Origin of the sequence: Shewanella sediminis HAW-EB3 (genome assembly GCF_000018025.1) — a bacterium.
Lineage (GTDB): Bacteria > Pseudomonadota > Gammaproteobacteria > Enterobacterales > Shewanellaceae > Shewanella > Shewanella sediminis.
Genome location: NC_009831.1, coordinates 4,325,358 through 4,556,043, shown reverse-complemented (window position 1 = coordinate 4,556,043; position 230,686 = coordinate 4,325,358). Strand labels below are relative to the sequence as shown.

Annotated in this window: 191 protein-coding genes, 1 tRNA gene, 1 other RNA gene, 1 pseudogene and 2 riboswitches (2 of these 196 only partly in view); of the genes and pseudogenes, 109 read left to right on the top strand and 85 right to left on the bottom strand. The window is 47.6% G+C overall.

What is annotated here, in order from left to right; all coding sequences use genetic code 11:
- Positions 1-739, top strand: partial view of a flavin-containing monooxygenase gene (locus tag SSED_RS19555; RefSeq protein WP_041421815.1) — the 3' portion only. 305 nt of this gene lie to the left of the window's left edge; only the last 739 of its 1,044 coding nucleotides appear in the window; the start codon falls outside the window, past its left edge; it ends in the stop codon at positions 737-739.
- A gap of 187 nt (positions 740-926) precedes the next feature.
- Here SSED_RS19555 and SSED_RS19550 read toward each other — a convergent pair whose 3' ends face one another.
- Complete coding sequence (locus tag SSED_RS19550) at positions 927-1,262, bottom strand: hypothetical protein (protein WP_041421814.1); 336 nt, start codon at positions 1,260-1,262, stop codon at positions 927-929.
- A gap of 952 nt (positions 1,263-2,214) precedes the next feature.
- Positions 2,215-5,973, bottom strand: coding sequence for a methionine synthase (gene metH, locus SSED_RS19545; RefSeq protein ID WP_012144073.1), 3,759 nt, complete (start codon positions 5,971-5,973; stop codon positions 2,215-2,217).
- 486 nt (positions 5,974-6,459) lie between these two features.
- Here metH and SSED_RS19540 point away from each other — a divergent pair, with 486 nt between their 5' ends.
- The 9 genes from SSED_RS19540 (at position 6,460) to cobO (ending at position 18,573) form a co-directional block, all read left to right on the top strand.
- On the top strand, positions 6,460-9,312 hold the full coding sequence (locus tag SSED_RS19540; RefSeq protein ID WP_012144072.1) for an ATP-binding protein: 2,853 nt from the start codon (positions 6,460-6,462) through the stop codon (positions 9,310-9,312).
- A 144-nt stretch (positions 9,313-9,456) separates the two neighbouring features.
- A complete protein-coding gene (locus tag SSED_RS19535; protein WP_012144071.1) occupies positions 9,457-10,143 on the top strand; it encodes a histidine phosphatase family protein in 687 nt (228 codons plus the stop codon).
- A 625-nt stretch (positions 10,144-10,768) separates the two neighbouring features.
- Positions 10,769-10,991, top strand: a riboswitch (cobalamin riboswitch).
- Positions 10,992-11,345: 354 nt separating this feature from the next.
- Positions 11,346-12,236, top strand: a complete 891-nt coding sequence (locus SSED_RS19530; protein WP_150104459.1) for an ABC transporter ATP-binding protein — start codon at positions 11,346-11,348, stop codon at positions 12,234-12,236.
- Positions 12,226-13,356 carry a FecCD family ABC transporter permease gene (locus SSED_RS19525; protein WP_012144069.1) on the top strand — a complete coding sequence of 377 codons (1,131 nt, stop codon included), beginning with the start codon at positions 12,226-12,228 and terminating at the stop codon, positions 13,354-13,356. Before SSED_RS19530 ends, SSED_RS19525 begins: the two co-directional genes overlap by 11 nt.
- Positions 13,357-13,586: 230 nt before the next feature.
- The gene (gene cobT / locus SSED_RS19520) at positions 13,587-14,615 is read left to right on the top strand and encodes a nicotinate-nucleotide--dimethylbenzimidazole phosphoribosyltransferase (RefSeq protein ID WP_012144068.1); all 1,029 of its coding nucleotides are present in this window, start codon (positions 13,587-13,589) and stop codon (positions 14,613-14,615) included.
- 107 nt (positions 14,616-14,722) lie between these two features.
- Positions 14,723-15,496, top strand: coding sequence for an adenosylcobinamide-GDP ribazoletransferase (locus tag SSED_RS19515; RefSeq protein WP_012144067.1), 774 nt, complete (start codon positions 14,723-14,725; stop codon positions 15,494-15,496).
- Entirely contained in the window at positions 15,493-16,092 is a 600-nt protein-coding gene (gene cobU / locus SSED_RS19510; RefSeq protein ID WP_012144066.1) for a bifunctional adenosylcobinamide kinase/adenosylcobinamide-phosphate guanylyltransferase, read from the top strand. The genes SSED_RS19515 and cobU overlap by 4 nt, the downstream gene beginning before the upstream one ends.
- Before the next feature lie 156 nt (positions 16,093-16,248).
- Positions 16,249-17,898, top strand: coding sequence for a cobyric acid synthase (locus SSED_RS19505; protein WP_049772179.1), 1,650 nt, complete (start codon positions 16,249-16,251; stop codon positions 17,896-17,898).
- A 60-nt stretch (positions 17,899-17,958) separates the two neighbouring features.
- Positions 17,959-18,573, top strand: a complete 615-nt coding sequence (gene cobO / locus SSED_RS19500) for a cob(I)yrinic acid a,c-diamide adenosyltransferase (RefSeq protein WP_012144064.1) — start codon at positions 17,959-17,961, stop codon at positions 18,571-18,573.
- A gap of 459 nt (positions 18,574-19,032) precedes the next feature.
- Here cobO and SSED_RS19495 read toward each other — a convergent pair.
- Positions 19,033-19,119: transfer RNA gene (locus tag SSED_RS19495), tRNA-Leu, on the bottom strand.
- A gap of 297 nt (positions 19,120-19,416) precedes the next feature.
- On the opposite strand from SSED_RS19495, the gene SSED_RS19490 reads away from it, so the two are divergent.
- The 12 genes from SSED_RS19490 (at position 19,417) to SSED_RS19435 (ending at position 32,283) form a co-directional block, all read left to right on the top strand.
- Positions 19,417-20,199 (top strand): cobalamin-binding protein, encoded by a 783-nt coding sequence (locus tag SSED_RS19490; protein WP_223296008.1) that lies wholly within the window; start codon positions 19,417-19,419, stop codon positions 20,197-20,199.
- A gap of 153 nt (positions 20,200-20,352) precedes the next feature.
- Positions 20,353-20,736, top strand: coding sequence for an MAPEG family protein (locus tag SSED_RS19485; protein WP_012144062.1), 384 nt, complete (start codon positions 20,353-20,355; stop codon positions 20,734-20,736).
- A gap of 310 nt (positions 20,737-21,046) precedes the next feature.
- Positions 21,047-22,699, top strand: coding sequence for an FAD-dependent oxidoreductase (locus SSED_RS19480; protein WP_012144061.1), 1,653 nt, complete (start codon positions 21,047-21,049; stop codon positions 22,697-22,699).
- 133 nt (positions 22,700-22,832) lie between these two features.
- Complete coding sequence (locus SSED_RS19475) at positions 22,833-23,294, top strand: YeeE/YedE family protein (protein WP_012144060.1); 462 nt, start codon at positions 22,833-22,835, stop codon at positions 23,292-23,294.
- 45 nt (positions 23,295-23,339) lie between these two features.
- Positions 23,340-23,819, top strand: a complete 480-nt coding sequence (locus SSED_RS19470) for a YeeE/YedE family protein (RefSeq protein WP_012144059.1) — start codon at positions 23,340-23,342, stop codon at positions 23,817-23,819.
- 354 nt (positions 23,820-24,173) lie between these two features.
- Positions 24,174-25,436, top strand: coding sequence for an efflux RND transporter periplasmic adaptor subunit (locus SSED_RS19465; protein ID WP_012144058.1), 1,263 nt, complete (start codon positions 24,174-24,176; stop codon positions 25,434-25,436).
- Positions 25,437-25,446: 10 nt separating this feature from the next.
- Entirely contained in the window at positions 25,447-25,740 is a 294-nt protein-coding gene (locus tag SSED_RS23760; protein ID WP_012144057.1) for a hypothetical protein, read from the top strand.
- 108 nt (positions 25,741-25,848) lie between these two features.
- Positions 25,849-26,640 (top strand): ABC transporter ATP-binding protein, encoded by a 792-nt coding sequence (locus tag SSED_RS19455; protein ID WP_012144056.1) that lies wholly within the window; start codon positions 25,849-25,851, stop codon positions 26,638-26,640.
- Between the two features lie 11 nt (positions 26,641-26,651).
- The gene (locus SSED_RS19450; protein WP_012144055.1) at positions 26,652-27,953 is read left to right on the top strand and encodes an ABC transporter permease; all 1,302 of its coding nucleotides are present in this window, start codon (positions 26,652-26,654) and stop codon (positions 27,951-27,953) included.
- An 18-nt stretch (positions 27,954-27,971) separates the two neighbouring features.
- Entirely contained in the window at positions 27,972-29,183 is a 1,212-nt protein-coding gene (locus SSED_RS19445; protein ID WP_012144054.1) for an FtsX-like permease family protein, read from the top strand.
- Positions 29,184-29,394: 211 nt separating this feature from the next.
- The gene (locus SSED_RS19440) at positions 29,395-30,894 is read left to right on the top strand and encodes a sigma-54-dependent transcriptional regulator (RefSeq protein ID WP_012144053.1); all 1,500 of its coding nucleotides are present in this window, start codon (positions 29,395-29,397) and stop codon (positions 30,892-30,894) included.
- A gap of 18 nt (positions 30,895-30,912) precedes the next feature.
- The gene (locus SSED_RS19435) at positions 30,913-32,283 is read left to right on the top strand and encodes a sensor histidine kinase (protein ID WP_012144052.1); all 1,371 of its coding nucleotides are present in this window, start codon (positions 30,913-30,915) and stop codon (positions 32,281-32,283) included.
- A gap of 512 nt (positions 32,284-32,795) precedes the next feature.
- Here SSED_RS19435 and SSED_RS19425 read toward each other — a convergent pair.
- Both SSED_RS19425 and SSED_RS19420 read right to left on the bottom strand, forming a co-directional pair.
- Positions 32,796-33,371, bottom strand: coding sequence for a TetR/AcrR family transcriptional regulator (locus SSED_RS19425; RefSeq protein ID WP_012144051.1), 576 nt, complete (start codon positions 33,369-33,371; stop codon positions 32,796-32,798).
- Between the two features lie 108 nt (positions 33,372-33,479).
- Positions 33,480-34,910: a coniferyl aldehyde dehydrogenase gene (locus tag SSED_RS19420; protein ID WP_012144050.1), complete on the bottom strand. Its 1,431-nt coding sequence runs from the start codon at positions 34,908-34,910 to the stop codon at positions 33,480-33,482.
- A gap of 384 nt (positions 34,911-35,294) precedes the next feature.
- On the opposite strand from SSED_RS19420, the gene SSED_RS19415 reads away from it, so the two are divergent.
- The 3 genes from SSED_RS19415 (at position 35,295) to SSED_RS19405 (ending at position 36,750) form a co-directional block, all read left to right on the top strand.
- Positions 35,295-35,672: a SpoIIAA family protein gene (locus tag SSED_RS19415; protein WP_012144049.1), complete on the top strand. Its 378-nt coding sequence runs from the start codon at positions 35,295-35,297 to the stop codon at positions 35,670-35,672.
- A 111-nt stretch (positions 35,673-35,783) separates the two neighbouring features.
- A complete protein-coding gene (locus tag SSED_RS19410; RefSeq protein WP_012144048.1) occupies positions 35,784-36,215 on the top strand; it encodes a universal stress protein in 432 nt (143 codons plus the stop codon).
- 91 nt (positions 36,216-36,306) lie between these two features.
- Positions 36,307-36,750 (top strand): universal stress protein, encoded by a 444-nt coding sequence (locus SSED_RS19405; RefSeq protein ID WP_012144047.1) that lies wholly within the window; start codon positions 36,307-36,309, stop codon positions 36,748-36,750.
- A gap of 267 nt (positions 36,751-37,017) precedes the next feature.
- On the opposite strand, the gene SSED_RS19400 is transcribed toward SSED_RS19405, so the two are convergent.
- Positions 37,018-37,863, bottom strand: a complete 846-nt coding sequence (locus SSED_RS19400; protein WP_012144046.1) for a LysR family transcriptional regulator — start codon at positions 37,861-37,863, stop codon at positions 37,018-37,020.
- Positions 37,864-38,389: 526 nt separating this feature from the next.
- On the opposite strand from SSED_RS19400, the gene SSED_RS19395 reads away from it, so the two are divergent.
- The 7 genes from SSED_RS19395 to SSED_RS19360 all read left to right on the top strand — a co-directional run bounded on the left by SSED_RS19395 (position 38,390) and on the right by SSED_RS19360 (position 46,904).
- Positions 38,390-39,991: a hypothetical protein gene (locus SSED_RS19395; protein WP_041421811.1), complete on the top strand. Its 1,602-nt coding sequence runs from the start codon at positions 38,390-38,392 to the stop codon at positions 39,989-39,991.
- 19 nt (positions 39,992-40,010) lie between these two features.
- Entirely contained in the window at positions 40,011-40,721 is a 711-nt protein-coding gene (locus SSED_RS19390) for a 3-oxoacid CoA-transferase subunit A (protein ID WP_012144044.1), read from the top strand.
- Between the two features lie 26 nt (positions 40,722-40,747).
- A complete protein-coding gene (locus tag SSED_RS19385) occupies positions 40,748-41,428 on the top strand; it encodes a 3-oxoacid CoA-transferase subunit B (protein ID WP_041422325.1) in 681 nt (226 codons plus the stop codon).
- 106 nt (positions 41,429-41,534) lie between these two features.
- Positions 41,535-42,926 (top strand): aspartate aminotransferase family protein, encoded by a 1,392-nt coding sequence (locus tag SSED_RS19380; protein WP_012144042.1) that lies wholly within the window; start codon positions 41,535-41,537, stop codon positions 42,924-42,926.
- 1 nt (position 42,927) lies between these two features.
- The gene (gene pcaF, locus SSED_RS19375) at positions 42,928-44,145 is read left to right on the top strand and encodes a 3-oxoadipyl-CoA thiolase (protein WP_012144041.1); all 1,218 of its coding nucleotides are present in this window, start codon (positions 42,928-42,930) and stop codon (positions 44,143-44,145) included.
- Positions 44,146-44,438: 293 nt separating this feature from the next.
- A complete protein-coding gene (locus tag SSED_RS19365; RefSeq protein ID WP_012144040.1) occupies positions 44,439-44,870 on the top strand; it encodes a universal stress protein in 432 nt (143 codons plus the stop codon).
- A 408-nt stretch (positions 44,871-45,278) separates the two neighbouring features.
- On the top strand, positions 45,279-46,904 hold the full coding sequence (locus SSED_RS19360; RefSeq protein WP_012144039.1) for a methyl-accepting chemotaxis protein: 1,626 nt from the start codon (positions 45,279-45,281) through the stop codon (positions 46,902-46,904).
- A gap of 106 nt (positions 46,905-47,010) precedes the next feature.
- Here SSED_RS19360 and SSED_RS19355 read toward each other — a convergent pair whose 3' ends face one another.
- The 3 genes from SSED_RS19355 to SSED_RS19345 all read right to left on the bottom strand — a co-directional run bounded on the left by SSED_RS19355 (position 47,011) and on the right by SSED_RS19345 (position 50,016).
- Positions 47,011-47,550 (bottom strand): DUF924 family protein, encoded by a 540-nt coding sequence (locus tag SSED_RS19355; RefSeq protein ID WP_041422321.1) that lies wholly within the window; start codon positions 47,548-47,550, stop codon positions 47,011-47,013.
- A 236-nt stretch (positions 47,551-47,786) separates the two neighbouring features.
- Positions 47,787-49,328: a PH domain-containing protein gene (locus SSED_RS19350; RefSeq protein WP_012144037.1), complete on the bottom strand. Its 1,542-nt coding sequence runs from the start codon at positions 49,326-49,328 to the stop codon at positions 47,787-47,789.
- Between the two features lies 1 nt (position 49,329).
- Complete coding sequence (locus SSED_RS19345; RefSeq protein WP_012144036.1) at positions 49,330-50,016, bottom strand: PH domain-containing protein; 687 nt, start codon at positions 50,014-50,016, stop codon at positions 49,330-49,332.
- A gap of 180 nt (positions 50,017-50,196) precedes the next feature.
- Between SSED_RS19345 and SSED_RS19340 the strand changes: the two genes are divergently transcribed.
- Both SSED_RS19340 and SSED_RS19335 read left to right on the top strand, forming a co-directional pair.
- A complete protein-coding gene (locus SSED_RS19340) occupies positions 50,197-50,487 on the top strand; it encodes a winged helix-turn-helix domain-containing protein (RefSeq protein WP_012144035.1) in 291 nt (96 codons plus the stop codon).
- Positions 50,488-51,116: 629 nt separating this feature from the next.
- Positions 51,117-51,992 (top strand): ion transporter, encoded by an 876-nt coding sequence (locus tag SSED_RS19335; protein WP_012144034.1) that lies wholly within the window; start codon positions 51,117-51,119, stop codon positions 51,990-51,992.
- A 103-nt stretch (positions 51,993-52,095) separates the two neighbouring features.
- Here SSED_RS19335 and SSED_RS19330 read toward each other — a convergent pair whose 3' ends face one another.
- The gene (locus SSED_RS19330) at positions 52,096-52,422 is read right to left on the bottom strand and encodes a DUF2956 domain-containing protein (protein ID WP_012144033.1); all 327 of its coding nucleotides are present in this window, start codon (positions 52,420-52,422) and stop codon (positions 52,096-52,098) included.
- Between the two features lie 274 nt (positions 52,423-52,696).
- On the opposite strand from SSED_RS19330, the gene SSED_RS19325 reads away from it, so the two are divergent.
- The 3 genes from SSED_RS19325 (at position 52,697) to SSED_RS19315 (ending at position 56,131) form a co-directional block, all read left to right on the top strand.
- Complete coding sequence (locus SSED_RS19325; RefSeq protein WP_150104456.1) at positions 52,697-54,517, top strand: ABC transporter transmembrane domain-containing protein; 1,821 nt, start codon at positions 52,697-52,699, stop codon at positions 54,515-54,517.
- Positions 54,518-54,624: 107 nt separating this feature from the next.
- The gene (locus tag SSED_RS19320; protein ID WP_012144031.1) at positions 54,625-55,074 is read left to right on the top strand and encodes a hypothetical protein; all 450 of its coding nucleotides are present in this window, start codon (positions 54,625-54,627) and stop codon (positions 55,072-55,074) included.
- Positions 55,075-55,099: 25 nt separating this feature from the next.
- The gene (locus tag SSED_RS19315; protein WP_012144030.1) at positions 55,100-56,131 is read left to right on the top strand and encodes an alpha/beta hydrolase; all 1,032 of its coding nucleotides are present in this window, start codon (positions 55,100-55,102) and stop codon (positions 56,129-56,131) included.
- 174 nt (positions 56,132-56,305) lie between these two features.
- Here the strand turns inward: SSED_RS19315 and SSED_RS19310 are convergent, their stop codons facing one another.
- From SSED_RS19310 to SSED_RS19300, 3 genes are all read right to left on the bottom strand, one after another.
- Positions 56,306-57,910, bottom strand: a complete 1,605-nt coding sequence (locus tag SSED_RS19310; RefSeq protein ID WP_012144029.1) for an AMP-binding protein — start codon at positions 57,908-57,910, stop codon at positions 56,306-56,308.
- Positions 57,911-58,444: 534 nt separating this feature from the next.
- Positions 58,445-59,890, bottom strand: coding sequence for a cytochrome c oxidase accessory protein CcoG (gene ccoG, locus SSED_RS19305; protein WP_012144028.1), 1,446 nt, complete (start codon positions 59,888-59,890; stop codon positions 58,445-58,447).
- A 211-nt stretch (positions 59,891-60,101) separates the two neighbouring features.
- Positions 60,102-61,562, bottom strand: coding sequence for a sigma-54 interaction domain-containing protein (locus tag SSED_RS19300; protein ID WP_012144027.1), 1,461 nt, complete (start codon positions 61,560-61,562; stop codon positions 60,102-60,104).
- Positions 61,563-61,734: 172 nt separating this feature from the next.
- On the opposite strand from SSED_RS19300, the gene SSED_RS19295 reads away from it, so the two are divergent.
- Positions 61,735-62,391, top strand: coding sequence for a LysE family translocator (locus SSED_RS19295; RefSeq protein WP_012144026.1), 657 nt, complete (start codon positions 61,735-61,737; stop codon positions 62,389-62,391).
- A gap of 335 nt (positions 62,392-62,726) precedes the next feature.
- Here SSED_RS19295 and SSED_RS19290 read toward each other — a convergent pair whose 3' ends face one another.
- The 3 genes from SSED_RS19290 to SSED_RS19280 form a co-directional block, all read right to left on the bottom strand.
- Positions 62,727-63,026 carry a DUF3144 domain-containing protein gene (locus SSED_RS19290; RefSeq protein WP_012144025.1) on the bottom strand — a complete coding sequence of 100 codons (300 nt, stop codon included), beginning with the start codon at positions 63,024-63,026 and terminating at the stop codon, positions 62,727-62,729.
- 452 nt (positions 63,027-63,478) lie between these two features.
- Positions 63,479-64,036: a type II secretion system protein gene (locus tag SSED_RS19285; RefSeq protein ID WP_012144024.1), complete on the bottom strand. Its 558-nt coding sequence runs from the start codon at positions 64,034-64,036 to the stop codon at positions 63,479-63,481.
- Between the two features lie 78 nt (positions 64,037-64,114).
- Positions 64,115-64,675 carry a type II secretion system protein gene (locus SSED_RS19280; RefSeq protein ID WP_012144023.1) on the bottom strand — a complete coding sequence of 187 codons (561 nt, stop codon included), beginning with the start codon at positions 64,673-64,675 and terminating at the stop codon, positions 64,115-64,117.
- Positions 64,676-64,909: 234 nt separating this feature from the next.
- Between SSED_RS19280 and ung the strand changes: the two genes are divergently transcribed.
- On the top strand, positions 64,910-65,578 hold the full coding sequence (gene ung, locus SSED_RS19275; RefSeq protein WP_012144022.1) for a uracil-DNA glycosylase: 669 nt from the start codon (positions 64,910-64,912) through the stop codon (positions 65,576-65,578).
- Here ung and SSED_RS19270 read toward each other — a convergent pair.
- The 3 genes from SSED_RS19270 to SSED_RS19260 all read right to left on the bottom strand — a co-directional run bounded on the left by SSED_RS19270 (position 65,562) and on the right by SSED_RS19260 (position 67,600).
- Complete coding sequence (locus SSED_RS19270) at positions 65,562-66,083, bottom strand: copper resistance protein NlpE (RefSeq protein WP_041421809.1); 522 nt, start codon at positions 66,081-66,083, stop codon at positions 65,562-65,564. The genes ung and SSED_RS19270 overlap by 17 nt on opposite strands.
- Positions 66,084-66,128: 45 nt before the next feature.
- On the bottom strand, positions 66,129-66,740 hold the full coding sequence (locus SSED_RS19265; RefSeq protein WP_049772178.1) for a 5-formyltetrahydrofolate cyclo-ligase: 612 nt from the start codon (positions 66,738-66,740) through the stop codon (positions 66,129-66,131).
- A gap of 143 nt (positions 66,741-66,883) precedes the next feature.
- On the bottom strand, positions 66,884-67,600 hold the full coding sequence (locus SSED_RS19260) for a Crp/Fnr family transcriptional regulator (protein WP_041421807.1): 717 nt from the start codon (positions 67,598-67,600) through the stop codon (positions 66,884-66,886).
- A gap of 264 nt (positions 67,601-67,864) precedes the next feature.
- Between SSED_RS19260 and SSED_RS19255 the strand changes: the two genes are divergently transcribed.
- Positions 67,865-68,257, top strand: coding sequence for a hypothetical protein (locus SSED_RS19255; protein ID WP_012144018.1), 393 nt, complete (start codon positions 67,865-67,867; stop codon positions 68,255-68,257).
- Positions 68,258-68,364: 107 nt separating this feature from the next.
- Here SSED_RS19255 and SSED_RS19250 read toward each other — a convergent pair whose 3' ends face one another.
- Positions 68,365-69,027 carry a Crp/Fnr family transcriptional regulator gene (locus SSED_RS19250; protein WP_012144017.1) on the bottom strand — a complete coding sequence of 221 codons (663 nt, stop codon included), beginning with the start codon at positions 69,025-69,027 and terminating at the stop codon, positions 68,365-68,367.
- 104 nt (positions 69,028-69,131) lie between these two features.
- Here SSED_RS19250 and deoD (SSED_RS19245) point away from each other — a divergent pair.
- Positions 69,132-69,845 (top strand): annotated as a pseudogene (gene deoD / locus SSED_RS19245) (purine-nucleoside phosphorylase).
- A complete protein-coding gene (locus SSED_RS19240) occupies positions 69,845-70,093 on the top strand; it encodes a YgjV family protein (protein ID WP_012144014.1) in 249 nt (82 codons plus the stop codon). Before deoD (SSED_RS19245) ends, SSED_RS19240 begins: the two are co-directional and overlap by 1 nt.
- Before the next feature lie 77 nt (positions 70,094-70,170).
- Here SSED_RS19240 and ssrS read toward each other — a convergent pair.
- Both ssrS and SSED_RS19235 read right to left on the bottom strand, forming a co-directional pair.
- A non-coding RNA gene (gene ssrS / locus SSED_RS24185) (6S RNA) lies at positions 70,171-70,352 on the bottom strand.
- 217 nt (positions 70,353-70,569) lie between these two features.
- Positions 70,570-70,878 (bottom strand): cell division protein ZapA, encoded by a 309-nt coding sequence (locus tag SSED_RS19235; RefSeq protein WP_012144013.1) that lies wholly within the window; start codon positions 70,876-70,878, stop codon positions 70,570-70,572.
- A gap of 581 nt (positions 70,879-71,459) precedes the next feature.
- Here SSED_RS19235 and SSED_RS19230 point away from each other — a divergent pair.
- The 7 genes from SSED_RS19230 (at position 71,460) to SSED_RS19200 (ending at position 81,290) form a co-directional block, all read left to right on the top strand.
- Positions 71,460-72,026, top strand: a complete 567-nt coding sequence (locus SSED_RS19230; RefSeq protein ID WP_012144012.1) for a UPF0149 family protein — start codon at positions 71,460-71,462, stop codon at positions 72,024-72,026.
- Positions 72,027-72,161: 135 nt separating this feature from the next.
- Entirely contained in the window at positions 72,162-73,409 is a 1,248-nt protein-coding gene (gene ubiH / locus SSED_RS19225) for a 2-octaprenyl-6-methoxyphenyl hydroxylase (protein ID WP_012144011.1), read from the top strand.
- A 56-nt stretch (positions 73,410-73,465) separates the two neighbouring features.
- Positions 73,466-74,680 (top strand): FAD-dependent monooxygenase, encoded by a 1,215-nt coding sequence (locus SSED_RS19220; RefSeq protein WP_012144010.1) that lies wholly within the window; start codon positions 73,466-73,468, stop codon positions 74,678-74,680.
- A gap of 313 nt (positions 74,681-74,993) precedes the next feature.
- Positions 74,994-76,088: a glycine cleavage system aminomethyltransferase GcvT gene (gene gcvT, locus SSED_RS19215; protein WP_012144009.1), complete on the top strand. Its 1,095-nt coding sequence runs from the start codon at positions 74,994-74,996 to the stop codon at positions 76,086-76,088.
- 408 nt (positions 76,089-76,496) lie between these two features.
- Positions 76,497-76,886, top strand: a complete 390-nt coding sequence (gene gcvH / locus SSED_RS19210) for a glycine cleavage system protein GcvH (protein ID WP_012144008.1) — start codon at positions 76,497-76,499, stop codon at positions 76,884-76,886.
- Positions 76,887-77,039: 153 nt separating this feature from the next.
- Complete coding sequence (gcvP, locus tag SSED_RS19205) at positions 77,040-79,928, top strand: aminomethyl-transferring glycine dehydrogenase (RefSeq protein ID WP_012144007.1); 2,889 nt, start codon at positions 77,040-77,042, stop codon at positions 79,926-79,928.
- A 927-nt stretch (positions 79,929-80,855) separates the two neighbouring features.
- Positions 80,856-81,290: a hypothetical protein gene (locus SSED_RS19200; protein ID WP_012144006.1), complete on the top strand. Its 435-nt coding sequence runs from the start codon at positions 80,856-80,858 to the stop codon at positions 81,288-81,290.
- Between the two features lie 197 nt (positions 81,291-81,487).
- Here the strand turns inward: SSED_RS19200 and SSED_RS23755 are convergent, their stop codons facing one another.
- The 15 genes from SSED_RS23755 to SSED_RS19125 form a co-directional block, all read right to left on the bottom strand.
- A complete protein-coding gene (locus tag SSED_RS23755) occupies positions 81,488-83,137 on the bottom strand; it encodes a sensor domain-containing diguanylate cyclase (RefSeq protein WP_049772135.1) in 1,650 nt (549 codons plus the stop codon).
- A 184-nt stretch (positions 83,138-83,321) separates the two neighbouring features.
- Entirely contained in the window at positions 83,322-84,008 is a 687-nt protein-coding gene (locus SSED_RS19190) for a transposase (protein WP_012144004.1), read from the bottom strand.
- A gap of 126 nt (positions 84,009-84,134) precedes the next feature.
- Complete coding sequence (locus SSED_RS19185; protein ID WP_012144003.1) at positions 84,135-85,835, bottom strand: Na(+)/H(+) antiporter subunit D; 1,701 nt, start codon at positions 85,833-85,835, stop codon at positions 84,135-84,137.
- Positions 85,822-86,208, bottom strand: coding sequence for a hypothetical protein (locus tag SSED_RS19180; RefSeq protein ID WP_012144002.1), 387 nt, complete (start codon positions 86,206-86,208; stop codon positions 85,822-85,824). The genes SSED_RS19185 and SSED_RS19180 overlap by 14 nt, the downstream gene beginning before the upstream one ends.
- A complete protein-coding gene (locus SSED_RS19175; RefSeq protein WP_012144001.1) occupies positions 86,198-87,688 on the bottom strand; it encodes a monovalent cation/H+ antiporter subunit D family protein in 1,491 nt (496 codons plus the stop codon). The genes SSED_RS19180 and SSED_RS19175 overlap by 11 nt, the downstream gene beginning before the upstream one ends.
- Positions 87,685-89,163 carry a monovalent cation/H+ antiporter subunit D family protein gene (locus SSED_RS19170; protein WP_012144000.1) on the bottom strand — a complete coding sequence of 493 codons (1,479 nt, stop codon included), beginning with the start codon at positions 89,161-89,163 and terminating at the stop codon, positions 87,685-87,687. The genes SSED_RS19175 and SSED_RS19170 overlap by 4 nt, the downstream gene beginning before the upstream one ends.
- Entirely contained in the window at positions 89,157-89,525 is a 369-nt protein-coding gene (locus SSED_RS19165; RefSeq protein ID WP_012143999.1) for a cation:proton antiporter subunit C, read from the bottom strand. The genes SSED_RS19170 and SSED_RS19165 overlap by 7 nt, the downstream gene beginning before the upstream one ends.
- Positions 89,525-90,544 (bottom strand): Na(+)/H(+) antiporter subunit B, encoded by a 1,020-nt coding sequence (locus SSED_RS19160; RefSeq protein ID WP_263053392.1) that lies wholly within the window; start codon positions 90,542-90,544, stop codon positions 89,525-89,527. The genes SSED_RS19165 and SSED_RS19160 overlap by 1 nt, the downstream gene beginning before the upstream one ends.
- A gap of 32 nt (positions 90,545-90,576) precedes the next feature.
- Entirely contained in the window at positions 90,577-90,918 is a 342-nt protein-coding gene (mnhG, locus tag SSED_RS19155) for a monovalent cation/H(+) antiporter subunit G (RefSeq protein ID WP_012143997.1), read from the bottom strand.
- Positions 90,915-91,211 carry an MrpF/PhaF family protein gene (locus tag SSED_RS19150; protein WP_041421805.1) on the bottom strand — a complete coding sequence of 99 codons (297 nt, stop codon included), beginning with the start codon at positions 91,209-91,211 and terminating at the stop codon, positions 90,915-90,917. Before SSED_RS19150 ends, mnhG begins: the two co-directional genes overlap by 4 nt.
- Complete coding sequence (locus SSED_RS19145) at positions 91,205-91,741, bottom strand: Na+/H+ antiporter subunit E (RefSeq protein ID WP_223295927.1); 537 nt, start codon at positions 91,739-91,741, stop codon at positions 91,205-91,207. Before SSED_RS19145 ends, SSED_RS19150 begins: the two co-directional genes overlap by 7 nt.
- 82 nt (positions 91,742-91,823) lie before the next feature.
- Positions 91,824-92,255: a hypothetical protein gene (locus SSED_RS19140; RefSeq protein WP_041421803.1), complete on the bottom strand. Its 432-nt coding sequence runs from the start codon at positions 92,253-92,255 to the stop codon at positions 91,824-91,826.
- A 1,232-nt stretch (positions 92,256-93,487) separates the two neighbouring features.
- The gene (locus tag SSED_RS19135) at positions 93,488-94,531 is read right to left on the bottom strand and encodes a hypothetical protein (RefSeq protein WP_012143993.1); all 1,044 of its coding nucleotides are present in this window, start codon (positions 94,529-94,531) and stop codon (positions 93,488-93,490) included.
- Between the two features lie 109 nt (positions 94,532-94,640).
- Positions 94,641-97,793 (bottom strand): phosphorylase family protein, encoded by a 3,153-nt coding sequence (locus SSED_RS19130; RefSeq protein WP_012143992.1) that lies wholly within the window; start codon positions 97,791-97,793, stop codon positions 94,641-94,643.
- Positions 97,794-98,452: 659 nt separating this feature from the next.
- A complete protein-coding gene (locus SSED_RS19125) occupies positions 98,453-98,890 on the bottom strand; it encodes a dCMP deaminase family protein (RefSeq protein ID WP_012143991.1) in 438 nt (145 codons plus the stop codon).
- A gap of 279 nt (positions 98,891-99,169) precedes the next feature.
- On the opposite strand from SSED_RS19125, the gene SSED_RS19120 reads away from it, so the two are divergent.
- Both SSED_RS19120 and SSED_RS19115 read left to right on the top strand, forming a co-directional pair.
- Entirely contained in the window at positions 99,170-100,276 is a 1,107-nt protein-coding gene (locus SSED_RS19120; RefSeq protein ID WP_012143990.1) for a M20/M25/M40 family metallo-hydrolase, read from the top strand.
- Positions 100,277-100,556: 280 nt separating this feature from the next.
- Entirely contained in the window at positions 100,557-100,805 is a 249-nt protein-coding gene (locus SSED_RS19115; protein WP_012143989.1) for a DUF3297 family protein, read from the top strand.
- Between the two features lie 197 nt (positions 100,806-101,002).
- On the opposite strand, the gene SSED_RS19110 is transcribed toward SSED_RS19115, so the two are convergent.
- Positions 101,003-101,734 (bottom strand): nucleoside phosphorylase, encoded by a 732-nt coding sequence (locus SSED_RS19110; RefSeq protein WP_012143988.1) that lies wholly within the window; start codon positions 101,732-101,734, stop codon positions 101,003-101,005.
- 1,088 nt (positions 101,735-102,822) lie between these two features.
- Here SSED_RS19110 and SSED_RS19105 point away from each other — a divergent pair.
- From SSED_RS19105 to SSED_RS19095, 3 genes are all read left to right on the top strand, one after another.
- The gene (locus SSED_RS19105; RefSeq protein WP_012143987.1) at positions 102,823-104,376 is read left to right on the top strand and encodes an ammonia-forming cytochrome c nitrite reductase subunit c552; all 1,554 of its coding nucleotides are present in this window, start codon (positions 102,823-102,825) and stop codon (positions 104,374-104,376) included.
- A 670-nt stretch (positions 104,377-105,046) separates the two neighbouring features.
- Positions 105,047-106,120 (top strand): DUF3083 family protein, encoded by a 1,074-nt coding sequence (locus SSED_RS19100; protein ID WP_012143986.1) that lies wholly within the window; start codon positions 105,047-105,049, stop codon positions 106,118-106,120.
- A gap of 245 nt (positions 106,121-106,365) precedes the next feature.
- Complete coding sequence (locus SSED_RS19095) at positions 106,366-106,602, top strand: hypothetical protein (RefSeq protein ID WP_041422315.1); 237 nt, start codon at positions 106,366-106,368, stop codon at positions 106,600-106,602.
- A 71-nt stretch (positions 106,603-106,673) separates the two neighbouring features.
- Here the strand turns inward: SSED_RS19095 and SSED_RS19090 are convergent, their stop codons facing one another.
- Positions 106,674-108,125, bottom strand: a complete 1,452-nt coding sequence (locus tag SSED_RS19090; protein WP_012143984.1) for a DUF3360 family protein — start codon at positions 108,123-108,125, stop codon at positions 106,674-106,676.
- 812 nt (positions 108,126-108,937) lie between these two features.
- Between SSED_RS19090 and SSED_RS19085 the strand changes: the two genes are divergently transcribed.
- A complete protein-coding gene (locus tag SSED_RS19085; protein ID WP_012143983.1) occupies positions 108,938-109,789 on the top strand; it encodes an HDOD domain-containing protein in 852 nt (283 codons plus the stop codon).
- Positions 109,790-109,920: 131 nt separating this feature from the next.
- Complete coding sequence (locus SSED_RS19080; protein WP_012143982.1) at positions 109,921-110,352, top strand: ribosome recycling factor family protein; 432 nt, start codon at positions 109,921-109,923, stop codon at positions 110,350-110,352.
- A 128-nt stretch (positions 110,353-110,480) separates the two neighbouring features.
- Here the strand turns inward: SSED_RS19080 and SSED_RS19075 are convergent, their stop codons facing one another.
- Entirely contained in the window at positions 110,481-112,523 is a 2,043-nt protein-coding gene (locus SSED_RS19075; protein ID WP_012143981.1) for an alpha/beta fold hydrolase, read from the bottom strand.
- Between the two features lie 440 nt (positions 112,524-112,963).
- Between SSED_RS19075 and SSED_RS19070 the strand changes: the two genes are divergently transcribed.
- Together SSED_RS19070 and SSED_RS19065 are read left to right on the top strand one after the other, a co-directional pair.
- Positions 112,964-114,208 (top strand): DUF2325 domain-containing protein, encoded by a 1,245-nt coding sequence (locus tag SSED_RS19070; protein ID WP_012143980.1) that lies wholly within the window; start codon positions 112,964-112,966, stop codon positions 114,206-114,208.
- A gap of 454 nt (positions 114,209-114,662) precedes the next feature.
- On the top strand, positions 114,663-116,009 hold the full coding sequence (locus SSED_RS19065; protein ID WP_012143979.1) for an aspartate aminotransferase family protein: 1,347 nt from the start codon (positions 114,663-114,665) through the stop codon (positions 116,007-116,009).
- Between the two features lie 160 nt (positions 116,010-116,169).
- Here the strand turns inward: SSED_RS19065 and SSED_RS19060 are convergent, their stop codons facing one another.
- Positions 116,170-117,222: an alkene reductase gene (locus tag SSED_RS19060; protein ID WP_012143978.1), complete on the bottom strand. Its 1,053-nt coding sequence runs from the start codon at positions 117,220-117,222 to the stop codon at positions 116,170-116,172.
- Between the two features lie 141 nt (positions 117,223-117,363).
- On the opposite strand from SSED_RS19060, the gene SSED_RS19055 reads away from it, so the two are divergent.
- Complete coding sequence (locus SSED_RS19055) at positions 117,364-117,945, top strand: TetR/AcrR family transcriptional regulator (protein WP_012143977.1); 582 nt, start codon at positions 117,364-117,366, stop codon at positions 117,943-117,945.
- Positions 117,946-118,025: 80 nt separating this feature from the next.
- Here the strand turns inward: SSED_RS19055 and SSED_RS19050 are convergent, their stop codons facing one another.
- Entirely contained in the window at positions 118,026-118,652 is a 627-nt protein-coding gene (locus SSED_RS19050; protein ID WP_012143976.1) for an AAA family ATPase, read from the bottom strand.
- A gap of 376 nt (positions 118,653-119,028) precedes the next feature.
- Here SSED_RS19050 and SSED_RS19045 point away from each other — a divergent pair, with 376 nt between their 5' ends.
- Genes SSED_RS19045 through SSED_RS19035 form a run of 3 tightly spaced genes read left to right on the top strand, consistent with a single transcriptional unit; the run spans position 119,029 to position 121,882 of the window.
- Positions 119,029-119,682, top strand: a complete 654-nt coding sequence (locus SSED_RS19045; RefSeq protein WP_012143975.1) for a metallophosphoesterase family protein — start codon at positions 119,029-119,031, stop codon at positions 119,680-119,682.
- A gap of 2 nt (positions 119,683-119,684) precedes the next feature.
- On the top strand, positions 119,685-120,596 hold the full coding sequence (locus SSED_RS19040) for a hypothetical protein (RefSeq protein WP_012143974.1): 912 nt from the start codon (positions 119,685-119,687) through the stop codon (positions 120,594-120,596).
- The gene (locus SSED_RS19035) at positions 120,596-121,882 is read left to right on the top strand and encodes an MBL fold metallo-hydrolase (protein ID WP_012143973.1); all 1,287 of its coding nucleotides are present in this window, start codon (positions 120,596-120,598) and stop codon (positions 121,880-121,882) included. The genes SSED_RS19040 and SSED_RS19035 overlap by 1 nt, the downstream gene beginning before the upstream one ends.
- Before the next feature lie 327 nt (positions 121,883-122,209).
- Here the strand turns inward: SSED_RS19035 and SSED_RS19030 are convergent, their stop codons facing one another.
- Both SSED_RS19030 and SSED_RS19025 read right to left on the bottom strand, forming a co-directional pair.
- A complete protein-coding gene (locus SSED_RS19030) occupies positions 122,210-124,429 on the bottom strand; it encodes a TonB-dependent hemoglobin/transferrin/lactoferrin family receptor (RefSeq protein WP_012143972.1) in 2,220 nt (739 codons plus the stop codon).
- Positions 124,430-124,780: 351 nt separating this feature from the next.
- A complete protein-coding gene (locus SSED_RS19025; RefSeq protein ID WP_012143971.1) occupies positions 124,781-126,199 on the bottom strand; it encodes a trypsin-like peptidase domain-containing protein in 1,419 nt (472 codons plus the stop codon).
- Between the two features lie 367 nt (positions 126,200-126,566).
- Here SSED_RS19025 and SSED_RS19020 point away from each other — a divergent pair, with 367 nt between their 5' ends.
- The 3 genes from SSED_RS19020 to SSED_RS19010 all read left to right on the top strand — a co-directional run bounded on the left by SSED_RS19020 (position 126,567) and on the right by SSED_RS19010 (position 130,942).
- Positions 126,567-128,864 (top strand): molybdopterin-dependent oxidoreductase, encoded by a 2,298-nt coding sequence (locus SSED_RS19020; RefSeq protein WP_012143970.1) that lies wholly within the window; start codon positions 126,567-126,569, stop codon positions 128,862-128,864.
- A gap of 147 nt (positions 128,865-129,011) precedes the next feature.
- Positions 129,012-129,260: a hypothetical protein gene (locus SSED_RS19015; protein ID WP_012143969.1), complete on the top strand. Its 249-nt coding sequence runs from the start codon at positions 129,012-129,014 to the stop codon at positions 129,258-129,260.
- A gap of 404 nt (positions 129,261-129,664) precedes the next feature.
- The gene (locus SSED_RS19010; RefSeq protein ID WP_223295926.1) at positions 129,665-130,942 is read left to right on the top strand and encodes an outer membrane protein transport protein; all 1,278 of its coding nucleotides are present in this window, start codon (positions 129,665-129,667) and stop codon (positions 130,940-130,942) included.
- Positions 130,943-131,096: 154 nt separating this feature from the next.
- On the opposite strand, the gene SSED_RS19005 is transcribed toward SSED_RS19010, so the two are convergent.
- The 3 genes from SSED_RS19005 to SSED_RS18995 form a co-directional block, all read right to left on the bottom strand.
- Positions 131,097-133,166 (bottom strand): M13 family metallopeptidase, encoded by a 2,070-nt coding sequence (locus SSED_RS19005; RefSeq protein ID WP_012143967.1) that lies wholly within the window; start codon positions 133,164-133,166, stop codon positions 131,097-131,099.
- A 102-nt stretch (positions 133,167-133,268) separates the two neighbouring features.
- The gene (locus SSED_RS19000; protein ID WP_012143966.1) at positions 133,269-133,586 is read right to left on the bottom strand and encodes a DUF1840 domain-containing protein; all 318 of its coding nucleotides are present in this window, start codon (positions 133,584-133,586) and stop codon (positions 133,269-133,271) included.
- A gap of 179 nt (positions 133,587-133,765) precedes the next feature.
- Positions 133,766-135,526: a leucine-rich repeat domain-containing protein gene (locus SSED_RS18995; protein ID WP_012143965.1), complete on the bottom strand. Its 1,761-nt coding sequence runs from the start codon at positions 135,524-135,526 to the stop codon at positions 133,766-133,768.
- A 383-nt stretch (positions 135,527-135,909) separates the two neighbouring features.
- Between SSED_RS18995 and SSED_RS18990 the strand changes: the two genes are divergently transcribed.
- Positions 135,910-136,464 carry a porin family protein gene (locus SSED_RS18990; RefSeq protein ID WP_012143964.1) on the top strand — a complete coding sequence of 185 codons (555 nt, stop codon included), beginning with the start codon at positions 135,910-135,912 and terminating at the stop codon, positions 136,462-136,464.
- A gap of 127 nt (positions 136,465-136,591) precedes the next feature.
- Here SSED_RS18990 and SSED_RS18985 read toward each other — a convergent pair whose 3' ends face one another.
- The 3 genes from SSED_RS18985 to SSED_RS18975 form a co-directional block, all read right to left on the bottom strand.
- Entirely contained in the window at positions 136,592-137,488 is an 897-nt protein-coding gene (locus SSED_RS18985) for a prohibitin family protein (protein ID WP_012143963.1), read from the bottom strand.
- A 205-nt stretch (positions 137,489-137,693) separates the two neighbouring features.
- Positions 137,694-137,939, bottom strand: coding sequence for an HP1242/YdcH family protein (locus SSED_RS18980; RefSeq protein WP_012143962.1), 246 nt, complete (start codon positions 137,937-137,939; stop codon positions 137,694-137,696).
- Positions 137,940-138,360: 421 nt separating this feature from the next.
- On the bottom strand, positions 138,361-139,263 hold the full coding sequence (locus tag SSED_RS18975) for an AraC family transcriptional regulator (RefSeq protein ID WP_012143961.1): 903 nt from the start codon (positions 139,261-139,263) through the stop codon (positions 138,361-138,363).
- 108 nt (positions 139,264-139,371) lie between these two features.
- On the opposite strand from SSED_RS18975, the gene SSED_RS24875 reads away from it, so the two are divergent.
- The 4 genes from SSED_RS24875 to SSED_RS18960 all read left to right on the top strand — a co-directional run bounded on the left by SSED_RS24875 (position 139,372) and on the right by SSED_RS18960 (position 143,751).
- The gene (locus SSED_RS24875) at positions 139,372-139,509 is read left to right on the top strand and encodes a hypothetical protein (protein WP_190273172.1); all 138 of its coding nucleotides are present in this window, start codon (positions 139,372-139,374) and stop codon (positions 139,507-139,509) included.
- 309 nt (positions 139,510-139,818) lie between these two features.
- Complete coding sequence (locus SSED_RS18970) at positions 139,819-141,549, top strand: thrombospondin type 3 repeat-containing protein (protein WP_012143960.1); 1,731 nt, start codon at positions 139,819-139,821, stop codon at positions 141,547-141,549.
- Between the two features lie 328 nt (positions 141,550-141,877).
- A complete protein-coding gene (locus SSED_RS18965) occupies positions 141,878-142,453 on the top strand; it encodes a coiled-coil domain-containing protein (protein ID WP_012143959.1) in 576 nt (191 codons plus the stop codon).
- A 185-nt stretch (positions 142,454-142,638) separates the two neighbouring features.
- The gene (locus SSED_RS18960; protein ID WP_041421802.1) at positions 142,639-143,751 is read left to right on the top strand and encodes a GGDEF domain-containing protein; all 1,113 of its coding nucleotides are present in this window, start codon (positions 142,639-142,641) and stop codon (positions 143,749-143,751) included.
- 42 nt (positions 143,752-143,793) lie between these two features.
- On the opposite strand, the gene SSED_RS18955 is transcribed toward SSED_RS18960, so the two are convergent.
- From SSED_RS18955 to SSED_RS18935, 5 genes are all read right to left on the bottom strand, one after another.
- Positions 143,794-144,678, bottom strand: coding sequence for a M48 family metallopeptidase (locus SSED_RS18955; protein WP_012143957.1), 885 nt, complete (start codon positions 144,676-144,678; stop codon positions 143,794-143,796).
- A complete protein-coding gene (locus SSED_RS18950) occupies positions 144,675-145,238 on the bottom strand; it encodes a hypothetical protein (RefSeq protein WP_012143956.1) in 564 nt (187 codons plus the stop codon). The genes SSED_RS18955 and SSED_RS18950 overlap by 4 nt, the downstream gene beginning before the upstream one ends.
- Positions 145,235-147,058 carry an adenylate/guanylate cyclase domain-containing protein gene (locus tag SSED_RS18945; protein WP_012143955.1) on the bottom strand — a complete coding sequence of 608 codons (1,824 nt, stop codon included), beginning with the start codon at positions 147,056-147,058 and terminating at the stop codon, positions 145,235-145,237. Before SSED_RS18945 ends, SSED_RS18950 begins: the two co-directional genes overlap by 4 nt.
- Before the next feature lie 9 nt (positions 147,059-147,067).
- The gene (locus tag SSED_RS18940; RefSeq protein WP_012143954.1) at positions 147,068-148,690 is read right to left on the bottom strand and encodes an HD family phosphohydrolase; all 1,623 of its coding nucleotides are present in this window, start codon (positions 148,688-148,690) and stop codon (positions 147,068-147,070) included.
- A 215-nt stretch (positions 148,691-148,905) separates the two neighbouring features.
- Positions 148,906-149,439 carry an NADPH-dependent FMN reductase gene (locus tag SSED_RS18935; RefSeq protein ID WP_012143953.1) on the bottom strand — a complete coding sequence of 178 codons (534 nt, stop codon included), beginning with the start codon at positions 149,437-149,439 and terminating at the stop codon, positions 148,906-148,908.
- A 425-nt stretch (positions 149,440-149,864) separates the two neighbouring features.
- On the opposite strand from SSED_RS18935, the gene SSED_RS18930 reads away from it, so the two are divergent.
- Complete coding sequence (locus SSED_RS18930) at positions 149,865-150,953, top strand: NHL domain-containing protein (RefSeq protein ID WP_012143952.1); 1,089 nt, start codon at positions 149,865-149,867, stop codon at positions 150,951-150,953.
- A gap of 155 nt (positions 150,954-151,108) precedes the next feature.
- Here the strand turns inward: SSED_RS18930 and SSED_RS18925 are convergent, their stop codons facing one another.
- Entirely contained in the window at positions 151,109-151,990 is an 882-nt protein-coding gene (locus SSED_RS18925; protein WP_012143951.1) for a radical SAM protein, read from the bottom strand.
- A gap of 45 nt (positions 151,991-152,035) precedes the next feature.
- Positions 152,036-152,848 carry an enoyl-CoA hydratase/isomerase family protein gene (locus tag SSED_RS18920; RefSeq protein ID WP_012143950.1) on the bottom strand — a complete coding sequence of 271 codons (813 nt, stop codon included), beginning with the start codon at positions 152,846-152,848 and terminating at the stop codon, positions 152,036-152,038.
- 157 nt (positions 152,849-153,005) lie between these two features.
- Here SSED_RS18920 and SSED_RS18915 point away from each other — a divergent pair, with 157 nt between their 5' ends.
- Positions 153,006-153,956: a LysR family transcriptional regulator gene (locus SSED_RS18915; RefSeq protein WP_012143949.1), complete on the top strand. Its 951-nt coding sequence runs from the start codon at positions 153,006-153,008 to the stop codon at positions 153,954-153,956.
- 64 nt (positions 153,957-154,020) lie between these two features.
- Here the strand turns inward: SSED_RS18915 and SSED_RS18910 are convergent, their stop codons facing one another.
- Positions 154,021-154,902, bottom strand: a complete 882-nt coding sequence (locus tag SSED_RS18910; protein WP_012143948.1) for a LysR family transcriptional regulator — start codon at positions 154,900-154,902, stop codon at positions 154,021-154,023.
- A 123-nt stretch (positions 154,903-155,025) separates the two neighbouring features.
- Here SSED_RS18910 and SSED_RS18905 point away from each other — a divergent pair, with 123 nt between their 5' ends.
- From SSED_RS18905 to miaA, 3 genes are all read left to right on the top strand, one after another.
- The gene (locus SSED_RS18905) at positions 155,026-155,625 is read left to right on the top strand and encodes a short chain dehydrogenase (protein WP_012143947.1); all 600 of its coding nucleotides are present in this window, start codon (positions 155,026-155,028) and stop codon (positions 155,623-155,625) included.
- A 417-nt stretch (positions 155,626-156,042) separates the two neighbouring features.
- Entirely contained in the window at positions 156,043-156,753 is a 711-nt protein-coding gene (gene deoD / locus SSED_RS18900; RefSeq protein WP_012143946.1) for a purine-nucleoside phosphorylase, read from the top strand.
- Positions 156,754-156,960: 207 nt separating this feature from the next.
- Entirely contained in the window at positions 156,961-157,866 is a 906-nt protein-coding gene (gene miaA, locus SSED_RS18895) for a tRNA (adenosine(37)-N6)-dimethylallyltransferase MiaA (protein ID WP_012143945.1), read from the top strand.
- A gap of 28 nt (positions 157,867-157,894) precedes the next feature.
- Here miaA and SSED_RS18890 read toward each other — a convergent pair whose 3' ends face one another.
- Positions 157,895-158,794 carry a LysR substrate-binding domain-containing protein gene (locus SSED_RS18890; RefSeq protein ID WP_012143944.1) on the bottom strand — a complete coding sequence of 300 codons (900 nt, stop codon included), beginning with the start codon at positions 158,792-158,794 and terminating at the stop codon, positions 157,895-157,897.
- Between the two features lie 101 nt (positions 158,795-158,895).
- Here SSED_RS18890 and SSED_RS18885 point away from each other — a divergent pair, with 101 nt between their 5' ends.
- The 3 genes from SSED_RS18885 to SSED_RS18875 all read left to right on the top strand — a co-directional run bounded on the left by SSED_RS18885 (position 158,896) and on the right by SSED_RS18875 (position 160,859).
- The gene (locus SSED_RS18885) at positions 158,896-159,198 is read left to right on the top strand and encodes a putative quinol monooxygenase (protein WP_012143943.1); all 303 of its coding nucleotides are present in this window, start codon (positions 158,896-158,898) and stop codon (positions 159,196-159,198) included.
- A gap of 3 nt (positions 159,199-159,201) precedes the next feature.
- Positions 159,202-160,224, top strand: coding sequence for a Gfo/Idh/MocA family protein (locus SSED_RS18880; RefSeq protein WP_012143942.1), 1,023 nt, complete (start codon positions 159,202-159,204; stop codon positions 160,222-160,224).
- 170 nt (positions 160,225-160,394) lie between these two features.
- Positions 160,395-160,859 carry a hypothetical protein gene (locus tag SSED_RS18875; protein ID WP_012143941.1) on the top strand — a complete coding sequence of 155 codons (465 nt, stop codon included), beginning with the start codon at positions 160,395-160,397 and terminating at the stop codon, positions 160,857-160,859.
- A 93-nt stretch (positions 160,860-160,952) separates the two neighbouring features.
- Here SSED_RS18875 and SSED_RS18870 read toward each other — a convergent pair whose 3' ends face one another.
- From SSED_RS18870 to SSED_RS18850, 5 genes are all read right to left on the bottom strand, one after another.
- Positions 160,953-161,816 (bottom strand): nuclear transport factor 2 family protein, encoded by an 864-nt coding sequence (locus tag SSED_RS18870; protein WP_041422308.1) that lies wholly within the window; start codon positions 161,814-161,816, stop codon positions 160,953-160,955.
- Positions 161,817-161,900: 84 nt separating this feature from the next.
- Positions 161,901-162,776 (bottom strand): helix-turn-helix transcriptional regulator, encoded by an 876-nt coding sequence (locus tag SSED_RS18865; protein WP_012143939.1) that lies wholly within the window; start codon positions 162,774-162,776, stop codon positions 161,901-161,903.
- A 109-nt stretch (positions 162,777-162,885) separates the two neighbouring features.
- Entirely contained in the window at positions 162,886-164,286 is a 1,401-nt protein-coding gene (locus tag SSED_RS18860) for a Na+/H+ antiporter NhaC family protein (protein ID WP_012143938.1), read from the bottom strand.
- Positions 164,287-164,429: 143 nt separating this feature from the next.
- Positions 164,430-165,356 (bottom strand): NmrA family NAD(P)-binding protein, encoded by a 927-nt coding sequence (locus tag SSED_RS18855; protein WP_012143937.1) that lies wholly within the window; start codon positions 165,354-165,356, stop codon positions 164,430-164,432.
- A gap of 364 nt (positions 165,357-165,720) precedes the next feature.
- Positions 165,721-166,110 (bottom strand): VOC family protein, encoded by a 390-nt coding sequence (locus SSED_RS18850; protein WP_012143936.1) that lies wholly within the window; start codon positions 166,108-166,110, stop codon positions 165,721-165,723.
- Between the two features lie 491 nt (positions 166,111-166,601).
- On the opposite strand from SSED_RS18850, the gene SSED_RS18845 reads away from it, so the two are divergent.
- Positions 166,602-166,838: a hypothetical protein gene (locus tag SSED_RS18845; RefSeq protein ID WP_150104449.1), complete on the top strand. Its 237-nt coding sequence runs from the start codon at positions 166,602-166,604 to the stop codon at positions 166,836-166,838.
- Positions 166,839-167,043: 205 nt separating this feature from the next.
- Here SSED_RS18845 and ppiC read toward each other — a convergent pair whose 3' ends face one another.
- Together ppiC and SSED_RS18835 are read right to left on the bottom strand one after the other, a co-directional pair.
- Entirely contained in the window at positions 167,044-167,322 is a 279-nt protein-coding gene (ppiC, locus tag SSED_RS18840) for a peptidylprolyl isomerase PpiC (RefSeq protein WP_012143934.1), read from the bottom strand.
- A 100-nt stretch (positions 167,323-167,422) separates the two neighbouring features.
- Positions 167,423-168,805, bottom strand: coding sequence for a DUF3943 domain-containing protein (locus tag SSED_RS18835; protein ID WP_012143933.1), 1,383 nt, complete (start codon positions 168,803-168,805; stop codon positions 167,423-167,425).
- 178 nt (positions 168,806-168,983) lie between these two features.
- On the opposite strand from SSED_RS18835, the gene SSED_RS18830 reads away from it, so the two are divergent.
- Positions 168,984-169,292, top strand: coding sequence for an ArsR/SmtB family transcription factor (locus SSED_RS18830; protein ID WP_012143932.1), 309 nt, complete (start codon positions 168,984-168,986; stop codon positions 169,290-169,292).
- A gap of 93 nt (positions 169,293-169,385) precedes the next feature.
- On the opposite strand, the gene SSED_RS18825 is transcribed toward SSED_RS18830, so the two are convergent.
- Positions 169,386-170,816 carry a glutathione synthase gene (locus tag SSED_RS18825; RefSeq protein ID WP_012143931.1) on the bottom strand — a complete coding sequence of 477 codons (1,431 nt, stop codon included), beginning with the start codon at positions 170,814-170,816 and terminating at the stop codon, positions 169,386-169,388.
- A 224-nt stretch (positions 170,817-171,040) separates the two neighbouring features.
- Here SSED_RS18825 and SSED_RS18820 point away from each other — a divergent pair, with 224 nt between their 5' ends.
- Positions 171,041-172,162, top strand: coding sequence for a permease (locus tag SSED_RS18820; protein ID WP_012143930.1), 1,122 nt, complete (start codon positions 171,041-171,043; stop codon positions 172,160-172,162).
- Positions 172,163-172,264: 102 nt separating this feature from the next.
- Here SSED_RS18820 and pyrC read toward each other — a convergent pair whose 3' ends face one another.
- Complete coding sequence (gene pyrC / locus SSED_RS18815) at positions 172,265-173,299, bottom strand: dihydroorotase (protein WP_012143929.1); 1,035 nt, start codon at positions 173,297-173,299, stop codon at positions 172,265-172,267.
- 469 nt (positions 173,300-173,768) lie between these two features.
- On the opposite strand from pyrC, the gene SSED_RS18810 reads away from it, so the two are divergent.
- Together SSED_RS18810 and SSED_RS18805 are read left to right on the top strand one after the other, a co-directional pair.
- Positions 173,769-174,593, top strand: coding sequence for a substrate-binding periplasmic protein (locus tag SSED_RS18810; RefSeq protein WP_012143928.1), 825 nt, complete (start codon positions 173,769-173,771; stop codon positions 174,591-174,593).
- 183 nt (positions 174,594-174,776) lie between these two features.
- Positions 174,777-175,577 carry a CLCA_X family protein gene (locus tag SSED_RS18805; protein WP_012143927.1) on the top strand — a complete coding sequence of 267 codons (801 nt, stop codon included), beginning with the start codon at positions 174,777-174,779 and terminating at the stop codon, positions 175,575-175,577.
- A 65-nt stretch (positions 175,578-175,642) separates the two neighbouring features.
- On the opposite strand, the gene SSED_RS18800 is transcribed toward SSED_RS18805, so the two are convergent.
- Entirely contained in the window at positions 175,643-176,182 is a 540-nt protein-coding gene (locus SSED_RS18800) for a redoxin domain-containing protein (protein WP_012143926.1), read from the bottom strand.
- A 277-nt stretch (positions 176,183-176,459) separates the two neighbouring features.
- Here SSED_RS18800 and SSED_RS18795 point away from each other — a divergent pair, with 277 nt between their 5' ends.
- A complete protein-coding gene (locus SSED_RS18795; protein WP_012143925.1) occupies positions 176,460-176,687 on the top strand; it encodes a hypothetical protein in 228 nt (75 codons plus the stop codon).
- A 115-nt stretch (positions 176,688-176,802) separates the two neighbouring features.
- Here the strand turns inward: SSED_RS18795 and SSED_RS18790 are convergent, their stop codons facing one another.
- A complete protein-coding gene (locus tag SSED_RS18790; protein ID WP_012143924.1) occupies positions 176,803-177,753 on the bottom strand; it encodes a LysR family transcriptional regulator in 951 nt (316 codons plus the stop codon).
- Positions 177,754-177,769: 16 nt separating this feature from the next.
- Positions 177,770-178,726: a LysR family transcriptional regulator gene (locus SSED_RS18785; protein ID WP_012143923.1), complete on the bottom strand. Its 957-nt coding sequence runs from the start codon at positions 178,724-178,726 to the stop codon at positions 177,770-177,772.
- A 410-nt stretch (positions 178,727-179,136) separates the two neighbouring features.
- Between SSED_RS18785 and SSED_RS18780 the strand changes: the two genes are divergently transcribed.
- The 5 genes from SSED_RS18780 to SSED_RS18760 all read left to right on the top strand — a co-directional run bounded on the left by SSED_RS18780 (position 179,137) and on the right by SSED_RS18760 (position 187,128).
- Positions 179,137-181,374, top strand: a complete 2,238-nt coding sequence (locus SSED_RS18780) for an OmcA/MtrC family decaheme c-type cytochrome (RefSeq protein ID WP_012143922.1) — start codon at positions 179,137-179,139, stop codon at positions 181,372-181,374.
- 936 nt (positions 181,375-182,310) lie between these two features.
- Positions 182,311-183,315: a BMP family lipoprotein gene (locus SSED_RS18775; protein ID WP_012143921.1), complete on the top strand. Its 1,005-nt coding sequence runs from the start codon at positions 182,311-182,313 to the stop codon at positions 183,313-183,315.
- A gap of 127 nt (positions 183,316-183,442) precedes the next feature.
- Positions 183,443-185,032 (top strand): ABC transporter ATP-binding protein, encoded by a 1,590-nt coding sequence (locus SSED_RS18770; protein ID WP_012143920.1) that lies wholly within the window; start codon positions 183,443-183,445, stop codon positions 185,030-185,032.
- Entirely contained in the window at positions 185,029-186,159 is a 1,131-nt protein-coding gene (locus SSED_RS18765; RefSeq protein WP_012143919.1) for an ABC transporter permease, read from the top strand. Before SSED_RS18770 ends, SSED_RS18765 begins: the two co-directional genes overlap by 4 nt.
- Positions 186,160-186,162: 3 nt before the next feature.
- Complete coding sequence (locus SSED_RS18760) at positions 186,163-187,128, top strand: ABC transporter permease (RefSeq protein WP_012143918.1); 966 nt, start codon at positions 186,163-186,165, stop codon at positions 187,126-187,128.
- A gap of 371 nt (positions 187,129-187,499) precedes the next feature.
- Here SSED_RS18760 and SSED_RS18755 read toward each other — a convergent pair whose 3' ends face one another.
- The gene (locus SSED_RS18755; protein WP_083758960.1) at positions 187,500-189,677 is read right to left on the bottom strand and encodes a cation:dicarboxylate symporter family transporter; all 2,178 of its coding nucleotides are present in this window, start codon (positions 189,675-189,677) and stop codon (positions 187,500-187,502) included.
- A gap of 599 nt (positions 189,678-190,276) precedes the next feature.
- Here SSED_RS18755 and SSED_RS18750 point away from each other — a divergent pair.
- From SSED_RS18750 to nqrF, 6 genes are all read left to right on the top strand, one after another.
- Complete coding sequence (locus SSED_RS18750; RefSeq protein WP_012143916.1) at positions 190,277-191,638, top strand: Na(+)-translocating NADH-quinone reductase subunit A; 1,362 nt, start codon at positions 190,277-190,279, stop codon at positions 191,636-191,638.
- 88 nt (positions 191,639-191,726) lie between these two features.
- Positions 191,727-192,941: an NADH:ubiquinone reductase (Na(+)-transporting) subunit B gene (locus SSED_RS18745; protein ID WP_012143915.1), complete on the top strand. Its 1,215-nt coding sequence runs from the start codon at positions 191,727-191,729 to the stop codon at positions 192,939-192,941.
- A complete protein-coding gene (locus SSED_RS18740) occupies positions 192,931-193,701 on the top strand; it encodes a Na(+)-translocating NADH-quinone reductase subunit C (protein ID WP_012143914.1) in 771 nt (256 codons plus the stop codon). The genes SSED_RS18745 and SSED_RS18740 overlap by 11 nt, the downstream gene beginning before the upstream one ends.
- A gap of 1 nt (position 193,702) precedes the next feature.
- Positions 193,703-194,326 carry an NADH:ubiquinone reductase (Na(+)-transporting) subunit D gene (locus tag SSED_RS18735; RefSeq protein ID WP_012143913.1) on the top strand — a complete coding sequence of 208 codons (624 nt, stop codon included), beginning with the start codon at positions 193,703-193,705 and terminating at the stop codon, positions 194,324-194,326.
- A 9-nt stretch (positions 194,327-194,335) separates the two neighbouring features.
- On the top strand, positions 194,336-194,944 hold the full coding sequence (gene nqrE / locus SSED_RS18730; RefSeq protein WP_012143912.1) for an NADH:ubiquinone reductase (Na(+)-transporting) subunit E: 609 nt from the start codon (positions 194,336-194,338) through the stop codon (positions 194,942-194,944).
- Positions 194,945-195,002: 58 nt separating this feature from the next.
- On the top strand, positions 195,003-196,220 hold the full coding sequence (gene nqrF / locus SSED_RS18725) for an NADH:ubiquinone reductase (Na(+)-transporting) subunit F (RefSeq protein WP_012143911.1): 1,218 nt from the start codon (positions 195,003-195,005) through the stop codon (positions 196,218-196,220).
- Between the two features lie 499 nt (positions 196,221-196,719).
- On the opposite strand, the gene SSED_RS18720 is transcribed toward nqrF, so the two are convergent.
- The gene (locus tag SSED_RS18720) at positions 196,720-197,649 is read right to left on the bottom strand and encodes a LysR family transcriptional regulator (protein WP_012143910.1); all 930 of its coding nucleotides are present in this window, start codon (positions 197,647-197,649) and stop codon (positions 196,720-196,722) included.
- A gap of 101 nt (positions 197,650-197,750) precedes the next feature.
- Here SSED_RS18720 and SSED_RS18715 point away from each other — a divergent pair, with 101 nt between their 5' ends.
- Both SSED_RS18715 and SSED_RS18710 read left to right on the top strand, forming a co-directional pair.
- The gene (locus SSED_RS18715; RefSeq protein WP_012143909.1) at positions 197,751-198,992 is read left to right on the top strand and encodes a multidrug effflux MFS transporter; all 1,242 of its coding nucleotides are present in this window, start codon (positions 197,751-197,753) and stop codon (positions 198,990-198,992) included.
- 143 nt (positions 198,993-199,135) lie between these two features.
- Positions 199,136-199,669: an NADPH-dependent FMN reductase gene (locus tag SSED_RS18710; RefSeq protein WP_012143908.1), complete on the top strand. Its 534-nt coding sequence runs from the start codon at positions 199,136-199,138 to the stop codon at positions 199,667-199,669.
- A 102-nt stretch (positions 199,670-199,771) separates the two neighbouring features.
- Here SSED_RS18710 and SSED_RS18705 read toward each other — a convergent pair whose 3' ends face one another.
- The 7 genes from SSED_RS18705 to SSED_RS23750 form a co-directional block, all read right to left on the bottom strand.
- Positions 199,772-202,234: an ATP-dependent Clp protease ATP-binding subunit gene (locus SSED_RS18705; RefSeq protein ID WP_012143907.1), complete on the bottom strand. Its 2,463-nt coding sequence runs from the start codon at positions 202,232-202,234 to the stop codon at positions 199,772-199,774.
- Positions 202,235-202,578: 344 nt separating this feature from the next.
- Positions 202,579-203,097 carry a hypothetical protein gene (locus tag SSED_RS18700; protein WP_012143906.1) on the bottom strand — a complete coding sequence of 173 codons (519 nt, stop codon included), beginning with the start codon at positions 203,095-203,097 and terminating at the stop codon, positions 202,579-202,581.
- A gap of 102 nt (positions 203,098-203,199) precedes the next feature.
- Positions 203,200-204,528 (bottom strand): tetratricopeptide repeat-containing diguanylate cyclase, encoded by a 1,329-nt coding sequence (locus SSED_RS18695; protein ID WP_190273171.1) that lies wholly within the window; start codon positions 204,526-204,528, stop codon positions 203,200-203,202.
- A gap of 496 nt (positions 204,529-205,024) precedes the next feature.
- Positions 205,025-205,333: a hypothetical protein gene (locus SSED_RS18690; protein ID WP_012143904.1), complete on the bottom strand. Its 309-nt coding sequence runs from the start codon at positions 205,331-205,333 to the stop codon at positions 205,025-205,027.
- Positions 205,334-205,544: 211 nt separating this feature from the next.
- Positions 205,545-206,366: an SAM-dependent methyltransferase gene (locus SSED_RS18685; protein WP_012143903.1), complete on the bottom strand. Its 822-nt coding sequence runs from the start codon at positions 206,364-206,366 to the stop codon at positions 205,545-205,547.
- A gap of 108 nt (positions 206,367-206,474) precedes the next feature.
- Positions 206,475-207,062 (bottom strand): GNAT family N-acetyltransferase, encoded by a 588-nt coding sequence (locus SSED_RS18680; RefSeq protein ID WP_012143902.1) that lies wholly within the window; start codon positions 207,060-207,062, stop codon positions 206,475-206,477.
- Between the two features lie 18 nt (positions 207,063-207,080).
- Positions 207,081-208,625 carry a pepsin-like aspartic protease gene (locus SSED_RS23750; RefSeq protein ID WP_012143901.1) on the bottom strand — a complete coding sequence of 515 codons (1,545 nt, stop codon included), beginning with the start codon at positions 208,623-208,625 and terminating at the stop codon, positions 207,081-207,083.
- A 459-nt stretch (positions 208,626-209,084) separates the two neighbouring features.
- On the opposite strand from SSED_RS23750, the gene SSED_RS18670 reads away from it, so the two are divergent.
- Positions 209,085-210,083 (top strand): LysR family transcriptional regulator, encoded by a 999-nt coding sequence (locus SSED_RS18670; protein ID WP_012143900.1) that lies wholly within the window; start codon positions 209,085-209,087, stop codon positions 210,081-210,083.
- A gap of 42 nt (positions 210,084-210,125) precedes the next feature.
- Here the strand turns inward: SSED_RS18670 and SSED_RS18665 are convergent, their stop codons facing one another.
- A complete protein-coding gene (locus SSED_RS18665) occupies positions 210,126-211,106 on the bottom strand; it encodes a LysR substrate-binding domain-containing protein (RefSeq protein ID WP_012143899.1) in 981 nt (326 codons plus the stop codon).
- Positions 211,107-211,483: 377 nt separating this feature from the next.
- On the opposite strand from SSED_RS18665, the gene SSED_RS18660 reads away from it, so the two are divergent.
- The 8 genes from SSED_RS18660 (at position 211,484) to SSED_RS18620 (ending at position 219,678) form a co-directional block, all read left to right on the top strand.
- Positions 211,484-211,987, top strand: a complete 504-nt coding sequence (locus SSED_RS18660; RefSeq protein WP_012143898.1) for a DUF2726 domain-containing protein — start codon at positions 211,484-211,486, stop codon at positions 211,985-211,987.
- Positions 211,988-212,070: 83 nt separating this feature from the next.
- A complete protein-coding gene (locus SSED_RS24180; RefSeq protein WP_012143897.1) occupies positions 212,071-212,571 on the top strand; it encodes a hypothetical protein in 501 nt (166 codons plus the stop codon).
- 14 nt (positions 212,572-212,585) lie between these two features.
- Positions 212,586-213,281 carry a 4Fe-4S dicluster domain-containing protein gene (locus SSED_RS18650; protein ID WP_012143896.1) on the top strand — a complete coding sequence of 232 codons (696 nt, stop codon included), beginning with the start codon at positions 212,586-212,588 and terminating at the stop codon, positions 213,279-213,281.
- Positions 213,278-214,228 (top strand): cytochrome c nitrite reductase subunit NrfD, encoded by a 951-nt coding sequence (gene nrfD, locus SSED_RS18645; RefSeq protein ID WP_012143895.1) that lies wholly within the window; start codon positions 213,278-213,280, stop codon positions 214,226-214,228. The genes SSED_RS18650 and nrfD overlap by 4 nt, the downstream gene beginning before the upstream one ends.
- A gap of 233 nt (positions 214,229-214,461) precedes the next feature.
- Positions 214,462-215,241: a hypothetical protein gene (locus SSED_RS18640; RefSeq protein WP_049772134.1), complete on the top strand. Its 780-nt coding sequence runs from the start codon at positions 214,462-214,464 to the stop codon at positions 215,239-215,241.
- A 132-nt stretch (positions 215,242-215,373) separates the two neighbouring features.
- Positions 215,374-215,625, top strand: a riboswitch (cobalamin riboswitch).
- 108 nt (positions 215,626-215,733) lie between these two features.
- A complete protein-coding gene (locus SSED_RS18630) occupies positions 215,734-217,731 on the top strand; it encodes a TonB-dependent receptor (RefSeq protein ID WP_012143893.1) in 1,998 nt (665 codons plus the stop codon).
- 225 nt (positions 217,732-217,956) lie between these two features.
- The gene (locus SSED_RS18625; RefSeq protein WP_012143892.1) at positions 217,957-218,562 is read left to right on the top strand and encodes an arylesterase; all 606 of its coding nucleotides are present in this window, start codon (positions 217,957-217,959) and stop codon (positions 218,560-218,562) included.
- Positions 218,563-218,949: 387 nt separating this feature from the next.
- Positions 218,950-219,678 carry an HDOD domain-containing protein gene (locus tag SSED_RS18620; RefSeq protein ID WP_012143891.1) on the top strand — a complete coding sequence of 243 codons (729 nt, stop codon included), beginning with the start codon at positions 218,950-218,952 and terminating at the stop codon, positions 219,676-219,678.
- 131 nt (positions 219,679-219,809) lie between these two features.
- Here the strand turns inward: SSED_RS18620 and SSED_RS18615 are convergent, their stop codons facing one another.
- The gene (locus tag SSED_RS18615; protein WP_012143890.1) at positions 219,810-220,715 is read right to left on the bottom strand and encodes a LysR family transcriptional regulator; all 906 of its coding nucleotides are present in this window, start codon (positions 220,713-220,715) and stop codon (positions 219,810-219,812) included.
- A 213-nt stretch (positions 220,716-220,928) separates the two neighbouring features.
- Between SSED_RS18615 and metE the strand changes: the two genes are divergently transcribed.
- On the top strand, positions 220,929-223,238 hold the full coding sequence (gene metE, locus SSED_RS18610; RefSeq protein ID WP_012143889.1) for a 5-methyltetrahydropteroyltriglutamate--homocysteine S-methyltransferase: 2,310 nt from the start codon (positions 220,929-220,931) through the stop codon (positions 223,236-223,238).
- A 206-nt stretch (positions 223,239-223,444) separates the two neighbouring features.
- Here the strand turns inward: metE and SSED_RS18605 are convergent, their stop codons facing one another.
- From SSED_RS18605 to SSED_RS18595, 3 genes are all read right to left on the bottom strand, one after another.
- The gene (locus tag SSED_RS18605; protein ID WP_012143888.1) at positions 223,445-224,599 is read right to left on the bottom strand and encodes a hypothetical protein; all 1,155 of its coding nucleotides are present in this window, start codon (positions 224,597-224,599) and stop codon (positions 223,445-223,447) included.
- Positions 224,600-224,601: 2 nt separating this feature from the next.
- A complete protein-coding gene (locus tag SSED_RS18600; protein WP_012143887.1) occupies positions 224,602-226,620 on the bottom strand; it encodes a DUF3857 domain-containing transglutaminase family protein in 2,019 nt (672 codons plus the stop codon).
- A gap of 503 nt (positions 226,621-227,123) precedes the next feature.
- Positions 227,124-228,674 (bottom strand): glutamate synthase-related protein, encoded by a 1,551-nt coding sequence (locus SSED_RS18595; RefSeq protein ID WP_012143886.1) that lies wholly within the window; start codon positions 228,672-228,674, stop codon positions 227,124-227,126.
- A gap of 393 nt (positions 228,675-229,067) precedes the next feature.
- Here SSED_RS18595 and SSED_RS18590 point away from each other — a divergent pair, with 393 nt between their 5' ends.
- Entirely contained in the window at positions 229,068-229,544 is a 477-nt protein-coding gene (locus SSED_RS18590; protein WP_012143885.1) for a hypothetical protein, read from the top strand.
- Positions 229,545-229,715: 171 nt separating this feature from the next.
- Positions 229,716-230,686 carry the beginning of a protein-disulfide reductase DsbD family protein gene (locus SSED_RS18585; protein ID WP_012143884.1) on the top strand. The gene runs 1,162 nt beyond the window's last position, so 971 of the gene's 2,133 nt are visible here — the first part of the coding sequence; its start codon is at positions 229,716-229,718; its stop codon lies beyond the right edge, outside the window.

Genomic DNA, 230,686 nt, shown 5'->3' with positions numbered 1-230,686 from the left:
AGTTGATGGTATTTTTGAAATAACCAGTGGTACGGCAAGCTATCAAGCCAAACAGCTCATTATCGCCACGGGCCCCTTCCACACGCCCTATACTCCCGCTTGCCATGTTGATATCGCGGAGAATATTACTCAGTTACATAGTGAAAACTATAAAAGTCCTGAACAGCTGCAAGATGGTGACTGTTTAGTGGTAGGTGCCGGAGATTCTGGGGTGCAAATTTTATCAGAGATTGCCGATACAGGACGTAAAGTGCACTTCTCCGGTACTGATAAAATTACCGCTATCCCACAGTCATTTTTAGGTAAAACCTTGTGGTGGTGGTTCACTAAAATCGGCTTTTTATCCGTTACCCGTTTTAGCAAAATGGGCAAATGGTTGAGCAAGGGTGTGCAGCCCGTTATTGGTACTGACGTGAAGTCACTTCTAGCCAAAACGAATGTGATTCATATGGGAAGAACATTGTCAGCCGATGAAACGAGTATCAAGTTTCAAAAAGGCAGCATCAGCAGTATCAAAAATATTATTTGGGCTACAGGCTTCAAGCCTAACTTCTTTTGGATTGAAGATATCTCTTTTGATGAAATGAACTACCCGAGCAATTATCGTGGGGTCAGTAAAGACGTTGATGGATTATATTTTATTGGCTTACCTTGGCTATACACCCGAGGCTCAGCAACACTCGGCGGCGTATGGAAAGATGCCAAATATTTAATGACCCATATTCAGGAAAATAAATAACTAGGGTCAGAGATAAACTTTCCTCAAAGACAAGGCTCCGGTGTTCAAACTGTAAATCATAATAAGGACGATACAGCTTGTTTTTTGAAAGAACTTTGCTCTTAGTTGGAGTAGGTTCAACGAATAATTGGACTAAATTTGATTGGCAAAGCCGAGGTTTTGCTCGGCTTAGTTTACTTATTTACATCTATTTTTTGACAGGGCTTAGTCCTTTTTCTCTCGACTTCACAGCCGTTTCTAGATCAAAACCACCTAATTGCCAGTTACTGGCTTCTTCGGTATTAAATGACTGGTTTTTCCATTCCATGGCGCTATTTAGCTTGAAGCCTGCTTTTGACCATTCGCTAGATTGTTCTGGAGTAAAGCCTGCACCATGCCAGGCTTGAGCTAGCTCAGCATTAAATCCGATATTTTTCCATGCACTGATGTCTCGTTCTGACATTCCCTTCCATGTAGCTGGTGCAGGTGCTGATGCGCAAGCTGATAACATAAGAATTATCATTGCTGTACTGAGCTTTTTCATATTTTTATCCTTACATTTAAATACTAACTAAAATTGTTATCTGTGATCTAGCAAAACTCAATTTTTAGTCAAGATGTTCGGGAGCCTATCAAGGTGGTTAAACTTCACCACTTTAGTATTGTAGATAGTCGTTAGAATTCAAGATGGAACGGTAATTATCTTTGGCAGTGGAATATTTTGCAGTGGAAATAAGTGGGATCAGAGTAAATAAGTGAGGGGCAGAGTAAACTTTTTCTAGTTAAATAGAGCGAGGCCAAAGCTACAACTGTACCCGTTGGAAATCCTTTGTTTCTCCGAATAATTTCGCCGGGTGTCATGGGACTTTCCTTCGCGGCTAAAGCCGCTCCTACATTAAGCTTGAGCAACTATGTTCGACGAATATGCGGGAGCAGAGTAAACTTTAGCAACTACAAACACCGCTGCAGGTTACAAGACACCCCGTTGGAACCCTTTGCTTCTCAGAAGGATTTCGCCGGGCGTCATGGTACTTTCCTTCGCGGCTAAAGCCGCTCCTACATCAAGCTTGAGCAACTATGTTCGACGAATATGCGGGAGCAGAGTAAACTTTAGCAACTACAAACACCGCTGCAGGTTACAAGACTCCCCGTTGGAACCCTTTGCTTCTCAGAAGGATTTCGCCGGGCGTCATGGTACTTTCCTTCGCGGCTAAAGCCGCTCCTACATCAAGCTTGAGCAACTATGTTCGACGAATATGTAGGGTTAAATAAGTGGGGGCAGAGTAAACTTTCTTAATGCAATCTAAGAGTACAAATGCGGCCGCAGGATACATGAATTTCCCGTTGGAAATTCTTCGCTTCTCAGAAGAATTTCGCCGGGCGTCATGGTGGATGCAAGGAGGATAGGACGAGCAGTCCTCCTTGCCCTGTGCAGGATGGAATCCTGCGATCTTAGTTCCAAACGAAGTTTGGACATCTATAAAGAGTAAATATGATCACTCAGGATCATAATCCAACACTGGTGCCAACCACCGCTCTGTTTCTGCCACACTCATCCCCTTACGCGCCGCATAATCCTCTACCTGATCCCGGCCAATATTGGTCACGCCAAAGTAACGCGACTTAGGATGGGCGAAGTACCAGCCTGATACTGCCGCCGTCGGGAACATGGCGTAGCTTTCGGTGATGTTAAGATCGATCGTCTCATCGGGCTTAAGCAGGTCCCAAAGCAGACCCTTCTCGGTGTGATCGGGGCAGGCCGGATACCCCGGTGCAGGACGAATGCCCTTGTACTTCTCGCGGATCAGCGCTTCATTATCGAGCGCCTCATCACTGGCGTAGCCCCAGAACTCCTTACGTACCCGTTCGTGCATACGCTCGGCGAAGGCTTCGGCCAGACGGTCGGCGAGACTCTTGAGCATGATGGCATTGTAGTCATCGTGATCGGCTTCGAAGCGCTCGATATGCTCGTCGATGCCATGACCTGCGGTGACTGCAAAGCCGCCCATGTAATCGGCAACGCCAGAGTCTTTCGGCGCGACAAAGTCGGCGAGACAGAAGTTGTCGTTACCCACACGCTCTATCTGCATACGCAGGTGATGGGTGGTCATTATTGGTTTCTCGCGGGTTTCGTCCGTCCCATCACAAGAGTAGAGTTCGATATCGTCATGGTTCACCGTGTTGGCCGGGAACAGGCCGATGACGGCCTTGGCGGTGAGCCACTTCTCATCGATGATCTTCTCAAGCATGGCCTTGCCATCATGGAACAGCTTACGTGCCTCTGCGCCGACCACTTCGTCATCTAAAATACGTGGAAAATGTCCATGAAGCTCCCAGCTGCGGAAAAACGGCGTCCAGTCGATGCGATCGACTAAGTCTTCGAGCGGGTAGTCATCGAACACCTGACGACCAAGCTGGTTAGGGACAAATGGAGTGTAGTTTTCCCAGTCGTGTTGGCAGCGGTTATCACGGGCCGCCGCAATGGTGGTGATCTCTTTGCGTTTCGCCTGTGACAGACGCTTTTCGCGCATGATGTCATATTCTTGATAGGCCTCATCTATGGTCGCCTGGCGAGTCTCGTTATTGATGAGTTTAGATACCATAGGTACGGCGCGGGAGGCGTCGGCGATATAGATGGCGCCCTCGGGGGAGTGGGGGGCAATCTTGACCGCGGTATGAATTTTCGAGCAGGTAGCACCGCCGATAATCGAGGGTATGGTGAGCCCTGCCTTATGGAACGATTTTACGTTATGCACCATCTCATCGAGGCTCGGAGTGATAAGGCCGGACATACCTATGATGTCGACATTCTCCGCCTTGGCCACTTCGATGATCTTCTCCACCGGCACCATCACGCCAAGGTCTATCACCTCATAGCCGTTACAGGCCAGCACCACGCCGACGATGTTCTTACCGATATCGTGTACGTCGCCCTTTACCGTCACCATCAAGATCTTGCCGTTTGACTGACCCGGTACCTTCTCTTTTTCGATATAGGGGTTAAGGTAGGCCACGGCCTTCTTCATCACCCGAGCCGATTTCACCACCTGAGGCAAGAACATCTTACCCGAGCCGAACAGGTCGCCGACGATATTCATACCGTCCATCAGAGGCCCTTCGATGACATCCAGCGGACGGGAGGCATTGGCTCGCGCCTCTTCGGTGTCTTCATCGATAAAGTCGGTGATCCCTTTAACCAGTGCATGGGCAAGACGTTTATTGACATCCCAGCTGCGCCACTCCAGATCTTCCTTCTTGGCGGTTTGACTGCCATCCCCGCGGAACCTCTCTGCGACCTCTAATAAAAGCTCGGTGTTGTTGGTTTCGCTGCCATCTGAACCAAGAGCGGTGCAGGGCAAGTTTTGGACAATCGCCTCTACTCTCTCTTTTAACTCTGCATCGATATCGTCATAGATGGCCAGCTGACCCGCGTTGACGATACCCATGTCCATGCCCGCCTGAATGGCGTGATAGAGGAAGACGGCGTGAATCGCCTCTCGTACGGGGTTGTTACCGCGGAACGAGAAGGAGACGTTTGATACTCCGCCGGAGATCATGGCGTGGGGCAGGGTGCGTTTAATTTCACGGGTGGCCTCGATAAAGTCGACCGCATAGTTGTCGTGCTCGTCGATACCCGTGGCGATGGCGAAGATGTTGGGATCGAAGATGATGTCTTCCGGCGGGAAGCCCACTTTATCTACCAGCACACGATAGGCACGGGTACAGATCTCAATTTTACGTGCCTTGGTGTCGGCCTGTCCCTCTTCATCGAACGCCATGATAATCGCCGCGGCGCCGTAGCGTTTAACCAGCTTGGCCTGCTGAATAAACTTCTCCTCACCCTCTTTAAGGGAGATGGAGTTGACGATGCCTTTACCCTGAATACACTTGAGGCCCGCTTCGATCACCTCCCACTTCGAGGAGTCGATCATGATAGGCACACGTGAGATGTCGGGCTCGGAGGCGATAAGGTTGAGAAATTTGTGCATCATCTCGACGCCGTCGAGCATGCCTTCATCCATGTTGATATCGATGATCTGTGCGCCGTTCTCCACCTGATCACGGGCGACAGAGAGCGCCTCCTCATATTCGCCGGTCTTGATCAGCCGCAGAAACTTGGCCGAGCCGGTGACGTTGGTGCGTTCACCCACGTTCAGAAACAGCGAGTTGGCATCTATGGTGAGCGGCTCGAGGCCTGACAGACGGCAGGCCACCGGGATGTCGGGCAGGGCGCGCGCCGGGTGTTTGATGACGGCTTCGCGGATCGCGCGGATATGGTCGGGCGTGGTGCCGCAGCAGCCGCCGACGATATTTAAAAATCCCTCTTCGGCCCACTGGCCTATGACTTCGGCCATCTCGGCGGGCGTCTCGTCGTAGCCACCAAACTCGTTCGGCAGGCCCGCATTGGGGTGCGCCGAGACATAACACTCGGATATTTTCGATAGCTCTTCGACGTAGGCACGCAGCTCTTTCGGGCCCAGTGCACAGTTAAGGCCGATAGACAGCGGCTTTACATGGCGCAGCGAGTTGTAGAAGGCCTCGGTTGTCTGGCCTGTCAGGGTGCGACCCGACGCATCTGTGATGGTGCCTGAGATCATGATAGGCAGGCGCGTACCTAAGTTCTCGAACACGGTTTCGATGGCAAACAGTGCGGCCTTGGCGTTCAGGGTATCGAAGATGGTTTCCACCATGATGATATCCGAGCCACCTTCGATAAGCGCATCGATAGACTCGATATAGGCCTCGACCAGCTCGTCGAAGCTGACATTACGAAAGCCGGGGTCATTTACATCGGGGCTGATGGAGCAGGTGCGGTTGGTCGGGCCTAATACGCCGGCCACATAGCAGGCACGGCCTGTCTCGGCTTCAACCTCATCGGCCGCTTCGCGGGCAAGGCGGGCGCCATTCAGATTGATCTCTGCCGAGAGCTCCTGCATGTCGTAATCGGCCATAGCGATGCGGGTCGCGTTGAAGGTGTTGGTTTCGATAATGTCGGCACCGGCGAGCAGGTAATCTTTGTGGATCTGCTTGATGGCGGCGCTCTGAGTGAGCACTAACAGGTCGTTGTTGCCTTTGACGTCGCAGGGCCACTCGTTGAAGCGCTCGCCACGAAAGTCGGCCTCTTCAAACTTGCGGTCCTGGATCATGGTGCCCATGGCGCCGTCGAGGATCAGGATACTGTCTTTTAGCTGTTGGCTGATCTGTGGGCCAATATCTCTTATTTTTTTTGAGTTACTTAGGGTGCCAGTGGCCATAAATTCTACCTGCCTTCGAATACGAGTTTTAGATGTTTATACGTATAGACGTCTATAATAGAACAGACTCACACGATAGTCGAGTCGACTTTTTAAGCCCGTAACCGGCTCGGAACTCCCCTATAGATTAGCCCTTTCAGTACGGATTTTTCCACTCTTTGTGGCTCTGAACTATGCTTTAGAAAGACCCTTTGCTGGAGATACCATGGTGTGGAGGAAAATCAATAATCAGCCTGCTTTCAGAATATTAACTTTGGTGTTGGCCTTTTTTATAACGTCCTGGCCTGTCTCAACTTATTTCACTCTGAGCCTGTCGACCATGTTGCTTAGTATTACACTGATCTGGTTGTGTTTAATTCTGTTCTTGTTTGCTTTGGTTAAGTAGGTTTAGTCAGTGAACAACGTTGACAGTCAGCCCCTCGTCCCGTTTATTGTAAGTTGCAGACCTGCATCTTCTGCATATAACGCTATAGGCGGGAGTAGCTTATGATGAGCGCCTCCAGCCTTCTGCTGGTGATATTTTCCTATGTGGCCCTGCTGTATATGCTGGCGTCATGGGCCGAGTCCGGCAGTGAACGGGCCAGGAAGCTGACAACCAGTGCCGCAGTTTATGCGCTGTCACTCGCCATCTTTTGTACCAGTTGGACCTTCTTTGGTAGTGTCGGTTTCGCTACCCGTTCCAGCATATTGATGCTCTCTATCTATCTTGGGCCGACACTCTTGATGATCGTTATCTGGCCCTTGATGCAGCGAGTGTTGCTGATAAAACAGATCTACAGGGTTACCAGCATCGCCGACTTCCTTTCGGCCCGATTCAACCGCAGTATCTTCCTTGCCGGCCTCGCCGCGACCGTCGCCATGGTGGGGATCGTTCCCTATCTGGCGCTGCAACTCAAAGCGATAAACACCGCCATCGATCTCGTCCTGGAGACCGAAGACGGTGTTGCGGCCAATGAGATTGCCTGGCTGGTCTGGTTGGGCGTCGCCCTGTTTACCATTATCTTCGGTATTCGACATCTGGATCCCACCGAGAGGCACCCGGGCATGATGCTGGCGCTCGCTGTCGAGGGAATGGTTAAATTGCTGGCCATGCTGTCTGTGGGGGTGTTTGTCGGTTTTGTGATGTTTGATTCTCCACTGGTCATCCTCGAGCTGCTTGAACAGAAGATGCCCGAGGCGGCTCAGGGGATGTCATCCAAGCCCGAGTTTGTCACCTGGGTCAGTTATCTGCTGCTCGCAGGTTCCGCCTTTATGTTACTGCCACGCCAGTTTCATGTCATGGTGGTTGAAAATCCCGATGTGAAACATATTAAGAAGGTGCAGTGGTGGCTGCCCATCTATCTGATATTAATGACTATTTTTATCACGCCTATAGCCGCTGCGGGTATGTTACTGCTTGGTCCGGAAACGGCGGATAGTTATATGCTATCCCTGCCTATGCTTGCCGGGCAGGATCTGCTCACCCTATTCGTATTTATCGGCGGTTTCTCTGCCTCTATGGCCATGTTGATGGTGTCCGGCATGACGCTCTCCACCATGTTCAGTAACCATTTAGTCCTGCCTCTGCTGCAGTGGAGTAATCCGGGTAGCGGCTTGAAAAGGTACCTGCTTCAGTCCAGGTGGCTGGCGGTGTTTATTGTGCTGGGGGCGGGACAGATGTTCTACCTCTATCTGGGTGAGTCATACATGTTAGTGAACATGGGCATGATCTCCTTCGCCGCCGTATTGCAATTTCTCCCCTTAGTGATTGCCGGACTCTATTGGCCTAAGGTCACCGCAAAGGGGGCCTCTGCGGGCTTGATGGTGGGCTTTATTGTGTGGGCATACTGCCTGCTACTGCCCGCGATAATGAAGAGTGGCTGGATAGATGCGGATATTCTTGAGTTAGGGCCATGGGGACTCTATTGGTTGCACCCCGAACACCTGATGGGCACCGAGATGGATAAGATAAGCCACGGGGCATTGTGGTCTCTGGCGGGAAACGTCACAGCCTTGGTCTTTGGCAGCCTGTTCTCGAAGGTGACGGGAGAGGAGCAGAGATATAACGCCGAGTTTATGGATGTTATGGCTGAGCGCGTCGCCGAAGACGAGGCGATTATGGATACCTTGCCCCGTAATATTGAGCTCAAACCTAAGTTGAAGTTACTGAAGGGAATATTTGGGCAGTACCTACCTGCCGAACAGGCTGAAGTTAAAGTGAAAGCCTGTTTAGTCGAGGCTGAGCTCAATGATGATGAGCTGATTAATGTGCAGGAGCTGGCCTATCTGGAGAGGGCGACAGAGAGATTGCTCAGCGGTATCACCGGAGCCGCGGTGGCTCATATGGTGGTCACTCAATCAAACATCTATTCAGAGAAAGAGAGTATGACTCTGGAGCGCTATTATGCCCAGTTGCTGGCTCAGTTGAAGATCAGTCCCGCTCAACTGCGGCAGCAACTGAACTACTCGAAAGAGAAGGAGCAGTTTGCTCAGCGATACTCAGAGCAGATGGAAAAACTGGTGGAGGAGAGAACCCGTGAGCTTCGCTCGACGCTGGATCAACTTAAGAGTGCTCAGCATAAACTGGTTGAGACGGAGAAACAGGCGTCGTTAGGTAAGATGGTGGCGGGCATTGCCCATGAGATCAATACCCCAATCGGTGTCTGTGTCACCGCGGCGTCCCACCTTCATGATGAGGTGATCGAGGTCAAGAAGATGTTCTCAGATGGTGAGCTCAGTGAAGATGAATTTGCAGGTTTTATGCAAACCTGCATCGAAGCCATGGATATTATTCTTAAGAATAATGCCCGAGCCTCTAAGTTAATTCAGAGCTTCAAGCGGGTTGCGGTCGATCAATCCAGTGAGGAGTTGCGGGAGTTCGAGCTCAATGAGTATCTCGAAGAGATATTGATGTCGCTCAGGCCGACACTCAAGAAGGTGCCCCATGAGATAAAGATCGACTGTGACTTCAGCTTAAGCTGTAACACCTATCCCGGTGTCCTGTCTCAGGTTATAACTAATCTGATCATGAATAGCCTGCTGCATGCATTTCTCCCGGAGCAGGTGGGAGAGATCATCATAACCGTAAAAATCAGAGATGATTGGGTATTACTGGATTATCGCGATGATGGTATCGGACTCGATGAAGAGGGAGTGAAGAGTCTGTTCGACCCTTTCTATACGACAAAGCGTAATCAGGGGGGCAGCGGTTTGGGGACCCATCTTGTGTACAATTTGGTCACGCAAAAACTCAGGGGCGAAGTTGAGATTGAGACCTCACCCAATCAGGGACTCTGTTATCACATACGTTTCCCAAGGAACCTACAGAAGCTTGAGCGGGATCTGGGTGAGCATATTTAGCCGTGAGTGGTTTGTGGCTTTCAATGGAGGCCTGGGGAGAGGTTGGGGGTGGTGATAGGTAAAGCTATTCTCTCCGCCTCGAAAAGACGGTATAAATAGGTGAGCCTGACCTATTGCCGATAACAGCCTGGATAGAAAAATATTATGAGTAGCAGTGAAGCCCATCACGAGCACGAAGCAACTCTCGAAGCAGAACGTGAGGAGCTGGAGCAAACAACGCCTAATCCGGGGATCACCACGACCTTCTACCTTATGCGTCATGGTGAGTGTGAGGGAGGACAGATCCTGAGGGGACATACGGATGTCTCCTTGAGTGAGAATGGCCGTAAGCAGATGTTTGATGCCGTCGAAGCCGCGGATATTAGTTTCGATCACATTATCAGCTCCCCCCTGCGTCGCTGTTGTGAATTTGCCCTCAGGCTCTACCTGAAAAGAGAGGTGCCGCTTAAACTCGAAGACGGTTTCAAGGAGATGAACTTTGGTGATTGGGACGGAGAAACATTAGAGAGCCTGTATCAGAACTGCGCGGGGCCTATCGAAGCCTATTGGAAGAACCCGTGGGCGAGCACGCCGCCTGATGGAGAGACGATGCTGGATTTCGAGGCCAGAATCGATCGCGCCTGGGAGTCGATACTCAATCAACACCGGGGTCAATCTCTGCTGCTGGTGACCCATGCGGGGGTCATACGCCACCTGATGGCCAGTGCATTGGGGGTTAGCGGGGTCGCGGGGTTTTATACTCAACTGAGCCTGGCCTACGCGGCGATAGTGAAAATCACTGTCTATACCACGGCCCAAGGGACACACTTTCCTCAGCTTCACTGGGGGTAAACTGTTCTAGGTTCTAGGTTCTAGGTTCTAGGTTCTAGGTTCTAGGTTCTAGGTTCTAGGTTCTAGGTTCTAGGTTCTGGCGTGATATGACCGCGGGTTAGGAGACTGGGGACGCACTCGTATCTGCCTCAACTGCACCGGAATTCATCTTAATCAGAGTGGCGAGCCTTTCCTGTGCCCCTTTCTTGTGCAAGAGTAATACCAATCAGTATAAGAAAGTGATCTACTCAGAGCTATTTTGGGCAAACTAATTCGAGGCGGATAACTGATGTAATGGTGCTCCCTTTCGAAGTTATTCAACGAAGAAGTAGGCAGCCCAAAAAGCTCCTAAAAGGCGAGTTTTAGCGCATCTGATGCTGTGTTAACGAGCTTAAACGTAGAATAACTATGCTCTTCACTCGTTGCCTTGCCTCAGAAACGCTAAACTCTCGCTGAGCGATCACATCTTTATACTGATTGGTATAAAATTGAGAACCATGATTTTTCACCTCTGTCAGGCGTCGGGCTTTGCCTTAATTCATAAAAGCGGCATAATAACCGCTCTCAGACACTCTTCACTCTTAAGCCTGCTCTTGAAACATGAGCTTGGAACATAAGCTTTAAACATTGGCTGTTAAGTGGGTGGAGAGGATCGCAAAATCAGGTGTTGAGAGCCACTGTCGAAAGATGGGGGTAACTCAAACTTAAAAGGGAACCGGGAGCTTTAGTGAATCGAAAGCATAAGCCCGGACTGTGCCCGCAACTGTGAGTGTTTTGAAGAAGCCGAGAGGTTCTAGGTTCTAGGTTCTAAGTCCTAGAAACTTCTTCAAACCATGAGTCAGGATACCTGCCTAATTTTGTCGCTAAAGAACTTGAGCGGGTAACTCGAGGGGAAGTGTCATGCTATCTTTTTTTAGCTTTTTTGCTGGTTTATTCACCGCTTTGTCCTGCTCTATTAATTCACGAAAGCCAGCTCGTGCAATACCGTCATGCCTTGAGTTTATGCGGTATGCTTCGCGTCGTGTATTCCACTCCTCTCCTGTTTTTTCATATAAACCGGCAAAACCGGCTAATTCATTTGAGTTAGCTAAATCATATAAGACATTTCAGTCAATGTTGTTGGCGGTGAGGTTATCGGCTTGAAATCATGGCGTAAAAAAACCTCTACTCTTGATAACATGAGTGGGGATAAAAACAGTGGTGATAAAGAGCATCGCGATGAAATGCATAGCGTTAACAAGGCGTGTGCGTTAGCGGTCAGCGACCTTAGGTGGCATGCCGATGACCGGGCGATTCTATCCGATATAAGCTTTTCATTAGCCAAGGGTGAGATGTTAGGCATCATAGGGCCAAACGGTGCGGGGAAATCCAGCCTGCTGCGGTGTCTATATCGTTATATTAAGCCGGATAACGGAACGATTAGCCTATTTGGGCAAAATACTTCTCACTTCTCTGCAAAAGAGTTTGCCAGACAAGTTGCGGTGGTACTGCAAGACACTCCCCATCACTTTGAGTTAACCACTGAACAACTGGTTGCTATCGGATTAACTCCTCACAAGGGGCCGTTCGATCTCACGACCTCTGCGGATAGAAGACTCGTTGCGGATGCGTTAGAAAAAGTGGGGCTAACCCATAAGGCCGGCCAAGTCTATGAGCACCTCTCCGGCGGCGAAAAGCAGCGGGCGCTGATCGCCAGAGCGATAGTACAACAGCCTAAGCTGCTTATCTTGGATGAACCCACTAACCATTTAGATATTCGTTATCAGATCCAGGTCATGGAGTTGCTTCGTGAGATTGGGATCTCGGTGATCACCTCTATTCATGATCTGAATTTAGCCAGTGCCATGTGCGATCAGCTGTTACTCCTCGATGATGGCCGCTCTGTCGCTCATGGGACGCCTAAGTCTGTGCTCACCGAGGCGCGTATCAGCGAGGTATTCGGTGTGTGTTGCAGTACGCAGCCTCACCCTCAGCATGGTAACCCTCAGATCAGCTATTTCTATGGCTACTCTCATGGCGACAACGCTAATGATAAGAACGCGCATGATGAGAACATGAGTGCAGGTATGAGTCACTGGAACAGCACGGAAAGGCATAAACAAGATGAAGACTAGCCCGATTAATTCAGCCTCGACTTCTACCAAAGGACGAGTCGATATCGGCCATAAATGGGTGGTGCCGGGATTGTCGCTATTGAGTCTGATAACCCTGCTGGCCGCAGCCAGCTTTGGCGCCGCCAATATCTCATTCAGTGATGTGATTAATGTTGTATTACATAACACCTTTGGTACGGCCATTTTTGGTATGACAGAGGTGTCAGGCATCGCCGAGCGTATCGTTATGGAGTTGAGATTCCCCCGCATTTTGTTGGCCTTTATTGCCGGAGCCGGGCTCTCTGTTGCGGGTAGTGTGTTGCAAACGGTGACGCGTAATCCGCTGGCCGATCCATATCTGTTCGGCATCTCATCGGGCGCCTCATTTGGTGCCGTGATGGTCATTACGTTTTTCACAGGCTCAAGCGTGGGGGCAGCCTCAGGGCTATCTGCTGGTTCAGGGCTTTTTACCGGCTCAGGGCTGTTCGAGCTGCTTAGTTGGATAAGTCTGCCACTGGGTGCGTTCCTCGGGGCCGGGGTGTCGGTGCTCATGGTGTTGAGCTTATGCGGACGCAATATGAGTAGTCAGATTGAACGCATGTTGCTTTCCGGTGTGGCGATCTCATTCATGTTCGGCGCGTTAACCAGTTTGCTGCTCTATTTTTCCAGTCCTCAGGCGGCCGCGTCTGTGCTGTTTTGGAGTCTTGGAAGCTTCGCAAAAGCGAGTTGGGAGGGTTTGTTATTTCCGGCCGTCGTTGTCTGTGCTGCTACCGGGATCATCTTGTTGTTTAAGCGTCAGATAATGGCGATGCGGGCCGGTGATGAAACAGCCCATACCTTAGGCATCAATGTCAGTCGGTTGCGACTGCAGATGTTACTGCTCTGCTCCCTCATTACGGCCATCTTAGTCGCTAACTGTGGTGGTATCGGCTTTGTGGGCTTAATGATCCCCCATACGGTACGCATGCTCTTTCCGGGACGATTCCCGCTAATTACGACCGCCTTAGTCGGTGGCCTGTTTATGGTATGGATTGATGTCTTGGCGAGAACTCTGCTGAGCAGTCAGGAGTTACCCGTAGGCATCATCACCGCCGTCATAGGCAGTATCTTCTTCCTGTTTATCCTGGGCAGCAGAAGGTAGGAGCGGCTCGTAGAGGCAGCTACGAGTCTCGGGCTGCGAGCTACGAGGTTTGACATTCTCCATGTAGGAGCGGCTTTAGCCGCGAAGCTTTTGGGCTCCGAGGTTCGAGTTACGAGGTTCTAGCTACAGGCGTTATTGCTGGAGTGCGACATTCTCCATGTAGGAGCGGCTTTAGCCGCGAATGTTTAAATAAAAAATAACGCAAAACAAAAAATATTTAGGGTATATAGATGTTTAATATCAGTCCGGCAAATCATGAGTTTGATGATGAGATTCAAAGTAAAATCGACAATAAAACCAAACCCTTGGGAGCGCTCGGAGAATTAGAAAATTTAGCTAAACAGTTGGCTCTGGTATTAGGAAAAGATAAGCCTGAGATCATTAACCCTAAGCTATTGGTTTTTGCGGCGGATCATGGAATCGCCTCATCCGGTGTTTCAATTGCTCCAAGTGAAGTGACTACACAGATGGTGATGAACTTTGTCGCCGGTGGCGCAGCCATCAATGTCTTCTGTCGCCAGGTCGGCTTGGATATGGAGGTGATCGATTGTGGCATTCTTCAGCCATTAGAGGGCGTCGAAGGGGTTATCGACCAGAGACTGGGTGCAGGAACGGGAGCGATCCACAAGCAAGCGGCAATGACATTGGGAGCCGTCAAGCAAGGGCTGGAGATGGCGCGAACACGCATAGAACTTCACCATCAGCAAGGCTGTAACCTTATCGCATTAGGGGAGATGGGCATAGGAAACACCTCTTCTGCTGCGGCCATCATGGCCACTGTCATGGGGATGAAGGGTGTCGATTGTGTCGGACGAGGCACCGGAATCGATGCCGCTACCCTTAAGCGTAAGCAGATGCTGGTGGAGCAGGCGCTGCATATTCATGAGGCCGAATTAACCGACCCCTATAATATTTTAGCCTGCCTTGGTGGCTTTGAAATAGTACAGATGACGGGGGCTATGCTTGCCGCGGCGGAGAGAAATATGCTTGTCATCGTAGATGGCTTTATCGCAACGGCGGCGGCCATGGTCGCGGTGCAGATAAATGCGAACGTCCGCGATTATATGATATTTGGTCATCAATCAGATGAACGGGGTCACTGCCTGATGATGGAACACTTGCAAGCCCGACCCTTGCTCAGATTAGGGATGAGGTTAGGCGAGGGCAGTGGCGCCGTATTGGCGTTACCACTTATTCGAGCCGCCGCCGGTTTCTATAATGAGATGGCCAGCTTCAGCGATGCCGGAATTGAGATCTAACTCTATGTCGGATGGACTACGAGGTTCTAGGTTCTAGGTTCTAGATTCTAGATTCTCCATGTAGGAGCGGCTTTAGCCGCGAATGTTTCTAAAGGAATTTCATAAATATGTTTCGTCGAGAACTGACACTGTTTTTTATTGCGATGGGCTTCTTTACCCGTATCCCAATGCCTGCCTGGGTGACGGTGGACAGCGACAACCTGAACAGAGCCAATCGCTATTTCGGACTGGTCGGCATCTTGGTGGGGGGGCTCAGTGCCGCGGTCTATGCTCTGGCCGTTAACTGGTTGCCGGCGTCGGTAGCCATTATATTTGCGATGATCACCAGTGCCATCGTGACCGGTGGTTTTCATGAAGATGGCTTGGCCGATACCGCCGATGGTTTCGGCGGTGGCTGGACCGTAGCCGATAAACTATTAATCATGAAAGACTCCCGTCTCGGTAGCTATGGCGCGTTGGCCCTGGTATTTATTCTGCTGCTGAAGTGGCAAATATTAACTGAAGTGGCTGTTATCGATACCAATATGGTGAGCGTCATCTTGATAGTGGGTCACTGTTTGAGTCGTGTTTTTGCTGCCAGCTTTATCTTCACCGAACAATATGTCAGTGACTCTGATACCAGTAAGAGTAAGCCTTTAGCCCAGAACCAGAGTGTCAATGAGCTGGTTATCTCGCTTGGGACAGCGTTGATTATTTTACTATTGCTAAGCCTGAGTCAGGCTCTGATCCTTATTGGATCACTCCTGTTGCTGAGGTGGGGATTGGTGGTGGCCTTTCGCCGTCAAATAGGTGGCTATACCGGCGATACGCTGGGGGCCGGGCAGCAGATATCTGAAATGCTCTGCTACCTTATTATTCTTATCTTGGTGAGCTCCCTATGATCCATCTGGTACTGGGCGGTGCACGCAGCGGCAAGACCCGATATGCAACCGATGCGGCAACAGCCCTGAGCGCGCAAGGGTATGAATGTATCTATATCGCCACCGCTCAGGCACTCGATGAGGAGATGATTTCGAGAATAGCACGGCACCGACAAGACAGAACCGAAGATGAGCTTGAGTGGATAACGGTCGAAACACCACTATTATTAGCTGAGTCTCTAGCGCAATATGCCCGAAAAAACCGTGTCATTATTGTCGACTGTATGACGCTCTGGCTGACCAATCGGCTATTCGCAAATGAGCCACCGACTGACTCAGATTATGAGCAGGATAGGGCGGAGGAGAGCCAAGTCTGTGTGGGCGGTGACGGGAAAAGCTGGCCAGAGGCCAAGGCGGCGTTACTCGAATTACTGCCGACGCTTGCGGGCGAGATCTACCTGGTGAGTAACGAAGTGGGCTGCGGCATCGTTCCTCTGGGAGAGTTGAACCGCCGCTTTGTCGATGAAGCGGGCTGGCTACACCAGGAGATAGCCAAGCTTGCAGATTCGGTGGTCCTGGTCACCGCCGGCTTGCCCATGCGATTAAAAGGCGCTTAATACATAGGGTTACGAGGTTCTAGATTTGAGGTTAGAGTCACAGGCTACGGGTTACGAAATTCTCCATGTAGGAGCGGCTTTAGCCGCGAAGCTTTCTTCAGGTAGGAGTGGCTTTAGCCGCGAAGCTTTTTCTTATGAGAAATGCAAAAGAACGATATGAATACCGATAACAGAGATAATCCAGAGGCTCACAAAGCCAAAGTACTGATGATACAGGGCACCACGTCAGATGCGGGCAAGAGCACCTTGGCCGCGGGGCTATGTCGTCTGTTTGCCAGACGAGGGGAGCGGGTGGCGCCTTTCAAACCGCAAAACATGGCGCTCAACAGTGCGGTAACTATCGATGGCGGTGAGATTGGTCGCGCCCAAGCCCTGCAGGCCATTGCCTGTGGATTGCCCGCACATACCGATTTTAACCCTATTTTGTTGAAACCCAGCTCAGATACCGGCGCTCAGGTCATAGTTCAAGGCAAGGCGCTCGATCAGATGGAGGCACAAACTTTCTTCGGCCTTCAAGGGGGGCGGGAAGAGGGGCTGCCGGGCTATCGGGTCATGGCGATGTCTGCAGTTTTGGACTCTTTCTCCCGTTTAACCGATAACTATGAAATGGTGATTGTCGAAGGGGCGGGAAGTCCGGCCGAGATCAACCTCAGAGAGGGAGATATCGCTAACATGGGCTTTGCCGAAGCCGTCGACTGTCCGGTGATTATCATTGCCGATATAGACAAAGGCGGTGTATTTGCTCATCTGGTTGGCACGCTGGCGTTACTGAGTGAGTCGGAGCAAGCCAGAGTAAAAGGGTTTGTAATCAATCGATTTCGCGGTGACATCGCCTTGCTGCAATCGGGGCTGGATTGGTTAGAGCGCTACACCAATAAACCGGTTTTGGGTGTGCTTCCCTATCTGCACGATCTGCACCTGGACGCCGAAGATGCTCTGGCTCCACCGCTGACAGTTTCATCTTCCGAGCAATTATTACAGCCGAAGCAGAGCAAGCTCAAAGTGTTAGTTCTGGTGTTCCCCCGGATCAGCAACCACACCGACTTCGATCCCTTAAGGCTTAACCCCTTAATCGAATTTAGTTACGCCTCTTTGCAGAACGCAGAACCCGGGAGTGTTCAGGGGTTACCCGATGCCGATTTGATTATTCTGCCCGGCAGTAAAAATGTACGCGCAGACTTAGACTTTATCCGAGAACAGGCCTGGGATACCGCCATCAAGAAGCACTTACGCTATGGCGGTAAAGTGCTTGGGCTCTGTGGCGGTTATCAGATGCTGGGTCTGCTTATCGATGACCCAGGTGGCGTCGAAGGCAAGGTTGGCGAGAGTGAGGGCTTAGGTTTGCTGCCTCTGGTGACTGAGCTTAAAGCCAACAAAATATTACGTCAGGTCACGGGTCATTTGTCCCTGCAGAGGGAACAGGCACCCGTCGAAGGCTATGAGATCCACTGCGGCCAGTCGCAGGTGTTGAATACTCCCTCTGGTGGCCAACCTATCACCCTGTCGGTGAAAGAGGCATTCGGTAAGTCGACAAGCGACGACCCCGTTTCTGATGGCTCCTTTTGTGATAAAGGGTTTTCAGACGGAATGGTCTCAGATGACAGCCTGATATTCGGAACCTATCTACATGGCCTTTTCGACTCACCCCAAGCTTGTGCACTGATACTGAAGTGGGCGGGAATGGAGCATGTAGAAGCCGTAGATATCGATGCAATTCGTGAACAGCAGCTCGACAGGTTTGCCGACCAGTTAGAGAAAGATTTAGATATAGATAAGTTGGATAGGATCCTAGAAACTAGAAACTAGAAACTAGAAACTAGAACCTAGAACCTAGAACCTTCTTAGCTATAAACATACGGAAATATCATGACCGAAAAAAATGCAGAAGAGATAAAAGCGCAGCGTCATAAAGCACGTCAACAGAAGCTCAAAGATGGAGTCGATGCGAAAATAGCCAAGGCTCAGGAGGAGAAGGGCATTCTGTTGGTGCTGACAGGTAATGGTAAAGGTAAATCGACCTCTGGCTTCGGCACTATTGCCCGCTCAGTAGGCCATGGTAAGAAAGCGGCTGTGGTGCAGTTCATTAAGGGAAACTGGGATTGCGGTGAACGCACTCTGCTCGAAGGGGCCGGAGTCGAGTTTCATGTGATGGGCACCGGGTTTACCTGGGAGACTCAAGACAGGGAGAAGGACACGGCAGCGGCACTAGAGGCATGGGAAGCTGCAGAGAAACTACTCAAAGACGAGTCTATAGATTGCATCATGCTGGATGAACTCACTTACATGGTGAGTTATCACTACCTGGAGGTCGATAGAGTGATCGAAGCACTACAGAATCGTCCACCGATGCAGCATGTTATCGTCACGGGAAGGGCGTGTCACAGAGGTATTATTGAGATAGCGGATACAGTGAGTGAGGTAAAGCCCATAAAACACGCCTTCGATGCAGGCGTCAAAGCCCAGCCCGGTTTCGACTACTAAATTTCTTCCTGCTAGCTTTTGTGGCGTTATTGTCTGTGCTGGCTCACCCCATCACATGGAGCCTTCAGCGATTTTTTGGTAAAGAGCGCATATGCTCAGGGGCAGGCTCTTGTGAAAAGCGGGGGCTGACGGCTTAACCACTGATTATTAATGAGATAGGCGAACGCTGTGAAATTACATTTCTTCGTGCTCTCCACTGTGACTTTATTGTCTGCCCGGCTTGCTGTTATAAAGAGTCACCCAATCATATAGAGCCTTCAGCGGTTTTAGGTAAGGAGCTTCAGCGACACTTAGTGAAGAGTCTTCAACGGCTTTAAACAAAGAGCCCTCAGCGTCTCTGAGAAAAAGTCGTATGTTCAGGGGCTGACTTGTGAGAATAAGGGCTAGGTAAAGGCAATAGCTGCACAAAGAGATAAATAGGGAGAGAAGCTTGAAAGAGTTTGAAAATATTTGAATTTTTGGTACAGATGGAGAGACTTGAACTCTCACGCCCTTACGGGCACTAGCACCTGAAGCTAGCGTGTCTACCAATTCCACCACATCTGCAACGACCAAACTGTTGAAAGAGTTACTAGTTAAAATATCTAGTTTTCAACTGCTTGCACGGCAGATAGTACTGCTCTATCCTACAGCTGTCAACCCGTTTTAGATGATTCCTTGATGAGAGTGTAAAGTGTGACCAGCTTGAGATAAGCAGATAGGCTCTTATCGAGAGTATGGACGACTCTGTGTTGAGACATTATGCGATGCAATAAATATAACTTGTTATTTTTAAACGAGAACCAGATGAAAACAATAAGAAACAGCTTGTCGATATTCGCCATCTTCCTTCCGGCTTTATCTATGGTGGCAATACCGGTAAGCGCGGCACCCGCAAAGCGCATTGTCGCTCTGTCACCTCATTCGGTGGAGATGCTCTATGCGATCGGTGCCGGTGAGTCCATCGTAGCTACTACAGAGCATGCGGATTATCCACAAGAGGCGGTGCAAATTCCCCGTATCGGTGGCTATCACGGTATACAGATCGAGAGAGTGATTGAACTGGATCCCGATCTGGTCGTGGTGTGGGGCAGCGGCAATAAGGCCGAAGATGTCGAAAAGCTTAATAAATTGGGGTTCAAGGTGTATAACAGCGACCCTAAGACACTGGAGGCCGTAGCCGGTGAACTCGAAGAGCTGGGTGAGTTAACGGGCCATCAAGAGCAGGCATCTATGGTTATTGCCGATTATCAATTGCAACTTAAAGAGTTACGTGCGAGCAATGCAGTTAAACCTAAGGTAAAGGTGTTCTATCAGCTTTGGTCTACCCCCTTGATGTCCGTCGCAAAGAATAGCTGGATTCAGCAGATCATCGATGTCTGTCATGGAGAGAATGTATTCTTTGATGCCGACAGCGATTATCCGCAGCTTAGTTTGGAGAACGTGCTGATGAAGATGCCGGAGGTGATCTTACAAAGTCAGGATAAGGGCAATATTCTCGGCGTAGACTGGAGCCAGTGGCAGGAGATCCCTGCCGTTAAGAATGAGCATATCTATCCGCTGAATGCCGATCTTTTACATCGCGCCGCTCCCCGCGCCATCTTAGGAGTCAGATCTCTGTGTGATGCCTTGGATAAGGCGCGCTAATAGCTGTTTGCTATCGACTATGGTTTTCTTTGCCTTACCTTGAACTCGTGACTCGTGACTCGTGACTCGTGACTCGTGACTCGTGACTCGTGACTCGTGACTTAAAACTTAAAACTTAAAACTTAAAACTTAATTTTTAAAAAGGATTTTCCCATGACGACCTTACTAATCTGCCTGTTTATTGCCATGCTGCTTCCCTATCTTGCGAAGGGGCCGGTTGCGGTGGCCATGGCAAAATTGGGTGGCTACGATAACTCTCACCCCAGAGAGCAGCAGTCCAGGTTAACCGGTTTCGGGGCTCGCGCCGTTGCGGCGCATCAGAATGCCTTCGAGTCACTGCTGATATTTGGACTCTCGGTATTGGCCGTCATCGCGACACAAAATGTGACCGACACCGCTGCGTTACTGGCGGTAATCCACGTTATCGCCCGTACGGCATATCAGGTTCTGTATCTTATCGATAAGGGAACGCTGCGCTCTTTGTCATGGTTTGTGGCCATCTTCTGCTCGTTCGGGATCTTGTTTCAGGCGTTTTGACAGCGTTATGTAGGAGCGGCTTTAGCCGCGAAGCTTTTGGGTCCGCCATCCTGAACTCACTCTTTATAAAGAGCAGGCTACAGATTTGAAGCTTATAGTTTTCTTTGCTTATCTTGAACTCGTGACTCGTGACATAAGTAAGAGCCAGATCACTGGGTCAGATCTTCCATCTGGAAGCGGATTTATTTGCCCTGGATCACCTTTTTACACATCTGTTAGCTTTTTCTAATGAAATGAATTCTCATGTACTTAGCGATGTAATAAACTAAGCGACACAAAAATTTGGCTTGTTGTGGTATTAGGGTTAAGTATGAATAAGTTATTGATTATTGGTGGTGTTGCCGGAGGTGCCTCAGCAGCTGCGCGTGCCAGACGATTAAATGAAGAAGCTGAAATTATCATGTTTGAACGTGGTGAGTTTGTCTCCTTCGCCAATTGTGGACTGCCCTACCATATCAGCGGTGAAATAGCCGATAGAAAGTCCCTTATTCTTCAGACGCCGCAAAGTTTCAAGTCTCGCTTTAATGTCGATGTGCGTGTGCGCCAAGAGGTGACTGCCATCGACAGGGCGGCTAAAACCGTTACCGTAAAGAACCATGTGACCGGTGAGCAGTATCTGGAAAGCTATGATGCCTTAGTGCTCTCTCCGGGCGCAGCGCCTGTGGTCCCGCCAATTCCCGGCCTGGATACCCCGTTGACATTTTCACTGCGAAATATTCCCGATATGGACAGGATCTTAACCTTGCTCAAGGAGAGAAAGCCGGTTCATGCCACCGTTGTCGGTGGTGGTTTTATCGGTTTGGAGATGATGGAGGCGCTCAATGAACTGAATATCGATGTCACTTTGCTTGAGATGTCGCCACAGGTGATGGCACCCGTCGATATCGAGATGGCGAATATGTTGCACAAGGAGATTGTAGACAAGGGCATTGACCTGCGTCTCAACTGCGGCCTGAGTAGCGTCGAACAGGTGGGCTCCGGCTTGGAGCTCTTCTTGAGTAACGGTGAGTCATTAAACACAGGTATCTTGATCTCTGCGGTGGGCGTGAAGCCGGAAACCACTTTGGCGGTCAATGCCGGTCTGGCTATCGGTGAGCTCGGCGGTATTGTGGTCGATGAGCAGATGAGAACCAGCGATGCCTCTATCTATGCCGTGGGCGACGCCGTTGAGGAGTTTGATTTTCTTACCGGTGAGAAGGCGCTGATCCCATTAGCCGGCCCGGCTAACCGTCAGGGGCGGATCGTTGCGAACAATATCTTTGGTGCAAATGATAGCTATAACCGAACCCAAGGTACCGCAATTTGCCGGGTGTTCGATCTGGCGGTAGCAAGCACCGGGCTCAACGAGAAACGTCTGGAGCGCAGCGGTATTCCTTATGAGAAAATCTATGTACATGGTGCGAGCCATGCCAGCTACTTTCCTGGCGCACACCCGGTGTCACTAAAACTGCTGTTCAGTACCGATGACGGCACAATCTTGGGCGCTCAAGCCATTGGCCGTGATGGTATCGATAAGCGTATCGATGTAATGGCCGTGGCTATCAGGGCCGAACTTACCGTGTACGATATGCAGGATATGGAGCTGACCTATGCTCCACCTTTTGGCTCGGCAAAAGATGTGCTGAATCAGGCGGGTTTTGTCGCATCCAATAGCTTGAAAGGTGAGACTCGGTTGTGCCACACGGCCGATATCGATGCATTGAGCGACCAGCAAATTCTACTCGATGTCAGAAATCCCGGTGAGCTGATGAAATCCGGAGCGGTTGAGGGGGCTGTTAATATTCCCGTGGATCAGCTCAGGCAGCGACTCGAAGAACTGCCGAGAGACAAGGAGATATTGATTATCTGTCAGGTCGGTTTGCGCGGCCATGTAGCCTATCGCATGTTGGCAAATCATGGGTTTATGGCGAAAAACCTCACCGGTGGCTATAAGACCTATCAGGCGGTTCACGCTAAATTTTAGCAGGTCGAATGTCGAGTCTAAGTCGTTTAGCCTGAGTTATTTAGCCTGAGTTATTTAGCCAGAGTTGTTGAATTGAGCAGTAGCATTGACTCCTCATTGAGGAGTCAATGCTTCAATTTAAAAGGGGAATTTTTTGGAATTATCATCGTTTGCTGCCGCATTGGGTGGCGGTGCTCTTATCGGCCTTTCAGCCATCTTACTCATGATATTCAATGGACGTATTGCAGGTATCAGCGGCATTGTATCGTCGGCCTTCTTTAGCGATAGAAAGTTTAGCGATAAACAGTTGTCAGAAAACACAGATGATAAATCGGGTCCTGCCTGGCAGTGGTTTTTCATCGCTGGTTTAGTGCTGACGGGCGTTATATATGCGCTTGTATATGAGCAGTTAGGCTTACCGACTTTCGAGTTCGATACAGTATCTCAGCCTATGTTGTTAATTGGTGGACTCCTCGTCGGGCTTGGGTGCAGCTTGGGGCGCGGGTGTACCAGCGGGCATGGGATCTGTGGCATAGGACGGTTATCTCTTCGCTCAATCGTAGCGACTTGCCTGTTCATTGCTGTGGCAGCCTGTACAGCAGTCTTCATTCACTGATGGCATTGAGCCGAATAAAATTGAAATGATAGTGGGTCGTTCCTGATGAAAACCAGTTCCATGAAAAGAAAGATCACAGCTTTACTCTCCGGTATCCTGTTTGGAGCCGGCCTCTTGCTATCGGGTCTGGCCGACCCGGCTAAGGTGATAGGGTTTCTCGATGTCAGTCGTGTCTCAAACGGCACCTGGGATCCGTCACTTATGGTAGTGATGACAGGTGCTTTGGCCGTTTATATGTCACTGTATTATCTCGTGGTTAAGCCTAGGGTTAGGGCAAACCTTGCTCCAGTATGTGATACAAAGTATCACTTGCCTGAAAAGAAAACCTTAGATAGTCATCTGATTTTAGGAGCGAGTCTGTTCGGATTAGGTTGGGGTATGGTGGGGATCTGTCCGGGCCCGGCTATCGTCAACATTGCCACTCTCGATATGAGCCTTGGCCTGTTTGTCGTGGCCATGCTGTTCGGTCTCTATATCGGCAAACTCATCAAATCAGCTGAAGTCGATATGGTAAAGGCGGATTAATTAACCGCTCCTACATGGGTCATATCAAGCTCTGTACTCGAACCTAGAACCCTAAAAGCTTCGCGGCTAAAGCCGCTCCTACATGGGTAATATCAGACCTCGACCTCGAAACTCGAGACTCGTAACTATTGGTTTAAAAAAACCGGACACTTTCCCTATATCGGACACCTTATCCTGATAAGCGGACACTTTTCCTCTGTGTCCGCGGACACTTTCTACTGTTCAAAACTCATCCTCTGTTGCTAACTTGTTGGTATTTCTCCGTTAATTGTTTTTGGCACGCTACTTGTAACGTAAGTGTTAATTCAGCGCTATTTAAACAATAGTGACCAAACGGACAGTTAGGGATAGATGATGATTCAGGATACGAGCGGACAGGACACGGTAATAGAGGCGAGTCTGACAAAAAAGTTGAAATGGCCTCTGTTGACAGGCGTTGTCGTGTTGCTGGTATCTGGCCTAGTTTGGTCAAGTGTCGGTGGCAGTCAGGTGAGCGAGTCTATTAGCCGAAGTGAGCTTAGATTTGCGACACTGGAGCAGGGCACACTCACACGAGATATCGCCACAACGGGTAAAATCGTCGCCGCGAATGCCCCCATCCTCTATAGCAGCGATCAAGGTACGGTCACACTACTGGCGAAGCCCGGCGACAGAGTCGAAAAGGGCGATGTGGTCGCGACTATCGAGAGTCACAAGCTCACCAATAGTCTGAAACAGCAGGAAGCTCTGTTAGAAGGGATGAAAAGCGCATTAGAGCGTGCCCGTCTCGATGCCCGCCGTCAACAGCTAAAGGCACAGCAGACTATCGATATGGCTAAGGTCGACCTTGCCGCCGCCGATCGTGAGAGTCGTCGTGGTGATGAGCTTATCCATAACAAGCTCATCTCTAAGATAGATTTTGAGAAAGGCAAAGACGACCTCCATAAGGCCAAGCTGCTTTCGGCTCATGCGAAGCAGGAAGCCGAGCTGATGAAAGATACACTCACCTTCGAGATTAAGAATAAAGCCGCTGAGGTTAATCGTCAGGCATTGGTCGTGACAGAGCTTGAGCGTCAGGTTGGAGCCTTGAGTATTGAGGCGCCGGTGGGCGGCATTATCGGTAACTGGCTAACGGATCAGAAAGCCCGCGTCGCTCAGAGCCAACCCATTCTGACCGTAGTCGATTTGAGCGCCTTCGAGGCAGAGCTGGCCGTCCCAGAGTCTTACGCCGATGAGCTGGGCTTAGGTATGGATGTCGAACTGAGTTTCGGCTCTGTGACATTGATGGGCCAACTCTCCTCAATTTCTCCGGAAGTAAGAAATCGTGAAGTGACCGCCCGAGTGCGATTCGAGCAAGATGAGCGCCTTCATTTGCGTCAAAACCAAAGACTATCGGCGCGGGTATTACTGGAAAACAGACCTAATGTATTGATGGTAAAGCGTGGTGCCTTTGTTTCAACCGGTGGTGGTAGAGAGGTGTATGTCATGAGCGGTGATATCGCTGAGCAGACTTCAATTCAACTCGGCGCCCGCAGTATGAGCCATATCGAGGTGCTACAAGGCGGTAAGGCTGGTGATGTGTGGGTTATCTCGAGCATTCAACCATTTAAGAAAGCAGAACAAGTGCTGGTTCGCTAAGGAGAGCAAGATGAACAGATTAAATCAAAGTATGAATGAGCAAGGAGCCTTCAGCGGACTAAGTGCCCTTAGCGTACAGAAAGTCATAACTGTTACAGCACTTTTGCTGCTGCTCGTTGCGGTTCAGGTTTCGACTCAAAATGTCGGTGACTGGTTCGTTTTCGGTCTGAATATTTTAGAGGTGACCGAGCCGTTATCTGAGGTCTCGAATGTAGGTGCAAATGTAGGAACTAGTGTGGGTGATAGTGCCCCGGATTTTTTACAGAAAATAGTGATGGCGTTAGTCGAGTGCGTACTGGATTAATGCCTGGAGTGCGGGACCGGCTTTAGCCGGGAAGGACGTATAGCCGTTTCTACAATCACAAACAACGAATATCAAAGAATCAAACGATAAAAATAGGGAATATTGACCATGTTATCGATGAAGAATATCAGCAAAGTATTTAAAACAGATCTGGTGGAAACTCATGCGCTGCGTGAATTTAATCTGGAGGTTAACGAAGGCGAATTTGTGGCGGTTACCGGCCCATCTGGCTCGGGTAAAACTACCTTCCTCAATATTGCAGGTTTGCTCGAAGGCTTTACCCTGGGTGATTACTTTCTCGATGGCGTGAATATCTCAAACCTGAGCGATAACAAGAGCGCGGCTATTCGTAATGAGAAAATAGGCTTTATCTTCCAGGGTTTCAACCTGATACCGGATCTGAATCTGGCCGAAAATGTGGAAGTGCCGCTGCGATATCGTGGCTTCAGCGCCAAAGAGCGTAAGCGCCGTGTACAGCAGGCGCTGGAGCAGGTTGGCCTTGCCGCCCGTATGAAGCACCTTCCCTCTCAGCTTTCCGGTGGTCAGCAGCAGCGCGTCGCGATTGCCCGTGCCTTAGCCGGAGAGCCAAGATTCCTCCTTGCCGATGAGCCAACGGGTAACCTCGACAGCATGATGGCGCGTCAGGTGATGGAGCTGTTAGAGAAGATTAACAAGGCGGGGACCACGATTATCATGGTGACTCACGACCCGGAACTTGCCCGCCGTGCTCAACGAAATATTCAGATTGTCGATGGCCAGGTATGTGATTTTACTATGTATCAGGGAGGTGAGGGGTACCAAAGTGGAGAAGGGCACCAAGGTGGCGAGCGCACCAGCGAAAAGCCGCACCTGGTGACAGAGTCTAGAGCGTCTGTGAATCAAGATAAAGTAGCGAGCTAAGGAGAGTACCTATGTTTTTCTATTACCTGGATCTCGCCTGGCGCAGTATTAAGAAGACGCCATTTTTGTCACTACTTATGGTGTTAGCCATCTCTATTGGTATCGGTATTACGATTACGACCTTGAACATCTATCAGATGGCCTCGATTAACCCGGCGGGTGAGCGTTCTTCTAAGTTATTTGAGGTGCGGTTATGGAGTCAGGGGATTGATACCTGGTCACGGCTTAATCAGCAGATCACCTATCAAGATAGTTTTAACTTGCGTAAAAGTCCGGTGCCTGTTCGCCAGACTCCTATGTTCATGACGGGTTTTGCGGTGCAAACAGATGATCCGGAATTTACACCGGTTTTAGAAAATGCTCGCGTCACTGACAGAGACTTTTTTGAGCTATTCTCTGTGCCATTCCTTTATGGCGGAGCATGGGATAAACAAGTGGACAGTGAGCCGGCCTATCAGGTTGTGATCAGTGAAGAGCTCAATAAACAAGTGTTTGCAGGCGAAAACAGTGTTGGTAACACCCTGTATTTGAATCGTAAACCGTATCAAATTGTGGGGGTAACTAAGACCTGGAATCCAAGCCCTAAATATTACGATGTGAACAATGGCGCCTTTAACGATGCTGAGAAAATCTTTGTGCCTTATTCATTGGCACCAAGCGAGGAGTATGATAGTTGGGGAAACAACAATAGCTGGCGCAATGAACCTATGGACACCTATGCCCAACGTTTAGCGTCCGAAGCACATTGGAATCAATATTGGGTAGAGCTGGATAATCCTGAGCAGGTACGCGCTTATAAAGAGTGGATCGCCAACTATATCGAGCAGCAAAAGCTGATCGGTCGCTTCGAGATGCCGGATGCCAAAGCAGAGATAGCCGATGTCGCAGAATGGTTGAAAGTGAACAAGGTGGTTCCGGAAGACAACAAGATCCTCGTTGGTTTGAGTGCACTATTTCTTATCGTATGCCTGGTTAATATGTTGGGGCTGCTGCTGGCTAAGTTTCTCAAACGTGCACCTGAGATTGGCGTTCGCCGCGCTATCGGTGCAAGCCAAAGTCAGATTTTCTCTCAGCACATGGTGGAGGTCGGGCTAATTGGCTTCTGTGGTGGTTTGTTAGGGCTATTATGGGCCTGGGGTTCGTTATCTATGCTATCGGCTCACTTTGAGCTGGAAGATGCATTGACTCAACTGGATTACAGCATGTGGATTATTGCACCGAGTATCGCCATTTTTGCGACCTTGCTTGCCGGTATATATCCCGCCTGGCGTATCTGCTCAACAAACCCCAGCGTTCATCTGAAAAGCCAATAAAGAAAGGGAGAGCTTAGCATGTTACAGATTAAACCTATTTTAAGTACTTTAATGCGCAATAAGAGTGGCCCGATACTACTGCTTATTCAGATTATTTTATCGGTGTCCATAGTTGCGAATGCCAGCTTCATCATCAGTGAGCGAATTGATTTAATGAGCCGAGATTCAGGCTTAGCCGAATCGGAAGTGTTCGATTTTAGAGTCTATAACTTCAACCCTGAGACAGATTACGGCGCGCAAAATGGCCGTGATATGACAACTCTGCGCAGCTTACCTGGCGTCATTGGTGCAACGAGTACCAGTATGACGCCACTCAGTGGTGGTGGGTGGATGTCAATGTTCACTTTCGGAGAGAGTGAGGAGACGGTCAAGGAGACCGAAGGCGCAGCCATCTATTATGGTGATGAGCAGATGCTGAAAACCTTAGGTGTGAAGCTTATTGCCGGGCGTAACTTCTATGAAGAGGAGATTCTTCATGGCAGCCCCAATCAGGCAAATTTAGCCATTATCAGTCAGGCGTTTGCTACAGCGACTTGGGGAGATGAGCCAGCCGTTGGTCAAGTTTTCTATGCGGGTGACTTTGGTCAACAACCGGTTGAGGTCATAGGCGTCGTGGAGACATTGCAGGGTGCTTGGGTAGACAACTCCAGCCTGAATAACAGTGTCATAATGAATGTTGAGTTAGCTTTCCCATTCACTAAGTTCTTAGTGAGAGCGGAAGAGGGCACGCTGGCACAGCTTAAAGAAGCGATTCCGGAAGCTCTGCATAAAGACAGTCGAGAGCGTGTTGTCAGTGGTTTTAAATTGATCAGTGAACATAGAAAAAGCTCTTATCGTAACCATGAGTTGATGGCAACGGTGTTGTCTATGATGGTGATACTGCTTCTACTTATCACCTCGCTCGGTCTGGCTGGCATGGTGATGTTTAACATCGAACGCCGCACTAAGCAGATAGGTACCCGCCGTGCATTAGGCGCGAAGAAGCGTGACATTATCAGCTTCTTCCTGGTAGAAAACTATATTATCTGTCTTGTAGGAGGTGTAATTGGCGCTCTGGTTGCGGTTCAACTAGGCCAACAGCTGATGAGCTTATACAGCTTACCTCAATTAGATCTTATCTATCCGCTAGTGACGGTTGCCGGGCTTATTGTACTAACGACCATTGCGGTTATTTTGCCGGCTCGAAAAGCGGCGAGAATATCGCCTGCAATCGCGACGAGAAGCGTATAAGTTTATAAATATATATATTAAGCGAATGAGAAATGATCTTTAATTCTCATTCGCTTTCAGTTAGTTTTAGTCTCAGTTTTAAACGTTATTTTAAAAACAAGTTTCAGACAACTCTCGACTATTGACGACTATTGACGACTAACTTTCGACGATTAATAACTAACTTGCGACTACTAACTATAAAACGGGTATACAGATTATAAAAGAAGATATGGATACGATTCTTATTGTCGATGATAATCAGGCCGTGTGTAATGCGCTGGCCTTGATGCTGGAGCTTCACGGTTATCAGCCGCTCACCTGTTTATCTCCCGATACCGCCCTGGAGTTGATACATCTGCACGATATATCTCTGGTGATCCAAGATATGAACTTCACTCAAGACACCACATCCGGTGAAGAGGGCAAAGCGCTGTTTTATGCCATCAGAGGCCTTCAACCTGAGTTGCCCATTATATTATTGACCGCCTGGACTCAGCTAGAGATAGCGGTAGAGCTGGTTAAAGAGGGCGCGGCAGATTACATGGGGAAGCCTTGGGAGGATGCCAAGTTGCTGACCAGTATCAATAATCTTATCTCGCTACATACACTTTCAAAAGCCAATACTCAGCTTAAGCGGGTCGAAAATGAGCGCATGTCTGCCATCAAGGGCGCGGATCTATGTGGCATCGTTTTCGGCAGTGGTGCCATGCAGCGTTGTGTCGATTTAGCCCTGCAGATAGCACGCTCCGATGTGTCTGTATTGATCACCGGTCCTAACGGCGCCGGCAAAGATAAGCTCGCCGATATCATTCATGCTAACTCGCCCCTTAAGAGTAAACCCTTTATTAAGGTGAACATTGGCGCACTGCCTATGGAGCTATTAGAGGCGGAGCTGTTTGGTGCAGAGGCCGGGGCCTTTACTGGGGCGAACAAGACTCGTATCGGTCGCTTCGAAGCGGCGGATGGCGGCACCCTGTTTTTAGATGAGATAGGTAACTTACCGCTATCTGGTCAGGTGAAGTTACTGCGGGTACTTCAAACCGGTGAGTTTGAACGCTTAGGCAGTCATCAGACCCGTAAAGTTAATGTGCGGGTGCTCAGTGCTACAAATGCCGATCTGGACGAAGAGATCAGGACTGGGCGTTTTCGTGAGGATCTCTTCTATCGACTCAACGTGATTGAGTTGGCGTTACCGCCACTCAATGCCCGCTGCGACGATATTCTGCCTCTGATCGGTCATTTTGTCGGCCCGGATTTCTCGCTGAACAAACAGGCTCAGCAGGTGCTTGTTGAGCATCAATGGCCGGGTAATGTCAGAGAGCTCGAAAATGTCTGCAAGCGTGCGGTGATACTGGCGCAGGATAGCGTGTTAACGGTGGAAGACTTTGGATTGATAACGAGCTCGGGAGCCAACCTTACGCATAGACAGACTGAGCTTAGCCGAGTTGAGCATAAGCAAACAGCGGATGTCGATAAACCCACTGCGGATGAGGCCCGTAACGCCACTTCAACTCAGGCGTTGGCCGAAACGAACACAGGAGAAGCCCTCGATTCGACAAGTTCCCAGCCTCTGAGCAAGGAGTCTCTGAGCAAGGAACCTTTGGACAAGGCGAGCATTGAAGAGGCTTTACTCGAGCACAGTGGCATTATAGCCAGAGTCGCCAAGTCACTGGGCCTCAGCCGACAAGCCCTGTATAGACGTATGGAAAAGTTTGGTATCGATAAATAACGGAGTGGTTAGTCGCTTATGGCTATAGAATTGCCAATTAAATTACCTTTTAACTTGAGGTTGGCATTACGCACTAAACTGATATTAGGTACTGTGATTGCCAGTGTATCAGGAGTGTTACTCTCTTTGCTGTTCTTGTCTGAGCCGGTTCAAGAGCAAGGTACGCAGTGGGGGGCGCTGGCACTGGTTTTACTGGCCACTATCTCACTGTCCTGGGCGATGAGTTATTTTGTTACCCGTAAATTAGCCACGAGTCTGATGGCGCTGGAAGTCGGCTTACTCAACTTTAAAGATAATGACTTCAGTGTCAGCATTCCCGTTAGTGGCGATGAGCAACTCAGCGCGCTGGCGACCCTCTTCAATGAGTCTGCTGCCAGCCTGCGTCAGGAACGTCAATATATCTACCAACGTGAACTCCTGCTCGATAAAGTTATCCAGAGTTCACCCAATGTGATGCTACTGCTCGATGATGATCAGAGAGTCATTTACGCTAACGATGCAGCCCGTCACCTGTTTAATCAGGGAGTGCGCATCGAAGGTTTAAACCTGACAACTCTGCTTGAATCGGTGAGCGATGAGCTTGCCCGGGCATTACAAAATCCTAAAGGTGGCCTGTTTAGCCTGGCAGGCTGTGATGAGGGAGAAGATGAAACCTGGCATCTCTCACGGGGGCAGTTTCTGCTTAACGGACAATACCACCACCTGTTGCTGCTGAAGCAGATGACTCATGAGCTCAACAGGCAGGAGGTGGCGGTGTGGAAGAAGGTGATACGCATCATCAGCCATGAGCTGAACAATTCTGTGGCGCCAATCGCCTCTATGGTGAACTCGGGGCGTATGATCACCCGGGAGTTAAACGATCCTAAACTTAAGATGATCTTCGATACCATTGAGGATCGCACTAACCATCTGAGCCAGTTTATCTTCAACTACGCGCGTTTCGCCAAGTTGCCTATGCCCAAAAAGTCTGTCGTAGATTGGCATAAACTCACAGAGCAGCTGGGTCAACATTATGCGTTTAAGTTGGTGGGTAAACTTCCCGAATCTCAGGGGAGTTTAGATCTTATTCAGATGGAGCAGGTACTGCTTAACCTGCTTAAGAATGCCCACGAATCGGGGTCCGCTTCAGAAGGTATAACTTTGAGTGTTGAAGCGTCGACATTGGTCGATGGCACATCAGGGATCAGTATCGAAATTAATGATGAGGGGGCGGGGATGTCTCCGGACGTTCTCAAGCAGGCCCTGTTACCTTTCTACTCGACCAAACAGTCCGGTACAGGCTTAGGCCTGCCCTTGTGCCGTGAAATTATCGAGGCCCACGATGGTCGCATCAGCCTGCATAATCGCGACGATGTGGGGCTTTGTGTGCGGGTGTGGTTACCCCAATAGTTGGTACCTTCGAATGAAGGTTGGTTACATTTTGTTTGGTTTATTGGTGTTGGGTAGGGTTGTTGAAAGTCGGACTTTCATGGTTATCTATCGCCTCCGGCGAGGGGATGTGCAGATACCTCTGTGACACGCTGTGAATACGTCCGTGTAAGCTCGACGGCGGCATCCTTGCCGCCAACGGTCACAGCCGCATCTGCACTAGCTGGTTTACAAGACGGTTGTCTCTTCGATTTGGCTTTTGCTCGAAACCCGCCCCCTAAAAGCTTCGCGGCTAAAGCCACTCCTACATGGGAAATGTCGTAGCCCGTATCTCGAAACTATCTCTGCTCTGTCTTTAGCTCGAAACTCGAACCCTAAAAGCTTCGCGGCTGAAGCCGCTCCTACATGGGTCGTATTTAGCTCGCTGCTCGCCCCCAAAAGCTTCGCGGCTGAAGCCGCTCCTACATGGGTCATATCAAGCTCGTTGCTCGTTGCTCGTAACTCGCGACTCGAACCTCGAGCCTAAAACCTTCTCAGCTCTTAGCCATCGCATTCCAAAATAGGGCGAAGCTGGCTTGTCGGTGGGACTTGTCTTGCCAGGTTTGTGGGTTATCGAGGAAGAAGCGGGTGGCGGCGAGGTATTGGCCGTGACAGTTATCTTGCATCAGGGCCAGTGGATAAGCTGCGAGTAGCCCCTGTGCTTGCCCCTGTTGTAACAGCGCGCCCATGAAACCTAAGATGCCATTCATGGCCTGTTCTCGGATCTCTATGGCGATAGACGGTGACATAGAGTACTGCTGGAAAAACTCCTGCTTAAGTGGGTTATCCATGGCCCATTGTATGGCACTACACCAGAGGTGCTCGGCGTCCTGCTTGAGATCGCCACTGTCTTTTATCTGAGCCTGGATCTCGTTGGCGAACTCTTGCTTTATCGTTAAAAACAGATGATTCATCAGTTCATCCTTCGAGGGGAAGTGATGAAACAGGGTGCCGGTCGCCACACCAGCTTGCTTGGCTATCGAGGCGGTCGAAGTCGCATAGAAGCCTTGGCTGACAAATAGTGTCAAGGCTGTGTCTAAGATGGTCTGTTTTTTATCTGGTTTGCTCATCAATTGCCTATTAGCTATCTATTAATTTGCTGTGTTTTATCGCTTACGAGTTCGAGCATCTTGCTCGAACCTAGAACCTAGAACCTAGAACCTAGAACCTAGAACCTCTTAACGAATAAACATCTTATAAAGTAGTTTCTGAATCGGGTTTCCGTAGGGAGGATGAATAAACTTTCCGGTGTTCAACTTGCCTCGGCTTAATACGGTTTTAGCATGGCTGAGTGTCAGGAATCCCTCTTTACCATGATAGTGTCCCATGCCCGATGGCCCTATACCACCAAATGGCGCATCGTCGGCCGCGACGTGGAAAACGGTCTCGTTAATACATACACCACCGGAGTGAGTCCGGTTAAGGAGCCTATCTTGAACCTGTTCATCGAAGCTCATGATATACAAGGCTAAGGGTCTCGGACGCTCGTTGATGTAAGTGACGGCCTCATCGAGTGTGTCATAGCCGATGATCGGCAGCAGTGGGCCGAATATTTCATCTTGCATCAACTGCATATCATCACTGACTTGGGTAATAAGCTGAGTCGGAATTTTACGCTTAAGGGTATTGATGGCTTCATCATTGGCCGAAACAATCTTGGCCCCCTTAGATTTTGCATCTTCGAGTACCGAGAGCAGGCGGTCGAACTGACGCTGATTGATGATGGCGCCGTAGTCGTTATTGTCGCTAATCTTGCCATACATGGCGTTGAACTTAGCCTGATAAGCCTTGATAAATTCGGCCTGCTTCTCTTTAGGTACCAATACATAATCCGGGGCGACACAGATCTGGCCCGAATTTAAACATTTGCCGTAGATCATGCGCTCGACAGCTGTCGCTATAGGCATATCCGGCGCGATAACGACCGGTGACTTGCCACCTAATTCAAGCGTTACCGGTGTTAGGTTCGCAGAAGCCGCTCGCATCACGTGACGTCCCACGGTTGTGGAGCCGGTGAAAAGCAAGTGATCGAAGGGTAAGGATGAGAACTGGGCTGCGATATCGGCTTCACCCTCTACCACGGCAACCTGGCTGGTATCGAAGATACTTGCCAGCATCTCCCCTATGACCTTATTGGTTTCGGGAGTAAATTCTGATAGTTTCAACATGGCACGGTTTCCCGCGCTCAGTGCGGTGATAAGTGGTCCGACGGAGAGCATTACCGGGAAGTTCCAGGGGACTATGATGCCGACAACACCTACAGGTTGATAATGTACCTTCACCTTTGCGGGAGCGAGCAGTAATCCGGCATGACGGCGACTCGGCTTCATCCACCTCTTAAGATTTTTCAGGCTGTAGTTAATGTTATTGATACAGGGCATGATGTCTGAGATCAGTGTGTCATCGGTCGAACGGGTGCCGTAATCGCGATTGAGTGCATCTGCCAGAGGTTCTCGATATTTGAGCAACGCCAGCTTTAGTGATTTAAGCACTTCGACTCTTTGCTGGTAAGTCGGGGCGGCCTGAGAGTTAAAGGCATCTTTCTGTAGCGCTAATAGCTCTGTTAATCCGCTTTCTGAAATGATTTCAGACTTGATGGGCATATTCATTGGTTCACTTCTCCGGCTTGAGTGTTGGCAGAGTTGCATGTTCGCTGCTACAGCGGACCCTAAGTGACTCTTAGGCCCTATCTCATCTTCATGCTGCTCAGTAAATTTACATGTAAGGTATCGTTTGTTAAAACCATTCTGTACAAGTTCACTTCTTACAAGTCATTTCTCATAAGTTATCAAAACCGACTGATTAGTCGGTCGCGGTTTTTATATTAGTGTAGTTTAATCATAAGATCTACCCCTGTTCGATATTTGTTCAAATTAGGCTCGCAGTGTGATCTCGATCAACTTCCAATCTCAGACAAAAAACTAGACTTGAGTTGCCAGTGATACTTTTAAGTGGGAGGGGTATCACTACTTTACGGAATTAAGGAGTGGTATATGGGTAATGAGCGACATGGAATTTCAATCGGTATAGAACGCAATGGTGATGATTTTTATCTATCATTTGTTGCGACTGGCAGTCTGACCCACGAAGATTATGAGCAGATGGTTCCCTTGTTAGAGTCCGCGCTCATTGGAATTAGAGAGCCCGATATTCACGCCCTTGCAGATCTTAGGGGCTTGAAAGGGATGTCGCTTCATGCTGTATGGGACGATCTTAAGCTAGGATTTTCTCATGGTAAAGAATTCAAGAAGATGGCGATATTGGGTAAAGGTGGTCTGCAGGAGTGGATGTCTAAAATGGCGGATTGGTTTACGCCTGGGGAGATTAGGTTCTTTGAGGGCAAAGAAGAGGCCTTAAATTGGCTTAAGTAAATAGTTTATTAGGCTGTTATTAAATAGAAATTTGGTAAAAATCACCAATATATTGGTGTGCATGGGTGTAAATTTCAATATGAAAGCTATGCTTTAATTAATGGAGGTATTATGAGAACTCGTCAAATTTTGTGTCCTACAGACTTTTCCGATACGGCATCTCACGCACTTCGTTATGCGATTGAGATGGCAAATTTTTATCATGTCGGTTTTCGCCTGCTGCATGTGATAGATCAGCCTTATGGTGATGCGAACTTCCAAATTTTAGCCATTACTCCGGAAGAGTTGGCTCAGAATATGGAAGAGGACGCAGCCGAGAAGATGAAACAGCTACTTTCGGGCCTTAAGAGTGAACTCTCTATCGAAACCGTGATTAGGCGCGGTTTGCCCGTGGAGCAGATCCTCGAAGAGGCAGAAGAAAACGATGTTGGAATGATAGTGATGGCCTGCCATGGCCGCACCGGTATATCTCACTTTCTGCATACTAATGTTGCCGAAGGCGTGGCCAATGGTGCTAAGTGTCCTGTGTTGGTGGTGAAATAAACCCAACTAATTCGCCTAAACTATCTGGTCGTAAAGTGCTGTCGACTAAATATGATTAATACATGAGTTAAAAAAGAAGGAGTAAATAATTATGCGTACTCGTCAAATTTTATGCCCTACTGATTTTTCTGAGACAGCTTCGCATGCCTTAAGCTATGCCATCGAGATGGCAAATCTATATCAGGTAAATATCAGACTTGTACATGTTATGAGTAAGCCTTATGGCGAACACAATTACGGGATCATTGTTGAGAGCCCCGAAGAGCTTGAGACGCAGCTGGAAGCCTATTCAGAGGAAAAACTCACTGAGTTGGTTGCTCAAATTGAACCTGCTTTAGATGACGTATTGAGTGTGACACCTGTGATCAGAAGTGGTGATATTTTCGCTAACATATTAGAAGACAGCGTGGAAAATGAGGTCGGAATGATTGTTATCGCCAGCCATGGTCATACAGGCTTGTCTCATATGCTGAATCCTAATGTGGCTGAGGCTCTGGCGAATAAGGCTAAGTGCCCGGTATTGGTTGTTAAATAACTCTAGCTTGAGCAACCCGATACCCACTCAAAGCTCAGTAACCTGAACTCGGGCGTTTCTGAAGTAAGAGTGTGTCTTAAATACTAGCATGTCTGAGGGTCATGCCCTCAGGCATCAGGCTGCCCAGAATAGCCCGGAGAGGAAGAGCCGAAGAAATGGTTTAACTCTTTTTAAAGCCCGCTTCGTTCATTCCCAAATCCTTTCACTATCAAATAACGTCCTTCAATATCAAATCCTTTCAATACCTAATAAATAGCTAATCAATCGCTATGTCTGCCTTGCCGTAGATCTACATACCGATATCACCGAGGCTATCAAAGGCTCGTCTATCCTGCTGGCATTATAGGCCAGCCCTATCCGCTTCATGAGTTTCTCGTTTGCAATGGGACGTAACACGAAGCCATCGTTATGCTTTATCTCCTGCCAGTCCGGTAGTAGGGCGGCGCCGACACCGGCACTGACCATAGGCCAGGTATATTCTATGGTACGGATATTGGCTCTGGGCTGAAACTGAACCCCCTCAACTGCCATGGCTTGTTTTAATCTATCCAGCGCATCGCATGGAGTGCGGTTAATAAAGGGGATACCGTCGAGATCTTCGATAGAGACCAGTGGTTTACCGGCGAGTGGCCAGCCATTAGGGATGGCAAGTTGATAACTGTCCTCCCAGATAGGAATAAAATCCTCACAACTCGATGCAGACTGAGATAAGACCACTCGCGCATCGCAGGGCTCATCGGGTTCTACCAGGGTGAGTTCCAGGTTATCTATGCGCTTAGTCAGCTCGGTAAGCAGTTCGCTCATGCGCTGGGCCCCCAAGGAACGCATAAGCCCCAGACGCAGGGGAATAGGTGTGGGCCCATCGCTGAATAGATGCAGAATTGACTGTTCGTTATCACTCATCTCTCTGGCTAGAGGGTAGAGTTTATCCGCCGCAGATGTGGGCCTGACACCTCCCGCATGACGGACAAACAGCTCGATGTTGAGCTCTTGTTCCAGCTGTGAAATCGCTGCTGTGATCGAAGGCTGAGAAACGAAGCACTGTCGCGCTGCGCCTGTGATGCTGCCCTGCTCATACACTGATTGAAAGTATTTAATCGATCTGAGCTTCATTTTAAAATCCTATTAAGCTACGAGCTACGAGCTACGAGCTACGAGCTACGAGCTACGAGCTACGAGCTACGAGCTACGAGCTACGAGCTACGAGCTACGAGCTACGAGCTACGAGCTACGAGCTACGAGCTACGAGCTACGACATTCTTCATGTAGGAGTGGCTTTAGCCGCGAATGTTTCAGAGCCACGAGCTAGAATGATCGCCGCTTATCCTCGTCTTTTTCTCGCGACTTTCTCTGCTTCTTCTCAGTCTACTCAGGCTTTTCTATGCAAACAAGCTTAAGTCATAGGTTTTAACTATAGGCGGCATAAAAAGATTGTATTTCATCAATATCCATAAAAAATGTATGGTTAATAATTAACCGTCTAGAGCTGTGGTTTTACTATTGTTTTACTCTTTTTGTTTAAAAGCTCTTGTTTAAACATCTGTTAAAAACTCTTATTAAAACGCACATTAAAAATGTGTTTAAGAAGAGCATCGTGCCCCTTTCTATAGGGGAGATAAGTCACTGATAGGACATAATAATGAGCAATCAGAACTCTGCCGAACGCATAATTACAACCTCTGCCCCCCAAAAGCATTTAGTCGTCAACACGGCCGCCGTCGAACAGACTATGACCCGATACGGTTACGGTGATGAGACGATGAATATCATCAACCGGGAGAGGTTGTTGCCGGCGGGGTTGCTTAGTCGGTTGCATGCTTCCTATCCGCAGCACTCAGGTTTTCTCGAAAGCCGTGAGTTTCTCTTTAATGAGAAAGATCACTACACGGGCTTGTCCGGGTTTCGTGAAGTCTGCGCGATACTGAATAAGAATGGCATAGATATCGGTGCCATCGATGAGCGGGAACTATTTGTCGAGGTGTATCGTTTCCTGGCGACGCGCCACACACTGAATAGCATTAACTGGGATGATTATCCAACCGATTCTGTGTTCCAACTGGTGTTTCCACAACCCGGGATGATCGATGAACAGACGACGCAGCAATATGTCGGAAGCCCGGATGCTAAGGCCCGCACTCAGGTCGCTATCGATTACATGGAGAAGACGAATCCACACGATGGCAATCAGCAGTTAAATAAGCCCTGGTTTGTGAACGATGAAGGCGTGCTGGAGTTTCTCGATGGTAGCCAGCACAAGTATCCTCAATGCCAGTTGGTGTTTGATAAGACCACCCAAAACTGTTTCTCCTTCTGCACTTACTGTTTCCGTCATGCACAGGTCCGTGGTGATGAAGATATGTTTATCCAGAAAGATATTGCCCAACTGCATGAATACCTGAGACGACATCCTGAAGTGACCGATATTCTGATCACCGGCGGTGATGGCGGTTATATGCCTGTGAGCCGTTTACGCCAGTATGTGATGCCCCTTATCGAAGATCCCTCTCTGCTGCATGTTAAAAATGTCCGCCTGGCAACCCGCGCGCTGACCTTCCAACCCGAGATGGTGCTAACTGAAAAGTATGAACCTATGTTGGAGCTGTTCGACACTATGCGTGATAACGGCGTGCAACTGGCGTGGATGGCTCACTTCTCTACGCCTCGCGAACTGCTTAATCCAAGCACCATAGCGGCTATTCGTCGTCTGCAAAACCACGGAGTGAATATTCGTAGTCAGAGTCCGATGATGAACCATATCAGCCTGTTCAAAGATGAAGCCGGTAATGTCGATGTCGAGCGCTCCTCTCAAAACTGGATCGATCTGGCGACCATACTGGGCATGATGTGTGTGGGCTTCCACTCCATGTATTGCGCCCGCCCAACCGGCGAGCATCATTATTACACCGCGCCGTTGGCCGATATGGGCAAAATTTTCAATCGCATCTACCGCTCACTCGCCTCTATCAATCGTCCTTCACGCCATATCTCTATGACTATATCGGCAGGTAAATTGGCCATCCTGGGTACCTCGGTGGTTAATGGCGAGAAGTGTTTCGCCTTGCAGTTTACCGAGGCCAGAAACATGGAGTGGATGGATAGAGTGATCTTGGCGAAATATGATGAGAAGGAGAATAAGATCGACTGCCTTACGCCACTGGATACCGATAAGTTCTTCTTCGAAGATGAACTCAAACAGATTGAGGCAGATCTGGCAGATGCGCTGCAGCAGCGTTTAGGTTAACTCATAAGGTGTTGTAAATATGATAGATAAACGTATAGCTTCATGTCGCGATGCGGTGGCCGATATTTTCGATGGCGCGACTGTGATGATAGGTGGCTTCGGCGAAGCCGGTAGTCCGATAGAACTCATTCATGCCTTGATCGATCATGGTGCCCGCAACCTTACCGTGATTAATAACAATACCGGTAGCGGCCATGTGGGTCTGGCGGCCCTGATTGAGAATGGTCAGGTGGGTAAGATGATCTGCTCATTCCCGCGAACCGCGAATTCGACGGTCTTTCCCGATCTTTATCGGGCCGGCAAGATTGAGCTCGAGTTAGTGCCTCAGGGCACGCTTGCCGAGCGGATCCGCGCCGGAGGCGCCGGGATCCCGGCCTTCTATACGGCGACGTCTGTGGGGACGCCGTTGGCCGATGGCAAGAAGCATGAGATGTTCGATGGACAGGAGTTTGTACAGGAGCGCGGTCTGACTGCCGATTTTGCCCTGATAAAAAGCCTCAATGCCGACCGTTATGGCAACCTGATATACAACAAGACGGCGCGAAATTTTGCCCCCATCATGGCGATGGCAGCCAAGTGCACCGTAGTGCAGACACAGGTATTTGTCGAAGCGGGCGATATCGATCCCGAGGTAGTCGTCACCCCCGGCATCTTTGTTAATCGTATCGTGACCGTCGAAAATCCGGCTCAAGAATCGAAGCTAGTCAGCGCCGGAGTCACCTATCCATGAGTAACTTAACCATGAGCAGTCTATTTATGAGCAAGATAAGTCAGCACAATCATGAAGATGCATCAGATAAGATCGGTTGGGATCGTGAGCAGATGGCTCAGAAGGCCGCTCAGGATATTCCCGACGGCGCTTATGTAAACTTAGGCATAGGGATCCCGGAAAAGGTCGCCCGTTATGTTCCCGAGGGGCGTGAGGTGATCTACCACACCGAGAATGGCTTGCTTGGCATGGGGCCAACGCCAGAAGATGATGAGATAGATTTTGAGCTTATCAATGCGGGTAAGAAGCCTGTCAGCGCAATAGCGGGTGCGGCCTATTTTCATCATGCTGACAGTTTTGCCATGATCCGTGGCAAGCATATCGATGTTTGTGTGTTGGGTGCGATGCAGGTCTCGGCTAAGGGGGATCTGGCGAATTGGTCGACCGGTGCCGTCGATGCCATTCCTGCCGTGGGTGGCGCCATGGATCTGGTCGCCGGGGTTAAGACAATTTTTGTTATCACTCAACATACGACCAAGCAGGGGGAGCCTAAGTTGATCGAGCATTGCAGCTACCCGCTGACCGGACAGGGGGTGGTGAGTCGCATCTATACCGATCTGGCCGTTATCAAGGTCACGGAGCGAGGTTTAGAGGTGGTCGAGTTGGCACCGGGTGTCGATTTTGACTATGTGCAGCAGCGCACCGGTTGCGAACTGCTTCGGTCATAATTGGCGGCCATAGTTTAAGGCCTACATGGTTTAGAGCTAAAGCCTAACGCAATAGTGCGAACAAATAGCAAGAACCCTACAAAGTTTGTAACTTGGAATATGAAAGATGGAAGATAACCAGAACATTATCCATAACACTAATAGCAAGAATAATAACGACAATAAAAAAGTATCTCCCGACCGCAGCGCCGAACTCTACAGTAAGGCGCTAACCTTGATGCCGGGTGGCTGCAGCCGTAATACTGTACTCAGAAGCCCGAACCCGCTCTATGCAGAGTCGGCAAAGGGCTGTTATGTCACCGATATCGAAGGTGTGACGCGCGTCGATTTTGCCAATAACATGGCGGCTCTTATCCATGGGCATGCTCACCCTAAGATTGTCGCCAATGTGACCGAACAACTCAATAAAGGCAGTGCGTTTACCTTAGCGACCGAAGTTGAGATCGATTATGCCGAGCACTTGTGTAGTCGCAATGCAGGCTTTGAGAAGATCCGTTTTGTCAACTCAGGCACCGAAGCGGTGATGAGCTGCCTGAAGGCCGCAAGGGCCTATACCGGAAGGCCTAAAATAGCCAAGGTTGAGGGCGCTTATCATGGCCTCTATGATCATGCAGAGGTGAGTCAAACAGCCAGCCCTGCTAATTGGGGAGATGAGTCAAATCCCAATAGTGTGCCCGTCGCCTTCGGTACACCCGAAGCCACGCTTAACGATGTGGTGGTGATCCCGTTTAACGATGTTGAGCGGGCCATCACCATCTTAGATAAGCACAAGGGTGAGTTAGCCTGTGTGCTGGTGGATCTTCTGCCTCACCGTGTCGGGCTTATTCCTGCCTCGCAGGAGTTTGTGGTTGCGCTTAGGGAGTGGACGACGAAACACAATGCCCTGTTAGTGTTCGATGAGGTGATCACCTTCCGCAATGGTTATGGCGGGGCACAGGATAAGTATCCCATTAACCCGGATCTGACCGCCATGGGCAAGATGATTGGGGGAGGTTTCCCGGTCGGTGCACTGGCTGGTCGCGCTAAGGTGATGGATGTGATGAATCCTCTCAATGATAAGGTGTTGTTCCCTCACTCCGGCACATTCTCGGCGAATCCCGTGACTATGGTGGCGGGCTTAACCGCCATGACACTGTTCGATCGAGAAGCGGTGACTAAACTGAATGAGTTAGGCGAGCAGCTGCGCTCTCAAATCACCGAGGTTATTGCGATTGCGGACGTCCCCGCTTGTGTCACCGGTGACGGTTCCATGTTCCGAATTCATATGAAGGCTAACCCCCCGAAGAACTATCGTGCCTCTTTTGCCGATGCTAAGGAGAGCCGTATCAGAACTGCGCTGGTGGACCACCTGTTTGATAACGGATTTATGATGATCAACACCTGCTCGGGCACGCTTTCGACCGAGATGACAGGTAAAGAGATAAACCAATTTACTCAGGTCTTACTGGATGGGCTTCGTAAGATTAAACCACTGTTTTCATCTGTAGAAGGTCATTAACATGAGTTCAAATAAGCTGAAAGATGTCTATATCTGCGATGCGGTCAGGACACCGATAGGTCGCTATGGTGGGGCATTATCTTCCGTTCGGGCCGATGATTTAGCAGCCTTACCACTTAAGGCCTTGATGGAGCGAAATCCGGGAGTCGATTGGCAGGCTGTCGATGATGTGCTGCTGGGATGCGCTAACCAGTCTGGCGAAGATAATCGCAACGTTGCCAGAATGGCGGCTCTGTTGGCCGGCCTGCCTCAAGAAGTCCCCGGCTGTACGGTGAACCGCTTGTGTGGTTCGGGTCTTAATGCCATTGGCGATGCGACCCGCGCGATCAGCTGTGGTGAAGCCGAGCTGATGATCGCAGGCGGCGTCGAGAGTATGTCACGCGCTCCTTTCGTCATGCCCAAGGCCACGACACCCTTTTCACGCTCAACCGAGTTCTATGACACCACCATGGGATGGCGTTTTATCAATCCTAAACTCGATGCCGATTATGGCACCGAGGCGATGCCTCAGACGGCGGAGAACCTGGCCAACGACTTTGGCATAAGCCGGGAAGATCAGGATAAGTTTGCTCTCTGGAGTCAGCAAAAAGCGGCGGCGGCACAGGAGGATGGGCGATTTGCAGAGGAGATTATCGAGGTGAGCATTCCTATGCGCCGCGCCGATCCTGTGCTCTTCAGTCAAGATGAGCATCTGCGCGGGACGAGTCTGGATAAACTTGCCAAGTTAAGGCCCCTGTTCGATGGCGGTTCAATCACGGCGGGTAATGCCTCGGGAGTTAATGATGGGGCTGCGGCCTTGCTGCTTGCTTCGGCTGATGCAGTTAAGAAACATGGTCTCAAGCCCAAGGCGAGAATATTGGGCATGGCGGTTGCGGGCGTACCACCAAGAATTATGGGAATAGGCCCTGTTCCTGCTACCCGTAAGTTGCTCAAGAGGCTTTCACTCACTCTGGATGATATGGATATCCTCGAGTTTAATGAAGCCTTTGCCGCTCAGGCTTTAACCTGTACCAGAGAGCTTGGGCTGAAGGATGATGACCTCAGGATAAATCCACAGGGCGGCGCTATCGCGCTCGGCCACCCTTTAGGCATGAGCGGTGCACGTCTGGCCACCAGTGTGACCTATCAGCTAGAGCGAACTCAGGGAAAGCTGGCGTTATGCACCATGTGCGTAGGTGTGGGGCAAGGGATCGCTATGGTAATAGAGAGAGTGGAGTAATAAAAGCTGTCAGGCGCGAGGTCCTAGTTTCTAGGACCTAGTTCCTGCTCCCTCGGCTCTAGGTTCTGACGCTTAGCTATCAGGTCAAATTTTTCTACGCCAATCATCAGTAAGAGAATTAGTTTCAGATTAATTAGGTATTTATGATCTTTTACCTGAGATGATGAAAGCGAACAATTGGTAATTAAAATCCATGAATTCTTAACTTTAAAACTGGTTGCATCGGTGAAAGTCATCTAGATTTAAACTAACTAGTACTAAGTCGTTAATAACAGGGTTAAAGGAGAAAAATAATGCGTACTCGTCAAATACTCTGTCCCACAGATTTTTCCGAGACAGCATCTCATGCTTTGGGTTATGCCATGGAGATGGCCCGACACTATGAGGTCGGTATTCGTTTATTGCACGTCATCGATAAGCCTTTTGGTGATAAACACACGCGGGTCTTGTCTGTTACATCCGAGGAGCTTGCGACTCGGTTGGGGGGAGAGGCTGCTGAAAAGATGCAAAAGCTGATAGATGACCTGGATACTGAGGTAAAAATTGAGGTCTTGATCCGCCACGGACATGCCACTAAACAAATTTTGGATGCGGCCAAAGAGATTAATGCCGGGATGATCGTCATGGCCAGTCATGGTTACACAGGTCTGAGCCACTTTCTGCACCCGAATGTAGCTGAAGCCATTGCCGGTGGAGCAGAGTGTCCGGTTTTAGTTGTGAAGTGATATTCATTTTTGCGCTAGAGACTGGAGCTACAGCTCTTTAGCGCAGATATCTCCGGTAGAGCAAATGGTCGGTGACAAACGTCTGCCTGTGGAACCGCGCGGGTGAAGGTTGTCGAAGATAACTCACTCTTAAAAACAAAACCCTTCATTATTGTTCTACTAATTGTTCTACTATCTGTACTCAATATTTTTTACTTCTGCTGTTTTAATCTCAATATTCAGAGCAATTCTTTGTCCCGCATTCATTTTTACTCTTCAATTAGATTTATCTGTTGTTAAGTGTCTGTTGGCTAGTGCAAAATACCTCCAAGATTCATTATTGTTTGTTATGCTTAATACTAGGCTCGAAAAACGGAATGGCTGAGCCGGAACAAAGGAGGCGATAAACCTGACTCGGTAGGCAGTGTGATGGTCAACTTACAGATTAAACAAAAAATGACACTGGGATTGTTAGTCCCGTTAATTCTATTAATCAGCATCTGTTTTTTAGCTGTTAACATGATGGGGAAGATCGAAGCCGGTGTCAGCAGCATATATAACGACAGGGTCGTGCCTCTGGAAGACCTGAAAATTATCGGCGATGACTATGCGGTCTCGGTTATCGATGCCGTCAATAAGGCCAATGCCGGTATGTTTAGTGCTGGTGAAGCAAGCCGTGCTATGACTGAATCCAGCCGAAATATTAGTGAAAAATGGGATGGCTACATGGCGACAACCTTGACCGATGAGGAGTCCAGGTTAGCTAAGGAAGCCAATCGATTATTCACGCCAGCCAATCAAGCAATCTCTCAACTTGTTAGTAAGCTCAATAGCATGCAAGGGGCGGCTACTGGTCAGTTGAATGATGATATTGCCCCACTCTACGATGTGATAGACCCTATCAGCGGAAAAATTGCTGAGCTGGTCAGCCTTCAGTTAAGGGTCGCTGGCGAGGAGAAAGACAAGGTAGATGAGATTTACTCATCTTCGATGAAGATTTTTATCGTCTTGACCCTGATTGCCATAGTAGCGAGTGTCTTGATTGGCCTCTGGGTGACAAAGGCCGTGATGCGTCCCATAGATAATATTGTTACCACGTTGAACACCGTCCGGGTCGATTCTGATCTGACTGTGAAATTTAAGACCTTTAATGACGATGAGCTGGGGCAGATCTCGACCAACCTGACCCTGGTGATTGAGCATCTTCGTGGCATTCTTAACTCTATTGCACTCGCTGCCAATACTGTCGGAGATTCGACTGTAAAGTTGAGTGAGTTTACTCAGCAAACCAATGACAGAATGCATCAGCAGCAATCGGAAACTGAGCAGACTGCAGCGGCGATGAATGAGATGACGGCAACTGTTGCCGAGGTGGCGCAAAGCGCGACTAACGCCGCCGATTCCGCCAAAGATGCTGAAGGCAATGCGACTAAAGGTAATGGCATCGTTCAGCAATCGGTTTCCAGCATGTCTCAGCTCTCTAAGCAGATAGAGCAAACCTCTGAGGTGATCACCCATCTGGCCAGTGAGAGTCAAAATATCGGTAGTGTTCTGGATGTGATCAAGGGCATCGCCGAGCAGACAAACCTGTTGGCGTTAAATGCTGCCATTGAGGCGGCCCGTGCCGGTGAACAGGGACGAGGCTTCGCGGTGGTGGCCGATGAGGTGAGAACCTTGGCACAGAGAACCCAGGAATCGACCCAAGAGATTGAATCTATGATCGATGGTTTACAAAAAGGGGTTCAGGAAGCCGTAGGCGCCATGAAGGTGGGTACAGAGCAGGTTTATGATGCCAATGAAAAAGCCAACATGGCCGGTGAAGCGCTAAATGAGATTGTACTCTCCGTCGATAATATCAGTAACATGAATACTCAGATCGCCACGGCAGCCGAAGAGCAAAGCAGTGTCGCCGAAGACATAAACCGAAGTATCATTGCCATCAGTGATATCGCGCAAACCTCTACCACGGCGGCTCAAGAGCTGACGAGTTCGGTGGAAGAGCTAACCAGCCTGTCTGAAAGTATGCGTGAACAGGTGAGCCAATTTAAGCTCTAGATTTCTGACCGCTATCGAGTCGAGAGAGAACCTCTACCTAAGGTAAGGGTTCTCTCTTTTTGCTTAAATTGTCATTCGTTGCTTGAAGCCGATACTCGCGCTACAGCTAAAAACTCGAGCCCGGTTGTGACAAAAACTCCAGCTCGACCGCCGTCGATTCTCGTCCGAGGATCTCGTTCCTGTGAGGGTACCTTCCGAAGCGATCTATGATGATTTTATGGCGACGTTCGAACTCCAGATTCCCCTTGGCCGACTCCCGACTAAACAAGATCATCGCAACCTCGTGGATGCGAGGGGATTCACTGTGCATATAGGGCATAAACAGAAAAGGGATCTGTTTGCCTTTAAGCTCAGTATCGATATTTAGTGCAACAGCCTCTTGGGCTAAGGTCAGTGCCATGGGATCGGCGGCGAATGACTCTGGCGTATCACGATAGATGTTGCGGCTGAACTGATCTAGCACGATGATCTCGGCAAGCCGCCCCTCAGGTGTCGTGCGCCAATGGTATAGCTCTCCACGTTTGGCCTGCTGGACTAACTCACCAAACCTGTCTTCGAGCAGGCTATCGAACTGGGTGTCTTTAACCCACCAGAGTTTAGGATCTATCTCTTCAAACCAGAAGTGGATGATGGTATCCGGGGTCATATTAATAATGCTTTGATTATTAACTTGATTGCTGCTGTTCAATGTCTGACTCTCCTTGGCTGGCCTAACCGTAACCGACATAAGAAACTTTCCCCTTCCTGTCGATTGCGATAAGGCGACTTAAAAAGTGCTGGTGTCCAATTTTTACCTGATACTGACAATAATTTAGCAATTTAAGTTTAGGCTATTCAAGTGCTTGTTTGTATTTTTATATCGAGCGTTTCCTTATACAGATTTTAGATCCAGTTCGTATGGTCTTTGGCGGTTATCGCTAATGCACGTTCGGCGATAGCTCTGGCATCACCCAAGGGCATATAGGGGATGGTCAGGGGACCGCTGGCAAGTCCCAGTTCCAGGCTGGCCAACTGTTTTCGTTTCTGGCTCGGGGTTTGAGTAATGGCCACATGTTGAACTTTTTTCAGTGCGATAAGGTGCCAGGTTTGTCCGAGCATACCCGTATGGACCCAGCAATCATCTCCCCGATGCAGGTAACCCCATTGGCGATACCTCAAATAGAGGCCAACCACAAAGCAGATGGCCGCAAACCATAATAGCTCAGTGAAGGGGTTCAGACCCAGAAATAAGGTATTTACCATGGGGATGAGCAGTGGCAAAAAGCCTCGACGCCAAAACCAACCAAGATGGATCCGAGAGTAGGAGTGAGGCAGACTCGAACTCACAGAGACTAACCCCGGCAGTTTAGGCATTAACGCTTCGATGGCCTCTCTTGTCATACTGGGGACCAGCATATGCTTCTTCGCGACCTGTTCAACCTCGGTCCCTTTGACCTGTTTGAAGTTAATTGTCCATAGCTTGAGAAAGCGACCGATAATGGGCTGAGTAAAGCGAATGACCTGTATGCGATGTTGCGTCAGGGCGTCATTTTGCTTAGCTATTATCCCGCCGGTTCTATGCAGTGTATCTCCACTTAAACTCAGCCGATAGGGATAATACTTGAGTACGGATGCTGTCATAGATATCAGTGAAAGTAACAGATAAAAGCCGATAATTAGTGAGCTGGCGAAGATAAACTGGAGCAGCATATTGACGGCGATGGCTTGCTCATACCAATGCATCACACCCAGGGCTTGGTCGGTATTTGCCAGGGCTTCCCAATCAAACTGACCGATAATAGGGCCTGCGATGATGGCAAACCAAAATAGATTATTTTGATAGAAACCGAACAGTAACAGTGATTTCATCTTTTTCAACACCAAGGGGGCTTGGTTATTCGCCGGACTCACCTCTGTCCCGGTTTGATTTGACGTTGAGTGCTGGTGTGTTTCGGCCTTGCTGTCTGACCCTGAATCGAAAGAGTGCTGTGGATTAACCAGCCGCTGTTTGAGTTCAATGGCTTGTTGATAACTGACGGCGGCTAATACGGCTTCATCTTTCTTCGATCCCGCAGTTTCAACCACTAAACTATAGAGGCCCATCGGCCTAAAATAGAGGGGCTGTTCCAGACGGATGTTTTGAATCTTGCTTAGGGGGATTTCATGAGCCTTCTTAAAAATTAGCCCCTGGCGAATACCCAACTTGTCATCGAACAGGCGATAGCGAAACATGGCCCAGTCTATAATCGCGCTGATGAGGATCAGTAAACATACCCCGACAAGGGCTATAATCATCCAGGGAGAATCAAATCCCTGCTTCCAACCCGTATAGATGAAAGGCACCATGGCATAGCCGTTCGTTACCAGGATACGAATGGTGTTAAAGGTAAAACTTACTATTGACCACGGAGACAGGCCCTTCCACTGAGGGAGTAACGGACTCATATTATTGCTCTGCCCCGTCGGCTGCGGGCTCCTCTTGTTTCACCTCTTCTTCATTCACCTCCTTCTCATTCACGATAGCTGTGTTTTTGATGGCGACTGCCGCCATGCTGAGCAGGTGTTGTCTGAGCTTTTCTGCGGTTTTACTCTCTAACCCGGGCAGTTCGATCTCTGCACTGCCACTTCCGGCGCTAAAACATTTAAGGGTCCGCAGATAAAACTTTCGCTCTAACGGGCCTTGAGACAGGCTGATATGTTGCAGTCGGGTATAGGGGAGTGAGATCCGCTTCACCCAAATGATTCCGGTCTGCATCACGAGTTCATGGGGACAGACCGCGTAACCTATTGCCTTGGCATTGAGGTACCTCAGCCAAGTGATCCCAGAACCAATCATCAACAGAGCCGGAATGACGATTGCCGCGATGGGCAGGGGAATGGTCGCGACAAAAATGAGAAATACCGACAAGGTCGAGATAAAGGTTATTGCAATGGCCGCCGTTTCAATGAGTACTTGTGTGTAATGGCGCGGCTCAACCGGTGACAATGGGATCTGGTCGAAGCTTTGCCACTGTTCCAGAGGCTGTGGATTGTGATCTAAGGGAGAGCGGTCTAATAGATCGTGCTCTAATGAACAGGGATCTAATGGCTCACTCTTTAAATTATCTTTTATTTCAGGCGTTTCATGGGGCATGTGCCAGTATCCGTTTCTGGTTTTTTATTCATTTTCGAATATCACTATATCAAGAAGAGGTTATCTTTCTCTATAGGCTGACATATTTCACAACAATTTCACTCTGTGGTATTTTTATAGGGGCTATACCTACTAGTATTCGTTATTGATAATTGATTTATTTAAATAAAAGGTGCCGATTTGGACATTGAAGTTTCAAAACAGAAAAAAGCATTTCTACGAAAGCTATACCTTGCGCATCATATCGATAGTGAGCAATATAACCTATTGTCTTTAAATAAGTTAACTGGCATGCCGAGACGAACGCTTCAAGATGCTATTGCAGCGCTTTCAGACATAGGTATTGAGTGTCAGTTTATTCAGGACGGCGAGCGCAATAATGCCGGGCATTATCGTATCAATACCTGGGGACCCATCAGCAGCGCCTGGGTAGACACTCATCTGGATAAAATCACCGAAATCTTGGCTTGATATATAGCTAATATTAGCCTCGAACTACGAGGTTTGAGGTTTGAGGTTTGAGGTTCGAGATACGGGCTTCAAGGTACGAGCCACTAGCGTTTTGGTTGTAATGGGAAATTCTCAATGTAGGAGCGGCTTTAGCCGCGAATGTTTCAGAAGAGAGAGTTATAAGCTGTAAGTGGTAAGTAAGAGCTCGCTGGCTCTAAGCGCTTAGCCGTCATCCTGAATTCATTCTTTGTAAAGAGCAGGATCCAGCGTTTTCTTTTAGTGCTTGAATGCTCTTATCGTCATCCTGAACTAGTTTCAGGATCCAGCCATTTATTATTGTGATAGAGGGCTTTACTTTTTATAGCCCAATAGCCCAATAGCCCTTTTGCTCCATCTTGAGCTCATCTTTTAAGCTAGCGACTGTGGCACTCTCTGCCCCATCATCTTAGCCTTTTCATTTTTAATAAAATCTTAAGCTACTCCTGCTAGAGTCCGCCGGCTGCGGAAGAGGCCGGACTTTTACTCTTATTTTTAGTTTATTAGTGTACCGAACCATCCTTATACCTCTGCAGATCCCTTTAATCAGACTGACTCAGTTATTTTTTCTGATCTTTTTCATATAACCCAATATCAATATAGAGGAGAGTGCCGTGCTGGCAAACGTTTCTGGCATACAGGACAAACTTAAGCTGATTGACAACAGCAAGGCCTTTCAGGGCTTCGTGATTTTCGTGATCATAGTGTCAGCCTTGTCGATCGGTGCACACACCTATCACCTGCCATCTTGGATGGAGAAGAGTCTGGTGGTGCTGGATGTGGGCATTACTGTGTTTTTTGCCATCGAAATTGTGATTCGATTCTTAGCGAGCGATGGCCCAAAGAAGTTTTTCACTAATGGCTGGAATATTTTCGATACTCTGATTGTGATTGGCAGTTTAATCCCCGCTGGTGGAGCTGGAATTCTCATCGCCCGTTTGTTGCGGATCTTCAGGGTGCTACGACTCGTCTCTATGATCCCAGAGCTGAGAATGTTGGTGAATGCGCTTCTGAAGGCCATTCCCCGCATGGGTTATATCGCCTTACTGATGTTTGTGATCTTCTATATCTATGGCGCCATCGGCAGCATGTTATTTGCCCATATCAATGACTTTCTTTGGGGCGACGTCTCGGTCGCTATGCTAACCCTGTTTAGGGTGTCGACGTTCGAATCATGGACCTCTGTAATGTATGAAACCATGGCGGTCTATCCGCTGAGTTGGATCTATTATCTTAGTTTTATCTTCCTGACAGCCTTTGTATTTCTGAACATGATGGTGGGGGCGGTACTCGATGTGATGACTCAGGAAACACAAGCGATGCGCTTGGAGGAAGAGGCCGAAGAGGAAGCCACCAACCTTAATAGCCAGAAGCTAGATATTAAAGCTAAAACTGAACAGCCTGCCAGCGCCGCCGACGTGGCGGAACTTAAACAGCAGATAGCCGAACTCAAAGGCATGCTGGTTCAAAGTGTGCAGAGGGCGGGATAAGCTTAGTAACAAAGTTCCTAGGTTCTAGATTCTAGGAACTCGCTTCCTGTGTTTTAGCCTTATCTTTGACTCGTGACTCGATGCTATCCCTCACTTCAAACTCTTACTTTATAAAGTAGAACCCGATAAATCCAATCCAGCTGAGCACCAGCAATCCCCAGGGCAGCAGCTGGACGTTTGGCTTGGTCTTAATCTCTGCCGTATCGCTGTCTAGCGCTTCTGCTGCGCGTGCCTTGGCTTTAATCTCCTGCTTGCGGGACTTGTCTCTGTCTCGGGCCTTACTCTTTTGCTGTTTCTTGTATTCCGCTATCCCTTTCTCAATACCTAAGGCGATAAGTTTAGTCTGTTCCTTAGTTTGACTAGGTTTTTGGGTGGACTTGGCCACTTTCATCGCTTCGTTTTGGGTTTCGCTCGAGATGTTCTTTGCCATAAGGTTTTGCTGCTACTCTGAATTAGTATCGACTTTGAATTAGTATCGATTCTGAATGAGAGATGACTATATACTTTAATTAGAATAAGTTCAGTCAAACAAGACGCATTTTTTGATACAAACAAAACCGACTTTCGTAATCGGGTTTTGATATTCTCTCTTTATTCGAAGAGCTGGTTCAATGAACGGGTTCGGTAAACTCACTCTATCTCTTTTAGTTGTTGCCCCAGGTAAGGAACACCCATTGAGTCAAGATACAACCTCGGCCTCACCCATGACCGCTAGCTCAAAACAGAGTAAGCCGCTTTCTTCAGGCTCCGATGTAGCTAAGAGGCCGGTTTTACCTTGGATTGGCACCTTTCTTCGCCCCTATAAGTCCAGAGTCATCGCGGCCATTATCTTTTTGTTTATCGGATCGCTGGCTTGGCTGTCGCTAGGCCAGGGGGTTCGTCTTATGGTCGATGAAGGCTTCTTGCAGGATAACGGTGACAGGCTCAATGAGATAATCATGCTGGTGATAGGTATTACCGCAATAAGCAGCTCCGCCATATTCTGTCGCTTCTATCTGATGACCTGGCTCGGTGAAAGGGTGAGCGCCGATATACGTTTGAAGGTCTACGACCACCTATTGAAATTATCGCCGGGCTTCTATGCAAGGTTGCGAACCGGAGAGGTGATCTCTCGCTTCACCGCCGATTCGACTCTGTTGCAGTCGGTCGTGGGTTCGAGTCTCTCCATGGCCCTGCGCGCGAGCGTTACCGTTGTGGGGGGCATAGTGATGATGGCCATCACCAGCCTTAAGTTGACTGGCCTGGTATTGCTGGCTGTCCCTATGGTGTTAGGCCCCATCTTCTTCTTTGGCCGCAAGGTGAGGGATCTCTCCCGTCAGAGTCAGGACCGAGTCGGTGATTTAGGGGCCTATGTCGATGAGACCCTGCACGAGATCCATACGGTGCAAGCTTATACCCATGAAGATCGTGACAGAGCCCTGTTTACCGACCGCGTCGAAGCCGTAATGGACGCGGCAAAGGGGCGAATTCGATATCGCTCTATTTTAATCGCATTAGTGATGTTTCTCAGCATACTCGCAATAGCGCTGGTGACTTGGGTCGGGGCTCAGGATGTCATTACCGGGAGTATATCCGGTGGTGAACTGTCGGCCTTTATGTTCTATGCGGTGATGGTGGCGGGGTCGGTTGCGACCATCAGCGAGGTTATCGGAGAGATCCAACGAGCCGCCGGAGCCTCCGAGCGCTTGATAGAGTTAGTGGAAACGCCAATCGATATTCCAACCGTTGCCGAACCTAAGGCTTTACCTGAACTCGTGACGGGTGAGCTCACCCTTAAACAGGTGCGTTTCTCCTATCAGAACATTCAAGAAAATGGTGATGCTAAGGCTAATGAACCTCAGGTCATAGGTGGGCTGGATATCGAGGTTAAGCCCGGTGAACGCGTCGCGCTGGTGGGCGCGAGTGGTGCCGGAAAGAGCACTTTATTTGAGCTGTTACAGCGCTTTTATCAGCTCGATAGTGGCACTATCGAGCTCGATGGCATCGATATCGCGATGCTGGCCCCCCAGACGCTGCGCCAACAGTATGCATTGGTCCCGCAAGAGTCGGTCATCTTTGCCACCAGTGTGCTGGAAAACGTGCGCTATGGCAGGCTGGACGCGAGTGAAGAGGAGGTCATCGAGGCCTGTATCGCCGCGCGCGCTGATGAGTTTATTCAGGATTTCAGCGACGGTTATCAAACCTACCTGGGAGAGCGGGGTGTCAGGTTATCGGGTGGACAGAAACAACGGATCGCCATCGCCAGAGCCATTTTAGCCGACAGGCCTATCCTGCTGCTGGATGAGGCCACCAGCGCCCTCGATGCGATTAGCGAGCAGAAGGTTAAGCAGGCGTTGGATAGCTTGATGGCAGGCAAGACGACCTTGATTATTGCTCATCGACTGGCAACCGTGCTCAATGCGGATCGTATTTTAGTGTTAGATAAGGGGCTGTTAATCGCCAGTGGCACTCATCAGGAGTTGATGGCGTCGAGCGAGCTGTATCGCGAGTTTGCCAGCCTGCAGCTGATCACAGAGACTGTATAGCTACGAGCCGTAACTGTAGGAGCGGCTTTAGCCGCGAAGGCCCAGAAGATAGAACTAGGGGTTATGAGCGAATATGATGGACTGATATGAGTTGAGAGGATTTACTGATGATTTTCGATACTTGGGACACCCCTTTCAATGAGGGAGAGTTATTTCTCGTTAATGCAACATGGGGAGGAGACGAGTGGAGTGTCAGCTACCCAGACGGTAAAACCTATCGCCTGCCTATGCCGACAGGCTCAAAAGAGATATTAACGCTCACCCTGTTTCATCTTGAAACGGAAGCCATATACGAATTGAGGTTTCAATCGGCATCGGCATTTCGGGTGTTGGATGAGGGAGGCCTGCTTGATATCTGGAGCGAGAAACAGACGAACCATAACTGTTTTAAAGTTAAAGGCCATGGTTGGAGCGAAGGGAGTCCGGTGAGTTTTGCTATGGGTAGCGATGATGGCTTCTCATACTGCATAAGTACTGATGATGATTGTGTCGAAGTGGTGTGTGATCAGCCTCCTGAGATTTTCTTCAAACAAAAGCTGTTGCCAGTTATTCGCTGATACGTTCTATCGTAGAGGGATCTATATGAACAAAATAATCAAAAAAGTGCTGTTTTCTGCGCTGCTCTCTGTGGGTATTTACCTTCTCATTGCGATGAGTCTTACCCTGTTTGGTGCACCGTCGTCAGAATCGAGCGAACAGGACCCGCCTGGCAAGCAAGGGGAGAAGCGTGCAGGTTCTGCCGGTATCAATTTCAGTGAGATGTTACTCGACTACAGTCAGATGCCGCCACTGCAGAGCTATGGCACAAGAGGGGAAGGACAACTTCGATATCGGTATTACTCTTCAGACTCGGATAAGGTGATAATTTTAATTCATGGCTCCGGCTGGCACAGTCAGCAGTTTTATCCGCTGGCCAAATTTATCAGTGAGCAGGGCTTGGCGCAGGTCTATACGCCGGACCTGCGCGGCCATGGCGTCAATCCGCAGATACGTGGAGATATCGATTATATCGGCCAATTCGAAGATGACCTTGCCGATCTGATTTTCGGAATAAAACAGGACTCACCCGAGTCCAGCATCATCATGGGTGGGCACTCATCGGGAGGAGGCTTAGCAATACGCTTCGCCGGTGGGCAGTACGGAGAGCAAGCCGATGCTTACCTGCTGCTAGCGCCATTTATTTTTTATAATGCACCGACGACAAGGCCGAATGCGGGTGGCTGGGCAACCCCATATACGGCCAGGATTATTGGTTTGAGCATGCTCAATAACATCGGCATCCATCATTTCGATAATTTAATCAGTATCGAGTTTAATATGCCGGCAGCCTTTCGAAACGGCACCGAAACCTTGGCCTACTCGTTCCGTCTCAATACCTCGTTCGCCCCACGGGATTACGAAGCCGATCTTAGTGCGATATCTCAGCCACTGCTGGTGTTGGCAGGCACCGCCGATGAAACTATGTTTGCGGAGAAATATCAGGAACTCATTACCGAACATGTGATAAATAATCAGCAGGTTGAGGTGAGGGTATTAGCCGATTTAAGTCATATGGGGATCGTGGTGAGCCCGGATGTCAGGCCTGTTATAGGAAGCTGGCTGGAAGGATTGTAGAGGTTAGGACAGATTTGAGTTCCTAGATTCTAGGGCCTAGGAACTCGAAGACTCAACTTCGTTGATTGTTATAGAAGGTAAAGGGGAGCCAACTGGCTCCCTATGTATCAACTTACAGCTTATAACTTTCTTTGCCTTATCTTTAGCTCGCTTCATTCCCGGCTAAAGCCGGTCCTACACGCCTTTCCTCAACTCTCTTCGCAGGATCTTACCTACGGTAGATTTTGGCAGCATAGGTACAAACTCGACTATCTTAGGGATCTTATAAGCGGTTAACTGTTCACGGCAGTAGGCCAAGATGGTTGACTCCACCTCGATGGTGTCCGCCTCATTATTGGCGAGTACGATGACGGCCTTCACCGCTTCACCACTGCGTTCGTTGTCTATGCCAACAACGGCACATTCGAGTACGGCGTCGTGGCTGGCCAGAACCTCCTCCACCTCGTTAGGGTAGACGTTAAAACCGGAAACAATGATCATGTCTTTCTTACGGTCGACGATCTTATGAAAACCGTCTGCCGTCTCTATGGCGATATCGCCGGTTTTAAAGAAGCCATCTTTGGTCATCACATTTGCGGTGTCGCCCGTATTGTTCCAATAGCCGCCCATCACCTGAGGGCCTCTCACTGCCAGCTCACCACGTTCACCCAATGGCACTTCGTTGGCATCGTTATCGAGGATCTTTACCTCAGTTTCCAGCACCGGCTTACCGATGGTGCCCAGCTGTTCATGTCCGGGAGCATTGAGTGAGACGACGGGTGATGTTTCAGATAAGCCGTAGCCTTCGGAGATGGTGCATCCCGTGGTTTGTTGCCAGACATTGGCTGCGGCCTGTGTCAGGGCGGTCCCGCCGGAGATGGTAATTTTCAGATGACTGAAGTCTAACGCCTTAAATTCAGGTTGATGGCAGAGACCGACGAAGAGGGTGTTGAGACCTGCAAAGCCGGTAAATGGATATTTAGAGAGGGTAGCGATTAGTGATGAGATATCTCTCGGGTTGGGGATCAATACCGAGCAGCAGCCACGCTCGAAATAGAGCACCAGATTCACCATGAAGGCGTAGATATGGTAGACGGGAAGCGGCGCGACAAATATCTCTTCGCCCTCTACAAGCTTCTCCCCTAAACGAGATTTAATCTGCATCGCGTTAGCGATTAAGTTGCTGTGGCTCAGCATGGCTCCCTTAGATAACCCGGTCGTGCCTCCTGTGTACTGCAGCGCTGCCAGTTTATCTATTTGGCTTGTGATCCGGTTAAATGGTGATTGCTCTCCCTTTGCCAATACGTCATTAAACAAGGTGGTATCAAAGGGGACCTCGGGTTGCGCCTGCGGGGATATCAGGTCTAAGGCATGGGTGGATATGACGGTTTCGATGCCGGTATTGGCGACAACATTGGTGAGAGTCGGTAGCAGGTCGGATAGGATAACCACAACCTTAGCCCCGGAATCATTAAACTGATGGGTCAGCTCACGTTCGGTGTACAAGGGGTTGGTGTTAACCAGCACCATGCCGGCCCTGATGGCACCATAGGCGGCGATAACGAACTGAGTAATATTTGGCAGTTGTATTGCGACGCGATCGCCCACTTCCAAAGCGGTATGATTTTGCAGATAAGCGGCAAAATAGCGTGAGTCGCGCTCAATTTCAGAAAAAGAGGTGTGATGCCCAAGGCAGGCATAGGCAGTCTTGTCACCGTAACGGGTGGCGGCCTGCTCAATCAGGTCGATAAGAGAGGTGTATTTTGTGAGGTCAAGTTTCACATCTGAATCATATGCCATAGGTACTGCCCTTGTTCAATAAATTGAATACTCGTTAATCTGAATGTTTTGTTGTTTTCATAGAATCAAACAGGCGTTTAGATTAGTGCTAAAAATAGTCGCAGGTCAATCAAATATGAGAAATAGATCACATTAAATATAAAGGCTAATATCTTGTTAAAATTAGAATTTATACTCTATTTACTATTTTGGGTAACGATTTTTCCCATCTGCTGCCTCGTTATTAACAGATGATTTTCATCACTCTTTTTAGCCTGTTTTTGATGGTAAGGTTATGAAAAAGCCCCGTTTAGTTTGTGGTTTTTTTATCGAGTTTATTTGTGATTCTTCAGATTAGATTCGGAGCTTTGAGGGCCAAATTAGAGTGAGACGTTCGTTAGTCATTTGATTATCTGGATGGAGATGGAGCCCAACAGACTCGCTCAGGGGAGAAGATCCCGAGAGCGAGAGTTGTGTTTGCCAAGGTTTTATTCGTTTTAGGTCGGTTAGCTAAGCTCAGATAGTTAAACTTAAGCCAGAATAAAGCATGTCAGTTTACCCACAACTGGCTATAAAAATTGGACCGAAGAAGTTAGTTTCCTGAAAAACCGCAGTCTCATCGTGACCAACTTCAGAGACCGAAAATGTGATTGTAGTCGGCGTGCCGGGTAACATGAGTGGATCGGCACGTACCGTAACCGGGTAATCGAGCAGTTCACCTGGTTTTATCACTAACTCCTGCTGCGCGGAGAGTTGAAATAGATCCTGGTTATTGACAGATAGGCGATAATACCGTGTCTCTTGGGTCTTGTTTCGAATCTTGAGCGTATAGCTATTTTCAACCATATCATCGACGGTTTCACGATATAGCTCCTGCCTGTCACGTATGACACTGAGCTGAATATCGCTGCGGCCACTCATATCTATGCCAATCACGATAAACATGATGACGGCAGCCATGCCATAGCCGATAAACTTAGTCGATCTGTATACGGGTTTTGCTTTGTCCTTTAGAGCATTTTCACTGAAGTAACCGATAAGGTTTGGCTGGTATCCGAATTTCCCCATGGTTTCATTGCAGGCATCGACACAGGCACCGCAGTTGATGCACTCGTACTGTAAGCCATTGCGGATATCTATGCCGGTAGGGCAAACATCCACGCACAGGTTACAATCGATACAGTCTCCAAGCTCAGTTTCCTGTTTACGTTTGCGGGGGCCACGGCTCTCACCCCGCGTCGCATCATAGGTCACGGTTTTAGTGTTGCCGTCGAACATGGCCGACTGGAATCGGGCGTAGGGGCAGCAGTGCAGGCACATCTGCTCTCGCATCCAACCGGCGTTGAGATAGGTACACAGGGCGAAGAACCAGACCCAGGCAGAAACCCAGAAGCTGGCCTTCAGGGTAAAGATATCCGGGTAGAGTTCTCTAGCCGGAACGAAGTAGGCGATAAAGGCGCAACCTGTGAGCAGTGCGGCTAGCCCCCAAGCCAGATGTTTAGCGAGCCTCTTTAAGAACTTATTCGCGCTCCAGGGGGCCTTATCTAAGGCTAAGCGTTTAGTGCGGTTGCCCTCGATGCGGGTTTCAATCCAGACATACATAAAGGTCCAGGCCGTTTGCGGACACAGATAGCCACACCAGACACGCCCCCAGAAGACGGTCACGAAGAAGAGCAGGAAGGCGGCGGCGATAAAGACCCAGGCCAGCACGGTGAAATCCTGTGGCCAGAGACTGGTTCCGAAGAAAAAGAACTGCTGCGCTTCGAGATCAAAAAGAATGGCTTGTCGACCGCCATAAGAGATAAAGGGAAGCAACACAAACAACATCACCAGCCCCGTGTTCATCCCGGTGCGGATCTTCTGAAACACTCCCTTCTGCTCCTTTATCTGGATCTTCGTTGAGCTCTGGTTGGCTGAAGGAGCCCTATCTACAGGGATCTGTTTCACAGGAATGCGGTTACGCGTCGTTTGATATTTTGGGTCACTATTATTGTTTGGCATCTTACTTCTCTAAATGGCACTAGCCAGACTCTACACATGCGCAGATATAGCAAGGCTTAGGCCAACAAGGCGAGCTTGATAACTAACTGAAAGTAACTGGTTTTATTTCTTACTGGAATGTTTTGGGTCACGACATGTCGCTTTGTGGCGATATGTCGTGACTTGTGGGGCTGAAACCCTTAGAAAAAGCCGGAAGCGGATTGTCCCGGGATTACACGGGGCGGGTGATATTAAGTTTCTTCATGCGGGATCTAAGCGTACTCGAGGGCAAGCCCAGCTTAGCTGCGCTGCCTGTGGGACCTGAGATGCGCCAATGGCTCTCCTGCAATACCTTGGTGATATGTTGTTTCTCTATCGCGGCAAGGCTCTGATCGCTTGAGCTTTTTACTGTCTCATTTGGTGACGATTCTGGAGCGAGTTGCTGGGACAGCTGCAATACCTGACTCTGAGAAAGTATGGACTCTCTTTCGATAACATTTTGCAGCTCGCGCACATTGCCCGGCCAAGTGTGTTGCATCAGCCTCCGCAGCCCCTTGTGACTGACACGGGTGATCTTCTTGCCCAGCTTGCGATTAAGCTCTTGAATGATATGGCTGACTAGCTCGGGGATATCGCTGAGTCTGTCTCTCAATGGAGGGACGAAAATAGGGAAAACATTGAGACGGTAGTAGAGATCCATGCGAAATAGCCCCTGTTCAACCCGCTTGAGCAGATTATGGTGGGTGGCGGTGATGAGTCTGATATCGACCTTAATGGTGTCGCTGCTGCCGACTCTTTCAAACTCCTGCTCCTGGATCACTCGCAGGAGTTTAGACTGAGCTTCCAGAGTCAGCTCGGCCACCTCATCGAGGAATAGGGTTCCGTTATTCGCCAGTTCGAACCGTCCCTTACGGCGACTCGTCGCGCCTGTGTAGGCGCCTTTTTCGTGGCCAAAGAGTTCACTCTCGAGCAGGTTCGAGGAGAACGCGGCGCAGTTAACACAGACTAAGGGCTTGTCTGCACGATTGCTGAGTTTATGCAGGTTTCGAGCGACTAACTCTTTGCCGGTTCCATTTTCGCCGCTGATTAACACCGTACTCTCGGTATTGGCAACCAACTTAATCTGCCCGATGAGCTGCTTGATTTGCACACTGGTACCGGAGATCCCCACATCACCGGTTTTATCTGCCAGCTCCAGCTGAAGATACTGATTCTCCGAGGAGAGCTTCTCTGATAGCGCCTGAACCTGCTGCAGAGCCTGCCTGAGAGACTGTTCGGTCTGTTTCTGTATGCTGATATCACGAAATATCGCGACTACACCAACGAGGCTGTCATCTTTATATACCGGCGTCGAAGAATAATGCACGGGAAAGCTGCTGCCGTCCTTGCGCCAGAATACTTCATGGCTTATCTCGCGGGCGATACCATCTTTTAAGGTGTTATATATCGGGCACTCTTCCTTGGGGTAATGACTACCATCTAAGTGGCTATGATGATGACAATCATGGATATTCTTTCCGAGCAGTTCGGCACTTTTCCACCCTGTCATGCGCTCGGCTGCGGGATTAACAAATACCGCATTACCTTCTAAGTTAAATCCATAAATCCCCTCGCTGACCGCATTGAGAATAAGCTGGTTTTCCGGCAGAAAGCCGTCATGATCTGAGCTTGCATTTAAATTAATACCGGTCATAGGACACCGAAAGAGTATGTGGTTAAGGTCAGTATAGCGCTAAATGCCAGAGTCGCGAAATATCGTGGATTCCATTGTACCGCTTGCAAAAGCCTGACGCAGCTCTTACCATCCAGAAAAGTGCATTAGATGAAGCTCTGAATGGCAGAGTCTTTCGATTATTAGGGGTTTTATGAGTTTTACTGCCTGGCTGAGTTTACTGGCCATCTGCTGTTTGGGCGCTATGTCGCCGGGTCCGAGTCTGGCTATGGTTGTGCGTCACACACTGACGGGGGGCCGTGGTAAAGGCATACTCTGTGCCTGGGCGCATTCCATCGGTATTGGCTTGTATGCGTTAGTGACATTACTGGGACTGGCCGTCGTGCTCAAACAGGCGCCTATGGTATTTAATGGTATTGCGATTATCGGTGCACTTTATCTGGCCTGGATGGGGGTTAAAGCATTAGGTTCTAAGGGAGGCATATCGGATAAGTTAGATGCCGGAAATGGCTCAGATAGTGCCTCATCAACAGAACCAGCGGGTCATTCGAGGGCTGCGACATTCGCGGCGGCACGAGATGGCTTAGCGATTTCGTTATTCAACCCTAAAATAATGCTGTTCTTCCTGGCCCTGTTCAGCCAGTTTGTTATGGCCGCCGAGAGTCTGTTTGGTCAGTCATTAATTGTATTCACGCCACTGATTATCGATGGCCTCTGGTACACCTTTATTGCGCTTATTCTGTCACACCCTTCGGTGTTGCCTAAGCTCAGAGCAAAGGCTGCCATCATAGATAAACTCTCGGGTGTAGTACTCATCCTGTTGGCCATTCGGGTGATAGTGACAATTTAGCCGTTGCTTCGATACTAAACCAACATCAGGCCGATACGCCGGATACAAAAATGCCATCGCAGTTATCTACTGACGATGGCACTATTTTGAGCTACGAGCTACGAGCTACGAGCTACGAGCTACGAGCTACGAGCTACGAGCTACGAGCTACGAGCTACGAGCTACGAGCTACGAGCTACGAGCTACGAGCTAAGATATTCAAGCTGGATACTGCTCTTTACAAAGAATGAGTTCAGTATGATGCGAATAGAGGCATTAAACACCGAGTCTATTTTATCGGCGTCCCATCACGCATCACACTTAGCGCTTAAAACTTATAGCTTTGAACTAAGAAATTAAGCAGGCTCTTCAGTCTTTTCTTCTTGAGATACCGGTGGATTCTTAATGTGATCTTCCAGATTATCGTTAAGCATATCTTTGTATTCTTTTGAGAACCACTCGAGTGCCGCGTCTTTTTCTGCCGCAAGATCTGCAGATTTTAGCGCCGCTTCGAAAGCGTTGAAACGTGAAGCTGCAAAGCGTAATGCCGTGCCTACCTTACTAACATCTTGCTCTTTACCGCTTAACTCGTTTGCAAGGGCAATAAACTGATCGGCTAACTGAAAAATGGTGGTTTCTTTTTCCGCTTCTGACATGGTGCACTCACTCTGTAATAAATTTTTTAGTAGCCGGATTCTAACTTAAATTAGCCATTAATAAATCATTGTTATGAACTATATGCGATCTTAATCGCTATCGGTTACCAAGAATAAGGTTTCAGCTCTCACATTCTTGGAGCTGGAAACGAGGAGACTATGATGACGGCAGTGATGGCAAAATAACGACGGCCATAGGCCTGTTGCTTTGTAGACGGCTTCGCCTAGCCGACATCAACTTCGTTGATTGTTTGAAGAGCTACGGCTTGGGGTTCTACTATATGTAGGAGCGGCTTTAGCCGCGAATGTTTAAGAGCCGCGAGGTTCGAGGCTCGAGCTACGAGTTAAAAGCGTATAAGCCGTCATCCTGCTTCTAACCGGCTTTGCCTTGTCTCGAGACTTACAGCTTACAACTTTCTTTGCCTTCTTTCGGGACCTACAACTTGCTTAGGTTAACTTTCCGGATCTGAATCTGTGGTAACCGTGCCGTCGCGGGAATCATAATAGATGGAAAGGGCGGGTAGTTCATTAAAGAAAAATTTGCATTGATCCGGGCTGATATAGGTCGCTCTATAGACCGAATCTGCCACATCGGCAGAGGTGGAGACCTTAGGCGCATCGAGCAGTATGGTGCGCCATACTGACATGCAGTCGTTGGTATTGTTAAGGCGTGGGCTTGCTTCGAAAGGCGGGTAATTTTGAGCCGGCCACCCCCACTGGTTTATATCCAGTTGACCGCTATTGCCACCGTCATAGACTTGAAGATTATCGACCGGGCCCGAATGACCCTTAGATGCCCATTTCACATTGGCCAGTTTTATTCCCGCAGCGAAGGCACCACCGGTTCCCTCTACCGTCGAGATTTGAGCGTCTTGCTTGATATTAATAAACTGTGGCAGAGCGATAACCGCCAGTATTCCCAGCACGATAATTACCACGACGAGTTCAATTAAGGTAAAGCCTGAGGCTCGTTGTGTTGGGGAATATCTGTTGTTCATTCTGTCATCCATGCAAGTGATTATCGGGTGAGCGATATACGCTAACCCTCTTTTAGCTGTTTGAGTTATTTGTGTTATTTCAAAATGTTATTAGCTATCTGGGTCTGAGTCGATAGTCACACTGCCGTCGAGGGAGTTATAGGTGATGCTCAGGTTGCTGTTGGCCGAGTAATCATAACGGCATCGCTCTGGTGACAGGTAGTTAGCCTTGTAGTCGGTGTCATCGCTATCGAGCACATCAGAGATACTGGGCTCATCGCCTTCGAAAATGGTTTCCCAGACAGAGATGCAATCATCGGTGTTGTCGAGTTTAGGTGAGTCGCCATCTGAATCTGCGGTTCCCCAGTGCTGCGCCGGCCAGCCATTATCGTTAAAGTCTAACTCGCCCTCAGTAGCGGTGCCGAAGACCGGTAGATCATCGGCGGGGCCGGAACCAACTCGTGTGGCCCATACGGCTCTGGCCAGATTGATCCCCGACTTGAACGCACCACCCGTACCCTTAACCGTGGATAAATGGGCATCTTGAGAGACGTTGATAAATTTGGGTAGCGCGACGACAGCGAGTATTCCAAGTATAATGATCACCACTACAAGCTCTATCAGAGTAAAGCCTTCTGTTTTTGCGATGGAAGTGAGTGAGCCAGAATACATATGTGTGTGAAACCTTAGGTTATTTGATCCGAATATAATAACACTTTATAACGACTTATAATCTGAGTCCGGTCCGTTATTTGTAATAATTTCTGTACCAGTTCTTGTAATAGCTTTTGTTACACCTCTTGTAATAATTGTGGTAGTCACAGCCGTATCTGTCGAATATACACGCCTGTTTTCGAGTGTGTTATTTGACCGCTATGCTAATTTTAAAATCGTTAATGAGGGTATATGGTAGAACATTCGAACTGGGATTCATTTATTGAGGCTGAAAAGCTGCAGGATTATTTCACTCAACTTCAGGCATTTGTATCTGCCGAGCGAGCCCAGGGTAAAGCTATCTTCCCCCCCCAAGATGAGGTGTTTAGCGCCTTCGAACTGACGCCATTAGACAGGGTCAGAGTCGTTATTATCGGTCAGGATCCCTACCATGGTCCGGAGCAGGCCCATGGTCTGTGTTTCTCGGTCAAGCATGGCATTAAGACTCCCCCCTCATTGGTAAATATGTATAAAGAGCTCGTCGATGATATAGACGGGTTTGTGACGCCAAATCACGGGCATCTGTCCAGCTGGGCTGAGCAAGGTGTGTTGATGTTAAATACGGTGTTGACCGTAGAGCAGGGCAAGGCCCACTCACATGCCAAATCAGGTTGGGAAACATTTACGACTCATGCACTGGAGTTATTGAATCGACAGACGACACCGATCGTCTTTATTCTGTGGGGGGCTCATGCCATTAAAAAGGGTAAGGTGATCACCGCGCCTCAGCACCATATCTTATCCGGACCACACCCCTCACCACTCTCGGCTTATCGGGGATTCTTCGGCTGTAAACATTTCTCCAAAACCAATGATTTGTTGGAGCTCGATGGGAGTGACCCCATTACCTGGCAGGTGTGATTTTAATCAAGCGGTAGCTGTCGGCCAATGCGCCGGTAACCCGATTTTCCGCCTTGTCTAATAAAAATAATTGGTTCTCGCCGACCTGAAACTGCTTTTCTGTTTTCTGGTCGGTGGGCTCCTGTTTCAAGGTGATTTTACTACCTGTAGAGTTCCACTCAAACATCCCTTGCTCGATAAAAGTCTTATCACTTCTGCCCAAGTATTCAGATTCCAGAATATAATGGTTATCGCGCTTAAGGGTCAGTAGAGTCTTGATCCCTTCGCAGCTTGCACATGGGATGATCCCCGAATAGATGCCATTCCAATCGAGGGCGTTTTGGCTATTGTCGCCAAGGGGAAGTTGAGCAACCGATGCTGAGCTATCAACGCCAGACCGGGCTGTTTCTATATCTACTTTCAGTTCCGGTGGCTGAGTCGAACAGGCGGTAGTCGCCGTCGCTATTAACGCCAGCAGTGCCAAAACTGGCAGGTTAGTGCGTGCATTGAATTGAAGTTTCATCATATTCCTTATCTTTTACGGTTCCAGGTCTTTACTCGCACCTCGTCCCTAAAACCTCAGCACCCGTGTCGGTGTGACTATCATTGGCAATGGGACATCCCAGTGTTCGCTGGGGAGCGATTCGACCTGCTGGCAATCATGAGCAAAACCTATGGGATAGGGCTTGCCTATTTTTTGCCAGTTAGCCAGAGTTCTGTCATAGAAGCCGCCTCCCATCCCCATTCTTCCCCCCGTGCTGTCGAATGCCACTAAGGGGGTGACGACGGCATCGAGTTGATGAGGTAATATCATCTTGCCGATATCTAATACCGGCTCCGGGATCTTTAACTTATTCTCTACCAATGCCGTCTCGGGTGTGTAAGCGAAGAAGAGCAGGTTGCCTCTGCTGAAGGGGTGAAGGCGGGGAAGATATAGATTAACTCCCTGTTCCCAAAGGGCACGGATCAGAGGCTGAGTATCCAGCTCACCATCATTGGTCAGGTAGAGGGCGATATGTTTCGCCTTGAGCTTAGTCAGTTCAGCAAGTATCTGTTTCGTCGCAGTGGTGGCAAAGCTGTGTTGTTCATTATCACTTATGCATCTGCGGGCATCGCGAACTTGCGCTCTAAGCGCCGTGCGCGTCGCTTTAGCCGATGGGCTAGATGAGAATTGTGGTTTCAATATGGAGCCCTCGATGTTCTTTTTATGGTATTGGCCAGCCGCTCGCCTGAAACAACTTACCATATAAACCAGTGTATCCTCTGAAATTGTCGACGACAAATGAAGCTCTCTCATCAGTTTTTTAATTCACTGTAAAGGCTGACTTATCTTTGCTGGGACCTTCTTGGATCGCGAATACTCAGGTCGACATCTTCGAGCTTATTTCCGAGACCCGTCAGGTCCGTTAAATAGATGCAGCCTCGCTCCAGATGAACCAGCTTCTCCTTCTCTAACAGCTTGATTGTCTCGTTGACTCTTTGACGAGCAATGCCTGTGATCTGGCTGATCTGTTGTTGCGACACTGAGAGTTTAGGTATTTGGCCGGTAATAAATGGGATATGAGCGGCAAGCTCGATAAGCAGGTAGACAATGCGTGAAGGTAAATTCTCACTCATCATGAGTTGAGATTGCAGCCACTTGGCTTTGGCTTCAAAAGAGAGCGAATGAAACCACTTATAGATCTCAATATTCTCACCGGCTAACCGCTGCAGATCTGAATTTTCAAAGTGTATAAGACGCACAGGTTCTATTTCGGTAAGAAAAAATGGAGTGTAGCCCGCGTTCTTAATGTCATAACTGCCGAACCAATCACCCTGACCCATCACAATATTATTCACGGTTTTCAAGTTGGGTGTCTGCATGCATATGGTAACTGTGCCCTCCAGGATAAAACTGATCCCTTGATGGGCAATGCTTGAATCATCTAACTCACTGGCAGTTAACTTGCTTCTGAGCTGAGCAATAGAGAGGAGCTTATTAATTAGTTCCGGGGACAGCTCTGTTCTCCATTGGAGTTTATTTGATAATGCAGAATCAATCACAGGTTTTACCTTAGGCCAGCGCACCAGGTGGCGAAGCCCTATGCATTTTGAATAATTTATTACCGTAAATATACATCAAGTGTCCGGTGGCGGACAGTTGTCGGTCCGGCAAGTCTCTATATTAGCGCCCTTCAAATAATGAATCTTGATTACTGACAAGGCAACGATGAAGAACTCCTGTTTTTAAGAGCAAGGAGAGTGCTTTGGCTTTGGTCACAATCGTAAGACGTACAAATTTAGCTAAAAGTGGAGTGGAAAGGGTCGATGAAAAACCTTAATAGGCGAGTAAAAAAGAGTGAAGGCCGTAAGCCTGGCTTCATTGGAAGCCTGAAAATCTCTCTCGCATACCTTATCGTACCCGCTGGCGCCGGGGCGCTGCTTGGGTTAGCCGCTGGACTGGCTTTTGCTGGTACGGCAGTAGCGGGTTTCGATGAGAAGGTTGCCGCCTCGTTTGCGGCTAAGTATCAGGTATGTGCACTGAAACTGAAAGATACACCCGGATACCGACTCAAGGCGCTGGGGCTTAAGGCTAAGTCAGATGAGATTGGTCGCGACAAACTAGGTGGCGGCGGATATATCGAGGCCTTTCAGAAAGAGAAAAAGAAGGCATGGCTGCTCACAAAGAAAGAGTGCAAGAGGTTCGCCGATAGGCTGTGACAGTTCACGTCATTCTGAACTCATTCTTTGAAAAGAGCTGAATCCAGCTTTCGCTATTTGAATAATTGAATAATGCGGCCATATTAAGATAACCGACTCTAATAGTACTATTTTTCCATACTCTCGATAAAAGCCTCGAGCTTTTCCATATCCAGAATTTTTAATTGATGTTCTACTTTTTCTACTAAGCCTAAAGTTTGCAACTGAGCGACGACTTTGCGAAATACTCTTTCGGAACATCCAAAGCGCTCAGCTTCTCGATAGAGTTGACGAAAACTGATCTCCGGACGGCTTCCTTGCTGTCTGTGCTTTAGGTCAAGCGCAATGTTATAACTAAGAGGGTACAGGATCTGAGCTAAGGTAAACTCAATGCCGTCATGGTACTTGGTGGACAAGCAATGACTCAACCAGAGGCCGATACTCGCGTGCGACTCTATCAACTCGGTGACAAAATTAAGTGGTAAAACGATAAGCTCTATAGGCTCATCGGCACAAACCTCAAACTGACAGGGACTATTGTTTAGCCATTCAATCTCACCAAATAATCGAGATCTTGCTCTTAATCTCCCCAGATTAAATCGACGTCCATTTTCTGCGTTATAGGCTATGGTGCAGGCGCCCGATTTTAGCCAGTAGAGTTCAGAAATTTCTTGCCCTTGTCTCAGAATAAAATCTTGAGGCTTCATCTGTTTTACTTTCAATTCTGGTCGTTCAACATTCTGACTAAATATTTCGAAACCTTGCTGAATCATTCTGTCTAAATATCTCATTTTTGTTTGTCCATGAAAGTTTTGGCTGACACCCGGGCAATTGTCCTCATGCTATTAATGGGGACTCATTAGTATCGTGAGTAAGACAACTAATGGAGATTAATATAATGACACCACATATCAATGCCAAGCAAGGTGACTTTGCTGAAACCGTACTGATGCCAGGGGATCCTTTACGAGCCAAGTTTATTGCTGAAACTTATCTCACAGAGGTAAAAGAGGTTTGTAATGTACGTAATATGCTTGGCTTTACCGGTCTGTATAAAGGTAAACCAATTTCGGTTATGGCTCATGGAATGGGAGTGCCATCTGTTTCAATATATGTGCATGAACTGATTGAGCACTATGGTGTGAAGAATCTTATTCGGGTAGGTAGTGCCGGGGGAGTATCGGAAGATATCAAGGTAAGAGATATCATCGTTGCAACTGGTGCAGGTACAGCCTCGCTGACCAACCGAACTCGATTTGCGGGTTATGACTATGCGGCTACCCCCGATTTTTCACTATTGAGGGCTTGTTGGTAGACCGATAATAAACTAGCAACTAACGCTAAGTTTGGTAACATTTTCACCAATGATCTCTTTTATGACAGCGACAAAAACAAAACTCCAGCCCTTTTAAAAATGAACATATTGGCTGTAGAGATGGAATCTTCCGAGCTATATGCCATCGCCGCCGAGAAAAGAGTTAAAGCGCTGGCTATCTTAACTGTGTCGGATCATATCATCACAGGGGAAGAAACGACTTCAGAAGAGAGACAGAGCAGTTTTAATGAGATGATAGAACTGGCTCTGGAAACTGTATATCAAGGTTGCTAATGATGTCTGCTGAAATACTTGGCTATATCGCTTCAGGTTTTGTGGGTTTATCTCTGTTAATGGGTGATATAAAAAAACTTAGGTATATAAACCTGTTCGGTTGTCTGCTTTTTGTCATTTATGGCTTGAATATCTCTGCATACCCTGTTGCTGTGATGAATCTTTTTTGCGCAGGGATCAACCTTTATCACATCGGCGTAATAATTAAGCTGGACAGAGCGAACAAGCACTTGGGAGCCAGTTCTTAGAAGCTGTTATCCAGACACAAAAAAGCCACCACTTTTCAGTGATGGCTTGTCTGTTTCAACCTAAGGTCGAATTTGAATTGCTCCCCAAAATACCGTTGCCGGCGTAAGCCCTTGAACCGTAGGTTCAAGGCGGGTAAATGATTATATCCTAAGGCTTCTCGATACGAGCCGAGCTTGCACAATGTCAATAAAGCATTCACCCTGGGTTTGTAAATATCGGCACAGGGACATTGCCGACTGACGCGTATACCAGGGAGCAAAACTGGTTATCAGGTCCATCTTCTTAACTCATGCTTTCTTAACTAATTCTTTCTTAGCTAAGCGTCACGCCCATTAAGGGGGACACAAGAATTGGACACTGATTAAAATCTTTTCTTTAACTCATTCCGGAAAATTTCTTCCAGAATACTGTCTCAAAATTCTGTCTCTAACTTGTACTCTAACTATAGTCGCTAACTTCTATCTCTAACTACAGTTTAATCGTCTTTTGTCGAACGCTCAACGAGTGCGTTCTCTAAAGTCGACTGAAGCAAACCGATCTTATCATCCATCTGCTTAATATAATCTTGATTCTTTTGCTGTTCTTCCAACAACTCATAACCGATATTCAAGGCTGCCATAATGGCAATTTCTTCGCGACTCAAATTGTTGGTTCGGGTTTTCAATGAACTCAACTGTTGTTCGAGGTTTTGTGCCACGTGCTGCAATGCACCCTCTTGTCCTGGTGGGCAAGCGATGGAGTATGTACGGCCTAATAAGCTAATTTCAATAGCGTGGCTACTCATGACGCAAAGGGTCCTTTCTTCTGGCTCTTGAGCGGACTATATCGGTCTGCATGGCAAAGTGCAACATGAGTAAGCGCTAAGATGCCCAAGAATAGATTAAATGTTGTTTAGATAACCAAAGCCGCATGAATAACGGGCAAATAGCAGGTGGCAAGAGCTATATATGTAGGAGTGGCTTTAGCCGCGAATGTTCTCTCGTTGCTTTTTTTGGATTCTGAAACAAGTTCAGAATGACGGGAAGGGGTCTCAATGTAGGAGTGGCTTTAGCCGCGAATGTTTTGGGATCTGGAGGTCCGGGCTTCGAGTTTCGATCCACGAGGTAAAAGCTTTGGCTCGCGACTTTCTCAGCGTTGTCCTTAGCCCGAGGCTCGCTGCCTTGATAGCTTTATCTTGTACTTACAGCTTATAACTTACGACTTAAAACTATCTCCGCTCTGTCTTGAACTTCCAACTTAATAACTTCCTTTAACTTCTTTAGATACATAAAGGCTTAGATGTCGGTGTTGTGCATCGCTTTTCTTGGTTGAACGGGTCACTTCTGCTAGCATGTATATCAGTATATTTTGCTTTCGGACACAGTTATGGCTACCCCTCCCTCTTTACGTATAGACAACTTAATGGCAGCACTCGACGCGGCAGAAATTGGTCAGCAGCCGGGTGAAGTACATGGCGCGCTTGTGGGCTTGATTTGCGGCGGTGTCGAGCAATCAAAAAAGGCATGGAATAGTACATTTCTGGAGCTGATGAATGATGGTCAGCCTCTGCCCGATGCATTGCAGCAACTCATCGATGAGCTCTATCAGGATACCCTGGCAAGATTATCGGATGCCGATTTTGGCTTTACCCCTATGCTGCCTGAAGAGGAGGAGCCCTTAGCCAAACGTGTCGAGGCACTTTCTCTATGGGTACAAAGCTTCCTGACCGGTATCGCCATGGTTCAGCCCAAGCTGAACAGGGCGTCGAGTGATGTTCAGGAGGTCATTAAAGATCTTGCCGAAATCGCCTTGGTAGAATTTGATGTCGCCGATGATGACGAGTCTGAGTCTGCATACATGGAACTGATGGAGTTCTCTAAGATGGCAGCCTTGCTCTGCTACTCAGAGTTTGGCCCTGAGCCCACAGAGCAAGAAGCGGGTGTTATTCACTAATCTCGGTCGGCAGTGGAAAGACTATAAGCAAATAGTCGCAAGACACAAAAAACTATCTCTAATCGAGTTTCGGCAAAGGGTTTGTGACTCAGATGCTTTGCCGGATAAGAAGCTTTGGTGTAGTAGAGAACCTTAATGAAAGCTCAAACTGAACAAGATACCAGCCAAACGATTAATGTTGTCGATGTCGCCATCGTTGGCGGCGCGATGGCCGGGGCCACCTTGGCCTTAGGGTTAAAGGCGTTGGCTAAAGACCTTCAAAGACCACTCAAGATTGCCCTTATCGAGGCTCACCGCCCCGATGACAATCACCCTGGTTTCGATGCGCGTTCAATTGCCGTTGCCCACGGCTCTATCTTCGAGCTGAATCGACTCGGTATCTGGCCAAAGATTGCCCATCTTGGCACCCCTATAGAGAACATTCATATTTCAGATCGTGGGCATTTCGGCATGACAGAGCTCAATGCCGATGACTTCTATCTTAAGTATCTGGGTCAGGTGATCGAACTCGAGCCGGTGGGGCAGGTGCTGTTTAAGCAGATAGCCGATACCGACATCGAGCTCTATTGCCCGGCCAAACTAGCCTCGGTTGAGGCACAAACCGATGCTCAGCTGCTGACACTCGATGATGGCACACAATTGAGTACATCACTGCTGGTTGCTGCCGATGGGGTTAACTCTAAAGTCAGGCAGGCATTTAAACAGCCTCTCGAACAGGTCGACTTCGATCAGGTTGCACTCATCGCGAATGTTGAAACGGATACCCCCCATGAACAGAGGGCGTTCGAGCGTTTCACAGATTCCGGCCCTCTGGCTATTCTGCCCATGTCTAAGTCTAAAGGGGTCAACAGGGTCTCCTTGGTGTGGGCATTGAGGCCCGATGATGCCGAGCGTTTAATGTCTGTGTCTAAAGATGAGTTCCTTGCCGAGTTGCAGCAGGCATTTGGCTATCGCGCCGGTCAGTTTACCGGTGTCGGCGAACGCCACTCCTATCCTTTGTTGCTCTCGCACATGCCAAGGCCTATCTACCATCGCACCGTCTTTATTGGTAATGCGGCGCAGACGCTGCATCCCATCGCGGGTCAGGGATTTAACTTAGGTCTGAGAGATCTGGTGAGCCTACTCGAAGTGCTAAAGCAGACTATAGAAAGTGAAGCCAGTGATGAGTTGGATTTTGGCAGTGCTCAAGTCACTCATAAATATCTGCAAAGCCGGGAAGCGGATCGAAGCGCAACCATGACAAATATTGAGTTTCTGGTGCGGGGCTTCTCTAATGACTATTGGCCGCTCGTCGCCGGGCGAAGTCTGGCATTGAGGTTACTCTCTTGGCTGCCGCCACTGAAGACGCCTATAGCGCGTAGTGCGATGGGGTGGAGATCATAATCGCTAAATCTTTAAACATAAGTTTTGCAGGATCATAAGTATTTAAGGAAGGTTAAATGTTGAGTACACAAACCTATGATGTCGCCATTATCGGCGGAGGAATGGTCGGGCTGGCTACCGCTATCGGGCTGGCAATGGAAGAGTTACGGGTCGTGGTTATCGATGCCGGTGAAACTCATGCCGTCTCGGGGGAAGCCAGACTCAGGGTGAGTGCAATCAACAAGGCCAGCCAGCGATTACTGCAGAATCTGGGCGCCTGGAGTTATCTGGACAGCGAACGTCTCAGTCCCTATCAAAAGATGGAGGTGTGGGATAAGGATAGCTTGGGGAAAATCGGTTTCGATGCCCACTCGCTCAGCGAGCAGCACCTTGGCAGTATCATAGAAAATGACAACATCAGTTTCGCCCTGGCAAAGAGAGCGGCCGAACTTGACCAAATTACTCACCTCGAGAATCACCGTCTGGAGAAAATCGCCTTCGGTGAACGCGAAGCCTGGTTAACGCTGGACAACGGCGACAACCTCAGCGCCGCATTGGTGATAGGTGCAGACGGCGCTAACTCCTGGGTACGTGAGCAGTGCAAAATTCCGATGACATTCTGGGATTATGGCCATCACGCCATCGTTGCCAGCATACGCACCGAGATCCCTCACTTAGACACCGCAAGGCAGGTCTTTCTGGATGAAGGGCCATTAGCCTTCCTGCCTCTGTATGAATCCAACCTCTGCTCTATCGTCTGGTCGGTGCCGCCTGCAAAGGCTAAAAAGCTGCTCGAGGCCGACAAGTTGGAGTTTGAACATACATTAACGGCCGAGTTCGATGGTCGCATGGGGATGTGCCATCTGGAGGGGGAGCCACAGGCCTTCCCGCTCAGAATGCGTTATGCCCGTCACTTTGCCCGTCACCGCCTGCTACTGGCCGGCGATGCGGCGCACACCATACACCCGTTAGCGGGGCAGGGGGTCAACTTAGGCTTCCTGGATGCGGCAGCCATTATTCAGACTATCGGCGAGCTGAAACTCGATGGTAAAGATATCGGCGACTATGGCAATCTGCGCGCATTAGAGCGTTGGAGAAAGGCCGACGCACTGGAGATGATCGCGGCGATGGAGGGCTTTAAACGCCTCTTCGAGGGGAGCAATCCGGTGAAGAAAGCCCTGCGGGATTTCGGTCTGAATTTGGTCGATAATATTTCTCCTGTGAAAACACTGTTTATGCAACAGGCGATGGGTAATAAAAGCAGCCTGCCCAAACTCTGCAAAGCAGAATAGTAATTTTGTAGGACAGGAATATTAATCCAATTTTTTCAGTAAGTTGTTATGGCTTTATTTTAAAGCTTCTCTGGGTATGTAAAAAAACTACATGTTTAACATGAGAAAAAGTAATGACTGAATCGTTCGGATTAGAAAATTCTCTTGTATACAAAACTGTGACGCAAGGTATAATTTCGCCGCATTTTGATACGTTACATATGCATCTCTATTTAACGCAATGGATGTAAGTTTTATCTTTGCAATCACATCCTGGCAGTGAGTTCCCTACGCCAGGCAAAGACCCGAAAAGGGCCACAAAGAAGAGATAATAATGGCTAATAAAACTGTACTCTTTAATAAGCACTTGGAATCTGACGCCAAGATGGTCGACTTTCATGGTTGGGATATGCCTCTTAACTATGGTTCACAGATCGAAGAACACAACGCCGTTCGTCAAGATGCGGGTATGTTTGATGTGTCACACATGACCGTTGTCGATGTGACCGGCACTGACGCCTGTGCTTTCCTACGTAAATTATTAGCGAACGATGTCGCTAAGCTTAAGGTTCCCGGTAAGGCGCTATACGGCGGCATGCTGGACCATAACGCTGGTGTGATTGACGACCTGATCACCTATTATCTTACCGATACCCATTACCGCGTGGTGGTTAACTCTGCCACCCGTGAAAAAGATTTAGCTTGGATCGCCGAGCAGGTAAAAGGCTTCGATGTTGAAATAGTCGAGCGTCCTGAACTTGCCATGATCGCCGTTCAAGGCCCCAATGCCAAGGCGAAAGCCGCTACGGTATTTAACGATGCGCAAAATGCTGCCGTCGAAGGGATGAAGCCATTCTTCGGTGTACAAGCCGACTCACTGTTTATTGCGACTACCGGTTACACCGGCGAAACGGGTTACGAAATCATCGTGCCTGAAGATGAAGCGCAAGCGCTATGGCAAGGTCTTTTAGAAGCCGGTGTTAAGCCATGTGGACTAGGTGCCCGTGATACCCTGCGTCTCGAAGCTGGTATGAACCTATACGGCCTGGATATGGACGAAACGGTTAACCCGTTAGCGGCCAACATGGGCTGGACTATTGCATGGGAGCCACAGGACCGTGACTTTAACGGCCGTGAAGCACTGGCCGCAATTAAAGCTGCCGGTACCGAGAAGCTGGTCGGTCTAATCATGGAAGCCAAAGGCGTTATCCGTCCGGGCATGTCGGTATTTTTCACCGACGGCGAAGGCGTAGAGCAGCAGGGCACGATCACCAGTGGCACATTCTCGCCGACTTTGGGCTATTCTATTGCGATGGCCCGCGTGCCGAGAAGCATAGGTGATACTGCCGAAGTCGAAATGCGTAAGAAGCGTGTCTCTGTTAAAGTAGTTGCCCCATCGTTTGTACGCAACGGTAAACAAGCCTTTTAACTATTTAACGAGGTTATAGCTATTTAATCCGATTTTGTTGTCGAGAGTGCTCATTGATGCTTATCAGTTTTGATACTTATAAGCAGGGCGCGCTCTCCTAAAACTCGAATCAAATTTCGGCTAATCTCGTCAAATTGCAGGTGTATGTATAAGTGGTTGTTAGAGTCTGACGTTTCAACTCAGTGTAGGCTCCTAAAACCAGAACGAAATTCCTGCGTATTAACCGCAGAAACAGAACAGATAATAGAGTTAGTGGTGGTTGGATTTTTGTTGCCTGTGGTCTTCGATGCACATCAAGTGTGCGCAAGCTCTTGAAACGTGAACGAAACACCTGCTAATTCGAACGAAAAATCAGTATATTGTCTTATTAATAAAAAAATTTAGATAACGGAATAAGGATTAAGAATAATGAGCAACATTCCAGCTGAATTGAAATACGCTTCTTCTCACGAGTGGATCCGTAAAGAGGAAGACGGCAGCTATACCGTGGGTATCAGTGAGCACGCACAAGAGCTTTTGGGCGACATGGTATTCATAGAGCTTCCAGACGTTGGTGATACCTTGAGTGCCGGTGAAGATTGTGCCGTTGCGGAATCAGTAAAAGCCGCATCAGACATCTATGCGCCACTGTCGGGTGAAGTACTTGCCATTAACGAAGCGCTTGAAGATTCTCCTGAGCTGGTCAACAGCGATGCATTCGGTGACGGTTGGTTCTTCCGCGTTATGCCTAGCGATGTTGCTGAAATCGACAGTTTGCTCGATGCCGAAGGCTATCAAGCCGTCATCGACGAAGAATAATCGCCGATTGAAAACAAAGCCTCATATCCTGAATATGGGGCTTTGTTCGTTATACCGCTCCACATTGCTTAGCCATACATCCTAAATCAAAAATGAGACCGGTAACTCCGCCCCCTACAGGTTGGATATCGGCAAAAATGGAACCAGGTTATCATGACCACAGAAACCCTCACTCAGTTAGAGCAGCACGAACTATTTATCCGCCGTCACATTGGCCCGGACAGTGCGCAACAGCAAGAGATGCTGAATTTTGTTGGTGCAGAGTCTTTAGAAGACCTGACACAGCAGATCGTACCTGAGTCAATTCGCCTTAACCGTGACTTAGCCGTTGGCAGCGCGTGTGGTGAAGCCGAAGGTATGGCCTATATCCGTGAAATAGCGGATAAGAACAAGGTCTTCAAGAGCTATATCGGTATGGGTTACTACGGTACTGAAGTACCGAGTGTTATTCAGCGTAATGTGCTTGAAAATCCGGGCTGGTACACGGCTTACACCCCTTATCAGCCAGAGATCGCTCAGGGCCGTTTAGAAGCGATTCTTAACTTCCAACAGGTCTCTATGGATCTGACCGGTCTGGATTTGGCCTCTGCCTCTTTGCTCGATGAAGCAACGGCAGCGGCTGAAGCCATGGCACTGGCCAAGCGTGTCTCTAAGGCGAAAAAAGCTAACATCTTCTTCGTCGCCGATGACGTATTTCCTCAAACATTGGATGTCGTGAAAACCCGCGCCGAATGTTTTGGTTTCGAGATTGTCGTCGGCCCTGCAAGTGAAGCGGTTAACTACGAACTGTTTGGTGCCCTGTTCCAGTACACCAACCGTTTCGGCGAAATCACCGACTTTACCGAGCTGTTCACCGAGCTTAAAGCCAAGAAGGCGGTCGTATCGGTTGCCGCCGACATCATGTCACTGGTTATGCTTAAGTCGCCTGGCTCTATGGGCGCAGATGTGGTCTTCGGTAGTGCCCAACGTTTCGGCGTTCCTATGGGACTGGGTGGTCCACACGCGGCATTTTTCGTTACCCGTGACGCACACAAGCGTTCACTGCCGGGTCGTATTATCGGTGTATCACAAGATACCCGAGGTAACCGCGCGCTACGTATGGCGATGCAGACCCGTGAGCAGCATATCCGCCGCGAGAAAGCGAACTCCAACATCTGTACCGCACAGGTGCTTTTGGCCAACATGGCCTCTTTCTATGCCGTATACCATGGCCCACAAGGCCTTAAGATTATCGCCGAGCGTATTCATCGCCTGACCGATATTCTGGCATCTGGCCTGACGGCGAAAGGCGTTGAGCTGGTTAACGGCACCTGGTTCGATACACTCTCTTTGAAAGCTACCGACAGCGAGGCTATCACTGCCCGCGCCGTGGCTGCGGGTATTAACCTGCGCATCGACTCTGACGGCGTACTAGGTGTCAGCCTGGCAGAAACCACGCTCCGTGAAGATATCGCCGAACTATTCGATGTCATCTTAGGTGAAGGCCATGGGTTAGATGTCGCCGCACTCGATGCCGAAATCATCAAGGCTGGCAGCAGCTCAATTCCGGCTCAGCTTGTCCGTACCGATGCCATCCTGACCCACCCGACCTTTAACAGCTACCACAGCGAAACCGAGATGATGCGTTACATCAAGCGTCTCGAAAACAAAGATCTGGCGCTGAACCACTCGATGATCTCACTCGGTTCATGCACCATGAAGCTGAATGCGGCGACTGAGATGATGCCGATCAGCTGGCCTGAGTTCGGTAACATGCACCCGTTCTGCCCGCTGGATCAGAGCGAAGGTTATACCGACCTTATCGAAGAGCTTTCAACCTGGCTTGTCGACATCACAGGTTATGATGCCATGTGTATGCAGGCCAACTCCGGTGCGTCTGGCGAATATGCCGGTCTGCTGGCTATCAGGAATTACCACATCTCACGTGGCGACGCTCACAGAAATGTCTGCCTGATCCCTCAGTCTGCTCACGGTACTAACCCGGCTTCGGCTCAGATGGCTGGCATGAAGATCGTGGTTACCGCCTGTGATAAGGCCGGTAACGTAGACATGGAAGACCTCAAAGCGAAAGCGGCAGAGGTGGCTGAGAACCTTTCATGCATCATGATCACCTACCCATCGACGCACGGTGTGTACGAAGAGACGGTAAGTGAGATCTGTGAAGTCATTCATCAGCATGGCGGTCAGGTATATCTTGACGGTGCAAACATGAATGCTCAGGTTGGTCTGACAACTCCGGGCTCTATCGGTGCCGACGTATCTCACCTTAACCTGCACAAGACCTTCGCTATACCACATGGCGGCGGTGGACCCGGTATGGGCCCAATCGGTGTTAAGGCTCACCTGGCGCCATTTGTCGCCGGTCACGTGGTGGTTAAGCATGGCCGTGAATCTGACAACAATGGTGCGGTTTCTGCGGCGCCATATGGCAGCGCAAGCATCTTGCCGATCACCTGGATGTACATCAAGCTGCTGGGTCATCAGGGCCTTCGTCAGTCAACACAGGTTGCACTGCTGAATGCTAACTACGTGATGAAGAAGCTGTCTGAGCACTACCCAGTGCTTTATACCGGCCGAAATGAGCGTGTTGCACATGAGTGCATCATCGACCTGCGCCCGCTTAAAGAGTCATCGGGTGTGACCGAGATGGATATCGCTAAGCGTCTGAACGATTATGGTTTCCACGCACCAACCATGAGCTTCCCGGTTGCGGGAACCTTGATGATTGAGCCGACGGAATCTGAGTCTAAGGTTGAGCTGGACAGATTCATCGAAGCGATGATCTCTATCCGTGGTGAAGCGTCGCGCGTCGAGTCTGGCGAGTGGCCAGCCGACAATAACCCGCTACACAATGCACCGCATACGCTGGCCGATATCATGGACCCAGAGTTTGACTCACGTCCTTACAGCCGTGAAGTGGCCGTGTTCCCGACGGCAGCGGTTAAGCTTAATAAGTTCTGGCCAACGGTTAATCGTATCGATGACGTGTTTGGTGATCGCAATTTATTCTGTGCGTGTGTGCCAATGAGTGAGTATGAGTAATTGCTGCTTAGACTCGCTACTGCGGCGTTGAACCTTGGCTCCAGTGCTCATTGACAACAGTCAACTCCGCGTTAGAGCCTTCGCTCCGCCTTGCATTAGCTTCGTCAGCAACGCAATTATGGAGTAGTTGGCTTCATTTGATGTAGGAGCGGCTTTAGCCGCGAAGTGATTAAAGCGAACCAGAGATGGTTCGCTTTTTTGTTACCTTTTAAACCGTCATTCCGGCGTGCTTGTTGGCCTGAATCTACTCTTGGATTATTACTAATCAAGCTGCGCTTGATGAACATCGCAGGGTTCCACCCTGCACGGGGCAAGGAGGACTGCTCGTCCTCCTTGCATCCACCTATGACGCCCCGGCGAAGTTGTGCTCCTCTGGCTTATGGATAAATCACTAACGCTTCCGATGGGGCGAATTATATCCCTATAATTCCATCCAGCTTGGCTATCCCTGCCGCGCGCTCATTAACCGGAAACTCCGTTTCCATTCGGCCATGCCCCGAAAGCTAGCCCCACATCTGATAGGCAGGATACCTGAATGCCGAGTAATACATGGATGTATGAGAACGTCCGTGTGTGGCTCACGTAACTTTGGTTTATAAAGAGTCTGCGAAGTCCTTCGACTCGGGCATCCTGCTTCGTTCTACCTCCTACATCCATGCAGTCGTCGGCATGTAAATCCATTTACAAAGCCAGTTCGCCATCCATGGCTCTCGCTCATAAGCACAATCACGCAAGGTGATAATTCGCCTTCCAACGGGGAATGTTGTAGTCTGCGGCGGTGTTTGAAGTCGTTGGACTCTAATGGGCTGCGACCCCTTAATCTGTTGTAGTTGCATCTGGGGTTGTTAGGTAGCAAACTCTAGAGCTATCACGCTCCATTACCTACGGCCAACTATCTATGACAGCAATACAAGCGAAGGCAAAGCAATGACAAAAGCAGAAGCACAAACAATTGCTGAGTTGCAGCAGGGACTTCCAATTACCATAGCGGCCGATGGCCGGTTTTCGAATTCGCTTAAGCCCTTGTTGACCCAGCTGGAGATGTGGCTCAACTTTCAGGCGCTGAAAGCGGATTGGTATGGTAATGAAGATTTTGTCCTCTCCTTTGATTTTACCCTTGTCAGGTCACTGGATGAGAAGATGCAACAGTTGAAGACTGCCAGAGCGGCCAGTGCTGAAAGTTGGATCGTAGAATCGGGTTATGCTTATCATTATGAAAGCAGCCGCCTGACGACGATTGCTTTTATTGCGGTTGATGATTTGATCCAGGGAGGCGTTGGTATTGAACAGGCGATAAAAGCCAGGTTGATCGCTGTGGCCAACTCTGTGGGAAGTAAGCATGGTTTTTTAGCTTTGTCGTAGAAAAGGTTATTCAGAGCCCAATTATCTAGTAGCCCCATTACGGAGTAGTTAGCTTCATTTGATGTAGGAGCGACTTTAGCCGCGAATGGATTAAAGCGAACCATAGATGGTTCGCTTTTTTATGGGAAATGGGAAAGTTTACTCTGACCCCACTTATTCTTATGGGAAATGGGAAAGTTTACTCTGACCCCACTTATTCAAAGTTGAACCACTCGATTTCGGCCCTGCTCTTTGGCAAGATATAGCGCCTCGTCCGCAATCTTAATAAGGCATATCGATTCCTCGCCCTTGGTAGGAGTCCTAACCGCAATTCCAATACTGGCGGTGACAAAGCCAAACTCTGATTCCACATGAGGTAAGGTCAGTGAATGGAGAGCCTCTTGAAATTTTTCGGCTATATCTCGTGCGCCCTCTTCATCTGTAGCGGGGGCTATAAAAGCAAACTCTTCACCACCATAGCGCGCTGAAAGATCACCCGCTCGGCTGATGATAGAAGCCAACAATTTGGAGATCTCTTGAAGGCATTCATCCCCTAAGACATGTCCGTATTTGTCGTTATACTTTTTGAAAAAATCAATGTCTATCATCCCCAATGCCAGTGGTTGCTTGGTACGTGATGCCCGAATCCACTCTTGTTCCAATTTTTCATTAAAATGTCGCCGATTGCCCAAACCTGTCAGCTCGTCTGTAAGACTTAGGGCCGCTAGTTTTTGATTTGCAGTTTCTAATGCATCAGTCCGCCCATCAATGGCATCCACCAAACTGTTAAAGCCGTCAATCAAGTCACCAACTTCATCTTTATGCACAATAGTGAGTTTTTTTAGCGGAGTATTTCCCTGTGCCATATCTTTAACTGAAAGCGCTGCTTTTTTTAAAGGGGAAAGCATAGTGATAAAAACGAAAGTAATGATCAACACTCCGAGAATTGCTGACAATACTAAATACATCAGCATTGATTCTGTCAGCTGTCTCACTGGCAGATAAGCTTCTGTTGTTTTTTGGCGAGTGGCTACGAACCATCCTGTACTTTCAATACTGGTTATGGCGGCGAGTTCCTCAACACCGTATGCGTTAACCGTCACTCCAACTCCCCGGTATCCTCTCATAGCCATGTCATGCAATCGGTTTCTACCCGGTTCCGGTGTTGGCTTAAGTACCATCTCCGGGATGCTCGAAGCAACAAACAGGTTATCTTTAGGAGAAATAACAAGAATATCACTGCCGCCTTCTAGTACTGAGGAGTATAAATATTTGAATAGATCCGTTTGATTCAATTCCAATATCCCAGCAACAACGGCAACCACTTTATTTTCTTCATTTTTTATGGGAGCGGCAATCACAATGCTGGGTTCATGGGTAACTCTGTTTTTAAAGGGGCGACTAAAAACTGCCTGATCCGCCAACTTAGCTCTTTGAAACCATTCGCTTTGACCAAAAATAAACTCTGTTCCTCCAGGAAGTGCCGGGGACTCAGCTACTAGCTCTTCTCCATCAGGTGATATTAATAATATACCGTATTTAAAAATAGGAGGGACATGCCTTTCTTCTAACAACTTTGTGGCTGAGCCAACATCAGTTTTAAAATTTAACTCAGATAAATCCTTCGCTAAAAAGGTAAAGAAATTAAGGCTTTTCCGCATTTCAACTTCAATATCATTTGACACATATTTAGAAAAAGTAAGCTGCTGTTTCTGGATCTGTTTGGTTAATAGGTTCTTTGCTTTGGTCGTCGCAACTATTGTGTTTACTCCCCCAAAGAATAAGCTAACCAATGAAAAAATGATTATTAACCTAAAAGTTATGCTTCTAGAAAATGAGTCATTATCTGAGCTAATTTCTTTTTTCAAGTTAGTTCCCTATAAAGCAAGCGTATTCAGGTAATGAAGAACTGCATATTATACATACTAGGCACTAACTTACCCTGATGCAAAAACCATCCCCTGAAGTTCGGCATGACCCTCGATAAATGGGGTTAAATAAATGAAATAAATGGGAAATAAATGGGGTCAGAGTAAGATTAAGTTGAGATCACTATTTCTGGCTTGGTCTTCCTCGTTTCTTCGGTCGAATTGACTCCCCTGTTAGTGCTTCAATCTCATTTTTAAACTTATCATTTCCGATAGCCATGCCTTTGTTGGTGGCGTTGCGTATTTGGGTTATGAGTTGAGTATCTATATGGTGTTTGAATAGTGCCCTGTAGTTTATCTGCCTTTGAGTGGGGTTACTCGCGAGTGACAGATAGGTTTGATGGGGCGTGCATAGGGTTGAGGTTTTTCCGAGTGCATTAATTTGATAACTTGACCACTTATAGGCAGAAGGTTCTGCGACCATCTCAGCTCTTACTGGGTTGAGCTCAATATAGCGATAGACTTGAAGTAAGTACTGTTCAGTTTGTACAAGGCAAGACTTGAATCTTCCCTCCCATAATGTGCCTGTTCGCTTGTAAGTAAAGTTGAAGTAGCGAACGTACTGCCTACCTAATGATTGCATCATCTGGCTAATCGCATTTGGTTGTAATGGGGTACACAGAATATGGACATGATTAGTCATAAATACCCAAGCATGAATATGAACTTGATACTCAGATGCATATTGCTTTAGCCATTTGGCATAAAGCATAAAATCCTCTTCTGAGGCAAAGCAGGCTTGACGGTTATTCCCTCGTTGAATGATATGTTGAGGAATATTTACTGGGCTGTTCCTATGTGCTCTTGGCATCTGCAAGCTCCTTTTGCAGCACGAGTATAGATTTTTAGTTTAGCTCAAAATTTAATTTACTCTGACCCCATTTAAAACAAAGCGGCTTGCATAGTGATATGCAGCCGCTTAAGTAGATGAGCTCGCTTAGCCAACAAACCCGATAAACAGGTAGGAGGCCAGCAGCACGCCTACCCACAACACCATATTGCCAGAAGGGTATGAGCCTGAGAGCAGGCCTCCTAAGCCTTTATGTTTGCTGGCAATAAAGGACTGGCATTGGTTTAATCTGCCACTAACAGCTTGGCGCAGCGCCCCGTCTGCCTGCCAAATAACTGCAAACACTTTTTGCAGCACATTGGGAATGGCGCGCCTGTAGATCCAATCCACATCTAAGTTGGTCGAGCGCAGCTCTGGCGGATACATGTTTCTCAAGTTTAACCAGACGAACGCCAAGGCTGAGAACAGCAGCAACTGAGTTTGCGCCAATACGTGGGTCGCATCATAAGGGTTATAACCCGTATCATATGGCAGCAGGGAGTACAGCGCCGCAGGATAGATACCGATGGCAACACAGAGGCTGGCGGCGATAAACATGGCGAACAACATATTGCCAGGTGGATCGTTGGCGCGCAGCCCCGAGTCGTGGGCGAAGAAGGCAAAGTAGGGGATCTTGATCCCTGCATGATGGAACACACCAGCGGAGGCGAACAGCAACATCAACCAGATCCAGTCATAACCGTTTTCAAGCGCCGCAGACATCACCATCGACTTGCTGACAAAGCCACTGAACAGCGGGAAGGCTGAGATAGAAGCCGCACCTACGATACAGAGTATCGTGGTCTTGGGCATGGTCTTATACAGGCCGCCCAGATCTGAGCCGTTTATTCTGCCCGTCATATGCAGCACTGCGCCCATGCTCATAAACAGCAGGCCTTTGAAGATCACGTCGTTAAAAGCATGTGCAATGGCGCCGTTGATTGCCAGTGCGGTACCGATCCCGATACCCACCACCATAAAGCCAACTTGGTTTATCAAGCTATAGGCCAACACGCGGCGAAGATCATTTTCAATCACAGCAAAGAAGATTGGGAAGCAGGTCATGGCTGCGCCAATGTATACCAGCAGCTCGGTGCCAGGGTAGGCCCGGGCTAGGGCATAAACGGCCACCTTAGTGGTAAATGCACTGAGGAGCACAGTACCCGTAGGCGTCGCCTCTGGGTAGGCATCTGTGAGCCAGTTATGGGCAAAGGGAAAGGCACATTTAATGCCAAAGGCGATTAATATCAGCCAGCCAGCGATACTCTCCAGGCCGATGTAGCCAAAGGCTAGTGAGCCCATTTCGGCGGCATAAAATAGTGCGCCTACCAGCAATATGACGCCTGATAGCACTTGAATGATCAGGTATCGCATCCCGGCATGATAAGCGCGGGACGTTCTGCGCGCCCAGATCAGAAATACCGAGGTAAATGCCAGTAGCTCCCAGAATACAAATAGGGTCAGTAGATCGCCGGCAAATACCGCGCCCAGCGCACTACCTGCATAGAGCATGGCTGCTACCTGTTGTACGGTATCTTTGACATGAAGCGAGTAGATAATGGAGATGAATGCGGCGATATGAAATACGTAGCCAAACATCAGGCTCAGTTTGTCAGCGCGATATGGCACCAGCTCATAATCTAAAAATGTCAGCTGCAGATGAATGCCTTCAGGCACAGTCCACAGGTGCATTGCGCTAATGACAGGAATGGCCACCATTATCGCACCGCGTAATTTGCCCCGGGTCATTGCAGCAATAAGCCCGCCTATAAAGAACAGGGTAAAGGGCGGTAGCTCAAGCATCCACATCGTGATCACCTATTTTTTTGTTTTCAGTCTGATTGTTTGCACCCTTGTGGGTGTTTTCATCAGTCGCTTTTTCTAAACCGTTGTCATCACTGATTTTTTCTAAACTGTCGTCATCATAATAATCTTCTGAGCGCATCAGAAAGGTGCGCATCCAGCGAGCGATGACCACTAAGACCACACAGCCGACAAAGCCATAGATGGGGTAGAAGGCTGGCAGGTTTTCCCAGCTATGATAGACATGGCGATTGATGACAAAATCAAGCACGACGACGAGCACACAGCAGGCATAGAAAATATTCATAACCCATTTGGTATTTTTGGGGTTATCAAAGAAGTACTGCTTGTTATCTTTCTCGTTCTTATTAATGTCCATGGCTAACTCCAGGTACAGTTAAGATGGTTTTTGCCAACTCATAGAGAGGTTGCGGATAGATAAACAAGATAAGGCAACCTAAGGTGGTGATGGATAGTGCGATTAATGACACCAGCGGTGCCTCCTTGATGCCAGTCTTTGCCGCTGGGTGCCCTTTGCCAGGGAAGAAGGCGTGGTATGGGATAGGCAGCAGGTAGGCGATATTGAGCAGTGAGCTCACCATCAGCACCATCATAATGGCCCAATAACCTGTCTCCATGGTGCCCATCAACAGGAACCACTTACTCCAAGTACCGCCTGCTGGTGGCACGCCAATGATACTCAGGCTAGCGATAAAAAATGCGAACATGGTGACTGGCATAGTAAAGCCAAGGCCGCGCATTTCGCTGACTTTCGATTTATGGGTCGCCACCAGAATGGCGCCTGCACAGAAGAACAGGGTGATCTTGCCAAAAGCATGAGTCGCAATGTGCATCGAGCTGCCGATAACCCCAGATGAGGTGGCTAGCAGTGCACCTATGGTGATATAGCCCAGCTGGCTCACTGTAGAGTATGCAAGGCGCGCTTTTAAGTTATCCTGACGCATGGCTACTATCGAGGCGAGCAGCACAGATGCGCCCGCTAGATAGAGCAGGAACTCGGTCGTCGGCAGGGTTGGCAACAGCTCGATACCAAAGATAAACACGCAGACCTTTAATATGGTGAATACCCCAGCCTTAACAACGGCAACGGCATGCAGCAGGGCGCTCACCGGTGTTGGCGCGACCATAGCGGCGGGTAGCCAGCGATGGAACGGCATGATGGCCGCTTTACCAATACCAAATACAAACAGCACCAGTATTGCGCCGACCAAGTTGGTATCGACATTATCGCCAAATACACCGCCTACGGTGAAGTCCAGGGTGCCGGCCACAAACCAGGTCAAGATAATCGCCAGTAGGAAGAAGGCGATAGAGGTGCCGAGTAAGATACCTAAATATACGCGTCCTCCCTGTTTGGCCTTTTCAGTGCCAGCGTGGGTCACTAAAGGATAGGTGGAGAGGGTCAACACTTCGTAGAAGATAAATAGCGTGAACAGGTTGGCCGAAAATGCCAGCCCCATCACTGCGCTTATGGCTAATGCGAAGCAGAGATAGAAGCGAGTTTGATTGTCCTCCCCGTGGCCACGCATATAGCCGATGGCATAGAGGGTGGTGATGAGCCAGAGAAAGCTGGCAATGAGGGCGAACAGCATCCCTAGTGGCTCAACAACAAAGCTGACTTCCAGGCCTGGCAGCAGCTGCCACCAAAACACCTCGATAGATGCGCCGGCACTGAGCCCTTGATATAGGTTTATCACACAAAAGAGCACCGCAAGACTGAAGCTTATGGTTACAGCCTCACGAAGGTTGGGATGTTTTCCCGTTGCCAAGATCGCCAAGGTGGCGAGCAGTGGCAAGATGATGGTTAGCTGTAGCAACAGCTCCAAAGATAGATTCATGGGTTAATTCCAAACAAGCTTTGAGAAGCCGCCTGTGCCACCTGCACACTAAGGCGGGTATCGATGCCAAAATAGATATTGGCCAGTACCAGTGCCCAAATTGGGGCGAGGAAGGTCCAAGGGGCTTCCTGCACCGCTTCACGACCCGGTAGAGGGGGCTTGAAATAGGCGATCTCAACGATTCGCCAGATATAAAGGACGGCCAATAGTGATCCCAGTAGCACCAGTACTGCTACCGGCCACATTCCCACCTCAACGGCGGCTACAAGCAGGTACCACTTGCTGACAAACCCGACTGTCAGAGGCACGCCAATCAAACTCAGGCCACCGACAACGATGGCTGCCATGGTGAGGGGCATCTGTCGTCCTAACCCTTGGAACTGGCTAAGCTGTACACTGCCGATGCGGTACATCACCGCGCCTAACGCCAAAAACAGGGCGCTCTTCATTAAGGCGTGGTTAAACAGGTGCAGCAGTGTGGCCATAAGCCCTGTGCTGGTGTGGATGGCATAGCCAATAATCATGTAGCCAACCTGAGCGATGCTCGAATAGGCGAAGATATGTTTGACATTGGTTTTATATATCGCCGCCGTAGAGGCCGCGAATATGCCGACCAGCCCAAGCACCATAAATATGCTCTGCAGCGGCAGGGTGGAGAAGGAGAACTCGATACCAAATACCGTAAAGCTAAAGCGGATCAATAGGTAAACCGCAACTTTAGTCGCCGTAGCAGCGAGGAATGCGGTCACTATTGAGGGAGCGTAGGCGTAGGCATTAGGTAACCACAGGTGAAGTGGGAATAGTGCTAGCTTCAGACAGACGCCGACGATTAAGAAGGCAAATGCGGCAAATACGGTGCGCGTTTGGTTTACCTCTGCAAGCCGGTTGGCGAGATCTGCCATATTCAGCGTCCCCGTCATCTGGTACAGCAAGCCGATGCCGATCAAAATAAAGGTCGCACCGATAGTGCCCATGATCAGGTATTGATAGGCGGCCCAAAGGGCGCGTCTATCTTTGCCGAGCGCAATCAGCGCGTAGGCTGATAGCGACGATATCTCCAGAAATACGAATACATTAAACACATCGCCGGTGGAGACGATGCCAAACATACCCGTTATTGATAGTAGGTACAGACTATAAAAGAGCGTGTGGCGATCTTCTGCTAGCTCTTTTTGAATGCTGGTATGCGCTGCAAACAGCACTACCGTACCGACGGCTGAGATGATCAGCAGCAGAAGCGCGTTGAGCTCATCGATACGATATTCGATCCCCCAAGGGGCATCCCACCCGCCGAGCTGATAGATAATGGTGCCGGAGCTCATTACCTGTTGCAGTAGAAATATGCTATTGAGGCAGGTAAAGGCGCTCACGAGTAGGGCAAATAGCCATACTAGTTTGGAGCGGTTTAGGAACCAGCATAGAGGCGCTGCCATCAGCGGCACAATAACTTGTAAAATAGGCAGATGGGCTAGCACGATGTTTTATCCTCAGTGAGCTGATCTTGAATTTGAATCTCATCCTCCTCGATAGAGCCGTATGACTCTTTGATTCTTACGACCAGTGCGAGGCCGAGCGCCGTTGTTGCAATACCGACCACAATCGCGGTAAGAATAAGCACATGGGGGAGGGGGTTAGAGTAGCGAGCCACACCTTCAGCCAAGATTGGTGCGCTACCGCTATCGACATTGCCCATACTGATGTAAAAGATAAAAACCGAGGTTTGGAAAATCGTTAAGCCAACCAATTTTTTGATCAGGTTGCCATGGGCGATAACAATATAGAAACCGATCATCATCAGCAGTACCACGATCCAGTAGTTATAGAGTCCTAGTACCATTATTCCCCCTCGCCTTTGTTCTGTTTAGTAAAGCTCAGTTCAATGCTGTTTATCTCAGTAGCCTGCTGTTGCGCTTCTCTGCGACCTGCAAAGTTGAAATAGATAATGATCATCACCGCAGCAACTGTGCAGCCAACGCCCAGCTCGATAAGCAAAATACCTAAGTGCTGACCAGCAATGGGGTCATCAGCGAGTACGTTGTAATCTAAGAAGTTACCGCCGTTAAATAGCGAGACCACACCGACACTGGCATAGAGCAGCAAGCCGATAGCAGCGATCAGTTGGATAAGCGATTGATTAAAGACACGCCTTGCGGTGTCTAGCCCAAATAACATGGCATAGAGGATGATTGCAGCGGCAAAAATCACACCTGCCTGGAACCCGCCACCAGGGCCAAAGTCACCGTGGAACTGAACATAGAGTGCAAACAGCAAGATAAAGGGGATCAATATTTTGCTGATGATCCGTAGCACCATATGCTGCTCATGCATCTGATCTTTTTTGCTCTCATTGCTGCTCTCACCTAATTGAAGTGACCTGCGGCGTAGAGGCAGCGATAGCAGTGACAGCACACCAATACCCGCAGTAAAGATAACGGCGACCTCACCTAAGGTGTCAAAGGCACGGTAGCTAGCCAGTACTGAAGTGACAATGTTGGGAACACCGATCTCCTGCATAGAATCATTAATATAGCGAGGGGCAACATGTTGATGAACCGGTGCGTCGAAACTGCCAAAGTAGGGCATATCTAAGGTGCCGTAGATCAGCATGCCACCAGTGATAAATACCACTAATAGAGCCAGCAGAGGTTTATGCCGTTTAGGGGCCTCGGTGCGACCTGTCATGGTGATAGCTGCCAGCATGAGTAAGCCAGATATTCCCGCGCCTACAGAGGCTTCGGTAAAGGCCACATCCACGGCATCGAGTACAACAAAGAAGCTCGCGGAGAGTAAGCCGTAGATCCCGGTTAACATCACCACGGCGAGCAGATCTTTGGTCCGCACAATGGCAATAGCAATAACGACGAGAAAGCTTAATAGAACGACATTAACTAAAGTTTCGATGGCTTGTCCCCTCCCTTGTTGCTTGAGTCGTCAAGCACGGGCTGTAAGTTGTTACGCAGTGCAGCCTTGGCCAGTGCATGACTTGCTGTAGGGTTGATAAATAGGGTGAACAGTAGAATCATCATCAACTTAAGTAGCACCAAACCCGCTGGATTTTGTAGCATCAGGCCAATGAGTATCATCCCCGCACCTAAGGTGTCGGTGACACCTACCGCGTGCATGCGGGTATAGAAATCAGGGAAGCGCAAGATGCCGACGCCGCCGGATAGGCAGAGAAAACAGCCGAGCAGCAAACATAAGCCACTGCCAATCTCGAGTATGAGATTCATTGTTTACCCTCTTTAGATGATGGTTGCTGTTGAAGCGGGTGCTTGAACTCAACTGAGTCAGAAAAGCGTAGTACGCCGATAACACTGATAAAGTTGATCAGGGCGTATACCAGGGCAATATCGAGAAACTCGGGTCGTCCCATCAAAAAGCCCAGTATCGAGATCAGTAGCACCGTTTTAGTGCCAAACATATTAAATGCCAGGATCCGATCGTATAGCGTTGGCCCCACGACGCAGCGAATGATCGCGAGGAGCATGACAACAAGGATGGCGATTGTGGCAGCAGTTAACATCTGTTTTCCAATTCAGTGACTCGGCGATCCATCTCGCCGGCTTTTAAGGTGTCGATATTTTCTTTGAGCAGTGAGTGGATAGTCATGCGATCGCCGACTAAGTCCACCGTTACCGTACCCGGCGTTAAGGTAATGGAGTTGGCGTAGATAACCTTGCCGAGATCTGTGCGTTGACTGGCATCTATCGTGACAAGGGTGGGGGAGATACTGCTATTGCCAAGCCAGATATGTTTGACCACAGAGATATTGGAAACAATGATCTCTTTGGTTAGCCATAACACGTAGTTAGGCATTTTCAGTGAAAGGTGAACTGGCTGAGACTCATGGTCGATCACATCCATCCTGTGTGCAATATAGAGCACTAGTAGGATAGAAGCGGCACCCAGTGACAGCAGAAGTGCGTTGCTGTAGTTTGAGTTAATCCACCAAAAGAGAGACAGGCTCAAGCAAAGGCTGAGTGTGTGGGTCGGCATCTGATAGCTTACCTCCTCTAGTGGTATTTTATTTAATGCTTTGCTGTTATTCATCATTTTTACCGTTACCAATATGCTTATTGGGTTGAGGGCCAATACATGGTTTTGCTACTAAGTTTTATCTGTGACATGCAGTGATTTATGAGCATGAAGACTCCGCTTCAAGCGCATCGAAAATTTGCGTGTGTAGCAACTGCATCGATTCGATTGGGTAGGACAGATGTCCAACGAGGCGCTCTGCTAAGTGCTCAACATTGTCATCTCTAGACAGGCATAGCTGGATCGGTTGCTCCTTTGATGTGCGTTTTCCTACTCGAGTTTGGTAGGCCCTATCGAAAAACACTCCCGATGTTTCACGTAATACGTAATCTGATTTTGTGGTTAATGAACCAGCCAGAAACCCCTGAATATAGTAAACACAGGAATTGGCTGAGACCTCTTCAGACGCTTTTTTGAGTGACATGCAAGACTCAAGTAGCAGTCGTTCCTCATCTGCAAGCTCATTTGAGCCAGCAGACAATGAAAAGGGGAGGGTTAATGTCACTAGTATTAAGAAATGGCTGATCTTCATCTGAATTCCTTGGCGGTATATTGGCCTAATCGTTTGTAAATAGTTCCTGGTCCTTAAGTGCCTCGTAACCAGAAATAACAACTCAATATTGACAACGTTTATTTCTTAATCGTCAATCCAGGTTCTGATGTGTCTCAGTAAATTAAACGGTTTACCCTATCTGTTTTTATTCAACAGCGTGGCTGTCAGTGACAGCATATAGTGAGGTAAAGAGTATTTTGTCAGGTACCTGCTATTAGGTTACTTATTTTCTCAAATCGAGGTGGAACCAATATTCTATTTGTTCGGTGTAGTTATTCTTTAGCCGTGACATTTAAGAGTAAATGGCAAGTTAGTGTATACTCGCATATTGTTTCTACATTCATCGGGAATAACGAGGTGTTGTGGTAAGCTCTTGTTTAGTTGGGTTAATCTTTTTCGTTAAATGCTTTCTAGATGTAAGTGTTAGAATGTTTAAGTTTTGATTTATGTTAAGTTAAGCTTAATTAAATGTTCGCTTAACCTTTAATTAAGTTTATTTTAAGTTTTGCAATTTGCCTGTTTGTAATTTGGTTAGTCTCTCGCTTAAGTAACGGCGTCTCGTTTAAGTAATAGTGTCTCGCCTAAGTAATGGTGTATCTATATTGCTTGCTGAAATAGTTTTTAAATTCTTCTACTTTCTGAAGTCGATGGTAACGATCATAAAAACATTGCTATATAGCTGTTGTAAGCGATGTGTAAATTGATGTGCCAATTAAAGTAGCAAGGCCAGTTCAGTATCTGATCGATAGGGATATTGAAATTAAAAAGTGTAGGGAACAATTTTGACCGTGCTTCTCGTTCATGAGCGTATGGTTATGCCATATTCACCTTTCGACGGGGAATGTTGTAACCTGCGGCGGTGTTTGAAGTCGCTGGATTCTAATGGGCTGCGACCCCTTTATCTAGTAAGGTTCCAAACTTCGTTTGGATTAACGTCGTGGAATTCCATTCCCTTCTCGCAATAAAGAGTAGGGCAAGGAGGACTGCTCGTCCTCATCCTCCTTGCATCCACCTATGACGCCCCGGCGAAGTTGTCTTCCTTCGGTCTTTCTTGAAAATAGCTAACGTTTCCGATGGTACATCCTGTACCCCGAAAACTAGCCCCACATCCGTGTGGGACTTACGTAACTTTGGTTTATAAAGAGTCTGCGAAGCCCTTCGGCAACTTCCAACGGGGACTTGTTGTAACCTGCGGCTGCATTTGAATGAACTTATGGCGATGGGTGAAGCGCATTACTACAAGCCTTCCCTTTGCACCATTTTCCGCTTTGATGTTGCTTTTTGAATTCGCACATGGCGTCCCAACGACCGCTAATTCCACTGTATTGACGTCGAAACTCTTTGGCGGATGTTATCCATGCATCGGGTGAAATGCCCAATTCATTAAGTAATTTAGGTCGGTTTGAATCAATGAACCCTCTTTTATCATTTCTAATGGCTCTACCCGTCCAGTCGATGAGTTGTAGATAATCACAGAAATGAAATGGGATACCTGATTGGGTAGCAAGGTGGGTTGAACCATCGAATTCAGCGAGTGGTTTTGGTGGCTCGCCAGCTGCAAGTTCTGGTTCTTGAGCCGTGGGAGAGAGAGGGTTACAGGCGTTTGTATCAAGCGAATTTAATTCGGCAATGCGCTCTTGAATAGAAGTGAAATCAGAGGTTTGCACTGTATCTGCAATACCTGCCCTGATAGGGTTTAAATCTACATACATCATACATGCAAGTAGTGCTTGTTCATCCAGCAAGGCTTGGGATTTAAACCTTCCTTCCCAGAATGCCCCCTTACACTCATCTTCACGATTTGCCCTACGTGCTATCTCTTCATTAAGGCACCTCATAAACCATGAAATACTCGATAAACGCTCGTGCCATTCGGCGAGTAAACTATCGAGAAGCAAGGGTTCTCCCTCAATTAATGTTTCACCATTCATATACTTGGTTGCTACCGCATGCCCTTTGGTGACTTTACACCATCGGCTAATGACTTCCTTGTTACTCAATGATTTAGCTTTATCAGTATCGATTTTAAGAACTAAATGATAGTGATTGTTCATCACTGCATAGGCACAAATATCGATACAGAAAATAGTTGAAAGCGCTTTGACTTTATCGACAATCCAGCCACGTCTATGTTCGTAGCTTTTACCTGTGAGCTTATCCTCCCCACACAGAAAAGCCCTTCTGACACAGCGATTTATGATGTGATAGAAGGGTGTCGATTCTGGGTCTATCAAGGTTCGTCGAGCAGAGGTCATAATCGATATCCCACACTAGGCCAAGTTGAGGTTACTAAAAGCCTAGTAGAGGATGAGCTAAAGGACAAAAGATATGGCTGTCCTGTCTTTTTTCTGTCTTTTCTTTATGTTATTTTTTTGCTAATTTAGCTACAATCTCATCTAGCTTGTCAGGAAATCGGCCTAGTTTTATATCAGGAAGGTTATCGTAATAATCATGATTGATTTTATAAAGTCCCTTATTGGTAAATTCTAAAAAACTTTCACTTATAAGTGATTTTAAGAAACCTTTATGTGACTTACTCCATTTCACACTGGTGTTTAACTTTATTAAATTGCTAGACCTCTGTGTTGTATCAATATATCTTGATATTGAGACTATATTGTCTCGCACTCGTTTCTGCTTGATGCAATCATCATCCTGCTGGTTTTTTATTTCACTCATTATGTTGCAATCTTCAAACTTACAGGAAGCTTCGAATATGTCTGTTTTAATATTGTTTGCTTTTTTTAATGTTATTTTGTTGAACTCACAATAAGAAAAAACAACTTTTGATTCACTTGGGAATATGCAGTCTTCAAATTTTTCAAATTCTGAAAAATATGAATTTGTTATTGTTATGTTGCTAAAGTCTAAAGTGTGAAACTCTCCATAAATATGTAGTCCGTCAATACTTGTTGTGTTAGTCGTAGAACCTTTGATTTGCAACAAGAAATTACTTCTATCAGGTTTGTTATCACAATTTCTATTTGACATCAGTATGTAAAGCATTGCTGAAATGGATTTTTTGTATTTACTTTTCTCATAATTAGAGGTGCTGTGAGATTCTTTATGAGACATTTGTTTTAAAAGTTTAGTTGAGTTTTCTATGAATTTTTCATTGTTGGTGTCAATTGTATCAACGAGTGAAGAGTAAATCTCTCCATTTCCTTTGTAAGAATCCTTTAGTAATTCAGATATTTTTTCTGTCAGTGATATGTTTTTTAACAAAAGATAACGAGCATAACGGCATCTTACTAAAGAGCATAGCGCCTCCTCTTTTATTGAAATGAAGTCACTCGTTACACTGAAAATAGGATTCCTTAAAAACTTATTAACAGTTTCATTAAAAGATAGCTCAACATACTCTTTTAACTCTGAAGTAGATATTTTGTTGTTGTGGCTAGTTACTATTTCAACAAGTAGTAAAAACAGGTCGTCAACAGTGCAATTTATTTTTTGTTTTTCGATTTCTCTATTTAACATATAGTCTAAAATAGAATCGTAGACATGGTCTGAAATAAGGTATTCAGAGTTTTCATTATATGATTTGTTATGTGGTCCATCACCAAGTACAGCTTGGCAGGCTAAGTTAATAATAACTGGAAGAGAGAAGCTACCTTTCCTTAATTTTTTACTTTCTAGTAGTTTATCAAATTTCGTTCTTTGAGAATCAGTTTTTAGTTTTATTTTTTTGAATTTCTCAATATCACCTTCAGTGAAGCCGTTTAATTTAAATTTCTTGATTAATGGAGAAGACGAAACTAGATTTTTTGCAAAATAGTCTCGCGTTGTCAATATGATTTTCGTGTTGTGAAATCTTTCGTCTAAATCTGACAGAGATTGAAAAAATCGCTCTAAATTAAACCGTTCTCCTAGTGCGCTATCTATTTCATCTAAACCATCAATAATAACCTGAATATTTCCGCAGGCATAATTTATGCTAAAGTCATTAGTTGATAAATTTGATAAGTTACTTTCTTCCTTAAACGCTTCAAATAGATCTAGTAGTGATTCGACATAAATATCATGAAAATTTTTCAGACTAGATGTTCTTTCCCCTCGAATCAAGAAGACGCCTTTTTTTCTTACGTCACTATCTCTTTCAATATCACTTTTAAGTGCATCACATAGGGTCGTTTTTCCTACCCCACCACTACCAAATATGATAGAAATACTGCTTCCCATTTTGTCGGCTAGAATTGATTTGAAATACTCAGTACCATGCCCTAAGTTGGTATCGTCTTCATGATACGTATAAAGACTTTGATCAATATAATCACTTCTCTTATGATGTTTTGTATCATCATAACTTTTGAATGTTGAGTCCCAAATTGTTTCCTCAAGATACTGTATGCCATCATAAATTGTTGCGCTCAGCTGTCTTTTTGCTGTTTCTTTATTTAGATGGCTTATTCTGTCAATAGGTCCTGTTGCATTATATTTTTTTGTCACGTAAACATTAAGAATTTTAGGTTTTTCAAAAGTGCTCACAAAGCTATCTAATGTATTTGTTATAGTTACATTTTTCCCTATAAACAAAAAACCTTCAACTCTTCCACGATTTTCAAAAAAGAAGTACTCATAGTAAACTTTTTTTGATGAATCTTTAATTATTTCCCGATTACTTAATACTTTGCTCAAATCTCTCCGGCTGACTAAGAGAGGTAATATATTTATTGCATCTAAATTAACTTCTGGGGAATCCCTTTTTTTTTTAAATGGAAGAATCTTTAGGTTGCTAAAGGCAAATTTAGACTCAAGGGCACGATGAATAAATGAAAATGCTATATATGCACTTTCAGATTGGAAGGATTTTTCTTTATGTCCATCAGCCCAGTCGCAAATTGTTTTTACAATAATCCATGGAACGTTTTTATCATGGCACGCAACATAAACTCCATGTGCTTCCATTTCACCACCAATGGCGTCAGGAAAGTGACTAAGGAGTTTTTGTTTGAATTGATTATTGTCAATAAGCTTTTCTCCAGAAAGTATCGGGCCTGATATTACGGTTGCATCTTTATTTTTATTATTAAACAAATAATCATGTGTAGAATTTTGAGTTAACCTGTTAATTAAGGTCCTATTCGCTTCCGGTTTTATGCCTCTATATTCAATACTTCCATTGTCATTAACGCGGGCTTGCTCATAGAATACTACGGACTTACTGACTAATATATCACCTAGCTTTTGTTTGTCTTTTTCTTTACCCAAAGCTATCCCCCCCATAATTATCGCTTTGGGAGTAAGGGCTGCAATGGATTCCTGAGTGGTCTGTAAAGAGGCTCCTGAAGATATGGCTCCCATACTATTGGTTTTGACAATAGCACATATGAAATTACCAAATAAACCGATGTAATAGGTGTTGGCGTTGTAATAAGCTTGGAGGATATCATCTTCAATAGGGGTTAAAAACTCTATTGCTGCGTTTAACTCCACAGTAGTCGCTGTAATGATCAAAAAATCAATATCATAAGACTCGTTTAACTCGCTTAGCTCAACTTCTTGATAAATAGACATATTTAGTTAACTCTTGTAATTTTAATATATCAAGTTTTGGTATATCGTTGATATCATTTGTCTCTCAGGTTCAACGATACTACTTACTACTCAACAGAAATTTGTAAGATTCAAGGAGAAAGTTCCATAAATCAATTGGTTAGCGTATGTCATGCTTAATTGCACACTGATTATGACTTGCATCTTCATCCTTGAATGTTTGCCGTTATAAGACAGCGCTGCTGTAGCATTCCCCTTTACTGTGATAATTCTAATTTAGAGAAAGACCTTGCGCCATGTTATCTAACTGCCCACACCATAACTAGTTTTTGTAGTTAATTCAATATCTTCCTAGGCTATTGCTGAGAATTACTATGTTATACCTTTTTGTCAGTAAAAGCTTGGGGAACTGAGCTAACTCTACTTTTCTATCCTTAAGTACTCACCCTAACCAGCTACCGCCTCCAGAGATATACACTTCCCCAAAAAAAGAGCCGGAGTTAATTCGCTCCGGCCTTTCATTTCTTATGCATTACTAATGAGTGTTTCAAGATTATCAAGAAAGCAGGTTTTCTATGTAGGGTCTAACGATAAATGGGGTCAGAGAAATAAGCTGTCTGAGCAAACCATATCTAAGCCAACTTTGACCTCAGATATGGCCACCACATATTAGTTCGCCGCTACGACTCTACCTGCATCCAATCGACCTGGACGCCGGCTTGGTCGAACATATCCTGGCTGACTTTAATCTTATCTCCCCAGCGCGACAGAAAATCTTCGCTGGGTTGCGGGCTATGTACGGCGCGTAAACCAGTTTGGATTATCTTGGCAGCGCAGTTGGGGCAGGGGAAGTGGGTCACCCAGATCTCACAGCTACTCAGATCACGTTTGGCATGGAGTATGGCGTTCTCTTCTGCATGGAGGGTTTTCAGGAGTTTCATCTCCCGGTTGTCGGTTTCGGCACTATCGGAGATCCCATGGGGGTAGCCGTTGAAACCTAATGAGACAATGCGGTTATTTTCGGTGATCACTGCCCCAACTTGAGTGGAGGGATCTTTACTCCAAGATGCAACTAGCTCGGCCATCTGTAAAAATCGTATCGCCCATTTTGTCATCATCTAATCGAAACTCCTAAATCTATACTATTGAATAAACCGCTCAAACCAGGTGTTATTCTCTATGGAGAACAATGATAAATCAACACTAATACTAATCAGGAATAGCAATCAACTAATACCCATCACGAATACCCATCACTAATATCAATCAGCAATAAGTTGGCTCGGAGTCTGCCTCCACTTTTCCTTTCTGGCATTTCTTTGATGTAACCCATCTATCCTGTGTCTCAGTTAGGTTTATGATTCTTGCCTATTTCGCAGAAAAGAAGTCGCATACAGATGACAAATATTAATCAACAAAGGCTGGTTGAACACTTTCTCTCGCTGGTGAAAATCGACAGCGAATCAGGCAATGAAAAAGCGGTTGCTGAAACCTTAGTAGAGCAACTCGGTCAACTGGGCTTTGAGGTTACACAGCTTAGCGTTCCTGGCACCATTTCAAATGGCTTTAATATCTACGCCAAGCTACAGGGCTCGCTTGAAGGTAGCATCATTTTCAGCAGCCACATGGATACTGTGACACCGGGTAATGGTATTGAACCCATCATTGAAGATGGTGTTATTAGCGCTAAAGGCGACACCATTTTAGGGGGCGATGACAAATCCGGTATCGCTGCGGTCATGGAAGCGGTTCGTGCCATTCAAGAAAGTGGTGATGCACATAAAACCATTGAAGTTGCGTTTACCGTTTATGAAGAGCGTGGCATGCATGGCTCTAAGAACTTCGATATGAGCAAGATTGAGTCTAACCAAGCTATAGTGCTTGATTCCGGTGGCCCGATTGGCACGATTATCACTACGGCTCCGGGTCAACAAAGCCTGAAAGTTACCATCAAAGGCAAGCCTGCGCACGCGGGACTGGAACCTGAAGCAGGCATTAATGCCCTGACGGTCGCGGCTGACGCCATCAGCAAGATGCAGTTGAGTCGAATCGATGAGGAAACCACCGCCAATATCGGTGTAGTGCAAGGTGGTCAGGCGACCAACATCGTGATGCCAGAGTTGCACATCGAAGCGGAAGCCCGCTCATTGAATGATGATAAGCTGGCGAAGCAAGTGGAACACATGGTATCGACCTTTGAATCGGCGGCACAAAAGCATGGCGCAGGCATAGAGATTGCCTCGAGTCGCTCTTACAATGCGTACCATATCTCGGATGATGATGCGCACGTTACTGAGATTAAAGCCGCTTTTGAAGCCATAGGTATCGAAGCTGTCACTAAGCCTACCGGTGGAGGCTCAGATGCCAACATCTTTAATGAAAAAGGCCTGAAGACGGTTAACTTGTCGACGGGGATGTCGAAAGTGCACACCACAGATGAGTTTATCGCCGTCGCCGATCTGGTATCAATCACAGAGTTTATCCGTTCATACCTGACGCGCTGATAAAAGTGGATTGTTTTCACCACTTGCGACCCATGAGGCAAGCTGTCGGTCGGTGCCGATAGCGGCCTCTGGAGTATCGGTCTTTGCTCTATCTTAGTCGAGATAAATGCTGTCGCGATAAATGACGAGCTATTGCCTGGCTAATGTTTAGCTATTCTCTACAAGGCGGGGGAAGTGTACTCACATTTCTCACTGCCGCGCTTGAGCATAGGCCTTGTATTGCCTACAATGGCGCGATTATTTATACCATTTTCAACTTTTTTATAATTGGGGCCAGACCATGACCGACACTACATCGCAACCCGCTTTACCCGATCGCCTTTCGGTTAATCCACGTAGCCCACATCATGTGGCAGAAATTTTCGAGCACGAGATCGGTATTAAGGTTAACGGCAAAGAGCGTTTTGATGTCGAGGAATATTGCGTCAGTGAAGGTTGGGTAAAAGTCCCGACTCACAAGGCGTTGGACCGTCGTGGTCAACCGCTTATGATGACAGTAAAAGGGACGGTTGAAGCGTTTTATAAATAAAATGCTTTTAATGTAGGAGCGGCTTTAGCCGCGAAGTGATTAAAACGAACCCCTTGCGGTTCGTTTTTTTATAGGCGGAGTTTGAGGGTTATATTGCCGTCATTCCGGCGATGCCTGTCGCCGGAACCTATCATTCTTACAACTTATAACTTACCACTTATAACTTACAGCTTATAACTTACCACTTATAACTTCTTTTACGGCTGTAACCACAGGGCGTGCAACGCGGCTCTGGATGCGACCAGTTCCCCCTGCATCATCACATTATCGGCATTAACGTATTGGTTGACCCCATCCTGAACATCCTGCTGGTACAGAACAACGTTATTGAGTATTGAAGCCACTTTCAGCCCGCGCAGTCTGCCCACGGTTAACAGGGCGGACGTTTCCATGTCTGCGCCAAGTACGCCTTTTTGGCTCCAGAGCTGACAGATACTATCCTCATCATCGCGGTAAAAACTATCATGGGAGCGAACCAGACCCACGTGAGCCGGGTAGTTATTTTCAACCAGATACGCCTCTATCCCAAAGAGCAGATGGCGGTTGGCGCAGGCCGGGAACTCACTGGCCACATAAGCTTTAGAGCCTCCCTCATCACGTACCGCAGCCTCGGCAACAATCAGTTCGCCCAGGGCTATATCGTGCTGCAGCGCACCGGCCGAGCCGACCCGTACCACATATTTGGCACCACACAGATTCAGCTCTTCCAGGGCGATGATGGCCGATGGCGCACCCACACCCGTGCTGCACACCGTGATCAATTTGCCCTGGTACAGGCCATTCATCAGGCGAAACTCACGGTTATCGGCTAACAGCTCAACTTGCTCCAGCAGGGCTGAGATGCGATTAACACGATCCGGCTCACCACACACGATGACATGCTCGGCCACCTGTTGCGGACTCACCGCGATATGGGGTTGTTTGCTCATCTTATTGCCTCTTAATGACAATACCCGCCATCATCTTACTGCAGCCTTACTGATGGCAAGAGTAATAAAGACGGGTATATCTGATTCTGTCTGCCGGGGGCTCTTGTAAGGATAACCGGCAGCAATGGGTATGGCCGATATCATACCAAGTCAGGATTTAGATACTTAGATCCTGTCGTCATTATTCAATCAAATAAGATCAGCTAAGAGCATGGCCATAATAGTTTCCCTGTGGGCCAGGTCACTTTGGTTTATAAAGCGTTGCTACAGGTAAGTCTATTTACAGCGCCAATATAGCGTATGACTGATAAGGGTATTGGAAGTGTCGGAGACTGCGGCGGTGGGGGCTGTTGTTGGGCTTAAGGCATGCCAACCTTATCATTTCGAGCCATCTTTTTGTGCAGCCTTTTTGTGCCATCTTTTCGTTTTCATCATCGTTAGGAGCTGGCCGGCTAGGACCTCTTTACCGATTCACTCTTCTTTGCAGTTTGTTGATGTTCTTATTCATTCAGTTTCAACAGAAAATTAAGGTTGAGTTAAGAAAAGTGCTGTAGGCAGCCCTGATTTATCTATAGCTAGTGCTTATTTTTTGCTACTTATTTGGATCTGGTCGTTGTTTTTATGGTGATTTGTGAAGTCTGTCTGCATTGTTTTTTGATAAGTTAAGTTAATATTTTAAGTTTCATAAGAAAAGACTTTTGCCTTTAGTAAGGTCTTGTTATTGCTCACCTTTATTTTTGTTGTATTAGTTTTGTATTTTTATAATCTTATGTGGCTTTCAATCTGGGTCGCGATATATCGCTATATGTGCGACATATCGTTTAATTGGGTGTCATCTTTACTTAATTAATAAATTCCACGTACCTATAAGTAGATAGTTAATTCAGGGTTAAAGTTTGATCGATAACATGTTTATTAAATTTGATTAGGTGTTTATCACATTGTTACTTTAATTTTATGTTCAGTTGTTTTCGCTGTGATATTAATTGTTTCAAGTTCGTTGGACGGTTAAATATTGATGGTAATATAATTTAATTGTTGATGAGCTGGTTTTTAATAAAAACTAAAAATGTCGATGAGGAATGAACATGAAAATTAAAAAGCTGGCAATTGCTGTCATGCTATCAACCGTATTTACCGGTTATAGTATGGCAACAGAAGTCGATTTATATAAAAGTGAAAATTGGAAAAAACAGTTCCCTGAACAATATACTACTTGGGCTGAAACAGAAGAGACCACTCCTGAATCAGGCAAATTGGATGACTTCTTAGCTTCTAATCCAAACCTTGTCAGCGCTTGGGCTGGCTACGGTTTTGCCAAAGATTATAATCGTGCCAGAGGTCATCAATTTGCGATGACTGATATAATAAAAACGCTGCGTACAGGGCACCCGGTTGTCGGCCATGATGGTAAAGTCGTTGGCGAGGCAATGCCTGCTAACTGCTGGTCTTGTAAAACACCCGATATCGCTCGCATGTATGACAAGGTGGGGGAAGCTAATTTCTCTGACAATAGCTGGTCAACCTGGGGCCACGAAATGTCTAATTCAATCGGTTGCGCCGATTGTCATGAGTTAGGCAGTGATGAAATCAGAATTAGTCGTCCCTATGCCGCTCGAGCAATGAAATCGATTGGCAAAGACTTTTCCAAGCAAACACAGACTATGCAAGCCAGCCAGACTTGTGCTCAATGCCATATTGAATACTACTTCGAAGGTTCTGACAGTAAGAAAGTTCGCTACCCTTGGGATCATTGGGTGCCAGGTGTGAAAACTGATTATAAAGAGGTTGTGAACTACACCGGGACTGATGGCCTTTATCAAGGTTTTGCGGCTGAAGCCAAGCTTGCTTACTATGATCAGCGTAACTTCAAAGACTGGACCAACGCCATTTCGGGCGTACCATCGCTCAAAGCACAACATCCTGAATATGAAAACATGTTAGATCGAACTGAACATGCGATGGATAATCACTTAGAGTTTGGTTGTACGACTTGTCATATGCCTAAGGCGACCAACAAAGCCGGGGCTAAGTACTCCAATCATAAGGTGACGTTTGACGCTGAACAGCTGCCTGAAAGCTGCTTAAGTTGTCATGAGGGTGCTGACTTCGAAGAGATATTTGATGAGCGTAAAGCTGAAATCAAAAAGCTGCGTTTTACAGCCGATGGCACAGATCCTCGCTTAACTGAAGCCCACTTTAAAGCACAGGCAATTTGGTCTGCGAATGGGATTAAAGGTCTCGAAGCAGGTAAGAGCATTGGTGAAGCTAAGGGTAACTATGAAGCGGCATTAAAAGCAGGTACTCCGTTAGCGGCAGAAATGGATAGTTTATTAACTAAAATCAGACATGGACAGTGGTTCTGGGACAGTGCAACAGCGTCTCACGGTATCCATGCACATAATCCTACAGAAGCAGTACGTCTGCTGAAAAAGTCGAATTCGATTTTAGATGAAGCGATTGCCGAAGCCGATCTGTTATTAACTAAGTATGCGCCTAACTATGTTTATGATGGCAGCAAATACGATACTAAAGCTAAGGTTCAACCTTTAGCGGGTCTAAATTTTGAAGCGATGAAAACCTCGAAAGACAATTTTATCGAGAAGCGCGTTGAAAAAGAATGGCCCGTTGATTTGAAATAAATAGCCTCTCCACTATTACTCTCAAATCCGTTTGCCAGTCGATGTAAGTCGACTGGCTTTTTTTGTCAGCCAGTTTTCAAATTAAATAACTAGTCACCATTTGTTATTTGTTATTTTTAAAGTAAAAGTAAAAGTAAAAGTAAAAGTCGATTAGGTTTTATTATTCTCATCAGCTCTGCCAGTTTAACCGGGTTTTATGCTGGTTCGGTAAATACCACTAATAATGAAATTAACGCAACCAATCATTTTAAACCTCCCATTGTTAATCTTTTTGAAGATACGTCCTTTTATCATTGTGCTGCTAAATTGCTTGAGCCTCACGGTGAGGAGGGCGTTTTTGTATAGGGAGATACTTATCCCTGTAGGCCATGGATGGCAAACGAAAGGGAGCTGTATAGGGAGATACTTATCCCTGCAGGCCATGGATGGCAAACGAAAGGGAGCTGTATAGGGACATACTTATCCCTGTAGGCCATGAATGGCAAACGAAAGGGAGCTGTATAGGGGGGACTTATCCTCACATTTAGTTTTTTTGCATATCGATTTTAAGCAATAAATCATATTCGAAGGGTATTATATTGAAGTGTGCTCTATAGCAGTATTCTTGTCATAATTTACCGCTACCATTGGCACCAAGCTATATATGATTAACTTTTCACAAGGAGTATTTATGGCCCTTAGGCATCAGCAAAAAGTGTACCTACCCAAGGACGTTCGAAGTAATCAATACATCACCGCGGAAATCATAGTAACGGATGCCTTGCTGGCCCATTATACCGATTATAAAACCTGTTATCAGACGCTTAGCCGCGCCATTTTCAATCTTGCCGAGCAGGAAGAGTTATATAATATTCATGTGATCACTAACGATAAGTTACCGGTGGTGCGTTTTCACACCGAAGCCTATTGCTTCCCAACGGCTGAACAGATCATATTTTTCTATAATCCTGAGTATCATGAAGCGCAAACGCTTCATAGTCAGGATGATTACCGGGCACGTAAAATCAGGATTGTATTGTTAGCGACGGGTGAAGAAATTCGCAGTAACTCGGCTAATTTTCATATCAAAGTGCAGTCTTTCCTCGCCAAGCTGATGCCTCAACTGCCGGAAAAAGATCTCAAAATCAAAATCCGCGATCATCAACATCTCTCTTATGACCTGTTCGCCAAGGCTAAAGGCAACAAAGAGAGTTATGGGTATAAGCTACGTTCAATCAGCGACAGATATAAGGCAAGACAGTGTCCGCTTCCCGAAGGACACGGTTCACTATGCTATGTCACGGTAAAGCTACCCCTGAGCCGTAAGCTCAAACAAGCGTTATTGCCGACACATACCGACGACTTTACGCCGCTGTATAAGAAGCTGGAAGATACCTTTATCCAGGCCGCATCTGGCAACAAACTTAACCGGATTGCTATGGTGGCTAATGGGCTAACACCATTGGTACGTAACAGTAAGTTCGATCAGGTCGATGGTACCGACGAGGTGCAGATGCTTGGCTTCGATCCTAATATCGAAGAGCAGCAATATATTCGCCATTGGGACGGTAATCGCTTAGTCGAAACGGTGAACTTTACTATCGCCGCAGGCGTAAAAGACTCTAAAGATGACGGACTCAGCCGTTATTTGAATCGGGTTGAAGATGCGTTAAAGAGCCTTACGTCTGAGTTAGCGTTAGATAAGTCACGCGAAGAGCTCATTGTGCGGTTCCATCAACATATTAGTTATAAAGCCCCTGAATAGGCTATCAGTTAATAAACCCCGTATCCCTCCCGCAATCGTGGGTTGAGTCTTGCCTATCCTTAAACATTTGATTTCGGATGTTTGAGGAGGCAAGCCTTTTTCATACCTTCTTGCATTCAAGGCATTCAGGTGTCCTACCTATCAGATGCCGAGCCGACCTCTCTCTTTAATCTTAGTTAACTTGTAACAGGGCTGAATTATCTATTATATTAGTCAAATGTGATGCTAATAATGGAGGGGCGATGGTGACTGATGACAAGTTAATCTTGCTATTGAAGTGCTGTATCGCTGTCGGTCTTGGCCTGATCTCCCTCGGTATCTATTTTCACAACTACAGCGACACGGTTGAAGCTATGGGGGTAAAAGGGATCATCATTAGCGCAATGTGTGTGGCCTTCGGCATGGCGCTGTCTCTGCCGACTAAAATGTACCTGACCTTTATTCTGGTAAAGCGGGAAACTGAAAGGAAAGAGCAGGACTAAGGTCGCCTCCTCTGAACTAAGTAGGATAGATAGGCCAGTTATCTGACCTATCGTATTTTCAAGCTTTAGCGTTATAACAAAGCAGGTATGCCCGGTAATTGACCCACCAGTGCCAACGAACCTACACAAATGATCAGAGCGGCCACTGGAATGATAAGTTTGTCAGTACGTGACAGAGAATCTGCACGCTCTTTGTTACCTATTAACCCGAGGTTATCGAGTACCATAGTCAGTGCCCACCCAAATACAGGGTTGACCAAGGCGCAAGCGAACATGCAGATCCCGGCGCTTTGGGAATTACGCGAACACTTCACCATCTGCATTCCGGCTTCCAGCAGCGGCAGGAATACACCCACTAAAAGAGCAACACGCAGAACAGGTTCCCACATTGCGAGATCCATCGGGAAGCCCAATACGGCAGTCAGCACACAAAGTAGACCCGTTAGTAGAGCACCACCTGGAATCGGACGCTTAGCAATCGCTGCCGGGATCATGTATGTACCCCAAGATGAGGCCAGGTTACCTCCACCTAGGCCAGCACCGACTATTTGACGAATAGAACACACAGCCATGGTGTCATCTACATTCATCAGTGTACCTTTTGCACTTTTCGGGTAATTTAATTCCTGAAATACACGGTGACCCAGAAAATCTGGCGACCACATAGCCACAGCCAGAATGGCGAAAGGAATAACGGCAATATAGTGCTCCAGTTGCGGCCAGCCTAATTGCCAACCTGTAGTTTCACCCCACCAGTAAAACGGATTCATGTTGGGTAAACCCGGCTCGGTAACAAATTCAAACGGTACGCCCATTGCGAATGCAACGACACCGGCAATCAGTGAACAGAGTGGAATAGCCAGCCAACGTTTTTCAATTTTTGCCAGGTAAGCATAAATAATAATGGAGGTAAGAATGACGACGAATGGAACCGCATCTTGCGCAGAGCTTATAGCCCATGACTCAAATTTGCTTAATTGTCCGATAAGTCCTACAGCACCAAGGTATATTAACAACCCACCCCGTACTCCTTCGCCGGTTAATTTTACCAGCCGGGACCCGCCCTTGGTTGCACTCAAGATTAAACCAAATAGACCCACCATTATCCCAAGCGCAAGAGGGTGCCCGCCAGCTGCTGCGATGAGTGGAATTAATGGGATCATTGGCCCGTGAGTGCCCGCCAAATTGGACAATGGGTTCAAGATTGCAGAGAAGAATACAACAAAAATGACACCGGCAATTAATAGTTCAAAACGGGTGTTTTCCGCGACAAACTCTTGTGACAGGCCAAACTGTGATGCAAATGCTGCAACCATAGCGGCAACCATTACGACTTTACCGATGGTTGCTGCAACCGCTGGTACCCAATCCTCTATTTCGATACCAAAATCACGAAACGGTAAATTAACCCGCCAGCGTTTTAGATCCATAATTGATAGTTCATGCTCAAGATAGGCGCTCCTTGATTCAAACTCGCTTGCCTTTCGGCGGCGCTGTTTATAGGTCGCTTGTTCTATACTCATTTCTTCTCCAATTGATCAATAACACCAGCTAAAAACTCTTTCTGTTAATGAAAGTAACTTATGTTAATGAAAGAAGTTTACATTAATGAAAGTTCTGTTAACGAAGTTTAAACCTAGTCTGAACAATTTCAATAACAATTAGCGATGTTTAATATACAGGTTGGACAATTTTTGATCTTGCGATCTTGGTCACGCCGGGGGTGTTCGGAGTGGGATCTGGGTCACATAGTGAGTTCTTCATTAGAGTCAACGGGTTAGGATCTATTCGAGGTTTGTGGCACTTAATGATCACTATTTGTGCCAGAAATGTAATAAATACCAAAATCCGGGGGAAAGTGGAATATATGGGGTCAGAGTAAATATTAACCCGCCTTGTCAGGGGAGCTCACATTGAATATATGGGGTCAGAGTAAATATTAACTCGCCTTGTCAGGGGAGCTCACATTTGAGTGATGAAGAAAGTCGTTAACTGTTTTCTATGTTCTGCCGAGCCATACGCTTAACGGCTGCTGGAAAGTTGTAAATAAGTGGGGAAAACGGTGCCTCATTTGCATACTCTTCTCCAATCGCATTGAATATATGGGGTCAGAGTAAATATTAACCCGCCTTGTCAGGGGAGCTCACATTTGAGTGATGAAGAAAGTCGTTAACTGTTTTCTATGTTCTGCCGAGCCATACGCTTAACGGCGGCTGGAAAGTTGTAAATAAGTGGGGAAAACGGTGCCTCATTTGCATACTCTTCTCCAATCGCATTGAACAAATCAACTCGTTAACTATTATTAGTAATACCCTATCCGTACAAGGTGGATCTTATGTCAACTTCACCTCTTGATTACGCCAAGCAAGCGCAAAAAATATGTGTGCTATCCGATGTTTATATTACATTGAACCGAATGCTATCCAGTGATGATTGCAGCATGGAGGAGTTGGCCGATGCCATTGCCTATGAGCCTGCTATTGCCGCATCTATTTTAAAAATCGCCAATAGTGCCATGTTCAGCATGCCAAGAGAGATAGACAACCTCTCTAAAGCATTAGTCCTGCTTGGTATTAAGGAGGTAAAAAAACTGGTGAATGCCTATGGTGTCACCGCGGCATTTTCCAGCATAGATCCTAAAGTCGTGGATGTGGATAAATTCTGGGAGATAAGTGTAGATTGTGCCTTGATTTGCCAGTATTTCGCCAAAAATAAGGACACTCCCGATACTGACAACATCTTCTTGTCCGGGCTATTTCATAACTTGGGGATGCTGGCCATTGTCCATAGCGAGCCTGATAAAGTCAGATATTGTGAGGGCTATGACCGCGATGAAACCCCTTGGCTTCGCCAGAGCGAGGTGTTTGGTTTCACCTTTGCTGATTGCACTACCGAGTTGTTAAAGCTGTGGAACTTGCCGGACACCATCATACAGCCCATTTCCCAGTTTAATCGCGCAGAGGGTGAACCATTGCCTGATAATAGCAAATTGCTATATATTGCTTCGCGTTTAGCCGTGATTAACGCCGAACCCGGGCTATATGCCAAGGAGGAGTTAATCAATCCGGATATTTTGGAAGATCTGGGTATCAGCTTAGATGAAATAAACGAATCGCTTGAGTATTGTAACTTGCAAGGGATACAGCTTTTAGCGACGTTTCCGATACAAGGCAGAACGAGAGAATAATCGAGATCAGGTTTAGCGTAGGATGTTGTTTAAATTATTAATACACCTATTATTGTTTGTTGTAATAAGTGGGATCAGAATAAACTTTTTAACTGTGATGAATGACAGTTAGTTATGAATGAAATGCAGCCATGAATGAAGCCATCACCATCCCACTTCCCTCCCTTATTCACCGAATAGGGCGCGAGGCGGTTAAGCAAGCCCAAGGCGTGGCTAAGCAATATCACTGCGAGCTCAAACGTGTTCGCCGCTCCAGAAATTGGGGGCTATCCGGTGAGGCTATAAAGATTCAATCGTTTACCGCACAGTTGAAAACAGAACAGTTGAAAGCGGCGCAATTGAAAGCGGCTCAGTTGCAAAGGGAAGGAGGTGAATTTCGTTACCTTATCCAAAAGATTGAAACCGCTCTGCTCGATCATACCGACAAGCTGGAACCTTTAGAGGCGAAGCTCGCTCGCCTGATTAACGACAACCCCAACATCACCTTGAGTGAGTTGATACACACTACCGATTGCACCATGAGCGAGGCCAGAACGGCACGCTTTAATGCCGACTCTTGGTAAAAATGCTAGCGAAAAGCGGTCAGAGTTAATCTTTGTGAAATGATAAGGCACTTTTATCGACGAGGCTTTGATTACCACGCAAAGATAGAAGCACCTTACTGATACCGATTGCTGTTAATGCAACATCGTTACTCTGTCAGTACGCCATATTGAGCAATCTCTTCTGCTGTCATCCAGTGGATACCATCGGCGGGGGCGGCTTCCAGGGTGTACCAGTAAAAGCTGGTATCTATCCCTACGGCTTTATAATAATCCAGATACTTAACATGTGTTTGATGATCGCGGGGGTAATCCAGTGCTACTTTGCCACTGCCATCGCTCCAGGAGTGCACGCCAAGCTTAGCGCCCGCTTCCGCTGTGCGTTTAACCCCGGCTAAGAACATATCTGTGCCGCCCGATGCTACCATGCCATCGGCTGGGATATGTGTAGCAATACCACGCTTTCTGATCTCCATAGAAGCTAACAAGTTGGTGTCATCATCCATAGATCCCGGCACGTTTTGCATCACTATGGTCTTAATTTGCGGGTAGCTGTTAAGCAGTGTCTGCATCACATCTAAGGTATCTGAGCCGATAACGCCATTCATATAAACGGTATCTGAACTGGTATCACCGTTCTTAAAGGTAAAGCTTGCTGATTTCTCCTCGCCACCTCCGCCTTCATAGCTTACTGCAGGGATCTCTGATACACAGCTTGCATCGACAGTTTTATTTGGCTCAGCTAAAAACTCATCCGCAATGGTATCGAAACAGCTAAAACCAGCCATGAGTTGCCCATGTTCACCCTGAGGGTTGGTAATGTTTTGTGCATTGAGCATGTTTTTAGCCACCAACGATCCCCAGGCCGCCGGTGTTTGGGTATCGTTTTGGCCGTTGAGTATTAACACCGGCAGAGTGCTGGCCACAGCTTGTGTCTCAACATCATTGGCTGGCGCAACATTCCACGCCTGACAAGAGGATTTATCGAAGCCCATATGATACATGCCATTGACTGCGACCTGGGTGCTTGCCGACCAGCCCTGGCTATTATCGTCACTCAGAGCCGTGGTGTTAAGAAACGGGTACTCTTCGGCGCAGACGGTAGATAACCCCATGGCGCCGTAAAATAGCTCCTCTTCATCACTCTCTTCATCACCCGCTCGTTCACCACCGCCATCTTGTTCATCGTCTTGGTCGGCCATTAACGATGCTAAGGCCGATCGGTATTTACCGATATCTTCATTAACCGCTAACAGGTAGTTGATGATCGCAGGCTCTTTGATCAGTTCGAGTAAGTTTTGGATGAATACGCGACTCTCAGCCACCATGCCCTCGTTATGCATACGGGCAATAATGTCTTCGATAACGGCTTTGAGATCATCAGCAGGACAGCTATCTGTGTTGTCACAATTTTTGACTATTTGATTCAAAGATTCATAGTTTGCCCAAGGCGTATCAGAGATACCGTTCACCTCTATCGGGAACATGCCATCTAAAATAACACTACGAATGCCTTCACTATTATTTTCTCGCATTATGGTTGTTGCGAGGCGGGTTCCATAAGAGATGCCATACAGATTCCACTCTGGAATTGATAAGGCTTTTCTCAACTGAATAAAGTCATGAGCATTCTGTACGCTATTATAAGCATTAAGATCGACGCCGGCCTTTTCCAGCCTTGCTTTACATGCCTGTAGCTGTTCTGGCGTACCTGCTTCACCACTATACTCAGTGCAAAATAGTGCCGGCTTCGAATAGCCTGTGCCGCGCTGGTCAACCAGGTAGATATCTCTGTTTTTGATTAAGGTGTTACTTGTTACCACCTGACCAATACTCGCGCTCGCATTTCCGCCAGGACCACCTTGCAGGTATACAAGCGGATCGGCTTTCTTTTCTGACGAGGTTGAGGCCAGTTTTATCACGGCTATTTCAATGTTTTTTTCTGATGCTGGCTGACCATATAGGGCGTGTTTCTCCGGCACGCTAAGGTAGCCACAGCCAGAGCCCGGTGTTAACAGCGCTAACTGGCTTGCTGACAGCATCGCTTTACACTCAATTGGCTTATAGGATTTGATGGGGTCGGTGACACCAGTTCCTGTGGTCTCTGTTTTCGAACCAGAACCACCACAAGCACTTAGCATACTGGTCGCAATTATTGTCGTTGCAATAAGGGGGAATTTATCCTTTATCATCGCTGGCTTCCTTCGTTAAAATTTCAAAAATGTATGGTTTTCACAGTTTCAAAAATTATTTCAAAGTGCTGTGATGAGCCGTGTCCCGCAGAGCGATTATCAGGCATCTGGCTCGCGTTTAGGGTAAGGGTATGTAAGGAGTTGTACGTAGAAGATGACAATTGTGGTTAACGGGAGGTTGAGAAGGGCTAGTGATTGCTCCACCCATGTTGATTAGTAGTTAATGCGGGCGCTCGCCAAAGAGACACTCAAGGTGCTGCGCGACTCTATCAGAAGGGCTGGCAGCGAGCTGACGGAATTCTGAAGCTTACCCGTCTAAATGATAATTATTATCATTGACAGGTAGGATGCAATCATTACACTGATGCCATTAACGACTCAATCATTGCCAAAGGGCAAGCATAACCGCGATAGAACCACGGTAGAATAAGGGGAACGGCATGTGCGATGCGCCAGCTACGGCCACGGGAGCAGAGGTATTCAATGGCTTCAAGGGGAAACGCAAACTGTGGGAATTAACCAGCAAGCTGCTATGTCCGGTCATAGGTACCTGCCTGACCACCTCTGAGATCCGTAAGTTGGCCCAGAAGGTTGTCGACAAAGAGCAGGCCCGAAAAAGCGATTACTGGCTGCATACCTGGGTGGTCTCCAACTGCGATAGCAAACACCATTTGTCTTTGACAGTACAAAAGCATCTGGATAAAAAGTTTGCCGCCGCCATCAAGCGTTTTGGTCTGCTCAAGTGTCGCGATGAACTCAAGCAACTCTGGCAGCAACATATTGACCGAGGGGCCAGCGCCGAAGCCCTATGGGCACTGTTAACGCATCCCTTGTGTGATCTGGCCATGCAGGATATGGCCTACGAAACCATTCATATGTTGTCGCATCAGATTGGAGCCGGCCAGCGTGCAGACCTTAAACGTTTGCACGAGGCTGAAAAGGAGCTGGTCGAACTGAGAAAAGCATTGGATAAAAGCCAGCAGAAAGCCCATCAGACCATCTCCAACAAAGAATGTCAGCTGGACACTCTGCAGCGGCAGGTGGCTGAACTCAAGGCGGACAATCTGCGCCTCAAAGAGCACAACCAACGCCTTGAGCTGGGAGGTGACAGCAGCGCACTGGCGCCGCAACTGCAGCAGTTGCGCAACGAACTGGCCAGCACAAGCAGCTCGGTCGAGATCCTGGACAGACAAAAGGTACAGTGGCAGCAAAAACTTAGGCAGAGTGAAGAAAATATTCTGGATCTGACTCAGAAACTGCGGCAGCGGGAGCAGGAGACCCGGGCACTGGAAGGGTTCGTGAAGCAGAGTCTATCTCCCTGTAATGGCTGCAGCGCCGACAGCTGTCGCGATTGTCCGGATCTCAAGGGGCAGAAAATTCTTTGTGTTGGCGGCATGCACCGTATGACTGACCAATACCGGGAGCTGGTGTCTCGCTGCAACGGCGAATTCAGCCACCACGACGGCGGCGTCGAAGACCGCAGCAAACGCCTGGATGCCCTGCTATGGTCAGCCGATGCGGTTATCTGTGCCTCCGACTGTATCAGTCACGATGCCTACTACCGCCTGAAGCGCTTCTGCAAGCAGCACAATAAGCGTCATCTGTTCATCCCCTCATCCGGCATATCGAGTTTTGCTAAGGCTATGGACGACGTGGCCAATGGAGTCAGCTGCATCAGCCTATAACACTCGCTAGCCCCATTGCCCCTGACCGGGCGACGATGTAGGAGCGGCTTTAGCCGCGAAGGTTTTAAAAGGGATAGTCATAAGCTGTAAGTTATAAGTCGTAAGAAAAGAAAAAGAACAAGAATATGGCGAGGCATAAGCTTTGCTCGTCATTCTGAACTCATTTTTTGTAAAGAGCTGAATCCGGCTTTATTCTTGTGATTTGTTGGTTCAAAAGCTGGTAGATGATGTTCCATACATCATTCGACATTTCCTCCATCCGTGGAGGTTAGATTCCGGCTAGAAGCATCGCCGGAATGACGGGCTACGATGTAGGAGCGGCTTTAGCCGCGAATCGATCAAAGCTCTTCTTTGGGGTTAACGATGCCGCCCATATTCATCGTTCTCCTTTAGATATGCAGAACTAATATAGTAAAGCCTTATTGTGATCTGTATCATACGTGCCAGATATTTGATGATGAAGACTGACATGATGAGCAATGCCAATAAACCCGCCACCAATGCGCTGTTAAAACAGGCCCACAACAACATGCCTCTGGGTGTGGCTGATAGTTACCGTTACTGGGGTGAAGAGAACACAGTATTCGTTAAAAGCAGCCAGGGCTGCACCATTACCGATGCTGACGATCAGCAGTTTATCGATTTCCGTCTCGCTTACGGGCCTATCATCTTGGGTTATCGCGATACCAGAGTCGACCAGGAAGTTGTGGCAGCGATCACCGAACGTGGCACCATTTCCGGTTTCTCAACCGATCTTGATTCCCAGGTGGTCGAACTGATTAAGCAGATGTGTCCGAATATTGAGAAGGTGAGATTTGCCAACTCGGGTACAGAAGCTGTGATTGGTGCGGTGCGTACCGCCCGAGGTTTTACTCATCGTAACAAGATTGTGGTGGTTGAAGGTGGTTTCCATGGCCTATACGACGAGATGATGTGGAAATCAGATGTTGATAATTGGGACAGCGAAACCGAGGCGGCGCCTAAGGTTACCGCTTTTGGTGGCGGTATTCCTGAAGCGAGTCGTGAGCATTTAGAAACTGTGCCTCTCAATGATTTCGCAGCTATCGATGAAGTCTTTACCCGTGTCGGCGATGATATCGCGGCCATCGTCATTGAGCCGATATTAGGCAACTGTGGCAGCATTGCATCGACCCAGGAATACATGCAGAAATTGCGTGATATCTGTGATGCCAATGGCACCCTATTGATTATGGATGAAGTTAAAACGGGTTTCCGCGTCGCTAAAGGTGGCGCACAGGAGCTCTATGGTATCCATGCGGATCTAACTACATACGCTAAGGCTATGGGCAATGGTTATCCTGTTGCCGCCTTCGGTGGTCGTAAGGATGTCATGGACGTGATCAGTTTCGGGAAGAATGGCGTCACCCACGGTGGCACTTATACCGCCAACATGATCGCCCTAAGTGCCGCCAAAGCGACGCTGACGATTTTGAATGAAACCAATGCCTATGACACCATCAATAAAGCCGGCGTCGATATTCAACAGGTGTTATCGCGCGTATTTACCAAACACGGTATTGAGCATAAGTTTGCCGGCCCCGATGCTATGTTCGGTATTCACTTTGGCAGTCAGGTACCTCATAACTATCGTGACTGGAAGAAGACCGACAGCGATCTCTATACCGAGTTTGCCCATAACTTGATTAAGAGCGGCATCATGCTGGAGCCTGACTCCCGTGAGCCTTGGTTTATCTGTGAATCCCATAAGGATATCGATCTGGCCAAACTCGAAGAGATTGCCGATGCCGCCATGGCAAAAGCCATAGCCGATCGTAAGTAAGGCAGAGTCTAAAACTTGTGAAATAAAAAAGAGGTTAACCTTAGGGTTAACCTCTTCTGTCTCAAGACAAGAATAAGACACAGGGGGGATGATTTTTAAAAACTTTTCACACTAAATTTCTTGCAGCAAACTCTTCACACTAAACTGTTTAAACTAGTTTTTACACTAGGCTGGTCAGCATCTCATCTGAATATTCTACCAATTCATCACCTTCACGGACTCGGGCGACATAATCGGGATTAGCGATAAAAGGTCTGCCGATCGCTAACAGATCAAATTTATCTGCGGCTATGGCGGCGCTGCCCATTTCTGCGCTGTAGCTCCCTACGCCAACGAGGGTTTTACTATAAATGCTACGTACGTAACTCGATGCGCTGCCGCCCAGATAATCAAATTCCATGGCATCATCGAAAATACCGATATGTAAAAAGGCTAAATCACGTAGCTCCAGCTCAGCGAGTAAGTAATCAAACACGGCGCGGTCTCTGCTGTCTCCGGCCATATTGACATAGGCTCCCGGTGAAACTCTTAACCCTGTTCTGTCATTGCCGATGCGGGCTGATATCGCATCCACAACGGCCAAGGGGAAGCGGGCCATATTTTCGGCTGTTTGACCATATTCATCGGTGCGACGATTACTGTCGTGATGCAGGAACTGATCGATAAGATAACCATTAGCGCCGTGGATCTCGACACCATCGAAGCCGGCATCTATCGCGTTCGCCGCAGCTTGTGCGTAATCGGCGACTAACTGCACTATCTCATCATGGCTTACCGCTTTAGGGACGTGATAGTTCAACTCTCGCATTCTGGGGAGACTTCCCTCCAGGCCAACGGCGGAGGGGGCTATTACCTGAGTCGACCCTGATTTTTCGAAAAAGTGAGGGTGCGCAACCCGGCCGGTATGCCATAGCTGCGCAAATATTTTGCCACCGGCTTTATGTACGGCATCTGTCACTACACGCCAGCCATCTATCTGAGCCGGGGTAAACAGACCTGGGGTATTGGGATAGCCCTGACCATCGGGACGAATAAGCACGGCTTCAGAGATGATCAGGCCCGCTTCGGCGCGGCGAGTATAATATTCAGCCATAGCCTGAGTCGGCACTAATTCTTCATCTGCCATACAACGAGTCAATGGCGCCATCAGGATGCGGTTTTGTAGGGTGATAGTCTCGTTGAGCGCAAAAGGTTGAAATAGGTTATCAGTCATAGCGACCTCTTATTCTTGAATGTTCATTCAAGATATTCTTATTTGAACGATCATTCAAGTATTATTTTGAACAAACATTCAAAATTAAGTACAATCAGTTTATAGATGACTAATGCGTCAAAGCCCGGAGCCAAAGCCCCCATGCGTAATGCCGAATTTGATAGAGAAAAAGTACTGAGATCTGCCATGACCGCCTTTATGGACAAAGGTTACGGCAAGACGAGTATGCAAGATCTCACTAAAGCCACGGGTTTACACCCTGGATCTATCTACTGTGCATTCGATAATAAACGGGGTCTTTTATTGGCGGCCTTAGAGCAATATAAAGCCGATAGAAGTGCAGAGTTTCAGCGTTTCTTCTCTGGAAACAAGCCTGTATTAGTCGAGCTAAAAGCCTATCTGGATAATACCGTTCAGGAGTGCATCAGCTGCGAAGCGGCTAAGGCCTGCCTGCTCACTAAAGCGCTCAATGAGATGGCTCAGCAGGATGAAGAGGTGCAAGAAATCATTATGGCGAACCTGGCAAACTGGCAACAGGGACTCGCCGATGTTTTTGAGCTGGCCCAAGCTAAAGGCGAGCTCAGCGCTAAACGTGATAGCCAACATCTGGCGCGTTTTTTAGCCATGGGAATTTACGGTTTAAGAACCTTTGCACACACGCACCCTCAGGGCGAAACCCTGCAAGAGTTAGCGGACCAACTCTTCCAGGATATCTGTGCTTAGTCTTTCTCAATTAAAGGTAGGGTCCTTAGACTCTGACCTTGCTTAAAATTGCAAAGTGAGCAGAGTTACTATGAACCGAGTCACTTAGACAAGTTGGGCACAAAGCTTGGTCCCACATACCCGCCGTTGTGTCTGTTGATCACGTTTTCGATGGTCATTATGCCAAACATAATCTTCTTTACGAAGGACTCTGAATTGCCAACGAAGTAGTAAGAGGGGTGCCGTGACCAGATACTCTGGAGTTTTTTATCCAGCGCTGCGGCCTGAGTCGAAGACTCGTTTCTGATGGGGTTATTGCTCTGAATATCTCGCCCGCTTGCTGCGGCAGATTCGAAGAAGATGACGGCGTCGTAACGACTGAGCTCTTTTTCAATGGTAGAGCCTACCTCCTCAAAAAATTCATCTTCCGTACCGGGCCAGTAGGCCAGACCATCTAGTGTGCCTCTGTCACAGATAAGGAATCTATCGGGGTACTGTTTCTCTTGGATGTTTTCTACGTTCTGCTGAAGAGAGAATATGGTTTTTTGAACATTCTTAACGACCTGTTCATCACAGGATCTACCTATGCCACCGGAAAAGAGCACGGTCGCCGACTCCGGGACGATGGCAACGGTATCGCCAAGTTCGCGGCGGAATAGGTCGAGCGCCGTGGTCTTGCCACCACCAGGCCCACCGGTTACCACTATTTTTATCTGTCTTGTCATCATCACCTCTGCCAAGGACCAGGGTTATTAGGCCGGAGAAAAAGCTGCTACTACAAGCAATTATGGCATGCCCCCTGAAATTATCGAGTATGAGACCGACTTATTAACTTGATCTGTTCTCCTTGTTTTCTCTCCCCTTATGCGTCACTGGCTTATCGGTGATTTTTCCGTTAATGACGATTAGACGAATATTGAGATTTGACTATGCCATTCAGATTATCTGACGCTCCTAATGTTCGTATTAATAACTTAACCGCTTTCGGATACGAGTTTTGATTTTGTGATTCTCGTTGCAAAAATAAAATAAATACAGCTTGACACTTAGTTTCTCGGGGCTTCATCTGAATATATAGGATATGTAATCAAAAAGGACTTAAATTTGAAATTATTAGACACGATGAAATTGCTACACGTATCGGATCTTCATTTTAACCAAGCTCAATTTGAATGGGTAAGTGAACAGGCAAGCCATTATGATGTGTTATGTATCAGTGGAGATCTGCTTGATGATTCTTGGCATCAAACGGCTAGTAGCGAAGAACAGATTGACTGGATAACGCAGTGGACATTAACGCTGCAACTTCCTACGTTTATCTGCTCTGGAAACCACGACCAGTTACAGCTTGAAAATAATGAACAACCATCCGCACACTGGCTTAGAAACCTAAAAAGTAACCAACTTTACCTTGATAACAATATTATCGATTTAGGCAGCTATCGATTTGGATGTATACCATACGAAAATCCAAATTTTCATCATTTTAGAGATTGTGATGTCCTGTTACATCATGTACCCCCATCTAAGTTAAAAGTCGCTAAGCAGGGAGGGGATGATTGGGGCTGTCCAGATATCCGAGCCGCAATCCAATTTGGTGAGTTACAGGCAAAATACATTTTATGTGGTCACGTACATCACCCCAAAGCTCGTTTTAGCAAGTTTAAGAATAAGTTTATTTCTAACCCAGGTAACAACCCTAGTTCCGAAAAGCCTAACTTTAATTCTATTAATCTAACAGCAGTAAGTGAGAAGTAATCATGACAAAACAATTTGCACGAAAATTTGCTCTCAACCAGTTATCAGACCCAAAACCGGAATGGTGGAAGGAACTACTGCTACGGCTCAAACCCGCAGGTAAGGAATTATCTTCTAATGGGCTTCGCTTAGCTGTACGTGACAATTACCTCAATTTTTATCATAAAGGACAAGCGATTGCGAAAGTTGGCTTTAATCAGGGGCGGGAATTATATTCAGAGCAGCATATTAAATACGTATTTGAAGGAGCAAGTACGCAAAACTACCCAAGGTTGACGGGAAGCGATCCTACACTAATTAATCCAGTGAAAACTGAAGAGACTGAGCAATACCTCGGCGGCCAAACGTTAGACCTTTGGATAGAACGTTCTAAGACACATAAAGGTGATGAAAAGACATTTGTCGAAGAAATTGCAGCCGCAAACAGTAATGTTATCGATATGGAGATGGGTCTGCCTGGAAGTGCGTATCGTATAGATTTAGTCGCATTAGAGCGGCACGGCGGTGGAGCGCGCTTAGTCCTATGGGAAGCCAAACTCACGACCGATAAACGTTGTCGAACCAATAGTGAAAAACCTGAAGTGCTTGAGCAGCTGGCGCGTTATCGAGATTTTTTAACAGATGAAAATCGACAAGAACAATTACAAAAAGCATATGTCACGGCTTGCCAAGTATTGGTTAAAATTACCGAGTTAGCGGGAAAATCCATTGCCCCTATTATTAAAGATGTAGCGACGGGTCAATTACCTTTAACGATAGACAGTGAGCCACGATTACTTCTTTATTATAACTCTGAAGGTGATGTTCGTAATAGTTGGCCACGTCATGAAGAGAGGCTAAGAAAAAACAGGGTGGTTATGCAGGTGATGACTGACAGTACTGGTTATAAATTGCAAAGTGGGGAGCAGTGCTAATGCCACAAACCTCAGTTACAATACTGCGTGGGGCCGATACCATAGGTGGTGGCTGCATAAAAATCAACCATAGAGAAGACAGCATTGTATTGGATTATGGTGCTCCACTCATGGATAACACAGGTAGAACACTCGATGCTGATTTAGTTGCAAATCCATCTATCGAGAATGGCATTTTACTGGATATTCAACAGCAAGATACTAAGCCTCCTTTAGCTTATCTACTATCCCACGCACACCCTGACCATTATGGTCTGCTTGGTTCATTACCTAAAAGTTCGATGATATATCTGTCAGATAGTAGTTACTCCATGATGACTATTGGCAATTTATTTTACCCTGAACCACTACGTTTCGATTCGCTTGAGCAATGTCGGCAGTTTTCACCCGGTAAACCGTTTCAGATAGGTCCATTTACGGTTAAGGCTTTTTTGATGGACCATTCAGCTTTTGGCGCCTGCAGCTTATTGGTTGAAGTTGATGGTAAGCAGGTATTTTACACGGGAGATTTTCGTGGTCATGGGCGAAAATCTCGGGTGAGTGATTATATCTACGCCAATGTTAAGCAGCCTGATCTGATGCTGATTGAGGGAACAACCCTTGATGGTGGGCACTCACAGCAGTTTCCTACCGAAGCCTCGGTTGAAGAGGCAATGGTTGCTGCCTTTAGTGAGCGAGACCAGCCGGCTTTTGTCACAGCCTCGGGTAGTAATATTGACAGAATTGTAAGCCTGTATAACGCGACCAAACGCACAGGAAAAAAGTTGGTTATCGATTTGTACCAACTTTACTTGCTAGAGTCGTTAAAGAAATACTCACCAGGTTTACCACCACATAAAAACGACCATATAAAAGTGATATTTCCCCAATCCCAATTAGCCATCATTAAAGCAGAATTCGGAGACGATTTCCTACGGCATAGCCATCGTCATGTAAACCTTAATAAGCTTAAAGATGCTAACTACGTATTTCGAATATCTCCCTATGCGATGGCACCATATTTTGACGTATTTATAGAAAAGGGGGTAAAGCCCAAACTTATCTATTCCATGTGGTTAGGTTATCAAAGCAAGCAACCTAAGTTTGCAGAAATGGCCGATAAATGTCAGGAATCATGGCAATACGTTCACACTAGTGGTCATGCTTATCTGGAGCATTTACAGAATTTTTCAAGCAAAATTGCGCCTAAGGTTTTAGTTCCTGTTCATACTCTTAACAGTGATAAATTTTTAAATGATTTCGAAAATGTGCGTCTAGTAAAAAATGGTGAGAAGATAGTTTTATAATGAAGTTTCTCGACCCTGTATCGTTTTAGGATGAGTGCTAAATATTATCCAATAAAGTTATGAAAATTAACGGTAGATTTAACCATTTCATCCAGGTTGATTGTTGAGCAAGACATGTATCGAGAATGCCAGCTTGGAGATCTAAGGCATATCGAGATTTGACCGCTGCCGCAGCTGGGGAGAAGTGGAAGATGTCGGTATTGTTTGCTGGTTGCCTTTTGTTTCCAAGAAGGTAAGTGATGACAGACTTTGAGACTGTCATCACTTGCGGTTCACTCGCTTGTCATTGATTGTAGAATCACCGAATGCCAGTTCACTTAAGTGGTTTTAGAACTGATAGTTCACGCTGACATTGAAATAGCGCCCAGGTTGAGTGAAGTTGGTATCGGGCGTGCCAAGTGAATTGAGCAGGTATTTCGATTGGCCGGCAACATCGGCATAATCGATATACTCTTTATCAAATAGATTGTACACACCGGTTCTTAGCTTCCAGCTATCGTTGAGCCGCAGACCAAAGGTTAAATCAACCACCGCATAACCGGGGGTGTTGTACACGCTATTAAATGTGTCCATACCCGGAAATATATCCAGGTCAGTGGTACGATCCATTTGATCGGCAAAACGCACTACCGTTGCCACATCGGCTTCCATACCTGCAAGTTCGGTGTAGTAGTTGGCACCAAGTGTTCCTCGCATAGGGCTGACACTATTAAGGTAGTCACCGTTTTCATCTTCACCATGGGTGTAAGATAGGTTTCCCCATAGCTCTAAGCTATCACCTATCCATTGATTCACCTGGGCTTCAAAGCCGTACAGTTTAACCTCTTCACGGTTAAAGTAGCCGTACTGAAGGTTCATCTGTGGAAACATCTCCATGCCCAGGAACTGCCAGTCGATGTAATCTTTTACCTGACTGTAGAACAGGGTTAGCTCGTAACTGGTATCGTTATGGCTGCCACGAACGCCGGCTTCGAAGGTGTTGCTCTGTTCCGATTCCAGATCATAGTTAGGCTTGAGTAATACTTCCATCGGCATGCCGGGTTCATTAATCACCAATTCTCCCCACTTCTGATCCGGGGTAGGCATCTTGTAGCCATAGGTGTACTGTCCGTAGACGCTGACATCATCTGTTATGTGATAGATAAGTCCCAATTTGGGTGACCAGAAGCTTTCACTCATGGCATCAAAATTTGCCGGGTCTTGCTCAGAGGTCAGGGTTGATTTGTCTGGTGTATTTTCAAAGTTGTCGAAACGGATCCCAGCTATCAGGTTCAGTTTTCCGTCGAGCAGTTTGATATCATCTTGAGCAAAAACACCGATTCGTTGGCTATCGGTATCGGCGAAGGTAAAGGGGTGGCTGACTAGCCATTCTCCGCTATCTTGTTCGGCGTAGGTGCGGTGACGCAACATGCTCGACAGCTCAAGATCCATCCCGTAGGTGATGTTATGGCCATAGCTCTCTTCGCCTATGTATTTATTAAAGGTGCTGTTAATACCCAGGCGCTCATCTTCAAAGATGTACTCTCTGTTGCGATCATTGGTCGACTGCTTGTTGCCGTCAAAACTATAGTAATCACGATCTTCGTTCTGCTTAGTCGCGCCGTAATACATCACCACGGTCAGGTTATCATGCAGCGCACTGGGCTTATCTGAGCGCAGTTGCAACGCACCGTTAAGTACCTGGGTGTCGCGCCGGGTATCGATCTGCTCCGTTAATGCTGAACTGTCGTCAAACATCGGCTCCCAACGTTCAAGTTTCTGCTCCAGATAGTCGACGCTCAACTGCAAGGAGGTGTGGTCATTGAAGTGGTACTTACTTTTCAGTAAGATGCTGTCCTGCACTAAATCTGAGTCCGGCAGGTCTTGCTGATAGTTCTGTGTCTCTTCACCCTCACGGCGCTGGTAGGTGAGTAAATTTTCAAAATTTCCTACGCTGTTGGCGGCCGTAAAGCCGGCGCTGTACTCATTATTGATACCACTATAGCCACCGTTGACTGACAGGTAAGTCTCATCACCCATCAGATAATCACTGGCATCTTTTGTACGCATGACTACCACACCACCGAGGGCATCTGAGCCGTACATGGTAGAAGCCGCCGCTTTGACGACTTCCACTTGCTTCAGGCTCTGCACTTCGGTGAGTCCACGCCCGGTACCTTCGGCGCCTGGTCCCAGTGGTGAGGCATACTGGTTATTGACGCGTACACCGTCTTTCACCATCATCACTCGGTTACCACCGATACCACGAATGGTGACCGTGGTTGGTTTGCCAGCCCCGCCTTTTACCCCGACAGCGGATTCATTACGGAACAAGCTACCAAAGTCGTTACTCATGCTTTTTTCGATAGCCGCTTCGTCAATGACTAAGATTGAGCCCGCAACCTGTTGAATTTCTTGCTCCATACGCGAGCCGGAAATAACTATTACTTCAGTTTTTTCGGGGGGCGATCCTTGTTCTGATTTGGATACTGAAGAGATCTCTTCGGCTTGAGCATGTAGCGCTGCAGTGACTGCCAGCGCCAGTACACTAACTTGGAGCTTGTTCATCGTACACCTTATTTGTTATGGTAATGAGAATTATTATCCTTAAGTGAGCACTATCTTATACCCTTCTGCTAGTGTGGTCTTGTTGTTGACGTGTAAATTTGGCTGTTTGGTGAAAAATAGGGCTAAATATGGAAAGTAGAACACACCTGTTTTTGCTGTCGAATTCGGGTCTTAGGGCTGTTCATACATACCGTGCCAACCATAGTTAAACCTAACCGATTAGGTCTTTTTGGAGGTGCCATTTTTTTTGGGGGAGTCTAGCCAAGAGGCTGGCAGCCACCAAAGCTTGGTGGCTGTCTGAAGTTATCGCGGCTTTAGCTGATAGCAGTGTTAGGCGATAGTGGTATGGGCTTAACCGTCGATAATGCCATTACAGTCATTATCTTTTCCATCATCCCCCCATTTGCGTCCACGATCATTCCTGCCGGGGTTCACTTGAGGATCAGCGTCATCACAATCTCCCTCTTCGACGCACCAGCCATCTCCGTCGGCATCGGTACAATCACCACCGGGGTCAGGGTCGCCGCCTCCGAGGAACTGTGAAATATCTGAGTAATATGCGGCGAAGGCACCATCGACTGTGGCGTTATTACCATAGTCACATACGTCTCCTACATTGAAGCCACAGCCGCCGCTGAGTTGGCCCACTATCTCGGCATCACCGTTTAATACCGGTGAGCCGCTGCTGCCACCTTCGGTAGCACCCAATAGATCGCGGCTATAGATCCAGTTTCCCCGTGGCCAGGAGCTACAGTTTGGTGCATCAATATCCACCTCATGTTTTGAGTATGCCTGAGGAGCACCGCCCGGATGGCTTATTCGAAACAGTTCGGCTGCATCGGTGGATGCTATGGGGTCTGAGTTCCAGCCCAGATATACAGAATCGGAGGGGGGGGGATCCGAGAGTCGGAGCAGGGAGTAGTCACCTTTTCTGCCGCTCTTGACTATGGTTGAGCCAACTGTGTTGGAGTCGGGGAGAGAACAATTTTGCTGCTCGGAACAGCTGCTTTGGACATACTGGAAGAAGGTTTCGACAGTTCTGGCTTCCCGGCCCTTACTGACGCAATGCCTGGCCGTCAGAAAGTAGGGAACTTCACTATTGCTGTCGCTGTCGGCGACAAGGCCTCCTGAGCAGACATAATAGAAACCACCGGATCTGAATAGTATGCTGGCGTAGGCGTTACGCACGGCATTTATATCGTTCGGAATGCTGGTGCATTGTGCATTCTCAACACAGGAGGCATTGAAGTTACACAGGTTCCCTGCGAGATTGACGGCACCCGCGCCCTCTATATGAGCCGCGCCACGAACTGTCACTTCTTCACCGATAAAGGTATGGGTGAAGCCATCTTCTGTGTACTGGCGAGCCTGGCCTGACTCGTTGAACACAGAAACCACACCCTTCACATGGGCCAGCTCCAGTCGAACAGCATAGGCGCCGGGAATATTAATAATCAGATCGGCATTATCGTGTGAAACCGATTTTCCGACGGCGCGATGTACTCCGACCCGGTAACGACCGGTGGGATCCACCCCTGGTGCGGTTAAGGTGCTGAGTTCACTGGTGGTCAGTTCGACTGTGTGTCGCTCTGCTGCACGGAGGGATGCGTTGAGTTGTCCATGCAAGTTTTTCATTGCCTGTTTCTGCTCAGCTATGGCCTGACCTTTCGATGCTATTTCCGGGGCCTTATTCGCGGCCAAGGCTTGGGCGGAAGAGAGTATGGCAAGCCCTAATGATAGGGTTATGAGGAGTTGATTGAAGTACTTCATCTGTTTTACCTGCGTAGTTTCCCCTCTATTAAATATAGCTGTTTTTGCAGGTGATGAAGCCCTCCACGGGTATCATGGGCTTTATCCTGTTATGCGCCAAATCTAACTGGTTCAATGCTTAGGGAAACTCCTAATCCCGTAGGGGAAAATTAACTAAAATTAATAGTACTTCTCATGTTGATTGGCATTCAGGGATGCCAGGCTCGGCTTTTTATATGGGTAGTTAAAGACCGACAAGCATCTGCGGCTATGGTTAATGGGGGGGAGCAGTTCAAACTCTGTCGCTCCGGATTTGTGAACACAGAGCCAATAGAGGTAAGCTGCCAGAATCGAAGAGGGTCTTCTTGAGCTCGTATAGGGGAAAGTCATGAGTGAGCAGCAAGTGCCAAGTTATTGCGCTCAATGTATTTCGCGTTGTGGCTGTCTGGTTACGGTGAAAGATGGGGTGCTAACTAAGGTACAGAATCTTGCGGGTCATCCGACCGGAGATGTTGTCTGTGTTAAGGGGAAAGCGGCGCCGCAGATAGTTTATCATCCCGACCGTTTACTCATGCCTATGCAGCGCACTCAGCCCAAGGGGAGCGATAATCCCGGTTGGCAACCTATCTCGTGGCAGCAAGCGCTTGGCACTATCGCCGATAAACTCGGCCAATTCAGATCACAAAGTGGTGCCAAATCTGTTTGTTGGGGCATAACGACACCGAGCGCCACGGCCATTGCAGATAGCTTTATCTGGATTAATCGTCTGGCTCATGCGTTTGGATCTCCCAATAAGCTGTTTGCTACTGAAAACTGTAATTGGCACAAAGACTTTTCTCATGCTTATGTATTCGGTCAAGGCATAGGCATGCCTGACTATAAAAATACCGACTGTATCTTGTTGTGGGGTTTTAATCCGAAAGAAACCTGGCCGGCTCATGCTCTGCAAGTGACTGAGGCGCAAAAACGCGGGGCGAAACTGATCGTTATCGATCCCAGAAAAGCGGGGCTGGCCGAAAAATCTGACTTGTGGATGGGCATCACTCCGGGAACCGATGGGGCGTTGGCTATGGCGTTAGCGAACTTGTTAATCGCTAATAAGCAATATGACCAAAGCTTTGTTCGTCGTTGGAGTAACGGCCCACTCTTAGTGCGCGATGATAACGGCAGCCTGCTGACCGCTGAAGATCTGGGACAGTGTGGTGCTAATGACCCTGAGCAACTCGTTGCCTGGGACGAGCGAGCGCAAGCCATTGTGCTTTATGATGTTAAGTCATGTGAATACCAGAGCGACTCGATAGAAGATCCCCTGTTTGCCCTGGACGACAGGATAGAACTTAATGGGATTTCATGTCGGCCCGCTTTTTCTCATTATAGAGATGCATGTCAGCGCTACACCCTTGAGTATGCCCAATCTGTAACCGGTATTTCGGCTGAGCAAATTGAGCAGATGGCCTCGATGATCGGCGAGTCCAAGGCGGTGAGTTATTTCTCTTGGACGGGGACCGCCCAGCATCAACAGGCTACACAGACTACATTAGCGATAGCGAGCCTATATGGACTCACCGGGTGCCTGGATAAGCGAGGGGGAAATGTCTACTTCTCTAAGCCGCCTGTTAATAATCTTATGGGGTTTTCACTACTGAGCAGTGAGCTGCGAAAAGAGGCGCTGGGGGCTGACAAGCCTCTGGGCCCCTGGAAGATGGGCTGGGTTAACTCAAACGATCTGCATAGAAGTGTGATACATAAAGCGCCCTATAAAACCCGTGCCCTCATCGCCTTTGGCGGCAACCCGATAGCGACTAAACCCAATGAAGCTTTCGTGCGTGAGACTCTGCGGGAGTTGGAGTTCTATGTCCATGCGGATCTATTTATGAATGAGTCGGCCAAAGAGGCCGATATCGTGCTGCCCGTATCCAGCTCGTGGGAACGCTCGGGACTCACCCCAGGCTTTCTGGTTTCACAACAGGCTGAATCCCTGTTGCAGCTGCGTAAACCTGTTATCGAACCTCTGGGCGAGGCTAAGTCGGATACCAGTATTGTGTTTGAACTCGCCGGACAACTGGGGTTGGGGGAGCACTTTTGGGAAGGAGAAATCGATGCTGCCCTCGAGGAGGTATTGGCGCCTACCGGAGTTAGCTTATCAGAGCTTAAGGCACAACCGGCCGGCATAGACTTAGGGCTTAAGACCCATTACCGGAAATATCGAAATCAGGGATTTAATACACACTCCGGCAAGCTGGAGCTCTATTCAGAGTGTCTGCTTAAGTCAGGATATTCACCTGTTCCTCAGTTCCCTGAAATTCAGGCCCCCTCTGACTACCCGCTTATCCTTACCTCTGCAAAATTCAGGGCACATTGTCATAGCCAACATAAGAATATCGGGATGCTGAATCGTCGTGCCGATGCTCCGCTTGTCGAGATAAGCAGGGCACTGGCTCAAGAGTTGTCAATTAGCGCCAATCAGACAATCATTATTGAGACCCCCATCGGCCGAATGACAGCGATTGCCAGGCTCAATGCCGACTTAGCGAAAAATGTGCTGTGTGCTCAGTATGGCTGGCAGGAAAGTGGCAAAAACTATAATGGCATCATAGAGCAGACTCAATCGGATCCCATCAGTGGCTCGAATCGATTGAAGAGTCAGTGGTGCAGAATCCGCAAACTTGAGACTCAGCCTGGCTGAGCACTCTTTTACTGAGAGTAGCTTACTCATTCAGATTCAGTGCCTACAGAGGGCTTCAAATCATCGACTATGATCTGTAGAGTACGCCACATATTGACGTTGAGGCTTTGCTGCCTGCGGCCGGAAAAGAACTAAGAGTATTAAACAATGAATGATGAATTGAATGTTATCGATAGCCTGGAAGAGCTGGAACGCTTTTTACTGTCGGTTGAAAATGGTGGCTTAGGTCTGGAAGGTGTTGCCGGTGTGGGTATGGCAACCAATAACGCCGATGGTCGCCATTTCGTTGCGGTATTCGATAACAACAATAAACTGCTTCATGCCCGCTGGATCACCCAAGAGATCTTCGACACAGGTAAAGAGATGGTCCGCAATGGTGTAAGCACTAAGCACTAAGTACTAGGCACTAGGCACTAGGCAAGGGAAGCCCCAGAGATGTCAGGTTAATCGACATCTCCTCATTCCACTATCTCACTATTCCTTATAGATAGGTGAGAGGCAAGAGGAGAGGCACGAGATATCCTGGCTTCTCTAATCCTCGTACTTCGTATCCTCACTCCCATTTCTCGCATCTGAAACATCCGCTTCACTATTCAACAATTTTTTTTACTTTTTAGTCCAAAATACGACCTTAATTTCATTAATGCGCTCGATATTCACATACTATCAGTGTAGTGTTTTTACTCTAATTTTGACGTCAGTCTGCATGGCTGCGTTTACTCAGTTAAGCCAAGTTCGATAAACCAAACTCGATAAGCCCGGAAAGGGCGGGAGTCAGAGGGTAGCAATCTATGAGAAAGATGAGTCGATTGAACAAAACAATCATTATTGGCACAACGATATTGTTACCACAACTGGCATACAGTGCTGGCTTTCAGCTTAATGCGCAATCGAATGCTGGCTTGGGACGCGCTTTTGCCGGGGATGCGGTCATTGCTGATAACGCCTCCTCTATGGCACGTAATCCCGCCACCATGGCACTGTTTAAAGAGGCCGCATTGTCGGCAGGATTTATCAGTATCACCTCTATGGTCGAAGTCAAAGATGCGGTTTATACCCGCGATTTATATAGCCAGGGGGCACTCGTCGATAGCTCGTCTCAATCCGCAAATTATGATGATGCCGGTGACAACGCCATTGCCCCCAATATCCACTTTATTATGCCGATTAATGACAAGTTCGCCTGGGGCATTAACGCGTATTCAAACTTCGGTACTAAAACTGAATATAGTGAGGATTATATCGCCGGCGAGTATGGTGGTATGAGTGAAGTGAAGAGCTACAACCTGGGGCTATCGGGCTCCTATCGCATGAGTGAGCATTTCAGCATAGGTGCAGGGCTGGATATCATCGCCAGTACAGGCAAGCTCAAGAGGAGCCTGCAACCTACAGACACTAACCTGTTGACTGTCGATGCCAAAGGCTGGGGACTGGGGTTTAATCTGGGCGCCGTGTATGAACTCGATGATAACAATCGCTTCGGTTTGTCCTATCGTTACAGCCCTGAAATGGAGACTGAAGGGGATGTCGACTACGCGGGGTATTTGGGCGAGTCCGGCCCTATCGACGATACGGTAGTGATCCCTTTGCCGAGCATGGCTGAATTTTCCGGTTTTCATCACCTCGAAAATAGCAATATCGCGCTGCATTACAGTATTCAATGGATAGGTTGGAGCGTGTTTGAAAATCTCGATGCCGAGACCAGTGGTACACTTAATCGTTATGAGTGGCAAGATGGTTGGCACTACGCTATCGGTGCGACTTACTACCTGAACAGTGCCTGGACCCTTAGGGCGGGCTACCTGTACGATACCAGCGCGCAGGATAAGCTGACCTCGATTTCGGTACCTGATTCGAACAGGCAGTTTTTCTCAACCGGTTTCACTTACCAATTAACGCCAAACTCTGACTTAGATTTTGGTTTTACCTATGTATTAGGCGAAGATGTGAGTGTGGTTGAGTCGAAGCCTATGATCCCGATAGATATCGCCAGCGGCACCTATTTGGCCACCAATCTTACGGCGACGAGTCATGCCAACGCCATGATGGTCGGATTGCAATACAACCGGACTTTTTAGACTCTTCAGCTAAGCCGATGTAAAAAATGCCAGTCAGATTTCTGACTGGCATTTTTACTTTTAACGAACCTAGAACCCTAAAAGCTTCGCGGCTAAAGCCGCTCCTACATGGGTTATATCAACCTAAAACCTCAAGTCTCGAACCTTGAATCTATTACCAGATACGGACGCGCTGGTCTTCCGGCAAGTATAGTTCGTCACCTGGCTTAACATCGAAAGCCTTGTACCAAGCATCATGATTTCGTGGTGCCTGGGCGCGGTATCGGCCCGGTGCGTGAGTGCCGCCACGGAGTTGGTTGAGCATGCTCTGTTCGGTGCGCTTCTCTTTCCATACCTGAGCCCAGGCGAGGAAGAAACGTTGATCGCCGGTTACACCATCGATCACCGGGGCTTCTTTGCCGTTCAGGCTGAGCTTGTAGGCATGGTAAGCCATGGCTAAACCACCCACATCACCGATATTTTCGCCCAGGCTGTTACGGCCATTGACGAAGTTATCCGGGATCGGCTCGTACTTGCTGTACTGCTCGGCTAACTTATCGGCTTTTGCATCGAAGGCGGCGCGGTCTTCGTCTGTCCACCAGTTGCGCTGGATGCCGTTGGCATCGGACTTTGAGCCTTGATCGTCGAAACCGTGGCCCATCTCGTGGCCGATAACTGCACCGATACCACCATAGTTAACGGCTGGGTCGGCGTTAGGGTCAAAGAATGGTGGTTGGAGGATGGCAGCCGGGAAGACAATCTCGTTAAATGAGCTGTTGTAGTAGGCGTTAACACGTTGTGGCGTCATGCCCCAGCGATTACGGTCAGTCTTCTTCAGCTCTTTGGCGACACTTTCAGCCTTAAAGAACTGACGCAAGTTAGCGATATTGCCGACTAAATCTTCGCCTGTTAGCGTTAACCCTTCGAACTCCTGCCATACGTCAGGGTAACCAATTTTAGGGGTAAATGCGGCAAGCTTAGCGTGGGCATTGACCTTGGTATCCGCGCCCATCCAGTCGAGACCATCGATACGTTGGCCCAAGGCGCTACGCAGGTTTTCAACCAGCTCTGCCATCTGCTGTTTTGATGACTCAGGGAAGTAGCGTGCAACGTAGACCTTACCTATGGCGAAGCCCAGAGACTGCGTGCCTGACATCTCTGCAACGGCACGTTTCCAGCGAGGCTTAGGTTCCTCCTGACCACTTAGGGTCTTACCATAAAACGCAAAATTCGCGGCGTAGATATCTTCAGACAGTAGGTCCGAATTGTTACTGATGGTGTGGAACGTCAGGTAGTCCTGCCAAACGCTGAGGGACTCATCATTAACTAAAGCAATCATGGCTTTTACCGGCTCAGGCTGCGAGATGTTTAGTTGCGGCACCTGGTAACCGGTTTGAGCGAAGTAGGTATCCCAATTGAACCCCGGGTACTGCTTGGCTAAGTCTTCACGTTTTACCTGATTCAGGGTGAGGTCGCGGTTACGGCGTTTCTCTCTTGGCCATTGGCCTTCTGCCATCTTAGTCTCCAGGGCTAGAATCGCAGTCGCTTGTGTTTTACCGTCTTTAACGCCGGCAAAGGTCAGCATCTCGGCAATATGTTCTACATAGGCGGTGCGGATTTTGACGAAACGTTCGCTGTCTTCGAGGTAATAGGAGCGATCGGGTAAGCCTAAGCCGCCGGCGCCGACAGACATCTCGTACTGATTCGGGTCGAGGCGATTAAACCACATGCCACCACCGATGGGAGATGCAGCGCCCGTGAGCCAGGCGTTACCAAATACCTTAGTTAGATCATCGGTAGATTTGACCTCAGCTATCTGATCTAGGGTGGCCTGAATTGGGGTGATCCCCAGCTTGTTGATGGTATCTGTGTCCATGTATGATTTGTAGAAGTCAGCAATTAATTGCTCTTCATCGTTCAGGTCGCTGCGACTGGCGATGTCATCGATGATCTCTTTGACCTGTTTTTCACTGCGCTCAGCCAAACCGGTAAATGCACCGAAGCGGGTCTTATCGGCCGGCATAACATAGTTGTCATACCAGGTACCGCTGGCATACATAAAGAAGTCATCGCCGGGTTTAACGGCTTCGTTGCGCGCCGATAGATCGACACCGAAGCTACCCAGCTCGGCTTTACCGGGGGTTACCTTGGTTATTTCACTTTTCGCTTCGTTGTTGATGTCTGAAGTGCCGCAGCCCGCTAAAAAAGTCGTGGCTAAGGCAATAGCTATTAAGGATTTTTTCATTGTTGTATTTTCGTCCTTGCTAAGGGGGAGTTAGATAAACGGCTCCATATTCTAAGATTGCCATAAAATGTCAACCAAAGAATTGTTAGCAAAGGTTGAGAGTTACTCCCACATCACGTTCGATTCCGACTCCACCGCAGATTGCAGCAGTTCGATAAGTGGCAGGGCTCGCTGTCTTAAGCTTACCACCGGCTCATTGTCTTCGTTATCGTCATCATAGGTGGAGCTTGGCGGGGATTGTGGGGAAGCGGGTACCTGCTCTACAGCCTTAGATAGTCTTTGCAGTGCTTCAGGTACATCCTCCGCTCGAATCGCTCCCGGAACTGTGCCGCTATGGCCCATGATCTTCACAAAGGTGAGAGCGACATTGCCAAACATTGTGATGTTTGAATAGTACTGAGTCTTAAAGGTTACCAGCATGGAGGACCTCTTTTTATATGGCGTATCAGCCGTCGGTTAGTTAGCGTGTGCTTATGTCATCAGTATGAAGGCGCACTGAAGAGTCCGCCAGTAAAAAGCCCGCATGGTGCGGGCTTTATTGCTTAACATTGGATTAGCTCAGTGATCAGCTGTGAAAATAACTGAGGTCTCAATCGGCATTATTTTCCGAGACAATCGCCGACCTCTTGGGGAGTCAGCTCGGTGGTCTTGATGTAGTTCTTGGCCATGCAAGCCGTGTAGTGACTGAAGTAGCCTCTTAGTTGGTCGGCAGAGCTGCCCTTATTGGCCTGTCTCTTACTGAAGTCGAGCGCGGCCTGTTGACACTGGTCTTTGAAGGGGCTGAGATTAACCTCGCAGCTGTTGGCCGAATCGAAGCCCAGACAAGTGCGGTATTTGGTTTCTGCGCAGAGGACGGCTTCGCCTTGAGTGACCAGTTTTGTCAGCATAAGTCCCTGTTTAACCGCCTTGGCTTGTTTGCTGTTTAGCTGAGGTTTTTCATCCATGTTGACCAACATAAATGACTTTCTCGCCACGACTGAATCGCGGTAAATAAGCTCCAGGGTCCAGCGGCCGGTGACTAACTCATTTTTATCGCCAAAGTACCACATGGCCAGGTTACGGTTGTGCTTGAACATGGTGTCTGTCCAGCTTGAGGTCGTGAACCCTTTACCTGTCTTAGGATCGATGATCTCCGGATGAGTCATGCGCACTGTGACAGGAAACTGATTCTGCCTGGCCAGCTTAGCATCGACCTTACCCCTATGGTCTTTGGGAAGGGTGACCGTATAGCGATAACCTATGTATTGTCCCAGAGACGGGGTGACCAGCTGAGTGCCGAATACATCATATTGGTTACCTGTCTGGGTGATTAATCCCGCCTCAGTGATGCTGACTCTGGGTGATAACAGGTTGGAGATATCGCTGTCGTCGTTTTGCTCAGACTCCAGCTCTTTTTTTGAGATGGCATAAGGGGTACCTTCGAGTGAAAGTAGCGCGACTTCATGCTCATCATTTTTCTTAAGGCTCTGCAGCGGATTATTGAAGGCGGTCAGCTTTTCGAGTTGAGTCTGGTTTGAGATGTCCAAGCTGGTGAGTTGGTTATTGTTTAACTCGACCTCTTTTAACGCTGAGTTGCTACCGAAATCGATATCACTGATCTGGTTGTAATCGGCTTTTAATTGGCTCAGTTGCAGCTTGCCTTTCAGGTTCAGGCTGGTTAACTGGTTATTTCTGACCGACAGTAGCTTCAGGTTTGGATTCGCGCCGAGATCCAACTGGGTCAGCTTATTGCCGGAGAGGTACAGATGACTCAGTTTGGGGTTATGGGACAGGTTAATCTGTGGCAGCGTGCCAACAGATAGATTTAAGCTTTGAAGTTGTGGGTTACGTGACAGATCTATACCGGTTAGTTTGTGACGGCTCAGGCCCAGATCTCGAAGTTTTGACTGCAAAGAGAGATCGATTTCGGCAATTGGCATCTTGTAGGCATAGAGGCTCTTGAGCTTAGGGTTACCGCTAAGGTCTAAATGCGTGAGCCGGTTGCCTGAGATGTTGAGGCTGGTGAGCTCTGGGTTTTTGGTGAGGTCTATATCCGTCAGCCGGTTACCTGCGATGATCAGGCGTTTGAGGTTTGGCTGCGATCCGACATCTATTGCGGATATGTCATTGTCCAGTAAGATCAGGTCAGTGAGTGCCGGCATGTAGCGAATTTCATCGACGGCGCCGACCTGAAGATTATTACAGTTAAGTTCTGTGATTTGAGCCAGCGCTTCCTGCCCGTTTTGCATCACGCAGTGAGCAAATTGTGGATCATTAAACTCAAGCTCACTGACCAATTTGGGTCCCTGAATGAGGCTGCAGCCCGATAGTGCCAATAAGCTTGTACTCAATAAGCCAATAGTTAACTTCGATGATTTCATGTAGTCCTTTTCCTTGATTGCATCGCAATCGTCATCTAACCAGTAATGTTTTTTAGGTTTATGCTTTTAAAACAAAGGGAAACTAACAGAAGCGAGCATCAAAACGAATAAGAAAGTCTCAACTGGATGTGATTACTTTGAGCTGGATCCGGATAACTTAACTACAAACTCATCAACAGGTTAATGAAGCAACAATAAGCTATGGGGGGAGGTGAATATCGTTTGACTTGGCTTCACTTTATTTAGCTTTGCCAGAAACCTGAATGCTTGCTGAACACGCCTTAGATTCTCACAGAATTCATTAACGCTTTTACCTGAATTGAATTAATCTACGCGCCATATCGAAACAGGTGTAACGAAAAATAATTTCTTTGGGGAATATTGTGAAAAAACTTTCTGTCGCGGCAGTATCATTATTAGCTATTTTTGCATCAACTAATGCGTTGGCGGCCAACGACCACACAGGTTTCTATGTCGGTGGCAGTTTAGGTCAACTTAAACTGAAAGCCGGTGATAGTGAGTCGGGTGTAGGCATTGGGGCATACGGCGGTTATAACTTTAACGAGTGGTTTGGTTTAGAGGCCAACATGTTTGTCTCTGGCGATCTGGGTGACAGTCGTACTGACCTAGGCGCCGGCACCTTCGCTTTTACCCCTAAGTTTACCTATCAGATCGATGATACATTTTCCGTATATGGCAAAGTTGGTATTGCCTCTATGGCTGTTGTTGCCAGACCCGATTACTTACGAAATGAAGATTTCACTGGCTTCGGTTGGGCCTATGGCGTAGGAGTAAATGCCTCAATGACAGAGAATCTGAATATTCGCCTTGGTTATGATGTTGTCACCGGTGAGCTGGATTCTGAGTATTCTAACGGCGCTCAAAACATAGATACCGATATCTCTAACTTCGCGTTAGGCATACATTACCAGTTCTAATCGGCTTTCCCTCTATCAGTGTGGGGGCGAGAGAAGATAAAAAAGGGATATCTCAGATATCCCTTTTTTTGTTTAAGAGCTAATCAGTAGGGGCTGGCTCGACTGATTAGCCATATGTAGCCAAAGATTAATTCGACTCTGACTTATCTCTGATATCCATGATTGGCATAACGCCTTCCCCCATCATAGTCGATGGCAGTTTGCCGTCCCAGGCCTGTGCTTCGGTAAGCTTCACAATCAATGGATTATTCTTGAGGGCTTTAGCTTTTGCATCGATCGCCTGCGCTTCGGCTTTACCTTTCAACAAAATGGATTGTGCTTCAGCTTCGGCGATCTTCAAAATCCCTTTCGCTCTGGCATCGGCGGTGTTGACCGCTCTTAAGGCTTCGAGGCGTTGACGTTCGAGCTTGTGTTCCTCTGCCGCCGCGAGGTTTTTCTCGGTCTGTTTGATCTCTATCGAGTTAATGTACTTTTGCGGCAGAATAATATTCTCAATTTGAATGTTATCTACCACAACCGGGAAGCCTTCCATCTCTTCGGCCAAGCGGCGTTCTATGCCTTGAATCGCACTGGCTCTGTCTTGAATGAGTTGTTCCGCTTCGAATTGCGGAATCGTATCCTTGGTGGCAGAGCGAAAACGTGGGTCTAAAATACGTTGTTCAAATTGAGTTAAGCCACCATAACGCTTGAATAGATCGAGTGCCGCCTCTTTGTTAACCGTCCAGTTAACGGATACTTCGACGGTGACCGGCATCTGCTCTTTGGTGCTCGATGCCATTTTTTCTGCATTTTTACGCGTGCGCACCTCGATCATCTCGACGGTTTCAATGAAGGGGATCTTAAAGTGTAAGCCTGGGTTTTCTTGCCCCTTTGCTTCACCGAAACGCTTTACCACGCCGACATGGCCTTCAATGACAATAAAATAGGAATTGAACAGGGCGATAATCAACAAAATAAGTGGCAGGAATTTAACGATTGAGATTGATTTGAAAAACTTGGGGGACTTTAACTTTTGTTCCAGCATTTGAGTATCCTTTCTAAGTATGCGGAGCAAAGATACCAGTTAATGTAACCTTATGAAACATTTGTAGCGCTAAGGTTGCGCGCTCTTTTTGAAATTGTGGTTTGAAGGTGTTTCGCGGATGAGGCATAAGAATAAGCGGACCTGAGTAGAACTATACTCAGGTCTGCTTATTTTTGAGCTTTCGGGTATCGCAGGGTTTAAAGCACTATGCTTTTTCAATCGATAAGCGCTGAAACAGTGAATCTTTCAGTTCGGCTCTGTCGTGCTTTAATTGGTGCATGGACTCATCATCGATTGGCGCGCCCTTTAATTCGAGCTCTCGAATTTCTTTATCCAGCGCATTGTAATGTTTGGCTCCTTTTGCAAAGGCTTCGTTGCTTTGAGAAAGCTTAACAACAATATCTCGGTATTCAGGAAACTCATTAATAAGAGAGTGATCTTCGCCTAACATAAAAACCCCTTTTAATTAGGTAGTTAATAAACAGAGTTGTCGCTATATAAGTAAAGCTAACCCTGTCGTTAATTACAAGTTTGCAAGCAAGCTTTATAAAAATCCGTTTATCGTATTATTGGCATTAACGTGAACTAATAGGCGACCCATACAGAGAGCCAGGTAACGTCAATAAAGAACTCAGGGTACAGAGATAATGGCATCTAACCCTGACTAAAATTTAACCCATTAAGAGCAATGGGAACATAGATTTTTGGGTGAAGTTTGATGTAAATCAATTGCTGGTTTGAATATGTTGGCCGGAATCTGGTTTTCTACTCCGAAAGAAAATGGCTTAAGAAAGCCTGATTGAGATCAAAGAGGGAAGCACTTAAGCCTCTCTCTTTGTTGTATATGATTCTAATCAGCTATCAGGTGGCTGCTAAATTTTTACCGCGGTGCAGAAGCTGACATCGCTCACATATGTCTGTGGGTCGAAGCTATGGTATAGCTCGAAACAGGGACGTTCGTCCGACTCTAGTCCCGTATCGACGACCAGCTTCATCAGCTCACTCCACGCCTGACCATACTCGTTCATCTGCTTGACGGTTTGGCGAATATAGGCATAGCTTCCACCGGGAAACACCTGTAGCTCCACCCGGCCACTTGCCTGAGTGTCTGCCGGCACCCTAAAACAGATATCGGTACGGCATTTTTCATCCGGGGTGATTTCGGGGTTATCGTGATAGATGAAGATTGCATTCTCACAGCTGAACCCTTTGGCTCCGGCCCAGGTGCAGAGGTGTTTCATTGCCTCTTCATACCCTTGTCCGTAAGGCCCGGTAACTCGAATGTAGGCTAAGGTACCAGCTTCAATTGTTGTGGTTTCCATTGTGACTCTCCGTTGTTGGTCAATGTCACCATGGTAGGGAGTCTCGCTCTGGTTGGCGTTTCCAATATTGCGCAACGTGTGTCCAATCTTGCTGTTTCGCATCAACTGACACAGCTTTTCGTTACTTTCACACTCCCTTAGTTCACTCGGTGTTAATCCAAAGCGCTGTTTAAATGCTTTGGCCAGACTTTGAGAGCTTGAAAATCCGTTCTCCAGTGCCAGCTCGGTGATTGAAACCTGTTTATAGAAGAGATCTGTGGCTATACGCTCCAGCCTTAATCGCCTCAAGTACTCCGCCAGCGTCTCGTTAGTGACAGCCTTGAATATTCGGTGGAAATGATAAGGGGAGATGTTGGCTTTGGCTGCGACTTCGGGCAAGTTCAATGGTTGATTGAAGTTTTGCTCAAGGTAGCGGATCACAGGTTTTAGTCGCTGCAGGTAATCGGTTCTCATCGGATAGGCTCTGTTAAGGCGTAGGCAGTAAAACAATAAGAGGTCGTCAGTAAAACAGATTTTCAGCCATTAATAAACAGAGATTATAGGAAGTTAGGTATCGGCTTTATGAAGGCAATACCAAAACCCTTTAACGAGATAGACTGGAGTATTGGGGGGAGGGCAACTCTTCTCGGTGGCCGTGTTGCTGTTGTGGTCTATCGTTCTCAGTGGCTCTATGATTATTCCGATAACACCTATTTTTAACTGGATATTATATCTATTCCGGTTGACATAATCTTAAGCCGATATAATGTCTAGCCCGGAGTTTTTGTCCTACCTTTTCATGCATATAAAACACTATCTTTTTATACAGGGGGTAGTCATGTCCTTAAGTGCACTAAAGTTGTTGAAAGCCCCTTGTGGTACGGGGTATGGTTAAATTCACCTCTTGTGTTTTACATCAATGTTTAGCCCTTTAAAAGTCTCTAGCTAGGCCAGTTGTCAACTATACTTTTGTGGCGAATTATTGAACAGTTTAATTCGGAGATTGCATGTAATTTAAAGGAGTAAGTTATGAGGTTTAAATTTATTCTTTCGATGCTGTTAGCGACCCTCTCAGTGGTCGCTAATGCACAAACCGATGAGCAAGTGGTTACCATCTACTTCGCTGGTACAAATATGACTCAGGAGTATTGGAATGAAGCTCAACTTCTTCATCCATTCTCTGAGCCGGAAACGATTGCGACCCTGTATAAACAGCAGGTCGATGGTGGCAATCATCATAAGAAAATCCTTGATGGTTTTGCATGGCTGGAAGCCGCACTGCCTGATTGGGACGGTAAGTTTTCAGAAGCTGAAGGGAAGCTGGAAGAGGTGATCGATAATTTTCCTCAGGAGGTGTCAGATTCATGTGACTTGACCCCTTGCATCATACTTAATTTAGTGGGATTCAGCCGAGGCGGGGCTTCGACTCTGCATTTCGCCCACACAATCTCGAATAATGCGGATCACGCTAATTTGAAAAGTAAGATCAAAAAAATCAACATATTGAACTTCGACCCGGTTCCCGGAGATGCGTTTATGCCCGCAGAGGTATTCAATCTCCCTGAGAATGTGGAATATCTTGGCTTCTATTCAGTCGATGAACGCACCCAGTTCTTCGCCCCGGTATTTCCAACCCCTACGGCGGCTCATTATGACGCATTTACCGTACCGGGTAGCCATGAAACTATGGTCGGTAATATCTATAGGGGCGGACACAGAGATCTGTTTGGTCTCAGTAAGGTAGAAGCCATACGCGTGGTTTCGATGGTGCTTAAGATCGTGGCGACCGAGGTTTTGGGCTCTTCCGAATGGGGGCACGTCAGATTTAATGATGACCTGTCGCACACGGCGCGAGATTTGAGTTGGTATGACGAGGTGACCGACACCGATGGCGACGGCAACATAGGGATCGGTGAACTTGAGAGCTATTTTACCGATAAGTTAACGTCTATCTATGCTGTGTTCGGTCCCGATCCCACTTCAGCACTCCCTCCGTATCCTGAACTTATGCGTGCAGAATCCTTCTTTCCTGTAATAACGCGGGAATATTGGGGGACCCTGGTACCTGAGTGTTTCTTTGAACCTGTGATTCCATTCCCGGACTTATTCTTCTCTGTCACCTCGCCGCGTTGCGTTTACCATCGCCCCACGGACTATGTTGGAGATCTCGGCATTTCCGATCGCAGTCTCGAAGAGATAGGAGATCCCGAAAATCCCCTGAATGCTCTGGAGGGGAGTGATTACAGGATCTGGAATCTGCTGCTGGAGAGAGGTAGCCTGGATATCGATGAAGATATTGTCGATTACAGTGATGATAACTGCCCGTTCGACTTCAACCCGGAACAGCTTAATACCGACGGCGATCTGTTAGGTGATCTCTGTGATTCCGATATGGATGGAGATGGGATTGAAAATGAGTCAGACAACTGTCCGCTTATCCCTAATACCGATCAAGCCAACTTTGATGATGATCTACTGGGTGATGTTTGCGATCTCGATGCCGACAATGATGAGGTTGTTGATGACTCAGATCTGTGTCTGTTTACTCCGATGGGTGCCATAGTGAACGCCAGCGGTTGCAGTATTGCTCAACTCGTTCCCTGTGAGGGCCCAGAGGAGAGTACAGCCTGGAAGAACCATGGCCAGTATGTGTCCCAAACGGCGAAGGTGGCTAAAACCTTCCGTAAGCAGGAGTTGATAAATCAGTGGGAGTTTTTGGCTATCATGCAGGCTGCAGCGCAATCCGCTTGTGGTAAGTAACCGGATAAAAGCTATTAGCATATCGTTTTGGCTTTCCAATTTAGCCCAGACAACAAAGGCTTCTGTAGCGTGCAGAAGCCTTTTTATGTTTACCACTCCAAATTAACTAAAACCGCCCAAAAACTGTTTAAAACCAAGTCACCGATAAGCCTGATAAAGTATCTCGTTAGCTTTTTAGTGTGACAGCGTAAGAGTTTCACTCGTGGGGAGCTTGCGAGTGGATTTTTTATTAGAGAGGTTGAGGAAAGATGCCCGTGTAAGCCATTGTTAAGTCGGTTTTCTTGAAAGGCATGGTTAAAAATGGCATTATCCAAAAAAAGGAATTTTTATGTCTATAAAAGCATTAAAAGCAGTCGTTCATTTTAATGAAAATCAAAGGATTGCCCCTCGATTTATTCTCACCTATCTCTTGATCTGGTTTATCTGGCATAACCAACTGTTCACCAGCTTCTTCACCACTAGTGGCGACCTTTTGACAAGAGCTGATGCGGCACTGGCATCCGTTGCCGATAATCACTACCTCATTGTTCTGGCTATAACCTGTTTCTTTTATATGGCGCGACTCGGCTATTATTTTTTGAAGAATAAAACTCATGCCCTGTTAGAGGAAGATGATATCGCCGAGCTGAAGGTCGGCAGCGATCAACGTTTCGCAAAGAATGAAGATATCGAAAGGTTATTATCTATGGTTACCGACCTTAAAACTCAACTGGCGGCAACCAAAGAGAGAGAGCAAAAGGCGAACGCTGACAAAAATTTAGTGATTAAGAAGTTTCTGGCCTTACGAACGGAGTTAGATGAAGTGAAGGCAGAAAATGCACTCCTGACTAAGTCTAATAAAGTGCTGAAGGCTCGACTCGCCGAAAACTGCGACATGGGATCGGGTGTATTGGAGCCAAGCTGATACTGATTTTTTAAGATTAAGAGGCCGGCTTATCAACTTTTTCAGACTCTGTTAATGAGCTTTATGCCTGCTGATACATGGCAGGCTCATCTTTAGAACTCTTTATTCCTGAACACTTTTATTCGTCACTATCCGTTAGTCATATATACTTTATTTACCGTGAATAAACATTGGTCGTCATCTCCATGAAGTCCCGGGTTCCTTCATTTGAAATTCAATTGATAAAAGAGATGCGGTTATACCTGCTGAAGTCTGTCGGCTGGGTAATGAAAATGTCACTATTTTTGCTGTCGGTGATCATAATACACTCCTTTTTCCTGCCCGGCGGGATATCCATATTACTGCGGGCATTTCCCTGGTTTATTCCACTTCTGATTATCATCATAATGCGTTTTCAGCTAATCAAAAAAACCAGTTTTAAGCAGTTAAGGTGGAAGTACTTTTATGCTTTTCTGTTGCTGTTCGATCTTTCCTGGCTGCTGGTATTTTGGGGGCTGAGGGATGGAATGAACGACAGCCTTGTTGCGATAGAAGCTATGCTTGATATCCTTATTTTGACCTGGGCGATTGCGCTGTTTCCTAACAGAAATGCGATGATTGCCGCAACGGTTCCTCTTATGCTCAGTGTCTGCGCGATAAGGTTAAATGCTTTTCCGCAATCGCCCCTGTTTCCTGTTACCAAACTAATATGTTTCGTCGCTATCGTATCGACCGGACAGAAAATAATGGAGTCCTGGTTTATCAAGGCGGTGAGTCGGGATGTTGAAAAAAAGAAATTAGTATTACAGTTCAGGCGGCTGGCATTAGTTGATGGTTTGACACAGCTGAGTAATCGACGACAGTTCGACACCATATTGGAGCAGGAGATCAGAGCCGCAGAAAGAAACCATAATCCGCTGAGCCTGATCATGATGGATATCGATTTTTTTAAGCGCTTCAATGATAGTGCCGGGCACTCAGCCGGAGATGAGTGTCTCGTTGCCGTTGCGCAGGTACTGACAGAGACGGTTAAGCGCCCCCGGGATGTGGTGAGCCGTTACGGTGGCGAAGAGTTTGTTATTGTACTGCCATCAACCGATCTTCAAGGCGCCGCCAGAGTTGCCGAGGCGACAAGAAGCGCTTTAATGAGCAGGGCAATCCCTCATCCTGCTTCAGATGTCAGTCCATGTGTAACCATGTCTCAAGGAGTATGCCAGTGGCAATCTGGTATGAGTTCAGAGGCATTAATCATTGCTGCAGATGAGCTGCTATATCGTGCGAAGCAAGCAGGACGAGACCAATTTAAAGTGAATGGCTAACCCCGCTGCCCATCAACTCTAAAGGATGGCCGCTCCAACTTTCTAGCTTTTTACTTTACTCAACCCCGAAGAGATACCTGCCATAGTGCGGGTAAATCGCTCTTTGGCTGTGGGTAAACGCTCATACTGATCGAATCCGCTGGCCATAGCGGCATCTAATCGTCCGAGTCGCTCATCCAGTGATGGGTGGGTCTTAAACAGCATGGCGAGACCCGCGTCATCGGGATTTATCATCTCCAGAGTCTGTAATGCGGCGGGCAGACCATAAGGGTCGTAGCCTGCTCTGGTGGCTAACACTATCCCCATACGGTCGGATTCAAATTCATCTTCCTTATCTAATCCGCGGGTATACAGTTCTGTGCCTGCGGTAACGAGTTTTAGTGATTCAGTACTTTGCTCTTTTGCCGTTAAAATGAGATCGGTTATCTCGGTTAATGCACTCATGCCACTGGCTTTTTTCAGTGCATTCAGATGGTGTCTTCGCAGCACATGAGATATTTCATGGCCGAGTACTCCGGCTAGTTCAGCTTCATTGTTGAGAGTAAGCAACAAACCTTTGGTGAGCACTATGTAGCCACCGGGGGTGGCGAAAGCGTTGATGCTATCATCATCGAGCACGGCGAAGCTCCAGGGCAGTTCCGGACGCTCGGAGTGCATGCTGACCCAGCGGCCGACCCGGTTAACATATTGCTGCACCTCCTGGTTTTCAAGCAGGGGGGCGACACCAAGCAGGTTGGTGACAATCTCCCGGCCCAGAGCTATTTCGGCAGTTTCATCGACCTCGGTCAGGGCATCTTGAGTATGCTCCAGGGCCGATAGCCCCTTACCTATATCGATATTATTAAACACAAAACTCTGATTCGACCCGCAGCCACTGCAAGCGATACCAAGGCTCAGGAGTAAAATCGATGTGGTTAATTTATTCATGACTTACCTCCGGAGCCAGACGTTGATACTTGCAGATAATCCTGTTGCTGTTCACGAAGGTTTTGCTCTTTAGCGAAGGAGTGGGCTTCAGCTTTAGATACCGTCAGGCTTTGCATGGTTGCAAACGCATTCGGGTCAGGAGTGGGGTCTGAAAACTTGTTTTCATCGAGTCCGCGAGAAGCGGTCGTGACTGTGCTACCACTGCTCCCCGTGGTGATTAGGTTGAATAACTCCTTGGTACCGGCGAAAGAGTCTGATGTCGGCTCTACATAACCGGTAAAACGCACACTGAACATCTTCACCCAGCCGATCTGCTCTTGGGCCCGGATCTGCAACCAACTGGATTGCCTCGACAACACATGAACATCGAGCTCCTGAGGAAGGATGGTTATCGTGGTTGCATCGCTGAAAGGCTTGCGTTTCAGATCTGTTTCCCGGACCAGACTCGCGTTTTCCTGCTCTGCTTTATCTTGTCCAAGGCAGGGGCTCGCGACTATGAATAAAGGCAGTATTAGCCAGAGTGGCACCGCTTTTCGAGCCGCTAAAAATCGTTTCATCATGTTTTCCTTACCGGTGCGAAAAGTTCAACTTCTTGTGCCCGGCCCTTAACCTTATAGAAGCCGTAGGGCTTGAAGTCAAAGTGGTCAGCGCACAGAACCATGGTGTCACCGGAGACTAAAATTCGGGAGACCCCCTTAGTCAGCCCCTCGATTCTGCTGGCTAAGTTTACCGTGTCTCCGATGGCGGTATATTCCTTACGTTGCTCCGAGCCGATAAGGCCTATCACGGCTGGGCCCGAGTGGATGCCGATGCCAACATCAAAGTTGGCATCTTGTTCCCCCAGCTCCTCCTTGAATTGTTGCAATACCTCCGCCATCTCCATTGCGGCATTGACGGCGTGGACGGCGTGCTGTGGGTCGTCCAGGGGGGCGCCCCAGAAGGCCATGATGCAGTCACCGATAAACTTATCCAGTGAGCCTCCATGCTTAAATACAACGGCCACCTGCAGGGTAAAGTAACGGTTTAACAGGCTCACTACCTCCTGTGGTGTACGGTTTTCAGAGAGACTGGTGAAGCCGCGAATATCTGAAAATAGTACAGAGACCTGTCTGCTCTCTCCCTCACGACTCAACCCTTCGCTTGAGACCAGCTGTTTCACCACAACCGGGTCGACGAATCGGCTGAAGAGCTCGACCGTTTTTTTCCTTGCCCTTAGCTCGACAAGGTACTCCCGCAGCGATAGAGAAAAGTAATACAGCCACATCAATAAGAGTGGCGTTAGCATATGAAGTAAGATCTGCCGGTTCAATAACAGGTAGCTGGCGAGCAGGGCTATACCGCTTGCACCCAGGAGTGAGAGTCCCACGAAAATAGCGTTGATCCTGAACATGAAGCAAACATAAACGCCTATAATTGCGGCCAAACATATCAGCAAGTAACTCCATTGGGGAAGCGTTGTCATATAGCTTTGGTTCTTCAGGTTATCTATGGCGGTAGCGAGAATGTCCAGGCCGGAATAGAGACTATCGATTGGCGTAACTCTAACATCATGTAGCGCCGAGGCATCGGCGCCAATGATGACAATTTTACCCGCTAACTCCTTGGGTTCTCTGAGGGGGATCTCCCGGTTAAAGTCTTCATAGAGATCGGCATAGGAGAGCCTTCGATAGGGATTTTTTGGGCCACGCCATGAGAGCGTAATATGCTCGACCATGGGAAGCTCATAGCCGAGATCCTTGATGACTCTGGCTGGAAGCGAGGGCAGTAGCCAGCCGTAAATATTCCTGTAGATATCATATCTGCGCCCGACGCCGTCACTGTCATTAAGAAAGTTCACTGTGCCTAAACGCCAGTATTTCGGGTCTATTGCCAGTGGGGGCATAAGCGCGGCTCTGGCATCCGGTTTTGCTTCTTCGGTTCTGATTAAGCCAACCTTATCAGCAATAACAGCGAGCTCTGGTCCATTCTTATCTTGCTGTGAGTCAAGCCGCACCAGGGCGAAAAAAATATTCTGCTTCCCTTCGAGAGCTTGATTGAACAGGGCGTCACTCTCTGTTCGATAGAGATCCCGCTCGACGAAAGAGAGATCGAACACTATGGCTTTGGGTTGCTGCTTGCTTATCCCTTCGACCATTTCACCATGAACCGAGCGAGGCCAGAACCAGCTGCCTACCTGATTCTCCATGCGGGCCAGGCTGGCATCATCGATATTTACAATCACGATATCCGGATCCGGCTGCACGCTTTGCGCGTGTATCTTGACGAAATAATCGGAAAGACCAAACTCCAGAGGCACCAGTGTCTTAAACCAGATCACCTCGGTGAGGACCAATAACAGGAAGCCTAAGCTGAATGCGTTGAGAAAGTGACTGCTCTTCATCTGTTCTGCTTATTGAGGCTTTAAGTAACCGGGGATCTGTGTTTCATCGACCTCATCAATTTGTGCACTATCCATAAATTGATTGGCGTACTCCAGATACACTTTCTGTTTTACAAAAATATGGAACAGCTCGGGGTCAATGTGTCCATTGAGACTAAATTTTCCCAGAATTCTCAAGGATTCAGAGAGTGTTTTCCCTGTCTTGTAGGGGCGGTCCTTGGCTGTTAAGGCTTCAAAGATATCGGCGATTGCCATTATTCTTGCCTGTACCGACATCTCTTCACCGCGCAGGCCTCTGGGGTAACCTTTTCCGTCCATCCGCTCATGGTGCCCGCCTGCAAATTCAGGGATATGCTGCAGGTGTTTCGGCCAGGGCAAGGTTTCGAGCATACGTATGGTGAGTGAGATGTGGTTGTTAATAATCTTTCGTTCTTCATTGGTCAGGGTGCCGGCCGGGATCATCAGGTTTTCAACCTCCTCCTCATTGAGTAGCGTTTGCGTGTTGCCCTGTTGATCTACCCAGGTGTAATTAGCGATGGAGGCGACGCGCTGCAGATCTTCATCCTTCATACGCTCAGAGCCGATATTGGCATAAGCCAGAAAGGTGCGATCATCTTCAAATCGTTCGAGTTTACATTCGAGCTCTCGGGATAGCCGGTTCGATGGCCCTTGGGCTGCCTGCTGTTTCAGATAGTGAATTTCAACATCCCTTCTGAGGATCTCGAAGCGGGCATCGATCAGGTGAATACGGTCGAAGATAGTCTGTAACTTAGTCGCTTTTTCGATGACATGAACCGGCGTCGTTATCTTGCCGCAGTCATGCAGCATACCGGCTAACCAGAGCTCATATCGTTCACTCATCGACATGGCAAAATCTTTTAATGCTCCTTCATCTGTCTTCTGTGCAGCATCGGCCAACATCATGGTTAATTTAGGCACCTGCTGACAATGTCTGCCGGTATTCGGTGACTTTTCATCGATGCCTATGTTGATTAAATTCACCAGAGATTCGAGCAGATCCTCCAGCTGTAATATGAGCTCTTGATTGGTGATGGCAATCGCGGCCTGAGAGGTGAGTGCCTCGATAAACACCTGGTCTGTCATTGAGAATGGTTGAACCTGATGAGAGAAAGGTGCCTTGGAGTTCACCAGCTGCAGTACGCCAACTAACTCTGAGTTATGGTCCAACATGGGTACGGTTAGCAGGGACTGGCAGTGATAACCATAGAATTCATCGAATTTGCGCATTCCTAAAAAATTAAACAGGGGCGTATCGTACACATGTTCGATATTGACCGACTCTTTGCGGTTTGCGGCGTAGGCGACAACGGCTTCTAAGTTCGGCTCTGCGTTGTCCAGAGATAGCGGGATAGATCTCATCTGTTCAGACTTTTCCAGGGTTCCGCCAAAGTGAAGATCCAGAGAGTCGTTGAAAAGGATATCGAACTCCAGATATTTTTTATCCGCACTGACGCGGTATAGAGTACCTCCGTCGGCATGGGTGATATTTTTTGCCGTCTGTAAGATGCGTTCCAGCAGGACCTCGATATTCTTGATGTCATTGAGGGCGATACTTAAGGTTGTAAGATGCTGTAACCGCTCTGCAATCTGTTTATTACTGAGTTCAGACATGTTTAAAAACCACTTAAAATCAGAGATCAGGGAATAGAGCCAAGCCGTATGTCGAGGCACTTTTGTTGTGTGCTTCTACTTCATATAGTCGCGATCATAGGTGGCGTCAAACTTGTGCTCGGCCAGATCCCCGGTTCTGCGTATGCCGGGCTGGCTAACTTTAATCACTCGCTCGACGCCTGCTCCTCTTTTACCTGCCCCTCGTCCGGTATAACTTACTTTAAATGGTTTAAGTGACTGATCGCATCCCTGAGCTGTTCATCTAACTCTTCATGCTTTAGTTCCTTTTTTTCGCTATCAAAATTATCAAAAAAGCTGGGAATAGACAGGCTGGCCTTCACAACACCATCGAAATATGGCGCCGATTGAATCGCTGTGGCTAATACATTGGAAGCCCCCATAGAACCAGGCGATGTAGCCAGTAGCACCATAGGCTTCTTTTGATAAACTTTTGGCTCGATACGGGAACACCAATCGAACAGATTTTTATACGCCACGGTATAAGAACCATTGTGCTCGGCGAAGGCGATGATGATCCCATCACTTTCACCTATTTTAGCCAAGAAATCTTTAGCAAGCTGGGGGTGCCCCAACTCTTCCTCTCTGTCTTGTCCATAGAGGGGCAGTTCGTAGTTGTTTAAGTCTAATACTTCAACCTCTACCTTAGTTAAGAGAGTCGTAGCATATTCTACTAACTGTTTATTAATTGATTTCTTGTGATTCGTTGCGGCAAAAGCAATAACTTTCATGGTTTACTCCTATGGTTCATCGACGGTAAATCGCGGGGGGAATAACGGTTTATTCACTGAATTGTAGCTCCGCAATCCTGGTTATAAAGTCCCAGAGTCAGATAACGAATCTAAATATGAAACTTTCTTCTCCCCTCTCTGTTTTTAGCTGCCCTATGGAGGGTAAACAAGTTTCCAGTGACGACGACTTTTCACTTAGAATCGCAGTGAGCCCGATCTTAAGCCTGGTATGTTTGTGGAATAGATATGCTGTTGCAGATGCTTGTGTTGCCGTACTGGCTGTATTATCAGGTTGAAACTAGAGCTGTGTCCCATTCTTTTTGTGTGTGATCCATATACTGGCTAAATCTAACTCACCCCTTTGACTCAATGCTCAGCTTGTGGAAGGGGGAGTGTGTCATCGGTAAACCAATCATGAGGATAATATGACTACTTCTGTAACAAACGGGTCTCTAATTGGGCTCGTTCTCGCCACTCTCTTAATCTCTTTGCCATCCCACGCTGTTGAAGAATTTGACTACCAGAGCTTTTCTGACTCATTTTCGATAATAGATACCGTCGCCGGAAGGGGGAAGCATGGTGAGAAGTATCATAACGGTTGGCAGACAGGCTTTGAAAACCACTCGGCTAAAAAGGCTGAACTGTCGAGACCACATCAGGCGATAGCGGATTCAGATGGCAATATATTTATTGCCGATAAAGATGCGCATGCGATCAGAAAAATAGATCTCAATGGGATGATTTCAACCTATGTCGGAACCAATGAGTCTGGTTTCAACGGTGACAGTTTGAAAAGAACCCTGACCCAACTTTCATTTCCTAATGGTATCTGGCTAACGGCCAGTGAAGCGCTTTTTATATTAGATTCCGGCAACGATATGATCAGAAGGGTGGAGCATGATGGGACTGTGACCACCTTGTTTAAGGATGAGGAGGGAATTGAAACCGGCCGTGGGCTATGGGTTAGTGACGATGAGTCTGTGGTCTATTACTCTTCAGGTTCTGAGTTAAAACAGTGGCGCAGGGGTAGGGGGATTCGTGTTCTCGCTGATGGGTTCGATGAGCTGGCTAACCTTGCGGTGAATGCTAAAGGAGAGCTCTTTGTCACCGACCGGGATGCGAATCTGGTTTATAAAGTCTCGGCGAATGGAGATAAAGAGATCGTTGCAGGCACGGGTAAACGCTCGGGGTGTGGCGATGGCTGCCTGGCAACTGACACCGCATTGAATCAGGTCCGGGGGATTTGGTTTCACCCTAATGGAGGTTACTTCTTAGCGACACATAAGGGGGGACAAATCTGGTTTGTCGATCCGGATGGAGTCATACACCTATTTGTCGATGGCGGTAAAAACGATCAGCACTTCGGTGATCGTCGAACCTACAATACGCCCGGTAAGAAAATCAGCGAACCCAGAGCCATCTCAATGGATAGTAAGGGCAATCTGCTGATAACTGAGAGTGATTACGGCTATATCAGAATTGTTAAGCACATTGATAAAGCCGAGGTTAAGTGAAAGGAATACCTTTTCAGTGTGGCGGTGGTTTCAATCTCTTCGTACGCCGCGAGGTTAGGCGGAAATTGGTGGTAAATAGCTGCAATGACTTTCTGTGAGTGTCTTTGTAACACGCAAAGCCGTGATAACGGATATCACGGCTTTAATGAACTCATTTAAAATTGGCCTATATATGCCTGGCCAATTAAATTGTTATCTCTGTGCTTTAGATGTTTATCTATCGCGCTTATTACGTCAGGGCCTATCTCTGTGAGCCTGCCTTTTATCGGCATCAGGTTGGACGCATGCCTGCCATCGATATAGAGATCCGGCAGTGTGAGATGTTCAAGTAATACCTTCATCTCCTCCAGCACCTCATAAGGGTCGAGCAGTTTAAAATCTCCCTTGCTCATTTGTCTGTGTAGAACGGTGCCCGGCATCGGAACAGTGGTCAGCGTACCCAAAAGGTACGGTTTCATCCGATTGATGAGCTCCGCCGTTTCAATTGCATGAATACGAGAGCGCTCGCCACGGCCTCCCAGACCGACCATCACCATAGCTACCAGCTTTATTCCTGATTTTACAATATTACTGCCTGCCTCAAGCATCTCTTTGGCCGAGACCCCTTTACGTACCTCTGTTAATACTCGATCTGAGCCCGACTCTACGCCCAGATAGGTCATGGTTAACCCGGCTTTTCTTAGTTGGGTTAACTCCTCCAGGGTTTTACTCAAGGTACTCTGAGGACCGGCGTAGGTACTGACGTGAGTGAGTTCGGGGAAAGCACCATAGAGTTCAGATAAGATCTCCAACAAGGTATCAGTTGGCAGCGAAATCGCGTCGCCATCGCTCAGGAATACTTTATTAACTCCTGCACCGTAGGCTTTCTTTGCCATCTGAATATCTTCTTTAAGTTCCTCTATGGTACGAACCCGATAGCGCACATCTTTGTACATAGAGCAGTAGGTACACTTGTTGTAAGAGCAGCCAACGGTGCACTGTAAAATGTAGGCGCCTGCCTCCGGTGGTGGTCGATAAATTTTACCTTCGTATCTCATAAGGTGCCTCCGTTGAGATTGATTAATTGAGATGCTTGGTTAGGGTTACTTTGTGAGCTCTGCAGCTGTGTCTGCAAAAATTCCCTGCATATCTTTTGCTTCCCGCTCAGTCTGACCACCATGCTTCAGAAATGCCGCGATAATTGTCTGGGTCTTCTCCTCTTTAGCTCGCTCAAGAAAGTAGCGTAACTCGAGCTCACTGCCCGCGGCTTCATCCTTTATCGAGGTGGCGATTATCTCTTTATACATTTCGATGTCACGGATCTCCCACTTGGCGATGATCGATAGCACTTGGGCAAGAAATGCCTCAATCTCTGCCTTAGGCACGAATTGGGTGATGATGCTTAGGGCCTCAGCCTGCTGTGCAGTGAAGTCCATACCTGTGAGTAAGGCCTGCAACGCCTTGCCTTTACCCAGACGACGGGCAAATTGGACCGCACCCTGACCACCGGTTGGTATATTGATATATAGCTCAGGTTGGGCAAATGCCGCATTCTCGGTGCCATAGGCCAGATCACACGCCATCACAAACTCATTGCCTCCGCCGCGAGCCACGCCATCGACTACGGCGATAGAGACCTGCTTCATGGCTTTTATGTTTTCGATCATATGGCTGAATTCGATTGATGCAGCCTGACCACCGGGCGTACCGTTGATCACATTGAGATCCAGATGGGCGATAAAGAACGCTTTATGGAAGGATCTAAATACCACCGCCTTAGTGTCTCGATCATCCTTGAGGGAGAGGATGAATTGATTCAGTTCATTAATCAGATCTATGGTGAGAATATTGACTGGCGGGTTGTTGATCACCACAGTTGCGATGCCGTCGGTGTTGCTGATTTTTAGTGTGCTCATGGTCGTTTCCTCTTTCATCTATTGATGTTCCAGACTGGCTGTGTTGCCGCTTCTGAATGTTCAATCAATATACAAGTACAATAAGCAATGAAAAATACTCGTATCGACATCTTATTGGTGCCAAAATGGCATCAATGTGCCACCGAAAGGAGAACGAATGGATCTATCGAGTCGATTATTACTCTTGCTCGAAGTTGTCGAGTCGGGTTCATTTACTAAAGCTGCCGATCTGCGGAATGTAGACAGGTCAGTAATTTCCAAGCAGATAGGAAAATTGGAAGATGAGTTAGATGTTCGCCTGTTAAACAGAACCACACGTTCGCTGTCATTGACTACGGCGGGGGCTGAAATGGTTAAGCAAGCGGTAAGCCTGCGGGAGATGTTGAGTGAGACCAGCCGAATTGCGCAGCACTATCATAGTGAGCCCAGGGGCACGCTCCGGATAAGCAGTTCAACATTTTTTGGTCGCCAGTACGTTCAAAAAGCAGTTGAAGTATTCCAGAGAAAGTATCATCAGATCCATGTTGAGCTAAGGCTGGAGGACAGGGTGGTAGACATGGTCTCCGAGGGATTCGATATCGGTTTTCGCATCGGTGAGCCGAAAGAATCGAGCCTGGTGGCACGTAAAATTGCAAGAAACCGATTACTTATCGTCGCCTCGCCGGACTTTTTAAAGCGACATAAGGAACCACTCACCATAGAGGCCCTCGAACAACTGCCCACGGCGGTGTACTCCGCGCCCGGAATCTTGTTGGATAAGATAAAGTATTTCGATGCCGAAGGTGAAGCTGCCCATATCCAGCTCGATATTGCCTATAGGGTCAATGATGTTGAGATGATGGTGATGGCGGCGTTATCGGGCAATATGCTGGCCGTGGTTACGGCGCAGACGATCGAAAATGAGGTGTTGGAGGGTAAGCTGGTACCAATTATGACGGACGTTAATCTGGCCGATTTTGGCACTTTTTACGCGGTATATCCCCACAGAGAGCCTGCGATAAAGACGACACTCTTTATCGAGACGCTGAGGGAGATCATCGGAGCGGATATTCCCGTTTGGGAGTCGAGAATTCCCGGTTTCGATAATATGTATGGTTATAAGGGTTGAGCTTAATCGTCAGCTCCTTCTATTAGTCGGCTAACGTCCGAGAGTGAAAGCTCTCGCATTTGGCCTAAAGCAGAAATTCGAGCAGCGCCTCCAGTGCCGGGCTCTTCATCCGTTTGGCCGGGTAGACCAGATACATAGGGATGGAGGGCATGGCGAACTCCTCCAGAATGCTCACCAGCCTGCCGCTATCAATATGATCTTGTAGTAAAAAATCGGGGAGTTGAGCTACCCCCTGATCGGCGACCGCAAATTGAGCCACCATCTGACCATTATTCACTTCGACATCGGCACTCACCCGTACCAGTTCTTCTTTATCTGATCCTTGATATTGCCAGCGTCCGGGATGGCGGTTGGAACTGTCTAAGATGCAGCGATGTTTATCCAGCTGACTGGGGTGGCTTGGAGTACCGTTTACCCTTAGGTATTCGGGACTGGCGACAAACTTTAGTGTGAACTCACCAAATGGGCGGGCGACCAGATTCGAGTCCTCAAGCTTACCTACCCTTAATGCTAAATCTACCCCTTCGTCGACGAGATCCACATAACGGTTCATCTGCAACCAGGAGACCTTTACCCGGGGATGCAGCGTTAAAAACTCCTGTATCGACGATTGAAAGCCAATAAGAGCGCTGTTCTGGGGAGTGGTTATCTTAAGATGACCGGCAATGATCTCACCGCGATGGCGGGAGAAGGATTCGAGGTTATCAAGGCGCGCTATGATCTCCTGAAACTGGCGCAGGTAATGCTCCCCTTCGGAGGTCAGGTGCATGGCTCTGGTCGTGCGATAGAGCAGCTGACAATTAAAGTGCCTCTCCAGATCCGCGACTTGACGGCTAACGGCAGAGACCACGATATTCAGCTCCCGCGATGCGGCACTGAAGCTGTGTCGCTCGACGACCACCAGGAATGTTCTCATGGCGGTGATAAGATCTATATTTCTCTTCATGAGAAAATTCAATTCATTTGAAGGTTATTTTTCATATTTAATCACAGGTATAAGCTGTAAAACAAGTTGAGCGGTATCAATCGGTACCCGGCATGAAACAGATAAATATCGACAGGAGACAATATGAAAATTCTTATAATCGGTGCGAGCGGCACCATAGGTAAAGCGGTATATGAGCGCCTGTCCGGTGATAATGAACTGGTTACGGCTAACTATAACGATGGTGATGTCAGGGTCGATCTCGGTGATAAAGATTCGATTAAAAAGATGTTTGAGCAGGTTGGTCAGGTGGATGCCCTGGTGTCTGCCGCTGGTCTGGCAAACTTCGTTCCTCTGGATGCACACAGTGACCAAGACTTTGAGCTGGCACTGAACAATAAGCTGATGGGGCAGGTTAATCTATTGAGAGTCGGGCGTGATCACATCAATGATGGTGGTTCAATCACCCTGACTTCAGGCGTCCTTTCTCGTCAACCTATGCCGGGTAGTGCATCGATCAGCATGGCTAACGGTGCGTTGGAAAGCTTTGTTAAGGCGGCGGCACTGGAGCTTGAACAGCTAAGACTGAATGTCATTGCACCGGCTTTTGTTAAAGAGACCATGGTGATGATGGGCATGGATCCCGATTGGGGGATTTCGGCTGCCGATACGGCAAGAGTCTACGAACTGGCTGTTAAGGGGGAGATGCATGGCCAGACTATGGATGTTGCACAGCATCAATAATTCCCTGTGTCACACCAGCTAGCGCAATGATACTTTCCTGTTGTTAGCCCAAGCTAGTGGGCTAATTTTACCAGATTAGGCACCGTCTGCCTTAAATGAGTTACCAACCCTGACTCACACTCGGTTATGGCGGTGCCAACTGGCTTTGTTGCCTGTATCCTCACACCGCATCGCCCCAACTTTTTAAATTCTAAGCGCCGATACTTTTTCTGCACTTATCGGACTTTGAATACTACCCACAATTTTTACTTCCTGATTTGATGAAACTATCAGCGCAAACTCGTAATAATTAACTAGTATTTAATGTAAATAAGACTAGAAGCCAATCCGTGTCTGAAGCCTGTTTGGCAGAGATTGAGTGACGACTTCTTGCTTCTTACTCAGATACTCGTCAACTAAAGCAATAAGGAATTTGTTATGCCGACTCCCCACATTAATGCTCAACCCGGTGACTTTGCCCCAACCATACTAATGCCGGGCGATCCTCTGCGAGCCAGATATATTGCCGATAAGTACCTGGAAAATGCCAAACAGGTCTGTGATGTTCGTGGCATGTTAGGTTTCACCGGGACGTACAAGGGCTGCAGGATTTCGGTTATGGGCCACGGTATGGGGATCCCCTCATGTTGCATCTATGTCCATGAGTTAATTAGCGAGTTTGATGTGAAGAATGTCATTCGTATCGGTAGCTGCGGTGCCGTGCGTGACGATGTGAATATGATGGATGTGGTGATCGCCATGGGGGCGTCTACCGATTCAAAGACCAACCGGATGAGATTCAGTGACCATGATTTTGCCGCCATTGCCGACTATCATCTGCTTGAGACGGCTGTGAACAAGGCCCGCGAGCAGAATGTGTCGGTGCGTGTGGGTAATATTTTCTCGGCAGATCTCTTCTATACGCCTCAGCCCGAACTGTTCGCCAAGATGGAGGATATGGGAATTATGGCGGTGGATATGGAAGCGGCGGGGATCTACGGTGTGGCCGCCGAATTGGATGCCAGGGCATTGACCATACTCACGGTCTCTGATCATATTAAGCGTGGCGAGAAACTCAGCTCCGAAGACAGGCAGAAGTCTTTCAACGAAATGATGAGTGTCGCCTTAGAGACAGCAATCAGCATTTAGGCTATACCGACTGGTATTCAGTAGCAGCCCATCGTTCGATGGGCTGCTTTTATTTATATCATTCTTAAGAGCAATATGAGCCGATCAGAATACTAACGTGCTCATAGTTTCACACACCAAAAGCAGGATCCTGTTGGAGCCATAGCGGGACTAAGGTAAAATTTAGATACTCTCGTCTACTGCCCGTTATTGGAAAACAGCCTGCCTATGAAAAATTTCAACCTGATCCTGGTCATTGGAGCTACGGCTTCGGGTAAAACCCGCTTAGGTGTTGAGCTTGCCAGACAACTCGAGGGTGAGATCATCTCTGCCGATTCGAGGCAGGTATATAAGGGGCTGGATATAGGCTCGGGTAAAGATCTTGCCGAATATGGTGAGGTGCCACATCATCTCATCGATATTGTCGAGCCCGGCCATGAATATAATGCCTTCCAATTTCAGCAAGATTTCTTCGAGGCTTTTACCTATATAGAGTCTCGCAATAAACAGCCTATTCTCGTCGGTGGTACGGGGTTATATGTCGATGCCGTGGTTTCCGGTTATGAATTTGTTCAGCTGGATAAAGATTTAGCCCTAAGGGCCGAGCTGGATCTACAGCCACTGGAACAGGTTCAGAAGCTGCTGCTGGAGCTCGATGCCGCTCAATACGAAAAAACCGATCTCACGGTTAGGCCCAGACTGTATCGTGCCATCGAAATCGCAAAAAACAAACAGACCAATCCTAAGCCAGCCAAGGCTCTTCCCGAGATCAGGCCGCTCTATTTCGGTATTCAATGGGACAGGAAGGTGCTGCGTAAGCGAATCAAAACCAGATTAAAGGAGCGCTTCGAACAGGGGATGGTCGAAGAGGTACAGGGGTTACTGGATAATGGCGTATCACACGAGCAGCTGGAATATTATGGTCTCGAGTACCGCTTCGTCAGTCAATATATCGCGGGACAGATCGGCTATGAGGAGATGTTCGATAGGCTAAATACCGCCATATGTCAGTACGCTAAGCGTCAGGAAACCTGGTTCAGACGGATTGAAAAACATGGCGGGAAGATCCACTGGTTACAAGGTTCCGGCGACATCTACCAGCAGGCCTGTGAAGTGTTAGCTGACTTGGGTTAATTGCCGATTTCGACTTGTTCAACAGATATTACGGCCTATCCCTTTTGAGATTGGCGTTCATCGCGGTCAACACAAATTCAATGAAAACCCGTGTTTTCAGTGGCAGCGCCTTGCTCTTATACATGAGGTGTATCGGTGTCGGGCTGGGGACTTGTTCGCTCAATATTTCTATCAAGTCTCCACGGCCTAACTCTTCGGAGAGTAGTAAACGTGGTTGCAGTAAAATCCCTGTACCTTTCAACGCCGCGACTTTCAGAGCCTGACCACTGTTCGAAGTTAACCGAGAATGCTGTGTATCAAATGCTGAAGTATCGATACGCAGCGCCAGACTCGATTGAATATCTCCGTAACTGAATCCCAGACATTGATGCGACGCTAAGTCATTCAGAGAAAGAGGGACTCGATGACGGGCAAGATAATCGGGAGAGGCACAAAACATCATTTCATAAACGGCAATCTGGCGAGCGATTAACGAGGAGTTGGCGAGTTCACCGATGCGGATCACCACATCTACCGGGTCGTGAAGAGGATCGATCAAATCGTTATCGAGTGTCAGTTCAACATTAATATCGGGATAGCGTTGTAGAAAATCTGCCACTATTGGGGCGAGTAGAATATTGCCGAAGGTGACCGGGGAATTGATGCGTATCCTTCCTTTGGGTTTATTTTCTAATGCTTGCAGGCTATTTTCAGCTTCCGCAATATCATCCAGAATTCGCTGGCACTCTAAATAATAGAGCTGTCCGGCTTCCGTTAATGACTGTTTACGTGTGGTGCGATTTAACAGCTTAGTCCCAAGGTGCGTCTCTAAGAACTTAATGTGTTTACCAACCATGGTTGAAGTGACTGCAAAATTGATCGCGGCGCGAGAAAAACTGCCATGTTGTACCACATTGACAAACACCTGCATGCTCTTCAACTTATCCATATTCCCAACTCATAGTTAGTAAACAATTAACCGGATGGTAGTTTATCAATTATAGGGATTCAATTAAATTACATGCTCTACTCGGTTAATCTGGACAAATTATGTTTGAACAAGGCTTGTTTATTACAGCGGAACTACAGGTTAAGCCTGATATCGATCTCGACACGGCCATTGCGGCTATACATTCCTTTTGTGAGGGGATGAATAGTGAAAAGGGGTGTTCGATGGCACTTCCCCTGCAAGACAGAGAAAATCCTCGCCGCTTCATTTTCTGGGAACGTTATGAAGATAAAGCCGCCTTCGAACATCATTTTCAGGCCGAACATACGCAAAAATTTATCCAATCCGGTTTAACTGAGTTGGTGCAGGCATTCGAAACTCAACTGTTAACAGAGCAGAAGTAAAACATGAAAAAGACATTGAATTGGGGAATCCTTGGGACAAGCTTTATTTCTGGAGTGATGGCTGATGCCATTGTTGAAGAGGGTCATACCCGCTTACATAGTGTGGCTGGACGTTCTGAAAAAACCTTGATGGAATTCGCTGAAAAGTACGATATCGCAAACATCTATCAGGATTATGATGCCCTGATTAACGATGATGAGGTCGACATCATCTACATCGCATTACCTAACCATCTTCATCATGACTTTGTGATAAAAGCCGCCAACGCCGGCAAGGCCATTTTGTGTGAGAAGTCATTGTCTATCGATATGAAGAAGACGGATGAGGCGCTTGCAGCAGTTGCAAATAATCAGGTTTTCTTTGCTGAGGGATTGATGTATCTCACACACCCGTTTGCCAGCAAAATAAACGAAATTATTCGACTCGGCACCATTGGCGAAATCCGTTCCATCAATGGAGTGTATTGCGCCTCTATCGCCCAATTCGTAAATCCGGATAGTAAGGGGGCCTTGTATAACTTAGGTTGTTACCCTGCTTCTCTTATGCACTTCGTTATGCAGCAAGCGTTCGGCGACGGTATCTTCGATAACTATCGTATCGCGGCATCGGGCCGTGTTGGCGAAGATGGTAATATATGCGAGTCGGCCGCAAACATACAATTCAGTAATGGTGTTAGCTGTCAGCTTCATACGGCAGAAGATTATGGCTTGCATGCCGATTTTACAATACTTGGCAGTAAAGGAAGCTTAGCGCTTGTGTCTAATCCCTGGTTACCGGAGGCTGAAGGTAATCGCTTAGTTGTTACTGAGTATGAACAGCAAGGTGAAGCTGTCTCTGTGTCCGCTGAGGGTAACGGTTTCCTCTATCAGGTTAGATTAATCAGAGAGGCGATAGAGCAGAGAAGCGCTTCACTGCAACGCCCCGCTGCAACCCCGGAAGATTCACGTCAAATAATGAAGATACTGACGGATTGGGAAGCTGCCACTAAAGTTCATAAACTTGAAGAGTTAAATAACCGCTGCTAACTTTAAATCTGGAGTTTTTCTTATCTCTGCCTGTCGCTGTTTTGTGTGTTCACTTCAGTATGATGAAAGTAGAAGTGAGTATAGGCGGCAGGATTAATCGATTAGTCGTATTAGGTGTTCCAACCTATTTAATCTGTGACAAAAACATTTTATTTAAAGGTACCTAAGTGATGAACCCTATTCAGATGATTAAACGTATTATATTACTCGTTGCCATGACGCTCTCCATCGGTGTATTTGCCGCTCACCATGAGGGAGCGCCTTCGAGTGGTGCTAAGGATATGCCGGGCGCGAAAGGCACATTTGAGTTTAAACCCGCCGACTGGATGTCGGGGCAGAAGACGTGGTGGAAAGATAGTGATGGTGTTGCGCCAGGCGTCGCCGGGTGTCATATCGGGACCGATGAGAAGGGTGTGCCTAATGGCAGGATGTTTGGTGAGGCTTGCCTGCCAAACGGCTTATTGGTCGAGTCGAACCCGGGCAAAGATGAGCTTCATAGTCATAAAGATGATATCGGTCACCCGGATACTTTCGACTGTAACGCCTGGTGTGTCGGCTCGGGGAAGAAGAGTGGTATGTGCATGGTCGCCGCCGCAGCGCCTTGTGAGCAATCTGCCGTCTGCGCCTGCGAGTAAGGTATACAAAGAGGGCACATAAAAAACGAACCATTTAAGGTTCGTTTTTTGTGCCTTGTATCAGGTTGATAATAAGATCATTTTGCAGTGTCTTTAAAACCCAAATTTGCCGTTATTGTTCTTCCATCTGTCTTTGGTTGGGATCGGTTCTATGATGTCCCAGTGCTCGACGAGCTTGTCATTTTCAACACGGAACAGGTCGTAGAAAGAGACGTGTTCGCCACCGAAGCTACCCTCACTAATGCTGAGTACGAAGTTTCCCTCACCCAACACGATATGATTTTTCGTATAGACCATCTTGATGCCCTGTTTAGCCATCTCTTCCAGTGCCTTACCAAGACCATTTAGCCCATCGGCAATGCCGGTATTGTGTTGAAGATAGTTTGCATCACCCTTATCGATAAAACGTCCAAGCTGAGCAAAGTCTCCATTTACCAAAATCGTGTCGACGAAGTCTGCAACTAATGCTTTATTTTGCTCTGTTTTATCTGAATCGATCACAGTCGTCGGACCGTCGATCTGAGTGCGACCGCTTGGATTCGGTGCGGCTTTTTCTGCCAGGTTGTCCCAATGCTCTACGATTAACCCGTCTTCGAAACGGAATAGGTCGAATCCCACCTTAGGTCCAAAGAAATTATAGTCGGTATGGGTAAATACATAGTCGCCATCCTGAAAGGCGCGTTTAATATCTACCTTGGCGCTACCTTTCGGAAGTGCCTGGAGCAGTGCCCCAAAACCCGCTAAGCCATCGGCAACAGCCAGGTTATGTTGGGTGTACTTGTCTGGATTGACATAAGCCACGGCTCCTCTGTCACCGGTTTCTATGCTGTTGAGCAGGGCCACGGCCTTGCCTTTGTTAGATAGGCTAATGGTCTTCTCCTCAACTGAAACCGGACTGGAGCACGCCGCGCATACCAGAACCGTCGTGGCCAATGCCGCAGAAATACTTTTCTTCATCATAATTACCTCTCGTTGGTGTGAGGTAATTATGATGAAAGTGGGCATGGCTTACATGGTCAGAGCTGGCCTGAAAATGGTCAATTACGAACTTTTAAACTGTTTCTGAAAGCGAGAAGGGGTGAGCAGGGTATGTTTCTTGAAGTACTTCACGAAATTACTGGCGTCTTCGAAGCCGAACTCATAGGCAAGCTGTTGAGTGGGCAAACCATCCAGAATCAAGCGTCTTTTGGCTTCCAATATAGTATGGGCGTCGATGAGCTGTTTCGCTGTCTGGCTGGTGGCCATCTTGCAGATCTGATTCAGGGTCTTATAAGTTGTATGTAGCATATCTGCGTAGTAGATAGCATCTCGTGTGCGTTGGAAGTTTTGTTCGAGTAACTCGACAAAGCGAGTGAACTTAGTCTGCTGCTCTTTGTTTAATCTGTCATGTTGGTTTTCAGGCATCACCCGGTGCAACATCAAGGATAGTGAAGAGAAGAGGAACATGACTATTAACGGGTTTGATTGAGGGTGAACCAGCTCTTTATTGATTTCACTCAGTATTTTTTCACTACTGCTCATGACCTCCGGGTCGGGGAAGAAAACAGGCTGATAAGAGTAAGCTAAATGTGTCGGTGTGAAATCTGATAGCCTCATATTCATCAATGCCTGATTAATGAATGCCTGGGTGAATATCAGTAGTTTCCCTTTCGGCTTATTCTTAAAATCGAACGCATGAACCTGATTTTTTTGAACGAAGATAAATGCACCGGACTGGTAGGGGTAATTAACAAAATCGATCAGGTGGGTACCTTCACCCTCTTCGATGTAGATCAAATTGTTGAAGTGTATTCTGTGAGGCACTCCGGGGTGATGAGAGTAGTTATGCTCCCGCTCATAGAGCTCCTCTAAGTCGATGACCTCAATTTCGCGGTTGTCCGTTTTCCTATGGTTAAAGCTAACTTCTGGGATCTTCATTTCGAAACAACGACTCCTGTAACATGCTGATTATCTTGGCAGTTAATGCTTTTCTTATGTTCAGTCTCTGGTGCTGCCTACAAAGGTTGTAGCCTGAGCAATATCTTAGTTAAGTGTTAAAGCCGACGATAAGGTAAAACGTGAGTGAAAGCAGTGCCACAGCCAAAGTATAGGGTAACTGAGTCACAAAGTGCCGCTGTGGCGGACAATCGGCAGCCGTTGACGCCACTATGACCGAGTCTGAAATGGGTGAGCTTTGATCGCCAAACACCGCGCCGGAGATCACCGCCGCTATCGCTACGGGTACAGAGATATCGACACCCACGGCTAGGGGAATAATGATCGGCGTCATTATGCTCACGGTGGCACCGGAGCTGCCGGTAGAAAATGAGATTAAGATACAGATAATAAAGATGGATGCAGGAACCAGCCATAAAGGTAACTCGCCGGAGACAAAGCCGGCTATGTATTTTCCGGTTCCGAGTTGCCCGGTAATATTACTCAATGAAAAGGCCAAAACCAGAATGATAACCGCGGGTAGTGTCTGCTTCATCCCATGTATACACCATTGAATGTATTGGTCCATCTTAACCTTACAGAGACGAAAATAGATGCCCGTGCCGATAAGAGAGATAAAGCCGCTCCAATAGATTGCCGAACTGATATCACCCGCCAGAATATTGCCCTTACCCGTTACGAAACTGATGACAAAAATTGAGCCCAGCAAGATGACAATAGGCAGTAACATTGCCCATATTCCAGTACTTGGTTGATGAGCAGACTGATCGGTGGACTGATTATCGGACAGAGAGTTAGAAGCTGAATCGGTCTTTTTTGCGTCGCTCAAGTCAGTGGCTGTGAAATCGGATTTCTTATATGCCAATATCGGCACTAAGGCCAGTATTGCTATGCAGTAGACTTGGTAAGGTAATGCCGCAAAGATATAGGTAATAGGCTTATCGGTTAAGGTGCCGTTTTCCACCTGAGCACCGATTAAGCTGATAAGAAAAACACCTGCGCCACTGAAGGGCATTAGCCAGGCCAAGGGAGCTCCGGTGCTATTGGCCACAAATGCCAGCTTTTCACGGGAGATATTAAATTTATTGAATAGTGGTCGCCCGATGAGACCCACTAACATCATAGAGCCCACTCCTTCCAGACACATCAAGAATCCAAAAGCGAAGGTGACAAGTTGAGCCCTGGGCTTGGAGTTTACCAGGTGGTATTTGTGGGAGACTTGATAGATAAGGGCATCGATACCGCCTGATTGCCTCATGACATTGATGATGGCGCCAATTATCAGGATAAAGATCAGGCTCTTCACTGAGCTTGATGATTGAAACGTATCGGCTATGGCGTTAAAACTGTTTGCTACACCGAGTAAAAAATTTTGCGACAGCAGGATTGAGCCTGCCATGATACCGGCAAAAATGGCCACATAGACCTGTCTTGTGGTAATGGCGAGTAATATCGCGATACAGGGAGGGAGTAAGGTAAGCCAAGTATTCATAGAGGGAGCCAGTTTTATCACTCAAGGTGTGTTTGATATTTAAAGGCTGAGTAATAAGCTGATGACATTCAACGGCAACCTCTGTTTGAAAATTTCTACCATGATAAAAGAGACAAACCGGAGATTATCTCAATCATTAACTATTAACCTTCGAAGATAAATTTTTCATCCTTTAACGCATCTTGCGGACGTTTACATACGTAGTCTGGATAGATCTCACTGGCACGTAGAGTCTGGTCTGTGAATGCGGCAAGCTTATCGATGACATAGATGACATAGTTGATCCCCCAACGCTCCTTATCGGTTTCGGATCCTTTCTTAGCCGTTATCTCGTCACCCGAGCTCTCTTTCTGCTCGATGATGTACTCAGTGGAGAAGTGCTCATATTCAAACGGAGTGTCTGGCCAGTTTTGTTTGATCTGGGTTAACATCTCGTTTTGAGTCAATGCATTATAGTCGAGCTGAACACATCTGTTTACGGTACGGTCGTCGGTCACGGCCATGGCGGCGAGGTACCCAATATCTTCGATATCGTGCGTGTAGATAGGAATATTCAGGTCTCCGAATGTGGTTATCTTGCTGAAGAACCTTAAATTTGGCAGAAAGTAATCGAAGATGCCGCCATTGTAAAAAAGGGTCCAGTCTAAGCTTGAGTTCATCAATTGATCGTGAAAACGCTTCTTCTGATCGAAGATCTCACCATCTCCCATCTCCAGCGCCTGGGTATGAGCGCCAAACTCGGTAGGAACAAATCGTTTCACGCCGGCTTTTACCGCTGCCTCAAGCCAGAGAGGTTCAAACTCCCGAATGATCTCCTTCGAGCCGGGCACGCTGGCGACAAAGGTATCCACACCTCTCAGTGCCTTTGCCAGTGCATTGACATTTTTCATATCCGGACACTCGACGAGTGTCGCGCCCAGAGTTTCGAACTCTGTTAACTTGGCATCATTTTGTGCGTTGTGAGCTCGAAATATGATGGTAACTTGGTGCCCTAGTGAGAGTAAGCCTTTAGTCAGTGGCGTACCAACTTGGCCTGCAGCACCTATGACGGCAACATGTTTTTTATTCATATAAAGCTCCTTTCGGCTTAGCAGGATGACATTTGATAATGGGGAGGAGTATTGAAGCGGTAACAAGTGTTCGAATCATACTCAGCTTTTTCCTGACTCTAATGTTAATCAACCCAGAGTGGCATTACATGGTCAGAGTTAGACTAAAAATGGTTAATATCGAACCTAAATCCTATTAATGAACTTTTATCGCCCACATTGCTATGTCGGATACCCCTATTCGGGCTTGAAGATATTAAGGTGATTAAATTGCCAGAGGTGGCTTTGGGAGCCAAAACGCTGAATGGAAGAGTAGGGAGGGAAGCCTGCCACATTCAGGATGGGGCCGAATGTCTATTGCTTCCCGTACTGCGATTCGTGGGAGCTACCGTTTCCACTGCCTGAGTTCGATAATCAGTCCATCAGGATCTCTTATCTCTGCGCGATAGGAGCCGCCCAGATCGACAGGCTCGACGGCTAGCGGTATACCTTTAGCCTTGAGGTAGTTGACCGCCTTCGTCATATCGTCAACCTCAAGCGCTATGGCGCGATAACCAACCTGCCAAGCCGCCTCCAATTTTTGTCCAGGAGCCAGGATAGAGATTATTTCAACGACAGTGTCGCCCAACTCAAGAAAAATGACCTCCTGCATGGGTGGCAAATCTACTTTCGTTCGACTCTTAATCTTGAAACCCAGAATATTAACGAAGAAACCTATGGTGACGTGGGGGTCTTGGGGAACAATTTCTACGTGGTCGACTCTCTTGAAAATCATGTTAACGCCTTTTCATTCTGTGAATTCATCAGTGCTGAGGATCTCAGCGAAAGGGATTTTATCGGTAGTTAATAGTGTGAAAAAGTAAAAAAATCCGATGGTTTTATTCTAATTAATCGAATGTTTGCTGGCTTTTAAAGCAGGAGAACACTTGCCAATCGATGTCGGCTTGAACTCTTTTTGTTACAAATGGAATGAAACTAAACGTAATAAACCTAACCACCGCTCTTTCTATTTAACTGTAACCAGTAGTACAGCCAACCCCCAAACCAGGTGACAACTGTGCAATCGGTTACCTGTGATAGGGCGTGCCTATATCCCATTTGGGCGGTGGGCACAGAAGGCTGGCGAGTATCGGCTTTCGCAGAGCGGGCGTCCTCTTATGGCGTCAATGATCTAAGGATACAATAATGAACATTCTCATGAGCTCTCTTACAAACAAACCTCTTATAAATAAACATTTTATAAGCAAAAAGTGCCTATTGGTTGGTGTGTTAATTGCCTTGACCAGTACTTATGTCTCGGCCAGAGGCGGCGGGCAAGGTTTTGGCGGCTTTAATTCCATCACTAAGGCTCAACTTGAGTCGAGTTGGAATGGTCGTGCCGGCCCGCAGCATACTGCGGTAAGAGGCGTTAGGGTGCAGTGGTATGCAGATGCGTGTGGAGTGGCCAATGGGCATGCTAAGGATGAAAAAGAGTGCGTGAAGAATACAAAAAAGGTTAAATAGGCTCGCTACGAGTTACGAGAGCGGGAACAAGTTCCCTGTGAGGAAAGGAAACTGCTTGTTCTCGAAGGCCTAAGGTCGGACTCGAACCTCGTAGCCCGTTCTCGTAGCCCCAAAACATTCGCGGCTAAAGCCGCTCCTATATGGAGAATATGTCACTCGTGCGATAACGCCTGTAGCTCGAACCTAGAACCTCGTAGCTCGAACCTTAAGTACGATATAGAATCTTAATCACATGCCAGCCAAACTTTGTTTTCACAAGGTGTGGGGTGATCAGTTCGCCGGTGAAGCAGACCTTATCGAACGGCGGCACCATCTGCCCCTTCTTGAATTCACCTAAGCTACCGCCCTTCTTACCCGATGGGCAGGTGGAGTGCTTCTTGGCCAGCACGTCAAACTTAGCGCCTTTATTCAGCTGCTTGATAATATCTTCGGCGAGCTCTTTATGTTTGACTAATATGTGCAGTGCAGCAGCGGTTCTTGCCATCTCTCTTAACTCTCATCGTGTATTCAATAAACTGACTCATGTAGTCAGTCAGACTCGTTAGGTGAATTATACTCGTTTATGGGCGAGTAATACTACCGACTCATAACCAGCTTTCTCCCTGACCGAATCGATAGACCAGCTGTCCTACGGTCAGGTTGTCCCAACTGGATAATTTAGCGCTATAGAAATGACGCCAGTCCAGTTGCAGTGCCCAGTTGGGAGACAGGCGGTAGTGCAGGCCCGCACCCCCGTTGACCTGAAAGGCTTTCTTCTCCTTATCTAACTCTATCAATGATTCGCCTATACCGAGTGTCAGGTAGGGTCTCAGTGTATTTTGGCCGTTGAAGTAGTACTGGCCGTCAAAGCTGTAGTTTTCGAAAGTGGTGCTTTGTCCCGTTCGCTTGTCGGTTAGCTTTCCGCGGGCGTAGCTTAACCTGGTCGAAAAACTGCGGGTAAAATAGAGCCCCACGCTGGCACTGGGTGCCCAGCCACTCTCAAGGTTCCACACCTCTCCCGGTGACATATAACTGCTGCCAATAGATATTCCTACAATGCCAAAATCGACCGGGTCTTCGACTGAGCCGGCCTTGTTGTTAGCGCTCTGGTGACGACTGACGCTTTCGTTGGCTTTACCCGCACCTATGGCGTATTGCACCTGAAATTGCACCTGTTTATCGATGCGGCCATTATCCAGAGGTACCTCTGTCATTGAGAGATAACCTGTACCGGCTTTGACAACATCGTCACCAAACAGGGTGTTGACTCCTCGTCCCAGTGAGTCGATTGGGTCTAAGAAAAACAGTGCCGTATCTCCCCACCCCTCAGATCCCCATACTGTTCCTCCGCGTTGGCGGATCTCCCGCTCCTTATTGAAGGCCCATTCTCCATAAACCCAGCCAAGTACCGGGGTCACGACCAGATCCTGAATCGATGGCACTTCGGCAAAGGCTTCGACACCATACTCCCAATAAAAGGTCGACATCATAAAGGAGTACATAAAGGCATCCCACTGGCGATAACCTGATTTTCTTGCGGCCTGGTAATAGACGCCGCCAAAGTAGGGATGACCTATGTAGTTGATGGCAAAATTGTCTCTGTCCCATACCGGGCCGCTGCTTACATTGTCCCACCATTTTTTGTGTAACTTCTCACCACTCTTATCCCAGTTGGTGATAGAGGAGGGGAGCAGGGCAAGAAAACCGGCGAAGCCCACGCCGTAAGCAGCTACGGATTTTGTTTGAGACCACAGTCGTGCACTGTCTTCCCCGTGTATCGCACTGAACAGAGAGACCTTAAAAGGCTGATCGTATACCGAGGGAGCTCTGATTGTATCTTCCCAGCTGCTGTTGGTGATTGCTGGCCGATAAATCTCGGTAGTTTCATCGCTCTGCTCAGCTGCATGTGCAAGACCAAGACCGCTTGAAGCCACCAGAGCAACCGCCAGGGAGATAGATCTGTAGTAAGAGATAGCGCAATATTTCATTAAACCCTCTCATCTGTTGAGTGCAGAACGGTGCAGCAGTAGTGAGCTCTTGAGTCACTATTCTCTATGAGTTTAGTTACTTAAATGATTTTTGGAAAATGAGAGTCAATATTGGCATAAAATCATATTTCTGTTAATATCGAAATATAGTTATATTTAGATACGGGCAGATGGCGTGATGGATATTGAAGTGGTTGCGAAGGCGTTGAAGGAGTTGGGTCATACGACTCGATTAACCATCTATAAGCGAGTGGTCCGCGCGGGTTTTCAGGGCCTTGCAGTAGGCAGCTTGCAAGAGCAGCTCAAGATCCCTGGCTCAACCTTGTCACACCATATCTCGAGTCTGGTTTCTGCCGGACTCATCTCTCAGCGTCGTGAGGGGAGAACCCTCTATTGTGTTGCCGAGTTCGATAAGCTCGAGGGCGTGATTGGCTTCCTGCAGGATGAGTGTTGCATCGATGAGCAGTGCTGCACGCAAGAGGAGTAATGTGTCCAGCTGTTGGCCTTTAGAGTGTTAATGACCATGGTTAGACCTCAATACTCTTATTGATGCTTGAAAACTTTCTTATAACGATTGGTATTAGTTCCTATCCAGATAGGCTAGTGAGTCTAAAACTCCCATGCCTGAGTGCACGCCACCTTCGGTTGTTGTGGCAGATTTACTGCGAATAAGATAACCCGCATAGCCTTGTTCTTCAGTGGCGGGTTTTCCCTCTATATGTACGGTAAACATGCCTATCTCACTGATCAGATCATCGATAACAGACTGCTCGCCTTTTCTCACCAGCAGAGCAGGGTTTGATCTCGGTTTTGGTTGCAGGCGTCTCATCAGCGACCACACTTGATACTCTTCTGGTTTCAGTCTTTGGAGTGTTGGCAGTATTTTTTCATCAAAAATGCAGTGTCCTCCTCCCTCTCCCTGGTTTTTGAGTACCCAGTCTCCGCTCGGTTGTTTACTCATCCAGTCTGCGCTGTTTTCATCGACTGCTAACATCTCACCGAGTAGAGCTTTGACTGCTTTCGCTTCATCTAGAGTTAAGCCAAATCGTGATAACTGGACTGGAGTCATGCCTGTCACCAGCATCTGAACTCGTTTGCTGGTGGCCAGCTGCTGACTGACCGTGGCATTAACGGCGACTCTGTGTTGTTCGATAAAAACGCGGGTCTGTGTAAGGGCTTCACAGCAAACTTGGCCTATGATGTCATTGGCAGCGTAATCACAATAGTCATAGCCTGCCCGTAGATAGACACAGTCGATTGGGCCAACGTCGGCTAGCAGCAAGCGGTTTTTTAGCCCACCGGAGAGTTGTCCGTGCAGTTCACGGAAGGTACGCCTTACGGTTCTTATCCCTTTATTTTGCAGTGCCAACTCTAATAGATGTTGATCGAACACATTGTCTTCGTTGCTCTGCACTACCATCATGAATGTCGCCGGACCTTTATCGTCAAATTCCCGTTTAATCTGCAATGTTGCCTTGGCAATACCTAGGGCAAGCCTTTCTATGGCCGGGTTGCCGATAAGCTCACCTTCATCAGCGTGCGACCAGTTGGCATATCTCTCTGGCCACTGCTTTTTCAGGTAACTATGTAACTCATGAATACGCTGACCGAATGGACCCATACCTGCTGCTATGCCATTAAACTCGATGAGTTTTGGACCGTGTTTTGCGTCATCCATAAAGTCGCTGCGCATTATGAGTAGAGGTAACCTTGGTGTCTCTTTCAGTTGACGGTGCATGGCCAACAGGGCGGCAAAAAAAGGGTCTCCGTGAGCAACGGGCTCTATGACGTTTAGCAAGAATGCATGATCTTCTGAGACCCGATGGATCATTTTCCCGAGAAGAGGGACACTTGTCTTGAGATCCTCAAATCGCTTTCTGTCGATGGCGGTGGGAGTAAAACTCAATGGGGCATGACTTGCCGAGTCTGGTGCAGTTTTTAAACTAAGCCCTTGTAAAATAGCCCATTCGATGGCGTCTTCTGTCGCTGCTTTAGTCTTGCTATCTATCATAGTGTTATCTCTATCTTCGTTTTATAGACATATTCGTTGTGTTTTCAATAAAAGTTATTTCGACTTTTCTGGAATTATAGGTTGACAGGAAAATTAATTCAATTAATATTTCGACAACTTTCGAAATAAAGAGCTCGAAATGAAAAGTTCGAATTGAATGGTTCGAATTGAAATTTTGAAACAGATTAACGTCTCGAATTAATGAATGAGTAGGAAATACGATTATGAGTCCTGAAATTTTAACCATGGCCCGTGAGGCCGCCGATATGTTTGCCTTCCTGGCAACCGAATTGATCATCCTCTTTCTTGTCATCAGCTACTTTGTCGGTGTACTGCAGGAGTTTATAACCCCGGAAAAAATTCAATCTATTTTGAGTTCCCGCAACGGCAAAGGTTATGTAATAGCGGCGTTGCTGGGGGCAATCACACCATTTTGCTCCTGCTCGACTATCCCGTTCCTTAAAGGCTTGCTCAGAGCAAGGGCGGGTTTTGGCCCCATGATGGTGTTTTTGTTCTCCAGCCCCTTGCTCAATCCGGTGATCATCGGTTTGTTTGTGGTGACCTTCGGCATTAAGGTGGCGCTGTTCTACTTCACCATAGCCCTGGTCGTGGCTGTTACGGCCGGTTTTGTCCTGGAAAAACTGGGCTTCGAGCGTTACGTTCGCCCCGAGGCGTATGAAGCTGCCGATGCATCAAGTTGCGGAGCGACATGTGGTGATACTAATACAGCAGCTGAAACTAGCAGTGAGTCAGGTTGTTGCGACAGTCAGGCAAAGTCTGATGCTCAAGTTGTGACAAGCTGCGGCGCTGCACCTGCTCCAGCATTAGTAATGGAAGCGAGTGGCTGTGGAGCAACCACAGCACCAGCAGTGGCAGTTTCCTCTTGTGGCACTGGCTCATCATGTGGAACTGCAGACGCTAAGGCGGGAAGTACTGAGAGCAGATGGCTGCGGATCTGGCGCTCAACCTGGAAAGATTTTAAGCAGGTATTTCCATACTTGCTGTTAGGTATCACCTTAGGTTCGTTTATCTATGGTTTTATCCCCACAGAATTGATTGCTAAGTATGCGGGTGAGGGGATGTGGTACGCGATCCCTGTGGCAGCGATTATCGGTATTCCACTCTATATCCGAGCCGAAGCGGTGATCCCACTGAGTGCAGCCTTAGTGCAGAAGGGGATGGCGTTAGGTTCTGTGATGGCCTTGATTATCGGTAGCGCAGGAGCGAGTCTGACCGAAGTGATTCTGCTTAAATCTATCTTTAAGAATCAGATGATCGCCGCTTTTCTTACTGTGATCTTGGGTATGGCTATCGGCGCAGGTTATCTCTACAGCTATATGTTCTAGTTCAGGCTTGCCTGTACATGAAGAGAAAAGCCCGCTAATGCGGGCTTTCTATTATCTGACTGTCCCGTCCAGAGATAAGTTGAAACCAAGTCAAAATCGGAGTTAACTCTTAACCTTCCAGCTTACCTCTTCACCGGCGAAGAAAGGCACGATTGGGTTACCGTTTGGCAAGATGATCTCGCTCGGTACCGTCCACTTCTCTTTGACCAGAGTGACGGTACTGGTGTTTCTTGGCAGGCCATAGAAATCCGGGCCATGAATACTGGCAAAGCCTTCAAGCTTGTCGATGATACCTAAGTCATCGAAAACTTGTGCGTAGAGTTCCAGTGCACTCCAGGCACTGTAACAACCGGCGCAGCCACAGGCAGACTCTTTACGATGCTTCTCGTGAGGCGCCGAATCAGTGCCTAAGAAGAACTTACTCGATCCGGTTGCTATTGCTGCGCGCAGTGCTTCCTGGTGAATGTTGCGCTTAAGAACCGGCAGGCAGAAGTTGTGCGGGCGCACGCCGCCAACTAAGAGGTCGTTACGGTTAAGTAGCAGATGTTGAGGCGTGATGGTTGCAGCCACATTGTCAGAGGCAGACATCACAAAATCGGCCGCTTCTTTAGTGGTGATATGCTCGAATACCACTTTAAGAGTTGGGAAAGCGTCGACGATACGCCTTAGGTTTCGTTCGATAAACAGGGCTTCGCGGTCGAATATATCGATATGAGACTCAGTCACTTCGCCGTGAACCAGAAGTAACATACCCACTTCGGCCATCTTTTCAAAAATAGGGAAGAGTGCATCGAGTGCTTTTACCGCCGCGTCTGAGTTGGTGGTCGCGCCAGCAGGGTAAAGCTTAGCCGCCACAACACCCGCCGCTTTGGCATCTATGATGTCCTGCTCAGTGGTGTCATTGGTTAAAAAGAGAGTCATAAGAGGCTCGAAATCAGAGCCCTCTGGACGCGCGGCCAAAATACGCTCACGGTACTCAATAACCATTTTCGCATCGGTCACTGGTGGCAATAGGTTTGGCATGACGATAGCACGTTGGAAGAGTCTGGCCGTGGCAGGCACGGTTTCTTTTAACATATCACCGTCACGGAAGTGAAGGTGCCAATCGTCGGGGGTAAGTAGGGTGATCTGCGTCATTTGGGTTTCCTAAGGGTTTACGACAAGCATATACTCGCTTATTTCTGCGCCATATTATGCCAGAAATCGGCTTTTTTTGATAGGTGAGTTTGAGCTATCTCGTGGTGAATCAATAATGCTGACCAAGGGGGGATTTAAGGCATGAGTCACTTCCTGTATGGCCATTGTTTTTGAACTACACTGGAGGTGAATACCAATCGATATAAGAAAGTGATCTACTCAGAGTTTTTTTGGCAATCTAACTCAAGGCGAATGGATGATGGAATGGTGCTCCCTTCTGAAGTCATTCAACGCAGAAGTAGGCAGCCAAAAATACTCCTGAAAGGCGAGTTTTAGCGCTTCCTATGCCGTGTTAACGAGCTTAAACGTAGAATAACTATGTTCTTCACTCGTTGCCTTGCCTAGAAAGCGCTAAATTCTCGCTGAGCGATCACATCTTTATACCGATTGGTATAAGCAAAGGATACCTATGATGCGCCTACTTTTTAAGTTTCTGTTGCCACTTTTGTTGCTCCTCCCTCATTTCGCCGTTGCGGAAAGCAGACCCTTAAGGATCCTTTCTCACGATCGTCCCCCTTTTCATTTTGCTGACAGCCAGGGCGAGGTTGTGGGCATTTGCGTCGACATTATCGATATTATCTTCGATGAGATGGAGCTTGAGTATGAGGTGATCGATCTTAAGTGGGCCAGGGTTTGGTATAAAATTGAACATGGAGAGGGTGAGGCGGCATTTACCACATCCAGAAAGAAGCCGAGGGAGCCCTATCTCTATTATCCGGAGACAAATATGTGGCGATCAGAATTTGCTTTCTTCGTACAAAAAGCGAATAAAGCTTTGGCCCCGAACGGCAGCTATGCTGAGGTGGCAAGATCCGGTGGTAAGGTTGGTGTTTGGCGGGGGGCATCCTATGATGATGTTTTTTGGAAAACCTTCCCCTACAAAGACGGTACGACAACATACTCTCCAAACCTTAAAAAACATGACGTGTACAACAAGCAGTTGTTTATTGTTAAGGGCCCGAGTCATGCGGCAAAAATGCTGGGACGTGGAAGAGTCACCTTCTTCCTTGAAGACCGAATTACCGGGCAATATTTAGTGAATAACAATAAGCTGGAAGGCAGCGTCGTTGCCTATGAACAGGCGGTTTTCGCTAAAGGTTATCCTATGCCGTTTATAAAAAATTCCGATTATCCCGATCTGAAGCAGATTAGCGAAGAGTTTGAGAGGCGGTTGATCATATTGAAAAATGATGGCCGTTATGACGCTATTCTGAAGCGGTGGCTTAATCAGTAGTTCGGATGAGTTAAGTGCGCCATTAAATTTCAAGCATGTGAAGTGCGAAAGGCTGCTCGATAGCCTGGTAAAAAATCACTATCTCAGAGTACGTGACGGGGTTAACGGGAAATAAACTGGTCAGCAGAGGAGCTTTGCCTCAGACTGGCATTAAGATCCAAGTTAGTCAGCGAAGAAGTACGAGTGTTAAAACATCGAGAATATAGACGTCATGGCCCTGATTATCGCTTCGGTGAGCAGATGACCTTTCATGATATTAAAGAAACCTTTGGCCTGAATCATATTCGACTCGGTAGTTGGGTCGAGGAGGATGAGAAGAATAAGGCTGCCAACTTGATCTTCGACTCTCTGGCCGATCTGGCGTTTATTCTTAAACTGCCTCCTAAAGCCCTTGGGCTGAGACAGACTCTCAACCTGGCTTTTGGTAGCGGTGGACAACAGGGCGTGCAGGCTCATTATATGCCTGTAGGCCGAGAGCTTGCGCTGGCAAAGAACGCGGGAGCAGGTGCTCTGGCTCACGAGTTTTGGCACGCCTTCGATCACTATATTGCGCCTAAAGCGTTCAGCACCTCAACTCGTGGGGTCTCCTTTGCCAGCAGTAGCTGGCTGGCGGATGTGAGTGCTATTCAACACCCATTGAACCGGCGTTTAGAGCAGCTATTTGCGACAACTATGCTCAGCGATGATGGTAATGACTGCCATGACTTTGTCAGTCGGGCCGTTGCATTAGATAAGCAGTATGGACGGCAATATTTTTCTAAACCTACCGAGCTGATGGCCCGCGCCTTTGAGGCATGCATCGAATCACAGCCTGAGATAAGTAATCCCTATCTCGTCGCCGAGACCTTGAGTTCGTCACTGGCCGATTCCGGTGGTTATCCGGACTTAGCGCATCGTCAGCAAATCTTCACGGCGCTGATCGCATATTTTGAACCCCTGGGCGAAGCCTTAGGACGAGAAGGGGAAAAGAAGAAAAGGGGATAATCGAAAGCTTAGATTGATTATGGATTAGATAACGTCAATCTAAGCCTCCGCTTTTATGCAACTTATTAATAGGCAAGTGTGCCGCGGATCGGGTAATCGTTATCCGGATCGCTTATCCACTCCAAACCCGAGACTAAGGCTTCTAGCTCCGGGCGACAGAAGGGGTTATTGGAGATATCGATGACCTGAATGACTCCTACTCGATTAACCACGAAGAGTCCGGGTTCGGCAAAGTCATGATCGGTTTCCTGTTCGGAGCGAGGAATAGAGATATATAGCCCGAGTTGTTGCATCTGCTCCTGAGTCAGGCCGTAAGCGATTGGGAAGCTAGTCGTTAGTCTCTCTTTATGTGCCTCAAGCTGAGCCTTGGAGTCGGCCGAGATGGCAACAATATCAAGGCCAATTTTTTGTAAACGTGTTTTATAGCCTTCTAACTGGTTTAGGTATTTTGTGCATAGAGGACAATGTTGCCCACGGTAGATCACCACCAATTGCCATATAGCCTCATGATAAGCTCGCCCTAATGTGATCGTATTGCCATCGAGTGTATTGGCCCTTATCGAAGGGAAGTTTGAACCTGCCGATAACTTTACTGAAACACTCATATTTTTTCTCCACCTTAAGGTGAATGGTAAGGATTACAATGTAATTTTAGTCCATTAACCATATATTTTGGGGGTAAAAGTTAATCTGGTATTTGATCATCAACCAATTATAAAAAAACGGCCTGACGACTTAGATCACAGCTTTGATATGAGGGAGGCGATCTGTTCAGCAAGTATTCAGAAATTTTCAGTTTATTAAGTTTAAATTAATAATGATGCTTAACATGGTAAGTAATTGGCAAAGATAATTTTATCTTCGATTCTTTAAGGAATACTTATGAAATACCTGACTCTGTTAACTGCCCTTGTTTTTGCTGGTTCTGCCGCTGCGACAGATTGCTCCGATTGCCATGAAACAATCGATCTGACTGTGCACTTAGAAGCGGAAGCGACACTGGCTACCTGTAATGACTGTCACGATATGGGCAGTGCACATGAGGTGGATATGGAAATTCATGAAGCAACACTGACGATGACAGAGTGTGCTGACTGTCACGGGATGTAATACCGGCTTTAACGTCCTCGGCCGGTTTGTGCCGAGGACAAACTTCTCGCAATTAACCTCTCTTCCCCTATATCTTTTTCTGCTCGACCCTCGACCCTCGACCCTCGAAACTCGTTTACCTATGAGCCTCGGTAATGAATTTTTCCAGGGCTTGCTGTAGCCATTGAGGTGAGGTGACCTGACCTTCCTGATTGTGCTTTAACCATAAGTAGGTCGTTGGATAACTGAAGTTTTTTAGTATGTCTTTATCTTGTTGGTAATCCAGTATCTCAGCGTGAAGTCCATTAATGTTTTGCAAAAAGTTAACCGCAGCCCTGACGCCCACAATGATGATGGCATTTGAATTCAATAGGGTATTGGCGGCACTTCCCAGATCAGAGACGGTGGCAAATACCTCTAATTTCTTCCCCTGCCTTTTGGCATAGTTTACCAATGGTGATTTGTTGGCGGGGAAGGGCATGGTGATCAGCTTCACTATCGGATAGTTAATCATCTCATCGATAACCGGGTTGTGCCAAATCGGGTGCCCTTCACGTGCAATTAAGTGCCCGCCTCTGTGTTGAATGATGGGCTTTGACAATATTCCCTTTCTATCGGCTGGCTCGAAGCTGATAGCCGCATCGAGATCGCCATTTTGGAACTCTTCTATGCTGGTTTTTGTCCAGGGACAGAGGGTGACATCTATCTTGGCATTATTCTTCTCTGCCGCCTTAAGAATGGTTTGAGGTAAGTTAATCTCAAGTTGTGGCACTGTGGCAATCGTGAAACTCGGTTCGCGCTGGTGGTGAATATTGTTTAAGTATTTCTGTGCCTGAGTACTTACCTTAAGCATCTCCAGCAGCTGAGGGTATAGGTTGTGAGCAAGCTCTGTGGCTTCGAGACGGTTATTCTGCCTGATAAAAAGTGGATCTGAAAATGCCTTTCTCAGTGCATTTAGCTCGCGACTGACCTTAGGTTGAGACAGTGCTAAATGATCGGCCACATCAATCACTGACTGCTTCAGATAGACTTGGCAAAATATTTCAATGCTTAGTAAGTTGAGATTCAGCAACTTATCTATGGACATTCATCTTTCCTCTTCTTCAGGCTTTTAATGCGACGTTGTCGTATATAAATTGCGTTATTGCTAGCTGTAACCAGCTGGGGATCTGGTGGTTTTGCTTTCTTTTGGTCAAATAATGGCGGGGAAGACCGCTCCTCTGACAAAGTTGGAGTTGTTGCTCTGCGGACAATCTCATCGAGCGAATATCACTATTCTTATTAAGAAAGCTTATTGCGCTTAAAGAGCTTAGCAAAGCCATGCCGTTGCTGGTTTCCAGCAGTGCGCCAAGATCGGCAAGTCCACTGACCTTCGCCTCGATATTGAGCTCCACTCCCTGATCTTTTGCGTAGAACTCTAACGGATCTCTGGGATCACTGAACTCTGGCATGTCGACAACGATATAGGCTTGTTTGAGAATATTATCTAATGCCGTGGGGTTAGTGGTTTCCCAGATAGGGTGGCTCTTGTTACCGACAAGAAATAGCGATTCTCCCTCGGCGATAAAGTCCGATTGCAGCTGCTCGGTATTATAGGCTCTGTGGGTGATGGACAGATCGATCTCTTTCTGTTTTATCAAGCTGCCGACATCACCAGTACAGGGTTTAATATTAAAAAGGTAGTTTTTCTGATGTTCGGTCGCCTTATCTTGTAATAGACGACTCAGATTTGATGAAAGTAGTGGCGGGCAGGCGATAACAATTTCTTTCTTATGGGTATTATCCGATTCAATATTGAGACGACTACAATTCTCCGCAATCTGGATGATTTTTTTCATCGACGGATAGATCTCATCGGCAAACTCGCTGCGTTCGAAACCGTGCTGTTTACGGATGAACAGAGGGGCATCGAGAGAGTGGCGTAATGCCTTCAAACTTCGGCTTATCTTGGAGGCGGGTACATTCAGAGCCTGACCCACTAATGTTGAATTTAATGACTCATAAAGAAGTACAAAGACCTGGATATCAAAGAGATTATTCTGCTTAAACTTACTCATCATTATTATATTTATATAAAACACACCTCGCTAATTTAGAGATAAATACGCGGCAATGCGAGGATCGATATCATGAAAATGAATGAAATGTAATTAAGGTTAAGTTTTTGTGAGCTTAAACCTGAGAGTGAATTAATTATTAATAATATCTGCGCCTCTCATTTCTATTATTCGTTGTTCGCAATTCCATTTATCGAATATTAGCTGGAACATCTGTTAAATATAACTTTATTAATACCAAGTGTTGTAATGGTTGTGTTTATTGGCGGTCTATTCTGTAGCGACTCTATTTTCTGGTGCTTCATGCTGGCGCTTGGTCGGTGTGGCAAAGTGATGTGCTTCAAATTTATTCATTTGAAATATCTTTAGCATTTCGTATGAACCACATGGTGGTTACATATTAGGGAGATATAATGATTATAACTAAAAGAAAAACGTCACTCGCACTATTAATTGCATCTGCAATGATGGTCACAGGTTGTGGTGATGATGGCAAAGATGGGCAAAACGGTGCAGATGGTTCAAATGGTGACAATGGCGAGAATGGTAAGCCCGGTACTTCCGGTCTTCATATCGACATGGCCGCCGAAGCGACTGCAAATATTACTAACGCCGCTTATGCAGACGGTATCATTACCGTCGATTTCGATCTGGCAAATAAAGAGGGGGTCGGCCTATTTGGACTGACCGGTGAGAATGAGTTCCATGATTTCCGCTTCTCATTAGCTCAACTGCAAACTAACACAGGTTCTGAGCTTAAACAGTGGATGTCACTGCTTAACGAAACGACCAATGATGCAGGAACGACATTCGAGCAAGGTTTTGAGAAATTAAATGATTGCCCCGAGTGTTTAGTCGATCATGATGATGGTACCTACACCTATACATTCAACACTAATCTAACGACCGCTGAAGACGTTGCAGGTATCGTGTTTGATGCCGGCCTGACTCAGCGTATCGCCATTGAGATGCAGTTCGAGTATGACTCGGGTCATGAGCTGGCGGAAAATGCTCACTATGACTGGATCCCTTCGACCAATGCACAAGAGGGTATAGCGACCCGTGACCTGGTTACATTGGAAACCTGTTATACCTGTCACCAGCCAGATAGCTTAAAGGCCCACGGTGGACGTCGTCTGGACCTGGAAAACTGTCAGTCTTGTCATAATGGTGTTGTCAGCGATCCTAATGATGTCTCTGTTGAACTTGGACATATGGTGCACGCTATCCATATGGGTCCAAACCGTGAAGGCAAAGATGCTGAAGGTAATGTGGTTAAAATGCCATACACCATCGCTGGTTACGGCGGCGATCATGCCTTCGATTACCCTGCCTTTCCAACTAAGCCATTTATGGACTGTGCCGCTTGTCACGTTGAAGATGAGAACTTAGCGGATAAAGATCTCTGGCTGGCCAATGCTAACGCTAACGCTTGTACGGGTTGTCATACTGACTCGCCAGCGCAGCATAAGTCGGATAAGAACCCTGATCTGACTTGTACTGACTGTCACAGTGCAGCGGTTCATACAGATCACAAGAAGCCATATGATGCAGCACAAGACTACAGTGTTGAAGTTAGCAATGTTGTCTTAAACGTTGACGGTCTACTCGAGTTTGACGTTAAGGTTATGGACAGTGCTGGTGCACTGGTCTCTGAAGATGAGATATATAAGCAAGGCTACAGCAACCCATACATGGTTGTGAGCTGGGATATCGAAGATGATTATCCTGAGCAGCTTATCTCTTCAGAAACAGATGTTCTGACTGTTGGAACAACCTACGATCATAGACGTTTCAGCTTGAAGGGTGATGGTTCAACTACCTACGATGCTACAACTAAAGTGTTCCATGTTACCACTGAGAAAGTGAAAGGTAGCAAGACATATCGCACTGATGTACCTGCAGATATCCTAACTGACAGATCTTTAGAAATCCTGCCATTAGTTAAAGTCTGTTTCACAGAAGCAACTAACGTACGTACAGATTGTACTGCAGATGATGCATATCCTGCATACGTTCAGACTGAACCATACCGTGTATACCAGATGGGTGCTTACGGTCCTGAGATGCGTCGCTCTATCATCGATGAAGCTACTTGCATGGGTTGTCATAGCCAAGAGCTATATCATGATGCTAACGGTGTGAACTGTATCGCCTGTCATACTAATGATAAGAAGTTGGGTGCTGTTGAAGTCGGCTATGCGCCTGTACCTTGGGGCGAAATGAAGTCTTCAAGCTTTATGTATAAGGCACACAAGGCTGAAGGACATGATAATGGCCATGGCGGTAGCGGTACTATCCTGAAAACTGACTGTATGACTTGTCATGCTGAAGTCGATGGCTGGAGTGGTAAGGACTACGGCTTCGAATTAGGCCGTAACGCTGGCTCTGCTCATACTGTACCTAGCTTTATCGCTAGCGAAGGTAATGACCCGGATGTTAACCCTGTATTGTCTTGGTACGCATCTCCTGATGCGGCTGCATGTATGAGTTGTCATCAGAAGTACCTGTCTGATGCAGCTATGAGCCACTTCGAGAGCAATGGCGCATACTTTGGCCCAGATAAGCAGATGGCTAAAGATGCTAAAGAAGCTTGTGCAACCTGTCACAGCCCAGAGAAGATCATGGAGCATCACGGTCATTCTCTATAAAGATTAAGTTCCCGGAAGGAGCAATCCCTGCGTTTACTCCGGGAGCTTTTGTTGTGAAGTAAAGCTCCAAAGTGAATTGCTTAAGTAAAGCGCTTAAGTAAAAAGTTTTTCCTGCAAAGTCAAAGGCACCTTAGGGTGCCTTTTTTTATGACATGGATTTCTGTTTGCAGTTAACCAAAGCTATAAGGAGTGGTGCTTCGGGCAGAGTAAAGCATCAGTTTCAAGGAAGGCATAAGTTCAGTCATGAGTTCTCAGAAGCTATTTGAAGCTAGCTGGCCGGATCTGTATCTCATTTTTTCAAAATAATAAAATTGGATATTTATGCTTTTTCGGGGCATTTAAATGGGCAAAATAGGGGGGGATCCACTAGCCATGGACGTTTAGCGGTACAATTTAAGCTAAAACTTGGCTGAAATGTTGTTTTGTTACATTGAGGTGGATTGTCTCGATTTAAGAACAAACGCGGATGAGTACGGGGTGGGTGTTGTGGGTGTGTTAACTGTTTGTTTGTTAGTTTAGCGGTTATACATGTGTCTAATCTTCATATTCTACTTTTTTCTCCTTCCCATATTACGAACAGGTACTCTGTTTATGCTGCTGTTTAATTACTGGTCAGTGGTAAAGTTAGGATAATATCAGACAGGCACCTCTATTAAGCCGTAAATAGCCTGCTTTTTCGTTCTAAAATTACATGAATGCTAATCATGCTGGATACTTAGCTTGAATGGGTACTAAGGCACAATTAGCCCTAGCCATTCTATACTTCACTGCTGTAAGCTCTATCTTCGTTAATGTACAAAGTCAGTATCTGAGCCAGTAATTTTGCAACAAAGCAAACTGAGCTTAGGGGCAAAAAAATACTGAATCGAAAATTATAAAGTTACTGCCCATATACATATCTATATACATACTTACATACCTACAACGAGGACAATCATGAAGAAAATCCTAACAACTACTGCGACAGCTGTGTCTTTAGCACTATGCTCGTTCGTCGCAAACGCTGCTGATTTTAAACCTGCCGTAGCCTATGATTCATCGGGTAAGTTTGATAAATCTTTCAGCCAGGCGGTTTATCAGAACGGCGTAATTAAATTTACCGAACAAACTAAGATTGATGTACGTGAATTTGTACCTGCAAACGATGCACAGCGTGAGCAAGGCCTTGAGCGTCTTGCACGTCGTGGTTTCAACCCAATCGTTGTTGTTGGCTTCATGTATGGTTCAGCATTAACAAAGGTGGCTAAAAAGCACCCTGATAGTCAGTTTGTGATTATTGATGCTGTTGTTGACCTGCCGAATGTTAAGTCTCTTGTGTTTAAAGAGCATGAAGGTTCATTCCTTGTCGGCGCATTGGCTGCTATGAAGTCAGAGAGCCACAAAGTGGGCTTCGTTGGTGGCATGGATATTCCATTGATCCGTAAGTTTGCCTGTGGTTATGAGCAAGGTGCTAAGTACATCAGTAAAGAGACTGAAGTATTCCAAAACATGACGGGTTCGACTAACGCTGCATGGTCAGATCCTGCCCGTGGCGCCGAGTTGACTAAGAGTCAGTTCACTAAAGGTGCCGACGTAGTCTTCGCCGCTGCCGGTGGTACCGGTGTTGGTGTTTATCAGGCCGCGAAAGATGAAGGCAAGTTTGCTATCGGTGTTGATTCAAACCAAAACTACCTACATCCAGGCGTAATGCTTACCTCTATGGTTAAGCGTGTAGGCTTGGCGACATTTGAAGTATTTAAGGCTGCCGAAGGTGGTACTTTCACTCCTGGTATCGATGCCCGTGGTCTTAAAGAGAATGGTGTTGGCTGGACGATCGATGAGCATAACCGTGATTTAGTGACTGCCGAAATGGAAACTAAGATCGGTGAAATTTCAGCTAAAATCGTAGCCGGAGATATTAAGGTTCACGATTACATGGCTGATAATAGCTGTAAGTACTAATGTTAAATACGTATGTAGGTACTGACTATTCGTGCCCGCATACGTAAAAGTGAAAGTTCGCTCTCCTGCCTCAAGCCGGAGAGCTTTTTGAGAAGTACCCATGGGGCGGCAAAGAGAAACATAATTTATGTCTACACTCCCTAGCGACAAACCTTTTGCACTCGAACTGCGTGGCATCGATAAGCGATTCGGTGCAGTGCATGCTAATCGAAATATTGATCTACAAGTTCCTCCCGGCACCATTCATGGCATTATCGGTGAAAACGGGGCGGGTAAATCGACCCTGATGAACATCATCTATGGGTTTTATACCGCAGACGCCGGAGATATTCTGATTGGCGGTGAGGTTCAGAAGCTTGCCAACTCGAAAGAGGCCATCAGTCACGGTATCGGCATGGTTCACCAGCACTTCATGTTGGTTGATAACTTCACCGTTCTTGAAAATGTGATTTTAGGTGCCGAAAATGGTCCTCTGCTCAAGCACAGCCTCCATGATGCCCGCACAGAGTTAGAGCGGTTAGCAAAAGATTACCAGCTCGAGGTGCCACTCGATGCCTTAATTGAAGACTTGCCGGTAGGCCTGCAGCAGAGGGTTGAGATATTAAAAGCCCTGTACCGTGGCGCCAAGATCCTCATTCTTGATGAGCCTACGGGCGTACTGACTCCCCAGGAAACTGATCACCTGTTTCATATTTTCGATGCGCTGCGTGAGCAGGGCGTCACAATTTTACTGATCACCCACAAACTCAGAGAGATCCTGGCCGCCACAGATAACGTTTCGATCATGCGCCAAGGGGCGATGGTCGCGCACAGAAAAACGGCAGAGACGAATAAGGAAGAGCTGGCCGAGCTTATGGTGGGACGAAAGGTACGCCTGAAAGTCGATAAAAATGCGGCTAAACCTGCTCAGGTTGTACTGTCCACCCAAGATCTGACCTACACAGATGAGATGGGTGTCGATCGTCTCAAAAAGGTCAACATGGATATTAAGGCCGGTGAGGTTGTCGGTGTTGCCGGAGTATCCGGTAATGGCCAGTCTCAGTTGATTAACGCCCTTGCAGGCCTGCTCACACCGACCAGCGGTTCAATCACCATCGGCGACACGCGTATCTCTGCCGAGCACCCCAGCTCGCCGGACGGCGTTCGCCAACTCAGTGTGGGCCACGTGCCGGAAGACAGACTGGACATGGGGCTGATTAAAGCCTTCAGCGCCGAAGAATCAGCCATCTTAGGGCATCAGAATCACTCTGATTATAATGGTCTGGTGATGAATAAGCCTAAGGCGATTACACAAGAGTGTGTACGTCTTATGGAGGAGTGGGACGTAAGGCCGCAAGATCCTAAGCTAAGAAGTTCACTATTTTCCGGTGGTAACCAGCAGAAGCTGATCATTGCACGAGAGGTTGAAAAAAATCCGGATGTACTGCTGATCGGTCAGCCGACCCGAGGTGTGGACATCGGCGCCATCGAATTTATTCATAAACGTATCATCGAACTGAGAGATCAGGGGCAGGGTATCTTGCTTGTATCGGTGGAGCTCGATGAGATCATGGCCCTGTCCGATAGGATCATCGTGATGTTCGATGGCAATATCGTGGGTGAAGTGAGCGCCGAGCAGGCGAACGAGAAAATTCTTGGAATGATGATGGCCAACATACTACCCGATGAGCTTAGCGAGTCGGATGCAGGACAAACGACTAACGGAGGTCAATCGTGAACGACTCCAAAATTCCGGCGTGGATAAATATCATTGGACTGCCCTTGGTCAATATCTTCTTCGCCTTTGCATTTTCTGCCATTATTTTCGTTGCCGTGGATGTTAATCCTCTCGAGGCGGCGGTCGTGATGGTGAAGGGAGCCTTAGGTTATCAGGAAGGCGTTGGTTATACCCTCTACTATGCGACCAACTTTATCTTTACCGGTTTAGCGGTTGCGGTCGCTTTCTCTGCCGGTCTGTTTAATATTGGTGGCGAAGGTCAGGCTTATCTCGGTGGCTTAGGTGTGGGACTCGCCTGTTTGGGCTTAGATCATGCCTTGCCATTCTGGGCGCTGTTGCCTATCACTATGGTTGCCAGTATGGCATTTGGTGCCCTGTGGGCGCTGATACCTGCCTACCTGCAGGCCTATCGTGGCAGTCATATCGTTATTACTACTATCATGTTTAACTTTATCGCCTCGGCGCTGATGGTTTATCTGATGGTGAACGTACTTAAGCTAGATGGTCAGATGGCACCGGTATCGCGGGTGTTTGAACAATCAGCGATAATGCCAATGTTCCATGAGATCGCTGCCTGGTTCGGCTGGTCTTTCTCTGAATCGCCGATGAACCTGAGTTTCTTTATCGCACTGGCATGTTGTGTCCTGGTTTGGATATTACTCTGGCGCACGCGTTGGGGCTATGCCATCAGAGCCATGGGTTCAAGCCCTACAGCTGCTGAGTATGGCGGCATCAACCATAAGAAACTGGTCATCATAGTGATGCTGATCTCCGGTGCGCTTTCAGGCATGTTAGGCCTGAACGAAGTACAAGGTTATGGGCAGCAGTTGAAGCTGGACTTCGTGGCTGGTTATGGTTTTACCGGTATTGCCGTGTGTCTGATTGGTCGTAACCATCCTGTCGGTATCATATTGGCGAGTCTGCTCTTTGGTATCCTGTATCAGGGCGGGGCTGAGTTGGCGTTTGATTTCCCGAATATCGACCGTGAGATGATCCAGGTTGTGCAGGCCTTAGTGGTACTGTTCAGTGGTGCGTTGGCCTTGATGTTAGTGAAGCCAACCGAGCGTATTTTTGTGTTATGGGATCGAAAGAAAAAGTCCCTCGGCAAAGCACAAGCGGAGGCCTAAGTTATGTATGAGAATCTGATTTTAATCTTAGATGCGACCCTAAGGGTGTCGGCGCCGCTTATTCTTGCTGCGCTGGCCGGCTTGTTCTCGGAGCGTTCGGGCATTGTGAACATCGCCCTGGAAGGTAAGATGCTGTCGGCGGCGTTTGCCGCAGCAGCTACCGCTTCTGTTACCGGCAATGTTTGGCTGGGCTTGCTTGCCGCCATCGGCGTTTCTGTTTGTCTGTCGTTGATCCATGGTTTTGCCTCTATCACACACAGAGGCGATCAGATCGTCTCGGGTGTGGCGATTAATATGTTGGCTGTGGGTCTGACTGTGACGCTGGGACGTTTCTGGTTTGGATTGGGCGGTCAGACACCTGCTCTTCCTGACAGTGCGCGTTTTACACCGATTACGCTGCCTGGCGCCGATGCCGTTGCGGATGTACCTGTGATTGGTCCGCTCTATAGTGAACTTATTTCCGGACATAATATTCTGGTCTATCTCGCGTTGCTTATGGTGCCTTTTGTTTGGTGGGTAGTATTTAGAACCCGTTTCGGATTGCGTCTTCGTGCGGCGGGTGAAAACCCACATGCCGTCGATACCGCGGGTATCTCCGTTGCCTGGATCCGTTATCGCGCTCTTATCTGTGCAGGTATATTGTGCGGTATTGCAGGTGCTTATCTGTCTACCGCACACAGCGCCGGCTTCGTGGCGAATATGAGTGCCGGTAAGGGCTTTATCGCCTTGGCTGCATTGATTTTCGGTAAGTGGAAGCCAGTGCCTGTGTTGTTTGGTTGTCTGTTGTTTGGTTTCCTCGATGCGGTGGCTATTCGTCTGCAGGGCGCCGAGTTGCCGATAGTCGGTGAAATTCCGGTACAGGCGATCGAAGTCTTACCTTACATCCTGACCGTACTCCTGCTGGCAGGCTTTATCGGCCGCGCCGTCGGACCTAAGTCAATCGGTGTACCGTATGTGAAGACTCGTTAAAAGCGTAAGTTAGTAGCGTTAGTTAAGAAGCCGGGTTAATACCCGGCTTTTTTGTTTCCGGAATTTCTGAATGCAGCTCTTTATAAACGAGAGTCGTTCAGTATGACGTGTAGGACCGGCTTTAGCCGGGAAGGATGGAGCAGACAATCGATCGCTGCACAGAGTCGGACCTATATAAGAGCTAAATTGTAGGACCGGCTTTAGCCGGGAAGGATGGAGCAGACAATCGATCGTAGTACAGAGTCGGACCTAGATAAGAGCTAAATTGTAGGACCGGCTTTAGCCGGGAAAGATAGAGCAAACAGGCCATCGCGGCTAAAGCCGCTCCTACATCCTCGCATCTCGTCCCTAGAACCTCGTACCTACAACCATCAATCTACCCAATGTAAAACATCGCGGATAATTGACCAGCGAGGTTGCGGTTCGGTGGCACCCTTACCCAGCATCCAATAGTTATAGAATTGGTCCTGGTGGCCATCGACCTTGCGCAGGCGTTGCCAGTTGTTGACATAATTGAGCAAGGATTGATTGTTCTGTGCCACAGCGTAGGCAACCGGGTAACGAGACTTGCTTTCGAGCAGGGCTATGCCATATCCGGGGAAGAACAGGGTCCAGGCTGAGCCTGCCTGTGCGCTGATAACCATGGCATCGTATTTATCATCTTTTTGTCTGAAGAAGTTTTTATATCCCTCAACTTTAACAAACTCAATATTAGGGTAGTTTGCGGCAACATCCTCGATGGCATCGCCATGTTCGGCGTAGGCAATGGTGACCTGCTCCATCTCTAAGATGCTCTGGCTGCTTTTAAAGCTGTTCACTAAGTGATCTTTAGTGGCGATGGCTAGGTTAAGCTCCAGTACTGGTTCGCAGTAGCTTAGTTGGTCCATCTGTCTGATATCCATGGCCAGCCCGGACATGGCTATATCAAAAAAACCAGCCTTAAGAGAGCGGGCTAATTCAGCCTTGCGAAACGGGATAAACTCTACCTCGACATCTAAGTCTTCGGCCAGCTTAGTGGCCATGGCACTATCGAATCCAACTAATTGACCGGCATTATTGTAATAGCTGAAGGGGACGTTACTGGGGGTATAGCCGACTCTTAATATTCCCCGAGTGCGAATGGCTTGTATATCGGCGACAGGGGAGGAGGGGGTTTGACCTAAGACCGGAAACTGCTTCTTTACCTTAGTCGGTACTTTATCGGCCACCTGCATATTGGCAATCACTTCACTGGTGATTGCCGGACTGCTGATAAACACGCCCATGCCAACACGACAGACAACCAGTGTCAGCAAGACCCCGCTGACGATACCCAGCCCCATCTTTATCAGTTGTGGTGGTCTGAGTCTGAGGCTCTTTTGAAACAGAGCGGCAGTTAACAGGGTCAGGGCAAACAGGTTCATCACAGCGGTAATGGAGCCGAATTTCCCCGTGATAAAGCCTGCCATCACGAATAACTGGAACAGATCCGAGGGGAGATGAACCAGATCCAGCATAAACGGTATGGCAACATAGACACTGCCAAACAGTGACAGCAGACCGCTGACTGATAGCGAAGGGATACTGGTTAAGTCGATCGGGGTGCCATTAAACCAGCCCGCAAAGAAGACAAACAAGATAACGGTGAGCTTACCAATGTTGGGAAAGGTAAAGGCGATAGGGACTAAGATTTCGATGAGTGTCGCGCAATCTTCACTGAGATTATCGTGTTCGCGCATGATCTGCTTACACTCTTCGACAATCACGGGGATCACAATAAAGATGTTACCGGTGGCAAAGGCGGTGATTAAACTGGCCTTGGAGACCCTCAATGCCTGCGCGAAGGTGATGGGGGTGATAGAGGCGATAATCCAGGGCAGAATCCAGAAGGTGAGCAGCAGACAGAGTACAAAATAGCTGATCAGGTAGACCTGCATGCTGGCAAATTCATCGACCCCCATGGTACCCGCTGCAGATGCCGACATAGCGAAGATGCCGATAGGCAGTACTTTTACCAGGCCCTGAGTGATACGAGAAAAGACCTCACTGGTGGTGTGCATAAAAGTGAGAATCTGCTGTTTGTGGTCCCCCTCCATGCCGATAAGGGCCAGTCCCATGGCGATGCTGAATACCACCATAGCGGGCACATAACCTGCAGCCATCGATTCGAACGGGTTAGAGGGGATATAGAGTTTGAAGTAATCGATGGCCGCGACCGGCTCTATGGTACTGGTGCTGAAGAAAGAGGCAGATTCTACGAAGGGGAATGACAGTGGCATTAAGGCGACAGTGATAAGCCCGATTAACCATAGCAGTAGCATGATGAGGCCGGCTCTGCTGAAGATCAGCATGGCAGTGCTCTTTTGTAGTTTACCAATACCGCCCACCAGTGAGACCACGATATAGGGGAGAACCGTCATCTGCATCAATAAGATCACACTGGTACCTATGGATCTAAGCCAGCCAACAGACTCACCGAAGAATATGCCAATTGCAAAACCGAGAAACATCGCTACCAACATCTGGCTGGAGCTGGTCATAGAGAGCATTTTTTTAAACACAGATTTCATTCCAATTGAGTCGTGTAAATTTATGTCGCCATGCTTCACCGCAGATATTCCTGTGCGGGCGATTAAAGCGAGCTTTGGTGTCGGTAATTATAGATTAGGTATCCAACTAGATTAAAGTATTAACTTTCAAATAGTAACACTTCTTGCGAATGTTATTATCATTCTGGCATCTGTTCTAGCAATGACCTCCGTTTAAGCCACTGGTCGGATGCTGTTTCAATCTGGGGGGGAGGGGGGAGGTTGAACCTGAGAATATTGGGAGCTTTGTGGGCTGAGAAACTTTATTAACCCGAATTCAGGTTTATTAATATCACAAATAAATAAAATTACTCTCGTATATTCAGCTATTCTTTGTGACAAATCGTAGTTTTTTTATAGATTTAGTCGTGTCTAAATCAGCAATGATTGATTTCAGTTTTTATTGTTATAAAACTACATCGGTAACACGTGGTAGATCGAATAGTGAAGCTGGATCACAAAATTGCGCGAAATAATGTTACTAAGTTACAAAATGGCCGAGTAATGTGACGCCAATAGCTGAACTTCAGTTAACAAAGATATACTATTAACTATCCAAAATTTTAACGGTTGATGTTGTGATGGCAGGTTTCTCAGACCAGATTAGAATAGTAAAAAAGGGCTTAGATGTGCCCATTGCCGGGGAACCTCGGCAAGAATTCGATAACGCCGCTAGGCCATCGCATGTGGCCCTTCTCGGTGAAGAATATGTCGGATTAAAGCCCACCATGATGGTGGAAGTCGGTGATATGGTCAAAAAAGGCCAGCCACTTTTTGAAGACAAGAAGACACCGGGTGTACTCTTTACCGCGCCAGCAAGTGGTGAAGTGACCGCTATCAATCGTGGTGAACGCCGCGTATTGCAATCTGTGGTCATCACTTGCCAGGGCGACGAGCAAGAGGCGTTTGAGACTAGCTCTGACGTATCGTCGATGAGTCGTCAGTCAGTACAGGATAACTTGGTTAAGAGTGGTCTTTGGACTGCACTTCGTACCCGTCCTTTCTCCCGCGTGCCTCAACTCGACAGCACTGCAGCCGGTATTTTCGTGACTGCGATGGATACCAATCCTCTCTCTGCCGAACCTCGTCTGGTTATTGCCGAAAATGAACAGGCATTTGCAGTGGGTATGTCGGCTCTGACTCGTCTGACCGATGGCAAAGTGTATCTTTGTCACGACGAAGGTGAATCACTGCCTGGCCATGAGCTATCACAGGTTGAGACTCATCGCTTCGGTGGTGTCCATCCCGCCGGGTTAGTAGGTACACACATTCACTTTATTTTACCTGTCAGCGTCGAGCGCCCAGTCTGGCATATCGGCTATCAGGATGTTATCGCCTACGGCAAGTTGTTCCTTACCGGCGAACTCTATACCGATCGTGTCGTGGCGCTTGCTGGTCCCAATGTGGTCAACCCTCGTCTTATCCGCACCCAACTGGGCGCCGAGTTAAGCGCGATAGTTAAAGATGAACTGAAACCTGGCTTCTCTCGCGTGGTTTCGGGCTCGGTACTGTCCGGGCATACCGCTACCGGCGTTTACGATTACCTGGGCCGATTCCATGGTCAAGTCACCGCCTTAACTGAAGACTCTGAGCACCATCTGCTGTCTTGGGTTCGTGGGGGCTCTGAAAAGTTCTCTATCACTCGCGCAATGACTTCACGCTTTAAGCCCGCTAAGAAGTTGTTTGAGATGACGACTCACACTGGCGGCGCTGCCCGCGCCATGATGGCGTTTGGTCAGTTAGACCGCGTCATGCCATTAGATATTTTACCTACACTTTTGGTTCGCGACCTTGTAGTTCGTGATACCGATGAGGCTCAGGCGCTGGGCGCTTTAGAGTTGGACGAGGAGGATTTGGCCCTGTGCACCTTCGTTTGTCCCGGTAAATATGATTTCGGCAAAGAGCTGCGTGCCTGCTTAGATATTATTGAAAGAGAAGGTTAATGACTGAGTTAACTAATGAGTCCTACGTGCTGAGCCTGGTCTCGCACGTCCCTAACCTATTCAAATTAAGTATTCAGAGGGAAGGTTAATGAGTAGCAAAGATAGAAAGCCCGACGCGCAGGAAGATTACTACGCTCCCGGGCACGCGATGAAGGGCTACCTTCGTTCGCTGGTCGTTGCTCATGGTCGTAGCACTAAAGGTAAAGTGCACGTTCGTGACGCGATTGATGTTAAACGTACCATGACCTTAGTGGGTCTATGCCTGCTACCAGCCATCCTGTTTGGTCTGTACAACTTAGGCTTGCAGGCTCAGCTTGCTGTTGCCGGTGGACTGGCTACGCCAGATGTATGGCAACTAGTGCCGTTTAACCTGATATTCGGTGGTTTGACGGAACAGACGGGTCTGATTGGCCTGTTTATCTATGGCATCAGTTTTTATATTCCTATCTATCTGACCGCGCTGGTTGTCAGCCTGTTCTGGGAGATGGTTTTCGCCAAGGTGAGGGGACAAGAGCTGCACGAAGGCTTCTTCGTCACCGCCCTGTTGTTCACCTTAATCTTACCTGTGTCGACGCCGCTTTGGTTGGTAGCCATGGGTATTACTTTCGGTGTGGTGATTGGCAAGGAAGTGTTTGGTGGCATGGGTTATAACTTCCTTAACCCAGCCTTGGCTGGATTGGCATTTATCTACTTCGCTTATCCATCGCAGGTCTCTACGGTCGCTCAATTGGTTGCCGTCGATGGTTTCTCCGGGGCGACAGCCTTAATTCAGACTGCCGCTGGCAAGATGAGCTTTGCCGATTATGCCTGGTATGAAGCCTTCACCGATCCTAACTGGTGGAACGCCTTCTTCGGCTTTACCGCGGGCGCGATTGGTGAAACCAGTACCTTAGCATTATTGATTGGCGGCGGATTATTGATCCTGACTCGCCTGGCTGACTGGCGCATCGTTGCCGGTGTCATGCTGGGCATGATAGCGACTGCAGTCATGTTTAACCTTGTCGGTTCGGCGAAGAATGAGTTGTTTGCCATGCCATGGACCTGGCATCTGGTCACGGGTGGTTTTGCCATAGGTATGATGTTTATGGCTACCGATCCAGTGACAACGGCTTACACCAATAAAGGTAAGTTAGCTTATGGTCTCTTGATTGGCTTTATGACTGTGCTTATCCGTGTGGTTAACCCGAAAATGCCGGAAGGCATCATGTTGGCAATCTTGTTTGCTAACTTATGGGCACCCATTTTTGATTATCTGGTCGCGAAAGCGAATATCAAGCGGAGACTGAAACGTAATGGCCTTTAAAAAAGATACAGTTCTTGGAACTATGATCTTCACAGTCACACTGTGCTTGTTATGTTCTTTTATGATCACAGGTACAGCGGATCTGCTTAAAGAGCGCAAGCTGGTGAAGAAGCGTGACGAACTTAAACGTTATGTGTTGATGGCTGCCGATGTAGATATGAGCGGCGATACAGATTTTCGTACTATTTTTGAAAAATCTGTCACCCCTATGCTGGTTGAGCTGGATACGGGAGTGATCACGACGGAAGGTGAGATCATGGACTTCGATGACCGCATGGCGGCGATCAATCCTGAGACATCGAGCAAACCGAAAAAAGATACCGCTAAGATCAAGAGCCGCGCCGACCAGGTTCGGGCATTCAAAGTCTTTGACGATAACGGCAAGTTGACCAGTGTGGTTGTGCCTATCTACGGCAAGGGACTCTGGTCCATCATCTATGGCTTTGTGGCGGTTAAGCCCGACATGAATACCATCGAAAATGTAGTTTTCTATGAGCACGGTGAAACCCCGGGTATTGGTGATTTCCTCGGCGAGACTGATTGGACTAACAAGTTCAAGGGTAAGCTGCTCTTCGATGAAAAAGGCAAAGTGGCACTAAGAGTGGTTAAAGGCGGCGCCAAAGAGGGTGATATTCACGGTGTCGACGCGGTCAGCGGTGCAACCATGACGGGTCGCGGTGTGCAACGCTCGATTCAGTTCTGGTTCGGCAAGGAGGGCTTCCAGACCTTCTTCAACAAGTTAAAAGCTTCGGAGGTCTAAGGTGAGTACTAATTCAGCAGCTACTCGCGAGATACTGGTTAGCCCGATTTTCACTAACAACCCTGTTGCTATGCAGGTGTTGGGTGTCTGTTCGGCGCTGGCAGTAAGTAACTCTTTGCAAACCGCATTGGTGATGACATTAGCCGTTACCTTTGTACTCGTGTTCTCGAACCTGATCATCTCGATGATCCGCCGTCTGATACCAAACAGCGTGCGTATCATCGCTCAAATGACCGTGATTGCGTCCTTGGTGATTATCGTCGATATGGTCCTGCAGGACATAGCTTATGAGCTATCTCGTCAACTGTCGGTATTTGTCGGCTTGATCATCACCAACTGTATCATCATGGGCCGAGCGGAAGCGTTCGCCATGAAAAACCCGCCTCATCTGGCGGTTGTAGATGCAGTGGGTAATGCCATGGGTTATGGCGTTATTTTACTCGGTGTTGCCTTCGTGCGTGAACTGCTTGGCAGTGGCACCCTGTTTGGTCATGAGATTTTAAAAACCGTTGAAAATGGCGGTTGGTATCTGGCTAATGAGATGTTCAAACTCCCACCTAGTGCGTTTTTCCTGATCGGATTAATGATCTGGACGATTAACGTAATACAGCGCAAACGAGGTTAAGGAAGAGATATGGAACACTACATTAATCTTTTTATTCAGGCAGCCTTCATCGACAACATGGCGCTGTCATTCTTCATGGGTATGTGTACTTTTCTGGCGGTATCGAAGAAGGTGTCGACCTCTTTCGGTTTAGGTGTGGCGGTTATCGTGGTGATGACTCTGGCTGTGCCGCTTAACCAGCTAATTTATGCCAACGTACTGGCTCCGGGAGCATTGGCTTGGGCGGGAATGCCTGAGCTGGATCTGAGCTACCTGCAGCTGATCACTTTCATCGGTGTGATCGCGGCTCTGGTGCAGATCTTAGAGATGGTTTTAGACAAGTATATCCCAAGTCTGTACGACTCTCTGGGTATATTTCTGCCGTTACTGACGGTGAACTGTGCCATTTTTGCCGGCGTTATCTTCATGGCAAACCGTGACTATAACTTAGCTGAGTCAGCCGTATTTGCAATGGGCTCGGGTGTCGGTTGGGCGATGGCGATTGTGATGTTGGCAGGACTGCGCGAAAGAATGAAATTTCATGCAATACCCGAAGGGTTACAGGGTATTGGTATCATCTTTATCACTACTGGCTTGATGGCTCTGGGCTTTATGGCTTTCTCTGGTATTTCTATTTAAGCGGTTCTTTTTAAAGAGCTGGGCTTAAAGAAAACGAATTATTGAAAAGGTAGATTCGATGGAAATGGCAATTGGTATCGGCATGTTTACTCTGGTTGTGAGTATGCTGGTTATGGTGATTTTATTCGCCAAAAGTAAACTGGTGTCTACGGGTGACGTCAGTATTCGCATCAACGACGATGCAGAAAAAAGCATAACAACCTCAGCTGGCGATAAGCTGTTGGGCGCGTTAGCGAACAAAGATATCTTTATCCCTTCGGCCTGTGGTGGCGGCGGAACCTGTGGTCAGTGTCGCGTCATCGTTAAATCCGGTGGTGGTGATATTTTACCAACAGAGCTCGACCATATCACCAAGAAAGAGGCGAAAGAGGGCTGTCGTCTGGCCTGTCAGGTGGCGGTTAAAACCGATATGGAACTCGAAGTTGAAGATGAGATCTTCGGCGTTAAGAAGTGGGAGTGTGAGGTCGTCTCGAACGACAACACTGCTACTTTCATTAAAGAGTTGCTACTCAAGCTTCCTGAAGGCGAAGACGTTAAGTTTAAAGCCGGTGGGTATATTCAGATTGAAGCGCCTGCTCACAAGGTCAACTACTCAGATTTTGATATTCCTGATGAGTATCGTGACGATTGGGTCAAGTATGGTCTGTTCGACTTAGTGTCTAAGGTCGATGAAGATGTACTGCGTGCTTATTCGATGGCGAACTACCCGGATGAGAAGGGGCTGATCATGCTGAATGTGCGTATTGCTACGCCACCTTCAGACGAGTTGCCACCGGGCAAGATGTCGTCGTATATCTTTAACCTCAAAGCGGGGGATAAGGTCATTATCTCCGGACCATTTGGCGAGTTCTTCGTTAAAGAGACCGATGCCGAGATGATTTTTGTGGGTGGTGGTGCGGGTATGGCACCGATGCGCTCGCATATCTTCGACCAACTTAAAGGGGTTAAAACCCAGCGTAAGATGAGCTTCTGGTATGGCGCGCGTTCGACACGTGAAGTGTTCTACCAGGAAGATTTCGATTCGTTGGCTGCCGAGAATGACAACTTTGTCTGGCACGTTGCCCTGTCCGATCCTCTGCCTGAGGACAAGTGGGAAGGGTATACAGGTTTCATTCATAATGTCCTGTATGAGAACTACCTCAAGAGTCATAAGGCGCCGGAAGATTGTGAATTCTACATGTGTGGCCCTCCAATCATGAACTCCTCTGTCATCAGCATGCTCGAGAGCCTGGGTGTGGAAGAGGAAAACATCTTACTGGATGACTTTGGCGACTAGATTGGTGATTTGATTGGCCACTTAAAACTTATATTTAAGAAGCGAATCCTGAAGTATTGAAAAGCGAAGCCTTAGGCTTCGCTTTTTTGTGTCTGGAATTCTAGTAGTAGAGAGTTATGCCTATTTTCCCAGGGTCAAAGATGCTCCCGGCATCTCAATGACATTTCCTCCATCCTTGGAGGTCATGGTAAGAAATAGGCTTTGTGTCTGGCCACAACGAAGATTTTATGCCATCCATGGCAAATCTTCATAAGTGTTCCAGACACAAATGTTCCCGACATTTATAGGCATTCCCGCCTCTGACCCATATGCATAGGGTTGGAATAGGGGGAAATGTCTTAAAAGCGAATGGAGCGCTTCAGACACTGGCAGTCAGAACACTTATGCCTGTTTGTTTAAGAAGAGGCCAGAGGCAAAGATGCTCCCGGCATCTCAATGACATTTCCTCCATCCTTGGAGGTCATGGTAAGAAATAGGCTTTGTGTCTGGTCTTTAACCGTTATTTCTCTGAAGCGTCTTCGGCGAGCACGGTCGGCGGAATTTTTTCCACGACTAAGTCGATAAAGGCCCTCACCTTAGGGGACAGGTGCTTGCGGCTCGGATAGACCACATAGACATCGATTTCCGGAGCGGGCAGAGCGGGAAACAGGATCTCGAGTTGCCCTGACGCTAAGGCATCGGTCATATAGAACTTAGGTAAGCGGCAGATCCCATGCCCGCTTAGTGTTAGTGCCAGCTGTATTTCTGCATTATTACTGAGCACTTTTTGCCTAACATCGACCTGTATCGGATCTCCCTCGCTGTCCTTATACTGCCAGCGACCCGGCGTCTTGTGGTTGGAATAGCATAGGCAGTGATGGCGGCTTAGCTCCTGAGGATGGTGGGGACGCCCATGTCTGGATATGTACGCTTTACTGGCTACGGTATACCCTTTACAGCTAAATATTTTGCGACAGATCAGGCTGGACTCCTCTAATTGAAGTGCGGCCCTTATCGCCAAATCATACCCTTCAGCCACCACATCGACTCGTCTGTCGTTGAGATCCAGTTCTAAACTCACGTTAGGGTAACGCTGCATATATTCAGACAGGATTGGCTGCAGATAGCTGTTGGCAAACCCAATGGGACTGCTGATCTTGAGTCTGCCCTTGGGGTCGACATCATGTTGGGTGATAAGCTCCACCGCTTGCTCTGCATCTACCATCAGCTGTTGGCACTGCTGATAATAGGCTTCGCCTTCGGGCGTGAGGCCGATAGAGCGTGTGGTTCTGTTAAGCAGGCGCACTCCAAGACGAGCCTCCAGCTTATTGATCTCTTTGCTCACATAGGAGCTCGAGTGTCCCATGGACTCGGCGGCCGCAGAAAATCCACCGGATTTAACCACCTGAGTAAATATTACGATGCCATCGAACAGCTTATTGCTAGTCATATGGAAATAGTCTTAATCAATTTAGGTTATTAATCTCATTTGGCTATCAATATACACTTAACGTCATCGAATTGTCAGCCTATTAAATCAGTGGAGTCAGGATGTATAACAGAGCCGTGTCTTTTATCGTTATCACCGCATTGGTGTTCGCCCTGTCTCCGTTAGCCATAGATATGTATCTGCCGGCTCTGCCCGAGATGGCCAAGCACCTGAATGCAACTCACAGTCAGATGGAGATGTCGGTAGCGGTATTTCTATTGGCCTTCGCAATCGCACAGCCCCTCTTCGGTCTGCTGGCCGACAGATATCACAAGTTAAACCTGTTACTGACAGGCTTGGTAATTTTTACCCTTTCGACTCTGGCTATTCCTATGGTGGATTCCGCGACGGGCCTATACCTTGCGCGCATATTTCAGGCCATCGGCGGGGCAAGCTCAGTGGTCTGCTTTGCCATGATCCAGCAGCAATATGATCTGCAAAAGGGCGCCAGGGTGCTCACCTATGTGATGGCTGCCGTGGTGGTGGCTCCTCTGTTGGCTCCCATGGTCGGCGGGCAAATTTTAAAATATGCGAGCTGGCAATGGATCTTCTATACCTTAGCCGGGATAGCTATCTTTGCCTTCGTGGCAAGCCTGTTAACCCATGCTCAGGCCGATAAGTCTGTGCAGGGAGAAGAGAAGACAGAGCAGGCTAACCAGAGTCGCCGTGCCGCTTCGATATCGGATTTTGTGCAGATATTTAAACAACCGCTGCCACTGGCTTACATCCTGGTTGGAAGCTTTGGTTTTGCGGGACTGTTTTCATTCGTGGCCGGCTCCCCCTATGTCTATATGAACTACTTTTCATTGAGTCCCGAGCACTATAGCTACCTGCTTGGGCTAAATGCTTTGGGCATGATTATCGGCAGTCTGTTGAGTGTGAAGCTGCTGGGGCATATCAGCCCCAAGGTTAAGGCCGTTATCTCGGGTACCTTGTTGGGCCCGCTGAGTCTGCTGTTTTTCATGCTGGCACAGATTGAAGTCCCCTTGATGGCTATCGTCGCGACAGTATTTATATTTAACCTGCTATTGGGACTGATATCGGCGAACGCCATTGCGGCTGCCATGTCATTTTTTCCGGCTCAGGGTGGGGCGATATCGGGCGTGTTTGGCCTGAGTCAGTTTGCCTTAGGCGCCCTGTTCAGCGCTGCGATTAGTCTGTCAGACGCGCAGTCGCCGGTGGCTATGCTGACCTTTATGGGGCTGGCTTGTGCCTGCGCCGCCATCTTCAGTACCTACATTTACACTAAGAGCAACGCTGATGGTGAACAGAGTAGTGAAGAGATCAGGATGCAGGTGCAGTAACTTCCTATACCTGCACAAAGATATCAGCAAATTGAAATCGCGGCTCGTTCGATACTAATTCGTTCGATACTAATTCGTTCGTTATTAGCTCGTTGGGTACAAAATTAAAGCAAAACCCATAAACAGATTATGAGAGAGACATTATGAAACTATTAGCCTTTGCAGCCAGCAACAGTTCAGCATCTATCAATAAGCAGCTCGCCACCTACGCCGCATCACTGGTTGAGGGCGCCGAGATTGAGATCTTAGATATTAACGACTACGAGATGCCAATTTTCAGTCAGGACAGAGAGAATGAGTTGGGGCAACCAGAGTTGGCGCAGCAGTTCTTTGCCAAGATAGGCAGTGTCGACGGGATCATTATCTCGTTTGCCGAGCATAACGGCTCCTACACCGCGGCCTACAAGAATCTGTTTGACTGGACATCACGTATCGATATGAAGGTATTTCAGAACAAGCCTATGGTATTGCTTGCCACATCTCCCGGACCGGGTGGTGCCGCCACCGTACTGGCAGCCGCTAGCGGCAGTGCGCCTTACTTTGCAGCCGATGTCAAAGCCACTCTGTCGGTGCCGAGCTTTTATGATAATTTCGATATCGAAGTGGGTAAGATGCGTAACGAAGAGCTGGATCAGCAGCTGAGGGACGCCGTGTTTAAGCTTCAGCCTACTAGCTGATACCTATGTGCTAACTGATGTAAATGTGTTAAACAGAGGGTCAGCCTGTAAAGACTGACCCTCTGCCACATCAGGTGTTACCTCTGAGGTATATTCGGCTTCTTACTCGCTCTCCTCTCCCGCTTCAATCCTGAAATTAAATGCCTTACCCTTGTGGTGTAGACTGATGTGAATTTCACTGCCGGTAATATTTTTATTGTTGACGATAAGCGAGGCGATGGGATTCTCTATCTGCTTCTCTATCTCTCTCCTTAGCGGGCGGGCACCGTAGGCGGGCTCGAAGCCGTCCTGAGCTACCCGCTCTATCACATCGGCGTCGATATGCAGGGTGATATCGTTGTCTTTCATCTGTTTACACAGCGATGATATCAGCAACTTGGCTATCTTGAGGACATCCTCCTGAGTCAGATAGTGAAATACGATCACCTCATCGAGTCGGTTGAGAAACTCGGGTTTAAAGAACTTCTTCACCTCGTTCATTACGGTGCGACGGGCTGCCTCATAGTCCGGATCTTCGCTGTAGATAAACCCGACCGGCGTGCGGTCGCTTATCAGTGACTCGGACCCAAGGTTCGAGGTGCCTATCAGCAAGGTGTTACGAAACGAGATGGTGCGTCCCTGAGCGTCGGTGAGCCGGCCATCTTCTAAGATCTGCAACAGCATGTTAAACACATCGGGATGCGCCTTCTCCATCTCGTCCAGCAGTATGATGGTGTAGGGATTACGGCGGACCTTTTCCGTGAGCTGCCCCCCTTCACCGTAGCCGATATAGCCCGGTGGTGCCCCGATCATCTTGGACACCTCGTGACGCTCCATATATTCGGACATATCCAGTCGTACTATGCGGCTCTCATCATCGAGCATAAACTCCGCCAGCGCCTTTGCCAGCTCGGTTTTACCTACTCCGGTCGGGCCGAGAAACAGGAAGGAGCCGATGGGGCGATGACTGCGATTGATACCGGTTCGGTTACGGCGAATGGCATTGGCCACCGCAGACACGGCATCTTGTTGACCTATGATGCGCTTATGTAGCATGTCTTCCATATGAGACAGCTTCTCTACCTCAGACTCGGCCAGGCGGGCGGCCGGGATCCCGGTCAAGCGGGCGACCACTCGGGCGATATCTTCGGGGTTGACCGCCTTATCTTCACTGGCGGTATCGGTGGTTTGCTGTTCACGTTGTAGCGAGAGCTGCTGTTCTAATTTAAGGATCTCGGTCTGCATGTTGGCGACACGTTCGAAGGCCTGCTCGTTATAGGCTTTTTGCTTGCCTGACAGCAGTGCCTGACGCTTGCGCTCAAGCTCCTTCATCGGTCTCGACAGCGCCAGCAGGTGCAGGTGTCTATCGGCTCCGGCTTCATCGATAAGGTCCACTGCCTTATCCGGCAGGTGTCTGTCCGCGATATAACGCTCCGACAGTCTGGCCGCGGCCTCCAGCGCCTCCGGCTGGTATTCTATATCATGGTGGCCCTCATATTTTCCAGCCAAGCCATTGAGGATATCTATGGTCTCCTCTATGCTGGGCTCGCGCACTAAGATGGGTTGAAAACGCCGCTCCAGAGCTTTATCTGCCTCGACATATCTGTGGTATTCATCGAGTGTATCTGCACCTATCAGCTGTAGTGTTCCTCGTCCCAGCGCACTCTTTAACAGGGCGGGGGCATCCAGTCCGCCAGCGCCGGCGCCGGCACCCACCACGGTATGCAGTTCATCGATGAAGAGAATGATCTGCCCCTTTGCCTCTATCACCGCATCCCTGACCCCCTTGAGACGCTCCTCAAATTCTCCGCGCATATTGGCCCCGGCGACCAGCTCGGCGAGATCTAATGAGAGCAGGCGTTTATCACGCAGGGTATCGGGCACCTCAGCATTGGCGATACGCTGGGCTAACCCCTCGACTATCACGGTTTTACCTACACCGGGCTCACCTATAAGTACCGGATTATTCTTCTTACGTCTGGATAGGGTTTGAATGACTCGTCCTATCTCATCCTCTCTGCCAATAACCGGGTCGAGTTGGTTATTACGGGCCATCTCTGTTAAATCTTGGGTATATTCATCTAAGGGATCGCTGCGGCCCTCGGCATCGGGCGTGTCTAAGGTTTTGCCACTTCTCAGTTTTACCAGCGCCTCACGAGCCGGGCCCACCTTGATCCCCTGATTATTCAGGTGAATGGCGGTGACGCCGGCCCTCTTATCGCACAGGGCCAGTAACAGGCTGCCCGTACCTATGTAAGCATCGCCGAGTCGTTTGGCTTCACTAAGGGCTATGCCGAAAATCTCTTCGACTTCCTGTGCGGCGACCACCTGAGTGGTATCGCCCTTCAGAGGAGTATTTTCATGATCGTGATACACGGCCCGGGTCAGGGCTTCGATACTCTTCTCGGGATCGGGCAATATCTGTTGTAGTAGCTGAGCTGCTTCAGAGCCCGGAAGTGATAGTAAGCCAAGCAGGATATGCTCAGGGGTCAGTACATTCTGATGGGCGTTTGCCAGTTCTGCGATAGCGGCATTGAGGGTCTTGTGGACCTCTTGATTGCATTGACGGATATATTGCTGAAACACGTTGGACTCCTTTCATCATTGTCAGCAGCATTCGATAGGCTTAGCGTCACACCTACTAATACCTGATGTATCAGTCGGAGTAGCAAGATCAGGCGCTTAAGCTCCTTCTTTGAGTTTAGACGATTTTTTTACTTTCATTTATCTGGTAGAAAACTTTGCATTAGAAATTAATCGCGTGGAGATATTTTGATTTTAAGAGTGATGGCCAATACGGAAGGCTTCGCCTCGAAGGCAGAGGTTGATGCTTAACGATGTGAGCTGGATATAAGCAGGAATAGTGGTTAATAGCGAGCAATCTTCCCACAGGGGCGACATAGGGGCGACGCCTGATAGCGGAGCCGCCTTTAGTCTGTGGACTTTTTAATGCCTTTGAGGCGCGCAATGATGCCTATGATACCCAGTGACAGAAAGAAGAAGCCCAGGTAGGTGCCGGTTTTTAACCAGCCGAGAGATAGCTCCACCCAGGCCGGTTTTGAGTTTGTCGGTTGATTGGCCTGCAGGAGAACTTCCATACTGTCTCCCTTATTTAAACCAGAGAAGTCGGCGCAGTTATGTCGATAGCTGCCGCTGAAAAGATGATTTTCGAAAGGGTATTGATAAACCAGGGTACAGCTCTTCTCTTCGTCAGAGTCGGGTCGCTGTGCATTACCGAAGATGTTGCGCTCTACCCTGATAACTGTGCCTGTAACCGGTTGGCTGAAGCTTTCGTCTAAGGCTTTTTCCTGCAGGTAATAGGGCAGAAACTCGACCAGAACGAAGGCGCTAATTGCGATAAATGCGTAGAGGTAACCGGACAGAAAGCTGAGTGCTCTGTGGATGAGGCTCTTTTTCGGGAGAGAGTTTTTTGAGGAGGGGTTTTTCACGCTGATGCTTTTCCAGTTTGTTTGAGAGATTAAGTGCCACTGTCACTGTGAGCGTCTGTGATTATTATAAAGCCTTTGCGACTATTATAAAGTCAGTGACCATTAAAGCGTCAGGTGACCCTGACGGTTTTCGCTCACATCATCATTCCCGCCAGCATTCCCTTCACTATTATCAATAGCAAGGGCGCGACCGAAGACTGTGGTACGGTTGCGGCCATCATGTTTCGACTGGTACATGGCCATATCCGCATCGGCGGTGATCTTTTCGAGATCATAGCCCGATAGCTTAGCATCTGTGACGCCGAAGCTGGCGGTGATAATAAACTCTGCGCCGGAATCTGAGGTATCGAGCTGCGCTATCGCTTTGCGGCAGGTCTCGGCCAGCCTGGTCGCCGTCAACAGATCGCAGCCCGGCAGCAAGATACAGAACTCCTCGCCGCCCAGACGCGCAAAGATATCATTGCTTCTGCCCTGCACCTTACAAACATCTGCCACCCGCTTCAACACCCAATCCCCACAAGCGTGACCGTAGGAGTCGTTGATGGTTTTAAACTTGTCCAGGTCGAACAGGATACAGCTAAGGTAGATATCGCTGTTCTCACAATACTGCAGGGCACTCTGAGCCAGCTGAGTGAAGTGACCCCGGTTAAATACCCCCGTGAGGGCGTCGAACTCGGCCAACTGTTTAAGGCGCTTCTGTGTCATCCAGGACTTATAGCCCCAGAAGCTGAGCAGGGTGATAATCGCGATAAGCAGGGCTATAAACAGGCGGTTATTCTCCGCCTCACTCCTGGCCAGTTTCTGCTCTATCTTGAGCAGGTTATTCTGTTTATCCAGCAGTCCGATACGGCTTTTCTGCTCCGCGGCCTGATGCTGGGCCAGCTGAAACGCCAGATGTTTGGTCTTGATATCATCGAGGTAGGCCTTATCCGCCTCGGCATACTGCTTGTGATATTGCAGCGCCATTTGATGATCGCCACGGGACTCGGCTATCTGGTAGAGAACCCTGTAGGCATTGACAGAGGAGTTACTAATATTGATGTTTTTAGCTTCATCGATTGCAACTAATGCATACTCTTCTGCTTGTTCATTGCTGCCAACCTCATGGTGCGCTTGAGATAGAAGAGAATTAAAAATAGCTAAATATGGAACATACTTTGTCGTTTTCAGAGAATCGAAATTCGACTCGAGTATGGATATTGCCTGATGAGGATTATTTTGTTGCAGATAGAGGGTCGCTAAATAGCTATAAATGGCGCTCACCATCACCACTTCGTTATTTTGTTGGCAGGCCTCGATACCTTCCCGGATCTGCGGGTCATTTTCTTCTAAGAGCTTGAGTTTAAAGAGTGACTCTAATTTCAGGTTATGGGCGATACAGAGTGTTCGACCTTCAATAGACTCTTGTAGAAGTTTGTCCGCAAAACTCAAACCAAGTTCGTACTGGCCTAGTTGGTTGTAAAATATTGCAGCAACGGCATAACTTCGCTGAATAAGTAAATCATCTGAGATTTTCGGTAGAGTATTTAAAGTGTCAGAGAGGTAGTAAAGGCCTTCTGGCCATTGTTTTGATATTGCGTATGTATTTACTATTGATAAATTAGCTTTCAATTTTAATGTCGTTTGTGCATTAGAGCTTAAAATATTTTTGTAGATCGTTAATGCCTCATCAAACTTTCCTTGGAAAGATAAGCTGTAGCCAATTAAATATTTTAGATGGTGAGATTGTTCTTTAGTTAAAAGTTCTTCTCTTTGTTTTAGTTTTTTAATGATTGTGATGAATTGTACTGGGTCACTACTACGGATTTGTTCGGCTTGGTTAAATAGGCTTTGGGTCCCCTCTATCTGTGCTGACCAAGAGTTATGGACAATAAGCATCAAAAAGAGGCAAAAAATTCTACCTCTTTTAAGTCGTTTGGAGAACAAATTAACCATTAGCTACAGATTTTATTTCAGATTCGTCTTCTTTTGGCGATTCTTTTTCTGGTGAATCTTTTTCTGGTGAATCTTTTTCTGGTGAATCTTTTTCTGGTTCATCCTCTGCAGGGAAGAAGATACAAACTACATCAGGACAAATATCTAATTCTTTCTTTAACTTTATTAAGTCCTTTTTAAGAAGTGGTTCCTTAATGCTTTCTTCCAAACCGCTACTTTTGATGGCTATACATTGCTCTTCAGTACTCTGTAAGCTAGCGTCCTGCCCCATACGTTCCAGTAGTTCAATCACATTTGACATGCTTTCTCTTCCTTATTGTTGTAAGATTTTTAGCTACGAGCTACGAGCTACGAGCTACGAGCTACGAGCTACGAGCTATGAGCTACGAGCTCTTATGTAGGAGCTCGTAGCTGCGATGGCTTGTTCGTTCCATCTTTCCCGGCTAAAGCCGGTCCTACAATTTGGTGCGCTGAACCGTCATGCTGAACATGTTTCAGCATCTGGCTTTTCGTTACTCGAGACTCGCAACTCGCTGCTTTCTTAGCTCTTGCTCAGCTTCTTCCTCAATTTGCTTCAGCCTCTCCTGCACTTCATGGTTGGGCTGCATCTTTTGGCTCGGCGGTATCACCAATGTGGTGTGCATAAATATCTCGGCCTCGGCCAACTCGCTCAGTGTCAGTGTCTGCTTGCGCACCGTGTCTATGGGGAGTACGGCGGCCTCATATAAGATAACCTCATGATCCAGCGGATACTGCTCGGTGAGCAGTTCTATCAACACCTGCCGGTGGGCGGCGCCTGTGGCAAACTTGGCCATACTCTTATCGCCTGCCAGGCCTATCTGCCACAGCACCAGATAGCAGGAGGGGTCGAAGCGGCGCTTGTAAAACATGAACTGGCTGGCTTCGAACTGCTGACAGCCGAACTTGCCGGGATCTATGCCTAAGTCGGCAATCAGGCAATCTTCTGCAGATATGCCCGGCACCATGACGGCATCGAAGCCTTCGGCCTTGGCGAGTTCTATCGATTTGTGCGGCGCATGGGCGAATACGCCGGGGTGTCCGTAAAATGCACCGACCACCTTCTTGCCGGCGCGTACCTCACTCAGCATGGCATCGACCATCTCGCGGTAGGTGATATGGCGGGACTTGCCTTCGCTGTAGTAGACCTGCAGGGAGCGTACGTCACTATGCATCTCCTGCAGCCAGAGTTCGACTATGCCATTGGAGACGCCGGAGAAGACCACATCGGCCTGCTCGATATAGCTCTTAGCCAGGGGGCAGATATGTGCCCCCAGAGTCATGCCTATACCGACACAAGCCAAACTACCCACCATTGAAAAATTCCTTTTATGCATCTTGTTATTTTTTAATCAAACTACCAGTTATCAGCTTGTTTTGAAAGTGTTAACTGGCTTAGTGTGCGCGGGGGCCTGAGTTTGATTTCAGAGCTTGTAGTGATTCTTTTCGGCGAAGCAGTGTTTATCGAAACTTTTACTCGGCTTCCCGATACATTCGGTTGAGATTAATGGTGTTTCGAAGACGAATCCCAGCTTTTTTACGAAGCGCTCAGTAGCCAGATTGCGGCCTGAAAATTGGGCATTAATACGAACTATCTCTAATTTGCTATAGGCGTATTCCATCAATGCCCCCATGGCTTCTTCGGGGAGCAACTTTCCATTGGCTTTACGCAGCAACATAATTCCAATCTCTGCCTGAGACCTGTCTTCGCCATGCCAGACCAATCCCTCTATCCCTATCGCTTGTTCATCATCTCGAGATGTGATCACCCAGCTCATCTGTGTGGGGTTTACTTTTTTTGTGTTGCTTAACGAAGTCTCAAAGGCGCGGTCAGCCTGCTCGATTGTCATCGGCTCGGCTATGTTACGCATGATTTTTTTGTCGGTATATAACTGACGAAAAAGTAACTTGTCCCGGGGCTCTATCGGTCTGATAAGCAGGCGCTCGGTGGTAAATACATGGGAGTTTTTTATGCTTTCAATTCTGGACTGCTTACTGATGAGTTGTTCCACTTTTATCTCCAATGATGACTATTTTTGCTTAGCGAATCGGATCACACCGGTTTTATGTACTGAGCGGTCGAATATGACCAGGTGGTCGTTGAGCAGGGGGAGGCCTAAGAGGGTTTGATTGGGCCAGTTGGGAAGTTGACTCAAGAGCTTAAAGCAGGCCTTGCCTTCACCCGGTGCGTTGAGCTGCCAGTAGCTTTCGGGTCTGCAGACTATGCTCACGGCTTGTCGGTCGGAGTTCTGTGTGCCGGCAGCTTTATTCTCATCCAAATCGCCATCCATATCGCCCAGGAAGGTGAAGGTGATATCCGGCCATTGGCTCAGGTCCAGGAGCGATGCATCTATGCCTCTCTCCTGGGCGGATATCTCTTTAAAGGGGGCTATCAAGGGAACAAACTTTGGCGATATGGCTGCTAAGCTCTTTAGCAGGGCTCGATAGAGGGGCTCGGTAAGGGCGATGGCCGAGGCGCCGGTATCGACGATGGCATTGCTGTAGTAGTTTTTGCGGTACTTTTCATCGAGCGCCGGAGCGGGGATTGGTGGCTGGTCGCCGACGCGTATCGAGGTGAGTGTGACATTGTAATAGATGTCGTGGTCGACTCTGATGGTGTGAAAGTCTCCCTGGTAGAGCTCCGTATGCTCCTCTCCTCCGCCGAGGATAAGCCAGCCCCGGTTGAGCGGATCATTGGCCAGCTGCTGAGGTGACAAGTCGCCGTTGGTGACGTGGATGCTGGAGCGCCGGCTATAGAAGGCAAATTTATTCGCGGTGAGGCCATGCTCTTCGAGGGCGGTGAAGTAGGGGATGAGATCCTGCTCCGGCTGCTGCCAGAGAAACTGCTTAAACTGTTTAAGGTCTTCGCTGCTGAAAGGGAGTTCTGTTTTCTTTTTGTTCTTGTTGTCAGTTTTACTCTTAGCTTTAGTATCGCTCTGACGCTTACTCTCATTATTAATCGTGCTCTGGCAGTCACTCTTGCCCTTAGTATCGCTCAGGCTGATAGCATCGGCGAAGGGCCAGGGATAGGTTACCGCCGGTGAATATTGATGGCTTTCGAGATAGGCTTTAAGATCGTAGCTCCTGTTGAGGTGATGGTAGCCCAGCCCCAATATGCCATCGGCATCACCAAAGGTTTGTTGCTGTTTAACACTGGAGACGATAGCTAGGGGGCAGGCGTCGAGCACCAGAGGTTGGCGGGCTAAGTGAAGGTGTGGCAGGCGCTTATCGAACGCCATCTCATCTTCGCAGCTCTCTTCACAGAGAGCGACCCGGGTTGTGACCACGGGGCCGTCCCAACCACCTATGCCGTAGTTGACCTCTTGAGCCAAGCTGGTGACGGTCAGTAAGTTATCATCCTGAGGGTGGTAGGCGTTTTGGTTCACGACACTATGATTCACTACATTTTGTTTCACTGCACTTTGCTTTACAACAAGGGTGCTGCTACCCGTGTCCAGGATAAGGTTGGCCCTCTGTGCCTGACTACCCAGACGTAGTTGGGCGCAGTAGTCCCCCTTGGCGTAGACGTTGGTGATGGGGACTTTGAGGGTACGTGCTTTTATCTGACCGGCCATGCAAAGGTATCTCCCTAACTTTCTTGCGTGCTGCTAAATGGCTTGCTGTTAAATGCAGGCCCATTCTATATCCAGGCGTCGAATTGGCGCGATGCGCCTTGCCTGAACTCTCTCTTTTGTAACCTGTAACCTCACATTTATCAATGGCTGTAAATATGCGCTAACCTATGCCGCCTTGCGCAAAAGGTGCTTTTTATTCGTGCTTTTACCAGGCTCTTGGTTAGGCTCTTTATCAGGCATTTTATTAGAGAGTGCTGATAAAGTATGGGTTTGAAATGTGTGACCAGGTTCACAATTGCGCTCGTTTAAAAATGATACATATTAGAATTATTTAATTGTCACATAACTTCGCGATTGCCTTAAAGCCAGAGGTGTCGCAGGCTCTCAGAGTTTTATTATTTCTTGCCAGCACTATCAATGACACTTTAATAACAAACGTATGCTTCAGGAGAGTGATTAATGTTGAAGAAGGTGAACCGTCTGGATTATTTCACTTTGATGGTGTTAGCCGGCTTAGTCGAGTTGAAAAATGGCTCCGCCGTCGCCGATAGATTACATACGACTCAATCTAAAGTGAGCAGGGCACTGAACTGTTTACGTGAAGTGTTGGATGATGAGCTTTTTATTCGTCAAAAGTATGGGTTTGAGCCTAACTCTGTTGCACTGCGTATCTACCCCATGGCTCAAACTATTCTTGAACAATACGATAAGATGATATCGGCGACACGTAATACTGTAGTGGCACCCTATGAGTTGACGGTGGCCGCCCATGAACAGTGGTCGATGATGGTGTTTAACTGTGTGACTCACCAATGTTGCTGTGTGGAGGGGGGGGTCAATGTGAATGTGCAACCCTGGTCAGAAAACGTGAGCGAGCGTCTGTGTCAGGGGAAAATTGACTGCAGTATATCCATCGAACCCATCAGGCATGAGATGGTTGATGATGTGAATATCGGCGATATTACCCATTTTTTTCTGGTCGCCAGAGTCGGTCACCCTATTCTGACCTCAGCCGATCCTCTGACCGATATCTTTGATTATAAAATTGGTCTGGTAAATTCAAACCTTCAGAACAACCGCCTGCATAGAATCGAAGAGTATGCCCATGAGCAGGGGATAAAACTTCGGGTTGCACTTAAGAGCCCGAGTCTGCGCATGGTCGTCGATCATGCCAGTAAATCTGACGATATCTGTGTGTTGAGTTCCGCCATGGCCTATGAGTATTTCGAAGGCAGAGAAGATGTCGATTTTGTCGATGTATCGTCGCAATGGCGAGACGCTATAGAGCAACAGCCCGAGAGTTATTTCCTGCACTGTCATCGCTCGGTGACCCCTTTGCTGGCACAATGTATGGCGAGGTTACTGACCGAAAAGTTAGTCGATATTCAACATCACTATGAGAGCTCACAGGGACTGCCCCCTACGATAGCTAAACCAGGTTTAAGTGTGCTCTTTTGAGCCCCTTGTTGATTAAGATATTGGTTTTAATCAGGCCCCGAGTTAATGGATGCTGCGATTGACGATTTGCCCGATGGTTTCAACCAGCCAGGCGGCATTAGACGATAGGTGCCCTTTCTTAGTGACTAAGTATAGGGTCGGACTGTTAATTGATAGGTAGAGCCGCTCGGTTTCTATCTCTGATAATCGACAAACATGTAAGTTCGGCATCTGATTACTATGATCATAGATTTTGCTGAAAGGCAGCAGTGCGACTGCATCGGTATCGGTTATATGTTGGTTGAGCGTCTCAATATTGAAGTTATGATTAATCAGATCTCCGTTCTTCAGGTGATATGCAAGCTGGTGCTGGCTGCAGTAGAGTAAAAATGGATCCGATGTTGCGCGCTCGGGTTTGCCCAGAATGCTCACAAAGGGATATTGTGCGATGGACTCTAAGGTGATCTCCTGCTTTAACAGGGGATGGTGAAGATCACACACCAGATAGAGGTGAGATAGCCGTTTCAGTGCCACGACGTCGACATGGTTATCGATCTCCCCCAGGTAGTCACTTCCGGACTCGCTGATTAACCCGATATCGATTCGATTCTCAATAATATCCGTGATTAGGTTGTCGGAATCGGGGCTGATAGTGAACTTAAGATCCAGATGGCTCTCTTTGACGGCGTTCTTCAATAGTTGTGGAAATTGATGAACGATAAGATCGCTGACATGAATGGTGAAATGGGATCTCTCACCAGAACTGTCGTCGACATTGAGTTGGTACAGGTGCTCAGAGCATTGCACTATTTCCTTAGCGATGGGGTAGAGCTGTTTGGTAAATTCATTGGGAATTAAGCCATGTTTTTTTCTGATAAAGAGTGGGTTATTAAAAATAACTCTGGAATGCTGTAGGCTACGGCTAATTTTTGGTGCAGGAATATTCATCTGTTTAGCCACAAATGTGGCAGAGTGATGCTCATATAAATTAACCAGAATATTAATGCTGAGTAGATCTAAAGTATCGAGTTTTAGATTATGCATTCTTTAATTCCTCCTGCGACACACATTTGTAAAACTGACAATATGTGAATTTCATAAATTAATATAAACCTATTCTTGAATAAGTGCTAATAAAATGGTTAAAATAAATAAATGATTTCGCACTCTGTTGTGGTCAATCGTCTCGTCTTCCTATCTTATTGATTTTAATTTGTTTTTTAATTTCATGTTTTAGATATGCAATATATGAAATCGTTATAGTTAACTACTGACAATCTGTAATGGGCAATATCTTTATTTGATAATCTGACCATGAGTTTATTTTTATTATTAAATGTGAAAAAGAATTGCATATATTTTAATTTGAGAGCAATACTTAATTGCAAACTAAATATAAACAGATGTTTTGGAGGTTTATCATGAACGCCACCGTCATACTCAGTTATACATTTATGTACTTTGTCCTGTTTGTCATCGTCCCATTGGTTGTCGTGACGTTTGTGATGACTTGTATTAAGTTTTTCCAAACAACCGACGTACAGATGGCTGCAACGGAAGTCAGCATTAAACCACACCTGCTCGATACGCAATCCATGGAGTTTTTAAAGACATTAAAAACCATAGCTAAAGGCCGTTACGATGTGCTCTATGATGCCTCTTTAGTGAATGTGGTCGATATCGATCAGACCGTTAAGAATCATGATGAGGTGCAGGAGTATATGGAGCACTGCCATCTCGATTATGTGGTCGTGGATAATGAGTCTTCATCGGTTAAGCTGGTGATGACAAATCCTGAGGAGAGCAGCAGCGATCAGGTCGAGTTTATCGAGAAGTGCCTGGCATACACAGGCGTGCAATTTATCAAGCTGGACAGAGAGAAGCACTGTGATGAAGCGTTAATCAGAAACGCGCTTGCCGCATAGCCGATAATGGCACCGAACAGCTCTGTTCGGTGCCACTCTCCACCAAGAATTTTAGCATTCATCTATCGATGTAAGGACAAGTCATGTCCAGATTATCCCGCTATTGGCCACTATCTCCAGCAATTGAGTTGCCATCAATCCTGTTGCCATCAATCATCTGCTTAATCATGGCGGGAATACCTAGTCCTGTCGATGCACAACCAAATGAGTCTCTGACCATAAATCAAAATTCCTGCATGAAGTGCCATAAACGCAACGGAGCCATGTTTGGACTACATGCTAATGCTGCACTTGCAATTGAATGTCAGTCTTGTCATGGAGAGCGAGGCAAACACCCCAAGAAGGGGTCGAGCATTCGACGTTTTTCAAGCGACAACTCGACGTCTGTGGCTGAACAAACGGGAGCCTGCCTCGAGTGTCATGATCATGAAATCATCGCTATGGCTGATTGGACCCATAATGTTCATGCCGATAAGGTAAATTGTGCCAGTTGTCACCAGTTGCATGTGGAATACGATCCTATGCTGCAGATCACGGTGAAAGAGCGCAGCCAGCTGTGCCGCGGGTGTCACCTCGTTAAATAATGGGAGTATCAATTATGGATATCTCAAAAAGACATTTTCTTACCGGTTGCGGCACCTTGATCGCGGGATTCTCTATCTACTCGGTTGCGAAGGAGCTTGCAGAGTCAGAGGCTGGTGTCAGTGTCGACCAAACTCAAACAATCAAATATGCCATGGTACATGATGAAAACCTCTGCATCGGCTGTAACGCCTGTGAGCAGGCTTGCCGACAGGTTAACCATGTGCCCGATGGCGTCTCAAGGGTCGTGATCAATCGTACAGGTCCATTTGGTGAGTATCCGGATCAGAGTTACCGTTTCAGTCGTAAGTCTTGCCAGCATTGCGAAGATGCCCCCTGCGTAAAGGTGTGCCCTACGGGCGCCGCCTACATAGACTCAGAGACCGGGATTGTCGGTGTTAATCCTGACAAGTGTGTCGGTTGCCAATATTGCATTGCGGCTTGTCCCTATCAGGTTAGATTTATTAATCCAGTGACTCAAACGGCCGACAAGTGTGATTTTTGCAGAGAGACTCAGCTTAAGCTGGGCAAACAACCAGCTTGCGTAGAGGCGTGTCCGACTCATGCCTTAGTGTTTGGTAATATCAGAGATCCGGAGTCTGAGTTAGTCAAAACGTTAAAATCGAAACCGACTTATCGAGCTAAAACGGATTTAGGCACCCGCCCTAAGTTGTTCCATGTATCGACTATTGATGGGGAGATAGTGTTATGAGTGCATTTCATTTCGATGGATTAGTCTGGCATTGGCCTATCGCAATCTACCTGTTCTTGGCAGGCTTGTCGGCAGGGGCGGTATTTTTCGGCATCCTGTTGAAACATTTTAAATTGGGTAAGAAAGCCTATCAGTCTCGATTTATTCAAGCCGCCGCCCTGATAGCACCCGTTACGGTTTGTGCCGGCTTAGGTATTTTGGTTCTCGATCTCACTAAGCCCTTCGATTTTTGGAAGATCCTGGTTTTTTACAACTCCACTTCGGTCATGTCCATGGGTGTGCTGGTATTGATGGTCTATCAGCTGATGTTATTTGCCTGGATAGGCGCCATATTTAGTACGCCTGTCGTGCAATGGTGTGAAGGGCGTGAGGGACGGTGGAGTCTGCTCACAAGCAGCTTGATAAAATTGCAGCAATGGGAAGATGTGATCACAGGGATACTACTTATATTATCTCTGTCATTAGGCGCCTATACCGGATTCCTGCTGTCGGCCCTAATCGGCTTCCCTCTGCTCAATAACCCGGTTTTGCCTGTCTTGTTCCTGGTATCGGGCCTCAGCTCAGGCGCCGCAGCCACTCTGCTAGTTGGTGTGTTGCTCAAGGGGAATCCGAATGGCACTGAGGTGCGCTTTATCCATGGGATTGAGATCCCCATGATACTCATTGAGATGGCGATACTCTTTACCTTCTTCGCCGGTCTTATCTTGTCGGGTGGGCAGAGCCAGGTCGCGGCATTAGATGCGTTGGGTGAAGGCTTCTGGGGCTGGATCTTCTGGGGAGGCGTGGTTGGCTTAGGTTTGACGCTGCCACTGGCGTTTAACTTATGGATGAAGGTCTCTGCCGATAGAAAATTTGCCTATGTCGCGGTAACGGCCAGTTTTAGTTTAGTGGGTGTGTTATTGCTGCGTAATTTTATTCTCTATACCGGCCAGATGACGGGGACCTAGTTATAGGGTGCTGTTAAAGAGTTAGCTAAGAACTGAGTTAAGGAACGAGTTAGTTCTTAGGAACGCTTTAGATATTTATAGTTTCTCAGAAGAGGCAAGGAGAGTCGTTTCCCTTGCCTCTGTTTTTGTTGAGCCCCCTATCATCTCTGTTTAAATTTATTCATGTAAACCTCTTTGCGTATTTTTTATGCTGAGGTAATATCGAATGGATAGACTAATCAAGGATGATAAGTATGAAAGCTCTCAACACACTACCTCTCTGTACACGCCATTGGCAGTCAATAAAGTCACTGCAAGCCCAGTTTAAAACGGCTCAGTTCTCTACATCGATCATTGCCACATCCGCTTCTGTTATTACTGCCGCTATTACTGCTGTCGTTATCGCTGCTTACCTGTTTCCCCATGCGGCTCATGGGCAGGCATTAATCCTGGATGATTTTCTCGATGACGCCGAGATTAACCCTATTGGTATAAGTCATAAACTCCCCATTTTCAGTCAAGAGGTGAGCTTTAACCTGCCCGGTGAGTGGAAATTGGCGTTTAATAAGCAACAAGCCGGTATGTACGCCGCCGAGTTCGTTCCATCGGGCCAGCAGTTAAGGGCCTGGTCTTCGTTGTTCTGTGTGCAGGGCTTTGAAGGCTTGAGTGAAAATATTGAGCCAGAAGCGTTTCTGGATTCGTTGGCAACCGCCTACGCAGAAACCTGTGAGGGCGAAGTAATTTATAACAAGCTAGGTGAGACTGAGGTCGATAGCCTCGAGGGATTCAGTGCCATTTTAGGCTGTACCCGCATGCCCGATACCCATAAGGCAACCCGCTTAACAGCTAACGGCAAGACTTCGGTGCCGCAGGGAGAGATAGGTCATTACACCGCGATCTCCGGGGTGGACGATCTCTATCTGCTGCATCAATCCAAACGTGGCGATCTGTTCAGTGTAGATAATCCGCCCCTGGAGTCGTTAAATCACCGGGAATTTATGTCGGCTATCTCTCCTCTAAGACTCAGCCGCTGATAGATTTTGGATGGGGAATTTATTGTTCCTCGCAAATATTAGACATTTATACGTATAGACGTCTATAATGCGGCCAATCGTGATCCGGCTATTAATCCGGAGGCGTTTTTAAGCAGATCGATAACAAGATTTATGCTGTCAATCTTTTGTGGTGCCTGCTCTGTCTTTAAGCTTTAACAGCTTAATTAGAGAGTTGGGATAATCGGGAAGCCTGTGAAAATCTGGCACTGCCCCCGCAACGGTGAAAGGTGAAAGTGAGGTGCGCCTATCTATTACAGAATGTAATGGCAGGGTGTTAGAAAAGCCTCTACTTGCTCGGAAAGATCTACCAATCTTACCGAATAGCCTCAGTCCGGAGACCGGCCCATTAGATGATTTTGAGATTTCGGCGGGCAGATCTCGAGATGCGATAGGGTGATTGAATTCAGTGAACTGAACTTGGCCTCGTCGTGACATCTTTGCCCCGTTTTCCTTTCAGGAGTTAAAGGTAAAATGGGTACTCAAGCTAGACAATCAAACAAATTATCAAAATTAGCCATGCTAATCGGCAGTGCTCTGGCTCTGTCTGCGTCGTCGTCCGTGACGTTTGCGGCCGATTCATCTCAAACAGATTCTGGTGTGACTAACACAGTCGATGAGGTTATTACCGTTATCGGTCGCAGTGAAAATACGCCACTGAATATTGCCGCCAATGTGAACATTATCGATGCGGCGGCCATCGAGATGAGCGGTGCGACGACACTGACCGAAGTACTGCGTGGCCAGAGTGGCATACAGATCTCGGACTCGAATTCCGGCGCCGTTTTCGCTATGCGTGGTTTCAGTGCTGGTCAGGCCGCAAACAACACCCTCTTGCTTGTCGATGGACGTCGTTTGAATAATATCGATATCGCGGCGCCAAGCATCAATGCCATCCCACTCAATCAGATAGAGCGCGTCGAGATACTGTCGGGCAGTGCCGGTGTACTCTACGGCGATCAGGCGGTGGGCGGTGTGATTAATATCATCACCAAGGCGCCAAACAGCGCGGGCGGCGGCATTCAAGTGTCTGGAGGCAGCTTCGATACCTATGAAGGTAAAGGTGATATCTCGGGTGCCATCAGTAATACCTGGCGTTACTACGCTGCGGCCAGCTATAACCAAGGTGATAACTATCGTGAGCACAATGCCAACAAGACCTCGTCTGTATTAGGTCGACTTCAATATCAAACCGAGTCGGATAACTTCTTCGTTGAGACCAGCTACTACGATAACGATCGTGAGATGGCGGGGTCATTGACCAAAGAGCAGATTAAAGATAATCCACGTCAGGTTAATCCATTTAATAAAGATGACTATCAGCATGAGATGACAACGGCTATTCGCACGGGTTATCAGCATCAACTCACCGATGCCTGGTCGTTAGGTGCGGATATCAACTATACCGATACTCAGGTGACCGGGATCAGTTGGGGTTCGCCAAGTAAGAATAAACGCTCTTTCCTCGAGTTCACTCCGAAAGCGGTAGCGAATATTACGACAGAAAAAGGCGACTTGAATATCGTTACCGGTATCGACCTGAGCCGGGGGGAATCTGAGTTTGATTGGGGACGAAGTAATGTGCAGAAGGTGGCTAGCGCCTATGCTCAAGCCAGTGTGCCGTTAACTCAAAGCCTGAGTTATGTAGTGGGTGGTCGTTACTCCGAGGTGACTGACGATCTTGTCGATGGTGACGTTTACCCTCAGGGCATAGAGCTTGATCAGGATGCGCATGCGTTCGAGTTGGGCTTGAACTATCGTCCGGGCACTTCACACAGATTCTATCTTCGCGCCGATGACAACTTCCGTTTCGCTAAGGTCGATGAGCAGGCTTATACCTCACCGGGTGTGATGGGTCTTAAGCCGCAGACGGGTCGTTCATATGAGGCGGGTTGGGATTGGTCTCCTGCGAGCCACACATTGCGCTTAAGCCTGTATCGTTTGGACTTAGAGGATGAGATTGTATTTGACCCGAGTGCTGAGACCCCTGATGGTGGCAAATTTCCTGGTGCCAACGTGAACGCCGATGCATCGCGCCGTTATGGCTCGAGTCTGGATTGGGACTGGCAGATCACTAAGATGGTGCAACTGGGTCTGGAGTACAACTATATCGACGCCGAGTTTACCGAAGGAGTAAATGAAGGCAATCAGCTCTCCTGGGTCGCCGAGCACTCCGGCCGTGGTTACTTCAGTATAGATGCTAACCAGAACTGGCAGGTGTTTACCGAGCTGTTATACACCGGAGAGCGTTTCATCGAAGGCGATAACGGTAATGCTGACCCTAAGCTGGAGTCATACTGGTTAACTAATTTAGCGATTAACTACACCCGTGATGCCTGGCTTGCCAGCTTCCGCGTCGATAACCTGTTCGATGAGCAATATGTCAGTGCCGGTTACTACAGTAGTTGGGGGAATGGCTATTATGCGGGTACCGGACGTGCCCTACGTCTGACGGCAAGCTATCGCTTTTAAGGTATGAGCCAGACTTTAGGTCCTAGTACCTTACCTTTTAGCCGGACCTTAGGTCTGGCTTTTTTTATGTGCTAAATTTGAGCTACGAGCTAGGATATTTTCCATGTAGGAGCGGCTTTAGCCGCGATTGTTTAAGAGCTACGAGCTACTCGATGCTCGCGACTTTCTTTGCTCTATCTTGAACTTAAAACTTACCGCTCAGAACATACGACCAGAGGAGAGAGGATGAAATCACTGTTAGCCATATTGCTCCCGATAGCTTTACTCCTGCTATCGGCTTGCTCTGGCCCTAAACTTGAGCCGCTTTCGTCTGATGCCGAGATCTGGGCATTTGGAGATAGCCTGACCTATGGCAAGGGGGCGGCGAGGGGGCAAGATTACCCTACGATGTTGGCTGAGCTCTCACAAAAGCGGGTGATCAATGCCGGGGTATCCGGCGAGACCACCACACAAGGGCTGGATAGGCTGACGCAGCTCTTAGAATACGATTCACCGGATCTGCTGATCTTGATGGAAGGCGGTAACGACTTTTTGCGTAACCAGGATATTGGCCAGACTAAGGCTAATCTGGCGCAGATGATTGAGCTGGCCCAGAGACGATCGATCCCTGTGGTGCTGGTGGCCGTGCCCCGGAAGAGTATCTTTCTCTCTCCGGCAGCAATCTACAGTGAGCTGGCCGAAACCTATGGGGTGATCTTGATAGAAGATGAGTTAACGGATCTATTGAAAACAGCATCGATGAAGTCAGATACGATTCACCTTAACGGGGCGGGTTACAGGGCTTTAGCCGAAGTGATACACCGTCGCCTTATTCAGGTTGAAGCCCTGTAAACTCATAGGCTTATACCCGGTTGATATTGAACGGGAGAGAAGAGTGGCGCAATAAAATCCCAGCACCTGTCTGTGTGCTCAAGCCGTTATAAACCGCTGAGAATTGTTTCAAGGGATATTATTCATCGAACCTATGATTTAGAACCTATGATTATGGCGATAAAATGACCATACTTCAGGGGGAGGGGTTTTTCTCGAGGCTTATATTGACCTTTTTTATTTGCCCCATGGAGTGATATTATCCTTGTTATCAGACATAAGGCAGATAAATCGAGTTAAAGTATTCATTTAGACGAAATCAACTTGACCCTGATAGCCCTTTTATGGGTAAATTCCCCGATAACAAATGGTGTCGTACCATCATAAAAAGTAGGTTAAAAAGTTCTCATGACAGATCTTGAGCATCAAGTATTCACTCAAGTACGTGCAATTATTAGTAACGAAGAGCAAGTAATTGGTCGCCGGGGTATTTTGATCCCGTTAAAGAAAGCCATTATTGCCGATGGCGATATTCGTAATGTCATCGATATTGTGTCATCAGATCCCGCATTAGCGGCCCATATGCTATGGCGCAGTCAGTCGGCCGCTTGTGTCAGTGGTAATACATCGAAGAACCGTTCTCTCAAAGATGCACTCGTTAGATTAGGTCAGGTCAATATCTATCGTTATGCATTCACTTTTTATCTTAAAGAGCGTCTCGACGAGTTACCTCAGCCATATAAGAAGCTGGTGTACGGATATTGGGCGTTGACTGAGAGTATTGCCGCCGATGCCGTTGACAGTTTGCATATGATGGAAGGGGTCGATATTAATCCCGATGAAGTGCAAACCTTAGCCCTGTTCAGCGTCTTCGGCGAGATTATCGCTCTGACTGCATTTGCTTATCTGAATGCCGAGTCGGAAGAGTCTTTCCCCTTGAGTATCATCAAGACACTCATCGATAACCAAAAGCAGACATTAACCATAGAAGCATTCGAGTCTCTGGGGTTAGATGAAGAGCTGAAAGATGAATTCATGATTGCGCATAATTTACGACAGACTCGCGATCCCAACTCGCCAGGTCTGGTTCTTCGTCGTGTCTTGTCGATGAGAAATCAGCTGCTGAAGCCGTTATAAAGAAGATTCGAGTATCTAGATTCGAGTTACGAGCATTAGGCTGTAGCTCGCGACTCGCAACTTTCTTCGCCCTGTCTTTATTGCAATATCCTAGGAACTCACTGCCAGATCCTAGGATCTCGTACCTTCAATTAATTCAACTTATGTTGTTTCGCTATTCCCTCGATGGCGACTAATTCGAGCCACTTCTGTGCCAAGGTGGCATTAACGCTATCTTTTCTATAGGCCCCGAACAGTGGGCGCTTCAGCCCTTCCTGGCCTAACTTAACTGCGGTGAGGTTTAAGCCATAAGACTCGCTGATTGACCAGGTCGGCAGGGCGGCGATACCGTCTTTACAGGCGATACGTTGCAGTAACATCATAGTGAGATCGCAGCTAAGCTGCTCACCCGCTTCGATGCCTGCGGGTTCAAGAAAGTGCCGATACAGATCTAAACGCGCTAAGGGGACCGGGTAGCTGATGATGGTCTGCTTCTCCAGTAGCTGAGGGGTGACATACTCCTTTGAGGCCAGCGGATGATCGTTAGCGACGACAAGTTTCACCTCGAAATCGAACAGGTGCTGATAGGCAAGGGCCTGACCGGGAACCGGATCTGAGGTGAGTACCACATCCAGCTCTCCCATCTCGAGGGCACTGAGTGAGTCGAACAGGTGGCGGCTGGAGAGATCTAAGTTGGCTTGAGGGTAGGCGTTTCTGAACTCCTCCATCACCGGCATTAACCAGCGAAAACAGCTATGACATTCGATGCCGACGCCTAACTGATTATGCTCGTCATTGAGCCCCTGTTTAAGATCGGACTCAGTTTCAATCACCTTAGGCAGGATCTCTTCGGCAAGGTTTAGCAGTCTGGCTCCCTCTTGTGTGAATGAGAGAGGTTTGCTCTTTCTGACAAAAATAGAGGAGTTAATTCGGGTCTCAAGCTCCTTAATCTGATGGGAAAGAGCCGACTGAGTGACGAAGCGTTTCTTGGCGGCGCCAGCTAGACTTCCACTCTCCTTCAGGGCGACTAATGTTCGTAAGTGTCTAAGCTCTATCATATATATACCCGTTTATCCCCACATGAATTTTGTTCATGTTGCGCTTGAAATCAATTCGTTTGTCAGCAAATAGCCTAACACAATAAACTTCTAGACGTCCAGACGCCCAAATGTGTTTTGCATCGACAGATGCTAAATCAACATGAGTAATGAAAATGCTCTTGGCGCGTTTACTCTGAATTCTGCTCACATTAAAGCAAAAAGGTATACAATATGCAAACATTGAAAGAGGTAACGATAGGGAATCTAGGGTTTCCCCGAATTGGCCGTCAACGTGAGCTCAAGTTTGCTCAAGAGAAGTATTGGCGCGGTGAGATAACCCAAGCCGAGTTGGCCCAGGTTGCCAAAGATCTGCGAAGCACTCACTGGGAGTGGCAGGCTAAGGCTGGAGTGGAACTCCTGCCTGTGGGCGACTTTGCCTATTATGATCAGGTGCTTACACTCAGTGCGACACTTAACGCTATCCCTGAGCGTCACCGCGGTGAAGAGCAGGCCGATAGGGTCGACTTAGATACTCTATTTCGTGTAGCCCGTGGTCGCGCACCAACGGGAGGCGATGCACCCGCCGCCGAGATGACCAAATACTTCAATACTAATTATCACTATATCGTCCCGGAACTGGAAGCAGATCAAAGCTTCACTGTCGCCTATGAACAGATATTCGATGAGGTCAGCGAGGCTCAGGCGCTGGGTTATAGGGCAAAGCCAGTGCTTCTCGGTCCGGTCTCTTACCTTTACCTGGCTAAGGCGGTGGGAGGTGAGTTCGATAAGTTAACCCTGTTACCCGCTCTGCTTAAGGCGTACAAAGCTATCTTAGAGCGTTTCGCAGCTCAAGGCGTCGAATGGATTCAGCTGGAGGAGCCCACTTTAGCCCTCGAACTCGACAGCGATTGGCAAGAGGCTATTGTTTCTGCCTATGAAGCGTTGCAACACGTCGATATCAAAGTATTACTCGCCACTTACTACGGCACTATTGCCCACCATCAGGCACTCGTATCGGCACTGCCGGTGGCGGGTCTTCATCTCGATCTGGTGACTGCGCCCGAGCAACTCGCCGGATTTGCCGCTAACCTTCAACGCGAGCAGGTCTTATCATTGGGGGTGATCAATGGCCGAAACGTTTGGGCGGCAGATATCGACTCGATTGCCGACCGCATCGCTCCTGTGGTGAACGATCTTAAGGGACGGGTATGGATAGCGCCCTCCTGCTCACTGCTGCATACCCCGGTGGATCTGGATGTCGAGGCGGAGTTAGCCCCGGCGCTGAAGCAGCAGCTCTCTTTCGCTAAACAGAAACTGTCTGAGCTGGCTCAGTTAAAAAGATTACTCACCACGCCCGAAAAGAGTGGCGACAGAGTCGAAATCGATCTGATTAAGGATACGTGTGTTTCGCGTCGAAACGCCCGGGCAGAAGCTGCAGACAGACAAGTGAACAGCAGAGTTGCAGCGCTGAGCCGTGATGATTATGAGCGCGATACTGTGTTTGCCGGCAGGCAGACCCTGCAGCAGCAAAAGTATCGATTGCCGTTGCTACCGACTACGACCATTGGGTCGTTTCCGCAAACTCCGGCGATCCGTGGGCTACGTAGTCGCTGGCGAAAAGGTGAGATCACCGAAACGTTTTATACCGACCAGCTGCGTCAGGTGACCAAAGATACGGTCGAGCGTCAACTAAAGCTGGGCATCGATGTGCTGGTGCACGGCGAGGCCGAGCGTAACGATATGGTCGAGTACTTTGGTGAACAGCTGCAAGGCGTAGGCTTTACTCAGTTTGGCTGGGTGCAGAGTTATGGCTCTCGCTGTGTTAAGCCGCCGCTTATCTATGGTGATGTATCGCGCCCTAAGCCTATGACCGTCGACTGGGCAGCATACGCACAGAGTCTGACCGATAAGCCGGTGAAGGGGATGCTGACCGGCCCCGTAACCATCTTGCACTGGTCCTTTGCCCGCGAAGATATCAGCCGTGAGCAGATAGCGACCCAGATCGGCTTGGCTATTCGGGATGAGGTGGTCGATCTTCAAAATGCAGGGATCGGTATCATTCAGATCGATGAGCCGGCGTTCCGCGAAGGGCTACCGCTGAAGAGGAGCGGTTGGGATACCTACCTTAAGTGGGCGGTGGATGCTTTTAAACTCAGCGCCGCAGGCGTGGATGATGAGACTCAGATCCACACGCACATGTGTTATAGCGAGTTTAATGAAACGATCAAAGCTATCGCCGCCATGGACGCGGATGTGATAACGATTGAGACCTCGCGATCACGCATGGAGCTGCTCACCGCCTTCGAGGATTTCGAATATCCCAATGAAATTGGCCCGGGAGTCTACGATATCCATACGCCGAACACGCCGACGGTAGATGAGATGGTGACACTCATCGAGAAGGCGGCCCATAAGATCCCGCTTCGCCAGCTGTGGGTTAACCCCGATTGCGGCCTCAAGACCCGCACCTGGGATGAAGTGGAGCCGGCACTTCAGAACCTGGTGCAGGCAACGAAAGTTCTGAGACGTAGGCTGGGGTAAAGCTGTGAAGTTTATAGTCTCGAGCTTAAGATAGAGCTGAGAAGTCAGGAGTTCCTAGGTACTAGAACCTAGGAACTCCTGGCCACGAAGTGGCGTTCTATTAATCTAAGCAGGTGAATCCGGCGTAATTTCTTCCAAGTTCATCATTAAATTTAAGTCGGAGGTATGAATGTATGCCATTAACAATGGTGCCCTGGTTATTTGTTTTATAGTCTCCAGACATTTTTCATTTCTTCACTATAGAAAAACGCTGATAGTTTTTCTTGGTCTATACCTATAAAGTCTTGTGGAGTTAATTTTAAATTAAACTGAAGGCTTAGTGCTCGGTATATCTGACTTGCCCTTTTATGAAGCCCAAGATCTATAAGGTTGCTGAGGTAGATTGAGTAAGCCACCGCATCATTTGGGTGAGCCTTGATATACTTGATGAATTGCTGAAATGCATATTCATTGTCCTGTTGTTGCAGTGAATATAAAATTCCTACTAAAGCATAGTTTGTTTGTAAATAGCCTAGATTTGCCATTGCCATACTATGAATATGTTGGGACTGAACTAAATCATTACGCAACATATAAAAATAGCCCCAAAAGGCGCTATTTTCTGGGGTCAAACTTGGTGCGTATTGATACATCTGATTGAGAAATTGAGGAGAGGGGTCTTTGACTACTGCAAGACTTGACCAGATAAAATCGTTTAGCAAGGTAGGTTCATTTCTGATGGTTTCAGGAAGCTTATTGAACAGAGTCGCGACTTCATCCTCTGTTTTTTCAGTCTTTTTAATTGCCGATTGAGCAATATCCAAGTAACCGCTCTCATTGATAATACCTGCATTGTGTAAATAGGCAGAGTAAGCATCTAACCCCGTTGTGAGATGATGTATCATTTTCCAGTTAGTTATGACTAGCTTCTTTTGTCCACCAGTATGAATATACTTGTACTTAAATAATATTACGGTTGGCATTTCTACAAAGTAGGTGCTAAAAACCAAGTTGTCGTCATGTATTCCATCGAAGCGCCACATCTCAGTCGATTTAAGATGATTGCTAAATTTATTTTTAACAAAACGGTAAAAAGTTTCATCTTCTGTAACAGTTAACTTTGGATATTTATCATGGGCATAACTCAACAAGTGTTCATGATCCCACCAGCGATAAAATGCATTTTCCTTATCTTGGTTGAAGGTATCGGCTATCAATCCGCCTTGCTGATGAATAAAAGACAGTGATGAAAGCTGATCATTTTCTGCTTTGTTCCCAATTGAATTTAGGTTGTTAGCTTGATTATTTGAATTCAGAGTTGATTGGCATGCACAGAGTAGAGTTAATGACAACACCAGTAATATTTTAATAATTTGATTCATAACTATATCTCCTGCCCAGAATTTGATTGCTGCAGGATAAAGTCGACACCAGGATTACTTGGTCTTGTGAAGTCTCCTGTGATAGAGCCTGTATAGTAGAGGTCTTTATCTATCTCACGTAAGGCATTGATGTAGTTGCGACTCTCATCTGTACTTACTGTTTTCTTATCGATCTCGAAACGATGACGTCTAATAAACTGTCCATCATGATAGGCTTCTGAAGCATTGTAATTAAGCCCATCAGAACTGATATCAGTATCCATTTCTCTTACTTGGTAACTTAGATTGTTTGGCATAGACAATTTCAATGTCTGTTCAATAGCTATTATTCCTGGGAGTGATAGTGGCTGAGTTCGATTAATCACCTTAGGGAGTTCGACATAATTATTGATATAGCTGGCAAAGAGCTCAAAATCTAAAACATTGTTATCTCCCTGCCAAAAGTCTCCGATACTGTAATGTTCTGTCATCAATATTTCATTGCCACCATCAGTTGTATCAACCAAGAAGACTGGCGATTCAACTCTTATATCTCGGTAAAATTTAGCGTAATAGTTTAGATAGTGTTGCTCAATTTCAGATCGTGATACGCTGGATAATTGATAGCGCATAGCATCGGCTTCATGACCCTGATAACGTGTCGTAATATAGAGATCAACTGGTTCTGTATAGCTGGATGAAACGTATAACTGTTCTACAGATATTCTATCAATTTCTGGGTTTCCTGACGGCATCAGTGTCAGTGAATTAGTATTTTTATCTAAAACCAAAGCATGGCCAAAGTCTGGCTGGCTAATAAACTTTAGGCCTTTGGCTTGATAGTTATTGGTTGCATCAATAAAGTACTTTTTTCCTTCGAAGGTTAGTTGATTGATTACGTGATCAAATAGGATGGCAGAAGGAGCACGTTTGTTAAGTGTTGAACCAATTTGACTATTTACTAGCACGGGTGAGCTAGACACATCTATGGCACCTAATAAGGCTATAAGCAGGCTTGCTTTATCTTTACAGTCACCATAGCGACGTTCAAATACTGTGTTAGGGCTATGAGGTATGTGGCTGTTTTGGCCAATTTCTATGCCGAAATAACGGACATCTTGTTGTACGAAGCGGATCACCTCTGCTACTTGTTCTGCTTTATTCGGATAGTTTGTGGTGATTTCTTTGACAAAATCATTCAGTGCTTTAGAGGAGGATTCTTTAAATTGATAATGGGGAATGGCCCAATTACTCACTTCAGACCATGAGCGGGTACTGCTGACAAAAACCGATGGAGCCCACAAGTGACCAGCAGGTACGCCTTCTTCGAAATTGTATTTAGTCACATTTTTGAGTAGCCATTCATACTCTTTACCAAATTGACTCTGCTTGGTTGTCGGAGAGGCTTTGTGATTATTTTGTATATTAAACGGCTTATTGCTTGCGTTGACCAGCCTAACATGGACTTTATCTACACTGACTTCCCATCCCATCGCATAGTGACTACCAAACTCGTGTCCATATACTGGATTTCGTCCTTTAATGCTGTACTGATATCGAATGGTATCGCCCACACGGACATCTTTTAGAACGATTACCGCTGTGGCTAAACCATTAAAAAGATCGTTGCTTAGTTCTTGCTCTTGGTTAATGACGTTAATTCTTGCACTCGTTAATCTATCTGACCATTTGGCTTTCCGCTCAATCTCAATCTTGTGTAAGGTGAGCTTTTCAAATTCAGGATTAAAGGTGAGTTCAATTTTAGAAAGCTCTTTAACTCCCTCTTGGTTCAGTGCGGTAGCAGCAAAATCCTGATAATACTCGTTGGTATCATTGGTAAACCTATCTTGTCGGCCAATGAGTCTGAAGTGAACAGGGCTCATATCTGTATTTATTTGCTTAGGGGATAGTGCTTGGGTTGTGACCCAATCATTTGGCTGTCCCAAACTGATCTCATATTTCCCTGACTTAATTTCTTTGGCTTGAGTCATACATGAAAGCAGTACAAAACAAACAAAGCTTAATCTTATTATAGTATTCACGGGTTGAACTCCTTCCTTAGATAAGGTCAGAGTATCACAACCCATTGACATCGTAAGCAAATAATATAGCACTAAGATTCAGTTTTGTTATTGTTCAACAGTGTCACTTTGAGTCATATGGCTTAGTTAGAGGACTGTACTTTTGTCATAAGCTTAACTCTATGTATTTCAGTGTTTCAAATCGCGACTCGCCATATTCTTGTTGGTATTGCCAGCAATGAACTGTTGGAATAGAAATGAAGCCATCCATTGTTAATAAACAACATTTCTAGCCTTTAACCTCTCATTAACAATTGGTATTGTAGACATTCTCCATGGTTCATTGCTGCAGAACACTCAAGGCTTCTAACGAGTTATAGATGCTGTTGAAGGTTGGGAAAGTGAATTTCGAGTTGGACGATAATCTCTCCTCCAAGCCATTGTGGTTATAAGTTAACAATAGAGCGAGGAGTCAGGCTCTCGCTCTGCCTGTCACTTACAACTTATAACTTATCGCTGAAGGGTTAATCCAACCTTGTAAATCCCGCGTAGTTGATCCCGGATAACAGTGCCATCTCTCGGTGCCAGGTGGCCAGATCATTCTTGTTGAAGTCACTCAAGTTATGATGTCCGCAGGCTCTGGCCATCACCTGCATCAGCTCTATCGAGGCGTTGAAGAAGTTGGCCAGTTGTTGTGATGACCTCTCAACGTTAAGGCGCTGGCGTAGATCGGCATCTTGGGTGGCGATACCTGCGGGGCAGTTGTTGGTGTTACACATGCGCGCCGCAACGCAACCGATAGATTGCATCGCACTGTTGGAGATAGCCACACCATCGGCGCCCAGAGCCATGGCTTTGACGAAGTCCATCGGCACTCGAAGGCCGCCGGTCACGATCAGGGTTACTCTGCCTGTAGCGCCTTGCTCATCGAGATAACGCCTGGCCCTGGCCAAGGCCGGAATGGTGGGGACACTGATGTGGTCTCTGAACATCTCGGGGGCGGCGCCCGTTCCACCACCACGCCCGTCGAGTATGATGTAATCGGCGGTGGCATCGAGGGCAAACTGAATGTCCCGCTCGATATGGTTAGCACTGAGTTTAAAACCGACGGGCACGCCGCCGCTGACCTCACGCACCCGATCGGCGAAGCGTTTAAAGTCGCATGAACTCTTCAGCTCTCTGAAGGTGGGGGGCGATATCGCGGGCTCTCCTTCGGGGATCCCCCTAACCTGAGAAATCTTGCCATGATTTTTTATGCCGGGAAGGTGTCCTCCGGTGCCTGTTTTAGCGCCTTGTCCGCCTTTAAAGTGAAAGGCCTGTATCGAATGTAGTAGCTCCTCCCTATAGCCAAATTGCGCACTGGCGAGCTCGTAAAAATATCGGGAGTTGGCGGCTTGTTCTTCGGGTAGCATGCCTCCCTCTCCCGAGCAGATCCCGGTACCTGCCAGTTCGGCGCCTATCGCCAGCGCGGTTTTCGCTTCTTCAGAGAGGGCGCCGAAACTCATATCGGAGACAAACAGCGGGATCTTCAGTTTCAGCGGCTTTCTGGCCTGGGGCCCGATAATCAGCTCGGTGGAGACCGTTTCATCTTCCTGCAGAGGTTTAGTCGCCATCTGCGCCGTCATGATCTGAATATCATCCCAGTGGGGCAGTTGGTGACGTGGTACACCCATGGAGGTCATGGGGCCGTGATGGCCAAGTTTGGTTAACCCATCTCTGGCAAGCTGGTGGATAAACTCGACCGTGGGCTCCTCGGTGGTGGCCGTTGCCGTGGGGGCGCTATCCTTATTGGTCGCTATGTTTGGCCCGGGACCTTCGCTGCCGACCTGTTTAGCGGTGAACTGTTTATGGCTACCATCACAAAATGGGGCGTTGCCCGTGTGCTTGCAGGCACATAGATATGCATCGCCGTCTTGTTCGGCTGTAAAGGCTTTGGGTTTGAATGAGGTACCGGCGTGGGAGCCATCGCAAAAAGGTTGCTTCTTGGATCTGCCGCAGGCGCAGAAGTAGTACTCTTTTCCCTTGGTGAGCTCGACTTTCTTGGGTTTGTTATCTGCAACGATAGGATTGCTCATACCTTCTCCTTGATAAAGTTTCACTCGGCGGTGTGACTCCCGGCAATGTCAGGTGAGTCAGGGGTTCTCTTTTCTGTTTTCTCTTTTTCTATAGATTTTAGTCGATTAACGGCCAGTTAGAGACAAAGGAGCATAAATAGTCAGTGTGTAAGGAGGAACCTGCAGAATTTTCATGCTCTTTAAAAGATAACCTAAGCGATGGATAATATTTCTGCAATAGCTGTTTTTTCGTTCGTTCATGGCCATTGATAGGAAAAAGTTCCGTTTACGATGAACTATTGTTGGCTTAGTCCGGTCATATCTCCATGGACAAAATAATCCCTATCTGTTTTTCAGGAGAGACTCATCACTAAGCCGTTTGCTAAGCGCTCCGGAACCAAATGGACGGCGATAGTGGTCACTATCTTAACTCTGTTTTGTCTGGCTCAAAATAGTGGATTATTTAACTTGGCTCTTAATTTAGAGAGAGCACAAGGGGCGACGGCCGGGCCGTTATCTGTGTTGTATAGTGCAGCCTTTAAGGTGAGTGCTATTAAGCCCGGTGCAATCGAAGGCGGTAATGAGTTTAATAGCGGTTTATCTCAAGGCCCTTTATCTGATGTCGCGCTCTCTGGTGCCGCTATCTCCGGTACAAATGCATCCGAGGCCAGCTCTTCTCAGGCCGAAAGCTTCGAGTTTAAGCGCTGTGAACTCTCTGAAAAGTCGATGCGTTTATGTCTGGAAGACAACAGTGCCATAGCGCTGTTAGTCTTGCTGTTTCTTCTTCCTCTCTCTCCTTCGTTTGTCAGGGTATTAAATCGAGTACCCAAGAAAGTCTCATTCGTCAGATATCGGCGACTTCATCTTACACTCTGTCGCTTTCAGGAGTAGAACCGGCTTGAGTCACTTTCTGTTACCTATGGGTATTATTGTCTGTGACCTGAATTATTAGTCGTTCCTGCTATTAAGCTTTTTTATTAGTCACTTGTTTTTAAGTGTATGTTTATTTAAGGCCAGTCTCATCGATTGGATTTATTCTGCTTGTTCTGTATTTGCTACGGAATGGAGATGAACTTGAAGTATCTAAAAAACCTATTCGCGCTCTGTTTGATTCTGTTATCGAGCTCGGCGTTTGCGCAATCCACTCCCTGGATTGAAAATCCTAACCATCCACCGGTGAAACTCAGGTTGATGTTGACCGGTGAGTTTGACTCAGTCAATAAAACCTTACCTGCCGTGTTGGAGGTTAAGTTAGAAGATGATTGGAAAACCTATTGGCGTAGCCCGGGTGAGGGTGGCATAGCACCTGGCATTAAATGGGATAAATCGACCAATTTAAAGAGTGTAGACTGGTCATGGCCGGTACCTGAGCATTTCTCGTTGATGGGGCTGCAAACCTGGGGCTATAAGCATCATGTAAGCTTTCCACTGCTGTTGACCGTAAATGACAGTGATGATGTCGCTCAATTGAGAGGCAAGGTCACCCTGTCATCGTGCACCACCATCTGTGTGCTTACCGATTATGAGGTATCACTGGATGTGATTCCCAGTGAGCTGAGGGCCGACAGTGAGGCGATGTTTACCTATAACAAAGCCGTGTCTAAGGTGCCGCAGAAGGTCGAAAATGGTGTCGACTCACCGATTTTGATTGGCTGGGACAGCGGTAAGAGTAAGTTGGTGGTTGAGCTTGATGCGGGTCAATGGCGACAGCCTCAACTCTTGATCGATGGCGAGCCCGATACGGTGTTCACCCTTACATCTCTTAAAAAGAAAGAGAGTGACAGTGGGCCTGGTAAGCTTATTGCCACCTTCGATGGCAAGAGCTGGTTAGGGGCTCCGGAGGTGCTTGGCAAAACGCTCAATGTCACGGTCGTCGATAGTGAGCAGGCTCTGGAGTACTCAGATGAAGTGATACCGACTCAAGTTATTGAGGATGATATCTCGCTTATTAAGGTGTTACTTATCGCGCTGCTCGGTGGCCTGATACTGAATGTTATGCCCTGTGTACTGCCTGTACTCGGCATGAAATTGAG

What these genes read in the sequence shown, in the direction of transcription:
- SSED_RS19550 (WP_041421814.1), bottom strand. Translation starts at nt 1,262, where the DNA reads ATGAAAAAGCTCAGTACAGCAATGATAATTCTTATGTTATCAGCTTGC.
- metH (WP_012144073.1), bottom strand. Translation starts at nt 5,973, where the DNA reads ATGGCCACTGGCACCCTAAGTAACTCAAAAAAAATAAGAGATATTGGC.
- SSED_RS19540 (WP_012144072.1), top strand. Translation starts at nt 6,460, where the DNA reads ATGATGAGCGCCTCCAGCCTTCTGCTGGTGATATTTTCCTATGTGGCC.
- SSED_RS19535 (WP_012144071.1), top strand. Translation starts at nt 9,457, where the DNA reads ATGAGTAGCAGTGAAGCCCATCACGAGCACGAAGCAACTCTCGAAGCA.
- SSED_RS19530 (WP_150104459.1), top strand. Translation starts at nt 11,346, where the DNA reads ATGCATAGCGTTAACAAGGCGTGTGCGTTAGCGGTCAGCGACCTTAGG.
- SSED_RS19525 (WP_012144069.1), top strand. Translation starts at nt 12,226, where the DNA reads ATGAAGACTAGCCCGATTAATTCAGCCTCGACTTCTACCAAAGGACGA.
- cobT (WP_012144068.1), top strand. Translation starts at nt 13,587, where the DNA reads ATGTTTAATATCAGTCCGGCAAATCATGAGTTTGATGATGAGATTCAA.
- SSED_RS19515 (WP_012144067.1), top strand. Translation starts at nt 14,723, where the DNA reads ATGTTTCGTCGAGAACTGACACTGTTTTTTATTGCGATGGGCTTCTTT.
- cobU (WP_012144066.1), top strand. Translation starts at nt 15,493, where the DNA reads ATGATCCATCTGGTACTGGGCGGTGCACGCAGCGGCAAGACCCGATAT.
- SSED_RS19505 (WP_049772179.1), top strand. Translation starts at nt 16,249, where the DNA reads ATGAATACCGATAACAGAGATAATCCAGAGGCTCACAAAGCCAAAGTA.
- cobO (WP_012144064.1), top strand. Translation starts at nt 17,959, where the DNA reads ATGACCGAAAAAAATGCAGAAGAGATAAAAGCGCAGCGTCATAAAGCA.
- SSED_RS19490 (WP_223296008.1), top strand. Translation starts at nt 19,417, where the DNA reads ATGGTGGCAATACCGGTAAGCGCGGCACCCGCAAAGCGCATTGTCGCT.
- SSED_RS19485 (WP_012144062.1), top strand. Translation starts at nt 20,353, where the DNA reads ATGACGACCTTACTAATCTGCCTGTTTATTGCCATGCTGCTTCCCTAT.
- SSED_RS19480 (WP_012144061.1), top strand. Translation starts at nt 21,047, where the DNA reads ATGAATAAGTTATTGATTATTGGTGGTGTTGCCGGAGGTGCCTCAGCA.
- SSED_RS19470 (WP_012144059.1), top strand. Translation starts at nt 23,340, where the DNA reads ATGAAAACCAGTTCCATGAAAAGAAAGATCACAGCTTTACTCTCCGGT.
- SSED_RS19465 (WP_012144058.1), top strand. Translation starts at nt 24,174, where the DNA reads ATGATTCAGGATACGAGCGGACAGGACACGGTAATAGAGGCGAGTCTG.
- SSED_RS23760 (WP_012144057.1), top strand. Translation starts at nt 25,447, where the DNA reads ATGAACAGATTAAATCAAAGTATGAATGAGCAAGGAGCCTTCAGCGGA.
- SSED_RS19455 (WP_012144056.1), top strand. Translation starts at nt 25,849, where the DNA reads ATGTTATCGATGAAGAATATCAGCAAAGTATTTAAAACAGATCTGGTG.
- SSED_RS19450 (WP_012144055.1), top strand. Translation starts at nt 26,652, where the DNA reads ATGTTTTTCTATTACCTGGATCTCGCCTGGCGCAGTATTAAGAAGACG.
- SSED_RS19445 (WP_012144054.1), top strand. Translation starts at nt 27,972, where the DNA reads ATGTTACAGATTAAACCTATTTTAAGTACTTTAATGCGCAATAAGAGT.
- SSED_RS19440 (WP_012144053.1), top strand. Translation starts at nt 29,395, where the DNA reads ATGGATACGATTCTTATTGTCGATGATAATCAGGCCGTGTGTAATGCG.
- SSED_RS19435 (WP_012144052.1), top strand. Translation starts at nt 30,913, where the DNA reads ATGGCTATAGAATTGCCAATTAAATTACCTTTTAACTTGAGGTTGGCA.
- SSED_RS19425 (WP_012144051.1), bottom strand. Translation starts at nt 33,371, where the DNA reads ATGAGCAAACCAGATAAAAAACAGACCATCTTAGACACAGCCTTGACA.
- SSED_RS19420 (WP_012144050.1), bottom strand. Translation starts at nt 34,910, where the DNA reads ATGAATATGCCCATCAAGTCTGAAATCATTTCAGAAAGCGGATTAACA.
- SSED_RS19415 (WP_012144049.1), top strand. Translation starts at nt 35,295, where the DNA reads ATGGGTAATGAGCGACATGGAATTTCAATCGGTATAGAACGCAATGGT.
- SSED_RS19410 (WP_012144048.1), top strand. Translation starts at nt 35,784, where the DNA reads ATGAGAACTCGTCAAATTTTGTGTCCTACAGACTTTTCCGATACGGCA.
- SSED_RS19405 (WP_012144047.1), top strand. Translation starts at nt 36,307, where the DNA reads ATGCGTACTCGTCAAATTTTATGCCCTACTGATTTTTCTGAGACAGCT.
- SSED_RS19400 (WP_012144046.1), bottom strand. Translation starts at nt 37,863, where the DNA reads ATGAAGCTCAGATCGATTAAATACTTTCAATCAGTGTATGAGCAGGGC.
- SSED_RS19395 (WP_041421811.1), top strand. Translation starts at nt 38,390, where the DNA reads ATGAGCAATCAGAACTCTGCCGAACGCATAATTACAACCTCTGCCCCC.
- SSED_RS19390 (WP_012144044.1), top strand. Translation starts at nt 40,011, where the DNA reads ATGATAGATAAACGTATAGCTTCATGTCGCGATGCGGTGGCCGATATT.
- SSED_RS19385 (WP_041422325.1), top strand. Translation starts at nt 40,748, where the DNA reads ATGAGCAAGATAAGTCAGCACAATCATGAAGATGCATCAGATAAGATC.
- SSED_RS19380 (WP_012144042.1), top strand. Translation starts at nt 41,535, where the DNA reads ATGGAAGATAACCAGAACATTATCCATAACACTAATAGCAAGAATAAT.
- pcaF (WP_012144041.1), top strand. Translation starts at nt 42,928, where the DNA reads ATGAGTTCAAATAAGCTGAAAGATGTCTATATCTGCGATGCGGTCAGG.
- SSED_RS19365 (WP_012144040.1), top strand. Translation starts at nt 44,439, where the DNA reads ATGCGTACTCGTCAAATACTCTGTCCCACAGATTTTTCCGAGACAGCA.
- SSED_RS19360 (WP_012144039.1), top strand. Translation starts at nt 45,279, where the DNA reads ATGGTCAACTTACAGATTAAACAAAAAATGACACTGGGATTGTTAGTC.
- SSED_RS19355 (WP_041422321.1), bottom strand. Translation starts at nt 47,550, where the DNA reads ATGACCCCGGATACCATCATCCACTTCTGGTTTGAAGAGATAGATCCT.
- SSED_RS19350 (WP_012144037.1), bottom strand. Translation starts at nt 49,328, where the DNA reads ATGAGTCCGTTACTCCCTCAGTGGAAGGGCCTGTCTCCGTGGTCAATA.
- SSED_RS19345 (WP_012144036.1), bottom strand. Translation starts at nt 50,016, where the DNA reads ATGCCCCATGAAACGCCTGAAATAAAAGATAATTTAAAGAGTGAGCCA.
- SSED_RS19330 (WP_012144033.1), bottom strand. Translation starts at nt 52,422, where the DNA reads ATGGCAAAGAACATCTCGAGCGAAACCCAAAACGAAGCGATGAAAGTG.
- SSED_RS19325 (WP_150104456.1), top strand. Translation starts at nt 52,697, where the DNA reads ATGACCGCTAGCTCAAAACAGAGTAAGCCGCTTTCTTCAGGCTCCGAT.
- SSED_RS19320 (WP_012144031.1), top strand. Translation starts at nt 54,625, where the DNA reads ATGATTTTCGATACTTGGGACACCCCTTTCAATGAGGGAGAGTTATTT.
- SSED_RS19315 (WP_012144030.1), top strand. Translation starts at nt 55,100, where the DNA reads ATGAACAAAATAATCAAAAAAGTGCTGTTTTCTGCGCTGCTCTCTGTG.
- SSED_RS19310 (WP_012144029.1), bottom strand. Translation starts at nt 57,910, where the DNA reads ATGGCATATGATTCAGATGTGAAACTTGACCTCACAAAATACACCTCT.
- ccoG (WP_012144028.1), bottom strand. Translation starts at nt 59,890, where the DNA reads ATGCCAAACAATAATAGTGACCCAAAATATCAAACGACGCGTAACCGC.
- SSED_RS19300 (WP_012144027.1), bottom strand. Translation starts at nt 61,562, where the DNA reads ATGACCGGTATTAATTTAAATGCAAGCTCAGATCATGACGGCTTTCTG.
- SSED_RS19295 (WP_012144026.1), top strand. Translation starts at nt 61,735, where the DNA reads ATGAGTTTTACTGCCTGGCTGAGTTTACTGGCCATCTGCTGTTTGGGC.
- SSED_RS19290 (WP_012144025.1), bottom strand. Translation starts at nt 63,026, where the DNA reads ATGTCAGAAGCGGAAAAAGAAACCACCATTTTTCAGTTAGCCGATCAG.
- SSED_RS19285 (WP_012144024.1), bottom strand. Translation starts at nt 64,036, where the DNA reads ATGGATGACAGAATGAACAACAGATATTCCCCAACACAACGAGCCTCA.
- SSED_RS19280 (WP_012144023.1), bottom strand. Translation starts at nt 64,675, where the DNA reads ATGTATTCTGGCTCACTCACTTCCATCGCAAAAACAGAAGGCTTTACT.
- ung (WP_012144022.1), top strand. Translation starts at nt 64,910, where the DNA reads ATGGTAGAACATTCGAACTGGGATTCATTTATTGAGGCTGAAAAGCTG.
- SSED_RS19270 (WP_041421809.1), bottom strand. Translation starts at nt 66,083, where the DNA reads ATGATGAAACTTCAATTCAATGCACGCACTAACCTGCCAGTTTTGGCA.
- SSED_RS19255 (WP_012144018.1), top strand. Translation starts at nt 67,865, where the DNA reads ATGAAAAACCTTAATAGGCGAGTAAAAAAGAGTGAAGGCCGTAAGCCT.
- SSED_RS19250 (WP_012144017.1), bottom strand. Translation starts at nt 69,027, where the DNA reads ATGAGATATTTAGACAGAATGATTCAGCAAGGTTTCGAAATATTTAGT.
- SSED_RS19240 (WP_012144014.1), top strand. Translation starts at nt 69,845, where the DNA reads ATGATGTCTGCTGAAATACTTGGCTATATCGCTTCAGGTTTTGTGGGT.
- SSED_RS19235 (WP_012144013.1), bottom strand. Translation starts at nt 70,878, where the DNA reads ATGAGTAGCCACGCTATTGAAATTAGCTTATTAGGCCGTACATACTCC.
- SSED_RS19230 (WP_012144012.1), top strand. Translation starts at nt 71,460, where the DNA reads ATGGCTACCCCTCCCTCTTTACGTATAGACAACTTAATGGCAGCACTC.
- ubiH (WP_012144011.1), top strand. Translation starts at nt 72,162, where the DNA reads ATGAAAGCTCAAACTGAACAAGATACCAGCCAAACGATTAATGTTGTC.
- SSED_RS19220 (WP_012144010.1), top strand. Translation starts at nt 73,466, where the DNA reads ATGTTGAGTACACAAACCTATGATGTCGCCATTATCGGCGGAGGAATG.
- gcvT (WP_012144009.1), top strand. Translation starts at nt 74,994, where the DNA reads ATGGCTAATAAAACTGTACTCTTTAATAAGCACTTGGAATCTGACGCC.
- gcvH (WP_012144008.1), top strand. Translation starts at nt 76,497, where the DNA reads ATGAGCAACATTCCAGCTGAATTGAAATACGCTTCTTCTCACGAGTGG.
- gcvP (WP_012144007.1), top strand. Translation starts at nt 77,040, where the DNA reads ATGACCACAGAAACCCTCACTCAGTTAGAGCAGCACGAACTATTTATC.
- SSED_RS19200 (WP_012144006.1), top strand. Translation starts at nt 80,856, where the DNA reads ATGACAAAAGCAGAAGCACAAACAATTGCTGAGTTGCAGCAGGGACTT.
- SSED_RS19190 (WP_012144004.1), bottom strand. Translation starts at nt 84,008, where the DNA reads ATGCCAAGAGCACATAGGAACAGCCCAGTAAATATTCCTCAACATATC.
- SSED_RS19185 (WP_012144003.1), bottom strand. Translation starts at nt 85,835, where the DNA reads ATGTGGATGCTTGAGCTACCGCCCTTTACCCTGTTCTTTATAGGCGGG.
- SSED_RS19180 (WP_012144002.1), bottom strand. Translation starts at nt 86,208, where the DNA reads ATGGACATTAATAAGAACGAGAAAGATAACAAGCAGTACTTCTTTGAT.
- SSED_RS19175 (WP_012144001.1), bottom strand. Translation starts at nt 87,688, where the DNA reads ATGAATCTATCTTTGGAGCTGTTGCTACAGCTAACCATCATCTTGCCA.
- SSED_RS19165 (WP_012143999.1), bottom strand. Translation starts at nt 89,525, where the DNA reads ATGGTACTAGGACTCTATAACTACTGGATCGTGGTACTGCTGATGATG.
- mnhG (WP_012143997.1), bottom strand. Translation starts at nt 90,918, where the DNA reads ATGAATCTCATACTCGAGATTGGCAGTGGCTTATGTTTGCTGCTCGGC.
- SSED_RS19150 (WP_041421805.1), bottom strand. Translation starts at nt 91,211, where the DNA reads ATGTTAACTGCTGCCACAATCGCCATCCTTGTTGTCATGCTCCTCGCG.
- SSED_RS19145 (WP_223295927.1), bottom strand. Translation starts at nt 91,741, where the DNA reads ATGATGAATAACAGCAAAGCATTAAATAAAATACCACTAGAGGAGGTA.
- SSED_RS19140 (WP_041421803.1), bottom strand. Translation starts at nt 92,255, where the DNA reads ATGAAGATCAGCCATTTCTTAATACTAGTGACATTAACCCTCCCCTTT.
- SSED_RS19135 (WP_012143993.1), bottom strand. Translation starts at nt 94,531, where the DNA reads ATGACCTCTGCTCGACGAACCTTGATAGACCCAGAATCGACACCCTTC.
- SSED_RS19130 (WP_012143992.1), bottom strand. Translation starts at nt 97,793, where the DNA reads ATGTCTATTTATCAAGAAGTTGAGCTAAGCGAGTTAAACGAGTCTTAT.
- SSED_RS19125 (WP_012143991.1), bottom strand. Translation starts at nt 98,890, where the DNA reads ATGATGACAAAATGGGCGATACGATTTTTACAGATGGCCGAGCTAGTT.
- SSED_RS19120 (WP_012143990.1), top strand. Translation starts at nt 99,170, where the DNA reads ATGACAAATATTAATCAACAAAGGCTGGTTGAACACTTTCTCTCGCTG.
- SSED_RS19115 (WP_012143989.1), top strand. Translation starts at nt 100,557, where the DNA reads ATGACCGACACTACATCGCAACCCGCTTTACCCGATCGCCTTTCGGTT.
- SSED_RS19110 (WP_012143988.1), bottom strand. Translation starts at nt 101,734, where the DNA reads ATGAGCAAACAACCCCATATCGCGGTGAGTCCGCAACAGGTGGCCGAG.
- SSED_RS19105 (WP_012143987.1), top strand. Translation starts at nt 102,823, where the DNA reads ATGAAAATTAAAAAGCTGGCAATTGCTGTCATGCTATCAACCGTATTT.
- SSED_RS19100 (WP_012143986.1), top strand. Translation starts at nt 105,047, where the DNA reads ATGGCCCTTAGGCATCAGCAAAAAGTGTACCTACCCAAGGACGTTCGA.
- SSED_RS19090 (WP_012143984.1), bottom strand. Translation starts at nt 108,125, where the DNA reads ATGAGTATAGAACAAGCGACCTATAAACAGCGCCGCCGAAAGGCAAGC.
- SSED_RS19085 (WP_012143983.1), top strand. Translation starts at nt 108,938, where the DNA reads ATGTCAACTTCACCTCTTGATTACGCCAAGCAAGCGCAAAAAATATGT.
- SSED_RS19080 (WP_012143982.1), top strand. Translation starts at nt 109,921, where the DNA reads ATGAATGAAGCCATCACCATCCCACTTCCCTCCCTTATTCACCGAATA.
- SSED_RS19075 (WP_012143981.1), bottom strand. Translation starts at nt 112,523, where the DNA reads ATGATAAAGGATAAATTCCCCCTTATTGCAACGACAATAATTGCGACC.
- SSED_RS19070 (WP_012143980.1), top strand. Translation starts at nt 112,964, where the DNA reads ATGTGCGATGCGCCAGCTACGGCCACGGGAGCAGAGGTATTCAATGGC.
- SSED_RS19065 (WP_012143979.1), top strand. Translation starts at nt 114,663, where the DNA reads ATGATGAAGACTGACATGATGAGCAATGCCAATAAACCCGCCACCAAT.
- SSED_RS19060 (WP_012143978.1), bottom strand. Translation starts at nt 117,222, where the DNA reads ATGACTGATAACCTATTTCAACCTTTTGCGCTCAACGAGACTATCACC.
- SSED_RS19055 (WP_012143977.1), top strand. Translation starts at nt 117,364, where the DNA reads ATGCGTAATGCCGAATTTGATAGAGAAAAAGTACTGAGATCTGCCATG.
- SSED_RS19050 (WP_012143976.1), bottom strand. Translation starts at nt 118,652, where the DNA reads ATGATGACAAGACAGATAAAAATAGTGGTAACCGGTGGGCCTGGTGGT.
- SSED_RS19040 (WP_012143974.1), top strand. Translation starts at nt 119,685, where the DNA reads ATGACAAAACAATTTGCACGAAAATTTGCTCTCAACCAGTTATCAGAC.
- SSED_RS19035 (WP_012143973.1), top strand. Translation starts at nt 120,596, where the DNA reads ATGCCACAAACCTCAGTTACAATACTGCGTGGGGCCGATACCATAGGT.
- SSED_RS19030 (WP_012143972.1), bottom strand. Translation starts at nt 124,429, where the DNA reads ATGAACAAGCTCCAAGTTAGTGTACTGGCGCTGGCAGTCACTGCAGCG.
- SSED_RS19025 (WP_012143971.1), bottom strand. Translation starts at nt 126,199, where the DNA reads ATGAAGTACTTCAATCAACTCCTCATAACCCTATCATTAGGGCTTGCC.
- SSED_RS19020 (WP_012143970.1), top strand. Translation starts at nt 126,567, where the DNA reads ATGAGTGAGCAGCAAGTGCCAAGTTATTGCGCTCAATGTATTTCGCGT.
- SSED_RS19015 (WP_012143969.1), top strand. Translation starts at nt 129,012, where the DNA reads ATGAATGATGAATTGAATGTTATCGATAGCCTGGAAGAGCTGGAACGC.
- SSED_RS19010 (WP_223295926.1), top strand. Translation starts at nt 129,665, where the DNA reads ATGAGTCGATTGAACAAAACAATCATTATTGGCACAACGATATTGTTA.
- SSED_RS19005 (WP_012143967.1), bottom strand. Translation starts at nt 133,166, where the DNA reads ATGAAAAAATCCTTAATAGCTATTGCCTTAGCCACGACTTTTTTAGCG.
- SSED_RS19000 (WP_012143966.1), bottom strand. Translation starts at nt 133,586, where the DNA reads ATGCTGGTAACCTTTAAGACTCAGTACTATTCAAACATCACAATGTTT.
- SSED_RS18995 (WP_012143965.1), bottom strand. Translation starts at nt 135,526, where the DNA reads ATGAAATCATCGAAGTTAACTATTGGCTTATTGAGTACAAGCTTATTG.
- SSED_RS18985 (WP_012143963.1), bottom strand. Translation starts at nt 137,488, where the DNA reads ATGCTGGAACAAAAGTTAAAGTCCCCCAAGTTTTTCAAATCAATCTCA.
- SSED_RS18980 (WP_012143962.1), bottom strand. Translation starts at nt 137,939, where the DNA reads ATGTTAGGCGAAGATCACTCTCTTATTAATGAGTTTCCTGAATACCGA.
- SSED_RS18975 (WP_012143961.1), bottom strand. Translation starts at nt 139,263, where the DNA reads ATGAGAACCGATTACCTGCAGCGACTAAAACCTGTGATCCGCTACCTT.
- SSED_RS24875 (WP_190273172.1), top strand. Translation starts at nt 139,372, where the DNA reads ATGAAGGCAATACCAAAACCCTTTAACGAGATAGACTGGAGTATTGGG.
- SSED_RS18970 (WP_012143960.1), top strand. Translation starts at nt 139,819, where the DNA reads ATGAGGTTTAAATTTATTCTTTCGATGCTGTTAGCGACCCTCTCAGTG.
- SSED_RS18965 (WP_012143959.1), top strand. Translation starts at nt 141,878, where the DNA reads ATGTCTATAAAAGCATTAAAAGCAGTCGTTCATTTTAATGAAAATCAA.
- SSED_RS18960 (WP_041421802.1), top strand. Translation starts at nt 142,639, where the DNA reads ATGAAGTCCCGGGTTCCTTCATTTGAAATTCAATTGATAAAAGAGATG.
- SSED_RS18955 (WP_012143957.1), bottom strand. Translation starts at nt 144,678, where the DNA reads ATGAATAAATTAACCACATCGATTTTACTCCTGAGCCTTGGTATCGCT.
- SSED_RS18950 (WP_012143956.1), bottom strand. Translation starts at nt 145,238, where the DNA reads ATGATGAAACGATTTTTAGCGGCTCGAAAAGCGGTGCCACTCTGGCTA.
- SSED_RS18945 (WP_012143955.1), bottom strand. Translation starts at nt 147,058, where the DNA reads ATGAAGAGCAGTCACTTTCTCAACGCATTCAGCTTAGGCTTCCTGTTA.
- SSED_RS18940 (WP_012143954.1), bottom strand. Translation starts at nt 148,690, where the DNA reads ATGTCTGAACTCAGTAATAAACAGATTGCAGAGCGGTTACAGCATCTT.
- SSED_RS18935 (WP_012143953.1), bottom strand. Translation starts at nt 149,439, where the DNA reads ATGAAAGTTATTGCTTTTGCCGCAACGAATCACAAGAAATCAATTAAT.
- SSED_RS18930 (WP_012143952.1), top strand. Translation starts at nt 149,865, where the DNA reads ATGACTACTTCTGTAACAAACGGGTCTCTAATTGGGCTCGTTCTCGCC.
- SSED_RS18925 (WP_012143951.1), bottom strand. Translation starts at nt 151,990, where the DNA reads ATGAGATACGAAGGTAAAATTTATCGACCACCACCGGAGGCAGGCGCC.
- SSED_RS18920 (WP_012143950.1), bottom strand. Translation starts at nt 152,848, where the DNA reads ATGAGCACACTAAAAATCAGCAACACCGACGGCATCGCAACTGTGGTG.
- SSED_RS18915 (WP_012143949.1), top strand. Translation starts at nt 153,006, where the DNA reads ATGGATCTATCGAGTCGATTATTACTCTTGCTCGAAGTTGTCGAGTCG.
- SSED_RS18910 (WP_012143948.1), bottom strand. Translation starts at nt 154,902, where the DNA reads ATGAAGAGAAATATAGATCTTATCACCGCCATGAGAACATTCCTGGTG.
- SSED_RS18905 (WP_012143947.1), top strand. Translation starts at nt 155,026, where the DNA reads ATGAAAATTCTTATAATCGGTGCGAGCGGCACCATAGGTAAAGCGGTA.
- deoD (WP_012143946.1), top strand. Translation starts at nt 156,043, where the DNA reads ATGCCGACTCCCCACATTAATGCTCAACCCGGTGACTTTGCCCCAACC.
- miaA (WP_012143945.1), top strand. Translation starts at nt 156,961, where the DNA reads ATGAAAAATTTCAACCTGATCCTGGTCATTGGAGCTACGGCTTCGGGT.
- SSED_RS18890 (WP_012143944.1), bottom strand. Translation starts at nt 158,794, where the DNA reads ATGGATAAGTTGAAGAGCATGCAGGTGTTTGTCAATGTGGTACAACAT.
- SSED_RS18885 (WP_012143943.1), top strand. Translation starts at nt 158,896, where the DNA reads ATGTTTGAACAAGGCTTGTTTATTACAGCGGAACTACAGGTTAAGCCT.
- SSED_RS18880 (WP_012143942.1), top strand. Translation starts at nt 159,202, where the DNA reads ATGAAAAAGACATTGAATTGGGGAATCCTTGGGACAAGCTTTATTTCT.
- SSED_RS18875 (WP_012143941.1), top strand. Translation starts at nt 160,395, where the DNA reads ATGAACCCTATTCAGATGATTAAACGTATTATATTACTCGTTGCCATG.
- SSED_RS18870 (WP_041422308.1), bottom strand. Translation starts at nt 161,816, where the DNA reads ATGAAGAAAAGTATTTCTGCGGCATTGGCCACGACGGTTCTGGTATGC.
- SSED_RS18865 (WP_012143939.1), bottom strand. Translation starts at nt 162,776, where the DNA reads ATGAAGATCCCAGAAGTTAGCTTTAACCATAGGAAAACGGACAACCGC.
- SSED_RS18860 (WP_012143938.1), bottom strand. Translation starts at nt 164,286, where the DNA reads ATGAATACTTGGCTTACCTTACTCCCTCCCTGTATCGCGATATTACTC.
- SSED_RS18855 (WP_012143937.1), bottom strand. Translation starts at nt 165,356, where the DNA reads ATGAATAAAAAACATGTTGCCGTCATAGGTGCTGCAGGCCAAGTTGGT.
- SSED_RS18850 (WP_012143936.1), bottom strand. Translation starts at nt 166,110, where the DNA reads ATGATTTTCAAGAGAGTCGACCACGTAGAAATTGTTCCCCAAGACCCC.
- ppiC (WP_012143934.1), bottom strand. Translation starts at nt 167,322, where the DNA reads ATGGCAAGAACCGCTGCTGCACTGCACATATTAGTCAAACATAAAGAG.
- SSED_RS18835 (WP_012143933.1), bottom strand. Translation starts at nt 168,805, where the DNA reads ATGAAATATTGCGCTATCTCTTACTACAGATCTATCTCCCTGGCGGTT.
- SSED_RS18830 (WP_012143932.1), top strand. Translation starts at nt 168,984, where the DNA reads ATGGATATTGAAGTGGTTGCGAAGGCGTTGAAGGAGTTGGGTCATACG.
- SSED_RS18825 (WP_012143931.1), bottom strand. Translation starts at nt 170,816, where the DNA reads ATGATAGATAGCAAGACTAAAGCAGCGACAGAAGACGCCATCGAATGG.
- SSED_RS18820 (WP_012143930.1), top strand. Translation starts at nt 171,041, where the DNA reads ATGAGTCCTGAAATTTTAACCATGGCCCGTGAGGCCGCCGATATGTTT.
- pyrC (WP_012143929.1), bottom strand. Translation starts at nt 173,299, where the DNA reads ATGACGCAGATCACCCTACTTACCCCCGACGATTGGCACCTTCACTTC.
- SSED_RS18810 (WP_012143928.1), top strand. Translation starts at nt 173,769, where the DNA reads ATGATGCGCCTACTTTTTAAGTTTCTGTTGCCACTTTTGTTGCTCCTC.
- SSED_RS18800 (WP_012143926.1), bottom strand. Translation starts at nt 176,182, where the DNA reads ATGAGTGTTTCAGTAAAGTTATCGGCAGGTTCAAACTTCCCTTCGATA.
- SSED_RS18795 (WP_012143925.1), top strand. Translation starts at nt 176,460, where the DNA reads ATGAAATACCTGACTCTGTTAACTGCCCTTGTTTTTGCTGGTTCTGCC.
- SSED_RS18790 (WP_012143924.1), bottom strand. Translation starts at nt 177,753, where the DNA reads ATGTCCATAGATAAGTTGCTGAATCTCAACTTACTAAGCATTGAAATA.
- SSED_RS18785 (WP_012143923.1), bottom strand. Translation starts at nt 178,726, where the DNA reads ATGATGAGTAAGTTTAAGCAGAATAATCTCTTTGATATCCAGGTCTTT.
- SSED_RS18780 (WP_012143922.1), top strand. Translation starts at nt 179,137, where the DNA reads ATGATTATAACTAAAAGAAAAACGTCACTCGCACTATTAATTGCATCT.
- SSED_RS18775 (WP_012143921.1), top strand. Translation starts at nt 182,311, where the DNA reads ATGAAGAAAATCCTAACAACTACTGCGACAGCTGTGTCTTTAGCACTA.
- SSED_RS18770 (WP_012143920.1), top strand. Translation starts at nt 183,443, where the DNA reads ATGTCTACACTCCCTAGCGACAAACCTTTTGCACTCGAACTGCGTGGC.
- SSED_RS18760 (WP_012143918.1), top strand. Translation starts at nt 186,163, where the DNA reads ATGTATGAGAATCTGATTTTAATCTTAGATGCGACCCTAAGGGTGTCG.
- SSED_RS18755 (WP_083758960.1), bottom strand. Translation starts at nt 189,677, where the DNA reads ATGAAATCTGTGTTTAAAAAAATGCTCTCTATGACCAGCTCCAGCCAG.
- SSED_RS18750 (WP_012143916.1), top strand. Translation starts at nt 190,277, where the DNA reads ATGGCAGGTTTCTCAGACCAGATTAGAATAGTAAAAAAGGGCTTAGAT.
- SSED_RS18745 (WP_012143915.1), top strand. Translation starts at nt 191,727, where the DNA reads ATGAGTAGCAAAGATAGAAAGCCCGACGCGCAGGAAGATTACTACGCT.
- SSED_RS18740 (WP_012143914.1), top strand. Translation starts at nt 192,931, where the DNA reads ATGGCCTTTAAAAAAGATACAGTTCTTGGAACTATGATCTTCACAGTC.
- nqrE (WP_012143912.1), top strand. Translation starts at nt 194,336, where the DNA reads ATGGAACACTACATTAATCTTTTTATTCAGGCAGCCTTCATCGACAAC.
- nqrF (WP_012143911.1), top strand. Translation starts at nt 195,003, where the DNA reads ATGGAAATGGCAATTGGTATCGGCATGTTTACTCTGGTTGTGAGTATG.
- SSED_RS18720 (WP_012143910.1), bottom strand. Translation starts at nt 197,649, where the DNA reads ATGACTAGCAATAAGCTGTTCGATGGCATCGTAATATTTACTCAGGTG.
- SSED_RS18715 (WP_012143909.1), top strand. Translation starts at nt 197,751, where the DNA reads ATGTATAACAGAGCCGTGTCTTTTATCGTTATCACCGCATTGGTGTTC.
- SSED_RS18710 (WP_012143908.1), top strand. Translation starts at nt 199,136, where the DNA reads ATGAAACTATTAGCCTTTGCAGCCAGCAACAGTTCAGCATCTATCAAT.
- SSED_RS18690 (WP_012143904.1), bottom strand. Translation starts at nt 205,333, where the DNA reads ATGTCAAATGTGATTGAACTACTGGAACGTATGGGGCAGGACGCTAGC.
- SSED_RS18685 (WP_012143903.1), bottom strand. Translation starts at nt 206,366, where the DNA reads ATGGTGGGTAGTTTGGCTTGTGTCGGTATAGGCATGACTCTGGGGGCA.
- SSED_RS23750 (WP_012143901.1), bottom strand. Translation starts at nt 208,625, where the DNA reads ATGGCCGGTCAGATAAAAGCACGTACCCTCAAAGTCCCCATCACCAAC.
- SSED_RS18670 (WP_012143900.1), top strand. Translation starts at nt 209,085, where the DNA reads ATGTTGAAGAAGGTGAACCGTCTGGATTATTTCACTTTGATGGTGTTA.
- SSED_RS18665 (WP_012143899.1), bottom strand. Translation starts at nt 211,106, where the DNA reads ATGCATAATCTAAAACTCGATACTTTAGATCTACTCAGCATTAATATT.
- SSED_RS18660 (WP_012143898.1), top strand. Translation starts at nt 211,484, where the DNA reads ATGAACGCCACCGTCATACTCAGTTATACATTTATGTACTTTGTCCTG.
- SSED_RS24180 (WP_012143897.1), top strand. Translation starts at nt 212,071, where the DNA reads ATGTCCAGATTATCCCGCTATTGGCCACTATCTCCAGCAATTGAGTTG.
- SSED_RS18650 (WP_012143896.1), top strand. Translation starts at nt 212,586, where the DNA reads ATGGATATCTCAAAAAGACATTTTCTTACCGGTTGCGGCACCTTGATC.
- nrfD (WP_012143895.1), top strand. Translation starts at nt 213,278, where the DNA reads ATGAGTGCATTTCATTTCGATGGATTAGTCTGGCATTGGCCTATCGCA.
- SSED_RS18640 (WP_049772134.1), top strand. Translation starts at nt 214,462, where the DNA reads ATGAAAGCTCTCAACACACTACCTCTCTGTACACGCCATTGGCAGTCA.
- SSED_RS18630 (WP_012143893.1), top strand. Translation starts at nt 215,734, where the DNA reads ATGGGTACTCAAGCTAGACAATCAAACAAATTATCAAAATTAGCCATG.
- SSED_RS18625 (WP_012143892.1), top strand. Translation starts at nt 217,957, where the DNA reads ATGAAATCACTGTTAGCCATATTGCTCCCGATAGCTTTACTCCTGCTA.
- SSED_RS18620 (WP_012143891.1), top strand. Translation starts at nt 218,950, where the DNA reads ATGACAGATCTTGAGCATCAAGTATTCACTCAAGTACGTGCAATTATT.
- SSED_RS18615 (WP_012143890.1), bottom strand. Translation starts at nt 220,715, where the DNA reads ATGATAGAGCTTAGACACTTACGAACATTAGTCGCCCTGAAGGAGAGT.
- metE (WP_012143889.1), top strand. Translation starts at nt 220,929, where the DNA reads ATGCAAACATTGAAAGAGGTAACGATAGGGAATCTAGGGTTTCCCCGA.
- SSED_RS18605 (WP_012143888.1), bottom strand. Translation starts at nt 224,599, where the DNA reads ATGAATCAAATTATTAAAATATTACTGGTGTTGTCATTAACTCTACTC.
- SSED_RS18595 (WP_012143886.1), bottom strand. Translation starts at nt 228,674, where the DNA reads ATGAGCAATCCTATCGTTGCAGATAACAAACCCAAGAAAGTCGAGCTC.